The following is a 227,831-nucleotide window of genomic DNA, read 5'->3' on the forward strand; positions in this document are numbered from 1 at the left end:
CGCCGGGGCGGCACTGCTCGCCGTCGCCCTGGTGCTGCTGACCTGGATCCGGATGCGTCGGCGCTGGCTCTTCGAGTGGATCGCCATCGGGATGCGCTACTCCTCCCGGCGGCGGACTCTGCCGCAGGCCGCGCCGCCGGAGGCCCTGCTGGACCTGGTCAACCCCGGTGCCGTGGTGCTGCCGGTCGACCTCGCCGGCGACGCAGCCTGCATGGTCAGCGACGCCTACGGCCTGACCGCCGTACTCGAACTCGGTGACCAGGTCGGCATGCTCGCCGACACCCCGCAGTCGCTGCTCTCCCCGGCCGGTCTGCTGCCGGCGGCGAGCGCGGAGACCCCGCCGATGCGGGTGCAACTGGTGCTGACCGGTGCTCCGGCGCCGACGCTGGGCGCGGGCACCGGCACCCCGGCCACGTCGTACCGGCAACTCACCGACGGGCGGCTGCTCGGGCACGAGCGGGCCCTGCTCGCCGTCCGGGTGCTGCGCGCCGACGGCTGGTCGGACGAGGACCTGCGCCGTGCGCTCTCCAGCGCGGTACGCAAGGTGCGCCGCCGGCTCGCCCCGGTGCCGACCCGGGTGCTCGGCGAACGCGCCGCGCTCGGCGTACTCGCGGAGACGGTGCACCACGACGGCGCGCAACCGGCCCGGGAGAACTGGCAGGGCGTCAGCCTGGGCGGGCTGTTGCAGACCACCTTCCGGCTGCGCCGCTGGCCGGACCTGCGGACGGAGACCGGGCGCCGCTTCATTCCCCGGCTGCTGGCGCTGCCGGCGACCGCGACCACGGTCTCGGTGAGCGCCGGCCCGTGGGCGGGCGGCGGCACCGACAGCATCGGGGTGGACGTCACCGTCCGGCTGGCCGCCGACAGCCCCCAGGCGCTCGGCACCGCCGTCCAGGCGCTGCGCCGGCTGCTCTCCGCCGAGCACGCCGTGGCCCGGCGGCTGGACGGCGAGCAGCTCGACGGCGTCGCCGCCACCCTGCCGCTGGGGGTGCTGGGCGCCGGTCCGACCGCCCCGGCACCGGCCACCACCCTGCCGGCCTCCTCTGTGGACGCCCTCGACCTGCCGATCGGGCTGGCCGGGCTGATGCTCGGCGCCAACCGGCACGGCGCGGCGGTGGTCGCCCGGCTGTTCCGGGCCGAGACCACCCGGGTGGTGCTGATCGGCGGCGTACGCGCCGCGCAGCTCGTCGCGCTGCGGGCGATGGCGCTCGGCGCCCGGATCGTGGTGCAGACCGCCAGGCCGCGCGCCTGGGAGCCGTTCGTCCGCGGGGCCAGCGGGCCGGGCGCGCCGATCGCGATGATCCCGCCCGGTCGGCCGGTGGGCGGCCCGCCCGGCACCCAACTGCACCCGCTGCTGGTGGTGGTCGACGTCGGCCCGGTGGCGGCCGACTCGCAGCCGGGGCCGGGCTGGCAGACCAGCCTGGTCGTACGCGACGAACTGGCTCCGGTCGACGTCGACGCCGTCTCCCGGGCCGACCTGGTGGTGTTGCAGCCGCTCCGGCCGCACGAGGCCCAGCTGGCCGGCGTGGCGCTCGGGCTCGGCGACTCGGCGGACTGGCTGACCCGGATCCGGGCCGACATGGTCGGGGTGATCAACCGTCGGGTGCTGCGCTGGGCGCTGCTCTCGGCCACCCCGATCGAGGCGCAGCTGATCGGCCCGCCGGCCCGGTAGCCGCGCCCGCTGCACGACGGTCGCCAGCCATCGTCCGGCCAGGGTTTGATCTGGGCGGATTTGAGATCACGTGGCACTATCTGCGGGCATGGGTTTCCTGAAAGGGCTTCTCGTCCGGCTCGCCGGCACCGCCCTGGCCTTCTGGCTCGCCACGCTGATCATCCCGGGGATCACCCTGGACACCGACTCGGTCGGCGAGGCGGTGAGCACGCTGGTCCTGGTGGCGATCATCTTCGGGGTGGTCAACGGCGTGCTCCAGCCGGTCATCAAGACCCTCGGCTGCGGGCTCTACCTGCTCACCCTCGGGCTGATCGCGCTGGTGGTGAACGCGCTGCTGTTCCTGCTCACCAGCGCCATCGCCGGCGGGCTCGGCCTGCCGTTCGAGGTCGACGGGTTCTGGCCGGCGGCGGTGCTCGGCGCGCTGTTCGTGAGCCTGGTCACCTGGCTGCTCGGCCTGCTGATGGACCGGGACTGAGCGCCGTCCGCCTCGGCCGGCGCCGATCACCGGCCGGCCCCGGGCAGCCGCCGACCACTGGTCGGGAATTGGCTCGGGCCGACCGGGCGGGGCGGGGATAGCGTCGCGGCGTGCTGACCGTGACACGAGACGACGGGTACGAGCTCTGCACCGATCCCCAGCGGGTGGAGGTCGACCGGGTGCACCACTGGCTCGCCACCGACGCGTACTGGGCGCTCGGCCGGCCCCGTGAGGTCCTGCTCCGGGCGATCGAGGGCTCGACGGTCTACGGGGTGTACGCCCCGGGCGACGGCCGTCAGGTGGCGTTCGCCCGGGTGGTGACCGACGGGACCACCTTCGGCTGGCTCTGCGACGTCTACGTCGACCCGGCGGCCCGGGGTCGAGGGCTGGCCCGCTGGATCGTGCGTACCGTCCGGGAGGATCTCGCCCGGTTGGGCGTACGCCGGATCCTGCTCGCCACCTGGGACGCGCACGGCGTGTACGCCGAGGTCGGCTTCACCCCGCTGGCCAACCCGACGCAGTGGATGGAGCTGATGCTGCGACCGCTGCCCGCCGAGGCGGACGGTGCCGGCGGCGGGACGGCCGGGGGCGAGACGGACAGCGGCGGGGCGGTCGGCGGAATGGGACCGGAATCGGTGAGACCGCTCACTGGAAAGGACTCTGATCCGAGTCAGCCCCTTACGGTAGAACGATGAGCCAGGTGCGGCGCGGATACCTCTACGGGATCGGCGCGTACACCCTGTGGGGGTTCTTTCCGCTCTACATCCGGCTGCTGGAGCCGGCCGGGCCGATCGAGATCCTGGCGCACCGGGTGGTCTGGTCGATGGTCTTCGTCGCGCTGCTGCTCGCGGCGGTCCGCAACTGGGGCTTCCTGCGTGAGCTGCGGCACCGCCCGGGCAGACTCGCCGGGATCGGGCTGGCCGCCGCGCTGATCGCGGTCAACTGGGGCACCTACATCTACGGCGTCAACTCGGAACGCGTCGTCGAGACCGCGCTGGGCTACTTCATCAACCCGCTCTTCGTCGTGCTGCTCGGGGTCACCGTGCTGCGCGAGCGGCTGCGGGCCGCCCAGTGGGTGGCGCTCGGCATCGGTGGCCTCGCGGTCGCGGTGCTGACCGTCGACTACGGCCGGCTGCCCTACATCGCGCTCACCCTGGCCGCGAGCTTCGGCGGGTACAGCCTGGTGAAGAAGCGGCTCGGGCTGCCGGCCGCCGAGGGCATGTTCATCGAGTCCGCGGCACTCACCCTGCCGGCGCTCGGCTATCTGGGCTGGCTCACCTGGCGCGCCGAGTCGAGCTTCGGTCAGGTCTCCGCCGGGCACACCGCCCTGCTGATGCTGGCCGGTGCGGCCACCGCCATCCCGCTGCTGATGTTCGCCGGTGCGGCGAACCGGCTCCCGCTGACCGCGCTCGGCATGTTGCAGTACCTGGCGCCGATCCTCCAGCTCGGTTTCGGCGTACTCGTCTTCCACGAGCCGATGCCTCCGGCCCGGCTGGCCGGCTTCGCGCTGGTCTGGCTGGCCCTGGTGGTCTTCACGGTGGACGGGATCCGCAACGTCCGGCGGTCCCGCACCGCGCTGCTCTCCGCCACCCCGGAGCCAGCGGCAGCCACCGCCGCCCGCTGACCCGCGAACCCGCCGTCGGGCGCGTGCTACGCCCGCGTGTGCACCCGGTCCGGGCGGCCGGCGGCCACCGACTCGTACAGCTCTTCGAGCAGCCGGGTCTGCTTGTGCAGGTCGAAGTGCTCGGTCACGTACCGGCGGGCCTGTCCGCCGAGCCGGGTCCGCAGGTCGTCGTCGGCGAGGAGCTGCCGGATGTTGCCGGCTAGGGCCGTGCGGTCGCCCTCGGCGCCGAGCAGACCCGTCTCGCCGGGCAGCACCGCCTCCGGAATTCCACTGTGGTAGGTCGAGACCGTCGGCAGGCCCAGGCTGGCCGCCTCCAGGATCGTCGTCGGCAGGCCCTCGGCGTCCCCGTCCGCGGCCGTCTTGGACGGCGAGACGAAGACCTTCGACTCGGCCAGGTAGCGGGCGACCGCCGACGGCTCCTGTGCACCCAGGAACGTCGCGTCCAGCCCGAGGGCGGCGGCCCGCTCCCGGATCGGCCACTCCAGCGGCCCGGAGCCGATCAGCAGCACCCGGGGCCGCCGGTCGGGCAGGGTGCCGAGCGCCTCGACGAGGTCGTCGACGCCCTTCTTCTCGACGAATCGGCCGACGAAGACCACGTCCCAGTGCTTCGGCACGTCCGGCACCTCGGCCGGGATCGGTACTCCGGTGTGGTGCACCCGGACCTTCGCCGGGTCCGCGCCGGCCGCGATCGCCTTCTCCCGGATGAACCCGCTGACGGCCAGGATCAGCGCGGCCCGGTCGAACGCCTGGCGCAGGTTGCGCCGGTAGCGCACACCGCGCAGGCCCGGCGCGTGCGGCTGCCGCGTCACGTCGTAGCCGTGCACGGTCACCACCAGCGGTACCCCGAGTTGTGCGGCCGTCCGGCTGATCAGCCAGCCGTCGTTGCCGAAGTGCGCGTGCACCACCGCCGGCCGCAGCCCGGCCAGCAGCCGCCGCAGTCTCGGTGACTCGCCGGTCAGCCGGAGCCGCAGGAAGGCCCGCCGGTCCTGTCCGCCGTCCGGATATGCGATCACGTCGGTGTCGGCGGCCAGCGGCGAGCCGACCCGGGTGGCGCCGAGGAACCTCGGCTGCCAGCGGGGTAGCGCGAGGCCCTGGTTGCGGATGAACGTCTCGGATCCGGCGAGCAGGCCGCTGCGCCAGATCACCACGGTCGGCGCCGGACCGGTCGTACCGGGCAGGGGCGGGATGCTCACGCGCCGATCTCGCTCGGCCTGCCGGCGTCGCCGGAGACCCGCCGGGCCGAGCCGACCGGCTGCGGGGCGTCGGTGCTGGCGGCCGCGCCGGGCCGGTCCGCCGGAGCGGCCGCGCGGCTGGCGCCGGGCTTGCGCAGGATCCGGTCCCGCAGGGTACGCCGGAGCTGCGGCGGGATCAGCCAGATCTGCCCGAACGCCAGGTAGTCGAAGATCCCCGGCTGACCGTGCCGACGCGCCTCGCGCAGCAGGGTGCGGAACGCCGACGCGCTCCGGGTCGGCGCCGCCATCGAGCTGATCACACTCATCGTGAGTGCAGCGTACGCCCGGCGGGTGAGCAGCGGTCGGCTCCGCTGGAGCCACTCGAACTGCTCCTCCCAGACCGTGTCGAAGGTGATCCGGGGCCGGTCCTCGTCCTGGTGCCAGATCACCAGCGGCTCGGCGGCGTAGACGAGGTCGACGTCGGCATGGCTCAACGCCCGGAACGTCCAGTCGAGTTCCTGGAGACGGCGCAGCCCGACGGTGAACGGCACCCGGCGCAGCAACTCGGTCGGGGCCAGGATGGTCGAGGTCTGGATGAAGCCGTCGCCGTGGAACAGCCCGCGCCGCACCGTGAGGTACTCGGTCAGCGGCTCGCCGACCGCCGGCAGCCGGCGCGGCATCACGAACTCGGCCCGGGGCGTCCGGTTGCGCAACCGGCAGGCCACGATCGGCATCGCCACCCGGGCGCTCTCGGCCAGCTCCAACTGCACGGCGAGCTTGGTCGGCAGCCACTCGTCGTCGTCGTCGAGCAGGGCCGTCCAGCGGGCCCGCGCCGCGCCGACCCCGACGTTGCGGGCGTTCGGCGCCCCACCCGACTCGGGCAGCTCGATCACCCGGAGCCGGTCGTCGCCGAGTCCGGCCAGCGCGTCCCGGGTCGCGTCGTCCGGCCCGTCCACCACGACGACGACCTCGAGATCGGTCACGGTCTGCGCCAGTACGCTGCGGACCGCACGGGTCACCAGGTCCGGCCGACCGCGGGTGGGGATCACGACGCTGACGTCAGGTGTGGAGGACATGAAGACCCGCTAACTCGTCGGGGGATCCGTGCCGGGCAATACCGGACGTGAAGACTATTTGTCCAACGGGATGCGCAGGTTAATTCCAGGCGGAGAACGCGCGTACATTAGCGAGGCGGCAACCGACCGTACGGTGTCGGAGCCGCCAGGCAGGGCCTTGACGAATTGGGTGAACACTAGGTGAACAACGGCAGCGGAGTGCCGGGACGGGTTATTGACGTACACTCTCCGTCGATTCGGTACGGGCCCGGGTAATCGAATGGGTTAATTCGAGGAATCGGGCAGGTGAACCTGTGGAAAATGGAGGTCAACGCCCGATGAGCGCGCCGGACGTCAGCGTGGTGGTGCCGGTCTACAACACCATGCCCTATCTGACCCGGTGCCTGGACTCGCTGGTCCGGCAGACCATCGGACTGCCCCGGATGCAGGTCGTCGCGGTGGACGACGGCTCGACCGACCGCAGCGGCGCCGAGCTGGACCGGTACGCCGCCCGCTATCCCGGGGTCTTCACCGTCATCCACCAGCCGAACTCGGGCGGCCCGGCCGGCCCGTGCAACCGGGGCCTCGACGCCGCCACCGGCCGGTACGTCTTCTTCGTCGGCGCCGACGACCACCTCGGCCCGGAGGCGCTGGACCGGCTGGTCACCGCCGCCGACGCCTGGGACTCCGACGTGGTGCTCGGCAAGGTGGTCGGGGTCAACAGCCGGCACATCTACCAGGACATCTTCGCCCGCAACGCGGCCGACGTGGACCTCTTCGACTCAGCCCTGCCCCGGTCGCTGGCCAACACCAAACTGTTCCGCAAGGATCTGCTCGACCGGCACGGCATCCGCTACCGCGAGGAGCTGCGGATCGCCAGCGACCTGCCGTTCACCCTGGAGGCGTGCTACCGGGCCCGGCGCATCTCGGTGCTGGCCGACTACGAGTTCTACTACGCCGTACGCCGGTTCAGCGCCACCAACATCACCTATCTGAGCCGGCACCTGGAACGGCTGCGTACCGTCGAGGCGAACCTGGCGTTCGTGGCCGACCTGATCGAGCCGGGCAAGCGCCGTGACGCGGTGATGGTGCGCCGGTTCGACCACGAGGTCGCCAAGCTGGTCGAGGACGACCTGCTCCGGCTCGACCGGGCCAGTCAGCAGGCGGTGCACGACGGCGTCGGGCGGCTGGTGGCGGAACACCTGACCGAGGAGATCGCCGACCAGTTGGGCGCGGAGACCCGGATCCGGTTCGCGCTGACCCGGGACGGCGGCCTCGACGACCTGCTCGCGGTGATCCGGCAGGACGCCGAGGTCGGGGTGCCGGCGACGGTGGTCGAGGGTGCCCGGCGGTACGCGGCGTACCCCGGGTTCCGCGATCCGGCGCGCGGCCTGCCGGACTCCTGTTTCGATGTGACGGCGGTACCGGAGTGGCCGGCCAAGCTCGACGCCACCGGTTTCGGCTGGGAGGACGACGAGCGGGGCGAGCGGGTGCTGACGATCACCGCGTACTCGCCGCTGCCGGACCTGACCGGGGCCGGTGCCGACCCGCTCACCGTGAGCGCGGAGGAGATCCCGGCCGAGACCGTGGTGCTCGCCCGGGGCGACGCCGGCAGCACGGTACGGATCAGGTTCCGCGCCGCCGACCTGCTCGACGGCGGCATCGCGACCGGCCGGCGCCGGATCGTCTCGGCCCAGGTGGGCCCGTTCGACCCCGACCGCGCGCTCGGCGCGAACAGCGCGGCGGGTGCGGGTGGCGCGGCGGCGCTGCGGGCACCGCGGCTGGACCGGGCGGTGCCGCTGGTACGCCGCCGTGGCGCCCGGCTCTATCTGCTCACCCCGACCCGGGACGAGTCCGGCCGGCTGATGATCTCGGTCGTGCCGGTCACCCCGGGCCGGGTCACCGCCCGGTTGCGCCAGAAGCTCCGCCGCCGCTGACCGCTCGGCGCGGCCCCTCGGCGGGCAGGCCGTCGAGCAGGTACGCCAGGCCGCGCCGGAACGTGTCGTCCTCGTCCCGGTCGTCCAGGTGCCCGGTCTCGACCAGGGTGGGATAGCGGTCCCGCTGGGCGGCGAGGTGCTGTCGGGCCGCCTGCCGCGACTCGGGATCGTCCAGCCGCCGCCACGACGAGAGCGTGACGGCAGCGCCGATGACGTAGTTGGCCAGCGCGTGCGTGGCGGCACTCAGATCCGGCTCGACCAGCCCGGCCCGGTGCAGCGCGGACTGGAGGAACTCGGTCCGGGTCAGCACGTTCGGCCCGAGCAGCGGCCGGCCGACCAGCGCCGCCGACCACGGGTGCCGGAGCATCGCCGCTCGCCAGCCGAGCAGCAGCGTCTCGACGTCGGCCCGCCAGTCCCCGGTCGACGCCCCGAGCAGTGCCACCTCGCCGAAGATCTGGTCCAGCGCCAGGTCGAGTACGTCGTCCTTGTTGGTCACGTGCCAGTAGAGCGTGGTCGACCCGGCGCCCAGCCGCTCGGCCAGCCGGCGCATGGTGAGCCCGGCGACGCCCTCCCGGTCGAGCAGTTCGACCGCCGCGGCGACGATCCGGTCCCGGTGCAGCGGCGGCCCGCTGCGGCCCGGGGAGCGCGGAGGTCGCAACCACACACCTGTCATGCCCCGGATTCTAGTCCGGTGTTCCGGCTCTAGAACGTTGTTCTAGACTCTAGAACGTCGGTCTAGATGCCTCGCCGGAGGTCCCGTGGCACACGTCGAGATCAGGCACCTGCACCACCGGCTGCCGGACGGGCGGCCACTCCTGCACGACGTCTCGTTCCGGGTCGCCGACGGGGTCACCGCCGCGCTGGTCGGGCCGAACGGCGCCGGCAAGACCACCCTGCTCAGGCTGGTCGCCGGAGACCTGACCCCGGTCGCCGGCGAGATCGTCACCTCCGGCGGGCTCGGCGTGATGCGCCAGTTCATCGGCACCATCCGCGACCACCGCAGCGTCGGCGACCTGCTGCTCTCGGTGGCACCCGAGCGGATCCGCCAGGCCGCCGCCGAACTCGCCGCCGCCGAGCAGGCGCTGCGCGAACGCGACGACGAGCGGGCCCAGCTCCGCTACGCGCACGCCGTCACCGAGTACGTCGAGGCCGGCGGCTACGACCTCGAAGTCGTCTGGGACGCCGTGACCACCGAGGCGCTCGGGCTGCCGTACGAGCGGGCCGCCGGGCGGGACGTCAACACCCTCTCCGGCGGCGAACAGAAACGACTCGTACTGGAGGCCCTGCTGCGCGGCCCCGACCAACTGCTGCTGCTCGACGAGCCCGACAACTACCTCGACGTACCCGGCAAGCAGTGGCTGGAGCGGCAACTGCGGGCCAGCACCAAGACCGTGCTGCTGGTCTCGCACGACCGGCAACTGCTCGCCGAGGCAGCCGACCGGATCGTCACCGTCGAGGATCGGCAGGTCTGGGTGCACGGCGGCGGCTTCGCCAGCTATCCGGCCGCCCGGCGGGACCGGATCGACCGGCTCGACGACCGACGCCGACGATGGGAGGAGGAGCACGCCCGGCTCCGGCACCTGGTGCACACCGCCCGGCAGGGCGCCGCCCGCAACGACGCGCTCGCCTCGGCGTACCGGGCGGCGCGGAGTCGACTGGCCCGGTTCGAGGAGGCGGGGCCGCCGACCCGGCCGCCGAAGGAGCAGAACGTGCGGATCCGGCTGCGCGGCGGGCGTACCGGCAAACAGGCCCTCGTCTGCCAGCAGCTCGAACTGACCGGGCTGATGCGCCCCTTCGACCTGGAGATCTGGTACGGCGAACGGGTCGCCGTGCTCGGCTCCAACGGATCCGGCAAGTCACAGTTCCTCCGGCTGCTGGCCGGGGCTGATCAGGTCCCGCACCGGGGCACCGTGCGGCTCGGGGCCCGGGTCGTACCCGGGCTCTTCGCCCAGACCCACGCCCGCCCCGACCTGTACGGCCGGACCCCCGCCGAGATCCTGATGACCGAGCATGCCCTGATCCGCAACGACGCGATGGCGGCGCTGGCCCGCTACGAGATCGCGCCCGCCTGGGACCAGCCGTTCCAGAGCCTCTCCGGCGGAGAGCAGGCGCGGTTGCAGATCCTGCTGCTCGAACTGGCCGGGGCGACCCTGCTGCTGCTCGACGAGCCGACCGACAACCTCGACCTGGCCAGCGCCGACGCGCTGCAACGGGGCTTGGAGGGCTTCGCCGGCACGGTTCTCACGGTCACCCACGACCGATGGTTCGCCGCACACACCGATCGTTACCTGCTCTTCGGCGCGGATGGCCGGGTCACCGAGACCGACGAGCCGGTCTGGACCGAGGGCCGGGTCGACCGCCCGCGCTGAGTTTTCTGCCGGCGGCAGCTTCGGCCCGGAGTCGCGTCGTCCCCGCCGCTTCCTGTTCGCGACCTGTCGTTGGGCTCGAGGATGATGGGTAGCGAGGCAACGGTCACGCCGTCGGCCAGGGCGTGGATCTTCGTAGTGAGTTCACCCCTTCGGGTCGGCGGTCTCCTGGCGTCGGGTCGGGTGTGCGGTGGTGCCGGGGTCGGGGTAGCTGCCCGAGGGACTGTCGAGCTGCCCCGCTTGTGCGCCCACTGTCCCGGGCCGTCCGGGCAACCCGCCAAACCGCCAACCCGGCTCTGCGTGCCCCGTCTGTGCACCCAGCTCGACAGTCCACGCACCGCACCACTACTGCCCGGACCGGCCATCCGGGTCGGCCGGTCCGGGTCGCTCGTCAACCTCATGATCCGCGAGACAGAACCCAGATGAAGTGGTACTCGATCAGCGGGTTCGTCAAACCGGTGGCCTCGCCGGTGCTGGCGTGCCCCGGCGACGCCCCGGGGACACGACCGCCCGCGACCTACGGGACGTCGTAGGCGAGCAGCGGGGTGTTGTCGTAACGGAGAAGTTCGAGCCGGATCAGCTCGGAGCGGGTGAACCGGGTGACGCCGGTGAAGGTGGCGTCGTCACCGGGAGCGGCGAGCCAGGAGCCGATCTGCTCCGTCTCGCCGTTCGGTCCGTGCGCCACCAGCCGGAAGGTGTACGCCTTGGTGTAGTCCCTGGTCTTCGCGTACTGGCAGCGCATCGTGATCACGGTGCCCCAGCGCGTACCGTCGAAGCCGATCTCGGCGCTGACCGGGACGTTCCCCTGCACCGGCTGCATGGCGACCATCCGCACCTCGACGTCGGTGCCGGGCTCCCGACCCACCACCGGTACGGCCACGCCGAATCCGACCAGCGCGGCAAGGACGGCGGCGACCATCGACAGCCCGGCGGCCTGGAGCCGGCCGCGTCGCCGCTCCCGGTGCCGGCGGGCCCGGGCCTCGTCGAGCAGCTTCGGCAGCCGTTCACCGGTGCTCGGTGCGGTGGCGATCTCCTCCAGCCCAGCCGGATCGAGCCGGCCCAGCAGCCCCGGCAGTACAGCGATCTCGGCGACCGCCTCCCGGCACGCCGGGCAGCCGGCCAGGTGCCGCTCGTACGCGGCCCGCTCGGCGGGAGACAGGGCGCCCAGCACGTACGCCCCGTCGTCGTGGGCGTACTCGCAATTCGTCACCCGGTCACCCCCATCTCCGCCAGTACCAGTCGCAGCGACCGCAGCGCATAGTGCGTCCGCGACTTCACCGTGCCCGGCGGTACGCCCAGCCGGGCGGCCGCCTCGGTCACCGACCGGCCCTGGTAGAAGCACTCCACCAGCACCTCGCGGTGCGACGGCGAGAGCCGGTTGAGCGCCTCCGCCACCGTCCATGCCTCCACCGCCCGGTCCGCCTCGTCGACCACCTGCGGCGGCTCGGGCAGTTCGTCGGTGATCACCTCGCCGATCCGGGCGCTACGCCGCCGCCAGGCGTCGATGGCGAGGTTGCGGGCGATGGTGAAGAGCCAGGCCCGCACCGGCCCCCGCTGCGGGTCGAGCGCCTCCGGATGCCGCCACGCCCGCAACAGCGTCTCCTGCACCAGGTCCTCGGCCCGCTGCCGGTCGCCGCCGGTCAGTCGCAGGGCATGCGCCAGCAGCGCGTCACCGTGCTCGTCGTGCATGGCGCGCAGCAGTTCGGCGTCCTGGTCGCTGATGTCTCCTCGCCTCCCGCCCGCTCGGCTCCGACCAGCCCCGGCTCTCGGTTTCACGCATCCGCCGCCAAGACGGTTCAACCGGAGGCGGGCGAGATGCTCGGCCGGGGTGAACTCAGGACGGGACGGCGGGACGACATCGGCCTACCGGCCGGGCCCGGTCACCCTGCCGGACATCCCGGCGTCGGCCCGTCGGACGACAGCGCCCGGAACAGCCCGCTTCCTGGGGATGTTCACCCGTGGTTCACCGGAGGGCCGGACGCCGCTCACGGCGTACTCCTAGCGTCCGGCAGGCACGCGCCCTCGTGCGCATTACCCGAGGCGTCAAGGGCGCGCATCCCTGACATTGGCGAGGAGGCTCCATCTCCATGACCGAGCGACCCCGGCTGCTCCCCCTGCTCGGCCCGGCGGGCCACGGCGGGCGCGACGCCATGACCTGCATATACCGCTGTGGGAACGCCTGTGCGCACCCGGTGCCCAACGAGTCCGACAACCCGTACTTCGGGGACGTGGTCCAGGCCGAGGTGAGCCGGCGCGGAGTCGTCCGGGCCGGCGCGGTCGGTGCGCTGGTGCTCGGCTTCGGTGGCGCGGCAGCCGGCGCGCTCGCCGGGTCGCCGGCGATGGCCGCCCCCCGGGACGGATCCGGCCCGGCGCTGCCCGAGGTGGACAGCTTCACCCCGGCCCGGCGGCCCGGCAACGCGGCGCTCACCTTCAAGCCGATCCCGCCGAACAAGCTCGACAGCCTGGTGGTGCCGAACGGGTACGACCACTCCGTGGTGATCCGCTGGGGCGACCCGGTGCTGCCCGGCGCGCCCGAGCTGGACGTGCACAAGCAGACCGCCGCCCGGCAGTCGCAGCAGTTCGGCTACAACAACGACTTCGTCGGCGTACTCCCGCTGGACCGCAAGGGCGAGCGGGCGCTGCTGGTGGTGAACCACGAGTACACCAACGAGAACCTGATGTTCCCGAACTTCACCACCTTCGACGCGATGAGCGTCGAGCAGATCCGGGTGGCGATGGCCGCACACGGGCTCTCGGTGGTGGAGCTGGAGCGGGTCGGCGAGAGCGGCGAGTGGCGGCCGGTCCGCAAGGGCAGGCTGAAGTACAACCGGCGGATCACCGCGCACACCACGAGGTTCGAGTTCACCGGCCCGGCGGCCGGCTCGGCCTGGCTGAAGACCGCGGCCGACCCGAGGGGCCGGACCGCGATCGGCACCCTCAACAACTGCGCCGGCGGAATCACCCCGTGGGGCACCGTGCTCTCCGGCGAGGAGAACTTCAACCAGTACTTCGTCGGCGCCGACGGGGCGCCGGAGACGCTCAAGCCGAAGCTGGCCCGGTACGGCATCACCACCACCGCCCGCTACCCGTCGGACAGCCGCAAGTGGGAGCGCGCCGACGAGCGGTTCGACCTGGCGAAGCACCCCAACGAGGCGCACCGGTTCGGCTGGATCGTCGAGGTCGACCCGTTCGACCCGGAGTCGAAGCCGCGCAAGCACACCGCGCTGGGCCGGTTCAAGCACGAGGGCGCGAACGTCATCGTGGCCAAGGACGGCCGGGTCGTGGCGTACATGGGCGACGACGAGCGGTTCGACTACCTCTACAAGTTCGTCTCGGACAAGAAGTTCAAGAAGGATGACTCCTGGACCGCCCGGGAGCACAACCTCACCCTGCTGGAGTCCGGCACCCTCTACGTCGCGAAGCTCGACCAGACCAGCGCCGGCGAGATCGACGGCTCGGGCAAGCTGCCCGCCGACGGCGCGTTCAACGGCCGGGGCACGTGGATCAAGCTGGTCCGGGGCAACACGTCGTACGTCCCCGGCATGACCGCCGCCGACGTGCTCACCTTCACCCGGCTCGCCGGTGACGCGGTCGGGGCGACCAAGATGGACCGTCCGGAGGACGTCGAGCCGAGCCAGCTCACCGGCAAGGTGTACGTGGCACTGACCAACAACACCAACCGGGGTGTCGCCACCAACCCGAAGGCCGACGAGGCGAACCCGCGGACCAACAACAAGCACGGGCACGTGCTGGAGCTGGTCGAGGACCGGGGCGACAACACCTCGGAGACGTTCTCCTGGTCGGTGCCGATCGTCTGCGGCGACCCGACCGACGCGTCGACGTACTTCGCCGGCTACGACAAGACCAAGGTGTCGCCGATCTCCTGCCCGGACAACGTGGCGTTCGACGGCTCCGGCAACCTCTGGATCTCCACCGACGGCAACGCGCTGGGCAGCAACGACGGCCTCTTCGCCACCGCCATCGAGGGGCCGGAGCGCGGGCACCTCAAGCAGTTTCTCACCGTTCCGGTCGGCGCGGAGACCTGCGGGCCGTTCATCACCACAGACAACCGCTCGGTCTTCGTCGCGGTGCAGCACCCGGGCGAGCTGACCGGGGCGTCGCTGGAGAACCCGGCGTCGAACTGGCCGGACGGCGACTTCGCCAAGCCCGGCGTGGTGGTCACCTGGCGCCTCGACGGCGACGTGGTCGGAAGCTGACCTGAGCAACGCCTCCGCCGTGGTCTCCTGCTCCCCCTGAAGGGGTAGCAGGAGACCACGTTCTGGTTCGGGGGTCGGGTCAGGTTTCGGTGGCGAGGCCGTCGGCGACGGCGCGGGCGACCGCGAGCAGCTTGGCCCGGACCACCCGGGCCGAGGTCATCATCTCGGCGGCCGGCAGCGCGCAGGCGAGCACCACCCGCCGTTCCATGTCCTTGTCCGGGGTGACCAGCACGGCCGCGCAGGCGACGCCGTGCCGGAACTGGCCCAGTTCCAGGTGCATCCCGCGCCGGTCGCCGGCCGCCAGGTCCGCCTCGAACGCGTCGGCGGCGACCAGGGTCGCCGAGGTGAACGGCCGCATGCCGTACTCGCGCAGGTAGCGGAACCGCTGCTCCGGGGTGAGGGTGGCCAGCAGCGCCTTGCCGAGCGCGGTGGCGTGGGCGCCCTCGTCGAAGCCGGGCACCAGGTCCTCCAGGTACGGCGACCGGGGCCCCTCGGCGACCGCGGTCACCGCCACCTGCCCGCCGACGAACCGCCCCAGGTAGTGGCTGTAGCCCGTGTCCGAGGCGGCCCGGCGCAGCGACTCACCCACCGCCGGCGGCCCACGGAACGCGGTGACCAGTTCGCGGTACCGGTCCGCCACCTCCAACCCGACGATGTACGTGCCGTCTTCGCGCCTGATCACGTAGCCCTCGTAGGCGAGCGTGCGCACCAGGTGGTAGGTGGTGGCCACAGTCAACTCGCAACGCCGGGCAATCTGTTTCACGGTCAGGCCCTTCGGTGCCCGTCCCACCGCTTCGAGCACGCGCAAGGCACGCGACACGCTGCGGATCAGGTCCGAAGGTTCCGCCAAGGGGTCGCGCACAACCACCTCCGCCGCCGGGGACTTACAGAATATGAAAAACCGGGCGCCTGCGAAATGCCCGATCGGATTGAGGATGCCAGATCTACAGCGACCGTGCGTACAGCCGCGGACACGATCGGTTCATACGGGTGGCTCGCGTAGGCTCGTCCCAAATGGTCGAATTCCCAGTGCCGCCCCCGCCCCCCGTAACCTTCTCCCGCCCCGGACGTACGGTCCTCGGTGCCGCCGCCACCACCGTCGCCTGTGTCCTTCCGGTCTTCCTGGTCGGCGGACTCGCCGTACAACTCGGCGACGAGCTGCGCTTCTCACCCGCCGGGCTCGGCCTGGCGGTCGCCGTCTACTTCGGCGTCAGCGCGCTGGCCTCCATCCCGTCCGGCGCGCTCGTCGAGCGGTTCGGGCCGGTCGTAGTCGCCCGGGCCGGCGTCCTGCTCGCCGCGGCCACCACGTTGGCCGTCGCTACTCTGGCCCGCTCCTACGCCGCCCTGGTCGGGCTGCTGGCGATTGGCGCGGGCGCCAACGCCCTCGGGCAGCTCGCCAGCAACACCGCGCTGGCCCGGGGCGTACCGCCCGGCCGGCAGGGCCTCTCGTTCGGTATCAAGCAGGCCGCCATCCCGACCGCGACCCTGCTCGCCGGTGCCGCCGTACCGGCGGTGGCGCTGACCGCCGGCTGGCGTTGGGCCTTCGTCCTCGCCGCCGGACTGGCGCTGGCCACCCTGCCACTCGTACCGCTGGACCGGCGCCCGACCAGCCGGGCAACCCGGCAGCGGGGCGGCGGGGCCAGCGGGGCGCTGGTGACGCTCGGCGTCGCCGCCACCCTCGCCGCCGGCGCGGCGAACGCCCTGGGCACGTTCGCGGTCGACTCGGCGGTGGTCCGCGGCCTCTCCCCCGGGCTCGCCGGGCTGGTGCTGACCCTCGGCGGGGCGCTCTGCCTGGTCGGTCGGGTCGGGGCCGGCTGGTGGGCCGACCGCCGCTCCGGTGGCCACGTCGCGGTCATCGCCGGCATGCTGACCGTCGGCGCCGCCGCGCTGACGCTGCTCGCCCTGACCGGAGTCGCGCCGCTGATCGCCGGCGTCACGCTCGGCTTCGGCATCGGCTGGGCCTGGCCAGGGTTGCTGAACTTCGCGGTGGTCCGGCTCCATCCACAGGCGCCGGCCGCCGCGACCTCGATCACCCAGACCGGGGTGTACGCGGGCGGCTGCCTCGGCCCGCTCGGGCTGGGCGCGATCGCCGGGCACCTCGGCTATCCGGCGATGTGGCTCACCGCCGCGGTGGCGATGCTGCTCGCCGCCGCCCTCATGCTCGTCGGCCGGCGGATGCTGCTCCGGCGGCACCCGGACCCGCTCAGTACGTCTCCTGGCTCACCACCGCCCGGCTGAAGTCACCCGCCCGGAAGGCGTCGGTCGGGATCGAGAAGTAGAGCGTCGGGATCTCGGACGGCCCGTTGCAGAGCTTCAGCAGGTGCGTGTGGCTGTCCTCCCACTTCTGGATCGCGCCGATCTCTCCGACCGGCCATCCGAAGGTCGAACCGGGACCGGCGGCCTCCGCCACGTCCGGGGAGGATTCGTAGAGGTCGGCCACGGCGTACGCGACGTTGAGCATGTCCTCCCCGCCGAAGTCGATGCCGTGCACGGCGTCGCTCCACTTCTCCGGCATCGTCAGGACGGGCTCGGCGTGCAGCGGAGTCCGGTCGAAGACGGCCGCGTCCCCGGCCGGAGTCGTCACCTCCACCGCCGTCGCCGGGTCCGCCGGGATCACCCGCAACCAGCGCGGATCGTCGAAGTCCATGTCCGGCGGGTACGGCACACCCCGGCGCGGCTCCAGGATGAAGACGTTGAGCAGCCCGACCCGCTGAGGCAGGTGCTCGCCGAGCCAACCGGCGAGCGCGTCGGTGTCCAGCACGGCCAGCAGGCTCAACGGGAAGCCGTCGTAGTCCGGCCAGGGGGTTCCCGGATCGAGCAGTGCCGGACCGCCGAGCGCGGACCGACCGGTGGCCGGCTCGGCGTCGGTCGCCCGGTCGAGGCCGAAACCCGGCCGGGCCAGCGCCGCCAGCCGTGCGCCCGCCGGCTCGCCGAACCGGTCGACACACGCCTGCCGGAATCGGCCGAATGTAGCGTCGAACTCCATTCCGAGAGTTAAGCACCGTGGTACGACACGGGCCGCCCAGGGACGGTGCCCACGGTCGGTCGTGTGGAGCAGGGCCGTCGCGCCGCTCAGCCGGTGCGGTCGGCGATGAAGTCGCAGAGCGATTCGAGGGCCTGCCGCGGGCCGGTGTCGGGCAGCGGGGCGAGGCAGGACCGGGCCTCCTCTGCGTAGCTGCGGACGGTCTCCCGGGCCCGCTTCAGCGCCGGAGACTCGCGGAGCAGGCCGAGCGCCTCGGCGTGCAGCGCGTCGTCGGTGATCGGGCCGAGCGAGAGGATCTCGCGCAGCCGTACCGACGCCGCGTCGCCGTCGTCGGCGCCGAGCGCGTAGAGCACCGGCAGGGTCGGCACGCCCTCCCGCAGATCGGTGCCGGGGGTCTTGCCGGACTGCACCGACTCGGAGGAGATGTCGAGCAGGTCGTCGGAGAGCTGGAAGGCCACCCCGATGGTCTCGCCGTACCCGGCCAGCGCCTCGATGTGCGTCGTCTGGGCGCCACCGAACATGCCGCCGAACCGGGCCGAGGTGGCGATCAGAGAACCGGTCTTCTCGGCGATCACGTTCAGGTAGTGCGCGACCGGGTCGGCGTCGCGCGGGCCGACGGTCTCGGCGATCTGCCCGTGCACCAGCCGGGCGAAGGTCCGGGCCTGCAACCGGACCGCCTCGGTGCCGAGGTCGGCGGCGATGTCGGCGGCCCGGGCGAAGAGGTAGTCGCCGACCAGGATCGCCACCGAGTTGCCCCACCGGGAGTTGGCGCTCGGCGCACCCCGGCGCACCGGCGCCTCGTCCATCACGTCGTCGTGGTAGAGCGTGGCGAGGTGGGTCAGCTCCATCACCACCGCCGCCGGTACGACCTGCGGGGCGGCCGGATCACCGAACTGGGCGCCCAGCGCCACCAGCAGTGGCCGGAACCGCTTGCCGCCGGCATCGACCAGGTGCCGGGCAGCCTCGTCCACCATTGGATCGGCGCTGGCGACGTTGTCGCGCAGCTCCGTCTCCACTCTGGCCAGCACGCTGGCCACCGATGCTTCCACGCGGGCATCCGCGAACTCGAGCCCGATCGTGTCCAGCCCGAGCGCCGCCATGCCGCCAGCCGTTCCCCCCACGCCTTCAACCATGCCACACCCACCGGCCAACCCCTGGTCGGGGGCGGTTGACCTCGGAACGGGCGTGGGGGCGGCCCGTCATCGGACGAATTCGGCGGCGCCGTTGGCGAGATCCAGCAGGGGCGCCGGGGCGACCCCGAGTACCAGCGTGGCGACGACCCCGATCATCAGGGCCGCTGCGGTCAGCCCACCCGGCAGCGACACCGTCGGAGTGGACTCGCCCGGCTCGGAGAGCCACATCATCACCACGACCCGCAGGTACGGGAAGGCGAGGATCATGCTGGTCAGCACACCCGCGATCACCAGCCAGACCTGACCGGCGTCGAGCGCCGCCCCGAACACCGCGAATTTGCTGGTGAAGCCGCTGGTCAGCGGGATACCGGCGAAGGCGAGCAGCAGGAAGGTGAACAGCCCGGCGTAGAGCGGCGAACGCCGGCCCAGCCCGGCCCACCGGGACAGGTGGGTCGCCTCGCCGTCCGCGTCCCGGACCAGGGTCACCACGCCGAACGCGGCGAGCACCGTGAAGCCGTACGCGACGAGGTAGAACATCGTGCTGGAGAGCCCGTCCTTGGAGAGCACCAGGGCACCGACCAGCAGGTAACCGGCGTTCGCCACCGAGGAGTACGCGAGCAGCCGCTTGATGTCCGTCTGGGTGACCGCGAGCACCGCCCCGACCAGCATGGTCAGTACCGCGATGGCGCCGAGCACCGGAGTGAAGTCCCAGCTCGCCCCGGAGAACGCGACGTGCAGCACCCGGAGCAGACCACCGAACGCGGCGACCTTGGTGCAGGCGGCCATGAAGCCGGTGATCGGGGTCGGGGCGCCCTGGTAGACGTCCGGGGTCCAGACGTGGAACGGCGCCGCGGCGATCTTGAACAGCAGGCCGATGGAGAGCAGCGCGAGCCCGGCGAAGAGCAGCACCTCGCTGGCGGCGGAGTCGGTGACCGCGGTCCGGATGGTGCCGAAGTCGACCCCACCACCGGAGCCGGTGCCGCCGGCCCCGACCGTGAAGCCGTAGACCAGCGCCATCCCGAAGAGGAAGAACGCCGAGGCGTACGAGCCGAGCAGGAAGTATTTCAGCGCCGACTCCTGGCTCAGCAGCCGCCGGCGCCGGGCCAGCGCGCAGAGCAGGTAGAGCGGCAGCGAGAACGCCTCCAGCGCGATGAACATCGTCAGCAGGTCGTTCGCGGCGACGAAGAGCAGCATGCCGGAGATGGCGAACAGGGTCAGCGGGTAGACCTCGGTCGCCCCGCCCTCGTCGGCGGCCTGCCGCTGGTCCTCCGGCGATCCGACGGTGACCGCGGCGTGCGCCACGAACGCGCCGCCGCGCTGCACCGACCGCTCACCGATCAGCAGCAGCGCCATTCCGGAGAGCACCAGGATCGCGCCCTGGAGGAAGAGCGTCGGGCCGTCGACCGCGATCGCCGAGCCGGCGGTGACCAGCCGGTCGTGCGCGTTCAGCACCACCACGACCAGCGCACCGACCACGGCCAGCAGGCCGAGGACGAGCTGGGTCAGGTGCCGGCTCCTCCGGGGTACGAACGCCTCGACCAGGACACCGAGCAGCGACGCCCCGAACAGGATCAGGATCGGCGCGAGAGCCGCGTAGTCGAGATTCGGTGGCTTCAGATCCATTACCGGACCTTCCTTACGTGCGCGACTGAGGGCCCGCTCACCGGTGTGCCTCCTGGACGGTGCCCACCGTCGGCGCCGGATCCTGCGTGCCGAGGTCCTGCTCCATGGTGGCCTGGACGGCGGGGTTGATGACGTCGGTGACCGGCTTCGGATAGAAGCCGAGCAGCAGCAGCAACGCGATCAGCGGGGCGACCACGACCTTCTCCCGCACCGACAGGTCCCGCCGCATCCCCTCCACCCCGGACAGCGCCGGGTTCAGCGTGCCCTGGGTGGTCCGCTGGATCATCCACAGCACGTACGCGGCGGCCAGGATGATCCCGACGGTGGCGATGATCGCGACCGGCTTGTTCACCGTGTAGGTGCCGATCAGCACCAGGAACTCGGAGATGAACGGTGCCGTGCCGGGCAGTGCCAGTGAGGCGAGGCCGGCGAAGAAGAACACCCCGGCGAGCAGCGGTACCAGCTTGCCGGCGCCGCCGAAGTCGGTGATCAGCGCGGACCCGCGCCGGGCCACCAGCATGCCGACCACCAGGAAGAGCAGCCCGGTGGCGAGGCCGTGGTTGACCATGTAGAGCACCGCGCCGGTGCCGGCCTGGGTGGTGAAGGCGAAGAGGCCGACGCCGATGAAGCCGAAGTGCGCGATCGAGGTGTACGACACCAGCCGCTTCAGGTCGTTCTGCCCGACCGCCAGCAGGGCGGCGTAGATGATGCCGATCAGCGCCAGCGCGATGGCGTACGGGGCGAACCACTTCGACGCCTCGGGGAAGAGCGGCAGGCAGTACCGCAGGATGCCGAAGGTGCCGACCTTGTCCAGTACCCCGACCAGCAGCGCGGCGGCTCCGGCCGGGGCGGCGCCACCGGCGTCCGGCAGCCAGGTGTGGAACGGGAAGAACGGCGCCTTGATCGCGAAGGCGAGGAAGAAGCCGAGGAAGAGCCAGCGCTCGGTGCCGGTGGAGATGTCGATCTGGGTCAGCGCCTGCCAGTCGAAGGTCTTGCCGCCGACCACCCAGAGCCCGATCACCGCGGCCAGCATGAAGAGTCCGCCGACCAGCGAGTAGAGGAAGAACTTCACCGCCGCGTACTGCCGCTGGTGGCCGCCGTAGCTGCCGATCAGGAAGTACATCGGGACGAGCATGACCTCGAAGAACACGTAGAAGAGGAAGACGTCGGCGGCGGCGAAGACGCCGATCATCGTGCACTCGAGGAAGAGCAGCAGCGCGAAGTAGACCGGCACGGAGCGCTTCGACTTCTCCGCGTCGTGCCAGGAGGCCAGGATCACCAGCGGCACCAGCAGGGCGATCAGCATCAGCATGACCAGCGCGATGCCGTCGGCGGCGAAGGTGAAGTTCACCCCCCAGCGCGGGATCCACGAGTACGACTCGCGGAGCTGGAGCCGGTCGCCGCCGGCCTCGAAGGCGATCCACATGAAGACGGAGAGCACCAGCACGGCCAGCGACCAGCCGAGCGCGATCCGCTTTGCCAGCTCGCCACGGCGGGCCGGCAGGAAGACCACCACCAGCGCGCCGACCAGCGGCGCGACGGTGAGCACCGAGAGGAAGGGGAAGTCGGACATTATTCGGCCTTACCTCCGTCGTCAGTGCCCGATCGGTATCCGTCGGTCACGCGAACCACCCCAGTTGGACCGCCAGGAACGCCGCCACCACCAGTACGGCGCCGGTCAGCATGGACATCGCGTACGACCGGACGAAGCCGGTCTGCAGCCGGCGCAGCCGGCCCGATCCACCGCCGACCGCGGCGGCGAGCGCGTTGACCAGCCCGTCGATGCCCCGGTTGTCCAGGAAGACCAGTGCCCGGGTGAGGAAGATGCCCGGCTTCTCGAAGACCGCCTCGTTGACCGCGTCGGTGTAGAGGTTGCGCCGGGCCGCCCGGACCACCGGGCCGGCCGGCTGCTCCACCAGTGCGGTGCCGTTGCGGAACAGCAACCAGGCCAGGCCGGCGCCGAGCACGGTCAGGCCGAGCGAGAGCACGGTGATCACGGTGTGCGAGAGCACCGGCTCGTGGTGCTCCCCGTGCCCGAGCACCGGGGTCAACCAGTCGGCGACCGGCGTCGCCATCAGCCCACCGGCGACCACCGAGCCGAGGCCCAGCAGGATCAGCGGCACGGTCATGACCGCCGGGGACTCGTGCGGGTGCTCGATGTCCTCGGTCCAGCGCTTCGGCCCGTGGAAGGTGAGCACGAAGAGCCGGGTCATGTAGAAGGCGGTCAGCCCGGCACCGAGCAGCGCGGCGCCGCCGTACAGCCAGGCGGTCCAGTCGTCCCGGGCGAACGCCTCGACGATGATCGGCTCCTTGGTGAAGAAGCCGGAGAACGGCCACATGCCGATGATCGCCAGCCAGCCGAGCCCGAAGGTGACCCAGGTGATCTTCATGTACTTCGCCAGCCCGCCGAACCGGCGGATGTCCACCTGGTCCTTCATGCCGTGCATCACCGAGCCGGCCCCGAGGAACATGTTGGCCTTGAAGAAGCCGTGCGCCAGCAGGTGGATGATGGCCAGCGCGTACGCCCCGCCGCCGAGCCCGACGCCGAGGAACATGTAGCCGATCTGGCTCACCGTCGACCAGGCGAGCACCCGCTTGATGTCGTCCTTGGCCGCGCCGATGATGCAGCCCATCAGCAGGGTGAGCGCGCCGACGCTGACCACGATGGTCTGCAGCGTCGGGTCGAGCGAGAAGATCGGGTTGGACCGGGCGATCAGGTAGACGCCGGCGGTCACCATCGTGGCGGCGTGGATCAGCGCGGAGACCGGGGTCGGGCCCTCCATCGCGTCCGGCAGCCACGCCTGGAGCGGGAACTGGCCGGACTTGCCGGTCGCGCCGAGCAGCAGCAGCAGGCCGAGCGCCAGCACCGTGCCGCCGGCGAGCTGGCTGGCCCCGTTGAAGACGTCGGCGTACTGGGTGCTGCCCAGGGTGGCGAACATGATGAAGATCGCGATCGCCAGGCCGGCGTCGCCGACCCGGTTCATCAGGAACGCCTTCTTGCCGGCGGTGGCCGCGCTCGGCCGGTCCTGCCAGAAGGAGATCAGCAGGTACGACGCCAGACCGACGCCCTCCCAGCCGACGTAGAGCATCACGTAGTTGTTGCCGAGCACCAGCAGCAGCATCGCCGCGACGAAGAGGTTGAAGAACCCGAAGAACTTCCGCCGGCCGGCGTCGTGCGACATGTAGCCGACCGCGTACACGTGGATCAGGAAGCCCACGCCGGTGATCAGCAGTACGAAGACCGCGGCCAGCGGGTCGAAGAGCAGTCCGAAGTCGACGTGCAGGTCACCGACCGCGATGAAGTCCCAGAGGCTCAGCTCGACCGAGCGGTTCTCCAGCCCCCGCAGCGCGAAGAAGTAACTCAGGCCGAGCACGAAGATGGCGCCGACGCTGGCCACGCCGAGCCAGTGCCCCCACCGGTCGGCACGCCGGCCGAGCAGCAGGAGGATCGCCGCGCTGACCAGCGGGATGGCCACCAGCAGCCACACGCTGCCCAGCAACCCCGTGGCGTGGGCGTACTCCACAGAATGTTCCACTGGTGGGCCCCTCTTAGTACTTCAACAGGTTGGCGTCGTCGACGCTCGCCGAGCGCCGAGTCCGGAAGATCGTCATGATGATGGCCAGCCCGACCACGACCTCGGCGGCGGCCACCACCATGACGAAGAACGCCATGATCTGACCGTTCAGGTCGCCGTTGATCCGGCTGAACGTGACCAGCGCGAGGTTGGCCGCGTTGAGCATCAGCTCGATGCACATGAAGAGGACGATCGCGTTGCGCCGGATCAGCACCCCGACCGCGCCGACCGTGAAGAGCAGGCAGGCGAGGATCAGGTAGTGGTTCGGCGACACCGACAGGAAGTCCGACATCTTATTTCTCCGTCCCCTTCAGCGCCTTCTCCTCGGCGGAGAGTTCACGCTGCGGCAGGATCTTCGGAACGCTCCGCTCGGTCAGCCCGCCGTCCGGCAGCCGGGCCGGGGTGGCGACCGAGGACGAGGTGGCGTACACGCCGGGGCCGGGCTTCGGTCCCGGGTAGTTGCCGGGACGGAACCGGGCCTTCATCGTGGCGACCTGGTCCATCCGGTCCTGACGGCGCCGCTCGACGTGGGCCAGCACCATCGCGCCGACCGCCGCGGTGATCAGCAGGGCCGAGGTGACCTCGAAGGCGAAGACGTACCTGGTGAAGAGCAGCGCGGCGATGCCCTGCACGTTGCCGTTCGCGTTGGCCTGCTCCAGGCCCACCGCGTCCGCCTGGCCGAGCGCCCGCCACATGCCGCTGGCGAGCAGCGCACCGAAGCCGAGGCCGAGCAGGATCGCCGCGATCCGCTGCCCGCGCAGCGTCTCGATCAGCGAGTCCGACGCGTCCCGGCCGACCAGCATCAGCACGAAGAGGAAGAGCATCATGATCGCGCCGGTGTAGACGATGATCTGCACCATGCCGATGAACGGCCCGGACTGGAGCACGTAGAAGACGCCCAGGCAGAGCATGGTCAGCACCAGCCAGAGCGCGGAGTGCACCGCGTTGCGGGCCCAGACCGTGCCGATCGCCCCGATCAGGGCGAGCGGGGCCAGGATCCAGAAGGTCACCTGTTCCCCGCCGGTCACCCCACCCGCCGCGGCGAGCACCGCTGATGTCGTCACGGCCGTTCTCCCGTCGTACCGGAGCCGTCGACCGTGCCGGTCTCGGACCAGGGCGCCCGCTCGGCGCCGGCCGAGGTGCCCGGGTTGGTCAGCGCGCCGACGTAGTAGTCCTTCTCGGTGTCACCGAGCCGCATCGGGTGCGGCGGCTGCTCCATCCCCGGCAGCAGCGGCGCCAGTAGCTGCTCCTTGGTGAAGATCAGGTCCTGCCGGTTGTCCCGGGCCAGCTCGTACTCGTTGCTCATGGTCAGCGAACGGGTCGGGCAGGCCTCGATGCAGAGCCCGCAGAAGATGCACCGGGCATAGTTGATCTGGTACGTGCTGGCGTACCGCTCGCCGGGCGAGAAGCGCTGCTCCTCGGTGTTGTCGCCACCCTCGACGTAGATCGCGTCGGCCGGGCAGGCCCAGGCGCACAGCTCGCAGCCGATGCACTTCTCCAGCCCGTCGGGGTGCCGGTTGAGGATGTGCCGCCCGTGGTAGCGCGGGGCGGAGACCGGCGGCTTGAACGGGTAGTCGGTGGTGACGACCTTCTTGAACATGTGCGAGAAGGTGACCCCGAAACCCTTGAACGACCCGGTGATCGCGCCCACGTCACACCTCCTTCTCGTCGTGTCCGGTACCGGCGTCGCCCGGCTGCCCGGCTCCCACGTTCGCGGGCTCCCGCTCGGCGACCGCCCGTTTCATCCGGGGGCTCGGCGGCACCTGTAGATCCATCGGCGGCAGCGGGAAGCTCCCGGCCGGCCGCCGGTTGACCTTCTCCTGGAGGGTCCGCTGCGGCGGCCGCTTCTTACTCGGCCAGAGCAGCGTCACCAGCAGGACCACCAGCACCGCACCGGCGATCACCGAGTAGCGGGTGGAGTCGCCGAGGTCCTCCTTCTGGAGGGTGCGGATGCCGGCCAGGACCAGGATCCAGACCAGGTTGATCGGCAGCAGCACCTTCCAGCCCAGCCGCATGAACTGGTCGTAGCGGAGCCGGGGCAGCGTGCCGCGCAGCCAGATGAAGACGAAGACCAGACCGATGACCTTGCCCATGAACCAGAGCAGCGGCCACCAGCCGGAGTTCGCGCCCTCCCAGAGCGTGATCGGCCAGGGTGCCCGCCAGCCGCCGAGGAAGAGCGTCGTGGTGACCGCCGACATCGTCACCATGGCGACGTACTCACTGAGCATGAAGAGCGCGAACTTCAGCGAGCTGTACTCGGTCATGAAGCCGGCGACCAGCTCCGACTCGGCCTCGGGCAGGTCGAACGGCGCCCGGTTGGTCTCGCCGACGGTGGAGATGAAGAAGATGATGAAGCTCGGCAGCAGCAGGATCGCGTACCAGCCGGGGGCGGGCAGGTCGACCACGCCGAAGAGGTTGAGCCGGGTGCCGTCGGCCTGCTGGCTGACGATGCCGCTGGTCGACATCGTGCCGGCGGTCATGAAGACCGCGACGATGCTCAGGCCCATCGCCACCTCGTACGAGATCATCTGGGCGCTGGAGCGCAGACCGCCGAGCAGCGGGTACGTCGACCCGGAGGCCCAGCCGCCGAGCACGATGCCGTAGACGCCCATCGAGGAGCAGGCCAGCAGCACCAGTACGGCCACCGAGACGTCGGTGACCTGGAGCGGGGTCCGCTCACCGAAGATGCTCACCATCGGACCGAACGGCACCACCGACAGCGCGGTCACCGCACAGATCGTCGAGATGGTCGGCGCGAAGAAGTAGACGACCTTGTCGGCCGCCTTCGGCAGGATGTCCTCCTTGAAGGCCATCTTGATACCGTCGGCGAGGGTCTGCAGCAGACCGAACGGGCCGATCTGGTTCAGGCCGGGCCGCTGGGCCATCCGGGCCACCACCCGACGCTCGAACCAGACGCCGAGCAGGGTGGCCAGCACCGCGAAGACGAACGCCCCCACGATCTTGATCAGGACTAGCCACCACGGATCCTTGCCGAAGTCTTGCAGCGTCGGATCCTGGGCGAGGTAGACCAGCTTCATCGGGTACCTCCAGCGCTGTTCAGCAGCGGCCCCGGCTTGCCCGCCGCGTCTGCGGCGACCGGGGTGGCCGGGCCGGCGCTGAGCCGGACGACCGCGCCGGACGTGGCGCCCAGGCTGCGCCGGACGCTCGCGCCGGGCGAGTTGGTGGGCAGCCAGACCACGTCGTCCGGCAGGTCGGTGATCGCCGCCGGCAGGGTCAGCGCGCCCCGGTCGGTGCCGACCGTGACCGCGTCGCCCTCGGCCACTCCCAGCGCCTCAGCGGCGGCCTTGCCGAGCCGGACCACCGGTGGCCGGGCGGTGCCGCCGAGTGCCGGGTCGCCCTCGGTCAGCGTGCCGGCGTCGATGAGCTGGTGCCAGGTGGCGAGGACCGCCTCGCCCGGGCCGGGCCGGACCGGCGCGGCCGGCTCGACGGCCGGGGCGGCGGTCCGGTTGGCCTTGGTCGCCGGCAGCGCACCCAGCTCGCGGCGGACGCTGTTCACGTCGCCGGTGCCGAGCCGCACGTCGAGCTGGGCGGCGATCGCGTCCAGCACCCGGGCGTCGGTCATCGCGGTGGTGTTCAGCACCGCCTCGAAGGTGCGCAGCCGGCCTTCCCAGTCGAGGAAGCTGCCGGCCTTCTCCACCACCGGGGCGACCGGGAAGACCACGTCGGCGCGGCGGGTCACCGCGTTGTGCCGCAGCTCCAGGCTGACCAGGAACGGCACCTTCTCCAGGGCCGCGTCGGCGAGCCTCGGGTCGGCCAGGTCGGCCGGGTCGACCCCGGCCACCACCAGCGCGCCGAGTGAGCCCTCGGCGGCGGCCGCGATGATGCCGTCGGTGTCCCGGCCGGGCTGGCTCGGGATGACCCCGGCGGCCAGATCCCAGGCGCCGGCCAACTCGGCCCGGCCGGCCGCGTCGGTCACCGGGCGTCCGCCGGGGAGCAGGTTCGGCAGGCAGCCGGCGTCGACCGCGCCGCGGTCGCCCGCCCGGCGAGGCACCCAGGCCAGCTTGGCACCGGTACGCTCGGCCAGCTCGGCGGCGGCGGAGAGCCCACCCGGCACCGTGGCCAGCCGCTCGCCGACCAGCAGCACCGCGCCGGGCTGGCGCAGCGCCTCGGCGACCGAGGCGTGCCCGGCGAGCAGCTTGGCCTCGTCGCCGGGGGCGGCGGTCAGCACCGTCGCGCCGATCTTGGCCAGCCCCCGGGTAACGAACGGGGCCAGCGCCAGCACCTTCAGCCCGCGCTTGTTGTACGCCTTGCGCAGCCGCAGGAAGAGGATCGGGCACTCCTCCTCCGGCTCCAGCCCGGCGATCACCACGGCCGGCGCCCGCTCGACGTCGGCGTAGGTCACCTCGGTCGTCCCGGCCACCGTGCTGGCCAGGAACTGGGCCTCCTCGGCGGAGAGCGGCCGGGCCCGGAAGTCGATGTCGTTGCTGTGCAGCGCCACCCGGGCGAACTTCGCGTACGCGTACGCGTCCTCGACGGTGAGCCGGCCGCCGGTGAGCACCCCGACCCCCCGCGCGGAGTCGCGCGCCTCGCGCAGCCCGTCGGCGGCGACGGCGAACGCCTCGCTCCAGGACGCCTCGCGCAGTTCACCGGTCTTGGCGTCCCGGACCATCGGCTTGGTGATCCGCTCGTTGGCGGTGGCGTACCGGAAGCCCCAGCGGCCCTTGTCGCAGTTCCACTCCTCGTTCACCGCCGGGTCGTCGCCGGCCAGCCGGCGCATCACCTTGCCGCGCCGGTGGTCGGTGCGCTGGGCGCAGCCGGCCGAGCAGTGCTCGCAGACGCTCGGGGTGGAGACCAGGTCGAACGGGCGGGCCCGGAACCGGTACTGCGCACCGGTCAGCGCGCCGACCGGGCAGATCTGCACGGTGTTGCCGGAGAAGTACGAGTTGAACGGGACGTCGCCCTCGGCGCTCTCCTCGCCGTAGTACTCGTCCCGGTAGACGTTGATCTCTTCGGCGCTGGACCGGCCCATCAGGTCGATGAACTTGTCCCCGGCGATCTCCTCGGAGAACCGGGTGCAGCGCTGGCAGAGTACGCAGCGCTCCCGGTCCAGCAGGACCTGGCTGGAGATGTTGACCGGCTTCTCGTACTCCCGCTTGGGCTCGTGGAAGCGGGTCTCGGTCCGGCCGGTGGACATCGCCTGGTTCTGCAGCGGGCACTCGCCGCCCTTGTCGCACATCGGGCAGTCGAGCGGGTGGTTGACCAGGAGCAGCTCCATGATCCCCTCCTGCGCCTTCTTGGCGACCGGAGAGGTGAGCTGGGTGCGTACCACCATGCCGTCGGCGACGGTCTGGGTGCAGGAGGCGACCGGCTTGCGCTGCCCCTCCACCTCGACCAGGCACTGCCGGCAGGCACCGGCCGGGGCGAGCAGCGGGTGGTCGCAGAACCGGGGGATCTCGATGCCCAGCTGTTCGGCGACCCGGATCAGCAGCGCACCCTTCGGCGCCGTCACCTCGATGCCGTCGATGGTGAGCGTGACGGTCTCGGTCTGCTTCGCAACGTCCGTCATTTAGTGCGCTCCTACCAGGGTCTTCTCCGACAGCTTGGGAGCCGTCCGGCCCTCGATGTAGTCGAGGTAGTCCTGCTTGAAGTACTGCAGCGAGGAGGTCACCGGGCTGGTCGCGCCGTCACCGAGACCGCAGAACGAGCGGCCGAGGATGTTGTCGCAGGTGTCCAGCAGGGTGTCCAGGTCCTCGTGGGTGCCCTGCCCGGCCAGGATCCGCCGGTAGGTGCGGACCATCCAGTAGTTGCCCTCCCGGCACGGCGTGCACTTTCCGCACGACTCGTGGTGATAGAACTCCAGCCACCGGTAGGTGGCGTAGACCGGGCAGTCCTGGTCGGAGAAGATCTGGGTCGCGGTGGTGCCGAGGATCGAGCCGGCCGCCGCCACCCCCTCGAAGTCCAGCGGCACGTCCAGGTGCTCGGCGGTGAGCAGCGGGGTCGAGGAGCCGCCCGGGGTCCAGAACCGCAGGTTGTGCCCGGGCTGCATGCCGCCGGCCAGCTCGATCAGCTCGCGCAGCGTGATGCCGAGCCCGGCTTCGTACTGCCCCGGGTTGTTGATCCGGCCGGAGAGGGAGTAGATCATCGGCCCGGAGGACTTCTCCGTGCCCATGCTCTTCCACCAGGCCGCCCCGCCCAGCACGATGTACGGCACGCTGGCGATGGTGCCGACGTTGTTGACCACGGTCGGGCAGGCGTACAGGCCGTGGGTCGCCGGGAACGGCGGGCGCAGCCGGGGCTGGCCCCGGAACCCCTCCAGCGAGTCCAGCAGCGCCGTCTCCTCGCCGCAGATGTACGCCCCGGCCCCGCTGTGCACCACCAGGTCCAGGTCGAAGCCGGTACCGAGGATGTTCTCCCCGAGATAGCCGGCCCGGTACGCCTCCTGCACGGCGTTGCGCAGCCGCCGGGCCGCGTGCACCGCCTCGCCCCGGATGTAGATGTAGGCGCGGTTGGCCCGGATCGCGTACGAGGCGATGATCACGCCCTCGACCAGCGAGTGCGGGTCGTGGGTCATCAGCGGCAGGTCCTTGCAGGTGCCCGGCTCGCCCTCGTCGGCGTTGACCACCAGGTAGTGCGGCTTGCCGTCGCCCTGCGGGATGAAGCCCCACTTGAGTCCGGTCGGGAAGCCGGCACCGCCCCGGCCGCGCAGGCCGGAGTCCTTGACGAGTTGGATCAGGTCGTCCGGGTGGGCGGCGAGCGCCTTGCGCAGCGCCGCGTAGCCGTCCAGCCGCTGGTAGACGTCGAGCCGCCAGGCGTCCGGCGACAGCCAGCGCTTGGTGAGCACCGGGGTCAGCTTCTCCAGCGTCTCCCGCCGAGGCGTCGTGGTCACTTCTCAGCCTCCTCTTCGCTCGCGGCCGACTTCAGCGAGCGCTCCTGCGCGTCCGTACCACCGTCGCCGGCCGGCTTGGCGTCGCTGGCCGGCTTGTTGGCGGCGGTGCCGGCCGCCTCGGCGGACTTCGCGTCGGCCGGTCCGGCCGGTACGCCGTCGACCGGCGGCGTCGTCCCAGGCGCGTCCGGGACCGCGGTCTTCGCGTCCGGGTTCCGGGTCTCGGCGGTACGCACCTGTGGCGACTTGTTGTCCGGCGACTTCACGTCCGGCGCGGTGCTGCCGGTGGCGGCGGCCGGCCGGGTGGTCGCCGGGGCCGGCTTGTCACCGGTCTGGCTGCCCTTGATCGGGGTGTTCGGGTCGTAGCCGGCCACCGAGATGCCGTGCTGCTGGGCCAGCCGCAGCCCGGCCAGCGTCGGGTCGCCGGCCAGCCCGTCGGCCACCGCTTCCTCGCGCGGGTCGGCGAAGCCGGCCAGTTGCAGCGACATCTCCTTGAGGGTGCAGAGCCGGGCGCCCCGGCTGGGCTGCGGACGACCGCCCGCGCGCAGCTCGTTGACGACCGCGACCGCCGCGTCCGGGTCGACCTGGTCGAAGAAGTCGTAGTTGACGGTCATCACCGGGCCGTAGTCGCAGGCCGCCAGGCACTCGGCGTGCTCCAGGGTGATCTTGCCGTCCGGGGTGGTCTCGTCGTGCCCGACCCCGAGGTGCTCGGTCAGCGCGTCGTAGACCTGCTGCCCGCCGAGCACGTTGCACATGGTGTTGGTGCAGACGCTGACCAGCCAGTCGCCGGTGGGCCGGCGCTTGTACATGGTGTAGAAGGTGGCCACGGCGCCGACCTGCGCCTTGTTCAGCCCGAGTACGTCGGCGCAGAACTCCACGCCGGCCGGGGAGACGTACCCCTCCTCGGACTGCACCAGGTGCAGCAGCGGCAGCAGCGCCGAACGGGACCGGTCGGCCGGGTAGCGGGCGACGATCTCCCGCGCCCGCTCGTCGAGCTTCGCGTGCAGGTCGGCGCTGCGCGAGCCGCCGCCGTTGCGCTGTGCCGGCACCTCGCCCGGCCCGGTCACCAGACCGTCGAGCCGGGACGCCGCGTTGCCAAACTGAGACTGAGTCATTTAGCGATCACACCCACCCATCACCGGGTCCAGCGACGCGCCGCCCGCGATCACGTCCGCGATCAGGCCGCCCTCGGCCATCGCCGGCAGCGCCTGGAGGTTGACGAAGCTGGGCTCGCGGTAGTGCACCCGGTACGGCCGGGTGCCCCCGTCGGAGACCGCGTGCACGCCCAGCTCGCCGCGGGGCGACTCGATTCCGACGTAGACCTGGCCCGGTGGCACCCGGAAGCCCTCGGTGACCAGCTTGAAGTGGTGGATCAGCGACTCCATCGACTGACCCATGATCTTGGCGACGTGCTCCAGCGAGTTGCCCATCCCGTCGACGCCGATGGCGAGCTGCGCAGGCCAGGCGATCTTCTTGTCGGCCACCATGATCGGGCCGGGGCGGAGCCTGTCGAGAGCCTGCTCGACGATCTTGAGCGACTCCCGCATCTCGGCCATCCGGACCAGGTAGCGGCCCCAGACGTCACCGCTGGAGGTGGTCGGCACGTCGAACTCGTAGTTCTCGTAGCCGCAGTACGGCATGGTCTTGCGGATGTCCCAGGCCAGCCCGGCCGAGCGGAGCACCGGGCCGGTGACGCCGAGCGCCAGGCAGCCGGTGACGTCGAGCACACCCACGTCCTTGGTCCGCTCCAGCCAGATCGGCTGGCCGGAGAGCATGTCCTCGTATTCCTTGAGCCGCTTCGGCAGCAGTTTCAGGAACTCGCGGATCTTGACGATCGCCTCGTCCGGGATGTCCTGGGCGACCCCGCCCGGCCGGACGTACGCCATGTTCATCCGCAGGCCGGTGATCAGCTCGAAGATCTCCAGCACGTACTCGCGCTCGCGGAAGCCGTAGAGCATCACGTTGACCGCGCCCAGCTCCATCGCCGTGGTGGCGATCCAGACCAGGTGCGAGGAGATCCGGTTCAGCTCCATCATCAGCACCCGGATGGTGGTGGCCCGCTCGGTCACCTCGTCGGTGATGCCGAGCAGCTTCTCCACCGCCAGGCTGTACGCCGTCTCGTTGAACAGCGGCGAGAGGTAGTCCATCCGGGTGACGAACGTGCTGCCCTGCACCCAGTTGCGGTATTCGAGATTCTTCTCGATCCCGGTGTGCAGGTAGCCGACCACCGCCCGGGCCTCCCGGACGGTCTCGCCCTCCAGCTCCAGGATCAGCCGTAGCACGCCGTGCGTCGACGGGTGCTGCGGACCCATGTTGACGATGATCCGCTCGTCGTTGATCGGGTCGTGCCCGCTGACCACCTGGTCCCAGTCGCCACCGGTGACGGTGAAGACCCGGCCCTCGGTGGTCTCCCGGGACTCGGCGTAGCTCGGGTTCGTCGAGGTGCTCATTGGTACGACCTCCGCTGGTCGGGCGGTGGGATCTCGGCGCCCTTGTACTCGACCGGCACGCCGCCGAGCGGGTAGTCCTTGCGCTGCGGGTGGCCCTCCCAGTCGTCCGGCATCAGGATCCGGGTCAGGCCGGGGTGGCCGTCGAAGACGACGCCGAACATGTCGTACGCCTCCCGCTCCTGCCAGTCCGCCGTGGGGTAGACCGAGGTGACGCTCGGTACCCGGGGCTCCTCGGCGGTCACCGCGACCTCCAGCCGGAGCTGCCGGCGGTAGGTCATCGAGGTGAGCTGGTAGACGACGTGCAGCCGGCGGGCGTCGGAGCCGAGGTAGTCGACCCCGGAGACCGAGGAGCAGAGCTCGAAGCGGAGCGCCTGGTCGTCCCGGAGCACCTGGCAGACCTCGACGATCCGCTCGGGGCGGATGTGCAGGGTCAGCTCGCCCCGGTCGACCACGACCTTCTCGATCGCGTCGGCGAAGCCCGGGTACGCCTCCTCCAGCGCGTCGGCGACCTCGTCGAAGTAGCCGCCGTACGGCCGGGGGCTGCTCTCCACGCCGACCCGCTGCCGGACCAGGCCGCCGAAGCCGGAGGTGTCGCCGCTGCCGTGGATGCCGAACATGCCCCGCCCGGCCGGGCTGGCCGGGGGCAGTTCGGCCGGCGCCCCGCTGGTCGCCCCGATCGGCGGCCGGGCCACCGGCACGCCGCCGCCCGGCTGCTCGCTGGTCTTGTTGGGCTCGCTCATGCCGTCCCTCCGCTGCGCTCCGGGCCGACATGAGGCACGTTCGCGCTGAGCCGGCCGGTCCGCTCGCTCCGCTCGCTCATCGCTCGGCCCTTCCCACCAGGTGGTTCTGCGCCTTCATCCAGTTCTCGATCCGGAGCTGCTCCTCGCGCCCCTCGGCAACCGCCCGGGTCCACTCGGCCCGCCGCGCCTTGTCGTTGCGGTACGACGAGGGCATCGAGCCGGGCGTCACCAGCGGTACGGCGCCGCGCGCCTGGCGTGCCTCGAGCATCTTGCGGCCGTTCGGGCCGAGCGGCTCGTGGCCGATCTTCTCGCGCAGCTTGAGAATCGCGTCGATCAGCATCTCCGGCCGGGGCGGACAGCCGGGCAGGTACATGTCGACCGGTACGACGTGGTCGACGCCCTGCACGATCGCGTAGTTGTTGAACATGCCGCCGCTGCTGGCGCAGACGCCCATCGAGAGCACCCAGCGGGGCTCGGCCATCTGGTCGTAGATCTGGCGCAGCACCGGGGCCATCTTCTGGCTCACCCGGCCGGCCACGATCATCAGGTCCGCCTGTCGCGGCGAGGCGCGGAACACCTCCATGCCCCACCGGCCGAGGTCGTAGTGGGAGCCACCCGCCGCCATCATCTCGATCGCGCAGCAGGCCAGGCCGAAGGTGGCGCCCCAGAACGACGACTTCCGGGACCAGTTGACCAGCTTCTCGACCGAGGTGAGCAGGATCCCGGCCGGGAGCTTCTCCTCGATACCCATCTGACGACCTCCCTCAGTCCCAGTCCAGGCCGCCACGCCGCCAGACATAGGCGTACGCGACGAAGACCGCGACGATGAACAGCACCATCTCCACGAAGCCGAAGAGCCCGAGCATGTCGAAGTTGACCGCCCACGGGTACAGGAAGATGATCTCGATGTCGAAGACGATGAACAGCATCGCCGTCAGGTAGAACTTGATCGGGAACCGGCCGCCGCCGACCGGCTGCGGGCTCGGTTCGATGCCGCACTCGTACGCCTCGAGCTTGGCTTTGTTGTAGCGCCGGGGGCCGGCGAAGCGCGCCGCGGCGACGGAGAACAGCGCGAACGCCGCGGCGAGGGCGAACAGCCCGATGATGGGTACGTACGGCGAGAGCGACATTGTTTTCCCCTGCTCGTCCTTCCCGGCCCTCGGTCAATTTCCAAATTCACACTATTCACAGTCGTCCGGGCGACGCTGCCCGGGGTGCCACTGGCGCCCCCTGCCGGGGCCGGCGGCGGTTCACACGGCCGGAGCCACCTTCGTCATCGCGTTGATGACCCGGTCCATCGCGTCCCCGCCGCGCGGATCGGTCAGGTTCGCCAGCAGTTTGAGCACGAACCGCATCAGGGTCGGATGCGGCATGCCGTGCTTGGTGGCGATCCGCATCACGTGCGGATTGCCGATCATCTTCACGAAGATGTTGCCGAGCCGGTAGTAGCCGCCGTACCGGGCCTTCAGCTCGGCGGGGTAGCCGGCCAGCGCGCGTTCCCGATCGGCACCCGCCGGGCGGGCCAGCGCCTGCACCACGATCTCGGCGGCGAGTTCGCCGGACTCCATCGCGTACGCGATGCCCTCGCCGTTGAACGGGTTGACCATGCCGCCGGAGTCGCCGACCAGGAGCACGCCCCGGGTGTAGTGCGGCACCCGGTTGAAGCCCATCGGCAGGGCGGCGCCGAGGATCGGCCCGTCCGCGTTGGTCTCGTCGGTCATGCCCCATTCGGCCGGGGTGCCGGCGAGCCAGTCGACCAGCAGCCGCCGGTAGTTGGTCTTGCCGAACGCGGCCGAGGAGTTCAGCGCGCCCAGCCCGACGTTGACCCGGCCGTCTCCCATCCCGAAGATCCACCCGTACCCGGGCAGCAGCTTGTCGGGGTGCTCCTTGCTGCGCAGCTCCAGCCACGACTCCAGGTAGTTGTCGTCGTGCTTGGCCGGCGAGCGGTAGTAGCGGCGGACGGCGACGCCGATCGGCCGGTCCTCCCGCTTGTTCAGGCCCAGCGCGATCGGGAGCCGCCCGGAGACGCCGTCGGCGGCGATCACCAGCGGGGCGGAGAAGCGGGCCGGAGCCTTGTCCGGGCCGCTCTCGGCGGTGACCCCCACCACCCGGCCGTCCTCGCCGAGCACCGGGCCGGTGACGTTCACCCCGGTACGCAGCTCCGCGCCGGCCTCGACCGCCCGCTTGGCCAGCAGGTCGTCGAAGTCGAGCCGGGTACGCACCAGTCCGTAGTTGGGGAAGCTGGCCAGCTCGGGCCAGTCGAGTTCGAGCCGTACGCCGCCGCCGATGACCCGCAGTCCCCGGTTGTGCAGCCAGCCTGCCTCGGGCGAGGTGTCGACGCCGAGCTTGACGAGCTGCTTGACGGCCCGCGGGGTCAGCCCGTCGCCGCAGACCTTCTCCCGGGGGAACTCGGTCTTCTCCAGCAGCAGCACGCGTACGCCGTGTCGGGCCAGGTGATAGGCGGTTGTCGATCCACCTGGACCGGCGCCGACGACGATGACGTCCGCGTCGTAGTCGATCGTGGTCATCCGCGCCTCCCCTCCCGATCGCTCGTGAAATGCTTCACAAGCCTCGTCCGGGGAGGAGTCTAGAACCGCGAAGTGGCCGGCGACCGGTTAGGCGACCCTAAGTTGCCGAGGTAGGCGTGTTGGCTACCTTCCCGGGCCCGTTCCGGCCCCGGTCGCGGCCCGTCGTTCCGGCCGGTCGGGCATGCCTCACCTCAGGTCCGGTCCTCGCCGCTGCGTTGCGCCGGACGGCGTTTGATCGGACCCGGGGTGACCGGCCCTGGTTCCGCCGGATGTGGATCGGTCGGGGGCCGCACCGGGTGCGGATCGGAGGGGTGCGGATCGGCCGGATGCGGCTGTCCCGGCCCGGGTGCCGGCGGATGCGGGTCGGCCGGGCCGGGCCGCCCCGGCTGGGGTTGCCCCGGCTGCGGCTGTGCCGGATGCGGCTCCGGCGGGTTCGGCTCGACCGGATGCGGCTCGACCGGATGCGGCTCGACCGGATGCGGCTCCACCGGATGCGGCTCCACCGGATGCGGCTCGACCGGGTAACCGGCGGCTGCGGCATGACCCTCGGCCGGCCCGGCACCGTTTCCCGACAGCCGCCCGGTCGGAGCACCGCCCGCCGCCGCACCGCCGTTCTCCGACATCCCCTCCACCGGATGGCCGCCGGTCGCCGTCGGCCGCTCGCTCGGATAGCTGCCGGCCGGCGCCGGGTCGCCGTCCGGGGTGCGCTCGTGCTCGTACGGCAGTTGCTCCCGCAGCGTGCCGCCACTGACCCGGTCGAGCGCGGCCAGTACCTCGGCGACCACGGTCCGGACCGCGACCGGGTCGGGCCCGGCCAGCTCCCGGATCTGCGCGATCAACTCGGCCGCCTCGGCCTCCGGATCGACGTCCTCGGTCGCCGGCTCGGCGGTGTCGCGGCTCGGGTCGGTGGCAGCACCGCCCGCCGGCTCGGCGACGTCGCGGTCCGGTGCGTCGTCGCTCCGGTGCCGCGCGTCCGGCGGGCCCGCGACCGCCGGCGTCTCCTCGGCCGGCTGCTCGTCGCCGTCGACCCGCCGGTCTGCCCCCGCCATGGGCGCAGCCTACGGCCGGAAAGCCGCTCGCGGATCAAAACCGGCTAAAGCAGCATGAGCCGGAAAATCAGGGACGTATCGCGCGGTGCAGCGCGACGATGCCCCCGGTCAGGTTCCGCCAGCCGACCCGGTGCCATCCGGACCGGCCGATCTGCCCGGCCAGCCCGGCCTGGTCCGGCCAGGCCCGGATCGACTCGGCCAGATAGACGTACGCGTCCGGGTTGCTCGCCACCGCCCGGGCCACCGCCGGCAGCGAGCGCATGAGGTAGGAGAGGTAGACCGTCCGGAAGACCGGGTTGGTCGGGGTGCTGAACTCGCAGACCACCAGCCGGCCGCCCGGCCGGGTGACCCGGGCCATCTCCCGGAGCGCCGCCTCGGTGTCCACCACGTTCCGCAGCGCCAGCGAGATGGTGACCGCGTCGAAGGTCTCGTCCGGGAACGGCAGCCGGAGTGCGTCACCGGCCAGCAACGGCACCTCGGGCCGGCTCCGTCGGCCGGCCCGGAGCATCCCGATGGAGAGATCCAACCCCACCGCGTACGCCCCCGAGGTGGCCAGCTCGGCGGTGGAGACCCCGGTGCCGGCGCCCACGTCGAGCACCCGGTCACCGGGGCGCAGGTCGAGGGCGGCCAGGGTGGCCCGGCGCCACCGCCGGTCCTGCCCGAACGAGATCACGGTGTTGGTCAGGTCATACCGGGACGCCACTTCGTCGAACATCGCCGCCACCTCGTGCGGCTGCTTGTCCAGGCTGGCCCGGCGTCCGGACGGGGTACGGGTCACGCCGGAACAGTCTGCCAGCCACCGGCCTGGCCGGTCGGCCCGGGGCGGGCCGGCACCCTGCTGGAGCGCGGCCGGGGCTCCGGGCGACAGTCCGGCGCCTGCCGCGCCCGAGCCGGAACACACCGCGGGCGAGGTGGTCTCCCACCCCGCCCGCGATGCCGTGCGTTATGTGAACGGCCCTCATGGACCGATAGAGGACGACCCCGGTGCGCCGCGTCCCGACCCGGAGGCCGGTCCGTCCACGACGGTCAGCGGGTACGTGTGCCGGCACGCTATCGGTTCGACCGGCCTGGTCGCGCTCCCCTTGATCCAACCGTTATGACCGCCCGGACCCGCCCGGCTTCCAAGAATGTCCTGGTCAGAGGCCATTTATCCGGCGCGCTCGACGTTTTGCCGCCGGATCGGAGCCAAGGACCGGCCCCTCGCCCAGCCGGCGGTGGCCGAATGGACGAGGGTAGTTCAGCGGGCCTCGACGAGCGGCAGACTCCGGCCCGCGCCGCCACCGGGCAGCGCGATGGAGGAGAAGTGCGACACCACCCGGTCGTCGGTCGGGTCGTCGGCCGGGGTGCGGTGCACCGCCAGGTGCCGGTAGAGGGTGTCCCGTTGCGCGGGGATCCGGCCGGCGGAGCGGATCATCCAGATCAACTCGTGCAGGTTGGAGCGGTGCCGCGCACCGGCCGAGGAGATGACGTTCTCCTCCAGCATGATCGAGCCGAGGTCGTCCACCCCCATGTGCAGGGCGAGCTGTCCGGCGTCCTTGCCGGTGGTCAGCCAGGACGCCTGGAGGTGCGGCACGGTGTCGAAGAAGAGCCGGGCCACCGCGATCAGCCGCAGGTACTCCAGGGTGGTCGCCTGGGTACGGCCCTTGAGGTGGTTGTTCTCCGGCTGGTAGGTCCATGGGATGAAGGAGCGGAAGCCCCGGGTGCGGTCCTGCACGTCGCGGATCATCCGCATGTGCTCGATCCGCTCGGCGTTGGTCTCCCCGGTCCCCATCATCATGGTGGCGGTGGACTCGACGCCCTGCCGGTGTGCGAGTTCCATCACCTCCAGCCAGCGCGCGCCGGACTCCTTCAGCGGAGCGATGGCCTTGCGGGGCCGCTCGGGCAGCATCTCCGCGCCGGCACCGGCGATCGAGTCCAGCCCGGCCGCCTTGATCCGGCTGATCGCCTCCTCCAGGCCGACCCCGGAGACCTTCGCCATGTGCAGGATCTCGCTCGGTCCGATGGAGTGGATGGCGAGCTGCGGGTACGCCCGCTTGACCGAGGAGAAGAGCTCCTCGTAGTACTCCACGCCGTAGTCGGGGTGGTGGCCGCCCTGGAGCATCACCTGGGTCGCACCCAGCTCCACCGCCTCGGCGCAGCGCCGCAGGATCTCCTCGGTCGGGTGCGTCCAGCCCTCCCGGTGCTTCGGCGCCCGGTAGAAGGCGCAGAACTTGCAGGCGGTCACGCAGACGTTGGTGTAGTTGATGTTGCGGTCGATCAGGTACGTCACGATGTTGTCCGGATACCGCCGCCGCCGTACCGCGTCGGCCGCCTCACCCAGCGGGTGCAGCGGCGCGTCGGTGTAGAGCAGCAGCGCCTCCTCGGGCGTGATCCGCCCGCCGTCCGCGCCACGTTGCAGGATGCTGTCGATCTCCCGGCTCACCGTCACGTACCCGAGGGTACGTCGCCGGCCCGCCCCACCTCGACCACCACCCCGAGCAATGTGATCCGTAGTCGACGCCCGTCGGACGTACGTCCGCAGCAGTGGATCGGCACCTGCTGGCACGTCGTGTCCCAGATGAGTGTCGGCACCCACGCGTAGGATCGGCGGACATGACGGCGCCTGACCCCCGGCACGCTACGCCAGCGTCCCCGTCAACCTGCTGTCGCTGTAGCTGCCAGCCGCGCAACGAGTAGGCCCGGCCGCGACGACTCGCCGAGCGTCGCAATTCACTGCGCTGCGGAAATTGCGTTGACTGTCGTACAGCTGGCGCGGCTAGTGTCCGGCCCATGCCCGTACGCCCGGACCCCGAGAGCGCAGTCGACTCACTGCTGCTCGCCGACGACGGCGCCACGCTCGCCAGGTTACGGCTGGAGGACGACGGCCGTGAGCCGGCCGTCAAGGATGTTCGGCCGCTGCCCGGGGCAGCCCCGGCGAAGGTTGCCGCGCAACTGCGCCGGGACCTCGCCGGCAGGATGCTGAAGACCACGCACGAGGGCCTGGTGGCGGCCCTGTTGGCGGATGGCCTCACGCTCCACCGGGCCGCTACCGGGCTGCGACACGACCTGGCCGAGCTGCCGCCACCGGCGGCACTGCCCGACGGATGGTCGTTGGTCCACGCCGGCTGGGACGACGACCTCGCGGTGGCGTGTGCCTCGGCGTACGGTCCGGAGCACCCGGACGGCGAATGGCAGGCCGCCGACACCCGGGAGATCCGGGCGATGTTCGACGATGCCGAGCCAGTCCCGCCACTACTCGGCGCGTCCGCGCGGGTGGTCGGTCCGGACGGACGCAGCGCCGGGCACGTCCTCTGCGCCGGTCCGGTGCCCTGGACCACGAACACCTGCGGCTGGATCCTGAACATCGCCGTCGCCCCACACGCCCAGGGCAGTGGGCTGGGCCGGGCGCTGCTGACGCATGCCCTCCGGGGCACCCACGCTGCCGGGTTACCGACCCTCGACCTGTCGGTGGTCGACCAGAATCCCGCCCGCAGGTTGTATGACAAGGCCGGCTTCCGCCCGGTCACCCGGATGTTCTCCGTAGCCCTGTCCTAGCCAGGCGCGTGGATCACGGACGTGGGACTCCGGATCTACCAGGACGCCTACCGCGACGAGACTCCGGTCGACCTCGAAGAGGCAGCCGACTACATCGCGGAGATGTGCGGTACGCCGGTCACCCTGGTCGAGCACCGCTCCGACCTGACGTACTGACCACCCATCCGCGCCAGACCGATGCGAGGTAGGCCAGGTACGTCTCAGGTGGTGCAGCTGCCGTTGTCCGGGTTGACGCACTTGGCCCGGCTCCAGAGCGTCTCGAAGTTGTTGTGGAAGTCGTTCCAGACCGTCGGGTGCTCGATCTTCACCAGGGTCTCGTCGTGGTCGGTCAACGCCGGGTCGGTGACGTTGTGCGAGCCGGTGAAGACCACGCTGCGCCCGGCGACCCCGGCGAAGGTGCCCCTGATGATGATGTTCTTGGAGTGCACGGTGACCACCCGGCCGTCGTAGTTGCTGGCCTCGGCGTCGTGGTACTTCTTCAGCGAGACGTTCGGCTGCCCGTTCAGGGTGGCATACGCGGTGCTGCCCATCGAGCCGTAGACGACCCGGACCCGGCAACCCAGCCGGCCGATCCGGCGCAGTTGGGTGGCGACCTCGGGGCGGGCGTCGGTGAACTGGGCGTGCGCCACGTCCACCGCACAGCCACTCTCGTACGCGCTCACCTCGGCCAGCCGGTTCGCCAGGGTGTCGCTGTCGGCCCGGGGCGAGTGGTAGACGGTGACGGCGGTATTCGGCGACTTGTAGTAGCCGTTGGCGGCGTTGAAGTAGTCGTTGTTCTTCCGCTGCGCCCGCATGTCGTTGAAGTACGCCGTGAAGTGGTCGTACAGGTCGTAGTCCTCGTGCACGATCAGCGCGCTGTTGAAGAGGTTGTTCTGGCTGAAGGTGAGGTTCTGCGAGCTGACGAAGACGACCCGCTTCATGGTGCCGCTGGTGGAGAACGTGAAGACCTTGTTGTGGTTGATCGAGTTGCTCTTGTTGCCGATGCACGCCGTCGAGCCGGCCACCGTTGACGAGGTCTTGCCGCAGATCACCAGGTCGTCGAGGTTGGCCGAGTTGAGCACCGCCATCGCGGCGTTGTCGGCGCCGGTGTTGACCCCGCCACCGGTCTCGTCCAGCACGATCCGGACGATCACGCCCCGGGCCGCCGCCCGCTTCAGCGCCTCGGCCACCACCGGGGAACTCCAGCTGTACATGATGCCCCGGATGTAGCCGCCGGCCGGTGCGCCGTCGGCCAGCCGGACCAGCTCGTCCTCGATGGTCCGGTCCCGGGCGCCGTCCTCGGCCGGGATGTTGAACCGGGTGTACGCCGGGAAGGGATCAGCCGCGGCGGCCGCACCGTCACCGGCGTCCGCCGGGGTGGGGCCGGCGGCCACGGCGGGCGGGGTGAGCAGGCTGGTGGCCAGCAGGCCGAGCGCCGCGAAGGACGCGAGTCCGGCCCGGGCGCGACGCGTACGGAGCATCCTCATGGATACCTTGGTAGTACACGTCCTTCAATGGAGCAACGGGTGGCGAAGAATTTCTTCAACCTCACGCGGCCGACTCCGCCGCCGCCGCACCGCCAGGCGGGCGCGCAAGCGGGGCAGCCCGACAGGCTGTGCCGCCATGCTGCCCCGGCTCCGCCGAATCCGTCGGCCGCGACGACCTCAGTTGTACATGTAGAGGTAGTAGTAGCCCTGCGGCTGGCCGCTGCGCCACTCGTAGACGCAGTTGTAGTAACGCCACGCGCCACCCGCGACGAGGCTCTCCCCGTAGTAGCGACAGGCCTCGTAGGTGTAGTAGGAACCGAAGGGGTAGGGGGAGGGGTTGCTGGCCATGGCCTGACGCTCGACCGACACCGCGGCCTGGGCCGGCGCACCGGCTCCGACCAGCAACGCCGCGCCGGCGAAGACGAGCGCCACGACAGTCCGAACTCGACGCATAGGTTCTCCTCGTGATCCGCGGCACCACCGAGTCATCGGCGGCGCTACCGACTCAAGATAGAGATCGGCCTATCTGTTGCGAGCCGCGCGCGACAAGGTTTCCGTCATCCGCGCAACGCGTCGAACCCACCGATGGCGATCTATGTCCGCCCGCACCACAACGGACCCGGGACAACCCGCCTCAGCCGTCGTAGTCGACCACCAGCGTGTCGGTGACCGGGCTGGCCTGGCAGGTCAGCACGTACCCGGCGGCCACCTCGTCCGGCTCCAGGGCGTAGTTGCGGGCCATCGACACCTCGCCTGCGACCACCTTCGCCCGGCAGGTCGAGCAGACCCCGCCCTTGCAGGCGTACGGCAGCTCGCCCCGGACCCGCAGGGCCGCGTCGAGCACCCGCTCGTCCCGGCCCATCCGGAAACTCGACGCCCGGCCGTCCAGCCGGATCGTCACCTCGGTGCCGGCGTCCGCCGCCGTGTCGGCCAGCCGGACCGGCGGCGCGGGCGGCGCGTCCACGTGGAACAGCTCGGCGTGTACGGCCCGCTCCGGCACCCCGCGCTCGGCGAGCACCCGCCGCGCGTCCAGCACCATCCCGTACGGGCCGCAGAGGAACCACTCGTCGATCCGCGCGGTCGGCACGATGGTGTCGAGCAGCCGGCCCAGCCGGTCGGCGTCGACCCGGCCGGAGAGCAACGGCGACTCGCCCGGCTCCCGGGACAGCACGTGCACCAGGTGCAGCCGTTCCGGATAGCGGTCCTTCAGGTCAGCCAGCTCCTCCACGAACATCACGGTGCGGCCGTAACGGTTGCCGTACACCAGGGTGAAGGTGCTGGCCGGCTCGACGGCCAGCGCGGTCGCGACCAGCGACAGCACCGGGGTGATGCCGGACCCGGCGACCACCCCGGCGTAGTGCCGGACCCGGTCCGGCGTGAACGCCGTGCCGAACGTCCCCAGCGGCGGCAGCACCTGCACGGTGTCGCCGGCCCGCAGCGTCGAGACCGCGAAGCTGGAGAAGGCGCCGCCCGGCACCTCCCGCACCCCGATCCGGAGCTCTCCGGTCGCGGCCAGCTCGGCCGGGGTCGAGCAGATCGAGTACGACCGCCGCACCTCCGCCCCGTCCGCGAGGATCCGCCGGACCGTGAGGTGCTGCCCGGCCCGGAAGGCGAAGGTCTCCCGCAACTGCTCCGGTACCTCGAAGGTGACCGCGACCGCGTCCTCGGTGAGCCGGTCGACCGCCCGGACCGGCAGCGGGTGGAAGACCGGCCGGCGCCGGACCGGCCGGTTGATGGTTACGCTCAAAACGCCCTCAGATGGTCGAAGGGTTCCCGACAGGCCCGGCACCGCCACAGCGACTTGCAGGCGGTCGAGCCGAACCGGCTGACCTGCTCGGTGTCGGCGGCACCGCAGTGCGGGCAGCGGACGCTCAGGGTGACCGGGACCGGGCGCCGGCCCGCCGGCCCCGGCGGGGCGATCCCGGCGGCGGCCAGCTTGACCCGGCCGGCCTCGGAGATCCAGTCGGTGGTCCAGGCCGGGGCGAAGACGGTGACGACCTCGGCGTCCGGATGCCCGGCGGCGGCCAGCGCGGCCCGGATGTCGGCCCGGATCACGTCCATCGCCGGGCAGCCGGTGTAGGTCGGGGTGATGGTCACGGTGACCCGGCCGGTCGCCGGGTCCTCGGTCACCTCCCGCAGCACGCCGAGGTCCTCGATGGTCAGCACCCGCAGCTCGGGGTCGACCACCGCCGCCGCGGCCCGGCGCGCCCGCCCGGATCGGCCCTCGCTCACCAGCGGGCTCCGGGATGCGCCCGGTGCAGCACCTGCAGCTCGGCGAGCAGGTAGGAGAGGTGCTCGGTGTGCAGCCCGGCCCGGCCACCGGTCGGCCCCCAGCCGTCGGCCGGACGCTCCAGCGTGGCGGTCTCCAGCACCGGCTCGACGTTCGCGAGGAAGGCGGAGCGCAGCCCGGCCGGGTCGACCGGTGCGGCCGGGTCGGCCGCGAACAGCTCGCCGGTGTACGGCCACAGCTCGTCCACCGCCGCCGCCATCCGCCGGTGTGACTCCGCGGTGCCGTCGCCGAGGCGTACCGTCCAGAGGCTGGCGTGGTCGAGGTGGTAGGCCACCTCCTTGCGGGCCTTGCCGGCGATGGCGGCGAGCCGTTCGTCGGCGCAGCCGCTCAGCGCGGTGTAGAGCGGGAGCTGGTACGCCGACAGGAAGAGCAGCTTCGCCATGGTCATCGCGAAGTCGCCGTTCGGCAGCTCGACCAGCAGGCAGTTGCGGTACTCCCGGTCCGAGCGCAGGTACGCCAGCGCGTCCTCGTCCCGGCCGGCGCCCTCCAGTTCCCCGGCGTAGGTCAGCAGCAGCCGGGCGGCGCCGAGCTGGTCCAGGGCGATGTTGGCCAGCGCGACGTCCTCCTCCAGCTCGGGCGCGGCGGTGACCCACTCGCCGAGCCGCTGCGCGGCGACCAGGGCGTCGTCGCCGAGCCCGAGCAGGTAGTCGACGGTGGTGTGCACGGGTCCGCCACGGGTGTTCACAGGTGCGCCGCCCCGTCCGGCACCGGATAGAACGTCGGGTGCCGGTAGACCTTGTCGGCCGCAGGCTCGAAAAAGGCGTCCTTCTCGTCCGGGCTGGAGGCGGTGATCGCCTGGGCCGGTACGACCCAGATCGAGACCCCCTCCTGCCGCCGGGTGTAGAGGTCCCGGGCGTTGCGCAGCGCCAGCTCGGCGTCGGGGGCGTGCAGGCTGCCGACGTGGGTGTGCGACAGTCCGCGCCGGGCCCGGACGAAGACCTCCCAGAGCGGCCAGCCGGCCCGGCCCTGGCTCGGGGCGGTCACGCCGGCACCGCCGTACGCGCGGCGGCCCGCTTGGCCGCGTACGCCTGCGCGGCCTCGCGTACCCAGGCACCGTCGGCGTCCGCCCGGCGGCGGTGCGCGATCCGTTGCCGGTTGCACGGCCCGTCCCCGGCGATCACCCGCATCAGCTCGGCGTAGTCGGGCTGGGTGTAGTCGTACGCCTGCCGGGACTCGTTCCACCGCAGGTCGGGGTCGGGCAGGGTGAGGCCGAGCACGCCGGCCTGCTGCACGCACATGTCGACGAAGCGCTGCCGCAGCTCGTCGTTGGAGAACCGCTTGATCTTCCAGGCCATCGACTGCTGGCTGTGCGTGGAGTCGCCGTCGGGCGGGCCGAACATCGCCAGCGAGGGGTACCACCAGCGGTCCACCGCGTCCTGGGCCATCGCGTGCTGCTCCGGGGTGCCGCCCGCCAGGGTGTGCAGGATCTCGTAGCCCTGCCGCTGGTGGAAGGACTCCTCCTTGCAGATCCGGATCATCGCCCGGGCGTACGGCCCGTACGAGCACCGGCACAGCGGGACCTGGTTGACGATGGCGGCACCGTCCACCAGCCAGCCGATGGCGCCGACGTCGGCCCAGGTCAGCGTCGGGTAGTTGAAGATCGAGCTGTACTTCTGCCGGCCGGCGAGCAGCAGCTCGACCAGTTCGTCCCGGGTCACCCCGAGGGTCTCGGCGGCCGCGTAGAGGTAGAGCCCGTGCCCGGCCTCGTCCTGCACCTTGGCGAGCAGGATCGCCTTGCGCTTGAGCGAGGGTGCCCGGCTGATCCAGTTACCCTCCGGTTGCATGCCGATGATCTCGGAGTGGGCGTGCTGGGCGATCTGCCGGATCAGGGTCTTCCGGTACGCCTCCGGCATCCAGTCCCGGGGCTCGATCTTCTGGTCCGCGTCGATCAGGGCGGTGAAGTAGTCCTGCGGGTCGGTGTCGGCGGCCGGGTCTTCCCCGGGACGGCCACGGTCGGCGGCCGCCCGCAGCGCCGCCTCCGCCGCCTCGACCTGATCGAGCAGGCCGCCGGCGGGTCCGTCATCCGGGACCGGGAAGTCATGTCCGTCCACGCAGCAAGTGTTACAGCTCAACTAGCCAGTAACCAAGACGTGTAATAGAAATGCCGCCCAGACCCGGCCGTGAGCTGGTCAGCCGATCGGCACCAAATGTCCGCACTGATGGGTGAATGAGCCTGGTCACATCGGCCCAAATATTCATCATCTATACCGACATAAGCGGTGATTTCCGGTCGCCACCAGCGAACTCCCGGCCTGCGCTATCTGGCGGATTGGACCGAGCCACGTAAACTTTCCCCCGTTCCGACCTGCCACCTCCCCCGGCAGTTCGGGCGCGGAGCAGACCGCCGGTGTGGGGCTGGCGGAGGCGCCGCCGACACACCGCAAGACGCACAGCGCCCTGGACACAGCGGCCCCCCGGCCTTCACCCTTGGAGCCCCATCCTCATGCGTCCCCGCGTGACCCTGGTGCTCGCCATCACGACAGTCGTGCTTGGCGGCCTGCTGCTCGTGCCCGCCGCGTACGCCCGGCTGGCCGACTCCGGCGGAAGTACCTCCTCGGCCGAGGAGGCGCCGGTCGGGATCGAGCCGTCCGCACCGCCGCCGCCGACCCTGGCCGCCGCGCCGGTGACGGTGAAGGGGGTGGACGGCTTCCTCGGCTGGGCCCTGTTGGACCGGGAGAGCGGGAAGATCTCCGGCTCCAAGAACATGACCTCGACCAACTCGACCGAGTCGATGATCAAGGTCTGGATCGTCTCGGACTACCTCCGCCGCCTCGGGGACAAGACGCCGCCCGCGGCGTACCTCAAGATGGCGAGCACGGCGATCCGGGACAGCAACGACGACGCCACGAACGCCCTGTACAGCGCCGCTGGCGGCGCGAGCACCCTGGACCGCTTGATCAAGATGTGCAACCTCACCGAGACCGCCAAGGAGATTCCTGCCGGCGAGAACCGCATTTGGTGGAGTTACACCAGTATGTCCCCCCGGGACGCGGTCCGGATGGGAGAGTGCGTCAAGGACGGCACGGCAGCCGGACCGAAGTGGACCAAGTGGGTGCTGGACGAGATGACCAAGGTACGCGGTACGACCGCCGCGAAGGATCAGCGGGCTCGGCAGGGCGGCGGTCGCTGGGGCATCATCGACGGCCTGCCGCAGGGAATCCTTGCGCAGGGGCCGGTCAGCATCAAGAACGGCTGGACGCTGATCAACGCTGACGGGAAGTGGCACCTGAACTGCCTCGCGATCACCGACGACTGGGTGCTCTCCGTGATGACCCGCTACTCCGGCGCCAAGGGGCTCGACTTCGGCGCCGACGTCTGCGCCAGCGTCGCCAGCCAACTGGTCACCGAACAGCCGGGCGCCGTGCTCAGGGTGCCGCAGCCGCTCACCGTGAAGAACTCCTGATGGGCGCCGAGGAACGCGCCGCCGAGCGGCGGGCCCGGTCCAACCGGTCCACCCTGCTGCGGCTGACCCTGATCGCGGGCGTACTGCTGGTGCTGGTGCTGGTCGGGCTGCGGCTGATGCCCGGCTCACCGCTCGCGAGTACCGCCGCCGCCAAGTGGGGGGAACCGTCCGGCCCGGCCGGACCCACCGCCACCACCCCGGGCAGGCCGGCCACGCCCACCCCGACGCCCAGCCCCGAACTGCCGCCGCTGCCGGTGGCGCCGACCAACGTGAAGATCGACAAAGCCGGCTGGTGGAACTGGGCGCTGATGGACACCCGGACCGGCAAGATCTCCGGTTCGGCCAACATGGACGAGACCAACCCGACCGCCTCGATGATCAAGGCGTGGATCGGGGCGGACTTCCTGCGCCGCGCCGACGAGAAGGGTGACACCCCGAGCGACACCCGGATGAACCAGGTGTCGATCATGATCCGGGACAGCGACAACAACGCCGCGCAAACCCTCTACGAACTCAACGGCGGCACGGCGTCGATCAAGCGGCTGATCAGCATCTGCGACCTGACCGACAGCAGCCCGGCCGCCGACGGCGGCTGGAGCCGTACCGCGCTCTCGGCCCGGGACACCGCCCGGATGGGCGCCTGCATCGCCGACGGCCGGGCCGCCGGGCCGCAGTGGACCGAGTGGCTGCTCGACGAGATGCGCGCGGTACGCGGGGTCGGCAACTTCGGCATCCGCAAGGCGTTCCCGGCCGCCGAGCAGAAGACCATCGCGGTCAAGAACGGCTGGGTGGACCGGCAGCGCGAGCAGAGGTACACGGTGAACTGCCTGGCCATCGGTGACGGCTGGACGATGGCGGTGGAGACCCGGTACGCGATCGACCTCGGTTACACCTACGGGGCGAAGATCTGCGAGGACGTGGCCCGGCAGCTCCGCGCCGCCTCCGACGCCACCTGAGTCCGCTCCGGGCAGCGGCCGGTCAGGCGGAGAAGAAGACCGGCCCGCCCGCCGGCAGCGGCGGTACGCCGGCCAGGTCGACGGCGCGGCGGGCGAACTCCCGCAGCCCCGCCACCTGTCGCTCGCCCAGCGAGAAGTCCAGCGTCCGGAAGTACGACGCCAGGGTCGCCGCGTCGAACGGCTCCCACCGGGCCGCCGCCTCAGCCACCTCGTCCAGTTCGGCCAGGCAGAGATCCCTGGAGCGCAGGAACGCCTGGTGCACGTCCTTGACCTGCCCGGGATGGCTGGCCGCGAAGTCCCGGCGTACCGCCCAGACGGCGAAGACCATCGGCAGCCCGGTCCACTCCCGCCAGGCCAGGCCGAGGTCGGTGACGGCCAGCCCGCGCCCGGGCGCCTCGTAGAGGGCGCGCAGCGCCACGTCGCCGATCAGCACCCCTGCCTCGGCCTCCAGCAGCATGGTGGTCAGGTCGGGCGGGCAGGTGAAGTATTCCGGGTCGATGCCGTACTGCTGGGCGAGCAGCATGCGGGCGAGCAGCACCCCGGTCCGGGAGGTGGAGCCGAGGGCGACCTTGGCGCCGTCCAGCTCGGCCAGCGGCCGGGTGGAGACGATGTTGACCGAGAGCACCCGGCCGTCGCTGCCGACCGCGAGATCCGGCAGCAGCAACAGCTCGTCGGCGTGCTTGAGATATTCGACAAGCGTGATCGGCCCGATGTCGAGGTCACCGGCGACCAGGGAGGCGCTGAGCCGCTCCGGCGAGTCCTTGTGCAGCTCGACGTCGATCAGTGCACCGGAGCGCATCAGCCCCCAGTAGATCGGGAGGCAGTTGAGGAACTGGATATGGCCTACCCGGGGTCGCCGCAGCTCGCTCATGATCCGACCGTAGCCGCCGGCTCGACCGGCCGCTCGGCCGACCGGGGCGGAAGTGGCCCAGGACGCATCGCGGCCCGCTCCCGCCCGGCGGCCCGCAGCACCACCGGCGTCACCGCGCCGACCACGGCCAGCCCGGCCAGCCCGGTCACCGCGACCAGCGGCCGGGGTGAAAAGCCGGCGAGCAGGATGCCACCGGCCAGGTAGCCGAACATCCCGGCGCCCTGGATCGCGGCGCCCTGCGCGGCAAAGGCCCGGCCGCGCGCCGCCGGCGGCACCCGGCTGGCCAGTACCAGGTTGCTGAAGACGTTCAGCCCGCCGTTCGCGACGCCGCCGACCAGCCAGAGCGGCACCAGCCAGCCGGCGGCCGGCACGGTGGCGCCGAGCCCGACCAGCAGGCAGGCCGCGCCGAGCATGCCCAGCACGCCCTTGACCCGGGCACCGTCGTCCCGGGCCCGCCGGGCAGTGCCGGCCAGCAGCCAGGCGCCGATCAGCATGCCGGCGGTCCAGGCCGCGCTGACCAGGCCGAACATCGTGGTCGAGGAACGCAGGGTCTCGCGTACGTAGAAGACCTCGATCACGTTGACCGCGCCCACCCCGGCCACCGTCGCGGCGATCGCGGCCACCATCGTCCAGAGCAGCGGGTCGCGGCGCAGCCGCCAGGCCGGGGCCGTCGGTGCCGGGCTCGCCCCGCCGGCCGCTCCCGTCGGCCGTCGCCCACCCCGTCGGGTACGCAGCAGCAGCCCGGCCGCGATCAGCGCGAGATAGCTACCGGCGTCGAGCAGCAGCGGGATCCGGGCACCGAACTGGCCGACCAGCAGCCCGGCCAGGGCCGGCGCGACGAGGATGCCGACCGAGCCGGCGGTCAGGTTGATCGCGCTGGCTCGGGGCAGGTCGTCCCGGCGCACCATCTCGGGCAGCAGGGCGGCCAGGGTCGGTTGGGTCACTGCCAGCCCGCAGGCAAGCAGCGCGGCGAGCAACAGGATCACGGCGGTGTTCCCGGCGAAGGCGAGTGCGGCGCAGACCACCGCCTGGCCGGCACCGGCCCAGATCAGCAGGGTGCGGCTGTCCACCCGGTCGGCCAGTCGACCGGTCAGCGGGGCGAGCAACACCAGCGGCAGCGTAGCGGCCAGCATCACCCCGGAAACCGCCAGCCCACCGGCGCCAGCGGATTGCAGGGCGAGCGCCAGCGAGGTCGCCGCGAGGAAGTCGCCGCAGCTCGACACCGCCCGGGCACCGGCGGCCAGGTAGACGTCCCGCCAGCGGGAGACCGTCGGCGTGCCGTCGTCGTCGGGTACGCCGGGACCGGCAGTTATGAAGGACATATTTCGAAAGTAATCCTTCACAACTGCCGTACGCAACCGCCGCCCCGCCCGAGCCGGTCAGCTCACTCCATCGGCAGCGCCGCGTAGTGCACCATCACCGGGCGAGAACCCTCGGGCGGGTCGACCCGCTCCCGCCGCCGGTACGGCCGCATCAGCTCGCGGATCCGGTCGTTCAGCTCCACCAACTCCTCGGCGGTCAGCATCAGCACCGCACCGCCGTACCGGGCCGCGTCGTACCACTCCTTCGGCTCCTCGCCGGCCCGCCGGGCCCAGTTCCGGATCCGGTCCATGTCGCGGGCGGCGTAGACCTCGATCAGGGTCTCCTCGGCGGCCCGCGCCTCCGGCGAGGCGTCCTGACCGACCTCCACCCCCCAGGAGCCGACGCTGCTGCGCCAGAGCCGCTCGCGGGCGTCGCCCCGACTCGGCGCCTGCTCGACCAGCCCGTACTTCGCCAGCTCCCGCAGGTGATAGCTGACCGCGCTCGGCGAGAGCCCGACGATCTCGGCACACTCGGTGGCGGTGACCGCCGCCCCGGTGGTGGTGAGGTGCTCCATGATCTCCAGCCGGGCCGGATGCGCCAGGGCCCGCATCACCTGCGGGTCGCTGATCATCATCGGCCGCTGCTCGACGGGCTGCTCGGTCATGCGCCCATGATTCCGCCTCCCGGACGCCCGGCGGCAGCGACCCGGCCGCAGGAGGGACAAGCGGGTGGCACAAACTGTTTGTAGTACAACCAGCCGGAGGTACAAACAGTTTGTAGTAGGCTGCCTTTATGCCGATCGTGGGGCGGGTGGCCGAGCTGGCCGAGCTGACCTCGGCCTGGCAGCGGGCCGCCGGGGGCAACCCGGAGCTGGCGGTGGTGTGGGGTCGCCGCCGGGTCGGCAAGACCTACCTGCTCACCCACTTCGCCCGGGGCAAGCGGGCCGTCTACTTCACCGCCACCCGGCAGGACGCCGACGACCGGCAGCTCCGCCGGTTCGCCGAGGCGCTGCGCGAGCAGCTCGGCGACGAGGTGACCGACCTGGCCCCGGCGACCTTCCCCGACTGGGAGGCCGCGCTGCGGTTCGTCGCCCGGCTGGCCCGCACCGACCCGCTGCTCGTGGTGCTCGACGAGGCGCCCCGGCTGACCGGCGGGCACGCCGACTTCGCCGACACCGTCTCCGCGGTCTGGGAGAACCACGTCCGCGACCAGCGGCTACTGCTGGTGCTTTCCGGGTCGGCGGTCGCGGTTATGGAGCAGATGCTCGGCCCGCAGGGCGGGCTGCACCGCCGGGCCGGCGTCGAGCGCCGGATGGACCCGTTTCCCCTGCTGGACGCCCGGGCCTTCCTGCCCGACCTGGCTCCCGAGCAGTTCCTGGAGGCGTACGCGGCCTGCGGCGGCTACCCGCTGCACCTGAGCCGCTGGTCGGCGCGGCGCTCCACGGAGGAGAACCTGGACGAGTTGGCCTTCACCCCCGGCGGCCTGCTGCTGCGCGACGCGCCGGACATCCTCTCCGAGGACCTCGACTGGCGGGGCGGCTACGAGCGGGTGCTGACCGCGATGGCCGGCGGCGCCCGGCGGCGGTCCCGGATCGCCGGCCGCGCCCAGCAGCGGATCGACTACACCCTTGACCGGCTGCGCCGGGCCGGCTACGTCCGGGCGGTACGCCCGGTCGGCGCGGGCGGCTCGGCCGACCCGATGTACGAGATCGCCGACGACTACCTCGCGTACTGGTTCGCCGTGCTGCGCGACGACGCCGACCTGATCGACGGCGGGCAGGGGCCCGCGGTCCGGCGACGCACCTGGGGGCGGTGGCAGACCCACCTCGCCCGGGTGTTCGAGGCGGCCGCCCGGGAGCACGCCCAGCGTCTGGTGGCCACGGGTGCACTGCCCGCCGAGACGGTGGTCGGCCGGTGGTGGAAGGACGAGACCGTCGAGATCGACGTGCTCGGCCTGGCCGGCGACGATCCCGTACTCGTCGGCGAGGCCCGCTGGCAGACCAGACCGCTCACCCTGCGCGACCTGACCGACCTGCGGCGCCGGGCCGGCCACCTGCCGCCGCCCGGACCGGCCGGCCTGACCTTCGGGCTCTGGTCGCGCGGCGGTGGCGACGAGACGCTGGCCGGCCACCCGGAGGTCCGCACCTTCACCCCGGCCGACATGCTGGCGAGCACACCCGGCCGGCGGTCCGGCCGGCGCGGCGGATGAAATTCGGTGGAGCGGGAGCTGAGCCGCAGGTAGGCTTGCTGCCCGCTTGACGGCCGAGGTGAGAAAGCACCGCAGCGGACGTCCCCGCGCCGGGTGCCGGCCATCCGCCCCCGGATACGCGAGCGAGCAGCCGACGCGCTGACGCGCCGATGGGAAACCAGCATGCCCGCACAGGACCTCGACACCGACCTGGATCACGAACGCGCACACCTGGCCGCCTCCCGGGCCGCCCTGCGGCGGATGCGGGAGCACGCCGAGTCGCTCTTCCGGACCGGCCAGGACGTCGCCGGTGACGCGTACGCGGCCGAGACGCTCGGCCGGACCCTCTCCCGGCGAGTCGCCGAACTCGCCGACGATCCGGGCACCCCGCTCTTCTTCGGCCGCCTCGACTTCGCCGACGCCAGCCACCACATCGGGCGGCGGCACGTCACCGACCCGGCCGGCGAGCCGATGGTGCTGGACTGGCGGGCCCCGATCTCCCGCTCGTTCTACCGGGCCACCGTCCGGGACCCGCAGGGGGTACGGGTCCGGCGGCGGTTCGGCTTCGGCGCCGGCCAGCTCACCAGCTTCGAGGACGAACACCTCGACCGGGGCGAGGAGTACGGCACCGCCAGCCGGATCCTGACCGCCGAGATCGAACGCCCCCGGGTCGGGCCGATGCGGGACATCGTCGCCACCATCCAGCCGGAGCAGGACGAGCTGGTCCGGGCCGAGCTGGCCGACTCGATCTGCGTGCAGGGGGCGCCGGGGACCGGGAAGACGGCGGTCGGCCTGCACCGGGCCGCGTACCTGCTCTATCTGCACCGGGAGCGGCTGCGCCGGTCCGGGGTACTGGTGGTCGGGCCGAACCGGGCGTTCCTGTCGTACATCTCGGCGGTACTGCCGGCGCTGGGCGAGGTCGAGGTGACCCAGACGACCGTGGAGGACCTGCTCGGCACCCCGGTACGTGCCGTGGACCCCCCGGCCACCGCCGGGCTGAAGCACGATCCCCGGATGGCCGAGGTACTGCGCCGGGCGCTGGCCGGCCAGTTGCGTGCACCGGAGGAGCCGATCGTGGTCTCCGACGGCTCGTACCGGTGGCGGGTGACGGCGGAGGCGCTGCGCCGGATCGTCGAGGAGGCCCGCCGGGAGGGGCTGCCGTACGCCACCGGCCGGGAGCGGGTCCGGGCCCGGGTGGTCGGGCTGCTGCAACGGCAGTCGGAGGCCCGCCGGGGCGACTCACCCGGCGAGAGCTGGCTGCGCCGGATGGGCCGGTCGAAGCCGGTCACCGAGTTCCTCGACCACTGCTGGCCGGCGGTCACCCCGGACGGGCTGGTGCACCGCCTGCTGGCCGACCCCGAAGCACTGGCGGCCGCCGCCGACGGGCTGCTCACCGAGGCCGAGCAGGCCCTGCTGACCTGGTCGAAGCCGCCGCGCACCCCGAAGGCGACGAAGTGGACCGTCGCCGACGCCGTACTGGTCGACGAGGCGGCCGGGCTGGTCGAGCGGCTGCCCAGCTTCGGGCACGTGGTGGTCGACGAGGCCCAGGACCTCTCCCCGATGCAGTGCCGGGTGATCGCCCGGCGCAGCGAGCACGGCTCGATCACGCTCCTCGGCGACCTCGCCCAGGGCACCGCCCCGTGGGCCGCCACCGACTGGCGGGAGTCGCTGCGACACCTCGGCAAGCCGGACGCCTCCGTGGTGCCGCTGACCATGGGGTTCCGGGTACCGGCCGCGGTGGTGGCGCTGGCCAACCGGCTGCTGCCGGCGCTGGCCGTGGACGTACCGCCGGCCGAGTCGCTGCGCTCCGACGGCACGCTGGACATCCGTACCGTGACCGACCTGCCGGCGGCGACGGTGGCCGAGGTGCGGACGGCGCTGGCCCACGACGGCTCGATCGCGGTGATCGCCGCCGAGGCCGAGACGGACGGGCTGCGCACCGCCTTGGCCGGTGCCGGCATCCCGACGGCGAGCGCCGACGAGGTCGAGGCGGCGGCCCGGGTCACCGTGGTGCCGGCCACCCTGGCCAAGGGTCTGGAGTACGACCACGTGATCGTGGTCGAGCCGGCCCGGATCGTGGCGGCGGAACCGCGCGGCCTGCACCGGCTCTACGTGGTGCTGACCCGGGCGGTCTCCCGGCTCGCCGTGCTGCACAGCGAACCGCTGCCCGCACCCCTGTGACCGGAGGCGGGGCGCCGCCCGGCCAGAGTTCGAGGGGGAACACCAGCATCCGCCTGGCCGGCTGACGACCCGTTGGACCGCCCGAAACCTACTTGGTGCGGTAATGGGCTTTGTATTGTAAACTCGTTTACGTGACCGGGAACTTTGACGACGACCGCACCGGAAGCCCCACCGACGACCGCGACGAACTGCCGCCCCCCGACCCGGCCGCCGCACTGCGGCTGATCGCCGAGCAGCAGGCCGAGGCGGCCCGCAGGCTCAGCCCCAACCTGCTCTGGTACTACTGGCCCTGGGGGCTCGCCTGGCTGATCGGCTTCGGCCTGTTCTTCCTGCGCTTCGGGCCGGACGGCCGGGTCTTCGTCGACCTGCCCACCTGGCTGCCACTGCTCACCCTGCTCACCCTGCTGGTCGCCGCCGGGATCATCTCGGGGATCGTCGGCGGCCGGACGTACGGGCAGGTCACCGGCGACTCCAACCGGCGCGGCCTGTGGTACGGCCTGGCCTGGGGTCTCGGGTTCAGCGGCATCAGCACGGTGCTCGGCCGGGTCTCCGACCACCTGCCCGAGGACGTCGCCGGACTGCTCTGGGCCGGCGTGGCCGTCGGGCTCACCGGCGCCCTGCACATGGCCGGCGGCGCGATCTGGCTGGACCGCAACCTGTTCCGGCTCGGCGTCTGGATCAGCGTCATCAACATCGCCGGGCTGATCGCCGGCTCCGGCTGGCACGCCCTGGTGATCTCGGTCCTCGGCGGCGGCGGGATGCTGGTGGCCGGGGTCCACTTCCTGCTCCGCGACCGGGTTCGCAGCCGGAACCTCGCCGCCGGCATGCCGGGCACCCCGAGCGGGAGCGCCCGGAGCGTCTCGTGACCGGCCTTCCCGAACTCGACCCCGTGATCCACGCACAGGCCCGGTTACGGGTGACCGCGACCCTCGCCACCCTGCGGGGCGGCGACCGGATCACCTTCCCCCGGCTCCAGGACATCCTCCAGATGACCGCCGGCAACCTCTCGGTGCACCTGCGCAAGCTCGAAGAGGCCGGCTACGTCGAGATCGTCAAGACCCACCACGGCCGCACCCCGACCACGCTCGTCGGGCTCACCCAGCGCGGCCGGTTCGCCTTCGAGGAATACACCCTGGCGGTACGTGCCCTGCTCGATCCGCCCCAGACGGAGGAGAAGCCATGATTCTCGCCCGCGCCGTCCAGGCCACCCGCCGGTACGGCGACGTCACCGCCCTCGACCGGGTCGACCTCGAACTTCCGGCCGGTGAACTGGTCGGCCTGCTGGGCCCGAACGGCGCCGGCAAGAGCACCCTGCTGAGCCTGCTGGTCGGGCTGCGCCGGGTCAGCTCCGGCCGGGTCGAACTCTTCGGCGGCGACCCCCGCGACCCGGCGTGCCGCCGGCAGATCGGGATGACGCCGCAGGAGACCGGGCTGCCGCCCACCCTGCGGGTCGGCGAGGTGGTCGACTTCGTCTCCGCGCACTACGCCGACCCGGTCCCCCGGGCCGAGTTGCTCGGCCGGTTCGGCATCGACGACCTGGTCCGGCGGCAGACCGGTGGCCTCTCCGGCGGGCAGAAGCGCCGGCTGGCAGTCGCGCTCGCCTTCGTCGGCCGTCCCCGGCTGGTCTTCCTGGACGAGCCGACCACCGGACTGGACGTGACCGCCCGCCGCGAACTCTGGGACGGCATCCGCCAGTTCCACGCCGACGGCGGCACGGTGCTGCTGAGCAGCCACTACCTGGAGGAGATCGAGGCGCTGGCGCACCGGGTGGTGGTACTCGGCCACGGCCGGGTACTCGCCGACGACAGCGTCAGCGCGATCCGCGACCTGGTCGGGGTACGCCGGGTCAGCCTGGTCGCCCCGGAGTTGCCGGCACTGCCCGGGGTACGGGCCGTGGAGCGGGTCGACGGCGTCACCCACCTGCTCACCACCGACGCGGACCAGCTCGTCCGGGACCTGGTGCGCAGCGGTGTCCCCTTCGCCGACCTGGAGATCCGGCCGAGCAGCCTGGAGGACGCCTTCCTGGCCATCACCGAGGCGCCGTCCGACCGCCGGGCGCAGTCCGAGCCGCAGCCACAGCCCGCCCCCCAGCCCGCCGACGTGTGACGGAGGAACCGATCGTGCGACTCTCGCTCGTGCACGCCAGATACCAGTTGCTGGAGACGGTCCGGATCCCGATCGCGCTGGTCGGCAGCGCCTTCTTCCCGGCCGCCTCGATGCTCTTCTTCGTCGTCCCGTTCAGCGGCGACGATCCGGTGATCGCCACCTACGCCACCGCCTCGATGGTCACCTTCTCGGTGATGAGCACCAACATCTTCCAGTACGGCATCGGGGTGGCCGAGGACCGGGCGCAGCCCTGGGACCCGTACCTGCGGACGCTGCCCGCCGGGGCCGCACCCCGGTTCGCCGGGCGGATCCTCGCCGGCCTGATCCTGACCCTGATCTCGCTGCTCCCGGTGGTGGTGATCGCGGCGGTGGCCACCGAGGCCCGGCTGACCGGCCCGGCCTTCCTGGCCGCGCTCGGTACGGTCGTGGTGGTCGCGGTGCCGTTCACCCTGATGGGGCTCGCGATCGGCTACTCGCTGCCGAGCAAGGCGGCGATCGTGGTCGCCCAGGTCGTCTTCTTCCCGCTGGCCTTCGGCGGCGGGCTGCTCTTCCCGCCCGGCGACTCGCCCGGGTTCATCGAGGCGATCGCTCCCTACCTGCCGACCCGGGGCGCGGTCGAGCTGATGTGGGCGGCCGTCGGCGACTTCCCGGTCGACCGGCTCTCGCTGGTGATGCTCGGCGTCTGGGTCGTGCTGCTGGCCGCGATCGCCGGCTGGGCGTACCGGCGGGACGAGGGGCGCCGGTTCAGCTAGTCGGGTGTCGCCCGCCGGGCGAGCACTTCCCGCTGCACGGTGATACCACGGAGTCATCCTGATGACACCGTGGTATCACGCGCGAAGGGCATATGGCTGCTGGCCAGCCAGATCCCGGAGCCGGTAGTCAGCGGCACACCGGGCCCGGGCCGGGATCGAGGGTCTGACGGGGGTGCGGATGCCGGCTCGACTGCTCTGCGAAGGTCCGGGACGAGATCGACCGGCCTGTTCCCGGTGACCGCCGCGACTCCTCGCCTTAGTTAGTCGGCGGCGCGGCGGGTCCGGACCGGGACCACGAGGGGGCCGTGTTCCCCCTCGATCACCCGGACCCGGGCCCGGTAGTGCGTACCGAGCAGGTCGTCGGTGAGCACCGCCCGGGGCGGGCCGTCGGCGACCACCGCACCGGCTGCGACCAGCACCATCCGGTCGGCGTACTCGCCGGCGACCGAGAGGTCGTGCATGGTGGCCAGCACCGTCAGTCCGTGGTCGGTGCGGAGCTGGTCGACGAGTTCCAGCACCTCCTGCTGGTGACCGATGTCCAGCGCACTGGTCGGCTCGTCGAGCAGCAGCAGCGGGGCGCCCTGGGCCAGCGCCCGGGCCAGGAAGACCCGCTGCCGTTCACCCCCGGAGAGGGTCGCCAGCGGCCGGGCGGCGAACCCGGTCAGGTCCAGCCGGTCCAGTACGTCGTACGCGACCGCCAGGTCGGCGGCGGACTCCCGGCCCAGCGGCGGCACGTACGGGGTACGGCCGAGCAGCACGTAGTCGAGTACCGCCATTCCGGCCGGCACGACCGGGGACTGCGGCACCGTCGCCACCGTCCGGGCCCGGTCCCGGCGGCGGAGCCGGGCGATCGGCGTACCGAAGAGGGAGACCGACCCGGTGCTGGCCGGCAGCAGCCCGCCGACCGCGCGGAGCAGGGTGGATTTGCCGGCGCCGTTGGGTCCGATCACGGTGACCCACTCCCCGGTCCGGACCGAGAGGCTGACCCCGGTCAGGATGCGTGCCCCGCCGAGGGTGATGCCGAGGTCGGTCACCTCGACGGCGACACCGTTCGGGACGCCGGTCGGGGCGGTCGTCCGGGTCGAGGCGGTCATTCCGCCACCCGCCGGGTGGTGCGCAGCACGATCGCGAAGAACGGGCCGCCGAGCAGCGCGGTCACCACGCCGATCGGGATCTCGGCCGGTGCGGCGACGGTCCGGGCAGCCAGGTCGGTCAGGGCCAGGAAGGCGCCGCCGAAGAGCACCGACAGCGGCAGCACCGCCCGGTAGCTCGCCCCGGCCAGCATCCGTACGACGTGCGGGACGATGACGCCGACGAAGCCGATCAGCCCGGAGACCGAGACTGCGGCGGCGGTGGCCAGCGAGGCGGCGGCGACCAGCAGCAGCCGGGAGCGCTGCGGGTGCAGCCCGAGGCTGCTCGCCTCGTCGTCACCGAGCGCCAGTACGTCGAGTTCGCGCCGGTGCACCAGCACCACGGCGGTGGTGAACACCGCGTACGGCAGCACCACCAGTACGTCGTGCCAGCCGGCGGTGGCGAGCCGGCCGAGCATCCACGAGTAGACCTCCTGGATGCTCTCGGCGTTGCGTTGCAGCAGGTAGGTCTGGCCGGCGGCCAGGAAGGCGGAGACTGCCACCCCGGCCAGGATCAGCGTGGCCGGGGAGCGGTCCCGGCCGCCGGCCGCGCCGAGCAGGTAGGTCAGCAGCACCGCGCCGAGCGCCCCGACGAACGCGGCCAGCGGCACCGTGACCGGCAGCCCGACCGTGACGTCGGCGCCGGTGACCCCGCGCACCACGATCACGGCGGTCACCGCGAGACCGGCTCCGGCGGCGACGCCGAGCAGGTGCGGGTCGGCCAGCGGGTTGCGGAAGACGCCCTGGTAGCAGCCGCCGGCCAGGGCCAGCATCCCGCCGACGAGCAGGCCGAGCACCACCCGGGGCAGCCGCAGCTCGGTGACGATGGCGATCTCGCGCTCGTTCAGGCCGCTGTGCAGGTGTACCCCGGGCACGAGGTTGAGCAGCTCGATCGCGACGCCGCCGGGCGGCAGGCTGACCGGCCCGAACGCGATGCCGGCCACCGCTGCGGCCAGTACCGCCGCGAAGCCCGCGACCAGCCATCGGCGACGCAGCCCGGCGGGCCGGGTGGGCCGGCCGTCCCGGGCGGCACGACCGGGCACGACCGGGGCGGCGGGGCGGGCCGGGGCACCGGCTGTGCTCAAGCGGGCACCTTGGCGACCGCGTCCACGATCACCCGGAGCAGCTCGACCACCCGGGGGCCCCACCGGGACGCGACGTCGTCGTCGAGCCCGACGACCTGGTTGTTCTTCACCGCGGTCATCCCGGACCAGCCCTTGCGGGCCGAGACCGTCTGCGCGGACTGCTGGCAGCACTTGGTGTCGGCCAGGAATACCAGGTCCGGGTCGGCCTTGATGATCGCCTCCTCGCCGAGTTGCGGATAGCCGCCCTTGGAGCCGTCGGCGTCGGCGGGGTCGGCGATGTTCTCCAACCCGACCATGGCAAACAGCGAACCGACGAAGGTCTTGCTGGTCAGCGAGTAGTACTCCGGGCCGAGCTCGTAGAAGTAGCTCAGCTTCGCCGGCCGCTGCGGCACGTCCGCCACCAGCTTCTCGATCTCGCCCTTCATCCGGCCGACCAGGTCGGCCGCCTCGGCCGGATGCCCGGTGAGCGTGCCGAGGTCGGTGAGCTGGCGGTACGTGTCGTCCAGCGTCTTCGCCGCCGGTGCCAGGTAGTACGGGATCTTCAACTGGCCGAGCTGGTCCACGATCTTGTTCAGGTCGTTGGTGAGTACCACCAGGTCGGGGTTCTTCGCCGCGATCGCCTCGGCGTTCGGGGTGAACGCCGACAACTCGGTCTTCGGCGCCTCGGCCGGATAGTTCGAGTTGTCGTCGACGGCGGCGACCTGGCCCCCCGCGCCGATCGCGAAGAGCATCTCGGTGGCGGTCGGGCCGAGTACGACGATCTTCTCGGGGCGCTTGTCGAGGGTGAGGGTGCCGACGGTCACCGGATAACTGGCGCCGCTGGCGCTCGGCGCCGCCTCCTGCCCGGGGTCGTCGGCGGCGCAGCCGGTCAGGGCCAGCGCCGCGCCGGCCAGCAGCGCGGCCAGCAGTCGGGGCGTACGTCGGGTCATCGGTCCTCCTGTCGGGTGAGGTCTGGTGCTCCGCCGACAGGTGCCTGTGCCCCCCGCCCACGGGGCGCCCTTCCTCGAAGGCGCTTTCCGCGACCGCACCGCAGGCGACCTGGCTCATCCTCCGCATGCCGGGCTCGGGGCCGCCCGAGGGCGGCGAGCGGGTGCGGGAGGCATCACAGTTGCGGGACAGCGCCGGTTTCACACCGGCTTCGCTGCGGGGTGGTCGGGGCAACGGTAGCGCATCCGCTCCGTGACCCGGCAGCGGCATAGCGCCATCCGTACACCGTTCCCGCTGATCAGAAGCTGTCCGGGCGGCCGCTCAGGACGGGCGGACCTTTCCGGCGGCACGTGGCCGGGGACGGGTTTCCGTCGGGTGAGCCTCGTAGAATCCGCCGAATGGCCCTCCCCACCGACCAGCGGACCGGCGACGCCCTCGACGTGCTGCGCCGGGTCTTCGGCTACGACAGCTTCCGAGGCGAGCAGCGCGAGATCATCGACCAGCTCGTGAACGGCGGCGACGCGCTGGTGCTGATGCCGACCGGCGGCGGCAAATCGCTCTGCTACCAGATCCCCGCGCTCGTCCGGGACGGGATCGGGGTGGTGATCTCGCCGCTCATCGCGCTGATGCAGGACCAGGTCGACGCCCTGACCACCCTCGGGGTACGCGCCGGCTTCCTCAACTCCACTCAGGACTTCGAGGCCCGCCGACTGGTGGAGACGGCCTTCCTCGCCGGTGACCTCGACCTGCTCTACCTCGCCCCCGAGGCGCTGCGCTCGGAACACGTGCTCCGACTGCTCGACCGCGGCACCATCGCGCTGTTCGCGATCGACGAGGCGCACTGCGTCGCCCAGTGGGGCCACGACTTCCGCCCCGACTACCTCGCCCTGTCGATGCTGCACGAGCGGTGGCCGGCGGTCCCCCGGATCGCGCTGACCGCCACCGCCACCCCGGACACCCATGCCGAGATCGCGGCCCGGCTCAACCTCAAGGACGCCCGGCACTTCGTCGCCAGCTTCGACCGGCCCAACATCCAGTATCGGATCGTGCCGAAGCGGGAGCCGAAGAAGCAGCTCCTCGACCTGCTCCGCACCGAGCATCCCGGTGACGCCGGCATCGTCTACTGCCTGTCCCGGGCCTCGGTGGAGAAGACCGCCGAGTTCCTCGTGCAGAACGGCGTACCGGCCCTGCCCTACCACGCCGGGCTGGACGCGCCGACCCGGGCCGCCAACCAGCAGCGGTTCCTCCGCGAGGACGGGCTGGTGATGGTCGCGACGATCGCTTTCGGGATGGGGATCGACAAGCCGGACGTACGCTTCGTCGCCCATCTCGACCTGCCGAAGTCGATCGAGGGCTACTACCAGGAGACCGGCCGGGCCGGTCGGGACGGCCTGCCCTCCACCGCCTGGCTGGCGTACGGGTTGCAGGACGTGGTGCAGCAGCGCAAGCTGATCGAGGGTTCCGACGGCGACCTGGCCCGGCGCCGGGTGCTCGGCACACACCTCGATGGCATGCTGGCGCTCTGCGAGACGGTCCAGTGCCGGCGGATCCAACTGCTCGGATACTTCGGCCAGCAGAGCGGGCCGTGCGGCAACTGCGACACCTGCCTGAGCCCGCCCGAGTCCTGGGACGGCACCATCGCGGCGCAGAAGCTGCTCTCCACGGTGCTGCGCCTGCACCGCGAGCGCGACCAGCGGTTCGGCGCCGGCCAGTCCATCGACATCCTGCTCGGCCGGCAGACCGAGAAGGTCACCCAGCACCGGCACGACACGCTCAGCGTCTTCGGCATCGGCACCGAACTGACCGAGTCCGAGTGGCGCGGCGTGGTCCGGCAACTGCTCGCCCAGGGGCTACTGGCGGTCGAGGGCGACTACGGCACGCTGGTGCTCACCGAGACCAGCGCAGACGTCCTCGGCAAGCGGCGCGAGGTGATGATGCGCCGCGAGGCGCCCCGGGCCGCGTCCACCGGCCGGGCCGCGAAGCCCCGGGCCGCCGGGGCCGCCGCCGTCGCGCTGCCGCCGGACGCCGAGCCGGTCTTCGAACGGCTCCGGGCCTGGCGTGCGGCCACCGCCAAGGAGCAGGGCGTGCCGGCGTACGTCATCTTCCACGACGCGACGCTGCGGCAGATCGCGGCCGAGCCGCCGACGACCCTGGCCGAGCTGGCCGGGGTCAACGGCGTCGGGGAGAACAAGCTCGCGAAGTACGGGCAGCAGATCCTGGACGCCCTCGCCGGATGAGGCGCCCCCGAGCCCGCCACCGAGCGGGCTCGGGGGGTCGGACCGCTACGAGCTGGTGATCGTCACGTTGTCGATCGCCGCCTCCACCAGGCTGGCCCCGGAGGCATCGGCGGCTTGCACCAGCAGCCGCACCGATTGCCCGGCGTACGCCGACAGGTTGGCGGTGGCGGTCGTCCAACTGCCGTTGCGGTTGCTGGCCGCGCCGGCCTGGTTGAGCAGTTGGCTGGTCCCGCCGCTGTGCACGACGCTCACCCGCAGGTAGTCCGCGGACGAGGCGTTCGACCCGTGCGCGAGATACCAGGCCAGGGAGAGCGTCAACGTCCCGCTGCCGGGCAGCGTGATCGCCGGTGACTGGGCGGTGCTCAGGCCGCCGTCCACGTCGTGGTCACCGGCCGCCGCGCCGGCCAGCCGGCCGGTGACCAGATCGTTGCTGCCGGCGTACGGGGCGAGCTGCTTGGCGCCGCTGGAGGTGGTCGCCTGCGCGGTACCCCGTTCCCACGCCCCCGAGGTGGCGGTGTCGGTGCCGGCCGGGTTGACGGTCCAGCCGGTCGCGGTCTCGAAGGTGTCCGACCAGACCGTGGTGCCGCCGCCGGTGCCGCAGTACGTCGCCTGCAGCCCGACCACCCGGTACGGGCAGTCTGCGTACTCGCTCAGGATCAGCACCGCCTCCCGGTTGCGGGAGGTCTGCGCCGGGATCACCTCGTCGGGCGGGTAGAAGCCGCCTCCACCGGCCGAGCCCGGGTACATCTCGAAGGTGTACGCGAAGATGTTGTGGGTCGCCCACATCCAGTCCAGGCTGTCCCCGTCGGTGATGTAGAGGTCGCTGGACTGCTCCGGGGTGTAGCCGTTGGTGGCCGCCATCTGCTGGCCGAGGGTTCGGAAGGTTCGCTCCTGGTCGGCGTTCAGCCCCGGCCCGGTGTTCGCGGTGGTGTAGCCGTACGGCCAGAGCACCAGCTCCGAGTAGGTGTGGAAGTCGATGTTCACCTTGATCTGCTGGGTACCGCCGACGACCCGGCTGTTGACGAAGTCGCGCAGCCGGGCGGTCTCCGGCGCGGAGAACGCCGACGGGCCCCGGTAGGTCTCCGAGGAGGTCGAGCCGGACGAGCCGCCGCAGCAGCCCCAGTTGTAGCCCCAGTTCCGGTTCAGGTCGGTGCCGACGTTCGACGACCCGCTGTTCGGCTGCCGGTTCTTCCGCCAGGACCGGTAGGAACCGGTGGCGATGTCGTACTCGCTGCCGTCCGGGTTGACCGTCGGGACGATCCAGATCTCCCGGCTGTTGACGATGTTGGTGATCCGGGAGTCGGAGCCGTAGTTGTCGGTGAAGAGGTTGAGCAGGTAGATCGCCATCTCGACGGTCAGGTGCTCGCGGGCGTGCTGCTGCGAGTTGAACAGGATCTCCGGCTCGTTCTCGTCGGTGCCGACGTTGTCGGAGATCTTGATGACCGGCAGGTCGCGCCCCTCGTAGGAGGTGCCCATGCTGGACCGGCGGGCGATGGTCGGATGGTCGGCGACCACCTGGTTGAGCACCGCGTTCAGCTCGGCGTAGTTGTGGTACGCCGAGTCGGCCGGCGGGAAGTCGAGCACTCCCACGTCGCCGTGCTCGTGCTGGCCGCGGTCCGGCGCCGCCGGTACGGCCGCCACCTGGAAGCCGAGCGCGGTGATCGCCTTCACCTCGGCGGCGGTGGCGGTGACGTAGAGCGTGCCGTGCTCGACGTAGTCGATGCTGGTGCCGGTGGCGGCCACCGCGTTGCGGTCGGCCAGGGTGCGTGGGCCGGTCACCCGGTATTCGGCGCTGGTCGCCGAGCCGGCCTCGGCCCGGTCCGGTCGAGCGCTGGCGGCGCCGGCCGCCGGGCCGATGCCGGCCACCACGAGTCCAAGCACGACGGTGCCGGCGAGCGCGCCGGCCCGGGCCCGGTGCCGGATCGACGGCCCGGACGTCCAGGTGCGGAAGGGCATGTAAACCTCCTGGGGGTAGGGAGGACTCCGCTGGGTAGTGCACACTGCACCATCCGTACCATGGTCATATCAATATGGATCACTTGGCGTCCCATGCCAGTTGGACCCTTCTCCCGGCAAAGATTTTCTTAGCTTGAACATCTGGCGAAAGTTCCTGCCGAGCGGAATAGTGGCGACAGGACCCCGACCTTCGTCCCCCTGCGGAGCATCGATGGCCAGTTCGCCGAACCAGATCAGCCGACGCACCTTCACCCTCGCCGGCCTCTCCGGCCTGGCCCTGCTCGGCACCGGCGTGCCGGCCCGGGCCGGCGCCGCGACCGGCCGCCCCCGCCCGGCACCGCACGACGAGCAGATCACCTGGCAGGGCTTCTCCAGCTACGCCGACTGGCGGCGCGGCACCCACCAGGGCACCATCGCCCTTCCCGGCGCGCGGACCGGGATCACCATGCTGCGCCCGGCCGGCAGCACCGAATACGCCGATCCGCACACCGGCACCACCCGCACCTGGTCGTACGCCACCTGGACCTCGCCGGTCACCCCGGTCGGCTTCGACGCCAGCGAACTGGTCGCCTCGTGGAACGCCGAGACCCCGGCCGGCACCTGGATCCAGGTCGAACTCCAGGGCACCTACAACACCGGCGCCCGGACCCCGTGGTACGTCATGGGCCGGTGGGCCGCCGGCGACCAGGACATCCGGCGTACCAGCGTGAACCGGCAGGGCGACCCGTACTCGACGATCTGGACCGACACCTTCTCGATCGACGACGTCGCGACCGGGGTGCTACTGCGGGCGTACCAACTGCGGCTGACCCTCTACCGCGCGCCGGAGAGCCGCCGCTCCCCCCGGGTCTGGCTGCTCGGCGCGATGAGTTCGCTGGTGCCGGACCGGTTCACCGTGCCGGCGAGCACCGGCCGGATCGCCTGGGGCCGGGAGCTGGCGGTGCCCCGCTACTCGCAGAACATCCACGCCGGGCACTACCCCGAGTACAACGGCGGCGGCCAGGCCTGGTGCTCGCCGACCTCCACCACCATGGTGCTGGAGTACTGGGGCCGGAAGCCGTCGGCCGAGCAGACCTCCTGGGTCGACCCCAGCTACCCCGACCCGTCGGTCAACCACGCCGCCCGGATGACCTACGACTACGCGTACGAAGGCTGCGGCAACTGGCCGTTCAACACCGCGTACGCCGCCTCGTACGGGTTGGACGCCAAGGTGACCCGACTGCACTCGCTGGACGAGGTGGAGCACTTCATCAACGCCGGGATCCCGGTGGTGACCAGCCAGTCCTTCCTGGCCGAGGAGCTGGAGGGGGCCAACTACGGCACCTCGGGGCACCTGTTCGTGGTGGTCGGCTTCACCGCCGACGGCGACGTGGTGGTCAACGACCCGGCGTCGTCGGCCAACGACGCGGTGCGCAATGTCTACCGGCGGGACCAGTTCGAGCAGATCTGGCTGCGGACCAAGCGGATCAACGCCAGCGGCGGGGTCTCCGGCGGGTCGGGCGGGATCGCGTACCTGATGAAGCCGTGCGGGAGGCCCTGGCCGAAGCTGGCCGGCTCGACCAACTGGTAGCCGCACCGACGCCAGCTCACCTGGGGAGGATCACCGGCCCCGTACCCGGCCAACGGCGTCCGGGTGCGGGGTCGGTGCCGTGCCGGCCGTGCCTACGCCTTGTCGGTCGGCTTCTCCGCGTCGGTCGGCTTCTCCTCGCCGGCCAGCGCGGCGCGCAGCCGCTCCTTCTCGGCCCGGCGCTTCTCCGCCGCCCCGGCCAACTGCTGGGCCATCTCGTCCCGCCAGCCGCGCAGCAGGAAGAACGCCAGTGCGGCGGAGAACGCCACCGCCAGCATGAGCTTGAGGAAGAGGTTCATCTCGACCGGCCAGAGCGCCAGGGCGACCGCCACGAACAGCCCGATCCGGCCCAGCGTGTACTTCACCGCGGGACTCATCTGCGCATCTCCGATCAGTTCGTCCGGCCGGCGAGCCAGCGGACGCCGACAAACCAGACCAACGCGTACGCCACGGCGAAGACCGCCGCGGCCACCCCGCCCGAGACCAGTGGCGGGGTCGACTCGGCCAGCCCGGCGGCGAGCAGTCCGGCGGCGATCCCGACGGCCGCGGCCACCAGTGCCGCCGCGACCCGGGCGGGGCCGAACCGCCAGGCCCGGAACTCCTCGACGAAGATCCAGGCCGGCAGGACCACCGCGAGCCACCCGCTCGCCCGGCCGAACTCGCCGAGGCCGACCAGGGAGGCACCGAGGTCGATGACGAGCAGCGCCACCAGCCCGACGACCACCCCGACCAGGGCGACGCCGAGCAGGTCGGCCAGGACCACGATCCGCCCCTGGTCGTCCCGGCGGGGAAAGGGTGCCCGCTCGCTCCGCTCGGTCATGCCGCCTCTCCGCTGCGCTCCACCGGCAGACGTCGACCCCGATCCGCGCCCGCTCCGCCCGCTCATGACCTTTCGAGGGTACGTGAGCGGGCGCGGAACCACCCCTGCCGGGCCGGGCGGTGCGCACGGCGACAGCGGAGCACCCGAGTACCGGTCGCCGGCCTACCCGGCCCGGAGCGCCTCGGTGGGCGGCATCCGGGCGGCCCGGGCCGCCGGGTAGAGCCCGGCGAGAGCGCCGGCCAGCAGGCTGCCGAGCAACCCGCCGGTGAGCGCGTCGACCGGTACCACCACCGCCCAGTCCCGGGCGGCGGCGTAGCCGATCGTGATTCCCGCCCCGATCACGGCTCCGGCCGCACCACCGGAGACGGACAGCAGCACCGACTCGGTCAGGAACTGCCGCCGTACGTGCGCCCGGGTCGCGCCCAGTGCCCGGCGCAGCCCGATCTCGCCCCGCCGCTCCAGTACCCCGATCACCATGACGTTGGCGATCCCGACGCAGCCGACCAGCAGCGCCACCGCGCCGAGCCCCAGGAACAACCCGGTGTACGCCGCCTCGGCCGCCGCCCTGGCGACCAGCGCGTCCGACGGCCGGCTCACCTCGACCTCGCTCGGACTGGCCGGGTTCGCGACCATCGGCAACTGCTCCCGGACCCTCGGCACGGCCTCCTCGGCCGACCGCTGGTAGATCCGGGTCGGCAACCCGTCGAAGCCCAGCCGCTCCATTGCCACCGGTACCCCGACCAGCACCGCCGAGTCGACGGCCGGTTCGAGGACCGCCGGCCCGAGTACTCCGACCACGGTGAACCAGTGACCGGCGAGGAAGATCTGCGGGCTGCTGCGTACCTCGGTGATGCCCAGCCGGCGCGCGGCGGCGGAGCCGAGCACGGCCACCGGGTACCGCTCGGTGGCGGCGTTGAGCCAGCTTCCGGAGGCCACCGGCACCTCCAGGGTCGCCGGCAGGCCGAGGCTGGCCGCCAGGATCGCGATGCCGCCGCTGTTGCCGGCCGGCATCCGGTCGTGCCGGTAGACGCCGCCGTCGACCCGGCCGACGTGCGCGGTGGCCCGCACCCCGGGCAGCCGGGCGATCATGGCCGGCGCCTCGGCCGGCAGGTGGGCGTCCTCACCGGTGAGCGACTTGCCCGGCTGCACGGTGAGCAGGTTGGTGCCGAGCGCGTCGATCTGGGCCAGCAGCCCGGCCTGGCTGGACGCGGAGATCCCGAGCACCGCGACGACGCAGGCGATGCCGATCGCGATGCCGAGGCCGGAGAGGGCCGCCCGGGCCGGCCGGCCCCGGATGCCGAGCAGGCCGAGCGGCAGCACGTCGGCCGCCCGCAGCCGGGACCGGGGCAGCCGGCCCGCGAATCCCGCGCCGGTCATCCGGCCACCCCCGTCGGCTCGGCGCGGTGCGCTAGCGGCGGCTCGGCGGTGCGCTGGTCGGAGACGACCCGGCCGTCCCGGATGCCGATCCGGCGGGGCAGTGCGGCCGCCAGCCCCGGGTCGTGGGTGATCACCACGACCGTGGTGCCGTCACCGTTCAGCTCGCGCAGCAGTGCCAGCACGGCCGCGCCGGAGCGCGAGTCGAGGTTTCCGGTCGGCTCGTCGGCGAGTACCACCGCCGGGTCGCCGACGACCGCGCGGGCGATCGCCACCCGCTGGCACTCACCGCCGGAGAGCTGGCCGGGGCGGTGCCGTAGCCGGTGCGCCAACCCGACCCGGTGCAGCGCCGCCACCGCCCGCTCCCGCCGCCGGGCCGCCGGCAGGCCGGTGTAGAGCAGGCCGGTGGCGACGTTGTCGACGGCGGAGAGCGTCGGGGTCAGGAAGAACTGCTGGAAGACGAAACCGATCCGGTACGCCCGCAGCGCGGCCAGCTCCGCTTCCCGCATCCGCCCGGTGTCCCGGCCGTCGACGTAGACGGTGCCGCCGGTGGGCCGGTCCAGGGTGCCCATCAACTGGAGCAGGGTGGTCTTGCCGGAGCCGGACGGGCCGACCACGGCCAGCAGTTCGCCCCGGTCGACGCGCAGGTCGACGTCGCGCAGTACCGGCAGGTCGCCGTACCGCCGGGAGACGGCGCGCAGTTCGAGGACGGGTCCGCCGCTCGGTCCGCTCACAGCGTCGGCACCTCCACCTGGTCGCCCTCGGCGAGTCCCGCCCCAGAGACCTCGACCCGGCCGGAGGTGAACATCCCGGTCCGCACCGGTACGCTCCGCCGGCCGCTCTCCGGGCCCACCACGACCACCGCGTACGCCCCGTCGGGTCCGACGGTCAGCGCCTCCACCGGCACGCTGAGTACGCCGCGCCGGGTCTCGGCCGGGAGGGTGACCGTGGCCGTCCCCTCGGAGACCCCGCCGAGTTGGCTCTCCGGTGCGGTGATCCGCACCTCGACCGGCACCGTCTGCGGGCAGGAGTTCCCCTGGCACCCGGTCGGCTGCCCACCGGCCTGTGCCGCCGTACCGCCGGGCAGGCTCTGACCCTGGCTGGACGAGGTCTGCGCGGCGCTGCCCAGCGTGGCCACCGTGCCGTCGACGGTACGGCCGGTCGGCAGTTGCACCCGGACCGCCTGACCGACCCGGACCAGCGCCCGGTACGACAGCCGCAGGTCGAGCTGGACACTGTGCCCGGTGCCTGTCCCGGTCAGCACCGTCTCGCCCGGCTGGATCCGCTGGCCGATCAGCGGCTGCACCGCCCCGACCCGGACCGCCCCGGGTGTCACCAGTACGTCTCCCGGGGCCAGCTCGCCGGTCTCGTCCACTCCCAGGTCGTCCTGCCAGCGCCGCACCGCCCGGGCGGTCGCCGCCGTGTAGGAGTCGTCGACGGTCAGCCGGTCAGGATCGGCGTGCCCGAGGTCGACCAGGTTCCGCTCCAGTTGCCGTACGTCGGCGCCGCTGCTGCCCGGGGCGAGCGGCCGGTAGAACGGCACCGAGCCGTACAGCAGCGGGATCGGGCGCAGGTCGACGCCGAGGATGCGCTGCCCGCGCTCGACCACCTGGCCGGGCCGGGGCACCCAGGTCACCGTCCCGGCCACCTGCCCGACGAGCTGGTACGCGCCGGCGAAGCCGAGCCGGCCGGTCGCCTGCACCGAGGAGACCAGATCGGACCGGGTCACCGGCCGGGTCGGCAGGGTCGCCGCCGCCGGGCGGGGTTCGGTGGGCTGGCGGCCGACGTACCGGTAGCCGACCAGTCCGGTGGCGGCCAGCAGCAGTATCGCGGCGGCGCCGGCCAACCGGCGCGGCCAGCGCCGCCCGGAGCCAGGCGGCGGGCCCGGCTCGTCAGGGGCTACCACGCCGGGGACGGGCGCCGGGAACGGTTCGTCAGGAGCTACCGCGCCGGGGACGGGCGCCGGCTCGGCGGGGACCGCCGCCGCGCGTCGGTGGGGCGTGGCCGGCACAGGTGCGGTCACTTCGTCTGCCCCGTTCCCTTCGGCCCGGCCGGCATTCCGTTGACCAGGTCGGCGTACTTGGCCGGCAGGTGTTCCCGGCAGGCCTGCGCGGCCGGCCGCCAGTTCGGCGCGGAGAGCAGGTCGCCGTCCAACCGGAGTCCGCCGTCGGCCGGCGGGTCGGGCATGTCGACGCCCCGCTCCCGCATGCACCGGGCGAACGCGAGCAACTGCTCGGCCATCTCGTCCTTCGTCGGTGCGCCGGCCGCCACCGCCGCCGAGTCCAGCGCCACCCGGCACTCGGCACGGGCCGCCTCGTACCGCTGGTCGCCGCGCAGCTCCGGCTCCGCGAAGCCGGGAAAGCCCCGCTCGTCGAAGACCGGATCGGGTACGTCGTAGCCACGCTCGCGCATGCACGAGCTGAACTGGAGCGCGGCGGCCCGCAGCTCGCCGGCCGGGTCGGCTCCGCCGGACGCCGCCGAGGTGCCCGTACCCGCGCCGCCACCCGGGTCCGGCCCGTCGCCGCCGCCGCAGCCGGGCAGTGCCAGCCCGATCAGCAGGGCGAGCGCGGCGACCGGTACGCCGCCGATTCTGGTCCGCATCCGCTGGTTCCTTCCGTTCGAGATCCGTCCGGGCCAGCATCGGGACCGGGGTGTCAACAGGAGATGCGCGGAATTCTTGAGGTCGTCTTTAAGCCAGGGGGCGTTTACTCGACGACATGCGGGTTCTGGTTGCCGAGGATGACGAGATACTGGCCGACGCGATCGCCCGAGGGCTGCGGCAGCACGCGATGAGCGTGGACGTGGCCCTGGACGGGGCGCAGGCGCTGGAGCGGGCCGGCACCACCCGGTACGACGTGGTGGTGCTCGACCGGGACCTGCCGGAGGTCCTCGGCGACGAGGTGTGCCGGCGGCTGGTGCACGACGGCGGCCAGCAGACCCGGATCCTGATGCTCACCGCCGCGTCGACGCTGGCCGACCGGGTCGAGGGGTTGAACCTCGGCGCCGACGACTACCTGCCGAAGCCGTTCGCCTTCGCCGAGCTGGTCGCCCGGGTGCACGCGCTGCTCCGCCGGGTCGCTCCGGCCCGGCCGCCGGTGATCGAGCGGGCCGGCATCCGGCTCGACCCCGCGCAGCGGGTGGTGACCCGGGACTCCCGCTACGTCCGGCTGGCTCCGAAGGAGTTCGCGGTGCTCTACGTCCTGCTCTCCGCCGAGGGTGCGGTGGTGAGCGCCGAGGAGTTGCTGGAGCGGGCCTGGGACGAGAACGCGGACCCGTTCACCAACACCATGCGGACCACCATCGGGACGCTGCGCAAGAAACTGGGCCAACCCGGTGTGATCGACACCGTGGTCGGCGCCGGCTACCGGATTCCGTGATGGCCGGCCGAAGCGCGGCCCGGCGCATCGTGGGCGCCCGGAGCACGGCCCGGCCCGAGGTGGCCGGCCGGGGGTGGCGGCTCCGGCTCACCGTGCGGGCCCGGCTCACCCTGCTCTACGCCACCCTCTTCGCGCTCTCCGGGGCCGCGGTCGCCACGCTGATCATCACCCTCACCTTCGCCCCGTCGTCGCAGAGCCAGCCGCCGCAGAAGGCCGTCGAGCTGCGGAAGAGCGCGTCGCCGCCACCGGCCAAGTTCACCGCGACGCTGGACGAGCTGAACCAGGCGGACGGAGTGCTCCAGGCCAAGGAGGCGGCCCGCCGGGAGCTGCGGGAGCGGCTGGTCCGCAACTCCGCCCTCACCATCGGGGTGATGACGCTCGCCTCCGCCGGGCTGGGCTGGCTGATGGCCGGTCGGGTGCTCCGGCCCGTACACCTGGTTTCCGGTACCGCCCGGCGGCTCTCCCAACGCAACCTCGACCAGCGGATCCCGGTCTCCGGGCCCGACGACGAGTTGCGGGAACTCGCCGAGACCTTCAACGGCATGCTGGACCGGCTGGAGACGGCGTTCGAGGCGCAGCGCCGGTTCGCCGCGAACGCCTCGCACGAGCTGCGCGCCCCGATGACCACCTCACGGACCCTGGTCGAGGTGGCGGCGGCGACGCCGGGCGCCAGCCCGGACCTGGCGGTGCTAGCCGGGCAACTGAGTACGGTGCTGGACCGGCAGGACCGGATCGTCACCGGGCTGCTCGCGCTGGCCCGCAGCGAGCACGGCACCAGTACGCTCTGCCCGGTCCGGCTGGACCGGCTGGCCCGGGAGGCGCTCGACCGGCGCGCGGCCGAGCTGGCGGAGCGGTCGATCGAGGTGCGGGCCGGGCTGCCGGCCAGCACCGTCTCCGGTGATCCGGTCCTGCTGGAGCTGCTGGTGGACAACCTGGTCCGCAACGCGGTCCGGCACAACCATCCCGGGGGTACCGTCTGGATCCGCACCGACGGGCCGACCATCGTGGTCGAGAACACCGGCCACGAGGTCGATGCCGAGCGCCTGGGTGAACTGGTCGAACCGTTCCGGCGGGGCCGGCAGGACCGGGTGTACGGCGGCGGTGGCGCCGGCCTCGGACTGGCCATAGTGGACGCGGTGACCCGCGCGCACGGCGGCCGGTTCACCCTGACCCCCCGCCCCGGCGGCGGCGTACGGGCCGACCTGGCCCTCGGCTGAGCCGTCCCGGAGCGCCCCGGATCAGGCCCAGACCTGCTGTGGCTCGGCCCGACGTTCGGCCAGGCTCGGCGGGGCGTCGTACTCGCGCAGCACCGCGTACCGGCTGTCCCGCTCGGCGGGGCGGAAGTCGGCGTCCCAGATCAGGTGGAGCAGTTCCTCCCGGGACAGCGCGTCTTCCTGGGACACCGCGGCGGGCGTACCGGCCGGGCCGGCGCCGTGCCCGATCCGGTGCTCGGCCGCCGCGCCGGCCAGGTCGTCCACGCCGAAGTGCAGCGCGAGTTGCGCCACGGAAGGCCCCTGGGTCGCCCAGCAGCACGTCAGATGCGGCACGTTGTCGAGGAGCAGCCGGGACACCGCGAAGGTCTTCAGCGACTCGGCCGGCGATGCCGTCGATGCCGTCTCGGTCGGCGGCTGCGGCCGGAGTCCGCCGCCGGCCGGGGCCACGAGGTCGTGCTCGTAGCGCAGCGGCAGGAAGCTGGTGAAGCCGCCGGTCTCGTCCTGTAGTTCGCGCAGCCGCAGTACGTGGTCGACCCGGTGCCCGGGCTCCTCGACGTGACCGAAGCGCATCGTCGCCGGGGTACCGAGCCCCTTGGCGTGGGCGAGCCGGTGGATCCGGGACCAGTCCTCCCAGGTGCAGTCGCCGAGGCCGAGCCGCTGGCGTACCTCCGGGTCGAAGATCTCGGCCCCGCCGCCGCTGAGCGACGCGAGCCCGGCGGCGACGAGTTCGTCGAGGATCTCGTCGGCCGGCAGTCCGGTGCTCCGCTCCAGCCAGCGCAGCTCGGTCGCGGCGAAGCCGGTCAGCCGGACGTCCGGCAACGCCGCCGTCAGCGCGCGCAGCAGCTCCGGATAGTGCCGCCACGGCAGCATGGGGTGCACCGGGTTGACGAGGTCCAGCTCGGTGAGCCCGTCAGCGGCCAGCGCGGTGGCCTGCCGGACGGCCTCGTCGACCGGCATCGGGTCCGTCTCGCCCTGTTCCGGGCGGAAAGAGCAGTACGCACAGCCGGCCGCGCAGAAGTCGGCCAGTTTCAGTTGCCGGTTGACGACGAACAGCACCCGGCCGTCGCCCCCCGCCCCGGTACGCCGGTGGTGCGCCAGCCGGCCGAGCCAGACCAGGTCGTCGCTGGCGTACAGCGCCTCGCCGTCGGCACGGCTGAGCCGAACTCCCGCGTAGACCTTCTCTTCCAGCTCACGCTTGCGTCCGGCGTCCATCGCAGCACGTCCCTCCAGGCACGATCTCCGCGACAAGCCTACGTGGAGCGCCCGAGGTGCCGGCGAAGGCGGTGGCGGCAGCGGTCTGGTTCACCTTGCCCAGGTACCCTTAACCTGCTTCTCAGCGTCTCGTTACCCGACGTCGCATCGACATCCCCGGCGCATTGAGGTAAGACAAAGTAGGACGCGATGCACCACTAATGGCGATACCACAGCAGCGCCGGGCGCGCTGCTGTGCACGGACGGGAGCGGCATGGCCAACAGCAGGCGCGGACGACCGGACCGGCCCGTCAACGCGGTTTCGCCGGTGCTACGCCCGCTGGTCTGGTCAGCCCTGGTCGGCGCGATCGTGGCGGGCGCGATGGCGACCCCGGTCTACGCCGAACCGCCGCTGCCGAACACGGTTCCGGACGCCGGGGTACGCCCGCTGCCGGCCGGAGCGCCCGGCGTGCCCACCGGCACCGGCGCACCGACGACGCCCTATCCGCTGCCGCCGAGCGTGAACGGTCCACTGGCCAGCCAGATCATGGCGCTGGAGGTCGAGGTCGCCCAACTCGGCGACCAACTGCTGCAACTACGACAGGAGCGGGACAAGGCCACCACCGAGCTGACCACCGCCGACGGCGTACGGCAGACGGCTCGGCTGGAGCTGGCCAACGCCCGTACGGCGGCCGACAACGCGGCGGCGGGCGCGCTGAAGGACGCCGCCGGGCTGCCACCGGGTGCGTTCGGCTCCGACCTGCACGGGCTGGACCTGCTCGGCCGGATCCAGCGCGGCGAGGAGCGTGCCGGCGACACCGAACTGGCCGCTGGTGAGGTGGCCCGAGCGCAGCAGGCCGAACAGCAGGCGGAGGCGGCATACCAGACCGCGTCCAGCACCTACCAGCAGAAGGTCGCCGCCTTCACGACCGCGGAGACGCGGTACAAGGAACGCTCCGCCGCCCTGCTGAAGCTCAAGCGCGACAACGCGGACCAGCTCAAGGCGATCGAGCGCGCCCGGGAAGCCGCCGAGCAGCGCATCGGCGCAACGATCGGCAGCGACAGCGTCGCCGGGATGGTCGCGCACCCCAAGGCGCTGGCCGCGATGCGTTACGCGCTCGCCCAGCGGGGCGACCCCTACCTCTGGGGCGCCGAGGGTCCGAACCGGTTCGACTGCTCCGGGCTGATGCTCGCCTCCTATCTCTCGGTGGGCAAGCGGATCCCGCGGGTCTCCCGCAACCAGTACAACAGCACCCGCAACCAGAGTGTGGCCCGGGAGGCCCTGCTCCCCGGCGACCTGGTCTTCTTCGCCTCCGGCAGCAGTTGGACCAGCATCCACCACGTCGGCATGTACATCGGCGGCGGCAAGATGGTGCACGCGCCGACCACCGGCGATGTGGTCAAGGTCTCCACCGTCTGGTGGTCGCGGTTCTACGCCGCGACCCGGATCTTCCCGGCGGTGCCGGCCCCGAACGCGACCACCCCGCCGCCGACCACTCGGCCACCGACCACGCCGCCGCCGACCACCAAGCCGCCGACGACGCCGCCGACGACCAAGCCACCCACCACCCCGCCGACCACGCCTCCGGCGACCAAGCCGCCCACCACGCCTCCGCCCACCACGCCTCCGGCGACCCCGCCGGTGACGCCGGCACCGACCCCGAACCCACCGGATACCTCCACGCCACAGACACCGCCGGTCACCACCTCGGGCGCCCAGCCGACCGCGGGTACGTCCGACGCCAGCCGGTCGGCTCCGGCTGCGGAGGGTAGCTCCGACAGCGACTGAGGGTGCCGGTCACCGGCCGACTGTGCGCTCGTGCTGAGATGTGGCACGGTGAGGGTTGACGTACTTCCGACCCGGCCTACCGGCCCGGGTGTGGGCGCGGGAGGCAACAATGGACGAATCGCAGGTCAGACCGGCTGTCGGGGAGGCATCCCCGGATACTGACGGTCGGGCTGCGGCCACCCGGTCCGGACGGGACGGCGTGGACGAGAGCGAACTGTCCCCGCTGCCGCCGCCCCCGCCGGTCGGTACCGCGCTGCCGGAACCGCCAGCCGAGGAGGAGCTCCCCGAGGCCTACCAGCCGCCTCCGCCGCCCGCCGCCGGAGCACTCTGGACGGACGCGCCACCGGACCCGGCCGCAGCAGACCCGCCCGCACCGGACTTGCCCGCAGCAGACCCGACCGCAGCAGACCCGACCGCACCGGACTTGCCCGCAGCAGGCCCGGCCGGTTCCACAGGCTCCGACTCGGCCCGGGACGCTTCCCGCTCGATCCGGGACGATCCAGGCTCGGTGCCGGACGGGGAGGCGAGCCGCACCGCCGACCCGTCCGTCGGCTCGTCCGCCGACCCATCCGGTGAGCTGGACGCGGATGCCGTCCCGGACGCCCAGACGAGTTTTGGCGACCCGTCCGACGATTCCGGCGACTCGTCCGACGCACCGGAGCAGGCCGACGACAGCGCCACGGCAGAGCCGGTCCGCGGCCGCGCCGTGAGTAGGGCGGCCACCACCCCTACCGCAGCGGAGATCGCCGCCATGCCCGCCGCTTCCTCGGGCAGCCGCACCTACCGCGCCGGCGAGCTGGCCACCCCCGCCAACTCGGCGGCCGCCACCCCGGCACCCGCGTCCCCGGCACCCGCCTCCCCGGCCTCGGGCACTACAACCGCCGACTCCTCGACACCGAGCGCCCCGGTCGCCGCGTCCTCGACGCCGGGCACTGCGGCGGCCGACTCCTCCGCACCGGCCGCCGCTTCACCGGCACCGGTGCTGGCCCCGGCGCCCCCGGGGACTCCGGTGCCGCCGCTACAACGACGGCGTCCGCAGACTCCGGCACTCGACTCCCCGTGGTCGGCGTTTGCCAACGCCGTCAAGTCCCCGCCAGCCCCGTCGAGCGGATCGGCCGTCGTGTCGGCGGCCGGCTCGGCATCCGTCCCGCCCGTCGGGTCGGCATCGGTCTCGCCGGCCGTCACCGGACTCTCCGGGTCGACCTCGGCCGAGCCGGTACGCCAGACCCGGGAGCGGCCCGGGGCCGTGCACTTCACGGCCCCGCCCGCAGCCAGCGTGTCAGCACCGCCGGCCGCCCCCGGCCAGTTGTCCCGGGACGCCGGGTCGCCCGCTGGCGGCACCCCGTCGTACACGGTGCCGCCGCAGCGCAGCGCTCCGCGGAGCAGTGCCGGTACGACCCGGGCCAGTGCCTCGGTGCCGGGGCTGTCTCCGGTGTTGCCGAACGAGGCCGCCGCCGTGGCCGCGGTGCCGGGAGTGGCGAAGGTCTACCGGCGTACCGAACCGGATCCGGCTGGCCCGCCCGCACCGGCACGTCCGCCGGAGCCGGCCGGACCGCCCGAGCCGGCATATCCGCCGGCGCCACCGGCACCCGAACCGCCGGACCCGAGCCCGGCACCCACGCCCTTCCCGGCACCGGTGCCTCCGGTGCCCACGCCGGGGCCCGACCCGGTGCCACCGGCTCCGTCGCCGTACCCGCCCGCGCCGCCCCGGCCCGCTCCGGTGCCGCCGGGCCCGAGCCCGGTACCCCCGGGCCCCGCCCCGTACCCGCCGAACCCCGGCCCGACTCCACCCGGTCCGGTACCCCCGGGCCCCGGTCCGTACCCGCCGAACCCCGGCCCGGTGCCGCCAGGCCCGGTGCCGTACCCGCCGACGTCGGCGGCGGCCTCGGTGGCGTACCCGGCCACGCCGGTCTCCGGTGGGCCGGCTGGCCGGCCGGCAGATCCACCGGCACCGGCCCCGCTGGTGGTTCCGGCGCCCGCCCTGCCGAGCTGGCCACCACCGACCAACCCGATGTCCTCGGCCAACCTGGTCGGCGGCGGTACGCCGGGCTACTCGCTGCCCACCGCCGACCCGGGCCCGGCCGTCGCCGCCGAACCGGCCGGCCGGCCCCCGACCGGTGGCCGCCCGTCGGGCGCCGGCCCGGCCTCACCGCACCAGCCGGGCGCCGGCGCGACGACACCGCATTCCCCCGGCTACCGGGACTGGGCCCGGGACCAGCGGGCGGAGGGCACCGTGTACGGCGGCCCCGAGGGCCATGTCACCGTCTCGATGCCCACCAACCAGCTCGAGAACTCGGGCTCGCTGACCGGGCACATCCTGGCCCAGGGCTGGACGGACACCCCTGCGCAGAAGGCGAACACCGGCAAGGTGGTGCTGGTACTGCTGATCGGGCTCGGCATCCTGGTCGCGGTCGGACTGATGGTGGTGCTGCTGGCCGGGGACGCGTTCAGCAGCCTCTTCGACGGCATGCTGAGCAGTTGACGGAGCCGCCCGGCGGTCGGCGGTTCGGCGGGCGCGGGTGGTGAGCCTGCCCACTGGCGTGCGCGGCGAGGTGGCGGTGGCGGCTGGCCCCCGTACACTCGGATGGATTGTTGACCTGGCGCGTGCCACGCGCCTCCGGGCGATCTTGCGGGCGAATCAGCGGCGACCTCGTCGCGGCGGGCCATCGCGAAGATGCGCCCCGCTTGAGAGGTATCTTTGACGACCTTTGCTGACCCCAGCATGTTTCCGTCCGTATTCGACGCACAATCCGGTTCCGTTGCCGCAGAGACCTCCGGGTCTGATGAGCAAGCCGTTTTGACTGTGCCGGCTGTTGCCGATGCGCACGCTGATTCCGCCGACACGGTGACCGTCGACGATTCCGGCACGCTCACCGTGGCCGCCCCGGACGCGATTGCCGGGCAGGACGACGCCATTTCCGGGCCGGTCAATTCCGAGCCCGCCGAGGCCGAGCCGACCGAGGCCGAGCCGGTTGATTTCGCCGCCCTCGGGCTGCCCCGGCAGCTCGTCCGGGCGCTGCACCGGGAGGGCATCGACACGCCGTTCGAGATCCAGCGGGCCACCGTGCCGGACGCGCTCGCCGGGCGGGACGTACTCGGCCGGGGGCAGACCGGCTCCGGCAAGACGCTCGCCTTCGGGCTGCCCGTACTGGCCCGGATGGCGGCCGGCCCCAAGGCCCGGGCACACCACCCGAGGGCGCTGATCCTGGTGCCGACCCGGGAACTCGCGATGCAGGTCAACGATGCGCTGATGCCGCTCGGCCGGGCAGTCGGGGTGTTCCTCAAGACCGCTGTCGGCGGTGTGCCGTACGACCGTCAGATCGACTCGCTGCGCCGTGGCGTGGAGATCGTGGTGGCCACCCCGGGCCGGCTGGCCGACCTGATCGAGCGGGGCGTCTGCCGCCTCGACGACATCGAGGTCACGGTGCTGGACGAGGCCGACCAGATGGCCGACATGGGCTTCCTGCCGGACGTCACCGAGCTGCTCGCCAAGACGCCGGCCAATGCCCAGCGGCTACTCTTCTCCGCCACTCTCGACAACGACGTCGACGCGCTCGTCAAGCGGTTCATGACCGATCCGGTCACCCACTCGACGGCACCGCCGACCGCCGCCGTGTCGACGATGGACCACCACATGCTGCTGATTCCGCCGCACGACAAGTTCGCGGTGGCGGCCTCGATCGCGGCCCGGCAGGGCCGGACCATGATGTTCGCCCGGACCCAGATGGGCGTCGACCGGCTGGTCGAGCAGTTGGCGGCGGTCGGCGTCCGGGCCGGCGCGCTGCACGGCGGCAAGACCCAGCGGGTACGCACCCGCACCCTGGCCGAGTTCAAGGAGGGCCGGACGAACGTGCTGGTCGCCACCGACGTGGCGGCCCGGGGCATCCACGTCGACGGCGTCTCGCTGGTGGTGCACGTGGACCCGCCGAAGGACCCGAAGGACTACCTGCACCGGGCCGGCCGTACGGCCCGGGCCGGCGAGTCGGGTGCGGTCGCCACGCTGGTACTGCCGAAGCAGCGCCGGTCCACCCTGGCCATGTTGCAGAAGGCCGGTGTCGAGCCGGAGCAGACCCGGGTACGCTCCGGCGACGCCGCGCTGGCCGAGGTGACGGGTGCCCGGGAGCCGAGTGGCGTACCCGTGGTCGACGAGCCGGCACCGCGCCGCGGGTCCGGTACGCGCCCGGACCGTCCCCGCTCCGACCGCCGGTACGGCGACCGGCCCCGGGCTGACCGCCGCTACGGCGACCGGCCGCAGTCCGAGCGCCGGCACGGCGACGGTCCGCAGGGTGAGCGCCGCTACGGCGACCGCTTCCAGGGCGAGCGCCACTACGGCGACCGCCGGTTCGGCGACGGCGGTGCTCCGCCGCAGGGCGGCCGCGCCGAGCGGGGCGGCGAGTGGCGCTCCGGCGGGCGGCAGGGCGGCTTCCGGCACGAGGGCCGGCCGCACGCCGACCGGCCGGTCTGGGACCGATCCCGGGACGAGCGCCCGCGCGACGACCGGGCCCCCGGGGACCGGCCGGACGACCGGCGGGGCCACCGCGACCACCGGTTCGACGGCCGGCGGCCGACCCCAACCCGCTGAACGGTCCGCATCCGCAGGTCGGCCTGGCCCGCTGACGGTCACCCATCGGCTGGTCGGGCCGCCGGGTCCTGCGACCGGCGTGAGTGATTCGGGCGGCTCGGGCATTCCTGTCGGTCGGCGGCGGTAACGTCCATGGACATGCCGAGCATGTCGAAGACGTTGTTCTGGAGCCGCACCGACGTGCCCGGTGCCGACCACACGCTCGCCACCGACCACCGTGGGCTGACCGCCCGGGGCACCGCGCTCGCCGTCGACCCGATCGCCTTCACCTGCCGCTACGAGCTGCGCACCGACGAGCACTGGGCGGCGGAGGGGCTGGAGGTGAGCTGCGAGGGCGCCGGCTGGCTGCGCACGCTGCGGTTGGAGCGGGCGGCCGGCCGCTGGCGGGCGAGCACGGCCGAGCAGGGCGACCTGGACGCGGCGCTGGCCGCCGCCGGCCAGCCGGGCGTCGGCCTGCCCGGCACCGAGGAGCCGGAGCGGCTCGCCGAAGCGGTCGACGTCGACCTGAGCGCCTCGCCGCTGTTCAACACCCTTCCGGTACGCCGCCTCCGGCTGCGCGAGGCCACACCGGGCAGCTCGCACCGGATCGTCGCGGTCTGGGTGCTGGTGCCCAGCCTCCAGGTGGTGCCGGCCGAGCAGACCTACACGGTGCTGGAGGGCGGCAACGTCCGGTTCACCAGCGAGGGTTTCACCGCCGACCTGACCCTCGACGCCGACGGCTACGTGCTGCACTATCCCGGGCTGGCGCACCGGCACTGACCCGAGCAGGCCGGTCGTCCGTCATCCGGACCACTCGCCGGTCACCAGGAAACGTTCCACTGTGGATCGGTGTGCGGCCAGGTCGAGGCCCCGGTCGGCCACCCACTCGTCCGAATAGTACGTGTCGGTGTAGCGTTCGCCGCCGTCGCAGAGCAGCGTCACGACCGACCCGGTCCGGCCGGCGGCCCGCATCTCGGCGATCAGGCCGAACGCGCCCCACAGGTTGGTGCCGGTCGACCCGCCGACCCGCCGGCCCAGCACGGTCGACGCGACGCGCATGGCGGCCAGCGAGGCCGCGTCCGGCACCCGCACCATCCGGTCGACGACGCTCGGCTGGAAGGACGCCTCGACCCGCTGCCGGCCGATCCCCTCGATCCGGGATCCGGCGTCGGTGGTGGCCGACCAGTCGCCCGAGGTCCACGCGGGATAGAATGCGGAGTTCTCCGGGTCGACCACGCAGAGCCGGCTCGCCAGCCGCCGATAGCGGAGGTAGCGCCCGATGGTGGCGCTGGTGCCGCCGGTACCGGCGCCGACCACGATCCAGTCCGGCACCGGGTGCCGTTCCAGGGCGAGCTGCGCGTAGATCGACTCGGCGATGTTGTTGTTGCCCCGCCAGTCGGTGGCGCGTTCGGCGTACGTGAACTGGTCCATGAAGTGCCCGCCCAGGTCCTCGGCGAGCCAGCGGGCCTCGACCACGACGGCGGCCGGATCGTCCACCAGATGGCACTTTCCGCCCTGGAACTCGATCAACGCGATCTTCTCCGGCGAGGTGGCGGCGGGCATCACGGCGATGAACTGCACGCCCAGCATCCGGGCGAAGTACGCCTCCGAGACGGCGGTCGAGCCCGACGACGCCTCCACGATGGTGGTACGCGGCCCGATCCAGCCATTGCAGAGCCCGTAGAGGAACAGCGACCGGGCCAGCCGGTGCTTCAACGACCCGGTCGGGTGCACCGACTCGTCCTTGAGATAGAGCTCGATCCCCCACTGGCGGGGCAGCGGGAAGCAGAGCAGATGGGTGTCGGCGGATCGGTTCGCGTCCGCCTCCACCGCCGCGATCGCCTCGGTGACCCAGGCGCGTTCGGCGTCGTCGCACCGGTCGAGCTGTTCCATGACCAGGAACGTAGCAAGCCGCCCCGGCGGCCGGCCGGGTCAGGACGGGCTGACCGGCTGGGGGCGGTTCTCCCATTTCGTCGAGAGTGCGACGGCCGTCCGGGTCGAGGCGACTCCGGCGGTCCGGTTCAGCCGCAGGATGAGCTGCTCCAACTCGGCAATTGTGCCAACTCGCGCCTTGAGCAGGAACGATTCCACTCCGGCCATGAAGTAACAGGATTCGATTTCCGGCATGCCCCGGATCGCCTCGAGTACGTCGTCGGTGTCGCCGCCGGAGTCCTGCACGATGCCGATCAGCGCCGTCACACCGAGCCCGATCGCCTCCGGCTCGACGTCCGCCCGATAGCCCCGGATGATGCCGCCGGCCTCCAGTTTGCCCACCCGCTCGTGCACTGCCGGCGCGGAGAGGCCGACCTGCCGGGCCAGCTCGGCGTACGAAAGGCGGGCATTGCCGCGCAGCAGCTCGACGAGGCTCAGGTCGATCGCGTCCACGTTCTGAGACCCTAGTCCGGGTGGGTGAACGGGCCGCCCGGGGTCGGCAGCATTGTTGCCGACATAGCGCTTAAATGCCGTAAATCGTCCCGGCTAACCTCACACACGGTACGTTTTCGCGTTTGCCGGACACGGCACTCCGGCGGTGTTGTAATTGCCGTACGTCCCTTAAACGAAGGCTCTGGCAAGCATGTGTTCTGGGGGCGGTCCTACCAGTCCGGGGGCTTCGTAGACGCGAGGAGGGGGCTGTGGACACTGGAGATCGTCTGCTGACGCCGGGCGAGGTGGCAGCGCTCTTCCGCGTCGATCCGAAGACCGTCACACGCTGGGCCGCGGCCGGGCGTATCGGCAGCATCCGAACACCGGGCGGACATCGCCGCTTCCGCGAGTCGGAGGTACGCGCGCTGCTTGAGGGTGAGGGCATGCTCGACGAGGTGGACGAGGGCCTCGCGAACCGGCCGCGCAACGCCGGACCCGCCACCCCGAGTGGCCCCGGCCCGGCCGGCGCCGGAAACGTCGGCCTGCACTGAACCTTCTTCCGGCCTGGACAACGCGGCGCATGCGCCCCGACGTCCAGCTGCGGCCACGACGACCGCACGCTGAGGTCGAAGGGTTCACTGACCGACACCGGGCAGGGGGTCGGCACCGGGGCGCTCAGCCCCGATCGGCCCCCAGCTCGCCGGACCAGCGCCGGAACAGGGAGTGCGGCACGTCGAGCGCGTCGAGCACCTTTCCGGCCACGAAGTCGACGAGCTGCCGCGCGGAGGCGGCGGCCCCGGCACCGTAGAAGCCGGGACTCGCCGGCAACACCACCGCTCCGGCGTCGTGCAGGGTGATCAGGTGCTCCAGGTGGCTGCGGGTGACCGGAGTCTCCCGGGGCACCACCACCACCGGCCGGTGCTCCTTGAGGTTCACCTCGGCGGCCCGTTGCAGCAGGTCCTTGGAGAGGCCGATCGCGATTCCGGCGCAGGCCGCCGTACTCGCCGGCACCACCACCATGCCCCGGGCCGGGTACGACCCGCTGCTGGGCCCGGCCGCGAGATCTCCGGCCGGCCAGTACGCCACGTCCGCGCCGGCCAGGTCCCGGCCCAGCCAGGCGGCGAGGTCGTCCTTCCAGTGCGCGTCCCGGAACGGGCGGCCGGTCTCGTCCAGGATCGTCAGCCGGGCCGCCCGGGAGACGACCAGGTCCACCGGTTCACCCGCGTCGAACAGCCCGCCGAGCACGGCGGCCGGATACGGCGTACCCGATGCCCCGGAGACGCCGACCACCCACGGCCTTCTCATGCCCACCAGCCTGCCGCAAGCACCGGAGCCGGCGCCGACCGGCCCCGGCCGCGACCTGCGGGGCGGCCCGCAGAGCGACCGGATCATCACTTACTGCGAAATAGGACGTACCCGACGGCAGTCACAGACCGGCCGGAAACTGCAATGCTGCTCACGTCTGCCCGCGCGGCATGGACGAAGGGGGCCGGGCATGTACGGGATCAGCTCGTGGGCGGCCGAGCTGAGGTGTCCGATACCGGCACGCCTCTGCCCGCACGCCGACGAGGTGCAGGAGTGGCTGGTCGACTGGGCAGACCTGATCATCGGCCCGCTCGACGCGGCGGCCCGGGACCGGCTCGCCCGGGGCGGTGTCGCCCGGTACGCCGGCCGGCTGTATCCGGACGCCAGCGAGGCCGACCTGCGGGTCATCGCGGCCCTCTTCACCTGGTTCTTCCTGCTCGACGACGCCTGCGACGCGACCCGGCGCCCCCGGCCGGCCGAGGTTTCCGCGCTCTGCGACGGGGTGCTGCGGCTGCTCCGCTCCACGCCGGCCGGGCCGCCGCCCGGGTCGCCGTCCCGGTCGGGGCAGCCCGCACCGGCGGCCACCCCCGGTCGGCCGTCCCACGCCGCCGCCCCGGGCCCCCGGACCGGACACCCCTCGGCGGCGCAGTCCCGGCCCGCGCACCACCCGCCGGCCGCGACAGGTGCCCGGTCGACCAACCAGCCGGCGGCCCGGCTCACCACCCCGCCGCAGAGCCGGGCGGCCAACCAGCCGGCACCGAGGCCGGAGGCGTTCGACGGGCCGCTCCGGCGGATGCTGGCGGATGCCTGGCGGACCCCGTACCAGCGGATGTCGGCGGCCTGGCGGGACCGCTTCGTCGACGCGGTGGCGCACCACCTCGCCGGCGTGGTCACCGAGGCGATCAACAAGGCGAGCGGGCGGCTGCCCGGCGTCGCCGAGTACATCCCGCTGCGCCGGGCGACCTCCGCCGCGTACGTCTCGTACGCCCTGATCGAGTTCGCCACCGGCCGGCCGGTGCCGGACGCGATCTACCACCACCCGGCGGTACGCGAGGTCGCCGACACCGCCAACGACCTGCTCAGTTGGTTCAACGATCTGCTCTCCCTGGAGCGGGACGTGGCCACCTCCGGCGGGCACAACCTGGTGCTGGCGGTGGCCCGGGAGGAAGGGATCCCGGTCGAGGCGGCGATCGAGGCGGTGGTCCGGCGCTGGCAGCGCAGCATGCGACGGTTCGTCGAACTGCGCGACGCCGTGCCGTCGTTCGGGCCGGCCCTGGACGGGCCCCTTCGGCAATACCTGGACGGGCTCGGCAACTCGGTGCGCGGCACCATGGACTGGTCCATGGAGAGTGCCCGTTACCGGGACGCCCTGGCCGGCGCCCGCCCGGCGGGAGCGCTCGGCCGGGCCGAGCCGCGCCGCCGCCCCGACCGGCCGCCGAACGGCATCGGCGCCCGGACCGAGCCGTCCAGCTAGCCGGGGCCGCTCTCCGCTCGCCGGGGGCCGCTCTCCGCTAGCCGGCGAGGTGGAGCCGGATCACCAGGTCGAGCAGGGCGAAGACGAACAGGGCGATCGCGACGAAACCGTTGGCGGTGAAGAAGGCCCGGTTGACCCGGGACAGGTCGGTCGGGGTGACCAGCACGTGCTGGTAGCCGAAGGCGAGCGCGGTCAGCACCAGCCCGACCCACCAGAGCCAGCCCAGCCCGACCATTTGCCCGTACCAGAAGAAGAGGCCGAAGGTCGCCACGTGGGCGACGGTCGACGCGTGCAGCGCGAACCGGAGACCGTAGCGGGCGGGGACGCTGCGTACCCCGATCCGGCGGTCGACCTCGATGTCCTGGCAGGCATAGATCAGGTCGAAGCCGCCGATCCAGAGCCCGACCGCCGCGCCGAGCAGCCAGGCCGGGCCGGAGCCGTCGAAGGTGCCGGTCACCGCGAGCCAGGCGCCGACCGGGCCGACCGCCTGGGCCAGGGCCAGGATCGCGTGCGGCCAGTCGGTGAACCGCTTGCCGTACGGATAGACCACCAGCGGGATCGCGGCGAGCGGGGCGAGGGCCAGGCAGAGCGGGTTGAGCGCCGCGGCGGCACCGAGGAAGACCAGCAGTGCGACGATCGCGCCGGTCCAGGCCGTCCGGACGCTCACCGCCCCGGTCACCAGTTCCCGCCCGGCGGTACGCGGATTGCGGGCGTCGATGCGCCGGTCGATGATCCGGTTCGCCGCCATGGCGAAGGTCCGCGCCCCGACCATGGCGATGGTGATCAGCAGCAGGTCGAGCCAGCGCACCTGCCCGCCGTGCCGCTGCATCGCGGTCAGCGCGGAGAGGTACGCGAACGGCAGCGCGAAGACCGAGTGCTCGATCGTCACCAGCCGGAGGAAGGACTTGACCCGCCCCGGCGACTCCGCCACGGCCGTCATGAGATGCCGTACTCCTTCCAGCGCTTGTCCACCAGGGACCGGATCTCCGGCGACATGGTCATCTCCTCCGGCCAGCCCCGGGTGTAGCCCTCGGTCGGCAGCTTGCGGGTGGCGTCCACCCCGGCCTTGCCGCCCCAGAACTGCTGGTACGACGAGTGGTCCAGGTGGTCCACCGGGCCCTCGGTGAGCAGCAGGTCCCGGGCGTAGTCGACGTTGCCGAAGGCCCGCCAGGCCACCTCGGCGTAGTCGTGCACGTCGCAGTCCTCGTCGACCACCACGATCAGCTTGGTCAGCGACATCAGGTGGGCGCCCCAGATCGCGTTCATCACCTTCTGGGCGTGCTTCGGATAGCGCTTCCGGATCGAGATGATCGCGCAGTTGTGGAAGACCCCGGCGGCCGGCAGGTCGTAGTCCACGATGTCCGGGATCAGCAGTTTGAGCAAGGGCTGGAAGATCCGCTCGGTGGCCTTGCCGAGCCCGTGGTCCTCCTGCGGCGGCTTGGAGGTGATGATCGAGTGGTAGACCGGCTCCCGCTGGGTGGTCATCGCCTCGACGTGCAGCACCGGGAACGGCTCGACCGGGGTGTAGAAGCCGGTGTGGTCGCCGAACGGCCCCTCGGGCAGCCGCTCACCGGGCTCGATGTAGCCCTCCAGCACGACCTGGGCGTGCGCCGGCACCTGGAGCGGCACGGTCAGGCAGTCGACCATCTCGACCCGCTCGCCGCGCAGGAAGCCGGCGAAGAGGTATTCGTCGATGTCGCCCGGGAGCGGGGCCGAGGCGGCGTAGCTGACCACCGGGTCGCAGCCGATCGCGATCGCCACCGGTAGCCGCTGGCCGAGGCGTTCCGCGACCGCGTGGTGTGCGGTGGAGTCCTTGTGGATCTGCCAGTGCATGCCGAGGGTGTTGTGCGAGTGCTGCTGCAACCGGTAGAGCCCGAGGTTACGCTTGCCGGTCTCCGGGTGCTTGGTGTGGGTCAGCCCGTAGTTGTGGAAGATCCCGCCGTCGCCGGGCCAGACCTGGAGGCCGGGCAGCCGGTTCAGGTCGACGTCGGCGCCCCGGTAGACCACCTGCTGGCAGGGGGCGGTCTTGACCTTCTTCGGCGGTACGGACTTGAGCTGCATCACCTTGCCCAGGCCCTCGCGGATGCCGGACCAGCCGACCGGCAACTCCGGCTTGACCAGCGCGCCGATCCGCTCGCCGATCTCGTCCAGCCGGTCGACGCCGAGCGCCATCGCCATCCGCCGCTCGGTACCGAACAGGTTGATCGCGACCGGCATCTCGCCCCGGGTGGGGCGCTCGAAGAGCAGGGCCGGCCCGTTCGCCCGGACGGTACGGGTGACCACCTCGCTGATCTCCAGCGTCGGGTCGACGGGCACCGGGACCCGGCGCAACTCGCCGGCGCCCTCCAGCGCGGTGAGGAACTCCCGGAGATCGGTGTACGGGAAGCCACGAGCCGCCATGGCCGCTAGTCTGTCGCACCGCCCGACCGAGCGACGAGGCCGGGTCCCCCGCCGTGACCGGCGTCCTGCCGCACGGCGGGCCCCGCCTGCGGGGCTCGGTCCTCACAACAGGCCGACGCCGAGCAGCAGGGTGCCGGCCATCAGGCTCAGCCCACCGAGCACGGTGAGCCAGATCAGCTTGTTGGGCCGGGTGTCGGTGGGACGTACCACGGACAGGAAGAAGCCGAGCGGCATCAGGACCGGCGCGGCGACCAGCAGGGTACGGATCAGTGTCCGGGTGCCGTCGCCGACGTCGGTCCGGTCGAGGTAGAGCAGCGCCACCAGGGCGAACAGCACCAGCACCCCGGCGTGGGCGTGTCCGGCGGTCCACAACGCGCGACGGACGGGGTTGTCCAGGTAGCCGGGGATCCGGCGGACTAGGTGCATCAGCAGGGACAGACCGCCGAACGCGATCGTCGAGACGGTGATCAGCAGGATCGCGGCGGTGCTCTGCGTCGCGGACGACATCAGGAATCTCCTGTCGGTAGCTCGACAAGCGGCAACTTGTCGACGTCAAGATTCCCGCACGAGGGGACATCTTGTCAACAGCAAGACTTAGCGCGCTACGCCCGCTCGGTGACGAGCCGGCCCTGCTACGCCCGCTCGGCGGCGAGCCGGACGCTGAAGCCGAGCATCGCGGTGCCGGTGGCCGCGTCCAGCGAGCGACGGACCTTACGCCGGGACAGCAGCCGGCGGGCCCGGTGCAACACATTGACCAGCATTGACAGGTACAGCAACGACAGCGTCGCGTGGCTGAGCGCGAAGAGCAGCAGTACGACGAACGGCGCGGATCCCCCGACGAACTGCGGAAGCACGGCCAGGTAGAAGGCGAGCACCTTCGGATTGGTGATGTTGGACAGGAAGCCCTGGCGCCAGCCGGCGAGGGCCTGGCCGGGGGGCCCTCCGCCGGGCTTCCCGCCCAGCGGGGCGTACCGACCGGTCCACGCCGACCGCAGGGCCTGGCAGCCGAGGAAGGCGAGATAGACGACGCCCACCCACTTGATCGTCTGGAACAGCGGTTGGGACCGCACGATCACCGCACCCAGCCCGGCCGCGGCCGCACTGCCCTGTACGGCGTTGGAGCAGGCGACACCGGCGGCGCTCCACAACCCTCGCCCTCGCCCGGCGCTGAGCGTGTTCCGGGTGACCACGGCGAAGTCCGGGCCCGGCACCACGATCAGTGCGACGGCGAAGACGAGGAAGCTGCCATAGGTCGTCCACGACATGGTCCGAGCCTACGATCGACCACCTCCACCGGTCGAAATCCGGCTCGGGCCGGCAGCGGGCTGAGGTGATCCGGTTGACATCAGGCCCGACGATGCGGGATGGATGGTGATTCTGCAGGCGGATCCCGGCTGACGTGGGGGTGGCATGGTCGAACAGCTAGGACCGTCGACTCGACCGGTTGAGTTCGGTGACCTGACGCACCACGCGTTGTGGATGGCGTACTACCTGGCAGCATCGGCTGGCCGGGCCACGGTGCGAACCGACGACCTCTGGCAGGTGTTGCCGGACGTGGCCAGGTACGAAGCCTTCGACTGGCCGCAACGGTGGACCCGCCAGGTGTTCCGCTTCCGTCGGGGTGATGCCGAGCCGGACCACCCTGACAACCCCGTGTCGCAGCTACCCGTGCCCGGTCTCGACTGGGAAATCGACGGCACGCTCCGCGAGACCCAGTGGCTGGTGCGACGTGGGACCCTGAGCCCGATCCCCGCCCTGCTTGCCAGGATCAGCCGCACCCCGGCACTCCGCAGCGAACCGGAGTGGACGCCAGGGGTGCGAAACGCGCTTGCCGACGCGCTGCTGCGGGCGTACCCGGCGCGGTTGAGCAGCACCAACGCCCTGCACCTGATGCTGGGGCTGACCGCCGATCCAGCGCACCGAGCAATCCAGGCGATCGGGCGCCAGCGTCTGGACGTCGCCACACTACGCCGAGAGATCCTCGCCCATCCGCACCTCGACCAGGACGGCGCCAACCACAGGCACAACACCGCCTTCGAGTCCCTGTTCGCGAGTCGGGGTCAGACTCCGCTATGGGTCCGGTTCAAGTGGGGTGTTATCCGGAAAATGGCGCGGGTCAGCCGGTTAGGGCCGCTACGGATTCCGTTGGAGGGCGAGGCCCGACGGCAGGCTGTCCGGCTCGGACAGGGCATCGTGACGGCCAGCCACATGATGCTGTCGATGTTGCGCACGGACGACCGCCTGCGGCTCACCGGGCTCCGGCTGCGGCCCGCCGACCAGCAGGCCAACAGCGGAGCCAGGGTGCTGCGGTTGTGCGGGGTGTCCGCCCTCGCCGTGTTCGCTGACGCGGTGCAGCAGGGCGTCACGGAGGAGGCCGATCCTGACTTGTCGATCGAGACGTTGAGACGGAGCCGTTCGGCAGATCCACCGATGGGAACCACGATGGGAACGGCGTACCGGCGTGCCGAGGAGATGGCGCTCGGCATGGGACACCCGTACGCGGGCACCCTGCACCTGCTCTCTGCCCTGGTCGACGGCAATGCCGACGTGGGCGCTCTGCTCCGTCGGGTCGGCGCCGACCCGGTCGTGCTACGCGACCGGGTCGCGCACGAGTTGACGCTCGTCGAACCCAGGTGAAAGCCGGACTGATCCCGCGAGCGAACCCGCACCCGGGTACGCCCCGGTCGGGGTGAGTTCGCCATTGGTCGTCAGCGCACCCGCGTCCGGCGGCAGGATCCGCACGATGCCGGCCGAACAGCCCGCGCGTCCGCGGTCGTGGCGTTGTCGGCCGGTTGCGACGTTGCTGCTGAGCGCTACTGGGCGACGGCCGCCTCGGTCGGCAGGGTGAGCTGCCAGGAGACGCCGAAGCGGTCGTTGACCCAGCCGAACTTGGCGCTGAAGCCGTACGAGCCGAGCGGCATCAGCTCCTGGCCGCGCTCGACGAGCGCACCGTAGAGGTGGTCGATCTCCTTCTCCGACTCGCAGGTCACATGGAGCGAGACCGCCGGGGTGAAGCCGAACCCGTGCGTGACGCTGCTGTCGATGCACATGTACTGCTGGCCGCCGAGCCGGAAGGTGGCGTGCCGCACCGTCCCCTCGGCACCGTCCTCGCCGGGGCCGTACCGGTCGACGGCGAGCACCTCGCCGTCGTCGAAGAGCGACGTGTAGAAGGCCATCGCCTCCTCGGCCCTGCCGTCCTGGAACATCAGGAACGGGGTGACCTTCTGGGACGCGATCGCAGACACTTCGCGGAACTCCTTCGTGGCACGGCGGCAGGGTGGGCACGCGCGGTTCGCCGCACGCACGACCGATCTTCTACGCCTCGCTTATATAAGTCAAGGCTGAAGATAGTCGCGCGCTGGAGGAGTTGGAAGCCTCAGTCGAGGCCGCCGTACGAGTGCAAACCCTCGAAGAAGATGTTCACGCCGTACAGGTTCATCTGCATGGTCAGGAAGCCGAGTACGGCGATCCAGGTCGCCACCGGGCGCTTCACGCTCGGCGTGGCCCGGGCGTGCAGGTAGCCGGCGTAGACCACCCAGGAGATGAAGGCCCAGATCTCCTTCGGGTCCCAGCCCCAGTACCGCCCCCAGGCCGCCTCGGCCCAGACCGCGCCGGCCATCACCGCGAAGGTGAAGATCGGGAAGGCGAACGCGTGCAGCCGGAAGGTCAGCCGCTCCAGCGTGTCGGCGGCCGGCACCCGAGCGCCCAGGCTGTACGGGAAGCTCCGCTTGCCCTGGTCGTAGCCGTGCCGGATCAGGTACATCACCGCCGGCACCGCACCGAGCAGCAGGATGCCGGACGAGGTGGCGATCGTCGCCACGTGCACGACGAACCAGTACGAGTCGAGCGCCGGCACCAGCGGGACGATCGGTACGTAGAGCACCAGCCCGGCGACGGCCAGCAGCAGCACCATGGCCAGCGCGACGAAGAGCCCGAGGTGCCGCAGCGTCGAACGCCGGTAGAGCAGCACCAGCCAGCCGACCACCCCGACGAAGGTGACCGAGAGCAGGTACTCGTACATGTTGCCCCACGGCATGCGCTCGGCGGCGATGCCCCGGGTGGTCAGCACGGCGAGGTGGACCACGGCGGCGAGCACGGTGAGCGCGACGGCGGCCCGCCCGGCCAGCACCGCCCGGGGCGACCGCGCCCCGGCGGTCGGGACCGGCGGGTCGGTGGCGGCGAGCTTGGTCCCAGCGACCGGCGCCGGAGCGTCGACCGGACCGGATCCGCCGGCCGCGCCGACACCCGCCCCGACCAGCACCCGCTCGCGCTCGCGCTCGGGTCGCGCCGCCGCCCGGCCGATGACGCTGCGGGTGCCGAAGGCGTACTCGACGGCGTGGCAGATCATCGCCAGCAGGTAGCCCAGGATCGTGACCACCAGGAGTTGGTCGGACAGCGCGGCCATCAGTCGGTCCCCTCTTCCGTCGCCCCGTCACGTCGCGACCCGTCAGGTCGCGGCACGTCGGGTCGCGGCACGTCGTCGCCTGGCACCCCGCCGGATCGCGTCGCGGCGACGAGCCGGTCGAACTCGTCGGCGAACCCCGCGTACTCGGTACGCGGCAGGCCACCGACCTCCACCAAACTACTACGACCTGTCGTGGTCGCGTCGGCCGGTGCCGGAGAAAGCCGGAACCAGACTCGGCGCCGCCGCCCGAACAGCGACGGCATCAGCCCGACCAGCAGCAGTACCGAGCTGATCAGCACGATCCGTTCGCCGGGGTCGTACCGGACCGAGATGGTGACGTACTGGCGGGTGCCGACGAACTCCACCGACGTGCCGTCGTCGAGCGTCCACTTCTCACCCGGGCGCAGCAGCTTCCCGTCGCCGAGCTGCTTGAGCTTGCCGCTGCTCACCTGGCGCTGGTCCAGCCGGTAGACCGAGCCCGGGATCCCGGCGTCCAGCCCGAGGTTGCCCCGGTACGCGAAGAGCATCACCGCCGGAGACCGCTCCGCCGGGTACGTGGAGCGGACGAACGGCGGCGCGTCCGGCGCGGTCGGGAAGTACAGCCCCTCGAAGGCGACCTGAAGGTCGGGGTTGCGCGCCCCGGTCACCGGGTCGAGGTTGACGTCCGGGAACAACGCCACGCCCTCGCTGGTCAGGTTGCCGTCGATGGTCAGGAACGCCTCGTCACTCTCCACCGACTTGCCGTTGCGGTCGGTGTATTGCAGGATCGGCGCGTAGCCGTGCCCGAGCAGATAGACGCTGGCCCCGTCCAGCCGCAACGGGTCGTTGACCGAGAAGCTCGCCTGGTAAGGCGCCCGGTCGCCCTGCTCCACCAGCGTCGTCGCCCGGAACGACGACGGCTGCCCGGTCGGCAGGAAGCTCGCGGTGAAGTCGGTCAGCTCCAGGCAGAACGGCGGCAGGTCGCTGCTGTCCACCCGGTGCCCGAGCTTGGACTCCGCGTACTGCTGGAGCGTGTTGCAGAACGCGTTGTCCTGGCCGGCGACCAGCAGCCGGTTGCCGTGCCAGCCGTACCACGAGCCGAGGCCGATGCCGAGCAGCACCCCGATCAGCGAGAAGTGGAAGAGCAGGTTGCCGGTCTCCTTGAGATAGCCCTTCTCCGCCGACACGGTGTCGCCGCGGACCACCACCCGCCACCGCCGCCTGCGCAGCACCGCCGCGATCCGGGCCAGGTCCCCGTCGGAGTCGGTCAGCACGGCATGCCGGGGCAGCCGGTCCAGCCGCTTCGGCGCGGGCGGCGGGGCGGCGCGCAGCGCCCGGACGTGGTCGCGCAGCCGGGGCACGATGCAGCCGACCAGCGAGGTGAACAGGAGTACGTAGATCGCCGAGAACCACGGCGAGGCGTACACGTCAAAGCCGCCGAGCCGGTCCAGGATCGGGAAGAGGTCCGGATGCTCGGCGGCGTACCGGTTGACGTTCTCGATGTTGATGTTGCGCTGTGGGAGCACCGAGCCGGGGATCGCGGCCAGGGCCAGCAGGAAGAGCAGGATCAGCGCGGTACGCATGCTGGTGAGCTGCCGCCACGAGTTGCGCAGCAGGGCCAGCGGCAGCGGGGTACGGCGTACCCGGGACGGCTGGCCACCCCCGGTCGGGCCGCCGGCCGCCGGCGGCTCGGCCTCGGCAACGCCGGCCGGCGCGGCACCCGCCCCGGTCACGGCCTCCCGCTCCTCGGTCGACATCAGATGCTCACCTCGCCGACCCCGAACGTGGTCTGCAACCAGATGACCAGGTCCTGCCAGCCGCCGGTGACCAGGGCCAGCCCGATCGCGATCAGCAGCGCGCCGCCGACCCGGGTGACCCAGCGACTGTTCCGGCGCACCGCCCGGAACAGCCCGAGCAGCCGGGAGAAGCCGAGCCCGAAGACCACGAACGGCAACCCCAGCCCCAGGCAGTACGCGACGGCGAGCAGCGCGGCCCGGTCCGCCTGACCGCTCGCCGTGCCCATCCCGACCACCGCGCCGAGGGTCGGCCCGACGCAGGGTACCCAGGAGAGCGCGAAGACCGCCCCGAAGACCGGCGCACCGAGCAGGCCGGCCGAGGGCAGCCGGCGGATCCGGAACTCCCGCTGCATCCCGGGGACCAGCCCGAGGTAGGAGAGCCCCAACACCATGATCACGATGCCGATGCCGATCTCCAGCGGTCGCCGCTGCGCGAACAGCGCCTGCCCGACGGCGGTGACCAGCACCGCGGTCAGGGTGAAGACGACGGTGAAGCCGGCGATGAAGAGCAGCGTGCCGGCGAGCACCCGCCCCCGGACCGCCCGGGGCGTCCGGACCGGCCGGGTCGCCACCGCCACTGCGCCGCCGGCCGACTCCCCGCCCGGCCCGTCCGGAGCGCGGTCGGTCGCGGCGCGGCGCTGTTCCAGGTCGCTGCCGGCCAACCCGGTCACGTACGACAGGTAGCCGGGCACCAACGGCAGCACGCACGGGGAGAGGAAGCTGACCAGGCCGGCCAGCGCGGCCGCCCCGATCGCCAGCAGCACCGGCCCGCTCTCGGCCAGCTCGGCGAAGGTCTCGCCCATCAGACCAAGCCGCCTGTCGGCGCCAAGCCCACACCCGTCGGCGCGAAGCCCACACCCGTCGGCGCGACGCCCCCGCCGATCACCACCGGCCGCCCATCAGTTCGGCCCGCCCGGCGGCTTCTCGTCGGCCACCCGGGCGACGATCGGCTCCAGCCTGTCCCGGGTGGTGCCGGCCCGGATCACCACCGCGATCCGGTTCTCCCGGTCGAGGACGATGGTGGCCGGGATCGAGTTCGGCGGGATGTCGAAGGCCAGCGCCAGCCGGCTCGGCGGGTCGAAGAGGCTGGGATAGCTCACCTTGTAGGCCGCCTCGAACGCCTTCGCCTTGTCCCGCCCGTCCTGGATGTTGATGCCGAGGAAGCGGACGTCCCGGTCCTTGGTCGCCTGGTAGGTCGCCTCCAGGTCGTCGGCCTCGGCCCGGCACGGCGCGCACCAGGAACCCCAGAAATTGATTACCACCACCCGGCCGCGCTCCCCGGCCAGGTCGTACGTCCCGCCGGTCAGCAGTTCACCGGAGACCGGCGGAGCCGCCGGGCGGTGCTCCGGCGCGCACTCGACGATGCCGTCCGTGGTCGTGCAGTTGTCCTTCCAGTCGTTCCCGCCCCCGTCGCCGCCCGAGCAGCCGGCCACGGCCAGCGCCACGGCGACGGCGAGCAGCGCGCCGAGGCCGGCGGACCACCGGGGGCGACTCACCTCATGCCCCCTTGGCCGTCCGGGCGGTCGGCGACATGGCGACCAGGTGCGCGGCCGGTTCGGTGTAGCCGATCCCGACGATCTTGGCACCGTCGAAGTGGAACGAGGTCAGGCTGGCCAGCCCGCACTGCCGCTTGCGCGGGTCGTGCCAGAGCCGCTTGTGCTCGACGTACCGGCGCAGGGTCCAGATCGGAAGCTGGTGCGAGACGCAGACCGCCTCCCGCCCCTCGGCGGCGATCCGGGCCGCGTGCAGGGCTGCGAACATCCGCTCGGCGATCAGGGTGTACGCCTCGCCCCAGGACGGGGTGACCGGGTCCCGCAGTACCCACCAGTTGCGCGGGTCCCGGAACGAACCGTCGCCGGGCGAGACCCGCTTCCCCTCGAACCAGTTGGCGCTCTCGATCAGCCGCTCGTCGACCCCGACCGGCAGCCCGAACTGCGCCGCGATCGGCTCCGCCGTCTGCTGGGCCCGCTCCAGCGGACTCGCCACCACATGCGTGACGTTGCGCTCGGCGAGCGCCTGGGCGGCCGCCTTCGCCATCTGCACACCCAGCTCGGAGAGGCGGTAGCCGGGCAGCCGGCCGTAGAGGATCTTCTCCGGGTTGTACACCTCACCGTGCCGGAGCACGTGCACGACCGTTGTGCTGCCCACGTTCCCTACCCCCCGTGACCGGCCGCCGCCGCAGCCTCCGCCGCGACCGGCAACACGGCCGCGACCTGCTCCAGCGCGGCGTCGTCCAGCGCCGTCGACACGAACCACGACTCGAAGGAGCTGGGCGGCAGGTAGACCCCGCCGGCCAGCATCGCGTGGAAGAACGCCCGGAACGCCGCCACGTCCTGGGTCCGCGCGGTGTCGTAGTCGTAGACGTCCGCGTCGGTGAAGAAGACCGAGAACATGTTCCCGGCGTACGAGAGCCGGTGCGGCACCCCGGCGGCGGCCAGCGCGTCGCTCGCCAGCTTGCCCACGGTGGCGGCCGTCTCATCAAGCCGCCGGTAGGTCGCCGCGTCGGCCAGCCGCAGCGAGGCCAGCCCGGCCGCGGTGGCCAGCGGGTTACCGGAGAGCGTGCCGGCCTGGTAGACCGGGCCCGCCGGGGCGAGCCGCCCCATCACCTCGGCCCGGCCGCCGAACGCCGCCGCCGGCAGCCCGCCACCCATCACCTTGCCGAAGGTGTAGAGGTCGGCGTCGACCGGATCGAGCCCCGCCCAGCCGCCCGCCGAGACCCGGAACCCGGTCATCACCTCGTCCAGGATCAGCAGCGCGCCGTGCGCGTGGGCGATCCGGGCCAGTGCCTGGTTGAAGCCGTCCCGAGGTGCCACCACACCCATGTTCCCCGGAGCGGCCTCGGTGATGACCGCCGCGATCTCCGACCCCTGGGCCGCGAAGACCGCCTCCACCGCCGCCACGTCGTTGTACGGCAGCACGATCGTCTCGCTCGCCGCCGCGCCGGTGACCCCGGGCGAGTCCGGCAGGCCGAGCGTGGCGACCCCGGACCCCGCCGAGGCGAGCAGCGCGTCGACGTGCCCGTGGTAGCAGCCGGCGAACTTGACGATCCTGCCCCGGCCGGTGAAGCCCCGGGCCAGCCGGATCGCCGACATGGTCGCCTCGGTCCCGGAGTTGACCAGGCGGACCTGCTCGACCGGGGTACGCGCGACGATCTCGGCGGCCAGCTCTACCTCGGCCCCGGTCGGGGCGCCGAAGCTGGTCCCGTCGGCGGCCGCTGCCTGCACCGCCGCCACCACCTGGGGATGGGCATGCCCGTGGATCAGCGGCCCCCATGAGCAGACCAGGTCGACGTAACGTCGGCCGTCCACGTCGAAGAGCCACGCGCCCTCGCCCCGGGCCATGAACCGGGGCGTGCCGCCGACGGCCAGGAACGCGCGCACGGGAGAATTCACCCCGCCCGGCACGAGGGTGCGGGCGCGGTCGAACAGGGCCTGGGAGGCCGGTGCCGCAGCCGGATAGCGACCGGGGCCGGCGGGGTACGTCTCACTCACGGTGCCGCCATTCTGTCAGCGCTACCTGTGCGCCCGGCACCCACCCCTCGGGCCGTCGCGCACGTCACGCCGACAGCCGATAACCCGAGCCCGGTCCCCTTACCGTCCGGTGGGGCGACCGGCCGTCAGAGGCCGGTTCGGCTAGGTCGCGATAGGCTGAACGGGTGAACCGGGCGGACCTGACCATCGGCGTGCAGCGCGGCACCGACGAGGTGACACTCATCCTCGCCGGCGAGATCGACATGCTCACCGCCGCCAGGCTGTCCAGCGTCGTCAACGAGGTGCTCGGCGACGCACCGTCCCGAATCGTGCTGGATCTCACCGATGTCACGTTCTGCGACTCGCAGGGCCTCGGCACCCTGGTCGTACTCAGTCGCAAGGCCAGCCACGCGCAGAGTCTGCTGGTGCTGACCAACGTCGGCGACTTCCTGCTCCGGGTGCTGGACATCACCGGCCTGCGCTCCGCCCTGATGATCCGCAACGAACAGGCCACCGGCTGACGCCACCGGCGGCCCGACGGCGACGCGACCACCCGACCGGCGGCGACCCGACCACGTCGGGGTTGGGGGCCGGATCGCCCGCGTCGGGATCAAGCCTGACCGCCCAGAGCGGGTGATCCGGCCCCCAACCCCCCGCACGACGGCGAGGAAGCGACCTACCGCCTTGTCAGGCACCCGGCCCCTTCAGGCCACCGCACCCCAACGCGCCTGCTCCAGCACCTCCACCGCCCGCTCCCGCCCCGCCGGGTCGTCCGAGCGCAGCAGCGCCACCGCGTCGTCCACCGCCTCGGCCATCGTCCGCCACTGGTTGTCCCGTTCCCGGACCAGCTCGGACTGTGCGGCGAGTTGCCGCGTCTTCACCCACAGTTCGACAAAGACCGAGACCTTGGCCCGCAGCACCCACGGATCGAACGGCTTGGTCAGGTAGTCGACGGCACCGACGGCGTACCCGCGCAGGGCGAGCTGGGCGTCCCGGTCAGCGGCGGTGAGGAAGATGATCGGCACGTGCCGGGTACGCTCCCGCCGCTTGATGTGACTGGCGGTCTCGAAACCGTCCATCTCCGGCATCTGGGCGTCCAGCAGGATGACCGCGAAGTCCTCCACCAGGAGCTGCTTCAGCGCCGCCTCGCCGCTCTCCACCGCGACCGACTGGACGGGCAGCCCCTGGAGGATCGCCTCGAGCGCCATCAGGTTCTCCCGCCGGTCGTCGACCAGCAGGGCTTTGGCCAGCTCGCTCACTCGAACGTCCCCCCGCCTCGGATCATGCCCGCATCATCCGCGCTCACCCCTCGACCTCCCGTCCGCCCCCGTTGACCCAGGAGGCCATCAGCTCGATCAACTCGTCCAGGTCCACCGGCTTGGTGATGTAGTCGCTCGCACCGGCGCCGAGTGCCGACTCGCGGTCTCCCGGCATCGCCTTGGCGGTCAGGAACACCACCGGCAGGTCGGTGAAGCGGTGGTTGCGGCGGATCGCCCGGGTTGTCTCGTAGCCGTCCTGGTCGGGCATCATCGCGTCCATCAGGACGATGTCCACCTCCGGATGCTCGGCGAGCAGGCGCACCCCGTCCACCCCGTTGTCCGAGTAGAGCACCGTCATGCCGTGCAGCTCCAACGCGCTGGTCAGGGCGAAGACGTTGCGGACGTCGTCGTCGATGATCAGCACGGTGGCGCCGTCGAGCTGCCGGGCCGCCGGGGTGATCGGCCGGTCCGGCTCGTTCTGGGTACGCAGCATGGCGGGCAGCCCGCCCCGGGGCGTCTGCATCGGCGGCACCGGCACCGGGGCGACCACCGCGTCCGGGGCCAGTACGTCCGGTACGAAGAGGGTGAACGTCGAGCCCTGCCCCGGTGCCGACGACACCGTGATGGTGCCGCCGATCAGGCGGGCCAGGTCGCGGCTGATCGACAGCCCGAGCCCGGTGCCGCCGTACCGCCGGCTGGTGGTGCCGTCGGCCTGCTGGAACGCCTCGAAGATCAGCCCGAGCTTGTCGTCCGAGATGCCGATGCCGGTGTCGATGACGGTGAACGCCACCACCTGGTGCGCGGTCGCCAGCGCCGGTACGTCGAAGAACGCTCCCTCCGGCGCCGGACCGATCCGCAGCGTCACCGCCCCGTTGTCGGTGAACTTGACCGCGTTGGAGAGCAGGTTGCGGAGGATCTGCTGCAACCGCTGCGCGTCGGTGACCAGGGTCGGCGGCAGCTCCTTGGAGATGCGTACCTGGAAGTCCAGGCCCTGCTCCTCGGCCTGCGGCGCGAACGCCTGCTCGACGTAGCTGCGGATCTCGGAGAACCGCACCTCGGTCGGCTCGACGTCCATCCGGCCCGCCTCGATCTTGGACAGGTCGAGGATGTCGTCGATCAGCGAGAGCAGGTCGGAGCCGGCACTGTGGATGGTGCGGGCGAACTCGATCTGCTTCTCGGTCAGGTTGTCCTCCGAGTTGTCCGCCAGCAACCGGGCCAGCAGCAGCAGCGAGTTGAGCGGCGTACGCAGCTCGTGGCTCATGTTGGCCAGGAACTCCGACTTGTACGCCGAGGCCCGGGCCAACTGCTGCGCCTTGTCCTCCAGACCGATCCGGGCCAGCTCGATCTCCCGGTTCTTGGTCTCGATGTTGCCCTTCTGCTCGGAGAGCAGTTGCGCCTTGTCCTCCAGCTCGGCGTTGGTGCGCTGGAGTTCGGCGGACTGTTCCTGGAGCTCGTGGGCGAGCCGCTGGGACTGGGAGAGCAGTTCCTCGGTACGCCGGTTGGCCTGGATGGTGTTCAGCGCGACGCCGATGGTCGAGACCAGCCGCTCCAGGAAGGCCAGGTGCAGGTCGGAGAAGGGCGAGACGCTGGCGAACTCGATGACGCCGAGCAGTTCCCCCTCGAAGAGCACCGGCAGCACCACCAGGTCGGCCGGGGGCGTGGCGGCGAGTCCGGAGCGGACCGTGAGGCTGCCGTTCGGCGGGGCGCCGACCCGGATCGTCCGCCGGGACAACGCCGCCTGCCCGACCAGCCCCTCACCGGGGCCGAACGTGACGTCGTGGTGCCGGGCCACGTAGCCGTACGACGCGGTGAGCCGCAACCGCATCACCGCCTCGTCGGTGTCGGCCAGGAAGAACGCGCCGAGTTGCGCGTCGACCAGCGGGGTCACCTCGGTCATGATCATGCGACAGACCTCGCCGAGGTCCCGCTGCCCCTGGAGCAGACCGCCGATCCGGGCCAGGTTGGAGTCGAGCCAGCCCTGCTCGGCGTTCTTCTTGGTGGTCTCCCGGAGCGTGACGATCATCTGGTTGATGTTGTCCTTCAGCTCGGCGACCTCGCCCTGCGCCTGTACGGCGATCCGCTGGGTCAGGTCGCCGGTGGTGACCGCCGTGGAGACCTGGGCGATCGCCCGGAGCTGGGTGGTCAGCGTGGCGGCGAGCTGGTTGACGTTCTCGGTGATGTCCCGCCAGGTACCCGAGACGCCCTTGACCTGGGCCTGACCGCCGAGCTTGCCCTCGACGCCGACCTCCCGGCCGACCCGGGTCAGCTCGTGGGCGAACGACGAGAGCTGGTCCACCATCGTGTTGACGGTGCCCTTCAGCTCCAGGATCTCGCCCCGGGCGTCGACGGTGACCTTCTGCGACAGGTCACCCCGGGCCACCGCCGTGGTGACCGAGGCGATGTTGCGGACCTGGGCGGTCAGGTTCGACGCCATCGAGTTCACGTTGTCGGTCAGGTCCCGCCAGGTGCCGGAGACCCCCTTCACCTCGGCCTGACCGCCGAGCTTGCCCTCGGTGCCGACCTCCCGGGCCACCCGGGTCACCTCGTCGGCGAACGACGAGAGCTGGTCGACCATGGTGTTCACCGTCTGCTTGAGTTCCAGGATCTCACCCTGCGCGTCGACGGTGATCTTCTGGCTCAGGTCGCCCCGGGCCACCGCCGTCGACACCTGGGCGATGTTCCGCACCTGGGCGGTCAGGTTCGACGCCATCGAGTTCACGTTGTCGGTCAGATCCCGCCAGGTGCCGGCGACGCCGCGCACCTGGGCCTGGCCGCCGAGCTTGCCCTCGGTACCCACCTCCCGGGCCACCCGGGTCACCTCGTCGGCAAACGACGAAAGCTGGTCCACCATCGTGTTCACCGTCGACTTCAGCTCCAGGATCTCGCCCCGGGCATCGACGGTGATCTTCTGCGACAGGTCGCCCTTGGCCACCGCCGTGGTGACCGAGGCGATGTTCCGGACCTGGGCGGTCAGGTTCGACGCCATCGAGTTCACGTTGTCGGTGAGATCCCGCCAGGTGCCGGAGACCCCCTTCACCTCGGCCTGGCCGCCGAGCTTGCCCTCGGTGCCGACCTCCCGGGCCACCCGGGTCACCTCGTCGGCAAACGACGAAAGCTGGTCCACCATCGTGTTCACCGTCGACTTCAGCTCCAGGATCTCGCCCTGCGCATCGACGGTGATCTTCTGCGACAGGTCGCCCTTGGCCACCGCGGTGGAGACCTGGGAGATGTTCCGCACCTGCGAGGTGAGGTTGCCGGCGAGCTGGTTGACGTTCTCGGTCAGCGCCCGCCAGGTGCCGGAGACGCCGCGTACCTGGGCCTGGCCGCCGAGCTTGCCCTCGATGCCGACCTCCCGGGCCACCCGGGTCACCTCGTCGGCGAAGGACGAGAGCTGGTCCACCATGGTGTTGACGGTGTCCTTCAGCTCCAGGATCTCGCCCTGCGCGGCCACCGTGATCTTCTGGCTCAGGTCGCCCCGGGCCACCGCCGTCGACACCTGGGCGATGTTCCGCACCTGGGCGGTCAGGTTCGACGCCATCGAGTTGACGCTGTCGGTGAGGTCCTTCCAGGTGCCGGCGACGTTCGGCACCTCGGCCTGGCCGCCCAGCTTGCCCTCGGTGCCGACCTCCCGGGCCACCCGGGTCACCTGCTCGGCGAAGAGCCGCAGCGTGTCGGTCAGCCCGTTGATGGTGTGCGCCAGCTCGGCGACCTCGCCCTTGGCGGAAACGGTGATCTTCTGCGACAGGTCGCCCCGGGCCATCGCCGTGGTCACCTGCGAGATCGACCGCACCTGGTAGGTCAGGTTCGACGCCATGGTGTTCACCGAGTCGGTGAGGTCCTTCCAGGTGCCGGCGACGCCGCGTACGTCGGCCTGGCCGCCCAGCTCACCCTCGGTACCCACCTCCCGGGCCACCCGGGTCACCTCGTTGGAGAAGGACGAAAGCTGGTCGACCATCGTGTTGACGGTGCGGCCGATCCGCAGGTATTCACCGCGCAGCGGCCGGCCGTCGATCTCCAGCGCCATGTGCTGGGAGAGGTCGCCGTCGGCGACCGCCACGATGACCCGGGCGATCTCGGTCGTCGGCCGGCCCAGGTCGTCGATGAGCTGGTTGATCGCCCGCTGCCCCTCGGCCCAGGCGCCGTCCAGCCCCTCCTCGTCCAACCGCTCGGTGAGCCGGCCGTCCCGACCGACGATCCGGCTGATCCGGCGCAGGTCGAGGTGCTGCCGTTCCTGGAGGGAGACCACCTCGTTGAAGGCGTCGGCCACCTCGCCCGCGACACCGGCCCGGCGGGGCAGCCGTACCTTCAGATCGCCGCGACGGACCCGGCGCAACGCGTCGGCGAGTTCGCTGAGCAGCACCGCGTCCTCGCTGGCGGACCGCTCCTCGGCAGAGATCTGTTTCGCCGTGGTCATCGTTCCTCGCTCAGGTTTCGAAGGAGGTGGGCCAGCCCGGCCGGCCCGCGCCGCCAGGTGGTCGGCGAATCCGCTCTGCCGCGCCCGCGCGGTTCCGCGCGGGCGGCGACCACACCCATCATTGTGCCTTTCGTCCACCCAATGCCACCCTCGGCGCACACCGGAGTCGGGAGCGGCAGTCGGCGGGACCAACCAGGAGGTAAAGCGGGCAGAACGGTCAAGTGGGGCACGGTTCAGCGTAGCGCGGCCCCGCTCCGACCGCCTGCCGGGCACGAGCGCGGCGCAGACCTGCCCGGCCCGGATAGGGTGGCCTGGATCTCGGATCGGTGGAGGATACGGAAGGTGTCAGCGGAGGCGGGCGGCACGGGCACCGGCGGAGCGGCCACCGGGGGCACCGGCGATCAACTGCGCCGGGTACGGCTACCCGCCGACCGACGTACCCCGGCGGCTGCCCGCGCCCTGGTCCGGTCGGTACTCGCCGAGACCGGCCTCGAGGAACTGCTCAACGAGGCACTGCTGCTCACCACCGAACTCTCCACCAACGCGGTCGAGCACGCCCGCACGGAACTGGACATCGAGGTCGTCGCGGACTCCTCGGGCCTGACCGTGACGGTCTCCGACTTCGCGGCCGGACCGATCGACGACGTGACGGCCCGGCCCAGGAACGACCTGACGGACATCTCGCAGGTCTCCGAGCGGGGCCGGGGGCTGCTCCTGGTCGACCACTTCGCCAGCCGGTGGGGCACCACCCACCAGGCCACCGGCAAGGGCGTCTGGTTCCGGCTGGACCGCAAGGACCCGGCCGTGGGGCCGCACGCGCTGGAGGCGGGGCACGCGGGGTCCACCGGCGGCGCCGGCGGCCCGCCCGGCCCGTCCGCGCCGAGCGCCGGGGCGATGAGCGCGCTGATGCAGACCGCCCCCGATCCGTACGCCGACGATCCGCTGCCCACCTTCGCCGCCGACCTGCTGGTCCGGGTCGGCGACATGGTCGGCGCGGCCGGCGGGGCGGTACGCCTCGACCGGGGCGACGGCGCCGGCTGGCAACTCCTGGCCCGGTACGGCCGGCAGCCCCGACCCGGCGACGAACTGCTCCGGGTGCCGTTGACCGTGCACCGGCCGTACGCCGGGGAGCTGGAACTCGACGCCGCGCCGTCGGGGTACGCCCGCCCGCTCGCCGCACTGGTCGCCGAGCGGCTCTCCCTGCACCTGGAGAACGACCGGCTGCGCCGGGCCGACGTACGCCGGCAGACCTGGCTGACCTTCCTCGCCGAGGCGAGTGAACTGCTCGCCCAGTCGCTCGACGTCGAGCTGACGATGGCGCTGATCCCGCAGCTCGTGGTCCCCCGGCTCGGCCAGTGGTGCGCGGTGCACGTCACCGACGAGTGGGGGCGGTTGAAGCTGGCCGCGGCCACCCACGCCGACGAGGCGGTGCTGCCGCAACTACACAAGATGCTCAAGGAGGACGGTCCGGAGTCGGTGCAGTCCCGGTTGCGCGAGGCGTCCCGCAGCCAGGGGCAGGTACCGATCGGCGCTCCGATGGACGGCTTCGCCATCCCGCTGGTCGCCCGGGGGCAGCGGCTCGGCACCCTGGCGGTGGGGCGGCACCAGCGGCACCGGCACGACCCGGACGAGATCGCCGTACTGGAGGACGTGGCCCGGCGGGCGGCGCTGGCGATCGAGAACGCCCGGATCCACGACGAGCGGCGCAAGGTCGCGCACACCCTCCAGCAGTCGCTGCTGCCGCCCGTGCTGCCGGTGGTGGAGGGGATCGGGTTCGCCGCCGAGTACGTGCCGACCGGGGACGCGGCCGAGGTCGGCGGTGACTTCTACGACGTCGTGCCGCTGTCCGAGGATCGCTGGCTGGTGGTGGTCGGGGACGTCTCCGGCAAGGGCGTGCAGGCGGCGGCGGTGACCGGGCTGGTCCGGGACGTGATCCGGGTCCTGGTCGGCGACGGCAAGCCGCTGCCGGAGGCGCTGGCCCGGCTCAACGGCACGCTGGTGGAGCGGGGTGGCGGCCGGTACTGCACACTGGCGCTGGCCGCTGTGGACCGGGACCGGACCGGCCGGCTCACCGTCTCGCTCTATCTGGCCGGTCACGACCGGCCGGTGCTGGTCCGCGCCGACGGGCGGGCGTCGTTCGTGGGTTCCGGGGGTACGGCGCTCGGCCTGCTCGACTCGATCACCTCGCCGGTCGCGGAGGTGCGGCTCGGCCCCGGCGACGCGCTGGTCTTCTACACCGACGGGGTGACCGAGCGGCGGCGCGGCCGGGAGCTCTTCGGCATCGAGCGGCTTCGGGACGCGGCGGCGCCGCTGGCCGGCTACTCGGCGGAGGTGGTGGCCGCCCGGCTGCGCGCGGCGGCGATCAACTTCTCGGTCGAGTCGCCCCGGGACGACATCGCCATCCTGGTGCTGCGCAACGACTCGACCGGCTGACCGGCACGGGGCCGGCGCGCCCGATGTCGTCAGAGGTGGCGGGCACCCTCCGGGGGTAGCGACACGTCCGGGCCGGTTGCGGTGTCTGGGGCAGAGCCATTGTCGTGAGGCCGTGGCAACCGCACGGAGATCCGGTGTCCGGTCAGCTCGCGCAGTCGGTCCGCCATGAGCCGGGCGGTGTCCATGCACTCCAGCCGCCGCGCGCGTCGCGGACCGGTCCGGTATTCGGCGAGCATCGCGGAGGCGAGCGCGGGCGGGTCCGCCACGGGGCAGCGGCGGCCCGTCTCCTCGGTGCACAAATCGTCCGCGGAGGCCATTTCGACCGACGCGATGACCCGCGTGCCGAAACCCAGTGCCTCGTTGATCACCCAACCCCACGGCTCGCGGTGGGACGGAGCCACGAAGACGTCCGCCGCGGCGTACACGGCACCCAGCCGCTGCTGGGGAATCGTGCCAAGGTAGCGGCAGTCGTCGTGGGCGTCGACGTACTGGCGGACCTGCGGTTCCAGCGACCCACTACCGACGATGACGAGAGCGGTGGTGCCGTCGGGCACCGTCTGGCGTACGACGTCGTACGCCTGCAGAAGGTCGGTGACGCCCTTGATCGGTTCAAGCCTGCCCACGAAGGTGAAGACGAAACGCTCGGTGAGCCCGAGCCCGGCTCGTAGCGCCGCGGCTCCTGACTCGTTTCCCGGCAGTTGTTGCAGCGCGTACGGGATCAGATGGTGCCGTCGCAGGCCCAACAGCCGCCAGTATGCGGTGTTGGCCGATCCGTTCGTCCACACCTCCGGCTGCCCCAACAGCATCCTTAGGTACCAGCGTTTGAGTAGTCGGCGGAACGCCGGCCGGGACGATTCGTCGCGGACGTTGGCCGCACCCCGCAACACGAGCGGGAGACCACGCAACCGGGCGACGTTCGCCGAGACCAGCCTGGCCAGGCCGCGGTATCCGTACACGCCTACCGCCCGCAGCTTCGGCGATAGGAGAGCCTTGGCGAGTGCGACCTGGCCGCGGAGGTGGTCGAGCACGATGTAGCGGTGCGTCGCCGCGACATGGCCCCAGCCGTGGGAGGTGTCGGCGCCGTAGAGGTAGAACACGCATAGCTGGTCGCCCAGCTCCTCCTGTAGCCGGTTGAGCACCGGCGTGTGATACGGGCTAGGACACTCGACGACGAAGACGATCATGATCGGATCTTTCCCCTGTTCCTTCTCGGCTAGGGTCTTCGGGATCAGCGGATGGCCTCCACGAACAGGCTGTCCGGTCGGTGCTCCACATCGGCCTGCCCGGGCCCGTTTGGATACGGCAGCGGCTTGGTTACGTCGAACTGCTTGATGGACCGTGGCCAGGGGACCATGTGTTCCTCGCTGCGGACGCCGGCTCGGCGGAGGAACGATCTGGCACCCGGTACGCGCGCCAGAGTCGAACTTGGTGACCTGTCGATGGTGATCCAGCCGGCCGGAGCCCGTAGTCCACAGCCCAGGTTGAGGCGAATATCCGCCTGTTTTCCCAAGAATGTCTCATGAGTTGTCGAAAGGTTGGTTAGTCCCATAAGCACGCATAGTAACCACAAGGGGACGCAGCCCGAGGGCTACTTGCCGTCTCATGGCGGCGTCCACGCCGCACACCGGCGACGCGCGGGTTCGGCTATCGGGTCAGATGCCGCCCGGATAGCGCCCGGGGGCGAGTCGTCGGGCCGGATCGAAGTGCTCCTTGACCCGGCGCAGCATCGGCAGGTCGGGCAGTTCGCCCCAGACATCCACGGCTTCGCGGATCCGGGCCGGAGCGGCGACCACCACGCAGCGGCCGGAACGGGCGCGCAGCACCGCGCGTACGCCGTCCAGGATGGCGCCGACCCGCTCCGGTGACGAGTCGGCCGACAGCGCGGCGTGCACGACACCGAGCCCGGCCGAGCCGCGTACCGGCACCGGCGCCCCGGCGGCGTCCCGCAGCGCGTAGATGGCGGCGTGCAGGTCGCCGATCGACACCTCGATGCGCAGCGCCACCTGGTCGGGCTGGAACGGATAGCGGCGCCACCACCCCGGCGCCGCCCCGACCACCTGGGCGTCGCCGCCGAGCAGCGCGGTCAACCGGGCCGTCCGTTCGGCCACCTCTGCCGGCCCGCCTTCGAGCAGTACGGCCAGGCTGCCGGAACCGGGCTCGCCGAACTGGCCGCGCGGCCCGGGACCGCCGCCGAGCCCGGGCTGTCCCCGGTCACCGGATCCGCCTGCGCCCGAGGATCGGCTCGGCGCGCCGGGCCGGGCCGGGGCCTCGAACCAACCTCGCCCGCCGGCCCGTCCGGACGGGCCGGGTGCCCCCGTGGCACCCGGCCCGTCCGGCGGAAGGTGCCCGCCGGAGCCGGGGCGCCGGACGCCGCGGCCGGTCGTCGGCGCCCGGCCGCCGGGCAGGTCGACCTCGATCGCGGTCGGCCGCAGCTCGGCGTCGAGGACGGCACGGACCAGGTCGTGCACCTCCAGCGGGGTCCAGACCGAACGGACCACCCAACTCCGGCTCGCCGGGATCGGCTGCACCCGCAGGGTCGCCGAGACCAGCACGCCGAGCGCACCCTGCGACCCGCAGAGCAGCCGGGCGACGTCGGGATGGGCCGGCACCGCGTCGGGCCGCTCCCCGGGACGGCCGGTCGCGCCGGCCCGGGCGTGCGCGAGCACCCCCGAGGCGTCCACGTAGCTCACCCCGACGAGTTGGTCGCAGGGCCGGCCGTGCAGGTGCCGCAGCGGACCGCTCTCGTCGGCCGCGACCACGCCCCCGACGGTGGCGCCGACCGAGGGCACGTCGATCGGCAGCCGGCGGCCGGTCCGTTCCAGGATCGCCTCGGCGGCCCGGACCGGTGTGCCGGCCCCGATCTCGGCGACCAGCTCGCCCTCCGGCTGCTGCCAGACCCCGGCGAGCCGCCCGGTGTCCAGCACGATGTCGACCTGTGACGGGGGCATGCCCCAGTCGAGTTTGGTGCCGGCCCCCCGGGCGACCACCGAGAGGTCGTGCTCGGCGGCGAGCCGGACCACCTCGGTGACCGCCTCCGGACTGCCCGGCGCCGCGACCCAGCGGGCCGCCGCGCCGGCCACCCCGTCGGCCGCTCCCGCGGCCCGGGCGAAGTGGGCACCGCAGATGCCCGCCAGTCGCCGTGCGATGTCAGCGCCCCCGCGCCGTTCTATCGAAATCTCCCCCACCTTGGTCATCGTACACATGTACTAATTTTCGGCAACGCCCCGGGCCGCACCGGGCCGCCCACCGGCCAGCCGGACGGGTAACGTGACCGGGTGACCACTGAGACGACCGCCGCCCCCGTCGCCAAGCGGGTGCCGACCGAGCGCACCCACCACGGCGACACGGTGATCGACGAGTACGCCTGGCTCGCCGACAAGGACGACCCGGACACGATCGGCTACCTGACCGCCGAGAACGCCTACACCGAGCAGACCACGGCCCGGCTCGGCCTGCTGCGGGAGACGCTGTTCAACGAGACGAAGCGGCGGACGAAAGAAACCGATCTATCGGTGCCGACCCGCAAGAACGGCCACTGGTACTACACCCGGACGGTCGAAGGCGAGCAGTACGGCATCCACTGCCGCCGATCGGTGCGGGACGGCGAGACGGCCCCGCCGATGCCGGAGGACGGCGCACCACTCGACGGCGAGGAGATCCTGCTCGACGGCAACGCACTGGCGCAGGGGCACGACTTCTTCGCGCTCGGCACCTTCGACGTCAGCCCGGACGGGCGCTGGCTCGCCTACTCCACCGACTTCGCCGGCGACGAGCGGTTCACCCTGCGGGTCAAGGACCTCTCCACCGGCGAGGTGCTCGCCGACAAGGTACCGGACACCTTCTACGGCAGCGCCTGGTCGGCCGACGGCTCCACGCTGTTCTACCTGACCGTGGACGAGAGCTGGCGGCCCTACCGGGTGTGGCGGCACACCGTCGGCACGGCACCGGATGCCGACGAGATCGTCTACCAGGAGGACGACGAGCGGTTCTGGGTCGGCGTCGGGCTGACCCGTTCGGAGAACTTCGTCGTCATCGACTCGCACAGCAAGGTGACCAGCGAGGTACGGGTCATCCCGGCCAGCAACCCGACGGGCGAGCCGGCGGTGATCGCGCCCCGCCGGCAGGGCGTCGAATACTCGGTCGAGCACCACGGGCATCGCCTCCTGATCCTGCACAACGACGGCGCGGAGGACTTCGCGCTCGCGTACACCTCGGCGGACGCGCCCGGGGACTGGGTGCCGATGATCGAGCACACTCCCGGCACCCGGCTGGAGGCGGTCGACGCCTTCGCCAACCACATCGTGGTGTCGCTGCGTACGGCCGGGCTGACCGGGATCCGGGTGCTGCCGGTGGGTAGCACCGAGTCGTACGACATCGACTTCCCGGAACCGCTCTACAACGTCGGGCTGGACAGCAACCCCGAATACCAGACCACCAGCGTCCGGCTGCACTACGCCTCGCTGACCACCCCCGACTCGGTCTACGACTACGACCTGGTCACCCGGGAGATGGTGCTGCGCAAGCGGAAGCCGGTGCTCGGCGACTTCGACCCGGCCGGCTACGAGCAGCACCGGGACTGGGCGCTGGCCGACGACGGGACCCGGATACCGATCTCGCTGGTCTGCCGGGTCGGCACCCCCCGGGACGGCTCGGCCCCGTGCGTGCTCTACGGCTACGGCTCCTACGAGGCCAGCATGGACCCGTGGTTCTCGATCCCCCGGCTCTCCCTGCTGGACCGGGGCGTCGTCTTCGCCGTGGCGCACGTGCGCGGCGGCGGTGAACTGGGCCGCCGGTGGTACGAGACCGGCAAGCTGCTGAGCAAGAAGAACACCTTCACCGACTTCGTGGCCACCGCCCGGCACCTGGTCAAGGCCGGTTGGACCTCGGCGGACCGGCTGGTCGCCCGGGGCGGCTCGGCCGGCGGGCTGCTGATGGGCGCGGTGGCGAACATCGCCCCGGACGCCTTCGCCGGGATCGTCGCGCAGGTGCCGTTCGTCGACCCGCTCAACTCGATCCTCGACCCGTCGCTGCCGCTCACCGTCACCGAGTGGGAGGAGTGGGGCAACCCGCTGGCCGACCCCGAGGTGTACGCGTACATGAAGTCGTACTCGCCGTACGAGAACGTCACCGCGCAGGACTACCCGCCGATCCTCGCCGTCACCAGCCTGAACGACACCCGGGTGCTCTACCACGAGCCGGCGAAGTGGGTCGCCCGGCTCCGGGCCGTCGCACCGCAGGGGTCGTACCTGCTCAAGACGGAGATGGGTGCCGGGCACGGCGGCCCGAGCGGGCGCTACGACTCCTGGAAGGAGGAGGCGTTCGTCGCCGCCTGGATCCTCGACCGGCTGGGCGTGGCCGCGTAAAGCGCAAGGTTGTGGAAGGGTGACTCGCATGACGGTCTTGTCGGACGACCGCTCCGGACTGGTCGGCGTGGGGCCCGCAGAGTTCGTGCAGGAACTTCTGTTCCACGGCTCGCCGCACCTCGTCGTCGGAGCGGCCCCGCAGATTGCGTTGCAGGGCGACGAGTTCCCAGTCCAGGATTCCTTGCCGGTGCCCACCGCAGCCCGGTTCGTGGCAGTGGTAGTGATAAGCCGCTCGAAATCGGAGTGCCTCAAGTGGCGTCCGGTCGCGGCTATCGAGCAGGTCGAGTTGCGTCATGGCGCCTCCAGCCGAGAGAGAGCTGTGGGTGTCGACGTAACTACTCCGAGAGATATTTTCATGGGCGGCGATACCTGGCTAGCCCTTGCCGATGCCCCACAAGCGCGCCACCGTCTACGACGGACCTCGCTCGCACAGCAGGGCGATTCGATCCAGGGGCGATCCTCTCGACAGACTGCGGCTCCGCAACTTTCTTTTTAGTTAACAACCTTGCAAGAAAGCGCTCTCTGGCGTAGAAACATTGACATGCGTACACGCCGAGCCACCCTCGTCCTGGCCCTGCTGGCCGCGACGCTGGTGGTGACCCCACCGAGCCCGGCCGTCGCTGAGCCGGGCGCGCTCACCTGGAGCGACGAGTTCAACGCGCCAGCCGGCACCCCGCCCGACGGCAGCAAGTGGAAGCACGACATCGGCGGCGGCGGCTGGGGCAACAACGAGCAGCAGTACTACACCAACAGCACCAGCAACGCGGCGCACGACGGCAACGGCAACCTGGTGATCACCGCCCGCCGGGAGAACCCGGCGAACTACCAGTGCCACTACGGCTATTGCCAGTACACCTCGGCCCGGCTGCTCACCGCGGACCGCTTCACCCAGACGTACGGCCGGTTCGAGACCCGGATGAAGCTGCCGCGCGGTCAGGGCATCTGGCCGGCGTTCTGGATGCTCGGCGGCATGCCCTGGCCGGACATGGGCGAGATCGACATCATGGAGAACATCGGCCGCGAGCCCGGCAACGTGTACGGCACGCTGCACGGCCCCGGCTACTCCGGCGGCAGCGCGATCAGCTCCCGCTACACGCTCCCTGGTGGCCAGGCGTTCGCCGACGCCTTCCACACCTTCACCGTGGACTGGGCGCCGGACTCGATCACCTGGTACGTCGACGGCATCCAGTACGGCCGCAAGACCCCGGCCGACCTGAACGGCAACCGCTGGGTCTACGACCACCCGTTCTTCATGATCATGAACATCGCGGTCGGCGGCCACTGGCCGGGGTACCCGGACGGCAGCACCACGTTCCCGCAGCAGATGCTGGTCGACTACGTCCGGGTCTGGGCCTGGAACACCGGCGGCGGCAACCCGGGCACCGGCAGCCAGCTCATCGGAATCGGCAACAAGTGCATCGACGTACCGGGCGCGAACCCGGCCGACGGCACCCAGTTGCAGATCTGGGACTGCAACGGCACCGCCGCCCAGCGCTGGACCTTCACCGGCGGTACGGTCCGGGCCCTCGGCAAGTGCATGGATGTGGCGAACGGCTCGACGGCCAACGGCGCCAACATCCAGATCGTCGGCTGCAACGGCAATCCGGCCCAGCAGTTCGTGTTGAGTGCGGCCGGCGACCTGGTGAACCCGCAGGCGAACAAGTGCGTCGACGTACGCGACTGGAGCACGGCCAACGGCGCCAAGCTCCAGCTCTGGGAGTGCACGGGCGGCGCCAACCAGAAGTGGCGGCGCGCCTGACCCGTCAGACGCGCGGCGGCACGCCGACCCGCCGCGACCCCGGCCCCGCACCGATCCCGGTGCGGGGCCGGTCGCTGGTACGCCCGGTCCATCGGCACGGCCGACCCGCAGGCATGACCAGCCGCGCGACAGTACAGTTGACCTCGGCCACCTCCGCCCGGCATCTCACCTGCCCGGAGGCAGCCAGATGGACACCGACCGTTTCGCCGACGCCCCGCCCGTCGAGCTGCCCAGCCACCGGGCGATCGAGAATCTGATCTTCACGTATGCCGAACTCGTGGACACCGGGGACTTCGCCGGGCTCGCCGACCTGCTCGCCGACGCCAGCTTCACGCTGGGCAGCGGCGAGACAATGGACGGTCGGGACGCGGTCGAGCGACTGGCCCACGACACGCTGCGGCTGTACGACGACGGGACGCCGCGGACCAGACACGTCACCACCAATGTCATCGTCGACGTCGACGAGGCGGCCGGCACCGCCGAGTCCCGTTCGTACTTCACGGGCGGCCCACCTCCGGCCGGTGCCCCCGTCTCCCGACCCGTCGCATCTGACCCGGCAACGGCAACCCGGTGACGTCCCAATGGGTACGGGCCAGCCGCGAGGCCGAGGCTGGCCCGTACCCGATAGAGGTCAGCGGCCAGATTCCGCCGGTGCCCTGACGGCGGCGGCCGGCAGGTCGGCCCCGTCCCCCGGGCCGACACTTCCCGCATCGGCTCGGCGGCGGACTCCGGAGGCGGTGACCACGGCCGCGACGACGATGGCGGCGAGCGGCACCACCAGGGCCGCGCGGTAGCCGTCGAGCATCGCCGCCGGGCTGGCGCCGGCGCCGGTGGCGGCGACGTTGACGGCAGCCACCACGGAGAGCCCGAGGGCGGCACCGAACTGGATCGACGTGTAGAGCAGCCCACCGGCCAGGCCCTGCTCCCGATGCTCGATCCCGTCGGTGGCGGCGATGGTGAGCGGTCCGTAGACCAGCGCGAACGCCACCCCGAGGATGATCACCGTCGGGAACATCGCCGCGTACGTCGTGTCCGGGCCGATCCGCAGGAACAGCGCGTACGCGACGGCGGCGAGGAGCAGGCCGCCGAGGATCACCCGGGGATTGCCGTGCCGGGCGACGAGCCGGGGCGTCAACAGCGGGGCGAGCACGATGTCCACGCTGACGGCCAGCAGGGCGAGACTCGTCTCCAGAGTCGACCAGCCGCGCAGCTCCTGGAGGTAGAGCACGGCGACGAACTGGAACCCGAAGAAGGCGGCGAGGAAGAGCAGCCCGGTGATGTTCGCCCGGACCAGCGCTCCGGAGCGGAGGATGCCGAGCCGGACCAGTGGGGCACGGGACCGCGCCTCGATGGTGAGGAACGCGCCGAGCAGGGCCAGCGACGCGGCGGCCGTACCGACGGTCTGCACGGCGCTGGTGTGGGTGGCCCGCTCGACCGCCAGCACGAGCAGCAGCAGGGCGGCGGTCACGGTGACCGCGCCGGCCAGGTCGACCCCCTGGCCAATCGGCTCGGGCCGCGGCAACCTCGGCACCAGCGGTACCGCCACGATCAGCAGGACAAGCGCGAGGAGTACCGGGGCGAAGAAGACCCACCGCCAGTCGATAGCAGTCAGCAGGCCACCCACGACGAGCCCGAGCGAGTAGCCGCCGGAGGCGATCCCGGCGTAGACCAGCAGCGCCCGGTTGCGCTGCGGTCCCTCCGGAATGCTGGTGGTGATGATCGAGAGCCCGGCGGGGGTCATGAACGCGGCGGCGACGCCGGTGACGAACCGGGCCAGGATGAGCATCCAGCTCTCAGTCGCCAGGCCACCGAGTCCGGAGAAGAGCAGGAAGACGAGCAGCCAGCAGAGGAACATCCGGCGCCGGCCGTACAGGTCGGCGGCGCGACCGCCGAGCAGCATGAAGCCGCCGTAGCCGAGGACATAGGCGCTCATCACCCATTGCAGCGCGCCGGTCGACAGGCCGAGGTCGGCGCGGATCGACGGCAGGGCGACGTTGAGCATCGCCACGTCGATGCCCTCCAGGAAGATCGCCCCGCACATCACCACGAGTACGCCCCAGGCGCGTGGATCGAGCCGGTGCGGGGCGCCGGATTGCTGGGTTGACGGTGAACTGGGCAACGGACCGCTCCTCGTGAGGCGATGGGTACGCGCGAGGAAACCGCCGGGGCGCGTCGTTCGGTTACCACCCGGCTGGCCAGTTCCCTCTTGTAACCAAGGAGATCGTCGGTCAGGCTTGACCATCGTGGAAGAAGGCACTTCGAAGTCACCCGGTTACTGCACCGGAACCGAGGGCGACTACACGGCCAGGCAGTGGGACGGCCGCGAGGACTGCGAGGTCCGCCAGATCCTCGACCGGATCGCCGACAAGTGGTCCCTGCTGGTCATCGCCCTGCTCGACCGGCAGAGCCTGCGCTTCACCGAGTTGCGCCGGGAGGTCGACGGGATCAGCCAGCGGATGCTCACCGTCACACTGCGCCAGCTCGAACGCGACGGGCTCGTGCACCGCACCGTCCACCCGGTCGTACCGCCCCGGGTGGACTACGCGCTCACCCCGCTCGGCGTCACCCTGCACCACACCATCCAGGCGCTGGTGCACTGGACCGAGTCCCACCTCGACGAGATCGCTGCGGCCCGTGCGAGGTACGACGAGCGCGCGGCGACTCCGGTCCCGGTGACTAGCCAACCTGCGGCCGGCTGAGCGGGCGGCGCCGCCAGGCGGGGCGTTCCGCGTTGGTGAACCAGCGCAGCAGCCACTCGGCCGGGCCGTGCCCGTGCCGCTCCAGCCACCGGCGGCTGACCACCACCTGGCCGACGAAGATGGCGACCGCGAAGACCAGCATCTCCAGCGGCGACACCTGACCCACCAGACCGAAACCGACCCCGGTGAAGATCAGCAGCATGGCGACGGACTGGCCGAGATAGTTCGACAGCGCCATCCGGCCGGCCGGGGCCAGCGTCGTGCCGAGCCACCGGCCACGCTCGCTGTGCACCAGCCGGATCAGCGTCGCGGCGTACGCGGCGGCCAGCAGCGGCGCGGTCATCGCACTCACCAGCACGCCGAGGGTGTCGCCGTTGCCGCCGAGCGAGGCGTAGACCACGCCACCGGCGATCCCGACCGGGAAGCCGACGAGCTGCGCGATCCGCAGCCAGGACTCCCGGCCGGTGAGCCCGACCAGCAGCCCCCGGCGGGCGGCGACCATGCCGAGCAGGAACATCGCCAGGGTGGTCGGACCCTGCACGGTCACCTGGGAGAGAGCGTAGAGCGGCAGGATCGCGATGTGCTCGTGGACCACCGAGCCGAACCCGCCGGCCAGGTTCGCGGTCGACTCCTCGGCGGCGGCGATCTGGCTGGCCTGGTCGAAGTAGCTCGACGTGTCCAGGAACAGGATGCTCGACCCTATGCCCAGCAGCAGATAGCCGTAGAGCGCGGCGGCGACGATCAGCGCCGTGCGGTCCCGTACCCCGCGCATCGCCAGCAGGATCGCGCCGAGCAGCGCGTAGACGGTGAGGATGTCGCCACTGATCAGGAACACCATGTTGATCGCACCGAGGGCGAGCAGGCCGAGCAGCCGGCGTACCATCCGGGGCCGGAACTCCGCCCCGGCCCGCGCCGCCGCCTCCGTCTGGAGCACGAAGCTGTAGCCGAACATGAACGAGAAGAGCAGGTAGAACTTCATTCCGAAGAAGCTCAGGTTGAACCAGCGCACCGCGTCGTCCAGCCACGAGTCGTACGCCGGGTCGGTGACGTTCAAGCTGTAGCCGGTGGCGACGAAGGTGATGTTGACGACGAGGATGCCGAGCAGCGCGAAGGCGCGCAGTGCGTCGAGATCGGGGATGCGGGTCCGGGAGGCCGTTGCGGCGGCGGTAACTGTGCTCACCAGTCGAGCACACCAGCGGCGGGCCGGCCGGTCAGGAGCGTCAGGTCCCGGGGCGGGGTGGAGCTAACTCCACCCCGCCGCGGAAACCGGCTCGATCAGTACACGACGTGTTTACCGCCGTCGACGATGACCGCCTCGCCGGTGACCATGTCCATGCCGAGCAGCCCGAGCACCGCCTGCGCCACGTGTTCCGGGTCGGCGGTGCGGCGCAGCGGCACCACCTCGCGCTCCCGGGCGCTGCGCTCCGCGAAGCCCTGCTCGCCGTGCAGGCCGGGCTGCCAGCGGGTGTGCTGCACCGTGCCGGGTGCCACCGCGTTGATCCGTACCTCGGGGGCGAGCGCCACCGCCAGGTTGCGGGTGAGCTGGAGCATCGCCGCCTTGCTCACCCCGTACGCGATCGAGGAGCCGCCGGCGCGGTAGCCGGAGATGGACGAGATGTTCACGATCGCGCCGCCGGAGGACCGCAGCGCGGGGGCGAAGGCGCGGGCGCAGCGGAACGCGCCGAGCAGGTTGACGTCGAGCACGTCCCGCCAGATCTCGTCGGACAGCCCGTCCAGGTCGGCGTGCTCCACCGCCCGGGTACCGCCGGCGTTGTTGACCAGCACGTCGACCCGGCCGAAGCTGGCGAGCACCTGCTCGGCCATGGTGCGTACCTGGGTGTCGTCGGTGACGTCGGCGGCGACCGCGCGGGACCGGCCGGCCCACTCCCGGGCCTGCGTCGCGGTCTCCTCGGCCTCCGCCCGCGACCGGCTGAAGTTGACCACCACCGCGTCCGCGCCGGCCCGGGCCAGCGCCAGGCTCACCGCCCGGCCGATCCCGGTACCACCGCCGGTGACCACCGCGACGGTCTTCTCCAGCTTCATCGCGCGGTCTCCATCGGAGTCGAGGCCGTCGGCGGCCCGTCCGCCGCCTTCCCGCCCGGTTCCTCCTGGTACGCGTGCACGGCGCCGATGTCCATCGTCCGGGTCTCCCGGGCGACCAGGAACGCCACCAGCGAGACGGCCGCGGTGAAGATGATCCAGAGCGCGACCAGCCAGGGCGAGCCGTCAGCGGTGCTGAGCAGTGCCGCCGCGACCAGCGGGGAGAAGCCGGAGATGGCGGCGCCGATCTCCCGGGAGGCGGCGAACCCGGTGTACCGCACCCCGGCACCGAACAGCTCCGCGTAGAACGCCGGCTGTACGGCGATCATCGGTGCGAAGCCGATGCCACCGGCGATGATCAGGGCCAGCCAGATCAGCACCGTCACCTCGGAGTTGAGCAGCCAGAAGTACGGGAAGGCGAAGGCGGCGGTGAAGACCACGCTGAACACGTTGAGCGGCTTGCGGCCGATCCGGTCCGACAGCGCGCCGTAGATCGGCTGGACCGCGATCACCACCAGGCCCATCAGGATCACGCCGGTCAGCGCCACCCAGCGCGGCCGGTCGAGTTCGTTGGTCAGGTAGGCGACGCTGAAGGTGGCGAAGATGTAGACGATCGCGGTGTCGCAGATGTGCGCGCCGATCCCGACCAGGAAGTTGCGGGGGTACAGCCTCAGGGTGTCCAGGACGGGGGTCCGCACCACCGTCCGGCTGCGCTCCAGCCGGCGGAACACCGGCGACTCGGTGACCCGGAGCCGTACGTAGACGGTCACGAAGATCATCAGGAAGCTGGCCAGGAACGGGATCCGCCAGCCCCAGGATTCGAGCTGGTCGTCGGGGAGCATCCCGACCAGCAGGAACGAGACGGTACCGAGCACCAGACCGATCTGCACCCCGGTCTGGGCGTACGAGGCGTAGTAGCCGCGCCGCTGCGGTGGGGCGTGCTCGGCGAGCAGGGTCGACGCGCCGCCGAACTCGGCTCCGGCGCCGAGCCCCTGGCAGATCCGCATCAGCACCAGCAGGATCGGCGCCCAGACCCCGATCTGGTCGTACGTCGGCAGCAAACCGATCAGCCCGGTCGCGATGCCCATCACCAGGGTGGTGATGATCAGTGTGGAGCGCCGGCCGATCCGGTCACCGAGCCGGCCGAAGAAGAACCCGCCGACCGGACGGAACAGGAACGCCACCCCGAAGGTGGCGAACGCGACGAGCGTGCCGACCGCCGGCTCGGCGTCCGGGAAGAAGATCTCGTCGAAGACCAGCGCGGCGGCGGTGCCGTAGATGAAGAAGTCGTACCACTCCAGGGCGGTGCCGACCAGCGACGCTGAGACGACCCGGCGCAGCTCGGCGGGTGGGGTGGTCTCCTGGTCGGACGGCGCGGAGGCGGTCTCGGGCTCAGGCGGGGGCGCGGGGTCCACCGGCGATGTCATCACGATCCTCCTCGGGCGAGGGGGCCGCGCGGTCCGCGCGGCTTCGGGGGTGGGGTACGGGTACGGCGGGCAGCTCGGGCCCGCCCGGCAGTTCGGCCAGTTCGCGCCAGGTGGACGGGGCGAGCGGGATCCCGTCGGAGATCCGGGCGGCGCGGGTGTGCGCCTCCTTCTCGCCGGGCACCAGCACGCCGTCCGGGCCGGGGTCGCGCTCGACGGCGGGCGCGGTGTCGCCGAGCAGCCGGCAGAACCCCTCCGACCGGGTCCGGAACCCGGACACCGGCAGGAAGGTCCCGATGTCGATGGCGATCAGTACGGTGCCGTTGGTGTTGTCGTAGCCGGGCAGGCTGGAGATTCCGGCGCCGGAGAGCAGCCCGCCAACAATCTCGATCATCACGCTGAGGCCGTAGCCCTTGTGCTGGCCGAACGGCAGCAGCGCGCCTCCGGCGTAGAAGTCGGACGGGTCGGTGGAATCCCGGCCCTCCGCGTCGACCAGCAGGCCGGCACCGACCCGTTCCTGCCGGGCCAGCGAGAGCGCGAGCTTGCCCTCGGCGATCGCCGAGGTGGCGAAGTCGACCACCACCGGTGGCCGCCCCTCGGCTCGGGGCGCCGACCAGGCGAACGGGTTGGTGCCGAGCCGGCGCTCCCGGCCGCCGTACGGGGCGACGGTCGGGTTGATGTTGCAGAAGGCCAGTCCGATCGCGTCCGTCTCGGCGAGCAGTTGCACGTACTCGCCGAGCCGGCCGATGTGGTTGCAGTTGCCGATCGTCACCACGCCGACGCCGTACTCCCGGGCGAGTTCGCGGGCCTCGGTCACGGCCAGCCGGGCGGCGAGCTGGCCGAACCCGCGCCGGCCGTCGACGACCGCGGTGGCTCGGTGCCGGCGACGGATGACGGGGTCGGCCGAGGGATCGATCATGCCGCCACGCACCGCGTCGACGTACGGGATCAGCCGGCGTACCCCGTGCGAGTCGTGCCCGACCAGGTCGGACTCGACCAGCGAGGTGGCGACGGCCCGGGCGGGCGGCTCCGGGCTGCCGGCGGTGGTGAGGATCCGGGCGGCGATCTCCACCAGTTCGTCCGCCGGTACGGCAACCGGCGGCATCTCGTCGTCGACCGGCCGTGCGGGGTGGTCCGGCGCGTGGCCGCTCGGCACGGTCGACCAGGACGGCGGACGGTGCGCCGCCGCGCTGTCGTCGATCCGGTTCCGGTCCTCGCCGCGCGCCATCTGGCGTCACCTCCGGAGCACGCCGTTCCGCCCTGCGGAACACCGTTCCACAGTAACCTTCGTCACAGTCTGGCCCGTAACACCGACCAGCGCAACCGGATGGAAACAATTCGGATCGACCCGAGACAGGCACCGGCGCCGAATCACCAGAGCGGGCGCCGGGCCCGATCGGCCCGGGACAGGGGCCGGGCCGGATCGGCCAGGTCAGCTCGGGACGGTGCGGGCGCCGAGGGCCCGGGAGACCTCTCCGGCGGCCTCGACCACCTGCCGGCCCACCTCGTCCGCCGACTGGTCCGCCGCCTCGTAGCTGAGCGTCGCCGCGCTCACCCCGCCGATCACGTGCCCGGCGTGGTCGTACACCGCCGCACCGGTCGCGGAGACCCCGGGCTCGTTCTCCTCGTGGTCCTCGGCCCAGCCCCGGGACCGGACCGTGGCGAGCTCGGCGAGTAGCGGCCCGACCTCGACGATCGTGCCCGGCGTGTGCCGGCGCAGCCCGGTCCGCTCGGCGAGCGCCACCACCCGGTCGTCGTCCAGGGTCGCCAGGACCGCCTTGCCGATCGACGTACTGTGCAGGTCGAGGCTCATCCCGACCCGGGAGGCGAGCTGGTACGGCTTGCCCGCCTCCACCTTGGCCACGTAGACCGCCTCGTCACCGTGCAGCAGCGCCAGGTGCACCGTACGGCCGGTGCGCCGTTGCAGCTCCTCCAACTCGGGGCGTACCCGGGCGGGCAGGTCCAGCCGGTGCATCACCCGGCCGGCCAGCGCGAGCATCCGGGGGCCGGTGAAGTAGTCCCCGTTGCCGGTGGGTCGGGCCAGCCCGCGCTCGACCATCACCTGGAGAATCCGGTGCACGGTCGCCTTCGGCAGGTTCGTCGCCGCCGCGATGTCGGTCAGCCGGCTGTGCTCGACCAGTGCCTCCAACACCGCGAACGTCTTGTCCGAGGCGCTCGCACCGGTCCGGTCAGCCATGGTTCCAATGTAGGGAATGCCGCCGGTCGGCTCGGTCGGGCCGCATCCGCGCCGTCAGCCCGCGTCGGGGCGGTTGACGGCGGCCGCCAGTACCGCCGGGTCGACGTTGCCGCCGCTGACCACCGCCACCGTACGCCCGGCGGGCAGCTCGGCGGCGTGGAACATCCGGGCGGCGGTGGCCACCGCGCCGCTCGGCTCCACCACCAGCCGGGCGCCCCGGACCAACCGGGTCGTCGCGGCGGCGATCTCCTCCTCGCTGACCGTCACGATGCCGTCCAGCCGGGCGCGCAGGTGTGCGAAGGTCAGCGCGGAGAGGTTGGTCCGCAGCCCGTCCGCGCTGGTCCGATAGGTGCGGGCCGGTTCCCACTGGCGCAGCTCGCCGCCGCGCAACGACTCGGCGGCGTCGGCGGCGAGTGCCGGCTCGACCCCGATGACCCGGGCACCCGGGCGCAGCGCCTTGACCGCGGTGGCGACCCCGGAGGCGAGCCCGCCGCCGCCGACCGGCACCAGCAGCACGTCCAGCTCGGGCAGGTCGTCGAGCACCTCCAGCCCGATGGTGCCCTGGCCGGCGATGATCCGCCGGTCGTCGAAGGGCGGGATCAGGGTCCGCCCCTGCTCGGCGGCGATCGACTCGGCGACCGCCAGCCGATCGGCCGGGGCGACCATGCGTACCTCGGCGCCGAGAGCGCGTACCTGGTCGACCTTTGCCGCCGGAGCACCCTCGGGAATCACCACCGTGCACGACACGCCCCGGGCCCGGGCGGCGTAGGCGAGCGCCTGCCCATGGTTGCCGGAGGAGTGCGTGACCACGCCTCGGGCCCGCCGGTCGGCGTCGAGCCGGGCCACCGCGTGCGTCGCACCACGCAGCTTGAACGAGCCGACCGGTTGCAGGCTCTCCGGCTTCAGCCAGAGCTGGTCGTCCCAGCGGCAGGGCAGCAGGGGCGTACGCAGCACCACACCGGTCAGGTCCCCCGCCGCGGCCCGTACGTCATCGACGGTAACGAGATCCACCGGATCATCCTGCCACTGCGCTCACCCCCCGGTCCGGAGCGGTTCGGCCGGAGCCCTCCCCCGCCCCGCCGTTGGGTACGAAGATGACGATCCCACCGGGATGAATACGGCTAAAGCCTACTATTTTCCAGAGGCCCCGGATGATACGAGGATCGTGATGACCAGCGCCGACCAGCCCGGCGAGCAGCCGTACCGGCCCGGCGCCGGTTCCGGCGATCCGCCAACGGGCGGGGACCGGCCAACCGAGCCGGTCCCCCAGTCGTGGGACTGGGCGATCGACCCACCGCCGCCGGAGGGGCCGACCCGGGAGCCGACCCCGGATCCGGCGGCCGGACCGACGGTCGACGAGGTCCCGGATCCGCTCCCGTTGACCGGTCGCTTCCCGGACACGGTCGCGCCCGGCGCGGGCCCACCCTCCCCACCGCGTCCCGAACGGCCCGCCGCAGCGCAATCCTCGCCGCCCGCCGAGGCACCGCCGGACTGGTCCACGCCGGAGACGCGGGTCAGCACCCCGCCGCTGAGCGGGTACCCGCCGCCGACGCCGCAGCCGCCGATCTGGGCACCCCGACCGACCGGGCCGGAGGGCGGGGCCGGGCCGGAGGCGGGCCGACCACCGCCGGGCGGCACCGCAAAGGCTCCCGAGTTCGTGCGCCCGACCGACCGGCGGTGGTGGTTCCTCCTCGGCCTCGTCGCCGCGGTCCTCTCCTGCTGCTGCGTGGCCGCCGCCGTGGTCGCGCTGACCTGGGGGCCGGACTTCTACACCGGGCTGCGCGACCGCGGCCCCCGGGTCGTCGGCCTCAACCAGCCGGCCCGGGACGGCGATCTCGAGTTCCAGGTGCAGGAGGTGCGCTGCGGGCTCACCGAGGTCGGCGACCCGCTGGTCAGCCAGCTCGCGATCGGGCAGTTCTGCGTGGTCGGCCTGGCGGTGCGCAACCTGGGCCTGCGACCGGTGACGTTCCAGGACAGCCTGCAGATCGCGTACGGGCCGGCGGGGCAGCGGTTCGGGGTGGACAGTTCGGCCGGGCTGCTCGCCAACGCCGACCAGCTCGGCTTCCTCAGCGAGATCAACCCCGGCAACCGGGTCACCGGGGCGGTCGTCTACGACATTCCGCCCGACGCCCGGATCGTCCGGCTCCGGCTACGCGCCTCCGCCACCTCACCCGGAATCCAGGTCCGCACCGGATAGCCGGGGCGGTCCGGAGTGGCGAGCCCGACCGGGTCAGCGGGCGTGCCGGAGTGGTGAGCCGGGCCGGGTCAGCGGGCGTGCCGGAGTGGTGAGCCGGGCCGGGTCAGCGGGCGTGCCGGAGTGGTGAGCCGGGCCGGGTCAGCGGGCGTGCCGGAGTGGTGAGCCGGGCCGGGTCAGCGGGCGTGCCACGCCGCCAGGACCTCGGCCTCCTCGGCCTCGGTGAGGCCGATCCGCCGGTCCGCCTCCGGGCCGGCCGTGGCGAGCCAGGCGGCGGTGTCCCGCGCCGTCTCGGCCAGCGGCCGCGTCCGCAGCCCGGCCGCCAGGCTGGGAGTCACGTCCCGGGTCAGGAAGCCGGCGTACTCGGGCACCGGCAGCCAGAGCGGCAGCGACCGCGGGCCGGACCAGGGCTGCACCCCCTGCTCCGCCAGGAACTCCTGGGCCACCCAGCTCAGGGCGGCGCCGTCGGGGAGTACGTCGGCCAGGAACCCGGCCCGGGTCATCGGCGCGCCGGTGCCGTCGTACGTGCCGGTGAGTCCGCGTTCAGCGGCCGCGACGATCCAGGCGGCCAGGTCGCGTACGTCCACGAGCTGCACCGCGTCGTCCGGCGAGCCGGGCGCGAGGACCTCGCCACCCCGGGCCGCCCGCCGGACCCAGTATGCGAAGCGCCCGCTCGGATCCTCCGGCCCGACGATCAGCCCGGCCCGGCAGACGAAGACCCGGTCGGCACCGAACGCCTTCGTCACGATCTGCTCACAGGTCACCTTGCAGGCGCCGTACGACTCCGCGGAGAGCTCCGGGTCCTCCGCGTCCCGGGGCGCGGGTGCCAGTACCGGGGCGGTGTCGACCCGCTGGCCGACGGTGGTGGTGTCCGCGTACACCGAGCCGGTCGAGACGAACGTGAAGTGCCCCACCCGACCGGCGAGCGCGGTCACCGCGTGCCGGACCTGGTCGGGGCGCCGGGCCACGTCGACGACCGCGTCGAAGTCGCCGGTGAGCGCGGACAGGCCGGCCGGGTCGGTGCGGTCCACCCGGACGAAGCGGACGCCGTCCACCGGGTCCCCGGACGAGCCCCGGGCAGCGCAGGTGACGTCGTGGCCGGCGGCGAGGGCCTGCCGGGCGACAGCCCGGCCGAGGAACACGGTGCCGCCGAGGACGAGGGTTCGCATCCGGCGATGGTGCCCGGCTCGGGTGACATCCGGTAACCCCTGTTCGCGCAGAGCGGATCAGGTCCGACTCCCGCATCGGGCCGACGGCTGACTTCCGCCGCCCGTCATGCGTACCGGGCCGGTTGTGGAGTACGGTTCGACCGATATCCCAGGAGGTCGCGAATGTCCCTGACGGTGCACACCGAGGAGCGCGCCGACGTCGTCGTCGTGTCGGTCGCGGGCGAACTCGACATGGCCACCGCGCCGAAACTTCAGGACCAGATCACGGACCTGCTGGAGAAGGGGCACACCCGGCTGGTGTTCAACCTGGCCGAACTGAGTTTCTGCGACTCCACCGGGCTCTCCGTCTTCGTTCGCGCCCGCAACAGCGCCGACGAGGCCGGCGGCATGGTCCGGCTGGCCGCGCCGCGCCGGGGGGTGCTGCGCATCCTTGAGGTCAGTGGCCTGGTGGAGGTGCTCCAGACGCACGCCACGGTGGACGAGGCGGTGGCCGGCGGCCCCGCCGGCACCGACTGACGGCACCATCCCGCCGGTCCTCCGCTGGCCGCCGGCCACCGCTTTTCGTCCGCACCGCACTGGGCACTAGGTTGTCGACCGACACGAATCCGGCAACCTGGAGACGCCAATGCTCAAGGGCTTCAAAGACTTCATCATGCGGGGCAACGTCGTCGACCTCGCCGTCGGCGTGGTCATCGGTGCGGCCTTCACCAGCCTGGTCAACCAGTTCACCAACTCGTTCCTGAAGCCGCTGATCAGCATGTTCGGTGACGGCAAAGGCATCGAGGCGGGCACCTGGGAGTTGCCCAACGACGCCGTGATCGACTGGGCGGCCTTCATCAACGGCGTCATCACCTTCCTGATGACCGCCGCCGTGCTCTACTTCCTGGTGGTCTTCCCGATGAACAAGCTCGCCGAGCGGCGCCGGCGGGGCGAGGAGCCGGCACCGGCCGCGCCGAGCGAGGAGATCAAGCTGCTCACCGAGATCCGTGACGCGCTGGTCGCCGCCGGCCGGGCGCCGAACCGGCACCCCGAGGGCCCGGACGAGCGCTTCGGCCAGCAGTACCCGCCGGCGCCGCGCCGCCCCTGAGCCCGCGGCGTCACCTGCCCGGATGACGGGTCCGGCACCCGGCGATCTTCTCGAACGTACGTTCGATAAGGTCCCGGCATGGAACAACGAAAGCACTGGTGGAACGGCAAGTGGGGGCGCCTGGCACGGCGCGATGTCTACCTCCGGGCGGATGCCGACCAGTGGCACGTGGAGCAGCGCGCCGGCGGAGCCGAAGGGATCTCCCGGTTCTACGAGTTCGACAGCGAGGACGCGGCGTACGACGTGGTCCGGACCCTGCTGGCCGGGCCGGACACCTGGCGGGAACTCTCCGCCCGCCCGCCCGGCGCCGATTGACCGACCGGCGCCGGGCAGACGCCGGCGGTCAACCTGGTGGCCCGGCGGTCAGCGGGGCGAAGCCTCCAGTAGGGCGATGGTGCTGAGCGTGACCTGGTCGCGGATCCGGGTCACCGAGGTCTGCCACTGCCGGGTGAACCCCGGCCGGTGTTCGAGATCCCGCCAGACCGGCAGCACCGACTCGTCCAGCCGGGCGGCCGGCATCCAGAGGTGCAGCAGGCAGTCGATCGCCGGGCGGAGCCGGTCGATCTTCTGCGTCCGGGTGCCGGGCCCGGTGAGGCTGAACTCGATCAGCGACAGGAGCGTGGTGAGCAGCCAGTCGTGCAGCGCGAGGTCCTCGCAGAACTCCACCAGCGCCGGTACGGTCTCCTGCGGCGCCGTCAGTTCCAGGGTGCGCAGCGTGTCGGACTCGATCCGGAACTTTCCGTGCGCCTCGGTCCCCGGGTCGGCGGCCGGCAGCACCGCCCAGCGCAGTCGGGTGCGTTTGGTCCGGAACGGCGGGCGGCGGTCCAGCCGGGACGAGCTCTGCACCGCGTCGATCAGCCGGGCGCTGATCGCGCCCAGGTTGAGCGTCTGCGGCTGGTAGGTGGGCCCGAGGAAGCCCTGGGCCACGTCCCGGATGTCGACCTTGCCGATCGTCTCCACCCAGCCGGGCCGGGACAGGTAGTGCGACCAGATCAGCCGGCGGTTGCTGGCGGCCCGGTCCAGCCGGGTGTAGGTGGAGCCCTGCAACACGTGCCCGCCGGTCACCGCCGCGTGCGAGACCACCGTCCCGACGCCCCTGGTACGGCTGCCGGAGCGGGTCGGCAGCCGGCAGTCCACCCCGGTGAGCTGGTCCGGCGAGACCGCGTACGCGATCGGGCGCTCGGACCGGCGCACCCGCTGGCCGACCAGGAAGTCGAGGAGTTGGGCGGTGTTCTCCAGCGAGAGCGAGCTGGAGTTCTGTAGGAGTCCGGTGTGGACCTCGCCCAGGGTTAGCATTGCGCTCCTCCGCAACCTCTTGGGCACCGTGACCGGCATCACCGGGGCCGCGTCGCCGTGACAGCGACACCGTAACCGATGTCCGCGACGGGCACGGTGATCGGCGACCGGCAATTCACCATGGTACGCCCGGACACGTCCGGTAGACGGCGATCGGCCCCTCCCACCAGCGGAAACCACGTTCTTGCGTCCTATTGATACGGTTGCGTTACGCGCCGCTCAGCCGCCCCCTAGGAGCCGCCGTGACCAAGGTCTACGTCTCGGCCACTTTCCGGGATCTCCAGGAGTGCCGGGCCGCCGTCCAGCTGGCGCTGCGCCGGCTGCGGGTCGAGGACATGGCCATGGAGTCGTACGTGGCCGAGGACCGGCGCCCGCTCGAACGCTGCCTGGCCGACGTCGCCGAGTGTGACGTCTACGTCGGTATCTTCGCCTGGCGGTACGGCTTCATCCCGGCCGGCTACGACCGCTCGATCACCGAGCTGGAATACCGGGAGGCGCTGACCGGCGGCAAGCCGTGTCTGATCTTCCTGTTGGACGAGGAGGCGCCCTGGCCGCGCAGTTTCGTCGACCGGGGCCGGGACGCGGAGCGGATCGAGGCGCTCCGGGCGGAGTTGGCCGACCGGCACATGTGCAGCACCTTCCGGGATCCGGCCGACCTGGCCGCGATGGTGACCGCGGCGGTGGCGAACTGCCTCACCGACGCCGGGGTGCCGGCCGGCGGTGGCATGCACACGCTGAGCCGGGACACGCTCAAGCAGTACCTGCTCCGGTTGCGGCAGCACTACGGGGTGCTGGACCTGGACGCGTTGACCCCGGAGCAGACCGAGGACTACCTCCGGATCCAGTTGATGTCGGTCTTCGTCGAGCAGTGGGTACGCGAGGATCCGCCCCCGGCCGAGCTGCCCCGGGAGTGGCTGCGGCGGATGCAGTCCGAGGGGCGGATCGGCACCGAGGACGTGCCGGAGGAGGTGGATCCCCGGGAGCTGGTGCAGTTGCACGAGTCGTACCGGGCGAAGCCGTTGCAGCGGCTCTTCGACGTACTCGGCGCGCCGGAGCAGCGGGCGATCGTGCTGCTCGGCGATCCCGGCTCGGGCAAGTCGACCGTTGCCCGGTACGTGACGCTCAGCCTCACCGGCGGGCCGGTCGACGACCGGCTGACCGCGCTCGCCGACCACCTGCCGCTGCTGATCGAGTTGCGCTCGTTCATCACCCTGGCCGCCGAGGGCAAGTGCGAGAACTTCGTCGACTATCTCGACCACCGGGCCAGCACCGACGGGCTCGGCATCGAGCGGAGCGCGCTGTTGCGGCACCTCGGGGTCGGCGGCCGGGCGGTGATGGTCCTGGATGGCCTGGACGAGGTGTTCGACCGGCACCGCCGGGAGGAGGTGGCCCGGCAGATCGCCGGTTTCGCCGCCAACCACCCGCAGGTACGGATGATCGTCACGTCCCGGATCATCGGCTACTCGCGGCGGATCCTGACCAGTGTCGGGTTCGTGCACTACACGTTGCAGGACCTGGACGAGGAGCAGACCGGCGACTTCCTGTCGAGTTGGTACCGGCTGGCGATCCGGGACCGGCCGGAGGACGCGCACGCCCAGCGGGCCCGGCTGCTGGACGCGATGCGGCACTCGCACGCGATCCGGGAACTCGCCGGCAACCCGCTGCTGCTGACCATCCTGGCGATCATCGGCAAGCACCAGCCGCTGCCCCGGGAGCGCTGGAAGCTCTACGACCACGCCGCCACCGTGCTGGTGGCGCAGTGGGACACCGACCGGCACCTGCGGGAGGAGTCCCCGGCCGCCGGCTTCCTGGACCCGGAGGACAAGAAGGAGCTGCTGCGCCGGCTGGCGTACCGAATGCAGTCGGCCGACCGCGGGCTGACGGTCAACTACATCGACCGGACGGAGCTCAGCGACGTCTTCGAGCAATACCTGGTCGAGCGCTACCGGCGGGACGCCGCCACCGCCCGGACCATCGCGCTGGCGATGATCGAACAGTTCCGGGAGCGGAACTTCATCCTCAGCCGGTACGGTCCGCAGGTCTACGGCTTCGTGCACCGCACCTTCCTGGAGTTCTTCTGCGCCGACGCCATCCTGGCCAAGTTCCAGCACGACCAGGTGCTCTCCTTCGAGCAGCTCAAGGACCTCTTCCGGCAGCACTGGGCCGACCTGTCCTGGCGGGAGGTACTCCGGCTGCTCGCCGGCGCGCTGCACCAGAACCACACCGCGCAGCTCATCCAGTTGCTCACCACCGAGGTCAACCAGCCCTGGCCGCCGGCCGACTTCGCCCCGCCGCCGTGGAACCTGGCGCTGGCCGTACAGTGCCTGGCCGAGGTCCGCAACCTGCACAGCGCCGCCGCCAAGCCGGCGGAGACACTGCTGCGGCAGCTCATCCTGCTGCTGGAGCACTGCGTCTCGATCGACGACCGGGAGACCGCCCGGCTGATCGACGAGGAGATCCTGCCGGCCGCCAAGGCGATCGGGCCGAACTGGCCCGGCCGCAAGATCTACCTCTCCTGGTACCGGCGCCGGGGCGTCCGGGTCGTCTGGAACCCGGTCTCCACCCACGCCGCCCGGCTGGCCGCGATGCTCTCCACCCCGGCCGAACGGATCGACGACCTCTTCGACGACGTGCTCGCCACCATGGACGACAGCCCCGCCTCCTACGCCTCGGTCGCCGGCCTGGCCGAGTTGGCCCTGCTCGCCACCACCGCCGTGGACAGCCCTGCCCACCAGGCCGCCGCCGCGCGGGCCCGGACCCGGCTGATCAAGCGCGCCCGGGCCGACAACCACGCCGGGGTTCGGCTGGCCGCCGTGCAGGCTCTCGGGGAGCGGTTCGGCACCGACCCCGAGGCGCGCGACCTGCTCATCGAACGGGTCCGGGCCGACGGGTACGCCGGGGTGCGGCTCGCCGCGGTGCAGGCGCTCGGCGAGCGGTTCCGGGACGAGCCGAACGTCCGCGACCTGCTCCGGGAACGCGCGCACGCCGACGAGCACGCCAGCGTACGGCGTACCGCGATCCAGACCCTCGGCGACCGGTACGGCGGCGACGACGAACTCCGGGACGTGCTCGTCGAGTGCCTGCGTACCGACACCGACGCCGAGGTGACCCGTACCGCCGCGCACGTCCTGGTCGAGCGGTTCGCCGCCACCCGGCACGTCCGGGACCTGCTGATCGAACGCGCCCGCGACGACACCGACCCGGTGACCAGGCGCACCAGCGTGCGGGTCCTCGGCGAGCGGCTGACCACCGACGCCAAGGTCCGGGCGGTGCTGATCGACCGGGTCCGGGTAGACCGTGACCCGGGGGTGCTCCGGGCCGCCGCCCGCGCCCTCATCGACCAGCAGGGCCCGGACACCGCCACCCGGGACCTGCTGGTCAGCCGCACCGGCGGGGACACCGACGAGACGATCCGGCTGGTCGCGCTGCGGATGCTGGTGGAGTCCTTCGAGCGGGACCCCGCGCTGATCGAGCTGCTGGTCACCACCGCCCGCCACGACCGGGACGCCGACGTACGCCTGCTCGCCGCCCGAGCCCTGACCGACGATATCGGCGCCGAAGCCTCGGTCGGCGCCGCACTCGGCGAACTCGCCCTACGAGACCGGGACGCCCGGATCCGGCTGGTCGCCGCCCGAGCCCTGATCGAGCGAGTCGGAATGGACTCCGCCGTCTCCGAGGTACTCGCCGGGCTCGCCCGGGACGACTCCGACGCGACCGTCCGCCTCGCCGCCGTCAACGCCCTCGCCGACACCGCACGCCGCGATCCCGCCACCCGGGAAGTGATCCTCGACCGAGCCCGCAACGACCCCGACGCCGAGGTACGGCTCGCCGCACTCCGCGCACTGACCCGAGAGCCGCAACTATCCGAACAGGTCCACCACGTACTGGTCGACCGGGCACACCACGACCCGGACGCCGCCGTCTTCGCCCTCGCCGCCACGGCAGTGGTAGAACGCGGCGCGTCCCGCGACGACGTACACGACCTACTCACCGGACGAGTACACGGCGACAGCAACGCCCGGCTCCGGCTCGCCGCCGTACGCTTACTGGTACAGCGGCTCGGCATCGACGCCGACGTCCGAGAGGCACTACTGGAACGAATCCGGCACGACCCCGACGCCGAACTCGTACACGAAGCCGCCGTCGAACTCGCCACCCGGCTCGGCACCGACGTCGAGCAGTGCGAAGTCCTGATGGCCCGGGCCACCGGCGAGGACCCACAGATCCGCACCGTGGCCGTACGCATCCTCGGCGAGCACTTCGGCGCCGACCGGGCCGTACGCGAACTGCTGATCGAACGGGCCGGCAACGACAAGGACGTACAGGTACGCCGCGAGGCACTCCGAGTACTCGGCGAACGCCTCGCCGAACATCCCGAAGTCCGTACCCTCTTCGTGGAACGGCTACGCGACCAGGACTGGTCGGTACGGGCCGCCACCGTGCAAGCCCTCGGCACCCACTTCGGCGACGACCACCAGACCCGAGAACTCCTCACCGAACTGGCCCGGGACGACCCGGATCCCGGCTTCCGACGCCGAGCCGGTCAGGTACTCACCTGGCTACCCGACGCCGACCCCGACCACCTGCCGGACGTACGGCGGTGAGCGTTCCACGGTCAGTCGCCGACGAAGACGTACTCCGTCCGCTCGACCAGGTCCTTGGGCAGGTCGATGTGCTCGTTGCGGCTGCGGGTCTGTATCTGGTCCAGCACCGCCGGGCTGATCGAGACCTGGCTCAGGATCGTCCGGACGGCGTGCTCGATCGGCAGGAAGCGCGAGCCGAGCACGGAGAAGGTCCGATACGCGCTGAACGGCGCGGCGTGCGGGTTGAGCTTGACCACCGCCGGCATCTCGTCCCAGTCGTCCGGCCAGTCGTCAAGCTGGTAGGGATTGGTCACGCCCTCGCCCTCGTGCCGCAGCAGGCCCAGCCGCATGAGCTGCCAGACGGCCGCCAGGAACGGGCAGGACCAGCGCCGCTGGCCGTTTTCCTCGTAGTCCCACAGCTCGACGTCCATAAAGATGGAGTGCCGGTTCGCCGCGTTCTGCACCGGCGGCTGCCAGGCCCGGCCGGCGCTCATCGCCTGACCGGGGCCGGAGACCGGCGACCGCTTGCCGTTGCAGAGCCAGCCGGTCTCCGAGGTCGGCGGGCGGTCCCCGGTGGTCTCCGGGACCGGATCGGAGACAAGCTGGGTGAGCACCAGCTCGGCGAGCGGGATGTCGTCGGCCTGGGCGCAGCCGGCCTCCCGGGCGAAGTAGTCGATCACCAGCCCGGTCTCCTGCGCGGCCTCGCGTACCTGCTCCATCACCACCCGGGGCGTACTGAACCGGGTGAAGTAGTCGTCGATCAGAAAGCAGGTGCTGATCCGGGCTCGGCCGCCCGGCATCCGGTCGGCGCAGGTCTGCCGGGCCGCCGCCGCCCAGGGCGCAACCCGGGCGAAGTGCCGGCGAAGCTGGTCGATACCGCCGGCGAACTCCTCGATGTAGAGGTGGCCCAGCTCGACGGAGAGGTGCGAGAGCGGAACGGACTCGACGCTGCGTCTGGCCGCCGTCTCCTCGAAGGTCACATCCGGTCTCATCACAGCATCTCCCAGGCCGCGTCGTCGACGATGAGCTTTGCCAGTGCCGAGAAGGCCTCCACGGTCTCCAGGTTTGCGATCTTGCGCGCGTACACGTCGTTGTCGGAGATGAGCTGCTCGCGCCATTGCAGCACCGGGTCGAGCGGCACGGAGCCGATCAGCATCGTCCGGCCCACCCGGTTGTTGCTGGCCAGCTCCAGCAGGTCCTGGTTGCACTCCCGCAGCCAGGCCACCTGCGCCGGCCGCAGCCCCTCCAGCTCGGGCGAGTCCGGGTCGACCACGGCGGTACGCACGAACCGGAGCCGGTTGATCAGGTCCTCGTAGTCGTGTCCGGCCCGGGTGCCGGCGTCCAGGATGCCCCGGGTGCCGTAGACCAGCCCCGAGGCGGCGAGGACGTGCTGCCGGGTCCAGCGGTGGAAGACCAGCCAGCGCGACCGTACCGACTTCAACTCCGGCATGGCGGTGGCGGCCAGCACCATCTGGGTGGCGTACGACCGGCCGGCGCTCAGGTCGACGAGGCTGAGGTCGAACTCCTCCTCCAGCCGCAGGAAGAGCCGGGCGCAGCGCTCGATCCGCTCCCGGGTGGCCGGGAACTCCCCGCCGCCGCTGTCGCCGGGCAGCAGCACCAGCCGGCCCGCGCCGGGCGGCCGGTTGCGCAGGCTGGGCCGGTCGGACTCGGTCCACACCTCGATCCGTTGCGGCTCGGCCAGGGCGCCGTCCAGATAGTCGTGCAGCCCGCCGCGGGTGGTGCCGTGCACGGCGGAGTCGATGTTGAAAATCGCGCCGGCCGTCGGCGACCCGAAGTCGAAGTCGAGATAGCAGACGTCGCTGCCCTGCAACGCGCTCCGGTAGAGCATGTTGCTGCTGGTGACCGAGCGCCCGGTGCCGCCCTTGTCGGAGGCCGCGAAGATCAGCATTTCAGCCAGCCTCCGCGACGTCGCGCCGGGCCGCGTTCAACTCGTCCAACCGGCGCAGTACCGAGCTGGTCAGCGCCGCCGCCGTGCCGGGCCGCTCGTGCACGATCTCCCGGGCCCGTCGCAGGTTGACCCGGACCACCTGGAGGGTCTGCTGCATCTTCGGACCCGCCTCCGCCGCGCCGGCCAGCAGCTCCACGTCGTAGAGGTGCTCGGCCTCGTTGAGCAGGTCCAGCGCGTGCATGGTGAGCCGGTCGCTGCGCAGCGGCGGCCGACGCAGCACGCGTACGGTGGTGACCAGTGACTGCACCACCCGTTCGGTGTAATACCACGATGGCTCGTCGTGGTATTCGTCGAACTGCTGGAACACCCGGGCCGGCTGGTCCCACAGGCTACGGCCGGCGCCACGTTCGAGACGGCGGAGCACCAGATGGTCCCAGACCCGGTCGGCGAGTTCCAGCATCCTGGCCCGCTGGTCGGCATCGCTGAGCAGGCCGGCGATGTACGCGGTGCGCTGCAACAGCAGCGCGGAGAACTCGGTCACCGCCCAGCGCAGCGTCGGCCCGCCGAGCTTGTCGCTGTTCTGCAGGGTCATCCGTACGCCGGGAGAGTGCAGCGTGAGCGCCGGGTCCTGGTCGAACGGCCGGCGGGTGATCCGCGCCCGGTTGGCCAACTCCTCCAGCACCGCACCGACCCGGCTAAGATCGGCGTCGGCACCGCGCTCGACCACCAGACCCTTGACCGCCAGTGAGGTCACCAGCAGGGTGTAGTAGTCGGTGGCGTCCCGGTCGGTGGTCCGCCAGGGGATGTCCTCCAGCGGCCAGCGGTGGCCGTCGCCGAAGGTGGCGACGGTGGCCCAGTAGCCCCGGGTCAGGTCCCACCGCAGTTGCAGCGCCCGGGACAGCCGCTGCTGTTCCTCGTTGAGCAGGCCGAGGATCCGGGTCCGCTCGGTGAAGAGTTCCTCGATCGCGTCGATCGCGATGACGGTGAAGTAGAGGTAGGGCTCCTCGGGCGCCACACCCGACGGCTGCTGGCCGACCGACTCGGTCGTCTCGACCTCCGGCGCCTCCCGGACGATGCCCCAGGACCAGCCGCACTCGAAGAGCCGGTTCGGACTGTCCAGGTCGGCCACCTGGCCAGAACCGATCATGACCTCGCGGAAGCTCGCGATGGTCTGCCGCAGCCGGCGGCGCAACTGCGCGACGATCTGCCGCTGCGGCAGGTTGCTCTGGTTGAGGGTACGGACCAGCGCCTGGCCCTCGTCGGAGTCGACGTCGAAGACGTTCACCGCGAAACTGCGCAGCAGACCCACCATGGCGGCGGAGAGCCGGGCGCTCGCCATGTGCTCCAGTTCGTCGATCTCCCGGAGGATCTCCTCACGGCGTACCACGGTGCGGAAGACCCGGGCGAAACCGATGGCAGCCAGGGAGAGTGTGATCGACATGGCGAACGAGTCGACGATGTCGAGGTCGAGTTGCTGCTCGGACGGCTCGCCGCCGTCGGTCTGGAAATATGTTCGGCCGGAGAAGACCGGCGTCCCCGATTTGTCGGTGTAGCGCTGGTAATACTCGGTGAGCACCTGGATCAGTACCCGGGGAATCTGGGTGGCGGTGCCGAGCGGGCGCAGCGCCCTGATCATTTCCTCGGCGGTCTCGTCGGGACGGTCAAGTCCGAAGTCCGCCTGGGTGGCCGGCAGCAGGATGCAGAGCAACTGCTCGGCGTCACTAATCGAGTTCGGGCCGTCCCGCCCGCCCCACTGCCACTTTCCGTCCTGCCAGCTCGACCGGACGGTGGCCGCCCAGATCTCCAGTAGCTCCTGACGGGGCTGGATCCTCATCTATCGTGCACCACCATCCGCGAAAAACACCGGCTAGGTCGAGCGGCACTCATGTTGTACGTCGGGAAGACCTCGCGGCTCCCGCACGTGCCTCGATGATAGAGACGCGACCGACCGGCTGCGGTAGCCCCGGCTCCACGACCGGGCACGAATCAAAGGAAGACGCTGGTCAACGCCGCACTGGTCGGCCTCTCCACAGTGGTGCCACGCTTCACCGCGGCCACCCCCTTCGCATCTCGGGCCTATCCATCAATGATGGCGTACGCGTCAAGGCGGGCGGAACACCTCGGCGAGCCGCCCACCAGGAACGTCGTCCGGCGAACCCGGGCGCCGCGGGTCGGCTCAGCCGTGCCGGGCCGGGTCGGTGAGCTGCTGGCGTACCGCCCAGAGCGCCGCCTCGGTACGCGACGCCGAGCCGGTCTTGCGGAGCAGGTTGGAGACGTGCACGGTGACCGTCCGTACCGAGATGCCGAGCGAGCGGGCCACCTGCTTGTTGGACATGCCGGCGGCCAGACAGGACAGCACCTCGATCTCCCGGCCGGTCAGCTCGGCGGTCGGCGCCGGTGGCGGTTCGACGAGCAGCCGCAGGTTCACCGGCTCGGCGACGAGTTCCTCGGGTCGCCGCCCCCGCTCCGCGACCAGCAGTTCCACCAGCCGGTACGGGTTGCCGCCGGTACGCCGCCACAGCGCTTCGACAACGGCCGGCGGCACCGGCAGTCCGGGGTAGACCTGACCGAGCACGGCGGCCACGTCCGGCCGGCCCAGCGGGCCGAGATGCTGCCGGATCGCACCCGGCGCTCCGGAGAGCCGGGCCAGGGTGGCCGCGACCAGTCGGGGCGACACCGCCTCCTCCGGTGGCCGGCTGCCCACCAGCAGCAGGGCCGGCAGATCCGGTGCGGTGGCCAGCTCGCCGACCAGGTTGAGGCTGGCCGGGTCGAGCGCGTGCAGATCCTCCACCACCAGTACCGCCGGCCCGGCACCAACCAGGGCCCGTACGGTGCGTACCGCTAGGCGTAACAGGGCGTCCGGGGCGTACCGCTCCCGGGGCGCGTTCGGATGCTGGGCCAGCCAGGCCAGCGCGTCCGGCGGCAGCGGCAGCTCGCTGGTGTCCCGACCGCTGAGCGCGGCGGCGAGCCAGTCGTACGGGGCCGGGGTGTGCACCCGGGCGGTACCGGTGAGGATGGTCACCGGTCGGGGCGAGAGGCCGTCGAGGGCGGCGCTGATCAGCAGGCTCTTGCCCACCCCGGCGGCGCCGGTGACCACCACGCAGCCGGCCCGGCGAGAGCCACCGGCGACCGTGGCCCAGGCGGCGGCGAACTCGGCCAGTTCGCCGGCACGCCCGACCATGGAGACCGGCATCATTCGTCCAACCCTACGCAGTACTGCGTAGTGACTTTGCCGTGGATCTCGGGGCAAGCTGCACGGTATGACCTTTGTCCTGCGCAGCCTGGCCGTCAGCGACCCTGGCCTGGTCCGGCCGAACAACGAGGACGTGGCGTTCGCCGGGAACCGCCTGATCGCCGTCGCCGACGGCATGGGTGGCGCGCCGGCCGGCGAGGTGGCCAGCGAGATCGCGATCAGCAGCCTGGCCCCGGTGGAGCGGTCCGCGCCCGACGCGGAACCCGTGGCGGCCCTGTTGGACGCGATCGGTGCGGCCAACGCCCAGATCCGTGCGGTGACCGTCGCCGACCAGGCCACCGAGGGGATGGGCACCACCATCACCGCGATGCTGCTCGCCGGCCGCCGGCTCGCGGTCGCGCACGTCGGCGACTCCCGGGGCTATCTGCTGCGGGCCGGCAGGCTGGCACAGCTCACCAGGGACGACACCTTCGTACAGGCGCTCGTCGACCAGGGTGGGTTGACTCCGGAGGAGGCTCGGCGGCACCCGCAGCGGTCCCTGGTCACCCGGATAGTGCAGGGCGGCCACCTCGAACCGGCCACCGTCGCGCTCATCGCCCAGCCGGACGACCGGCTGCTGCTGTGCAGCGACGGCCTCTCCGACGTGGTCGACGACGACGCCATCGCCGCGACGCTGGCCGGCTTCCCCGACCGCGAGGAGTGCGCGCGACAGTTGGTCAAGCTCGCCCACCAGGCGGGTGCCCCGGACAACGTGACGCTGGTGGTGGCGGACGTGACCGCCGAGTGAGCCCTCTTCGACCTCCCCTCGCGGTCCGTCGCGGCCACGGGTGGAAGTCGGGAGTGCCCGCGCCGCACCGTTCAGGTTGAATAATTGCCCCATCACATGGCCGACCCGGCCGCGATCGGCCCGGGCGGGAGGGGGCGGCACGGTGGCCGTGATCGACCTCGGCGAGGAGCGCTACGACGCGCCGGCCGGCCCGGTTCCGCCCCGCCGGTTGCGCCGGCGGCGGCTCCGGTCGACCGCACTGGTGCTGGCCGGTGCGCTGGTGCTCGGCGCGGGCGGTGCGGCGCCACCCGTGGCGCCGCTGCTGACCGAGCTCTACCGGGCGCCGCTGGACGGCGGCGGCGACTTCACCCTGTCCGGTGACCGGCTCTTCGTCACCGAGCCGCTCGGCGGCGGCGCGCACCGGGTCAGCGCGTACGACCTGGGGCGGGGGCGGCAGCTCTGGAGCGGCACGTACCGGATCGAGCAGCAGGTGGGGCTCTATCCGCACGGCGGGCTGCTGATGGTGGTGGAGGAGGGTCAGCCGCAGAACCGCCCCTTCCAGACCGTCGTCCTGGATGCCGACACCGGGCAGACGCGCCTGTCGGTGCAGTCCCACCTGACCGTGCTGCCCGAGGTGCGGGTCGCGCTGGCCGTCGAGGAGGTCTTCCCGCCGGGCTCACGGGTCGATCCCGACAACCCGCCGCCGGTGACCACCCCGATCTACCGCGGGTCCGGGGGTGGCGGCATGTACACGGCGCCGTCGCTCGGGGAGACCGGCCGGGTGATCGACCTCGACACCGGCCGGGACCTGTGGACCTCCCCGCTGGTCGCCGGCATCGCCACCGTGCCGGCCGCCGCCGGGCGGCCCACCGCCCTGCTGACCGGGCACCGGGACGGCCGGCTCGAACTGCGCGACCTCCGCACCGGAGCGGTCCTTCAGCGGCTCGACTCGGCGGCCAGCCCGCCCCGGTACGCGGAGGTGACCGGCGACTCGCTGCTGGTGCGGTTCGAGTCGCACGTCGCCGTCTATTCGGCAGATCTCCGGCAGCGTCGATGGATCCGGGCCATGCCGGCGGACCAGGGGTCCGTCAACGTGTGCGGGCCGGTGCTGTGCCTGGGCCGCCACGACCCGAGGGCCGTCGAGGGGCTCGATCCGGTCACCGGCGACACCGTGTGGCGGTTCACCGATCAGGTGTGGCTGACCCCGCACGGCGTCCACCTCGTGGAATACGGCCTGGACGGCACCGTCCGCCGGGCGGTGGACCCGCGCACCGGGCGTACCGTGCTGGACCTGACCGGGTGGACCGAGGCCAACGGTTTCTCCTCGACCGGTCCACTGCTGCTGCGCCGGACCCGCAGCGGCCTCCGCACCTGGCTGGGCCTGCTCGATCCGGAGGGTACGGCGGTCCGCCCGCTGGACCCGCTGCCGTTCGCGCTCTCCTCCTGCCAGGTGAGGACCGGGGCGCTCGCCTGCCGCACCCAGTTCGGCGATGTACGGGTCTGGCGGTTCCCGCCGCAGCCGACCCGGGCCGAGTGAGCGGCAGCCACCGGAAAAGGTTCATTGGTCCCGCGCCGGCAGCCCCGCTCGGTAATCTCGACATATGGTGCAAACCAGTCCGGGTACCGACCTTCCCGAGCCGCCGCACCGGTCGCCGGTACGGCTCTCCGTCAACGGCAGACCGCACGAACTCGACCTCGACAACCGGACCACCCTGCTCGACACGCTCCGCGAACACCTGGGGCTGATCGGCGCGAAGAAGGGCTGCGACCACGGCCAGTGCGGCTCCTGCACGGTGCTGCTCGACGGCCGGCGGGTGAAGAGCTGCCTGGTCTTCGCCGTCGCCGCGGACGGCGCCGACCTGGTCAGCGTGGAGGGACTGGCCGAGGACGGGCAACTGCACCCGTTGCAGAGCTGCTTCGTCCAGCACGACGCCTTCCAGTGCGGTTACTGCACCTCCGGCCAGCTCTGCTCCGCCCTCGGCATGCTCGACGAGGTACGCCGGGGCTGGCCGAGCGAGGTCACCGCCGACCTGGCCGCCGGCCCGGACGGACTCACCGACCCGGAGATCCGGGAGCGGATGAGCGGCAACATCTGCCGCTGCGCGGCGTACCCGCACATCGTCTCGGCGATCCGGGAGGCCGCGGCGGCCGAGGGCGTCCGATGAGGAGCTTCCGGTACGAGCGGAGCACCGACCCGGGCCGGGCGGTGGCGCTGGTGGCCGGTGAACCGGACGCGGCCTACCTCGGCGGGGGCACGAACCTGGTCGACCTGATGAAGCTGGGGGTGGCCCGGCCCGGGCTGCTGGTCGACGTCACCCGGCTGCCGCTGGACTCGGTCGAGTCGCTGCCGGACGGCGGGCTCCGGATCGGCGCCACGGTCCGCAACAGCGACCTGGCCGCGCACCCGACGGTCCGGCGGGACTTCCCGATGCTGGCCCGGGCGCTGCTGGCCGGGGCGAGTGGGCAGCTGCGCAACATGGCGACCGTCGGCGGCAACCTGCTGCAACGCACCCGCTGCTACTACTTCCAGGACGTCAGCCGGCCGTGTAACAAGCGCGAGCCCGGGGCCGGCTGCTCGGCGCTGGAGGGGCAGAACCGGGAACTCGCCATCCTCGGCTGGTCACCGCAGTGCGTCGCCACCCACCCCTCGGACATGGCGGTCGCGCTGGTCGCCCTCGACGCCGTGGTCGAGGTGCTGGAGCCGGGCGGCGCCCGGGACATCCCGCTGGCCGAGTTCCACCGGCTGCCCGGCGAGCGGCCGGACCTGGAGACCACCCTGGCCGCTGGCGGGCTGGTCACCGCGGTACGGATCCCGGCGCTGCCGTTCGCGCGCCGCTCGGCGTACCGGAAGGCGCGGGACCGGGCCTCGTTCGCCTTCGCCGCCGGCTCGGTCGCGGCGGCGATCGACCTGGACGGGAGGCTGGTCCGGGACGTCCGGCTGGGCTGGGGCGCGGTCGCGCACCGGCCCTGGCGGCCCCGGCTGGCCGAGGCGGCGCTGCGCGGGCAGCCGGCGACCGAGGAGACCTTCCGGCTCGCCGCCGAGGAGGAACTCGCCGCCGCCCGGCCGCTGGCGCACAACGCCTTCAAGGTCCCGCTGATCCGCAACCTGACCGTGCGGACCCTGGCGGAGCTGGTCGAGCAACCCGCGGACCCGGCGAGCGGGTCGGCCGAGGTGCACCGGTGAGCGCGCCGGCCGCCGCCGTCGGCCGGGCGCACCCCCGGCTGGAGGGCCGGGAGAAGGTCACCGGCACCGCCCGGTACGCGGTGGAGCACCCGGCGGACGGGCTGGCGTACGGCTGGGCGGTGCAGTCCAGCGTGGCAAAGGGACGGATCATCCGGATCGACACCACGGCGGCGATGCGCGAGCCAGGGGTGCTGGCGGTGCTGACCTACGAGACGGCGCCCCGGCTGAACCCGGCGCAGAGCCCGGAACTGCTGCTGCTCCAGCAGCCCCGGGTGCGCTACCGGGGCGAGATCGTGGCGGTGGTGGTGGCCGAGTCGCTGGAGGCGGCCCGGGAGGGTGCCCAACTGGTCCGGATCGACTACGACACCGAACCGCACAGCAGCGTGCTGACCGAGCGGCATCCGAGCCTCTACAAGCCGGACCACGTCAACCCGGCGTACCCCACCGACACCTGGGTGGGCGACTTCGACAGCGGCTACCAGGCGGCGGAGGTGCGGCTCGACCAGACGTACCGGACGCCGGCGTACCACAACAACCCGATGGAGCCGCACGCCGCGACGGCGTCCTGGGCGGACGGCCGGCTGCTGGTGCACGACTCCAGCCAGGGCAGCACGGATGTCCAGGCCGCCCTCGGCCGGCTCTTCGAGCTGCCCGCCGAGACGGTCCGGGTCGCCGCCGAGCACGTCGGCGGCGGCTTCGGCAGCAAGGGCTCGCCCCGGTGCACGCCGGTGCTGGCCGCGATGGCGGCCCGGCAGGTCGGCCGGCCGGTGCGGCTGGCCCTGACCCGGCAGCAGATCTTCGGCCCGGTCGGCTACCGCACCCCGGTCATCCAGCGGATCCGGCTCGGCGCCGACGCCGACGGCCGGCTCGCGGCGATCTGCCACGACGCGATCAGCCAGAGCTCCACCAGCATCGAGTTCGCCGAGCAGACCGCCGTACTCACCCGGGCGCTGTACGCGGCACCGCACCGCCGGACGACACACCGGCTCGCCCGGCTGGACGTACCGACGCCGTCCTGGATGCGCGCCCCCGGCGAGTGCCCGGGATCGTTCGCGCTGGAGTGTGCGATGGACGAGCTGGCGGTGGCCTGCGGGGTCGACCCGGTCGAGCTGCGGCTGCGCAACGACACCGAGGTCGATCCGGAGGAGGGTGTCCCGTTCAGCAGCCGCAACCTGGCGGCCTGCCTCCGGGACGGGGCCCGGCGGTTCGGCTGGGCGGACCGCGATCCCGCTGCGGGGGTACGCCGGCAGGGCCGGTGGCTGGTCGGCACCGGCATGGCCAGCGCGATCTATCCGGCCCGGACCCCGGGCGCGTCCGCCGAGGCGGCGGCCGGCCCGGACGGGACGTACCAGGTGCGGATCAACGCCACCGACATCGGTACCGGCGCCCGGACCGCGCTGTGGCAGATCGCCGTGGACGCCCTCGGGGTGCCCGGCGACCGGGTCGCGATCAGCATCGGGGACAGCGACCTTCCCCCGGCGTACGTCGCCGGCGGCTCGACCGGCACCGCCGGCTGGGGCCTGGCGGTGGACCGGGCCTGCCGGGGCCTGCGCCGACGGCTCGACGAGCGGTACGGCGGCACCGCCCCGCCCGACGGCCTCTCGGTACGGGTCGACACCGCCGAGGAGACCGCCGCACTCCCCCGCGCCCCCCGGTACGCCTTCGGCGCGCACTTCGTCGAGGCCCGGGTGAACGTCGACTCTGGCGAGATCCGGGTCCCCCGGATGCTCGGGGTCTTCGCCGTCGGCCGGGTGGTGAACCCGACCACCGCCCGGTCCCAGTTGATCGGCGGGATGACCATGGGGATCTCCATGGCCCTGCACGAGGAGGGGCTGCTCGACCAGCGGTTCGGCGACTGGGTTAACCGGGACCTGGCCACGTACCACGTCACCGCCTGCGCGGACGTGGAGCGGATCGAGGCGTACTGGGTGCCGGACGAGGATCGGGGGAACCCGCTCGGCATCAAGGGGCTGGGCGAGATCGGCATCGTCGGCTCGGCGGCGGCCGTCGCCAACGCGGTGCACCACGCGACCGGGCTGCGGCTGCGTACCCTGCCGATCCAGCTCGACAAGCTGGTGGACCGGCTGCCCCTCGGCTGACGGTGCGCGCGGTGCCCGGGAGCGGCGGCGGCCGGACCCGGGCGGGCCGCTCCGGTCAGACCCGCGCGGGTGCCGGCCGGGGGCGCTCCGGCACCGGGACCCGCCCCGCCGCGAGCCGGCCGAGCAGCACCGCCATCACCAGGGCGGGCAGGATCAGGAAGATGTGGTCCACCGGAAACTCACCCCGGACCACGTAGTGGAACAGCGACGTGGTGAAGACGCCCGCCGCCCAGCCGAACGTGAAGATCATCACTGGTACGGCCGCCCGGCGGGGCAGCAGCGACGACCCCAGCGCGAAGACCAGCACCAGCAGGTCGGGTACCAGGAACGGGTTGTCCGACCGGAGCGCGTCCGAGGTCGCGAAATACCAGACCATCACCACCGTCAACGCGGCGGCGGCGCCCCGGGCCACCGTCACCGTGTCCAGTCTTCCGACAAGCGGACCAGCCATCGTCATCCCCTCCGGAATCCTTAACCGATGGCGACGAGTCTGCGGCCCGCGCGGCGGCCGGCGGAAGCGAGCCAGTACGCCCTGCGCACCGGGCCGGCCGTACCCGGCTGGTGCGGCTACCCGTACCTCGGCCGGGCGCGACGGCGGGGCGGATACGCGGTCAGCCGTTGAGATAGCGCAGCACGGCGAGTACCCGGCGGTGGTCGTCGGGCGAGGCGGGCAGGGCCAGCTTGGCGAAGATGTTCGTACAGTGCTTCTCCACGGTCCGCTCGGCGATGTCGAGCCGTTCCGCGATCGCCTGGTTGGTCCGCCCCTCGGCCATCAGTGCGAGGACGCCCCGCTCCCGGTCACTCAGCCCGCGCAGCGGATCGTCGTCGCGGTCCCGCCGCCCGACGAGCTGGTCGATGACGACCGGGTCGAACGCCGTGCCGCCGGCGCCGACCCGCCGGACCGCCGCCGCGAACTCCGCCAGGTCGGAGACCCGGTCCTTGAGCAGGTAGCCGACTCCGCGCGCACCGCCGTCGAGCAGTTCCACGGTGTAGCTGACCCGGACGTACTGCGAGAGCACCAGCACCCCGGTCGCCGGATGGCGGCGCCGGATCTCCCGGGCCGCCCGCAACCCCTCGTCGGTACGCGTCGGCGGCAGCCGGATGTCGACGACGGCCACCTCCGGTCGGTGCCTCGCCACCTCGGCCAGCAGCGCGGTCGCGTCCTCGACACCGCAGACCACCGTGAAACCCGCCTCGGTGAGCAGCCGGACCAGCCCCTCCCGCAGCAGCGTGTTGTCCTCGGCCAGCGCTACCCGCACGGCAGCACCGCCCGGATCCGGGTACCGCCGCCGGCCGGGCTCGCCAGCTCGAAGGAGCCGCCGACGACGGTGACCCGGTCGGCCAGCCCGCGCAGCCCGGACCCGCCCGCCGGATCCGCGCCGCCCCGGCCGTCGTCCCCGATCTCCAGGACCAGCCGCCCGTCGCGCCGCCCGATCCGCAGTTCGGCCGTTGCCGCGGCCGCATGCTTGGTGATGTTCGCCAGTGCCTCGGCGACCACGTAGTAGGCGATCGTCTCCACCTCTGCCGGCAACCGGTCGGGAATGTCGTCCGGCAGCCGCAGCGGTACCGGCGAGAGTGCCGCCAGCTCGCGTACCGCACCGGCCAGGCCGCGCTCGGTCAGCAGCGGTGGATGCAGTCCCTGGGTCAGCGCCCGCAGCTCGGCCAGGATCGCCAGCGTCCCGCTGCGCGCCTCGGCGATCAGCCCGGCGGCCCGCTCCGGGTCGGTGGACAGCGCCGACCCGGCCAGCCCCAGCGTCAGCGGGATCGCCAGCAACCGTTGCTGTACGCCGTCGTGCAGGTCCCGCTCCAGCCGGCGCCGTTCCGCCTCGCCCGCACGCAGCAGCGCCAGCCGGGAGTCGGCGAGTTGCCGGACCCGGGCCCGCAGGTCGGCGGTGAGCCGCTCGTTCTCCAGCGCCAGCCCCGCCGCCGCACAGGTGGCCTCGATCAACTCCGGCTCCTCCGCCAACGCCCGGTCGTGCACGAGTATCGCGACCGGCTCCCCGGCACGGTCGATCCGGGTGACCGCCCGGTCCGTCGCCCCCTCCTCCGGCGGCGTCACCGTACGGCCCTCGATGTCGACGTAGCGGCCGGACTCCGGTGCCCAGTAGCCGATCCGCAGGGTCGGATCGTGCAGGGCCCGGGACAGCGTCTCCGCGATGCCCCCGGTACGCGGTGCGGCGTGCAGCCGGACGACCAGGTCCGCCACCCCACCCCGGTCGACGCGACGACGCAGCAGTCCGGCCAGGTATCCCAGCGGCACCGCCAGCAACCCGAGGTGCAGCCCGACGGTGAGTACCGCGACGTCCCGGCCGGCGATCGTCGCCGGCTTCACCACCACGAACATCGCCACCGCCAGCACGGCGGTGCCGAACATCGGGTTGAGGTAGCGGCGTCGGGTGGTGCTGCTCCGGCGCCAGCGCAGGAGTTGCAGGCCGACCACGGCCGAGCCGCCCAGCAGTACCGCGACGACGGCGATCCCGCCCGCGCCGCCGGCCGGCTCTGCCGTACCGGCCAACTCGGCCCCGCCGGTCCGCCCGGCCGCGCCGCTCGCGGTCCCGGTTCGCAGCGCGGTCAACGTACCGACCACGGCGACGCCCAGATAGGTCAACCCCACCACCAGGCGCGGTGCCGACGTCGCCAGCCGCCCGGACGGGAAGGCCACCACCAGGTGGGCCAGCACGGCGGCCCAGAGTCCGGCGCGTACCACGGCGAGACCGTCGGGCAGCGACAGCGGAACGGGAAGCTTGGCGAGCCACCATGCCAGGCCGACGGCGACCAGCAGCGGACCGGTCCGGTTGCCCGGACGTGCCCGCCAACCGACCAGGCCCGCCACCACGAAGCTCAGGCCCACGCCGATCGCGACCGCCAGCAGCGCACTACCTCCGGACCCGGTGTTGCCGTACCTCGACGGTACCGGTCACCGGCCGAAGGGGCAGGTCCAGGTCGTCTGCGGTGGGCCGCCTGGGATTCGAACCCAGAACCCGCGGATTAAAAGTCCGCTGCTCTGCCGGTTGAGCTAACAGCCCGCTAGCCCGTACAGAGTACCGGACGGTGCCCGGTCTGCCCCGGGGATAACCGGCCGGCGGGCCGCCCGGCCCTGGGCGGCCCGGCACCGGTCAGTACGTGTCGGCGAGTTGGCCGCGGAGTTTGGTGAGGGCGCGGGTGAGGAGGCGGCTGATGTGCATTTGGGAGACGCCGATGTGTTCGGCGATTTGGGATTGGGTGAGGTTGCCGTAGAAGCGGAGGGTGAGGATTTTCTGTTCGCGTTCGTCGAGAGTGGCGAGGGCGGGGCCGAGGGCGACGCGGAGTTCGGCGAGTTCGTATTCGTTGTCTTCGGTGCCGAGGAGGTCGCCGAGTTCGGTGGTGCGGTCGCCGTCGCCGGTGGGGGTGGATAGGGAGACGGCGTTGTAGGCGCGGGCGCCTTCGAGTCCTTCGAGGATTTCTTCTTCGGTGAGGTGGAGGTGGGTGGCGATGTCGGTGATGGTGGGGGAGCGGCCGAGGGTTTGCAGGAGGGTGCTGTTGGCTTCGCTGATGGCGAGGCGGAGTTCTTGGAGGCGGCGGGGGACGCGGATGTCCCAGGTGCGGTCGCGGAAGTGTCGTTTGAGTTCGCCGATGATGGTGGGGATGGCGTAGCCGGCGAAGTCGACGCCGCGGGTGGGGTCCCATTTGTCGATGGCTTTGATGAGGCCGACGGCGGCGGTTTGGGTGAGGTCGTCGGTGGGTTCGCCGCGTCCGCTGTAGCGGTGGGCGAGGTGGTGGGCGAGGGGGAGCCAGGCTTCGATGGCTTTGTCGCGGAGGGTGGGTCGGGAGGGGTGGTGGGTGGGTAGGGCGGTCATGGCGTGGAGTAGGTCGGTGGCGGTGTCGGTGAGGGTGGGGTTGTCGGCCCGGGTGGTGGTTGTGGTGGTGGTCATGGTGGTCCTCCCTGCACTGGGTTGTGGCGGGGATGGGGTTGTCTGGTGGGTGTTCGGGTGGTCGGGTGGTGGGTTGTTGTGTGGCTGTTCAGGCATCACCTTAGCCCGTTGGTATTGGTTGAGGCTAGCCGAACGGCTGATGCACAAAAGGGATAGTTATGGAAAAAGCCGAGCATATTAGCGCTTGCTCGGTGCAGGTCTGCCGCCGATCCGCCGGACGAACGGAATTCGCCGATCCACCACACCCGACCCACCGCGCGCGGGAGGATTACCGGCTGTGAGCTGGAGGCCGCACCGCGTACCAGGCCCGGCGGGTCGGACCGGCGGCGGGGGCACGGCGTGATCCGGCCGCGTCGGATCATCCAGCGCTGGGGGCTGGATCCCGAGTCCCTGCCCGGCGAGGAGGAGGCGCGGCACGCCTCCTGGCTCGAACTCTTCTTCGACCTGGTTTTCGTACTGGCCCTCGCCGCCGTGCAGAACCGGCTCACCGATGCGGTACCCGACGTCGACGAGATCCTCCGGACCGCCGGCCTTTTCGTGATCGTCTGGTGGGCCTGGGTCGGGCAGGCGTTCTACGACACCCGGTTCGACCCCGACGACCTCGGCCACCGGTTGGTCGTACTCCTTGGCATGGTCGGGGCGGGCATCATGGCGATCGGCGTCAGGGACGCTCCGGAGACCCTGCTGCTGCCGATCGGCTACCTCGTGGTCCGGGGCACCCTGTTGGTGCTCTACCTGCGGGTCCGCGGCACCGGCGCCACCGCACGCCGGCTGACCACCGTCTACTTCATCGGGTTCAGCGCGGGCCTGGTGTTCTGGGTCGCCTCGCTCGCCGTACCGGCGCGCCACCGTCCAATGCTCTGGCTGATCGGGCTGGTCGTCGAACTGCTGACCCCATGGCTCGGCCGCCGCTGGCTGGTCCAGCATCCCGTCCATCCGTCACACCTGCCGGAGCGGATCGGGCAGTTCACCATCATCCTGCTCGGGGTCAGCCTGACCGACCTGATCGGCGCGGTGCCGACCCGGCCGTCGCCGGCGGTCGTCGTGGTGGGGATAACCGCGTTCCTCATTCCCGCGTCGGTGTGGTGGGTCTACACCACCTTCGTGACCATGGGGCTGACCACCTCGCGGTTGAGCGCCGGCCTCGGCTACGCGACCGTGCAGGGTGCGATCGGTTGCACACTGCTGCTGCTCGGTTGGTGCCTGGGACAGGCCGTCCGCGAGGTCGGGGCCGGCCGGGAGGACCTGCCCCAGATGCTCCGCCTGCTGCTGGCCGTCTCGCTGGCCAGTTGGATGGTCGGCGGCCTGGCCCTGCAACGTATCGCGCTGGGCACCGTGCCACCGCTGCGGCTGGGGATCGCAGCGGTCGCCATCGGGCTGGTCGGCGCCGTCGCCCTGGTGCCGCCGCCGCTCGCCCTGATGCCGCTGCTCGCGGTGCTGATGATCGTTTACGCGGCGGTGGTCAGCCGGCTCATCATCCGGTTCGGCAAGGAACGGATCGAGGCGTAGCGGCTGCGGCAGCAGACCGAGGCGTCGACCGGCGACCGGGCGTGCGCCGGCCGGGAGTCGTCAGCCGGCCAGCCGGCGGGCCCGGTCGCGTACCCGGCGGGCGGCGAGGTGCGCGGCGGAGAAGCTCCGGCCGGCGGTGACCCGCAGCGGCTCCGGGATGTCGTCCAGCCCTCGGTAGATCACCTGGAGCAGTTGTAGCCAGCTCATCAGGCCGGCGAGTTCCTGGCCCAGCGGCTCGGGCCGGCCGGTCGGGTCCACGGACAGCGGTCCGGGGTACCCGTCGACCGCCGCCTGGAGGGCGCGGTGCCGCACGGTCAGCGGTGGCAGCACCTCGGCCACCGGGAACGGCGTGCCGGGCCGCAACTGGTACGCGCCGAGCAGCTCGGCCACCGCCCCGGCGGTCTCGGCGACGTCGGCCGCGAACCGGCGACGGTCCTCGTCGGGTACCGGGGTCATGCCGTCACCTCCGCGACACCGAGCGCCCGGCGCAGGTGCACGCCGGTCGGCGAGCCGTCCCGCTCGATCAGGCCGCGCGGCTCACCCTGGTACAGCACCCGGCCACCCCGGCTGCCGCCCTCCGGACCGAGTTCCACCACCCAGTCGGCGTGCGCGACGACGTCCAGGTTGTGTTCGATCACGAGTACGGTCGCCGCGTACTCGTCGACCAGCCGGTCCAGTACGCCCAGCAGCCGCCCCACGTCCGCCATGTGCAGCCCGGTGGTCGGCTCGTCCAGCACGTACGCCGGGGCACCGCCGTGCAGGTGCGTGGCGAGCTTGATCCGCTGGCACTCGCCACCGGAGAGGCTGGTCAGCGGCTGGCCGAGCCGCAGGTAGTCCAGCCCGACGTCGGCCATCGCCGCCAGCACCGGTGCGATCCGGCGGTTGCCGGCGAAGAACTCCCGCCCCTGCGCGACAGTCATCTCCAGCACGTCGCTGATGGTCCGCCCGTGCAGCCGGTAGCCCAGCACCTCGTCGGAGAACCGGCGGCCGTCGCAGGTCTGGCAGACCAGCGAGACGCCCTCCAGCGCGCCGAAGTCCGTCTGCACCACGCCCAGCCCCGCGCAGGTGGTGCAGGCACCCGAGGAGTTGGCGCTGAACAGGGCCGGGCTGACCCGGTTGGCCCGGGCGAACTCGGCCCGGATCTGGTCGGCGACCCCGGTGTAGGTGACGGCGGTGGACCGGCGGTTGGCGTGCGGCATCGACTGGTCGACGATCACCGCCTCCGGATGCTGGACCCGGAACGCGCCGCCCACCAGGCTCGACTTGCCCGCGCCGGCCACCCCGGCGATCACGGTGAGCACACCGGCCGGGATGTCGAGGCTGAGGTCGCACAGGTTGTGCGTGCGGGCGTTGACGATCGGCAGTACCCCGGTCGGGGTGCGTACCGCCTCCTTCAGCCGGGTGCCCCGGGTCATCGCCCGGCCGGTCAGGGTGTCGGCCCCGGCCAGCGCGCCGACCCCGCCGGCGTAGACCACCCGGCCGCCTGCCGTACCGGCACCCGGTCCCAGGTCGAGGACGTGGTCCGCCGCCGCGATCACGTCGCGGTCGTGCTCGACCACCAGTACCGTGTTGCCCTTGTCCCGCAGCGTGCGCAGCAGGTTGGTGAGCCGGTGCACGTCCCGGGGGTGCAGCCCGACGCTCGGTTCGTCGAAGACGTACAGCAAATCGTTCAGGCTGCTGGAGAGGTGTCGTACGATCTTGACCCGCTGGGACTCGCCCCCGGAGAGCGTGCCGGTACGCCGGTCGAGGCTCAGGTAGCCGAGCCCGATCTCCACGAGGTGCCCGACCTGGGCAACCAGGGTGTCCAGCACCGGCTTGGCCGCCGGCACCTCCAGCCCGGCCAGTACGCCGAGCAGCTCCTCCGCCTCCATCGCGCAGAGTTCGGCGATGGTGTGCCCGCCGACCCGGCTGGACAGCGCCAGCGGCGACAGCCGGCTGCCGCCGCACGCCCGGCACGGGACCGTGGTGGTGTAGTCCCGCACCATCCGCCGGGTCCGCTCCGCCGGCTCGGACTGCTGGTCGAGGTACCGCCGGCGGAACTTCACCACCGCGCCCTCGTAGCTCAGGTTGAGCGTCGACCCGGCGACCTCCAGCGGCACCGTGCCGTCGGTGGCGTACAGCAGGTCGTCGAGTTCCCGCTCGGAGTACGCCGACACCGGCTTGTCCGGGTCGAGCCGGCCCGACGCGACGAGCAGGTGCCAGTCCCGGCTGCCCACCTTGAAGGTCGGGGCGAGCAGCGCCCCCTGGTTGAGCGACCGGGTGGGGTCGAGGAAGGCGGCCAGGTCGACGTCGGTGACCTCGCCGAGGCCCTCGCACTCCGGGCACATCCCGGCGGGCATGTTGAACGAGAACGCGTCGGGGTAACCGACGAACGGCTCGCCGACCCGGGCGAAGAGCAGCCGCAGCAGCGGGGCGATGTCGGTGATGGTGCCGACGGTGGACCGCGGCCCGCCGGTGAGCGGTCGCTGGTCGATCGCGACCGTCGCCGGCAGGTGCTCGATCAGGTCGACGGCCGGGCGGGCGGAACTCGGCAGGAAGTTGCGGACGAACATCGGCAGCATCTCGGTCATCTGTCGCTGGCCCTCGACGGCGATCGTCTCGAAGACCAGCGACGACTTCCCCGACCCGGAGACGCCGGTGACGACGGTCAGCCTGCGCTTGGGGATCTCGACGTCGACGGCCGCGAGGTTGTGTTCGCGGGCTCCGGTGACCCGGATCCACTCGGCGATCGGCGCACTCTGCGCCGGAGATTCAACGACACTCATTCCCTCAACTGTATCGTTGAACTTCGACGTTTAAACTCTTCGACCACGAGCCTCCGTCACGAGGGCTGAAAGTCTCAACTCGCCGGCGCAACCTCAGGTGACCGCCCGGGGCGGCGGCTCAGTCCTGGAACGGGGTGACCGGCAGCCCGGCGACCCCGGGGCTGGCCCGGAACAGCGCCCCGGCGGCCGGCTCCGGGTCGGCCAGGCCGAGCCGCGAGGTGGTGACGTAGAGGTCCCGCAGCTCCGGCCCACCGAAGGTGCAGGCGGTGACCTGGCGGGCCGGCAGCGTCATCCGTACGTCGAGCCGGCCGTCCGGCGCGTAGCGGCGCACCTCGCCGCCGCCCCAGAGCGCGACCCACACCCCGCCCTCGGCGTCCACGGTCAGCCCGTCCGGGGCGCCGTCGGACGGCTCGATCCGCACGAACGGCCGCCGGCCGGTCAGCATCGCCTCGTCCGGGTCGTAGTCGAAGACGTCGATGCGCTGGGTCGGGGTGTCGACGTAGTACGCCAGGGTGCCGTCGGGAGACCAGGCGATGCCGTTGGAGATGGTGACGTCGGCGAGTACCCGCCGGGCCACCAGGTCGGCGTCCAGCCGGTAGAGCGCCGCCGCACCCGGCCGGGTGTCGTACGCCATCGAGCCGCAGTAGAACCGGCCGGCCGGATCGACGCCGCCCTCGTTCATCCGCAGGTCCGGACCGGTCCAGAGGTCGGGCAGCCGGCGTACCGGCCGGAGCTGCGCGTCGGTGAACAGGAACCCGCGCTCGACCGCGACCAGGTAGCCGTCACCGGCCCGGGGCCGGACCACCGCCGCCACGGTGTCGACGTGGTGCCGGTCCACCCGCGCCGTCCCGGGCGTCATCGTCAGTACGTCACCGGCCAGCATGTCCACCCACAACAGCCGGCCCGTCCGGGGATCCCACACCGGTCCCTCGGCATGCTGGCAGCACGGGTCCGTCACCTGCGTCGCGTCCACCACGTCGCACTCCTTTCGACAGCCTCGATCATGTCAGCGCGGTACGGCGCCGACGGCGGCGATGCCGTCGGAGATCTCGGCGGTGGTGTTGGCGGCGTAGCCGAGCACCAGTCCGGGCGGGCCGGGACGCTGCCGGTGCCAGGAGAGCGGCTGCACCTTGACGCCCCGGGCCAGCGCCGCCGTCGCCAGCTCGACGTCGTCGACGCCACTGGAAAAGGTGATCATGAGATGCAGTCCCGCCGCCGCGCCGTGCACGACCGCGTCCGGCAGGTGGGTCCGGATCGCGGCGATCATCGCGTCCCGGCGCCGGACGTGGCGACGCCGGAGGAACCGCAGTTGCCGCTCCAGCGCCCCCGACTCGATCAGCTCGGCCAGCACCAGTTGCGGCAGCGCGGCGTTGCCGAGATCCGCGGTCCGCTTGGCGTCGACCAGGGCGGCGCGGTACCGGCTCGGCGCGAGCAGCCAGCCCACCCGCAGGGCGGGGGCGAGCAGCTTGGAGACGCTGCCGGCATAGCAGACCTGTTCGGGCAGCACGGCCCGGAGCGCCGGTACGGGCGGCCGGTCGTACCGGTGCTCGGCGTCGTAGTCGTCCTCCACGATCAACCCGCCGTCGGCCGCCCAGCGCATCAGCTCGCGCCGCCGGGCACCGTCCAGCACCACCCCGGTCGGGAACTGGTGTGCCGGGGTCAGCATCACCGCCGGGGCACCGCTGGCCACCAGCTCGTCGACGCGCAGCCCACCGGCGTCGACCGGGATCGGCGGCGTCGCCAGTTGCCAGCTCCGCAGTTGCTGCCGCACCCCGAGCGAGCCCGGGTCCTCCACCGCCACCGTCCGCACCCCGTCCCCGGGCAATACCTGTCCGAGCAGGGTCAGCGCCTGCGCGACCCCGGCCACCACCAGCACGTCGTCCGGGTCCACGCCGATCCCCCGGTTGCGGGCCAGCCAGTGCGCGACGGCCACCCGCAGTCTCGGCGCACCCCTCGGGTCGCCGTAGCCGAAGTCGCCGGGCTTCAGGTCGTGCAGCACGGCGCGTTCGGCCCGCAGCCAGGCCGCGCGGGGGAAGGCGGCGAGATCGGGTACGCCGGGCGTCAGGTCGATCCGGGCCGGCGCGGCGCGGAGCGAGTCGAAGGTGTCGGGGCGGGGATCGGTGGCGAAGGGTCCGGCGGCCGCTGCTGGGGTGCCGGTGGCGAAGGGCCCGGCGCCCGGTGCCGGGGTGCCGGTGGACGGGGACGGCACGGCCGGCGCGTCGACCGGGGCGGAGACGACGACCGTCCCGCCCCGGCCCCGGCCGGTGACGTGGCCGTCCTCGACGAGCCGCTGGTACGCCTCGGTGACCACGCCCCGGGAGACGCCCAGCTCGGCGGCGAGTACCCGGGTCGCCGGCAAGCGCCCGCCCACCGGTACCCGGCCGTCCGAGATCGCCGACCGCAACCGGTTGGCGAGCCAGTCGGCCCGCCCGCCGGCCGGCGCCTCCCCGATGTCGAGCTGGAGGAAGTCGGAGCCGGAGGGTATGGACCGGTCGACTGCTTCCTGTTTGGCCCTGTCCATCAGGCCATTGTGCCGGGCAGAGTGGGCGGACCGACACCGCCGCCGCAGGTCGTCGGAGGGCGTACGAACGACGGGGTGACACGTGTACTTCCAGCACTCGACCCAGATCTGGTCCGGTCATCCCGAGTTGGTGGCCGGGGTCGTCGCCGCCACCGGGCTCGCCCGGGGAACCGCGCTCGGCCCGGCGGTCGACCCGGTGATCGCCACGTTCACCGCCGCCGCCGAGACCCGCCTGGTCACGGGCCCGGCCGCCGAGCAGCCCGAGATCCGGGCCTGGCGCCGCGCCTTCTCCCGGATGGGGCTGAAGCCGACGCAGTACCGGTGCGCCGCGGAGGCACTGCTCCGGCGCTTCGCCCGGGAGGGATCGCTGCCCCGGATCCATCCGCTGATCGACCTCTGCAACGCCGGCTCGCTCGGCTACGCGATCCCGGTCGCGGTCTTCGACACCGCCCGGATCACCGGAGGCATCGAGGTACGGCCGGCCGACGGCACCGAGACCTACCTGACCTTCTCCGGTGAGCCGGAGAATCCGGGCGCCGGTGAGGTCGTCTTCGCCGACGCCGTCGGTCGGGCCCACGCCCGGCGCTGGACCAACCGGCAGAGTGGCTACTCGGCAGTCCGGGAGGGCACCGACGAGGTCCTGATCGTCGTCGAGGCGCTGCACGCTTCGGCGCCGGTCGACGTTCCGAAGCTCACCGCCGCGCTGGCGGACGAACTGGCCACGCTCTGGTCGGTCGAACCGACGACCGCGATCCTGAGCCGGGACAGTCCCCGATTCGACTTCGGCACCTGAGGCCCGCCGGTTCGGGGGCGGCGGGCCTGCCGGGTACGGCCGGTGCTCCGGAGACGACGAAAGGGCCAGCCCCGGGTGGGGGCTGGCCCTTTCGGGTTGGTGCGTTATGCGGAGTAACCGCGTTCGGCGGCCCAGTTGGCGAGGGTGATGGTGCTCATCCAGTACTCGCTCTGGTTCGGGTTGGCCGGGTCGGCGATCTTGACCTTGCGGCCGTGGTCGTCGTAGCCGACGACGGTCAGGTAGTGCCCACCCTCGTAGGAGTGCGGGGTACCGTCGACATCGGTGGCGGTGCCCTTGATGTTCATCACCACCGGACGCTTGGCGTCGATGGCCTTGACGACGTCGACCTGGAGCCGGTCCATCTCGGCCGGCTTGGCCGTGGTGTCCGGGATCGCCACGGTCTTGTAGTCGCTACCGCCGGCCTTGTTCAGCACCCGGGTGGTGTCCTCGGCCGAGTTCGTACCGGCCTCGGTCGTGCCGAGCTGCTTGGCCACGTCGTCCTGGCTGGGGGTGTGCCCCTGCGCCGACAGCGCGATCCTCGTGGCGGCGGGTGCGCAGTAGTAGAAGTTCTCCTGCGCCTTGTACTGATAGTCCAGGACCTTCGACGGTGCCCGCTTGTCGAGATCCTTGATGTCGGCGGTCACCGACGCGGCGGTCGGCGAGCCGGTGCTCGGGGTGTCCATCGCGATCGCGGGGCCGGCGAACGCGCCGCCGACGACGGCGAGCCCGGCGATACCCAGCGCGGTCTTGCGGATCGGAGTTTCGGTGATGGCCGGTAGCCATCGGCTGACGAAAGTCATGATGGTCGCCTTCCATTCCGGGGGTACGACAACGCCGGAAGACCCGGTGTGTCGAAAGGAAAGAAACCCGAAGACAAGGTTCGGGGGGATCGGCACCGGCCCGGCGGATGCTCCTGCTCGGGTGTGCCAGGGGGATGTAACCGTGACCGGCGGCCCGCCATTCCCCGGCGGGGTCACGCACCGGCCCGCCCACAGATCCGTACCCGCCCGGATCGGCCGGGCCCGCTGCTGCGGACGTACGCCAGGTATAACCGTGGCCGGCGGCCCGGTGTTCCGCGATCCGCCCGCACCACCCACTCGATCATGACCAAAAACCGGACACCCGGCCTAGGACCGGACATCGACGTACGACTCAAGCAGCGCCAGCACCGCCTCCGGATCCTCGACATGGGCGTTGTGCCCCAGACCGGACAGCGTGCGCGAGGGCACGCCGAACCGGGCCAACTGGTCGTCGCCGACCATCGGGTCGCGCTCGCCACGAGCCAGCAGCACCGGCGCGGAGACCGCCGACAGCAACTCGCCCATCTCCGGAGCCCCGACGCCGAACGCGCCCGGATCCATCGCCAGCCGCCAGCGGCCGTCCTCGGTCGCCACGATTCCGGCGTCGACCACCGGATCGTCCGGTTCGATCAGGCCGACCAGGCCGGAGACCCGCAGATACCGCTGGGCCGCCTCGGCCCGGGAGTCGTACCAGGCCACCGGGCGGCCGGCCAGCGCGGCGGCTTTGCCGAGTTCGTCGGGGGTCCAGCCGACCTTCACACCCAGCGCGATCACCGCCTCGACCGCCCAGCCGGTCCCGGCACCGGTCGGCTCGTCCGACCCGCACCCCGCCAGGGCCAGACCGACCGCACCGCCCAGCGAGTGCCCGAACACCACCACCCGGTCACCGGGAGCGAACAGCCCGGCCAGGCCGGCGGCGAGGGAGTCGAAGGAGTACCGGTCGAGCGGGGCCGAGCCGCCGTGCCCGGGCAGATCCGGCGCCAGCCAGCGGCCCGGCCAGCGGTCGGCCAGCGGCTCTGCCCAGCCCCGCCACACGGCACCGGTCGCGCCCATCCCGTGCAACAGCAGCAGCACCGGCTGGCCCGTACCCCCACCGAGCGCCACCCGCAGGTCCCGGCCCGCCGGATCTCCACCCGTCATGCCGAGCAGTCTGCCACCGGGGGCTGTCGTACCGTCCACATAGCATGGCCGGATGTCGGAGACTCCCACCAGTGAGGCCGCCACCGGGGCCGGGATCCGGCCGGGCGCGGTGGCGGTGCTGACGCTGCCGCGCGGCGGGTACGGTGCCGTCCAGGTGGTCTCCGTCGGCGACGAGACTCTGCTCGCGTACGCCCTGGACTGGTATTCGGCGCAGCGGCCGACCCTGGCGCAGCTCGCCGGAGCCGGTCCGCTGCGCCTGCGGCACCACAGCCACGACGGCGGGGTGGCGGCGATCAACGTGCGGCGGGACGGCCCCGTCCCGCTCGACTTCGACTGGCTCGGTGACCAGCCGCTCCGGCCCGGCGCGCCCGAGACCTCGGCCAGCTACGCCGGCTGGTCCTACCTGCCCGACCAGGTCTACCGGCAGCGCGAGTGGGACCTGCGGCTGCCGGAGCGGGTGAAGGCGGAATACCGGGCGGCGCGGACCCGGGGCCAGGTCGAGGTCGACCTCGGCGGCGAGCCGGCGACGATGGGCGCGGCCACCTGGCGCCTCGACCTCACCGGCTCCGCCCTGCTGCCGCCGACCGGCGACGTACGCTGGGCCGGCCTCGACGCGCTGCCCCGGTGCACCACGCTGACCTGGCGCGGCCCGGCCCGCGGGTTGCCCGAGGCGCTCGCGGCCCGGCCGATCGTCTCCAGCCTGACCTGGCACGATCCCCCGGCCGAGGTCGACCTCGCGGCCAGCAGCCTGACCGACCTCACCCTGCACGGCTCGGGCGTGCGGACCCTGCGGCTGCCGCCCACCCTGCTGCGCTGCCGACTCGCCGGCAGCGTGCCGGCCACCGTCGACGCGGCCGAGCGGGGGCGGTGGATCAGCCTGAGCGTCGAGGTCACCGACACTCCGGTGCCGGTCCCCGCCGGGCTGCACGGCGTACGCCGCCTGGGGCTGCGCGGCGGCGGGGTGATCTCGGCGGCGTCGCTCGGCGAGCTGGCCGACCTGGAGACGCTCCTGTTGAGCTGGCAGAAGGCGCCCGGCCTGCTGGTCGACGCCGACCCGCTGGCGACGCTGCCCCGGCTGTACGCCGTCGAACTGCTCGACGGGTTCGGCTGCGCCGCCGACACCCTGCCCGAGCTGCCGGCCCTGCGCCATCTGGAGGTCGACGGGCTGCGCCGCTCGGTGGTCGCTCCCCTGCGGTCCCGCTACCAGGGCACCGGCGTCGCGCTGCTGCTCCGAGGCGCGAAGTCCGACGCGTGGCTGGAGGCAAACTTCGGCAACCCGTTCCGGGACTGGGTCGATGACGATCCGCGCGGCGGCACGGCCGCCTGCCGGGCGTACGCGACCGCGCTGCGGGCCGTCGACCGGCTGCCGGCCGACGGCGCCGGGCGGGTCGAGGCGGCCGAGCCGATCCTGCGGGCCCTCGTCGACGCGCTCAACCGGATCGAGCAGCGCTACGAGATCATCGACACCGTCAACCGCGAGCAGGCCGGGGACGCGTTCCTCGCCCTGGCCGACCGGGCCGGCGTACCGGCGGATCTCGCCGACACCTGGTTCGACGACTGGCGCGACTTCTGAGCCGCCGCCAGGGCGGTCAGCGCAGTGCGGCGGCCATCCGGCGGACCGCCTCCGTGACCAGTTCCGGAGAGGCCGCCAGGTTGAACCGGGCGTGTCCGGCACCACCGGTCCCGAACAGCGGCCCGGAGACCAACGCGACCCGGCCGCGATCCAGGAACACCTGCGCGGGGTCGGCGGGTGCACCGGAGTCGCCGACCGGCAGGGTCAGGCCCCGGCAGTCCAGCCAGGTGAGATAGGTGCCCTCCGGCGGCCGGTACCGCACCTGCGGCAGGTGCTCGGCGAGCAGGTCACCGAGGAGCCGGCGGTTCTGGTCGAGCCCGGCCAGCAGCTCGTCGAGCCAGCCGCCGCCGTAGCGGAGTGCGGCGGTGTGCGCGAGCGCGCCCAGATGGCTGGCACCGTCGCCGGCCACCTTCGGCATCCGGGCCAGGTCGTCGGCGGCCGCCGGCCCGGCGACCGCCAGCGCCGCCTTCACCCCGGCCAGGTTCCACGCCTTCGACGCGGAGTACAGCGCGAGGCCGCGTTCACCGCCGGGCATCGAGAGGTACGGCCGGAACGTCACGCCCGGATAGATCAGCGGCGCGTGGATCTCGTCCACCACGACGCGTACGCCGTACCGGTCGGCGAGCTCGATCACCATGGCGAGTTCGTCGGCGGTGTGCACGGTGCCGGTCGGGTTGTGCGGGCTGCACAGCAGGTAGGCGGCCCGCCGGCCCCCGGCAACGGCATCGGCGAAGGCCGCCGCCAGGGCGTCCGGGTCGAGCCGGTACTCCGCGTTCAGCGGCGCCTCGACGACCCGCCGGTCAGCGCCCCGGAGAAAATCGTAGAACGGCGGATAGACGGGCGGGTTGATCACCACCGCGTCGCCGTACCCGGTGACCAGCTTGACCATCTCGACGACGCCGAGCATCACGTCGGGGACCAGCCGGGTGTGCTCGATCTTCGGGGCCCAGCCCCAGCGTTCCCGGGCGAACCCGGCGAGCGCCGAGGCGTAGTCCGTACCGTCCGGCGGGTAGCCGGTGTCACCGAGCGCGACCGCCTCGGTCAGCGCCCGCGCGACCGGCTCGGCGAGCGGCACGTCCATCTCGGCGACCCAGAGCGGCAGTACGTCCGGCGGGTACCGCCGCCACTTCTCGCTGGTACGGCGCCGCAGGTCGGCCAGGGAGAGGGTCTGCAAGGGGTTGCCCACCAGGCCACAGTACGTGCCCAGGCACTCCAGCTGCCGGGGCCCGGGCCGACAGGCGCAATCCGGGTTCGGCCCGGTCAACCGTCGATGACCGGGCCGAACACCCGGTCGCGGTCGAACGGGCAGGTGGAAGTCTCGTCGCCGAACAGCTCGGCGACGAGGTCACGGGCGCTCGGCAGCACCGGAGGCGGCATCCGCCTCCCGTCCCGCCACTCGGCGTCCCAGCCGCCATCACTGTGGATGGCGAACCCGTTCGGCAGCAACCGGTGGCAGCGGAGCAGGATGGCGCTGACGGCGAGGTCGTAGGGCTGGCGTCCGGTCTTGCAGAACCCGGTCACCCGGCCGTCGGCGCTCTCGTGGCGGTAGCCGGGCCAGCGGGGCGCCAGCACCAGCGGCTCACCGTCCTCCTCGTCCTCGCCGCTGCCGTTGACGGCGATGACCTCGTACTCCGGTGGCAGCGTTCCCTCGAAGGGATCCCGGCAGAGCCGTACGCCGGCCGCCGCCACCCGGTCGAGGATGCGCTCGGCGTCGGCCCGCATCCGGGGCCACGCTTCGAGAAACGGCGTGCTCCGGGGGTGGTACGAGAAGTAGTGGGTGTAGCCCATGGCTGGGATTGTCGCCCGATCAGGGCAGGCCCGCTGCCCCGGCCGGTGCACACCTGCCATCCTGGCCGGGAAGAGTCGGCTACCCGTGGTACATGGAGTTTCCCGGCGGACGAACGCCCGCGAGAATGCCGGGGCAAAGGCCCGGACTGGTCGGCTGACCGGCCCGGACCTTTACCCGTGATCGGCACTGTCAGCCAGCGCCCTGGCAGCCACCCCTCACACTGTTGCTCATCGGTGAGATGTAGTTCCCCGACTGGTCTATCGCGCGAACGCTCCAGATTATGTCCGGGTCCCAGCCGTAGAAGACGTCGATTGTCGAGCGGGTACCGGATACCCAGACTCCGTCGGCAAAGATCCGATAGCCGAATGCGTCCGGTACGGCCGTCCAGCTCAGCGACATCTCCTGACCGATACACACCGGACGCAGCATGGTGGGTGCCTGCTGTGTCGCGATGGCGCCCGCGACCGGCTCAGCAGAGGCCGGGGCGGCCCCCAGCAGCAAGGCACCGGCAACCAGCACGGCCGCTCCCCACACGCGCGCCGCGCGTAATGGTTCCGTTGGCATCGTCGTTCGTCCTTCCTATCGTCGGAAGTGATTGCGTGTGAGGCCTCGTCTGGTCACACGCCGAACTAGGACGTCCGGTTCATCCTCGCGCCAAGCTCCATCCCGGCCCTGTGCGCCCGACTGCCGGCGAGCGGCCGTGACAAGGGCCCGGCTCCGCCCCTGGGTCAGCGTTCGCCGCGCATGCCTGGCAGGGACGTGCCCTGAAGCACCGGTGACGGGCCGGCGGCACGGCGGCCGGGCCGACCCACCCCGCGAGCGGATATCCGCCGCGGGTGGGCGATCACCGCCGGATCCGGCACCACCACGGCGGCTCGGCCCGCGTACCTCCGCACCCGTCGGTTACGGCATCTGTACGGGATATGACCCCGGTCCGTACGGCATCGAGCTCGGCTGCACCGGATAGGTTTCCCGGCGCTCTGCCTGGGCGAACCCGGCGGCCCGGCTGTTCACCTGCGGCCAGCCGCCGGCCTCGTGGAACAGCCGCAGCGCGGTCGCCACCACCTCGGCCAGCGACTCGTTCGCCTCGATCTCGATGGTGGCGCCGGGGGTGTCGATCCGGACCTTGGTCGGACTGGCCGAGCCGTCGCCCGACGACCTCGACGCCCCCTCGTCGGTCGGGGCCGACGCCGGCTCGGGCGCCGCAGGTGTCGGCGTCGCGGGGTGCGAAGTCGGCGCCTCGGCGGTGGCCGGGGCGTCCGGCGCACCGGGAGTGGCCGGTACCTCCGGCGGCGAGGTCTCGGGGGTCGGCGAGGTCTCCGGCACGACCTCCGGTGCGATCTCCGGCGGCGCCGGCTGGGCGGGAACCGATCCGGCAGACGACACGGGTCGGGATGGCTCGGCTGTCACCCCACCATTGTCGGGTCGGGCCGCGCCGGTCTGCCATGCCACCCCCGGTGCCGTGCACCTCCTCGGCGACGAACCGGTCGAGCACCCGTCCCCCACACCGTCACCGCGTCGCGGCGGTCAGCCGGCGACCAGCGCCTCCTCCTCAGCCCGGGGCCGCTCGTCCTGCTCGAACTGGGTCCGGTAGAGCTCCTCGTAGCGGCCACCGGCGGCGAGCAGTTCGTCGTGGGTGCCGCGCTCCACGATCCGGCCCTCCTCCACCACCAGGATCTGGTTGGCGGCCCGTACGGTGGAGAGCCGGTGCGCGATCACCAATGCCGTACGGTCGGCCAGCGCCTCGCCGAGCGCCGCCTGCACCGCCGCCTCGGAGGTGGAGTCGAGGTGTGCGGTCGCCTCGTCCAGGATCACCACCCGGGGCCGGGCCAGCAGCAGCCGGGCGATGGTCAGCCGCTGCCGCTCGCCGCCGGAGAGCCGGTAGCCGCGCTCGCCGACCACGGTGTCGAGCCCGTCGGGCAGTCCCTCGATCAGGTCCGCGAGCCGGGCCCGGCGCAGCACGTCCCACAGCTCCTCCTCGGTCGCCCCGGGCCGGGCCAGCAGCAGGTTGGCCCGGATGGTGTCGTGGAACAGGTGCCCGTCCTGGGTGACCAGGCCGAGGGTGTCCCGGATCGAGTCGGCGGAGAGGTCCCGGACGTCCTGTCCCGCCAGGCGTACGGCACCGGAGTCGGCGTCGTAGAGCCGGGGTACGAGCTGGGCGATGGTGGACTTGCCGGCCCCCGAGGAGCCGACCAGGGCGACGAGTTCGCCCGGCTCCACCCGGAACGACACGTCGTGCAGCACGTCGACCCCGCCCCGGGTGTCCAGGGTCGCCACCTCCTCCAGCGAGGCCAGCGAGACCTTGTCGGCCGACGGATAGCCGAAGGTCACCCCGTCCAGCTCGACCGAGACCGGCCCGTCCGGCACTCGGCCCGCGTCGGGCTTCTCGGTGATCAGCGGCTTGAGGTCGAGGATCTCGAAGACCCGCTCGAAGCTGACCAGCGCACTCATCACCTCGACCCGGGCGCTGGCCAGCGCGGTCAGCGGGGCGTAGAGCCGGGTCAGCAGCAGGGCGAGCGCGACCACCGCACCCGGCTCCAGTTGGCCGCGCAGCGCGTAGAAGCCACCGAGGCCGTACACCAGGGCGAGCGCCAGCGCCGAGACCAGGGTGAGTGCGGTGATGAAGACCGACTGGACCATCGCGGTGCGTACCCCGATGTCGCGGACCCGGCGGGCCCGGTCGGCGAACTCGGCCGACTCCTCCGCCGGCCGGCCGAAGAGCTTGATCAGGGTCGCCCCGGGCGCGGAGAACCGCTCGGTCATCTGGGTGCTCATCGTCGCGTTGTGGTTGGCGGCCTCGCGCTCCAGCCGGGCCAGCCGGGTGCCCATCCGGCGGGCCGGCAGCACGAAGACCGGCAGCAGCACGAGTGCGAGCAGGGTGATCCGCCAGGAGATCCCGATCATCACGACCAGGGTGAGCAGCAACGTGACGAGATTGCCGACCACCCCGGAGAGGGTGTCGGAGAACGCCCGCTGCGCGCCGATCACGTCATTGTTGAGCCGGCTGACCAGGGCGCCGGTGCGGGTCCGGGTGAAGAAGGCGACCGGCATCTTCTGCACGTGGTCGAAGACCGCCGTACGCAGGTCGAGGATCAGCCCTTCGCCGATGCTCGCCGAGAGGTAGCGGGTCAGCAGCGCCAGGCCGGCCTCGGCCAGCGCGACGACTCCGATCAGCACGGCCAGCCCGACCACCAGGTCGGTGCTCCCGCCGCCGACGATCCCGTCGACCACCCGGCCGGCCAGCACCGGCGTGGCCACCGCGAGCACCGCCATCACCACGCTGAGCAGCAGATAATGGGTCAGTCGCCGGCGGTGTGGCCGGGCGAAGCCGGCGATGCGGCGGAGCGTGGCCATGGAGAACGGGCGCCTGTCCTGCTGGGCGTGCATCGCGTGGTACAACGAGTTCCACGCCGTGACTTCCATATCCATCGCTGGCACCCTCCGTGAACACCGAGTCGCCCGGACCCTACCGGCGCCCACCGACATTAGGACCTCAAGCAATATCGAGGTCAACGTCCGGCGGAATCGTCGGGCCGGTACCCGTTACTGGCACCCGCAGGCCAGGCGACCGTGGCCGGATACCACCGCCACCCGGCGGCGCCGCCGGCCTGAAGGCCCGGCGGCGCGGACGGCAGGGCCCGGCGGCGGAGACGGCGACGGGCCGCCCGCGCATCGCGGGCGGCCCGTCGGTGGTTGTCGGGTCAGGTCAGGCGGCGGCCAGCGCCGGGCCGTCGGCGGTGTCGAGCAGCCCCGGGTCGTCCGCCGGCCGCAGGGCCAGCGCCAGTACGTCCGCCACGTCGGCCAGGGTGTGCACGGTCAGTGCCTCCCGGACCTCGGTGGGCAGGTCGTCCAGGTCCGGCTCGTTCCGGGCCGGGATGATCACCTCGGTCAGCCCCGCCCGGTGCGCGGCGAGCAGCTTCTGCTTCACCCCGCCGATCGGCAGTACCCGGCCGGAGAGGGTGACCTCGCCGGTCATGCCGAACTCCGGGCGTACCGGCCGGCCGCTGGCCAGCGAGGCCAGCGCGGTGACCATGGTGATGCCGGCGCTCGGCCCGTCCTTGGGCACCGCACCCGCCGGTACGTGCAGGTGGATCCGCCGCCCGGCCAGCGCGTTCGGGTCCAGCCCCAACGCCCGGCCGTTCGACCGGAGGTAGGAGAGCGCGATGTGCGCCGACTCCTTCATCACGTCGCCGAGCTGCCCGGTCAGGGTCAGCCCCGGCTCGCCCTCCATGCTGGTCGCCTCGATGAACAGCACATCGCCGCCGGCACCGGTCACCGCCAGCCCGGTCGCCACTCCGGGCACCGCCGTCCGCTCCGCCGACTCCGGCGTGAACTTCGGCCGCCCCAGGTAGCTGGCCAGGTTGTCGGTGTCGACGCGTACCGGACCCTCGGTCGAGGCCAGCGCGACCGCGACCTTGCGCAGGATCTTCGCCAGCGCGCGTTCGAGCTGGCGTACCCCCGCCTCGCGGGTGTGCTCGGCGGCGATCCGGCCCAGCGCCTCGTCCGAGACGCTCACCTCGTCGGCGGTCAGTCCGGCCCGCTCGATCTGCCGGGGCAGCAGGTGGTCCCGGGCGATCGCGACCTTCTCCTCCTCGGTGTAGCCGTCGAGCGTCACCAGCTCCATCCGGTCCAGCAGCGGGCCGGGGATCGCCTCCACCACGTTGGCGGTGGCCAGGAAGAGCACGTCCGACAGGTCGAGGTCGACCTCCAGGTAGTGGTCCCGGAAGGTGTGGTTCTGCGCCGGGTCCAGCACCTCCAGCAGGGCGGCGGCCGGATCACCGGCGTACCCCGCCGAGATCTTGTCGACCTCGTCGAGCAGCACGACCGGGTTCATCGAGCCCGCCTCGCGCAGCGCCCGGACGATCCGGCCGGGCAGCGCGCCGACGTACGTCCGGCGGTGGCCACGGATCTCGGCCTCGTCCCGTATGCCGCCCAGGGATACCCGGACGAACTTCCGACCCAGCGCCCGGGCGACCGACTCGCCGAGGCTGGTCTTGCCGACTCCGGGCGGGCCGCCGAGGGCGAGCACCGCGCCCGAGCCACGGCCGCCGACCACCTGGAGGTTGCGGGCCGCGCGCCGGTTGCGCACCGCCAGGTACTCCAGGATCCGGTCCTTCACGTCGGCCAGGCCGGCGTGGTCGGCGTCCAGCACCTGCCGGGCCTGCACCAGGTCGGTGTTGTCCTCGGTACGCGTGTTCCACGGCATCTCCAGCACCGTGTCCAGCCAGGTACGGATCCAGCCCGCCTCCGGGGAGGCATCGCTGGCCCGCTCCAGCTTGCCGACCTCGCGCAGTGCCGCCTCGCGTACCTTGTCGGGCAGGTCGGCGGACTCGACCCGGGACCGGTAGTCGGCCGAGCCGTCCGGCTCGTCCTCGCCCAGTTCCTTGCGGATCGCGGCGAGCTGCTGGCGGAGCAGGAACTCCCGCTGGGACTTCTCCAGCCCCTCGCGGACGTCCGTGTTGATCCGCTCGGTGACCTCCTGCTCGGCCAGGTACGCCTTCACCCAGCCGACCAGCAGTTCCAGCCGGGCGGTCACGTCCGGTGCGGCCAGCAGTTCGATCTTCTGTTCCAGGGTGAGCCAGGGCGCGTAGCCGGCCGAGTCGGCCAGTTCGGTCAGGTCGGTCATCCGCTCGACCGCGTCGATGACCTGCCAGGCGCCGCGCTGTTGCAGCAGTGACGTCACCAGTGCCCGGTACTCCCGGGCGAGTTCCTTGGCCCGGCCGGCCGGTGCCGGCTCGGTGACCTCCACGGTCTCGACCCAGAGGGCCGCGCCGGGGCCGGGCACACCGGAGCCGATCCGGGCCCGGGACAGCCCGCGCACCACGGCGGCGGGTTCGCCGCTGGGCAGCCGGCCGACCTTCTCGATCGTGGCGATGACGCCGATGGAGCCGTACTCCCCGTCGACCCGGGGCACGGCCAGAAGCTTCTTGTCGCCCGTGGCCCGGGCGGCGTCCACCGCTGCCTGGGTGGTCGCGTCCAGGGTCACCGGGATGACCATGCCGGGCAGCAGGACAGCGTCGGTCAGAGGAAGAACCGGAAGAGTTGCCATCACACACCTGCCATCGTTAGTTGAGCTTGTACGACTCAAGTAACAAACGGTGCCCCATGTTCCGGCTTGTGATCCAGACCACTACGACGATCCGGAGTACTCGACCGGACCGGACGGTCAGCCCAGCGGGGCCCGGCCGGCGCAGGGCGGGATGAACCAGCCGCGCCGGGCGGCCCGGAGCAGCGCGGTGTGCCGGTCCGGGGCGTCGAGCCCGGCCACGACCCGCGCGACGGTCTCGGTGACGGTGCCGACCGGCAGGTCCAGGCCGACGGCGATGCGCCGGTCGGACCACCCCTCCAGCAGCAGACCGACCACCACCAGTTCCCGGCGGGTCAGCACCGACCGGCCGCCGGACAGCGGGGACAGCACCAGCACCCCGGCCACGGACGGCGGAGCGGTCGGACAGCCCAGCACGGCGACCTGGAGCAGCCCCGACCGGTCGTCGCGCTCCTCCCCCGCGACGCAGACCGGCCAGAGGAACGAGGCGGAGCCGCCACAGTGGGTGGCCTGGTGCAGGGCTACGCCGGGCAGCGCCGAATCCGGGGCGAGCAGCCGGTGCCCGGGCAGGCCGGGCAGTGGGTGCACCGCGCCGGTGCGGGTCAGCACCGCCCCCGCCTGGGCGTCCCGGACGACCTGGGCCAGCACCGCCAGGGTCCGTACCGGGTCGACGGCGGCGGCGACCTGGGGAGCCAACGCCGCGACCAGGTCCCGCTCGGCATCGGTCGGATGGTCGGGGTCGTCGGTGCACATGACGAGCATCCCGATGTGCCGGCGCTCCGGGGTGAACAGCCCGACCGCGACCCCCTCCCGGAATCCCGCCGGAAAGTAGTAGTCGCCCCAGACCGGCAACTCGGCCAGCGGCACCGGCGAGTCCCGGCCCCGCTGCGGCACGGGTGAGCTGGCCAGCCCGACCAGTTCGACCTGCTCCAGCAGCGCCACGGAGCCGAAGTAGTTCCGGATCCGGGTGTCGTAACCGAAGCTCGCCAGTTCGGTGTACCGGCGGTGCCGGTCGTCGAGCAGGGCGAGCCAGGCGGCCTGGGCCGGCACCACCCGGCTGATCCGGGCGAGCAACTCGGCCGCCTGACCGTCGTGCCCCGGAGCCCCGGCGATCTCGGCCAGGTCGCGGATGATGTTCGACGGGGGCGGTGGCGGAGCGGTCATCAGGGAACCTTCGTCGGCGGACGGGCCGGTACCCCGGCGCGGGACGGGGTCAGCGTCGGGTCCGGGCGAGGGGCTGGGGGACGTACAGGCCCAGGCGCAGCGCGCGGACGGCGGCCAGGGTACGGGTCGGAGCAGCCATCTTGTCCAGGATGTGTTCTATGTGCGCGGCGACGGTCCGTTGGGTGATCACCAACTGGTTCGCCATCCGCTGGTTGGACCAGCCGTCGACGAGCAGGCCGAGGATCTCCAACTCCCGCCGGGTCAGGCCGCGCAGGTCCCCGGCGGGAGAGGTCAGTACCACCGCCAGCAGGTGGGCCGGGGCCGACGTCGGGCAGGGCAACACGGTCACCTGGAGGTGGCCGCCGGGATCGTCCGCCGCCGGGTACGGGCACAGGAAGGAGTTGTGCACGTGCCCCTCGCGCAGCCCCGCCGCCGCCACCTCCAACACCGCCGACCCGACCCGGAGCAGCGGGTGGTCCGGCAGCCCGGGCAGCGGCAGTACGTTGCCGGCCCGGGTCAGCACCACGCCGCACTCCGCGTCGGCGACGATCCTGGAGAGCGTGACGATCGACCGCATCGGGTCGACGGCCTCGGCCATCATCGGGGTGAGCAGCCCGAGGAAGTCCCGGACCTCGTCGCTCGGCTGCCCCGGGTCGTCGGTGTGCAGGGTGATCAACCCGAGGTGGCGCCCGTCCCGGCTGAACAGGGTGAGGCCGACCCCCTCCCGATAGCCCGCCGGCTCCAGGTACTCCGCCCAGGACTGCAACTCGCCCGGCGGCACGGGCGCATCGCGTACGCACATCGGCGGGCGGTCCCGGTCCATGCCGAGCAACTCCATCTCCCGGTAGTGGTCCGACCCGCGCATGAAGGCGAGAGCCGCCTCCGTGTAGCCGGACTCGCCCATCCCCTCGAACTCCCGACGCTCCGGATTGAGCACGTGCACCATGGAGCCGCCGCTCGGCACCAGCCGGTGCAGCACCTTCAGCAGTTCCGGCACCCGGTCCCGCACATCTCCCGGTAGCGCCGCGATCCGCTCCATATCGGCCACGACCTCGGCGGCACCGGGTGGCAGGTCAACCATCCCCCATACCGGTACCCCGAGCCGTCGCCCGCATGATGATCCACTCCTCGCCGTATCGGCAGTCCTGTCAATCCACCGTCCGCACCGACGCGGTTACCTAAGAGAACGGCGAGCGCCGCCCCCGGAAACGGCACCGGACACGAATGGTGCTCAACCCAGTGGCGCCGTCCCCGGCAGGTGTGGGATGAACCAGCCCCGGCGGGCCGCCCGGAGCAGGGCGACGTGCCGGTCCGGGGCCTGGAGGACCGCGAGGCTCCGCTCCACCGCCTCGGCGACCGCCGCGAGCGGGAGGTCGAGGCCGACCGCGATGCGCTCGTCCGTCCAGCCCGCCAGGAGCAGCCCCAGGACCACCAGCTCGCGACGGTCCACCGGGCACCGCCCACCCGGCAGCGGAGCGAGCATCACCACCCCGACCAGCGGCGCCGGCGCGGTCGTGCAGCCCAGCACCGTGACCCGGAACAATCCGTCCCGCGCGTCCCTGGCGCCACCAACTCGGCACGACGGCCGCCGGGGCGACCGGGCGGGCCAGAGGAACGAGATCGAGCCGCCGCCACCGGGCGCGTGCTCGCCGACCACTCTGAGCAGCGTCGAACCCACCGCCAGCAGCGGATGCCCGGGCAGGCCGCAGAGCGGCAGCGTGTCGCCCGCGTGGGTCAGCACCACCCCGGCGACGGCCTGGTGGACGACCCTCGCCAGTACCGACAGCGACCGCAACGGGTCGAGGGTGGTGGCGATCCGTGGTGCCAGTACCCCGACCAGGTCCCGCTGCACGTCGGTGGGATGGTCCGCGTCCTGGGTGCTCAGCACGAGCATGCCGACGTGCCGGCGGTCCCGGGTGAAGAGGCCGACCGCCAGCCCCTCCCGGAATCCGGCCGGAAGGTAGTAGTCGCTCCAGACCGGATACTCGGTCGCCGGCACCGGAAGGTCCCGGCCGCGCTGCGGGACGGGCGACTCGGTCAGCCCCGCCTGCTCGGCCTGCCGCACCACCTCCCGGGTGCCGAAGTAGTTCCGGATCCGGTCGTCGTACCCGGTGCTGGCGACCTCGGAGAACAACTGGTCCCGCTCGTCGAAGAGGGAGAGCCAGGCGGCGTCGTACGGGACCACCCGGCGCAGCAGCGAGAGCCACTGCCCCGGACGGTCGGCGCCGACCGGACTCGCGGCGACCGCCGCCGCCGCGTGGAGGAGGTGGGTGAGCGACTGGGAACGCGTCATCTTCTGCTCCGAGTCAGTGACCGCGGCAGGTACAGGCCCTGCCGGAACGCGCGTACGGCTGCCAGGGTCCGGGACGGGGCCGCCAGTTTGGCCAGGATGTGTTCGACGTGTGCGGCGACCGTGCGCGGGGCGATCACCAGGGTGTTGGCAATCCGCCGGTTGGAGCAGCCGTCGATGAGCAGGCCGAGGATCTCCAGTTCCCGCCGGGTCAGCCCGCGCAGCTCACCGGGGGGCGAGAGCAGCACCACGGCACGCAGGTACGCCGGTACGTGCTGCGGGCACGCCAAAACGGTGATCCGGGCGAACCCGCGATCCCCCACCTCCGGGTCGCCGTGGCAGAGGAACGCGGCGTGCGGCTCCTCCTCGGCCAGGCTCTCGGCCGCGGCGGCGAGCACCGCCGAGCCGGGCCGGAGTTGCGGGTGGTCCGGTAGTCCCGGCAGCGGAAGCACGTCACCGCCACGGGTCAGCACCACCCCCGCGACCGCGGCGGTGACGACCGTCGACAGCGCGGCGACGGACCGCATCGGATCGACCGCCTCGGCGATCAACGGTGCCAGCAGGCCGAGGAAGTCGCGGGCCTCGTCGGTCGGATGTTCGGTGGCCTCCGTGTGCAGACCCAGTGCACCCACCTGCCGGCCGTCCTGGCTGAACAACGCGACGCCGATGCCGTCCTGGAAGCCGGCCGGCGCGAAGTGCTCGGTCCAAGAGCAGATTTCGGGCGCCGTCACCAGGGCGTCCCGAACCAGGACCGGGCCGCGGTCAGGGCCGAGTCCGAGCTGTTCCACGTCCTGGTAGTGCTCGGGACTGTGCAGGTGCTCCATGATCGCTTCGTCGTAGCCGACGGCGCACACCGTTTCGAGCCCGTAGCGCTCCGGATCCAGCACCTGGAGCGCTCCCGCCTCGTACGGGACCAGCCGACGCAGCACCGTGAAGAGTTCAGCCACCTGTTCGTCGACGCCGGCTGACGACGACGCCACCCGCTCGACCTGAGCGGCGATCTCCGCGGCGTACGGTGGCAGTTGCCCCACCGGTCAGCATCCCGACCCTTGGCACATGCGGTCGGACGCTCCTCCTCATATCGGCAGTCCTGTCAATCGACAGCACCGGCACAGGTGCGATTACCTTGGTAAACGCCGGTCGGCACCACAGGACACGCGGTAGCCGGATCCGGGGAACCGGCCCGGAGACGGACGGCGGCCCCGGCGGCGCAGTGGTCGTGGAGGGCGCGCACGCTCCGGCGCGCCCTCCACCCGTACCGGGCCGACGGCCAGCGCCGGCTACCCGGGGTGCCGCTATCCGGCCTGGCAGGGCTGGCCGTTCAGCGCGATACCGCTGGGTGGGAAGGTCCCGGCGGCGAGGTACCCGATGGTCACCGCGACGCCCGGCGCGATCACCGCGTTCCAGTTGAGGTTCCGGGCGGTGACGACGCCGCCGGTGTGGCCGACCAGGGCCGCGTTCCAGATCGCGGCGATGCGCTGCGAATCCGGCAGCCCCCAGGACAGCGTCCACCCGTCGACCGTGGTCGGGGCTATGTTCCGGACCGAGATCCAGGTCTCCGGGCCCCGGCGGTAGTAGGAGACCGCGCAGGTCGGCGCCGGCCCCGTGGTCACGGTCACCACGTTGGACAGCGCCGAGGGATTGCCCGCCTCGTCCACCGCCCGCACCGCCAACCGGTAGGTGGTGCGGGGCGCCAGCCCCGAGACGGTGGTGCTGGTGCTGGGATAGGCGGGTGGCAGCAGGTAGACCCGTCCGACCACGGTGTTGCCGGTCAGGGTGAGCGACAGCACCTCGTACTGGGCGAGCAGCACGTTGTCGGTGGACGGACCCCAGCTCAGGCCGACGGTGGTCTCCCCGACCGCTCCCACGGAAAGCGACGTGGGTGCGGTCGGCGGCTGGCCGTCCCCGGGCGGCATGGTGAAGCGCAGCATCGGCGGCGCCGTCGAACGGTTGCCCGCCGCGTCCAGGGCCCAGACCCCGAAGGTGTACGTCCGGGACGGCAGCATTCCGGTGACCACGATGCTGTTGGTGGCGGTCCGGTGCAGCATCGCGATGTCGGTGAAGATCTGCGAGACGTGGTACTCGACCACCCCGACGTTGTCGGCGGAAGCGGCCCAGCCGAGCTGGACGGAGGTGGCGGTGGTGCCGACGACGGTGATCGGGCCGGGGGCGCTCGGCGGCTCGGTGTCCTCCGCCGCGTACGCGGTGCCGGCGGTGCCGGCCAGGGTGACGACGAGGAAGGGCAGGATCAGGGTACGGGTCCAGCGGCGGGCCGGTCGGGACGGACGACTGCGCACGGGAATCCTCGCTCTCGACTACCGACGCCGGGGCGCCGGACGTCGGGGTATTCATCGTGAACGATGGATAGGCGCCCAGGATCCCCCACCCGGCCAATACTCAAGGGGTCTGCCGCAGCGGTGGTGGTCAGTCGGTGCTGAGGTCGCGGCGGGTGGCTATCGCGGCGGCGGCCAGGGCCAGCGCGGTCCAGGCGGCGGCGATCAGCAGGCTCGTCCGGTCACCGCCGCCGGCGCCCAGGAACGCGGAGAACGGCAGCGGCGCGGAGAGCCGGCCGAGTAGTCCCTCGACGAAGACGAACCAGCCGGCGTACCCGAGGAACAGCCAGGTGGGGCGGCGTACCACCGCTGCGTTGGCGGCGCCGAAGACCGCCATCACCGGCACCAGGGTAAGGGTGTTCCGGTACTGCGTCAGGTCGCCCTTGGCCAGCACGGTCACCCCGCTGACGGCGGCGAACCCGACCGCCACGATCACGCTGGCCACCACCTGGCCGAGCAGGGTGAGCAGTCGAGCCGGTCGGGCCAGATAGAGCAGCACGGCCGTACGGTGCTGGAAGTGCTGGGTCACGCCCAACACAGCGAGGCCGAACGCGCCCATCCCGGCCAGCAACGCCCAGGCATCCACGTTCACCGCGCCGAAGAGCGCACCCAGCACACTGAACACGGCGATCGAGACCCAGCTCGACCGGATCGTGGCCATCCGGTACAGCTCGCTGCGGACCAGTGCGATCATCAGGCCGCCGCCAGGTTGAGAAAGATCTGTTCGAGGTTCGGGGCGTCCTCGGTCAGCTCGTAGATCGGCACCCGCGCCTCGAAGGCGATCTCACCCGCGTCCTCCGGGGAGAGGCCCACCACCTCCAGCACGTACCCGTCCGCACTGACCCGGCCGCCGGCCCGCTCGAACGCCTGCCACAGCCGCCGGGGGTCACGGCCCCGGATCCGCAGCCGGCGGGTGGCGCCGCCGTACAGCTCGGCGAGGGGGGCGGCGCACCTGACCCGCCCCCTGGCGATGATCACCACGTCGTCGATGAGCTGGGCCAGCTCGGCGAGCAGGTGGCTGGAGATCAGGACGGTGCCACCTGCCCGGGCGTGGTCGCGCAGCAGCTCGCGCAGCCAGGCGATCCCCTCCGGATCGAGCCCGTTCGCCGGCTCGTCGAGCACCAGCACCGGCGGGCTGCCCAGCAGCGCGGTGGCCACCGCGAGCCGCTGCCGCATGCCGAGCGAGTAGTCGCCGGTGCGCTGGTCGGCGGCGTGCGCCAATCCCACGTACTCGATCAGGTGGTCGACCCGGGACCGGCCGGCGCCGGCCAGGACGGCCTGGGTGACCAGGTGGGCCCGGCCGGTCTGGCCGGGATGGCTGACGCCCTGTTCAAGGACGGCGCCGACCTGCCGCAGCGGGTACGCCAGATCGCGGAACCGCCGCTTGTTGACCAGCGCCCGGCCGGACGTCGGCCGGCTGAGCCCGAGCAGCATCCGCAGGGTGGTGGTCTTGCCCGAGCCGTTCAGCCCGAGGAATCCGGTCACCCGGCCCGGTACGGCGGAGAAGGTCACTCCGTCCACGGCCCGGACCCGCCGGTACTGCTTCGTCAGTTCGATGGCCTCGATCATCCCGGCCATTCTTACCCGGCCCGCCGCGCCACCGGGGACAGCGGATCCCCCTCCCCGGTGGTCGCGATCCCGCAGCGCGGCTACATCCGCTGGAGTTCGCCGGTCTCGTCGAGTTCACGCAGCCCGGCGGCGCCACCGAACTCGCGGTCGACCATCTGCTGGAAGGCCGGCGGAACCGGCCGGCCGGTCGCCGCGTACAAGCGCTTGATCGCCGCGCCGGGGCGGCGGATGTCGTCCAGCATCCCCGGGTTGATCCGGTCGAACTCCGCCTCGATAAGGCGGGTGGCGGTCTCGCCGACCGTCTCGCCCCGGGCGTTGGCCAGCATCACCAGGAGTTCGTGCAGCTCACCGTCGATAACCAGGGCCCGCTCCCCGTCGTCCATGGCCTCACGCTAAGCCGGGTCGCCCCGCGACGGGCGCGGATCGACCGAGGTGGCGACTGCCGGGGACAGCGGGCTCAGGGTGGCGGCTGGGCATCGGGTGGCACGGCTGTGTTGCATGATGCTCCGGTGACCGGAGAGCAGGCGCCGACCGCCGTACGGCAGGCGCCGACCGCCGAGCGCCGACCCACCGACCGGCCGCCGGGTGGGGTGGTGCTGGAGGCGGTGCTGGAACGGATCACCTACGCCAACGAGGAGACCGGTTACACCATCGCCCGGTTCGCCACCGAACGGACCGGGTCCGACCTGCTCACCGTGGTCGGCTCGCTGCTCGGGGTGCAGCCCGGCGAGAGCGTACGGCTGGTCGGGCGCTGGAGTTCGCACCCGAAGTACGGGCGGCAGTTCGAGGTGCAGTCGTACACGACGGTGCTGCCGGCGACGGTGCAGGGCATCGAGCGGTACCTCGGCTCTGGGCTGATCAAGGGGATCGGGCCGAAGATGGCCGAACGGATCGTCGCGCACTTCGGCGTCGACACCCTGCGGGTGATCGAGGAGGAGGTCGGGCGGCTGGTCGAGGTCCCCGGGCTCGGTCCGAAGCGGACGAAGCTGATCGCTGCCGCCTGGATCGAGCAGCAGTCCATCAAGGAGGTGATGGTCTTCCTCCAGGGCGTCGGGGTCTCCACCTCACTGGCCGTACGCATCTACAAGAAGTACGGCGACGGGTCGATCTCGATCGTCCGCAACGAGCCGTACCGGTTGGCCGCCGACGTCTGGGGGATCGGCTTCAAGACCGCCGACACCATCGCCCAGGCCGTCGGCATCCCGCACGACAGTCCGCAGCGGGTCCGGGCCGGCATCCAGTACACCCTCTCCGAGGCCGCCGACGCCGGGCACTGCTACCTGCCCGAACCGAATCTGGTGGCGGACGCCGCCGAGATCCTCGGGGTCCCCGTCGAGCTGGTCCGGGACTGCCTGGCCGACCTCGCGGCCGACGAGGGCGTGGTCCGGGAGGCGGTGCCGAACCCGAGCAGCGAGGGCGGCACGATCCCGGCGGTATATCTGGTGCCGTTCCACCGGGCCGAGTCCGCGCTCGCGGCCAGCCTGCTCCGGCTGCTGCGGCACCACAGCGACCGGATGCCGGCGTTCGCGAGCGTGGACTGGGCGAAGGCGCTGGCCTGGCTGCGTACCCGGACCGGTGCCGACCTGGCCCCGGAGCAGGAGGCCGCGGTCCGGCTCGCGCTGACCTCGAAGGTCGCGGTGCTGACCGGCGGACCCGGCTGTGGCAAGTCGTTCACCGTCTCGTCGGTGATCAAACTCGCTGCCGCCAAGGGCGCGAAGATAGTGCTGGCCGCGCCGACCGGCCGGGCCGCGAAACGGATGACGGAATTGACCGGATATCCGGCCGCGACCGTACACCGGCTGCTGCAACTGCGGCCCGGCGGCGACCCGACGCACGACCGGGACAACCCGATCGACGCCGACCTGGTGGTGGTGGACGAGGCGTCGATGCTCGACCTGATCCTGGCGAACAAGCTCGTCAAGGCGGTCGCGCCCGGCGCGCACCTGCTGCTGGTCGGCGACGTCGACCAGTTGCCCTCGGTCGGTGCCGGCGAGGTGCTCCGGGACGTGCTGGGCGCCGAGTCGATCCCCCGGGTCCGGTTGACGAAGATCTTCCGGCAGGCGCAGAAGTCCGGAGTGGTGGTCAACGCGCACCGGATCAATGCCGGCCAGTCGCCGCTGCTCGGCGAATATCCCGACTTCTTCCTTTTTCCGGTGGACGAGCCGGAGGCCACCGCCGAACTGGTGGTGGACATCGTCGCCCGCCGGGTGCCGCGCAGGTTCGGCCTGCGTCCCCGGGACATCCAGGTGCTCACCCCGATGCACCGGGGGCCGGCCGGCGCCGGCAGCCTGAACACCGCACTGCAACAGGCGATCTCGCCGTACCGGGAGGGGCAGCCGGAGCGCCGGCACGGTGCGCGGATCTTCCGGGTCGGCGACAAGGTCATCCAGATCAGGAACAACTACGACAAGGGCGCCGCCGGGGTCTTCAACGGCACCGTCGGGGTGGTCACCGAACTGTCGGTGGAGGACCGGAAGCTCACCGTCCGCACCGACGAGGCCGAGGAGATCGGGTACGACTTCGACGAGCTCGACGAGCTGCAACACGCGTACGCCATCACGGTGCACCGGTCGCAGGGCAGCGAGTATCCGGCGGTGGTGATACCGGTGACGATGAGTTCCTACACGATGCTGCAACGGAACCTGCTCTACACGGCGGTGACCCGGGCCCGGAAGCTGGTGGTACTGGCCGGGTCGCGCAAGGCGCTGGCCATCGCGGTCCGCACCGCCGGCACCGGTCGCCGGCACACCGCACTCACTCACCGCCTGAGCGGCCCGAGCTCGCTCCAACCCGCCCTGTGACGTGAATCACCCGCCCAGTCTCAGCGGATAGACCTGCAAAAATCCGGATAAGACCCGCTGATACACCATTCGACAGCGTCTCCGCCGCATCGATGTCTCGTTAGGACTCTTGCCGTCCGGCGTACGCCCGCCGCAGCGGCCCGAGTGTCCCCCTGTCACCGGACGGAATACATGTCGAACACAACGGTCAGAGTCGAGGTCTTCCCGACGGACGACGCCGGTCTCCGCCAGATCGGGCCGAGTCGCCGACTCACGACGCTGCTACAGGAACGCGCCGACGAGATCGGCACCGCCGTCCGGGACATCTCCCGGATGCTGCGCGAGTCGGTGGACACCGAACCCGACGACACCGGATTCCGGGTGTCGAACGTGACCTCGACCTTCGGTCTCAGCCTCGCCACCAGCGGCGGTGTCGTGGTCACGCGCGCGTCGGCGGAGGTCTCGTTCGAGGTCACCCTCACCATCGAACGTGCCTGAGCCGTCGTGGAGTCGCGGAACTCGTACCTGGTCAGGATCCGTCCGCGCGACAAGCCCGACGCACCACCCGGATACACCGTCGGGTTCCTGGTCAGCAGCCACTGGGTGATCACCGCCGGGCACTGCCTCTCCAGGCTGGCCGAGGACGAGCCGGTCCGGATGACCCTGGCCGGCAGCGGAACGGTCGACGGGCGGGTGGTGCGGATCGCGCAGCGGGACGACCTCGGTCTGATCTGCGTCACCGGCACGCCGCCCCGGGCGGTGGTCCGGCCGGTCCTGGCCAGGGCCGCGGACAACGACGGATGGGTGGCACCGGCCCGACCCGAGGCCAGCCCGCACCGGTTGACGGGCTCGGTGCTCAACGCCGACCTCCGGCACCGGTGCGCCGGTGGCGGTGAGATCGCCGCCCTCGAACTCAAGGTCGAACAGGAACTCGGCGACTACCACGGCTACAGCGGCGGTCCGGTCGAACGGGTACCGCGCCCGTCCGACGAGCCCGGCCCGCCGGTCGTACTCGGCATGCTCGTCGAGCAGGCACCGAAGTGGAACCGTTCCGGAGACGCCACCAACGTGCTGATCGCGGTGCAGGCCGAGTACGCCCTCGCCGAACTCGACGTCCTCGCCGACGCCCGGCGGCTGGCCCAGGAGAACACCCGGGCACTGCAACGGGCGTCCGACGCCGAACCGGTCGCGCTGACCCAGGAGCTCAGGGAAATCAACGTGATGGGCGACCAGCTCGACCGCATGATCAGCCGGGGCCTGCTGGGGCGCCGGAAGGCCCGCCGTTTTCTGCACAAGGTCCTGGATCGGACCCTCCGGTACTGGATCGCCAGGAGCAACCGTGACCGAATCCGCACCTGACGAACTCGTACTCGACGAGGTGTTGCCCCGGGCCATCGCGGAGGCCGAGGCGGCGTTGCGGCGGCCGAACCGGGGACGGGCCGGGCTCGACCTGCTCCGGCCGGCGGTAACCTCGCTGGCCGCCTTCGACGCGAAGCGGAACCCGGGTGCCGTGCACCGGCTCGCGATGCTGCTCACCCGGCTCGGCCTGCACGCCGAGGCCGGACGGCTGCTCGACTGGGCGGCCTGGCGGACCACCCGGGGCAGCGACGCCTGGCTGGCCACCGAGAACGTCCGGGCGATCCTGGCGGCGGCCCGGGGCGAGCGGGACCGGGCGGCGCTCCTGCTCGACCTGGCCCTGCGCACCACCGACCGGCTCTCGGTGACCAGCGCGAAACTGCACGCCAACCTGGCCGTCCTCTGCCTGGAGACCGGCGAGTCCGGCCGGGCCGCCCGGCACGCGACCGCCGCGCTGACCGCCGCGATCAGCACCGAGCGTCCGGCGGAGTGGCCGGCCGACCTGCTGGCCAGCGCGGAAGCCAGTGCCATGCAGGCGATCGAGCGGTCCGCCACCGATCCGCCGCGTACCGCCGAGGAGTTGCGGGACCTCGCCGAGACCCAGTTCGCGCTGGCGATGCGGCGCCGACGGCTCGACCTGGTGGAGTCGGCGATCGAGGTGATGGAGCTGGCCGGCCAGCACCTGACCGCCCGGCTGCCCGCCACCCATCCGGAGGCCGTACGGCTGCGCGAGAAACTGGCCACCGCCGAGGACCGGTACGCCGACCTGCGCGCGGCGAGCCCCGCCACCCCGCTCCCGGTCGCCGCCCGGCCGGTCGCCGTCACCCCGGGCCGGCCGCCCGCGCCCCCGCCCGACCCGGCCCGGGAGGGCGTGCCGGAGGCGTACCACCTGGTCGTCGACCGGTATCTGGACAGCGTCTTCCGGTTCGTCTACTACCGGGTCGGCGACCGGCGGCTCGCCGACGAGTTGACCTCGACCGCCGTACGCCGGGTGCTGCACCGGATCGACACCTTCACCGGTCCCGACCGCGAGCTGGGCGCCTGGCTGATCGGCACCGCCCGCCAGGTGTTGGCCGACCACCCACCGGACGACCGGCCGCTGCCGCCGGTCGACGACCCGGACCACCCGGCCCGGGACAGCGGCGCGGAGCTGGTGAACGGTCCCCTGCTGACCGCGGTCCGGCGACTCGACGCCGAGCAGCGGGACTGCCTCGTCCTCCGGTTCCTCCAGGCCCTCTCGGTGGCGGAGACCGCGCGGGCGATGGGGCAGACCGAGAGCCGGGTCCGGGCCGTACAGCACCGGGCCGTCCGCGCGCTCACCCGACTGCTGCCGCCCGGCCCGCCACCGCCCTGGCCGGACGTTACTCGGCGGCGGGTGCACCGGGCCCGGTACCTGCTGCGCAAGCTGCTCCGCCCCAGCCCGCCCGATCTCTTCCGGGGCGACGGCGAGGACAGCGGGTCGGCCGCCGGCCGGGGCGTCGTGCACGGTGCCGACCGGCTCATCGTGCTCGGGCTCCAGCTCCGGGCCATCCCGACCACGCGGTCCAGCGGCGCTGTTGCGCCGTGCCCACAGCACCCGATCGCCTGCCCGCCACCGCTGAACCCTCTTCAACCCGAACAGAGCGGCGCGTACGCCCCGACTCCGACCTGGGGCCACGGCGGGCCGTTGGGGAAGGTTGACCAGGGTTCACTGCTCACGCCGGACTCGGACGCCCGGCTGCGGAGCATGCTGCTGGCGATCGTCGGCGGAGCGGCGGTCACGATGGCCGGAGCCGACGGCGCCGCACCGGGCACGCCCGGCGGTGCGGTACGGAGCGGATCCCGGATCGTCGTGACGGGGCGGGCCGGGCAGAACGCCAAGGGCCGCCGCGGCCGGGGGTGGAGACGGGGCCGGGCCCGGGGCCGGGACGCCGTCGTGGCCAGCCTCGGCGTCGTCACGATCGCCGTCTCCGCACTTGCGGCCGGAGACGGGAGCACCCGCCCGGCCGGAGACGGGAGCACCCGCCCGGCCCGTCCGGTGTACGCGCTGGACCGCTCCGGCGCACCGGTCCAACCGGAGCCGGCCGCCTCGGCGCCGAACCAGGGCCGGCTGCTCCTCGGGATCGCGCGGTCCCGGTTGGACGAGGCGAGCGCCCACCGCGACAGCGGGGAGGACCTCGGCGCCCTGCTGGACGGCGTGGACGACGACATCCGGCAGGGCAGTTGGCTGCTCACCACCTCGGCCGTCCGGCGGCGGGACCCGGCGGCACTGGACTCGGTGGACGCCTTTCTCGACGGGCAGCACCGGCAGGTGGCCGAGCTGCTGGTCCGGGCCACCCCCACCGAACGGGACCGGGTCGCCGAGTCGGTCCGGCTGCTGGACGCCGTACGCTGCCGGGTGGACCGGTTGCGTACGACGTTGAGCTGCGACGACGGGGCACCTGAGGGCGTGGACACCCTCGGTCCGCTGCCCGCCGACTGCGCCACGCGATAACGGCCGAAGGAGTGGTCCCGGACTCGACGGCGCAAAACATATCGACAGGCGTTTCCGTATCTGGCGCCGGGTGCGTACGGTGGCGCCATGAGGCAGCCCGGTGACCGTGCTCCCGCACCCGGACCGCTAGCACTGGTGCAGGATCTGTTGAACACTGTCGATATCGAGGCGGGCTGCGACCGGCTGCGTACGATCGCCGAACTCACCGCCTTCGCCGCCGCGCACGGCACGACCGGACTCAGCTTCACCGACTCCGACGTGACCGAGACGAGGCGGTTCCGGGAGGCGTTGCGGGACGCCTGCCGGGGGCACGCCGGCAGCGAGGTGCCGGCCGCGTCCGCCGCCGCGCTGCGCTACACCCTCGCCACGTCCCCGCTGCTGCTCACCATCGACCGCACCGGCGCGGCGCGGGCGATCCCGATGGCCGGGCTCGGCGGGTCGGCGGCGCTCATCGCCGGCGTGGCGGCCGCGATCCTGAACGCCGCCACCGCCGGCACCTGGCCCCGGCTGAAAGCCTGCGCGGCGCACCGCTGCCAGTGGGTGTACTACGACCACAGCCCGGCCGGACGGGGCCGCTGGTGCACGATGAGCATCTGCGGCAGCCGGGCCAAGATGCGCGCCTACCGGGCCGGCCGGTCGGCCGCCCGCTCCGGCGCCGCTGGCTGACCCGTCCTCGGTGCCCTGGCGGCGGCCTCGTGCCCTGGCGGCGGCCTCGTGCGCTGGTGCTCTCCGTGCGCCTCTGGTCTCCGAGCGCTGGTGGCCTCTGAGCACTGGTGGCCGCCGAGCGCTGGTGGTCAGCTCAGGGCCAGGGTGCCCAGGGTGCCGAGGACCAGGAACGGGCCGAACGGGAGGTGGCCGCCCCAGCCGATCCGGCGGGTGACGAGCAGGACCAGCCCGCACAGCGCCGAGGCGCCGAAGGTGAGCAGCGCGCCGAGCACCACCGCCGGCCAGCCCAGCCAGCCGAGTACCGCGACGGCGCTCAGCGCCAGCTTGGCGTCGCCCAGCCCGAAGCCCCGGCGGCCGAGCAGCAGGGTGGTGCCGGCGAGGAACAGGGCCGCCCCGAGCCCGGCCAGTACGGCCCGCCACCAGGCCGACGGGTCGCCGGCGACCAGGGCCGCCACGCCGAGCAGGCCCAGGGTGCCGGCCGCGGCGGCGTAACTGAGCCGGTCCGGCAGCCGGTGTACGGCGACGTCGACGAAGAGCAGCGGCACGGCGCACGCCACCCACCAGCCGAACGCGATCGACTCGATCGGTGACCGGGCCGCCACGACCACCGCCGCCACCGCGAGGAGCAGGGCGAGCTCGACGACCAGCGGTGGGGCGCCGACCCTGCCGCCACAGCCGGCGCACCGGGCCGCCGGGGTGAGCGGGCGCAGTGGACCGGCCAGGCCGATCGGGGTACCACAGTGGTCGCAGCCGGACCGGCGCGGCTGGCCGTACGGCACCGACTCGGCAGCGACGAGCCAGCGCAGCGCCGGGGCGACGCACAGCAGTGCGAGACTCCGGGCCGGCCAGCGGGAGCCGGGCCGGTTCTGAGTACGCAGAGTAACTTCATGATCGCATTTTTCGGATCTTCCCTGGTCCGGCGGGCGCGTGTCCGCCGAGTGGGCGACGGCCGGATCGCGCTGTCGCGGCAGCCCGGCAATCCCGGCCCGGCCACCCGGAAGCCCCGGTACGGAAGCTGTCAGATCATCGTCATCCATGGCATTTCGCTCCACCGGGCCGGCACAATCGGAACGGAAGGGGCGGCGGATCCATCCCGACCGCCACCCATTGATCAAATGTGAACCATCGACCGACATCTTATGATCGAGATGCCGGTCGCCAACAGAGATCGTAACCGTACGTATTCTCTCAAATAGCCCCTGTTGTATCGTCGGCGGTCAGCCTATGCTCGCCATCTGGACGGCGCACAACCGTCGACCAACAGGCAACAAAAAGATCGATTGGCAATACCACACCCAGAATCTAGATCGACTCACCCGAATGTGGATGCAGCGGCGCCGGGCCCGGCCGAGGGCCTTCGGGGCGGAGCGGCCGTGCCCACGTCACGGCCGACGGATCGACTCGGCGGGAGCAACCCGGTCAACTCCGCTCAGGTGGGCGGTCAGCGGCGCAGCAGGAGGAGGAGGCACCGTTGCGAACGCGGCAACCGGCGTACCTCTGGAGCGCCCTGCTCGCCGTGACGCTGCTCGTCGGCGGCACCGGCTGCGGCAACCGGCCGGGCAGCGCCGCGCCGCGCGGCACCGGCTCCGAGCCGGCCGCCAGTGCCGACGCCCGGGCCGCCGAGGCGGAGAAATCCGCGCTCGCCGCCTACGCCGGCTATCTGGCCGCCGTCCGCAAAGCGGAGCAGACCGGCGATCCGCTTGATCCGCAACTGCGGAAATATCTCGCCGATCCACTACTGACCCGGGTCAGGCTCACCATTCGCGACGCGAAGGAGCACGGCGCGATGCGTACCGGAAAGCTCGTCTCCAATCCGACGGTCACCGCGGTCGACCTCGACTCCGACCCGGCCACCGTCTCGATCCAGGACTGCATCGACGCCACCGGCTACCGGCTGGTCTACAAGAAGGACAAGAAGGTGGTCCCCGGTTCGGCCAGCGGCCGGCACCTCGCCACCGCGACCGCCACCCGCTATCCCGACGGCCGCTGGCTGATCAACGTCGGCGCGTCGCATGAGGACCAGCCGTGCTGACCCGGCGGGCGCTCGCGACCGGTGCCGTGGCCGGGCTGGCGCTGGCCGCCGCGCTGGTGGTGCCCGGTGGTCCCGCCGGAGCCGACCCGGTCGCGGAGTGCCCGCCCGGGCAGGGCAACTGCGACGTCTGGGAGCACCTGCCCGGCGAGCCGGGCGACGACGACGGCGGTTCGGGCTCCGGTGACGGCGGCGGCTCCGGCGGCGGAGACCGGGTCTGCGAGAAGGACGACGGCACGGTGGTGCCCTGCTACGACAACGTGCTCGGCTGGTTCAACAGCGCCGACGACTGCTACTACAAGCGGGCCGAGCCGCAGCCGACGGACGTCGAGCCGGGGAAGACCGCGTACCTGCAGACCTGTAGCGCGGCGGGGAGTTCCCAGATAGTTCAACTGACCGACCCGCCGGCCGGGTTCGCACCGCCGGACCCCGAGCAGATGGCGCTGGACCTGTTCGCCAACCTGACGCTGGACCTGCCGGAGATCCGGACCGCGCCGAGCGGCGCACCCGGGCTGGTCGGCGTGCCGGTGTGGCTCTACGACGCGTCCAGTTGGGAGCCCGAGCGGAGGACGGACGTCGAGGGCGGCGTGACGGTCTGGATCGAGGCGATTCCGACGAAGATCGTCTGGCGGATGGGCAACGGCGAGACGCTGGAGTGCACCTCGGCGGGCATCCCGTTCAAGGCCGGCGTCCACGACCCGCGCCAGCCACCCCGCGAGGCGTGCGCGTACCCCGGCTATCCGCGGGCGAGCAGCACCAAGCAGGGCGGGCGGTACGAGATCACCGCGGTCAAGCACTGGACGGTGCCGTGGGGCAGCAGCACCGGCGAGGGTGACCAGGACGCCCTCTCCACCAGCCGCGACGCCACGACCTCGATCCAGATCGACGAACTTCAGGTGGTGACGAGGTGACCGTGGCGACCAGTCCGACCACAGGGGCGCCGATCGACGCGCCGATCACCCCGCCCCGGATCGTCCGGCAGCGCCGGATGCGACCCGGGCTGCTCGGCCTCGCCGTACTGCTGATCGCGCTCGGCGGGCTCGGATCCGCGTTCGCGATCACCTCCGTACGCGCCACCGGCAGCTATCTCGCGGTCGCCCGGGCCGTACCGGTCGGCACCGCGCTCACCGCCGACGACCTGGTAGCGGTGCAGGTGGCCGGCGGCCAGGGCCTCGAACCGGTGGCCGCCGACCGGATCGACGAGGTACTCGGCAAGCGGGCCACCGTGACACTCACCCCGGGCACCCTGCTGACCATGGCGCAGCTCACCGACAAGCCGCTGCTCGGCCCCGGGCAGCAGCAGATCTCGGTCGGGCTGCGCCCCAGCGAGGTACCCGCGAAGCGGCTCCGTCCCGGCGACAAGGTGCTGCTGTTCAGCACGGCCGGCGACGACGCCCGGGGCGCCGCCGCGCCGGCCACCCGGTTCCAGGCCACCGTCATCGACATGGCCGCCCCGGCCAGCAACTCGGTGGTCCTCTACCTCGCGCTCGCGGCCAAGGACGTCCCGGCGGTGGTGGCGCTGGCCACCAGCGACCGGATCGCGGTCGTGCTGAACGCGGCAGCCTGACCGTGGCCATCGTCGCCCTCGTCTCGGCCAAGGGATCCCCCGGGGTCACCACCACCGCGCTCGCCTGCACGCTCACCTGGCACCACCGGGTGGTACTGGCCGAGTGCGACCCGTCCGGCGGATCGGTGCTGGCCGGCTATCTCGGCGGGGCGCTGGCCGGGCCCCGGGGCATCGGCGAGCTGGCCGTCGGTGAGTTGCGGGACGGCAACCTGGAGGAGGCGTTCTGGTCGCAGCTCGTCGACCTCGACGCGCCCAAGCGGGAACGGCTGCTGCTGCCCGGCGTGGTCGACCCGGCGCAGGCCGGCAGCGTCGTACCGCTCTGGCAGCGGTTCGCCGACTTCTTCACCGGGCTGGCCAAGGGCCGTCCGGCGTACGACGTGCTGGTCGACTGTGGACGGCTCCAGGTGGTCGGTCCACCGTGGCCGCTGCTCCGGGCCGCCGATCTCGTGCTGGTCGTCACCACCGCCCGGCTGCCGCACCTGTCCAGCGCCCAGGCCACCATCCGGGCGATCGAGCGGGACTTCGCCGAACACCGGGTACCGGCCGACACGCTGCGACTGCTGCTGATCGGCGGCGAGCACGGCCGCAGCGAGGTGGGCAAGGCACTCCGGCTGCCGGTCATCGCGCAGTTGCCGGACGACCCGCGTACCGCCGAGGTGCTCAGCCACGGCGGGACCGTACGCGCCAACCGGCCGCTGATGCGGGCGGCCAGCGCGCTGGAGGTGCCGGTCCGGGCGGTCCTGGACCGGCGGCGGGCCCGGCTCGGCTGGCCGGCCGCGATCGAGGGGGTGCCGGGTGCGGTTTGAGCCGGTCTACTCCGACCCGCGTCCCCAGGACCCGGACGCCGCCTCCACCACTCCGATCTGGCAGGTTGTCCCGCACAACGGGCACCGGCCGGTACCGCTGCCGAGCGGTGGCGAGGTGCCGCCGTACGCGGTGGTGCCACAGCCGGTGACGCCGCCCGTCCCGCCCCGGCCCCGGGTCGACTTCGCGGTGGTCCGGGAACTCCGGCGCGAACTGAGCGAACGGCTGACCCTGTGGCAGCGCGGCCGGGAGTTCAGCACCGCGGAAGAGGACGTCGAGCGGGCCCGGCTCGCCGTGGCGGTGGTCGCCGAGTACGCCGACTCCACCCGCCGGGCCGGTACCCCGATGTCGGCGACCGAGGAGCGGATGCTGCTCGACCAGGTCAACGCGGAACTGGTCGGGCTGGGCCGGTTGCAGACCCTGCTGGTCGACAACTCGATCGAAGAGGTGCACATCCTCGGCTGCGACTCGGTGCGGATCACCCGGCGCGGCGGTGGCGTCGACTGGGCCGAGCCGATCGCCGACAGCGACGAGGAGATGGTGGAGATCCTCCAGGCGGCGGCGCGCCGGGCCGGGGCCACCGAGCGGTCGCTCTCCACCTCGAAGCCGACCCTGGACCTGCAACTGCCGGACGGCAGCCGGTTGGCGGCGGTCTTCCTGGTCAGCCACCGCCCGTACGCGGTGATCCGCAAGCACAACACCATCGAGGTCACCCTCGACGAGATCACCGGTGCCCGGGCCGACCTGGACGAGATGCTCGACGTGCTGATCCGGGACTTCCTCCGGGCGGCGATGCGGGCCGGGCTGAACATCATGGTCGCCGGGCTGGCCGGGGCGGGCAAGACCACGGTGGTCCGGGCGCTGATGGACGAGATCCCGGCCGACGAGCCGTACGTGCTGCTGGAGGAGAGCCGGGAGCTGCTGCCCGCCCGGCGCGGACGCAAGCACCGGGCGGTGATGAGCTTCGAGTCCCGGGAGGGGCACGGCGACCGGGGGCCGGACGGCCGACCGGCCGGTGAGGTGACCATCGCCGACCTGATCCCGGTGGCGCTGCGGATGGGGGTACTCCGGATCATCGTCGGGGAGGTCCGGTCCCGGGAGATCGTGCCGATGCTCCAGGCGATGACCACCAGCCGGGGTTCGATGTGCACCATCCACGCTCGTAGCCCGGCCGGGGTCAGCGAGCGGATCATCGAGCTGGCGCTGTCACACGGCCGGGAGATGACCGTCGAGCAGGCCCGCCGGATGGCCGGGAACGCGCTCGACCTGATCGTCTACGTCACCATCGAGGACGAGACCGCGATCGGTGGCCGCAAGCACCGGTTCGTCTCGCACGTCGAGGAGGTCATCGGGGTCGGCGAGGGCAACCGGATCACCACGACCACCGTCTTCGGGCCGGGGCCGGACGGCCGGGCGGTCCCCCGCCACCTGCCGGAACGGGTCCGCGACCAGTTGCTCCGGGTCGGGTACGACGCGCGACTGCTGACCCGCTACATCGAGGCGGGTACCGGCGCGTGGCGGCGGCCTCGGCACAGTCGGCTCGGGCGGCCGGCATGACGACGTGGCAGCCGGTGACGTCGGGTACGGCCGCACGGGGCAGGGCCGGGCCGGTCGCGGGCCGCCCCGCGGGTCCGGGGGTGGCATGGTGACGCTGCCGTCGAACATCGAGCTGATCGCCGTGCTCTCCGGGATCGCCTGCGCGACCGGGCTGGTGCTGGTGGTCGCCGCGCTGGTCGGTACGAAGCGGCCGGCGGGACCGCGCCGCGACTCGGTGCTGCGCCGGCTCTGGCTCGGCAACGGGACGAGTGCCCGGGAACGGCGGGCGCACCAGACGCTGCTGGTCGGGGCGATCCTGGCCGGGGCGGTGGGATTCCTGCTCACCGGGCTACCGGTGGTCGGCCTGCTGGTCGCCGTCGCGGTGCCGGGTGTGCCGTGGCTGCTCGGCACCGGGCGGGCCGAACGGCGGGCGATCAACCGGATCGAGGCGATCGGCGAGTGGACCCGCCGGCTGAAGGACGTCTCCGGCACCGGCCAGGGCCTCCAGCAGGCGATCATCGGTACGGTCGCGACCGCGCCGGACCAGATCGACGAGGAGGTACGCCTGCTCGCCGCCAGGCTGGCGGCCGGCTGGCAGGGTCGGGCCGCACTGCTGGCGTTCGCCGAGGAGATCGGTGACCCGGTCTGCGACCAGGTCGTGGCCGCGCTGATCCTGCACCTGACCGACCGGGGCGAGCGGCTCGGTGACGTGCTCGGGGCGATCGCCTCGGCGGCGGCGGCCGAGGTGGTGACCCGGCGCGAGGTGGAGGCGAAGCGGGCGCAACCCCGGTTCGCGGTGCGCTTCCTGACCGGGATGACCCTGCTGGTCCTGGCGTACGGGCTGGTGAACCCGGACTACATGGAGCCGTACGGTACGCCGGACGGGCAGTTGGTGATGGTGCTGCTCGGTGCCGCCTTCGTCGCCCTGTTGGCCTGGGTACGGGCGATGAGCCTGCCGCCCCGGCCGGCCCGGTTCCTCGCCCCGCCGGACCAGGAGGAGGCGCTCCGGTGAGCGCGAGGAGTGAGCCGGGTTTGCGAGCCCCGCAGTCGCGAACGACAGCCAGCACAGCGAGCGCGAGGAGTGAGCCGGGTTTGCGAGCCCCGCAGTCGCGAACGACAGCCAGCACAGCGAGCGCGAGGAGTGAGCCGGGTTTGCGAGCCCCGCAGTCGCGAGCGGACCGGAGGACGGTGTGATCCTCAACTGGCACCTGACGTTCGGGGTACTCGGCGGTGCTGCGGTCGGGTTGGGACTGTTCCTGCTGGTCCGGGAGGCGTTGCCGGCGACTCCGGCGCTCGGTCCGGCGCTGCGCCGGCTACACCAGCCGGCCGGGTTGAGCCGGCCGGGCCGGGCTTCCCGCCACGACCTCGACTGGCTCGTCGGGGCGGCCCGCTGGCTGCGTCCACCGCATCGGCAGCTCGCGCTGATCGGGCAGTCGGCCGAGCAGTACACGCTGTCGCTGCTGCTCTCCGGGCTGATCGGGCTGGCGACTCCGGCGGTGTCGACCGCGATCCTCTTCCTCGCCGGGATCCGGCTGCCGTTCGTGGTACCGACCGTCGGCGCGCTCGGCTTCGCGCTGCTCTGTGTGCTGATGGCGCACCGCAGCGTACTGGTGAAGGCGGAACGGGCCCGGCGCGAGTTCCGGCAGGCCGTCTGCGCCTATCTCGACCTGGTCGCCCTGCAACTGTCGGCCGCGCACGGTCCGGTGCAGGCGCTGGAGCGGGCGGCCGAGGTCTGCGACGGCTGGGTGTTCGAGCGGATCCGGGAGGCGCTGCGACTGGCCCAGCTCCAGATGCACTCGCCCTGGGACGAGCTGCGGGAACTGGCCGAGAAGATCGGCATCCCGGAACTCGGTGACGTGGGGGCGATCATGCAGTCCTCCGGCACCGAGGGCGCACAGGTGCACGACTCGCTGCGGGGCCGGGCCGACTCGCTGCGCGACCAGATCCGGACCGACAACCTGGCCCGCGCCGAGGCGGTGACCAGCCGGCTGGACGTGCCGGGCGCGCTGCTGGTCTTCGTACTCGTCGGCTTCGTCCTCTATCCGTTCGTGGCCCGGATCTGACCCCGACCCACCGTTGCACTGAAGGGAGACCGCAATGTCGATCATCAATTACCTGCACATTGCGTTCGTCGTGCGGATCGCCGAGCTGCGCCGTACCGGTGAGGGGGATCGGGGCGACAGCCCGGTCCCGACCGCAGTGATCATCTTTGGTCTGGTGGCCGCGGCCCTGGCCGTGACCGTCGCCGTGTCGCGCAGCGTCACGGACTGGATGGACGCCATTCCGGAGCCGGGCGGCGGCGCGGACACCGGCGGCGACCCCGCTGGACTGCCGCAGGACTGATCCGTGCCACGACCGCGCGGCAGCATCCGGTACCGGCTCCCGGCGACGACGGCCGGGGCCCGGTGGCGCCGGATCGTGCGCGTGGACCGGATGGCCGGCGCGGAGCGGGACCGGGGTGCCAACCCGGTCGAGCTGGCCGTGCTGATGCCGGCCATCCTGATCCTGTTGCTCGCCTCGATCCAGGCCGCCTCCTGGTTCATCGCCCGGGCCACCGCGCTGAACGCCGCCCAGTCGGCGGTGAGCGCGCAGCGCGCCTACCAGGCCGAGCCGGGGGTGGGGCAGCAGCGCGCCGAAGACTTTCTGGAGCGGGCCGGTGACTGGCTGATCGGCTGGGAGGTCACGGTGACCGTCCCCGAGCCGGACGACACGCAGGTGAGCGCCACCGTCACCGGGGAGCCGCTCCGGGTGATGCCGCTGATCTCGCTGCCGCCGATCAGCGAGACCGCCTTCGGCACGGTGGAGCGGTTCACCGACGAGGAGGCGCCGTGATCGGCGCGGGCATGCTGCGCGGAGTGCGCGGCCGGGACCGGGGTTCGGTGTCGGTGGAGACCGCGATCCTCACCCCGGCCTTTCTCGCCCTGGTGGCGCTGGCCGGGGTCGCCGGCCGGACCGCCGTCGCGCACGAGGCGATCGATGCCGCCGCGCACGACGCCGCCCGGGCCGCCTCGATCTCGCGTACCGCGGGCGACGGGCGGGACGCGGCGCGGGCGGCGGTACGGAGCCGGCTCGACGCGGAGGGGCTCGCCTGCTCGGACGAGCCCGAGGTGGACTTCGCCGGTACGGTCAACGGCCAGCGGGCCGGCTTCGACGAGGTGTACGTCACCGGCCTCGGCACCGACGCCTCGGTGGTAGTCACGGTCACCTGCGACGTCTCCGTCCGGGACCTGCGGATGCCGCTGCTGCCGGGAGTGCGGACGTACAGCACCGTCGAGGCGACCTTCGCGTCCCCACTGGACCGCTACCGTGGCCGGAGCGCCCAATGAGCGCCCGGGGCCGCTCCGCAGGTAACCGGGTCGGGCCGGGTCACCCGGTCGGGCCGGATGCGGGGCGGGTCAGCCTGTTTCTCGCGGTCGCGCTGATCGGGGTACTCGCGATCATCGGGCTGGCGTACGACGGCGCCGGCCAGCTCCGCACGATGCAGCGCGCCGACAACCTGGCGGCCGAGGCGGCCCGGGCCGGCGGCCAGGCGATCGACCTGGGGCAGCTACTCCTCGACGGCACCACCCTGCTGGACCAGACTGCGGCGAGGACCGCCGTCGGCAACTACCTCGCGAGCGTGGACGGCGTCGACCGCTGGGACGTGGACTTCGCGGTCGCCGGGGACAACTCCACGCTGACGGTCACCCTCGAACTCGACTACGACACGGTCTTCCTCGACCTGTTCGGTTTCGCCGACAACATCACGGTGCCCGGTACGGCCACCGCGACACTCCTCACCACGACGAACCGCTGAATAGGGGGCATCGTCATGCCTGCATCCCGGGCGGCGCGCCGCGCCGGCCAGTTCTGCACCGGGCTCGGGGCGTTGATCGTCCTGATCGGACTGCTGGTCGGGGCGCCCCTGGCGCTGCTGGCCCTGGCCGGCAACCCGCTACCGGACCACCTACCGGGGTTGGACGAGATCGGCACCGCGCTGACCAGCCGGGACGACGGTCAGCTCTTCCTCCGGGCGCTGGCGGTCGTCGGTTGGGCCGGCTGGGCCACCTTCGCCCTCTCGGTCCTCGTCGAGATCCCGGCCCGGATCCTGCGCCGGCCGGCGATCCGGCTGCCCGGACTCGGCCGCCAGCAACGCTGGGCCGCCACCCTGGTCGGCTCGGTGGCGCTGGTCCTGGCGGTCAGCCCGGCCGCCACCGCCGCCAGTACGGTCCTCGGGACGACGGCGGCGGCAGCGGCCCAGCCGGGAATGGCGGCCCGGCCGGGGACGGCGGTGCAGCCCGCTGCCGCAGGGCAGTTGGGCATCACAGGGCAGCCGGTCGGTGTGCCGCAGGTGGTGAACGGGGGGCAGCCGGTCAGCGGCGAGGGACCGGCCTCGGGGCCGGCGCCGCACTGGCTGGCGGAGCCGGCGTCGGGACCCGCGCCGCAGTGGCTGGCCGGCGAGCCGGAAGAGCGGGCCGAGCAGCCCGAGCCGGTCTACCGGGTGGAGAAGGGTGACTACCTGGGCCACATCGCCGGCCGCTACCTCGGCGACTTCGACCGCTATCCGGAACTGGCCCGACTCAACGAGATCCGTGATCCGGACCGGATCCGGCCGGGCCAACTGCTGCACCTGCCCCCGAGCGCCGAGGACCGGGGCGCACGCCAGCACGCCACCGGGCTGGTCGCGACCCCGCCGCCGCCCGGCGGCTGGCCGGAGACCGTACCCGTGGATCCGGCGCCAAAGGCCGGGCAACCCGACGCGCCGCAACCACCGGCCGGTCCGCAGCCGCCCGCCGACCCGCCGCCCGCCCAGCGGTCCGGTGGTGACGGCGACGGCACCAGCTACGCGGTCACCGCCTCCCGGGCCGGTGCGGCGGAGGAGCTGAACCGTCCGCTCGCGGTCTCGGCGGTGATCGCCGTGGCCAGCATCGTCGGCGCGCAGGTGGGTGCGGTCTTCGGGCTCCGGAACCGCTCGGGCCGCCGCCCCATCTTCGGCAACGGCCGGCACCGGCCACGCGACTGAGCGAGCCAAGACAGGACGGTCTGAGCGGACAGCGGAGCTCCGGTGTCGAGGATGTCGGAGGACACACCTCGCTACCGGAGCTCCGCAGCGCCTAACCGGCCGGCTCAGCTCTAGTTCTGCAATACGGTGGCATCGAGGTGGACCCGCACCCGACCGATCCGGGTGAAGTAGCTCGCCACGCCATCCGAGGCGCCGCTGTGGCCGCCCCGGGCAGTGTTCCCGAAGAACCACGGGCCGCCGCTGTCACCGCCCGTCGAGACATCGTCATCGGTGACATCCAGACCGCAGTATCGATGGCCGCTCAACGTCCGGCAGGTGTCGGTGTCGGCGACGTGGGAACAGCGGTACCCGCTGTTCCGGCCCCAATGACACACGGCCGAGTTGATCGGTGCGTTCCCGACCGCCGTCACCGTCCGGTCTCCGCCAGACTGCCGGCTGGTCGCCCGGAACTGCTTGTTCGTCGAGTGGCCGTTCTCGGTCAGGGTCCGGTGGAACTGGAAATCGATCGCGTCGTTCGGGGTCTGGCCCGGGTTGGTGCTGATGACCCCCGTGGCGTTGCCGTACCGGAGCGCGTTGTTGCAGTGCCGCGCCGTCAGCACACCCCGGTTGCCGTAGCGGACCACGGTGAACCCTGCGGTGCAGTGGGAGTCGCCGTTGGCCAGGTTGAGGTCCCGCCCGCCTTCGACGGTGCGCTCGACGACCCCGACCTGGTCGCCATCGAGTTCGAGCACGACGTCGATGGGGAGCTGTCCCCCGACGGTGCCTGCGGTCAGCGCCTCGTGGAAGACCGAGTCGAGCGCGCTCGTCCGGGTGGTCCCCCCGACCGGCGCGTACTGGAGACGCAGTACGCGTCGCTCGTGGTCGTAGCGGGTCCCCGCCGACCGGATGACGTCGGTGCGGGCCGCCAGGGACGTGGTGAGCACGTAGGCCAGGTCGGCCAGTTCCTTTGAACTGGCCGGCGCACCGTACTGCACCTCGGTGTTCACCGGTAGACGCTCCAGCTCGGCGATAACGTCGGCGCTCGGCTTCGCGGTGAACTGGATCCAGTGACCGGCCGCCCCGCCCGGGCTAGCCAGACCGGCCCGTACGAACGTGTCCGGCCTGGTCTCCTCCAGCTCGGTGATGTAGGCACTGAACTCGTGGATGCCCTGGTGCGCCGCGACGACGGCGGAGAGGTCCTGTCCGCTCTCCTTGGCGTACGTGGTCAGGTCCTGCATCGTCGCGTCGTCCAGAGCCAGGGCGGACCGGCCCGTCCCGGTCACTCGGAACGTGCCCGCCGACGTCGGCACGGCCCGCACCGGCACGCTCGCGTTCACAAAAGTTGCCGCATTGTTCTTGGTGTCGTTGCCACTGGCGGGGGCTCCGGCGACCACTGTCAGGCCAGCGGTGACCCCCAGCGAGGTCAGCAGGGCCAGGACTCGTCGCATCTACTGCGTCCTCTCGGACAAACTGGTGATATCAAGCGCCGTTGGCTGAAGTACGCTGATCATCGCGTTTCGCGGGTTCGCTGTGACCCAACGAATCCGCAAGGTTTCCTCGGTCCCAGGCCGTCGGCCACGCGGGGAGGACTATGAGCAGGCGGAACGGGCTCTGGCGGGTCGCGGATCTGCCGACGACCAGGGCCGGCGTCGAGCGGGCGTTCTCGTACTTCGTCGCGGGAGTCCGGCTGGGCACGCTCGCGCAGATGGTCCCGGCGGTACACATCGGAGTCGCGACGTCACCGCATGGCGTCGGCTACCTCGCGTGCTGGCTCGCCGCGGCCTGTGCGGCCATCGCGGTGAGCGTGGTGACGCTGGTACGCCGTCGCCCGCTGGGCGCGGCGGGTTCGGCAGCGGACTTCGCGCTGGCCTGCCTGTTGCTCGTGCTGGGGCCGCTGGTGCTGGCGCCGGGGGAACGCTTGGGTACTTGGGTCGCGTTCCAGCCGGCCTACGCGCTGTCGATCATCATCACGGCTGGCGGGGTCCGCGGCCGCACCCACTGGGTGGGCGGCCTCCTCGGCGTTATCGCCTGCTACGTGGTGTATCTCCGCGGCGAAGTCGGGGCAGACATGGTCCCGACCGCCATCGGCAACGTCCTCACCTACGTGGTGTACGCGCTGGTCGCCCGCATGTTCTTCGGATACACGCGCCGCATCGCGCACGACGCTGACGCCTCGCGTGCTCGCGCGGCAGAGCTGGCACGGCGCGAGGAGAAACGACGCGCCCAGGTGATGATGCACAACGGGGTCGCCCTCATGCGGCTGCTCACGGAGCCGGGGACCGACGAGTCGCGCTCCCGGCTCATCGACCAGGCCGAGGCGGAACTGCGGCGGATGCGCTCCTACCTGCGTGGCCGGGCGCCGGACGGAGACGTGCCCGCCGGAGGGGCCAATTCCGACGCCCCCGTGGTGCTCGCCGCAATGATCGAGCGGGTGTGCGACCGGTTCGCCGACCTGAACGTCGATGCCTTGCTCGACCTCGGCGCCGACCTGAAACTCCCCGCCGCGCAAGCCGAGACGCTTGAGCGCGCGCTCGAGAGTCTGTTGCTCAACGTACGCGTGCACGCCCGGGCAGAGGCAGTCGTGGTCCACCTCGACCGGGGCACGGATGGGAGCTGGACGCTGACCGTGCGCGACGACGGCGTCGGCTTCGACCCGGCGTCGGTGACCGCCGGAGTCGGGCTGCGCGAGGTCGTCGTGGGCGAACTGCGGCGGCGCGGGCTCGACGTCGAGATCGAGTCCGCCGTGGGTGAGGGGACGACAGTGACGATCTCGTCCGGCCCTGGGCCGGCGGTCGTCGGTCCGGACCGGGACGCCGTCACGGACGCGGCATGAGGCCCCCGGTGGCGGTCGTCGACGACGCGTCGCTGATACGCGAGTCGTTCGGCCTGCTCATGCCTGGTCTCGACGTCGTCGCTGCGGTCGCGACCGTGGAGGAGTTGGTGCGCCTCCGCCCCGAGGTAGAGGTGGTCGTGCTCGACCTGCACCTGGCGAACCTCGAACAGCAGCCCGACGTCCGGCAGGGCATCGCCGCGATCCGCGCGCTGACGCACTGCGGCTACCGGGTCTGCGTCTACAGCCAGGAGGAGCGCCGCTTCGTCCTTGCGGCGTCCATCGCGGCGGGTGCGAGCGGGCTGGTCTCCAAGGCGCTGCCGACCCGCCGGGCCGAACAACTCCTCCTCGACGTCGCCGCCGGTGGCACCGTCATACCTCAGTCGGTCGTCGGGATACTCGAGGTTCTGGTCCGGCGGGACAGCATCACCCTGCTCAGCGAGCGCCAGCGCCAGATCCTGCACGGCCGGGCCCGCGGACTGACCTACGCCCAGATCGCCAAGCAACTGTTCGTGAGCGAATCCACGCTCCGTGGCTACTGGCTCGACCTGACCCGGTCGCTCTCCGATTCCCTGCGCAACCTCACACCGGGCGAGATCGAACGAGCCCTCGGACTCGCGCCGGGAGATCTCCTGGAATTCTGGTCCGGGGAAGGGACTGACGTAAAGGGCTGGTGGCGCGGCGGCATGGGCAAGTGAGCTGATCTGACGGACCCGAAGTGGCAGATCGTGGCGACCGAGTGTTGGCGATCCTCAGGGAAGGCGGGTCTGTAGGACGCCGCCGACCACCCGGGTGGGCAGGACCTGCTGGTCGCTGCTGGCCGGGCCGTGCACCACCTCGCCGCCGTCCAGCTCGAAGGTGCTGCCGTGCCAGGGGCACTTCACGCAGGTACGCCCGTTCTCCCGGACGACCTGGCCGGCGCCGAGTGGGCCGCTCTGATGGGCGCACCGCTCCAGCATCACCGTGACGTCGTCGCCGTCCCGGTAGACGACGACCGCGATGTCGTCGATCCGGCGGGTCAGCAGCTTGTTCTGTGGCAGGGCGGACATGTCCGCCAGCGCGTGCCAGCCGTCCTCGATCCGGCGCAGGTCCGGAACCCCCTGGTTGACACTCGCCGCCTGCTTGTAGGCGAGGTGCCCGCCGAGGAACCCGCCGCTGCTCACGGCGGCCATGCCGAGGTAGCCGAGGGTACGGCCGAGGCCGTGCCGCCCGGTCAGTCGGGCGGCCAGCGAGCCGGCGTACAGCGCGATGGCCATGCCGTTGGCGAGCGCGTGCACCAGTCCGACCCGCTGCTGCTCCCGGGAGAGCGACCCCCAGTCGTTCCACCCGGAGATCGCGGTCGGCACCGCGGCGACCGTACCGATCGCCACCAGGGTGGTGGCGGCCCGCCGCTGGTGGGGCATCAGGTCGAGCACCGCCGTACTCAGCCAGGCGCCGATCGGCACCTGGACCAGTGCCGGGTGCAGCGGATGCCCGATCGGCACCCCGTGCAGGAAGTCGCGCAGCCGCTGCGGCCGGATCGCCGCGGCGACGATCCGCTGCATGCGTTCCGCCGTCCGGTCCAGGCCGGTCGCCTGCTCAAGTCTCAGGATCGCTCGCACCGACCCGGACTACCCGCCGCGTGGCCGGACAAACCTCGCGTCCTCGCGGATCAGCCGGATACCCCCGGACGGGTTACCGGGAAGCACTCGGGGTAGACCGGCCGACATGCGGATCGCCATCACCGGAGCCACCGGCAACGTCGGTACGGCGTTGCTGCGTCGGCTGGCCGGCGAGCCGGACGTCGAGGTGATCGGCATCGCCCGGCGCTGCCCGCCGCCGGACGCCGGGCCACCCTACGACGGGGTACGGTGGCACGCCGCCGACCTCGGGGACCCGGCCTGCCTGCACCCGCTCGCCGAACGGCTGGCCGGGATGGACGCCGTGGTGCACCTGGCCTGGCAGATCCAGCCCAGTCACCAGCGGGCGCGGCTGCGCCAGACCAACATCAACGGCAGCCGGCACGTCGTCAACGCGATGCTGGCGGCCGACGTGCCGAAGCTGGTGTACGCCTCCTCGATCGGGGCGTACGCGCCGGGGCCGAAGGACCGGCGGGTCGACGAGAACTGGCCGGTCACCGGCATCGGGCGGTCCGGTTACAGCGTCGACAAGGCGGCCGTGGAGGCGATGCTCGTCGACGCCGAGCGGGACTATCCGGTGCTCCGGGTCACCCGGCTGCGTACCGCGCTGGTCCTCCAGCACGACGCCGGAGCCGAGATCACCCGGTACTTCCTCGGCCGGTTCGCCCCGATCTCGCTGCTCCGCTCGGGCCGGCTGCCGGTGGTGCCCCGGCACCGGCGGCTCCGGGTCCAGGTGGTGCACGCCGACGACGCCGCCGAGGCGTACCTGCGGGCGTTGCGCAGCGACCGGACCGGCGCGTTCAACATCGCCGCCGAACCGGTCGTCGACGGGCCGCTGGTGGCGGCGGAACTGGGCGGCTGGGCGGCGCCGCTGCCGCTGGGACTGCTTCGGTTGCTCAGCCAGGTCGCCTGGCGGACCCGGCTGGTGCCGGTGGACGAGGGCTGGCTGGAGATGGGTGCGGCGGTGCCGCTGCTGGACTGCTCCCGGGCGGAGCGGGAGTTGGGCTGGCGACCCCGGCGGGACGCCCGGGACGCGCTGCGCGACCTGCTCGCCGGGATCGCCGCCGGCTCGGGGACGGCCAGCCCGCCGCTGCGGCCGATCGAGCGGATCGCCGGCCGTCAGGCGGCCTGACCCGCCGCGCGGGGATAGGCCTGTCGGGGGCACGGAGCCATGGCCCTTTCGGGTACGGAGCCGGGAAGGGACGGGCCTCGGGCACCTGCCGGTGGCACAGTGGGGCGCCATGGACCGGACTCGGGTGCAGGACTGGATCGCCGGCTACGAGCGGGCCTGGCGTACGCCGGGAACCGAACCCCTCTCCGCGCTCTTCACCCCGGACGCGAGCTACCTGCCGGGGCCGTACCGGGAGCCGGTGCTCGGCCTGCGGGACATCGGCGAGATGTGGGAGGCCGAGCGGGAGGGCCCGGACGAGGAGTTCGAGATGACCAGCGAGATCGTGGCGGTGGACGGCGACGTCGGGGTGGCCCGGATCGAGGTCCGGTACGGCAACGGCGATGAGTTCCGGGACCTCTGGATCATGACCTTCGCCGGGGACGGCCGGTGCGCGGCGTTCGAGGAGTGGCCCTTCTCGCCACCCTCCTGACCGACCGGTACGCACCCCCCGAGGCTCCGGTACCGTCGGCCGCGACGGCACCAGCGGCGGGAGCGGTACGGCATGACGGTCCGGGACGGCGACTACGACCACGGTGGCGAGATCCTCGCGGTCGGCCAGCCGGTGACGATCCATCTGGTCAAGGCGCCCCGCCCGGACCTGCGCTATCCCGCGTCGGTGCTCTCCGACGACGGCATCCACCTGGCGGTCCGGGCGCCCTGGGCCGGCGACGTGGTCCGGGACATGGGCTTCGTCCGGTTCGAGCCGGGTGACCTCTGGACCGAGCACTACTGGCGGGACCGGTGGTACTCGGTCAAGGAGGTCTACGACGCCGCCGGCAGGCTCAAGGGCTGGTACTGCGACGTGGCCCGGCCGGCGACCGTGCGGGACGGCGTGGTCGTGGTACCTGATCTCGACCTCGACCTGTGGGCGTCCGCCGACCTGAGCCGGGTGCTCCGGCTCGACGAGGACGAGTTCCTCGCCAGCGGCCTGCCCGAGCGGGATCCGGCCACGGCGGCCCGGGCCCGGCAGGCCCTCGACGAGCTGGCCGAACTGGCCGCCGACGGCTTCGACATGCTCACCGGGTGATAACGCACTGCCGACCCGCCGCCTCGTCGGCGCGACGCGGCGGCGGATCACTGGGCGGCACCCCGCGCACCGGCCGGTAATCCGCTCGCCTCCGAGGCGGCCCGGGCCGGAGGATGATCGGCATGTCCGGGACGTACACCTGCACCGTGGGCCCGGCGGGGCCGGAGCCGGCGCCGGCCGGCGCGGGCCGGCTCGCCGCCCTGGTCGGGCCGGACGCGGTGCCGCCGCCGCTGCTGATGCTGCTCGGCATGGTCTCCACCCAGGTCGGCGCGGCGATCGCCACCCAGCTGTTCCGGACCACCAGCCCCGGCGGTACGACCGCGCTGCGGCTCGGCTTCGGCGCCCTGGTGCTGCTCGCGGTGGCCCGGCCGACACTGCGGCTCGGGTGGCGCACCGCCGGGCTGGTGGCGGCGTTCGGGGTGGCGATGGCCGGGATGAACCTCGCCTTCTACACCGCCCTGCAACGGGTGCCGCTCGGCATCGCGGTCACCATCGCGTTCACCGGCCCGCTGCTGGTCTCGGTCGCGGCCAGCCGCCGGCTCCGGGACTTCGGCTGGGTCGGCCTGGCCGGGCTCGGGGTGGCGCTGCTCGCCGGCCTGCTCGACCTCGGAGCCCTGGCCGGCTCCGGCTCCGGCTCCGGCGGTACGGGCCGGCTCGACGCGACGGCGCTGCTCTGCTGCGGGCTCGTCGCGCTGGGCTGGGCCGGTTACGTCGTGCTCGGCAAGGCGGTCAGTACCCGGCTGGGCGGGAGTCGGGGGCTCGCCCTGGGGATGGCGGTCGGGGCGGTCTGCGTACTGCCCTTCGGGGTGGCCGGCAGCGGGGCGGCGCTGTTCGACCCGTGGACCATGACGCTCGGGCTCGGGGTCGCGCTGCTCTCCTCGGTGCTGCCGTACTCGGCCGAGATGGCGGCGCTGCGCCGGATGCCGGCCCGGGTCTTCGCGGTACTGCTCAGCCTGGAGCCGGCGGTGGCGGCGCTGGTCGGGCTCACCCTGCTGCACGAGACGCTGGGCTGGCCGCATCTGCTCGGCATCGGCTGTGTCGTCGCCGCCTCGCTGGGCGCGATCACCGGCCGGCCCGACCGGTCCGGCTGACGCGGAGCCGGTGACGAGATCGGGGGATGCGCACCGGGGTCCGGTGCGGGCATCCTTGTCCGGTGGGCGTACGAGTCGAGGAGAACGGTCCGGTGCGGACGGTCGTACTGTCCCGGCCGGAGACCAGGAACGCGGTGGACGGCCCGACCGCGCGGGAGTTGGCCGCCGCGTTCCGGGGCTTCGACGCCGACACGCGGGCCTCGGTGGCGGTGCTCTGGGGCGAGGGCGGCACGTTCTGCTCCGGCGCCGATCTGAAGGCGATCACCACGCCCAGCGGCAACCGGGTCGAGCCGGAGGGCGACGGCCCGATGGGCCCCACCCGGATGCGGCTCGGCAAGCCGGTGATCGCCGCCGTCTCGGGGTACGCCGTCGCGGGCGGGCTGGAGCTGGCGCTCTGGTGCGACCTGCGGGTCGCCGAGTCCGACGCGGTCTTCGGGGTGTTCAGCCGCCGCTGGGGCGTACCGCTGATCGACGGCGGGACGGTGCGGCTCGCCCGGCTGATCGGGCAGAGCCGGGCGATGGACCTGGTCCTCACCGGCCGCCCGGTGCCGGCCCCGGAGGCGTACGAGATGGGGCTGGTCAACCGGCTCGTCGAGCCGGGCGGGGCACGGGCCGCCGCCGAGGCGCTGGCCGCCGAGATCGCCGGTTTCCCGCAGACCTGCCTGCGCAACGACCGGCTCTCGACGCTGGCCGCCGCCGGCCGGCCGGAGGACGAGGCGATGCGCACCGAGCTGGCGTACGGGATGAACTCGCTCGCCACCGACGCCACCGAAGGGGTGGCCCGGTTCACCTCCGGCGAGGGCCGGCACGGGTCGTACAGCCCGGCGTGAGGCCCGGCCTGCGGGGGGGCAGGCCGGCGGGCGGGTCAGGCCGGTAGCGGCGGCAGCGGGAGCGGCAGCGCGGGCAGGCCGTCGAGGCTGCTGCCGACGTGATCCTTCCGCTCGCAGTACGCGGCGAACTCCTCGTCGGTCTTCCGGCCGAAGTAGTCGGCGTGCAGCGTCCGCTCCTCGCGGTAGTCCATGAACGGGACGGAGTAGCCGCAACTGTCGCTGATCCGCCGCGCGCTGACCAGCACGACCGCCCGCAGACCCGGTGCACCGGCCTGCTCCGGGAAGTGCCGGACCAGCTCTGCCCACCGGGGGTCGTCCCGGAACACCGCCTCGCCCTGGCCGTGCACCCGGACGATGTTCGGCGGACCGTCAAAAGCGCACCACATGAGCGTTATCCGCCCGTTCTCCCGCAGGTGCGCGACGGTCTCCGCCCCGCTGCCGCCGAAGTCGAGATATGCCACGGTCTGCTCGTCGAGCACCGCCAGCGACCCGGCGAGCCCCTTGGGCGAGAGGTTGACGTGCCCGTCGGCGGCGAGCGGCGCGGTCGCCACGAAGAAGACCTTCTGTGCCTCGATGAAGCTGCGGAGCCTGCCGTCGATCCGGTCGTACTTCTTTCCCATCCGGCCATCCTCCCTGGTCAGCTCCGGCCCACCGTAGTAGCGCCGGGCAACTCCCAGCGGCCGGGAAGGGGCCGGCGGGCTACCGCGGCGGTGAGCCCACCGGCGGCGGGGTCGGCGTCCCCGCCGCCGGCGTGCACCACCGCGACACCGGTGAGGTCGGCGTACTCACCGGTGCCAGCGCCACCGCGCGGACGGTGGCCACGACCGGCCCGCGCACCGTCAACTCGGGTCGGCGGTACGCAGCCAGACGGCGGTGTCGGAGGGCAGCAGATCACCGTCCACCGGCCGGCTGGCCAGCAGGCGGCTCTGATGCGGCGGAAGCTCCACGGGAGCCTCGGAGAGGTTCACCACGCAGGCGAACCCGGGATCGCGGGCGAAGGCCAGTACCCCGTCCGGCGCCGGCAGCCAGCGCAGCGTGCCGTCGCCGAGGGCCGGCAGGCTCCGGCGGATCCGGATCGCCTCGCGGTACAGCTCCAGCATCGAGTGCGGGTCGTCGGTCTGCGCCTGCACGGTCTGGTCCTTCCAGGCGGCCGGTTGCGGCAGCCAGGGCGGGGCCGAGGCGTCGTCCGGGCTGAACCCGAACGGCGCCGTGTCACCCGACCACGGCAGCGGCACCCGGCAGCCGTCCCGGCCGGGGTCGACGAATCCGGAGCGCGGATACATCGGGTCCTGCCGCAGCGCCGGTGGGATGTCCTCGACCTCCCAGAGCCCCAGCTCCTCGCCCTGGTAGACGTACGCGGCGCCGGGCAGCGAGAGCGAGAGCAGCGCGGCGGCCCGGGCCCGCACCGTACCCAGTTCCAGGTCGGTGTACGTCCCCTCGCGCTTGCTGGCGAAGCTGAACGTGGTGTCGGCCCGGCCGTACCGGGTGACCACCCGGGTCACGTCGTGGTTGGAGAGCACCCAGGTGGCCGGGGCACCGATCGGGGCGTGCTCGGCGAGCGTGCCGTCGATGCTCTCCCGCAGCTTGGCCGCGTCCCAGGCGCAGGTGAGGAAGTCGAAGTTGAACGCGGTGTGCAGCTCGTCCGGGCGCAGGTAGTTGGTGAACCGCTGCCGGTCGGGCAGCCACACCTCGCCGATCAGGGCCCGCGGCTCCGGGTAGCTGTCGGCGATCCGCCGCCAGCTCCGGTAGATGTCGTGCACCCCGTCCAGGTCGTGGAACGGATGCGGCGTCCCCTCCACCACCTCGGGCAGGGTGGCGTCCTTGAGCAGCAGCGCCGCCGAGTCGATCCGGATGCCGTCCACACCCCGGTCGAACCAGAACCGCAGGATCTCCTCGAACTCGGCGCGTACCTTCGGGTGGTCCCAGTTGAAGTCGGGCTGCTCGGCGGCGAACAGGTGCAGGTACCAGTCGCCCGGGGTGCCGTCCGGGTTGGTGGTCCGGGTCCAGGTCTGGCCGCCGAACTCGCCGACCCAGTCGGTCGGCGGCTGGTCGCCGTCCGGGCCGCGGCCGGGGCGGAACCAGAACAGCTCCCGCTCCGGTGCACCCGGGCCGCCGGCCAGCGCTGCCTGGAACCACGGATGCCGATCCGAGCAGTGGTTCGGCACCAGGTCGGCGATGATCCGCAGGCCCTGGCCGTGCGCCTCGGCGATCAGCTCCTCCACCTCGGTGAGCGTGCCGAAGACCGGCTCGACCGCCCGGAAGTCGGAGACGTCGTAGCCGGCGTCGGCCATCGGCGACGGATACCAGGGACCGAACCAGATGGCGTCGACGCCCAGCCCGGACAGGTAGCCCAGCCGCTTCCGGATGCCGGCGATGTCGCCGATGCCGTCGCCGTTGTCGTCGGCGAAGCTGCGCGGGTAGACCTGGTAGATCACCGCGTCTCGCCACCACCGGCGGCGGCGCTCTGATGTGGACACGAGTACCTGCTCTCTGGATCGGTCCGGTGAGCTCTCCACCGGTACCTGCACGCTGGGTCCGGGCGGTCGTAGTGTGATGGGACCTCTGATGTGCCGCGTTTCGTGCCGATGACGATACAAACTCGATTGCGACACCGCAATAATGCGACAGAATTCTGAAAGATGACGACTTAGATCGTCCGGCTTCCGGCGGGCGGCAGAGCTGTGCCGAGCAGGGCGCCGGGGCGCGGAGGAGCCCCCGCGCGGGGTCGTGAAAGTGCCCGGTCAGCCGAGCCGGGTCGATCGAGGCGGGTCAGCCGCAGACGTGTGGGGCCGGGGCTGCGGTGGCGCGGCCGGGCGGGCGGGCCACCGGCCCGACGACGTGCGGGGCACCGGGCCGCGCGACGTGCTCGGCGCGGGTAACCGGTCCGTCAGTGCCCGGGTGCCGGCGCGGTCGAGCCGCGTACCACCAGTTCGGGCTCGAAGAGCAGCTCGTCGGTGAGCACCCCGACACCCTCGATCTGGTTCACCAGCAGGTCCACCGCGGCCTGGCCCATCATCTCGATCGGCTGCCGGACGGTGGTCAGCGGCGGGTCGGTACAGGTCATCAACGCCGAGTCGTCGAAGCCGACCACCGAGATGTCGGCCGGCACCGACCGCCCCAGCCGGCGGGCGGCCCGGATGGTGCCGAGCGCCATCACGTCACTGGCGCAGATGATCCCGGTCACGCCGCGCTCGATCAACTTGCTCGCCGCGACCCGGGCCCCCTCCATGGAGAAGCTGGACCGCTCGACGCACTCCTCGTCGTCGGCCCAACCGGCGACGTTCGCCATCGCGGCGAGCTTCCGGCGCGACGGCACATGGTCGGCCGGGCCCAGCACCAGGCCGATCCGCTCGTGGCCGAGTGACCGCAGGTGCCCGTACGCCTGCTCGACCGCCACCGCGTCGTCGGTCGACACGCACGGGAAGCCCAGCTCGTCGACGCCGGCGTTGACCAGTACGACCGGCAGGCCCCGGTCGGTGAGCCGCCGGTAGTGGTCGTGCGGGGCGTCGGCCAGCGCGTACGAGCCACCGGCGAAGATCACCCCGGAGACCTGGTGGTCCAGCAGCATCTCCACGTAGTCCATCTCGGAGATTCCGCCGATGGTGCGGGCGCAGAGCGCCGGGGTGAGCCCCCGCTGGGCGAGCGATCCGGTGACCACCTCGGCCAGGGCCGGGAAGATCGGGTTCTGCAACTCGGGCAGGACGAGCCCGACCAACCGGGCCCGCTCGCCGCGCAGCTTGCTGGGGCGCTCGTAACCGAGCACGTCCAGCGCGGTGAGTACGGCGACCCGGGTGCTCTCGGAGACGCCGCCCCGGCCGTTGAGCACCCGGCTCACCGTGGCCTCGCTGACCCCGGCCTTCCGGGCCACCTCGGTGAGTCTTCTGGTCACGGCCGCGATCGTACGACAGGCAGTTGCAAAAACCGAACCGAAGTTCGCCGGGCTACTGCAACAAACCCCGCACCGCCGTCTCGATCGCGCGATGGAAGGTCGGATAGGCGTAGATCATCCCGGCCAGCGTGCTCACCGGGACCTCGGCGTGCACCGCCACCGCCAGCGCGCTCAGCACCTCGCCCCCGACCGGGCCGGCCGAGGTCGCGCCGACCAGTACGCCCCGGTCGACGTCGGCGACCAGCTTGATGAAACCCTCGTCGCCCACCTGGTGGATCCAGCCCCGGCTGGACTCGGAGAGCGGGGTGAAGCTGGTCCGGACGTTCAGCCCCCGCTCCCGGGCCTGCCGCTCGGTCAGCCCGACCGCGCCCACCTCGGGATCGGTGAAGGTCACCCGGGGCAGCGCCCGGTAGTCCGCCCGCGGCCCGTCGCCGGCCGCCCCGTCGAGCACGCCGGCCCGGCGCAGGATGTCGTCGATCGCGATCCCGGCCTGGTACATCGCCACGTGGGTGAAGGCGCCGTGCCCGGTCAGGTCGCCGACCGCCCAGATCCCGTCGGCGGCCCGCATCCGGTCGTCCGTCTCCACGAACCGCCGCGTCGGGTCCAGCCCGACGGTCTCCAGGCCCAGCGTGTCGAGTACGGCCCGCCGGCCGGTGGCCACCAGCAGCCGTTCGCCCCGGAGTTGGTCGCCGTCGGTCAGGTGCACGGTGAAGCCGCTGCCGTCGTGCTCCACCCGCTCGGCCCGGGCCCCGGTGTGCACCGTCACCCCGTCCGCGCGCAGCGCCGCCGCGACCCGCTCCGACGACTCCGGCTCCTCCTGCGCGAGCACCCGCTCGCCGGCCTCCACCATGCCGACCCGTACGCCGAACCGGGCGAGCACCTGTGCCACCTCCGCGCCGATCGCCCCGCCGCCGAGGATCACCACCGACCCGGGCAGCTCGGCCAGCTCCATCGCCTCCCGGTTGGTCCAGTACGGCGTGCCGGCCAGCCCCGACACCGGCGGGATCACCGGGGTGGTGCCGGTACCCAGCACGACGCCGACCCGGGCCCGGAACGTCTCGTCGCCGACCCGCACCAGCCCGGGGCCGACCAGCCGGCCGGAGCCCCGGACGAATCGGCCACCCTTCGAGGTGAACCGCTCGACCCCGGCGTCGTCGGTCCAGCCGGCGGTGGCCTCCTCGCGGATCCGCTTGGCCACGATGCTCCAGTCCGGCTCGACCCGGGCCTGCCCGGCCAGGTGGTCGACCCGGCGCGCCTCGGCCAGCGCGTTCGCCGCCCGAATCATGATCTTGCTCGGCACGCATCCCCAGAACGGACACTCGCCGCCGACGAGGTTGCGCTCGATGCCGACGACCGAGAGGCCGGCGGCGGCGAGCCGGTTCGCCGTCTCCTCACCGCCCACGCCCAACCCGACCACCACCACGTCCACGACCGCCGTCACGTCCGTGGACACGATCTCGTCGGCCTCCACGTGCGCCCGCTCCTGTTCAGCCATACCGCCAGCTTTCCCGATCCGCCCCCCGGTCAGCCAGGTGCCGAGCGGCTGAAGCCATCTTCCACTGAAACACCCGAAGGCGCCTGATTTCCCCCCGGCCCTCATGCACTTGTCATCATCTGCCGTAATCAAGTCGTGTCTTTTCATCGCGCGATCGATATCTTGCTGAAATGAGTTCGCCTCGCTACAGTGACCCCACTCACACTCGACGCCACACAGCTCCAGGGCCGGTCACATGGCGGGTGCAGACCAGCAGCAGGGCACGGCCACGGTGACGATCCCGCGGATCAGCACAGGTCATGGAGACTCCCGTTCCCGAAGGGATGGACAGATGTCCGTACCGCAGTACCGGAAGGTCGCGGCGCTGGCGCTCGTGGCCGGCCTGGGACTCAGCCTCACGGCATGCTCCACGAAGAGCGACGACAACTCCGACGCCGGCGGCAAGGTCACCATCACGGTCGACTGCCAGCCGGTCGGCTCCCAGAAGGAGTTGTTGCAGAACTGGAACGCCGATGTCGCCGAGTTCCAGCGGCAGAACCCCGACATCGTCATCAAGAGCGTGAGCGTCGGCGAGCAGTGCAACAACCCGCCGGACTTCACCGCCCGGCTCGCCGGCGGCACCGTGACCGACGTCTTCTACGGGTACATGACCGACCTGGCGCAGGTGCTGGACTCCGGCCAGGCGATGGACATCACCGAGTACGCCAACAAGGAGACCGTGCCGACCTGGGACAGCGTCGACCCGGCGCTCAAGGAGGTCTTCACCGACGGCGGCAAGCTCTACGCCGTACCGGTGAAGAACTACTCGATGGGCCTGGTCTACAACAAGGTGCTGTTCCAGCGGGCCGGACTGGACGTGAACAACCCGCCCAAGACCTGGGCCGACGTCCGGGCCGCCGCCAAGAAGATCTCGGCGCTCGGCAACGGCATCGCCGGCTACTCGGAATACAGCGCCGGCAACACCGGAGGCTGGCACTTCACCGCCCTGCTCTACTCGCAGGGCGGCCAGATCCTGACCCCGGACGGCAAGAAGGCCGACTTCAACAACCCGATGGGCCGGCAGGTCCTGCAGAACCTCAAGGACATGCGGTACGGCGACAACAGCATGGGGGCCCGCCAACTGCTCCAGTGGGGCGACCTGCTGACCAACGCCGCCGCCGGCAAGGTCGGCATGTTCATCGGTGCGCCGGACTCCACCCAGGCGATCGTCAGCCAGTTCCAGGGCAAGTTCCAGGACTGGGCGATGGGCCCGATGCCCGGCCAGGACGGACCGGCAAAGGGGACGCTCGGCGGCGGCGAGGGCTACTTCTTCAAGAAGGGCCTCACCCCGGAGCAGGTCAAGGCCGGTCTCAAGTGGATCGCGTACCAGAAGCTAACGCCGGGCAAGGGCCAGTTCGACTACGTACGGGCCAAGCCGCAGAACTACCCGGTGGGCCTGCCGCAGCCGCTGCTCTTCGCGGGCGGCAGCGAGGCGCAGAAGCAGGAGCTCGAACTGCGCAAGGCGAACGCGAACCTCGACACCGCGAACTTCGCGCTCTTCGAGGCGAACCCGGTCCCGATCAAGGGGGAGCCGCGCAACGCACAGGCGATCTACGCGGTGCTCGACGCCGCGATGTCCGGGGTGCTGACGAACCCGAACGCGAACGTCGACGCGCTGCTCAAGACGGCCGAGGACAAGGTCAACCAGCTCCTGGCCGCCGAGAGCTGATCCCGCTGGGGTGGGGGCCGGCGCGACCGGCCCCCACCGGCGTCCCCGCCGCACCGTACGGTCACCGACTTTTCCAGGAGTTGCCTTGGCGACCACCACCGCCCCGGGTACCACCAGGCCGGGTCGCGCCACGCGGCCGTACCCGGAACGGCCACGGCGTAGCACCGGCCTCGGCCGGAAGGTCCGGGACAACCTCACCGGACACGCGTTCCTGATCGGCGCGGTGGCATGTTTCGTCGTCTTCTCCTGGTACCCGATGATCCGCGGCATCGTGATGAGCTTCCAGCGCACCCGGCGGGGCGAGACCACCTGGGTGGGCTGGGACAACTACCTGCGGATCCTCGACGACCCCAGCTTCTGGCCCGCCTGGAAGAACACCATCTACTTCACGGTCCTGGCACTCGTCCTCGGGTACGCGGTGCCGTTCTTCGTGGCGATCCTGCTCAACGAGTTCCGGCACGCCAAGGGATACCTGCGGATCCTGGTCTACCTGCCGGTGATGTTGCCGCCGGCCTCGGCGCTCTTCCTCTTCAAGTACTACGCCTACGACCCCAGCGAGGCCGGGCTCTTCAACGCGATCCTCAAGGGGCTGCACCTGCCGACGTCGGAGTGGATGCAGTCTCCGGAGATGACGATGCCGGCGATGGTGATCGCCTCGACCTGGATGAACATGGGCAGCGCGGTGCTGATCTATCTGGCGGCGTTGCAGAACATCCCCGGCGAGCTCTACGAGGCGGCCGAGCTGGACGGCGCCGGGATCTGGCGGCGGATTCTCAACGTGACCATCCCGCAGACCCGGCTGATCCTGCTGCTGCTGGCGATGCTCCAGATCGTCGCCACGATGCAGCTCTTCATCGAACCGCTGATCCTCGCCAACGGCGCGGGCGCGGAGGACTCGGCGACCTCGGTGGCGTACCTCATCTACCAGCACGGGTTCTTCCAGAACGACCTCAACGGCGCGGCGGCGCTCGGCGTGATCATGCTCGTGGTGCTGGCCGGCTTCTCCGCCGTCTACGCGCGGCTGACGGCGAAACAGGACTAGGACGGGCAACCAATGGCACAGGACTCCGGCACCCGGACCCTCATCTCCGCCGCCCAGCTCCGCCGGGGACGCGGCAAGGTCGTCTACTGGACGCTGCTCACCACCGTCGTGGTGGTGTTCACGCTGGTCTTCCTCGGTCCGCTCTACTGGATGGTCACCGGCGCGCTCAAGTCCGGTCAGGAGATCGCCCAAACCCCGCCGACGCTCTTCCCGCAGGATCCGCAGCCGCAGAACTACGCCGACGCGTGGAACAACCTCGACCTGGCGAAGCTGCTCTTCAACACGTTCTACTACGCGGCCGGGGCGCTGCTGTTCCAGCTCGTCCTGGACACCGCCGCGGCGTACTCGCTGTCGAAGCTGCGACCGGTCTTCGGCAACGCGATCCTCGGCCTGATGCTGGCGACGCTGATGATCCCGGCGATGGTCCTGATCGTCCCGCAGTACGTGACCGTGATCGACCTGCCGATCCTGCACATCAACCTGCTCGACTCGCCGTTCGCGATCTGGCTGCCCCTGGTCGCGAACGCGTTCAACATCTTCCTGCTGAAGCGGTTCTTCGACTCGATCCCGGAGGACCTGATGGCGGCGGCCGTGATGGACGGGGCGACGCCGCTGCGTACACTCTGGTCGATCATCCTGCCGATGTCGCGCCCCATCCTCGGGGTGGTCTCCATCTTCGCCGTGACGGCGGTCTGGAAGGACTTCCTCTGGCCGAAGCTGGTGATGCCGTCCCCGGAGACCCGTACGGTCAGCGTCGGCATCTACGCCTTCTCCGGCGGTACGCCGATGAACGTCGTGATCGCCGCCTCGGTGATCGCCGCGATCCCGACCGTGGTGATCTTCCTGATCTTCCAGCGGAACATCATGTCCGGCCTGACCACCGGCAGCATCAAGGGATAGCCAACGGCTCGGCCGCCCCGCGCCGCACCCCGGTCGGCGCCCCGGGCACAGCCACCGGGGTACCGGTCGGGGTCAGCAGGGCCCGGGCGACGACCGCCGCCCGGCGTCCGCGCGGCACGACGGCCCGGCCGGCGAAGACGTCGTACCCGGCGGCGACCACCTCGTCGAGGATGCCGCCGTAGAGCAGGTAGGCGGTACGGATACAGGACTGCGAGGCGGGTGCGAGCAGGGTCACCCCGGACGCCGCGGCGACGTAGTGCTCCCGGGCGCGGCTCACCTCGTACTCGATCAGTTGCCGGATCGGCGGCGTCGCCCGCCCCCGCCGAGCGGCGGCGACCAGGTCGGCCGGGGTGACGCCGAACCTCGCCAGGTCCTCGGCCGGCAGGTAGACCCGGCCCCGGGTCAGGTCCTCGGCGACGTCCCGGATGAAGTTGGTGAGCTGGAAGGCGAGGCCGAGCTGCCGGGCCGGCTCGCGGGCGGCGGCCGGATCGGTGCTGCCCAGGATCGGCAGCATCATCGTGCCGATCGCCGCGGCCGAGCCCGCCATGTAGTCGAGCAGGTCGGCGTAGCGGGGGTAGCTGGTCACGGTCAGGTCCATCGCCATGCTGCGCAGGAAGGCCGCGAAGTCCGCCCGGTCGAGGTCGAAGACCGCGATGGTGTGCAGCACGGCCGGCAGCAGCGGGTCGGTCACCGGCTCGCCCCGCAGCCCGGCGAGGAACCGCTCGGACCAGTCGGCGAGCCGGGCGGACCGGACCGGGGTCGGTAGTTCCTCGGTCCGGTCCACGATCTCGTCGGCGTACCGGGTGAAGCCGTAGAGCGCGTGCACGTGCCGCCGTTTCCAGGCGGGCAGCAGCCGGGTCGCGAGATAGTAGGTCCGGCCGTGCCGTCTGTGCAGCTCACGGCAGCGTTCGTAGGACCCGCCGAGACTGGTGTCCACCGACCCTCCAGGGGCTAATCGACGCATCAATCGACGCAACTCGTAGGCTTCAGGGTACGCTCGACCGGCTCTCGCGCGCGGTTCGCGGCCGGCCCAGGCGCCGGGTCGCGGCCTGTCCAGGTGTCAACAAGGGATCTTTCAGTTACAAAAACGAGAAGAATGGTGCCCTGCTGACCTTGGACCCAGGATGATGGTCGGTTCCAGGAGGTGATCGGGTGCGAACCGTACGTGGACGGACCGACCGGGTGGTGGTGGTCGGCGCCGGCCTGGGCGGCCTCGCCTGCGCCCTGCACCTGGCCGGCGCCGGACGCCAGGTGACCGTGCTGGAGCGCGAGCCCGTACCGGGCGGGCGGGCCGGCCGGCTCAGCGTCGACGGGTACGAGTTCGACACCGGACCGACCGTGCTGACCATGCCCGACCTGATCGCGGAAGCGCTCGGGGCGGTCGGCGAGGAGTTGGACGACTGGCTCGACCTCGCCCCGCTCGACCCGGCGTACCGGGCGCACTATCCGGACGGGTCCACCCTGGACGTCGTCACCGACACCGCGCGGATGGCCGCGGAGATCGCCCGGGTCTGCGGTCCCCGGGAGGCCGACGGCTATCTGCGGTTCGTCGACTACGCCCGCCGGCTCTGGCAGCTCGAACGCGCCGACTTCATCGACCGCAACCTGGACCGCCCGACCGACCTGCTCACCGCCAACCTGCTCCGGCTGCTGGCCGCCGGTGCGTTCCGGCGGTTGCAGACCAAGGTCGACCAGTTCTTCGCCGACCCGCGCACCCGGCGGATCTTCTCGTTCCAGGCCATGTACGCCGGCCTCGCCCCGCACGACGCGCTGGCCATCTACACCGTGATCTCCTACCTCGACTCGGTCGCCGGGGTCTACTTCCCGCGCGGCGGCATCCACGCCCTCCCCCGGGCGCTGGCCGGTGCCGCCGAGAAGCACGGCGTGCAGATCCGGTACGGCAGCACGGTCGACCGGGTGGAAACCTCGGCGGGCCGGGCCACCGGGGTACGCACCGTCGACGGCGAGTTCGTCCCCGCCGACGTGGTGGTGCTGAACCCGGACCTGCCGGTGGCATACCGTGACCTGCTGCCCGACGGTGCTGCGCCGCGCCGGCTGCGTTACTCGCCCTCCTGTGTCGTGCTGCACGTCGGCGCCGGGCAGGGCTACCGGCGCATCGCCCACCACAACATCCACTTCGGGCGGGCCTGGCGGCGCACCTTCGACGAGGTGATCCGGCGCGGCGAGCTGATGTCGGACCCGTCCCTGCTGGTCACCAACCCGAGCCGGACCGACCCGTCGATCGCGCCGGCCGGCCGGCACGGCTACTACGTGCTCGCCCCAGTGCCCAACCTCGACCGGGGTGCCGGGCTGGACTGGCGCGGCGACCTGCCCCGCCGGTACGCGGACGACCTGCTCGCCACCCTGGAACGCCGGGGTTACGCCGGGCTGGCCGGCAGCGTCGAGGTGCTCCGGATCGTCACCCCGGCCGACTGGGCCGACGCGGGGATGGCCGCCGGCACGCCGTTCGCGGCCGCGCACAGCCTGTGGCAGACCGGCCCGTTCCGCCCCGGCAACCTGCACCGCGACCTGCCCAACGTGGTGTTCGTCGGTTCCGGCACGCAACCCGGGGTGGGCGTGCCTATGGTGATGATCTCCGGGAAGCTCGCCGCCGCCCGGGTGACTGGAGGTGGCAGATGACAGCCGACCGCGACACGCCGGGCCGGAGCGACGACGCCGGCCGGAAGGGCGGGGCGGCCCGGGGCGACGAGACCGAGCGCCGCAGCGGCGGGGCAGCCCGGGGCGACGATGCCGCGAGCCGTGGCGGAAACGACCGGGGCGACAACGCCGGAGAGCGGGGCCGCCCGACCGACCGGGAGCGGCACCTGGTGGAGCTGGTCGACGAGGCCGGCATCCCGCTCGGGGCCCGTACGGTCGACGAGGCGCACCGGCCGCCCGGCCAGTTGCACCGGGCCTTCTCCGTACTGCTGGTCGACCCGGCCGGCCGGATCCTGCTCCAGCAGCGGGCCGCCGCCAAGACCAGGTTCCCGCTGCGCTGGGCCAACAGCTGCTGCGGGCACCCGGAGCCCGGCCAGTCGCTCGACACCGCCGCCGGCCGGCGGCTGCGCGAGGAACTCGGCATCGAGGCGGTGCCACTGACCGAGATCGGGGTGTACCTCTACCGGGCCGAGGATCCCGGCACCGGCCGGGTGGAGTACGAGTACGACCACGTGTTGCGGGGCGACTTCGACGCCGACCGCGCGGTGCTGCCCGACCCGGACGAGGTGGCCGACCTGCGCTGGGTACACCCCGACGAGCTGCGGGCCGGGCTCGACGCCGACCCGGAGGCGTACGCCCCGTGGCTGGCCGGGGTGCTGAGCCGGCTGACCGGCCCGGCACCATCGTCCCCGGCCGGCGCACCATCGTCCCCGGCCGGGCCGCCACGCCGGGCGGAGAACCGCGGCCGGTGGGAGCAGGTCCCGGCCCCCACGGGTCAGGAGGACAACCCGGCGGAGCGGTCGGGTGGCCGATGACGGGCTGAGCGCCGGAGCCGTCGCGCGGCGGCTCGGCATCGCCGTCACCACCCTGCGGAGCTGGCACCGGCGGTACGGGCTGGGCCCGACCCGGCACGTGCCGGGTCAGCACCGGCGGTACAGCGTCGAGGACCTGGACCGGCTGGACGTGATGCGCCGGCTCACCGCCGAGGGGATCGCCCCGGCCGAGGCGGCGGACTGGGCGCGCCGGGGCGCCGTACCCGAAAAGGCGCCGGACCGGGGCGGGCCGTTGCCGGCGCGGGCCGGCGGAGGCACGGCCATCGCGGTCGGTCGGGCCGGTCCGGCGGCCCGGGGCCTGGCCCGGGCGGCGATGCGGCTCGATCCGCTGGCGATGCGGGCGGGCATCGGCGCGGCGATCGAGGCCGGCGGGGTGGTCGCCACCTGGGAGCGGATGCTCCGGCCGGTGCTGGTCGGCATCGGCGAACGGCACGCCGCCAGCGCGGCGTTCATCGAGGTGGAGCACCTGCTGTCCCGCTGCGTGTCGGAGGCGCTGGCGGCGGTACCCCGACCGCCCGCCGGCGGCTCGTCACCCCGGATCCTGCTCTCCTGCGCCGACGAGGAGCAGCACAGCCTGCCGCTGGAGGCGCTCGCCGCCGCGCTCGCCGAGGTCGGCGTGCACTGCCGGCTGCTCGGCGCACGGGTGCCGGTGACGGCCCTGGTCGACGCCGTGGGCCGGACCGCCCCGCAGGCCGTGGTGGTCTGGTCGCACCGATCGGCGACCGGCGACCCGACCCAGCTCACCGCAGTGCGGGCCGGCCCCTGGCGGCCGCCGCTGCTGGTCGCCGCCGGTCCCGGCTGGCCGCCCGGGTTGCTGCCTCCCGGGGTACGCACCCCGGCGACGCTGGCCGAGACGCTGACGATGCTACGGGACGTACCCGGATCTTCGGGGCGCTGACTCGGCTACCGAGCATTCGGGACATCGCCACCGTACGCACTCCGCTAACGTGGGGCAGCCGTAACCCGAAAACCCCTCGGGAGCCGCTCGATGACCCGACGTACGGCGCTCGCCGCCGGCCTCGTCCTGTTGGTGCTGCTGTCCACCGGTTGCGCGAACGAGAAGCCGCTTCCGGCCAGGTCACCGCTGCCCTACCCGCCGATTCCCCAGGTGACCACGACAGCGCCGGCCACCCCGACCCCGCAGCCGCCGCCGAAAAAACCGAGCCGGAAGAAGCCGGCCGCCCGGGGCACCGTCGGCCCGCTGAACACCCAGCGGCTGACCGGGGTACGCGCGGTCGCGCTCACCTTCGACGACGGCCCGCACCCGCAGTGGACGCCGAAGGTGCTCGACCAGCTCCGCAAGGCCAGGGTCCGGGCCACCTTCTGCGTGGTGGGGGTGAAGGTCCGCAAGTATCCCGTCCTGGTACGCCGGATCGTGCGCGAGGGCCACACACTCTGCAACCACAGTTGGCAGCACGACCTCAAGCTCGGCAAGCGGAGCGCGGCGCAGATCCGGGCGGACCTGCGCCGGACCGACCTGGAGATCCAGCGGGCCGTGCCCGGGATCAAGGTCCGGTACTACCGCCAGCCCGGCGGCAAGTGGACCCCGTCGATCGTCGCGGTCGCCAAGTCCCTCGGCATGAAGCCGCTGCACTGGGACGTCGATCCGGCGGACTGGGACGACACCAGCAGCTCGGAGATCCGCCGTCGGGTCGCCCAGCAGGCCCGGCCCGGTTCGATCGTGCTGCTGCACGACGGCGGCGGTGATCGAAGTCGCACCCTCGGCGCCTGCCCCCAGGTGATCAGCTCCCTGAAGCGGAAGTACGGGATAACCCGGCTTCGGTGAGATAGTTTGGGGTGGTTTGTCCGATAGCCAATACCGGTTTGGTCGGGCGGCTGGCCATCACGTATGCTTTCGGAGCCTCCGGCGGGGCCGGATGGGAGCACAGCCGCTGAAGTTGTCATGTGCAATGATGGCGGGGCCGCCCTCATCGTCTAGCGGCCCAGGACGCCGCCCTTTCAAGGCGGTAGCACGGGTTCGAATCCCGTTGGGGGCACGACCCCGGCCTCGGCCGGGCAGCAGTAAGAGCAAGGTCCTGTGGAGCAGTTGGAGTGCTCGCCGCCCTGTCAAGGCGGAGGTCGCGGGTTCAAGTCCCGTCAGGACCGCCAGCGCCGCTCGCCGCGCGTGTGCAACGCGCGGCGTTCTGCGTTCGGAGCAGGTTACCTAGGGCGGCAGCGGGTCGGTCACCCAGGTAACATGAGCCGAGTAACCCGGCCAGGTAGCTCAGTTGGTACGAGCGTCCGACTGAAAATCGGAAGGTCGGCGGTTCGACCCCGCCCCTGGCCACATAGCCTTTCGCCGGGCTATTAAGAGCGGTGACCAGCGGAAACGCGGTCACCGCTCTTTGTCATAGCTGCTGCATCCATCGATGGTTGCATCGAGATGATCTCCACGTCCGTGCCCAAGTGGGAGCACGACGCATACCCCGAGCCGGTGACGATTCCACGCCACGTCCGCCTCCGCTGTGTGGCCCGAACGGACACGAGCACTGCCGGTACGTCCCGTCTCCGCTCCGCCTGGCGCCACCCTCCGTCGGCACCGGGCAAGCCACAGGTGGCTGGCTGGACCGCCGACCGGCAGGACGGCCCGGAACGCCGGACGGATGGCCGGGCGAACGAGGCCGACTCCGCACGCCTCGACGGACGGTCGGCCGCCGGTCAGACCCGATCAAGCGCTATCCGGAGCGTATCCACAGCGCAACACTGCGACGATGTCCTATCCGCCACCGCAAGACCCCTGGAACCGCCATCAGCCACCCGCCGTCCCGGGCCGACAGCCGATCCACCCGACACAACCGCTCCGGCCGGGGCGGCAACCTCGCAAGCTCACCACCGCGCAGCAGCTCGGTGTCGCCGTACTCGGCATCTTCGGCCTCTTCGTGCTCGCCTGCTGCGGAACCTCGGTCATCTCCGCGCTCTCCCCGGACGACGCAGACCCCGACCGGGAGCCGGCGGCGGCCCAGGCCAGCAGTCAACCGACGACACCAGCGCCGGTCGTGGTGACCAGCGCACCGGAGCCCACCCCGCCGGCCACCACCGCCGCCGCACCTCCGCCGCCGCCGAAGCCCACCAGCAAGGCCCCGCCGAAGCCGGTCTACTACAAGAACTGCTCCGCCGTACGCGACGCCGGTGAGGCGCCGCTACGCAAGGGCCAGCCCGGCTACCGCGCGGGGCTGGACCGGGACGGCGACGGCCGGGCGTGCGAGTCGGCCGAGGGGCCGGCACCGGGCACCGGTGACGACGACAACGACGACGACGGCGGGTCCTCCTCGGTCTACTACAAGAACTGCACCGCCGTCCGCGCCGCCGGTGCCGACCCGATCCGCAGGGGCGACCCCGGCTACGGCCGCCATCTCGACCGCGACGGCGACGGCGTGGGCTGCGAGTGACCGTTGATCCCGTAGCGTTTGGCCGGCTATAGCCGGCCAAACGCTACGTACTGCCGCTCTCGTCCGGTAGGAGGCGGGTCAGGTCGTTGGCGAGTACGGCGAAGAGGGCGAGCAGGGCGGCGAGGCCGGTACTGGCCAGGATGGCGAAGCCGCGCTCGGCCCCGTCCGGCGCCAGCACCACCCCGAGTACCGCCGCGACCGCCGCGACCAGCACCATCCCGATCCGGCCGACCCGGGCCAGCAGTACCGCCCGGGCCAGCCGGGTCGGATCGGCGGGGCCGGTGCCGAGGCCACGGCGGGCGTACCAGGCGGCGGCGGTGAGGGTGCCGGCGCCGAGCATCCCGGCCAGCCCGACGACCGCCCAGGGCAGCCCGATCCGGTCGGCGCCGGACCGGCCCGCCGCCAGGCCCGCGCGGGCCACCAGGGCCGACACCAACACTGCCAACAGGTACGACGACGCGACCAGCAGCAGTCGGCGCCGGAGTCGACGCCCGTCGAGGCGGTACGCGGCGGGATCGTCGGGCACGCCGGATCTCCTTCCCACCGGCGTCGCCCCGGGTGCGGCCGGGTCGACTCGCTCGGCCAGTGCTCCCGGTCGATGGTAGTCGCGCGGCCCGGTCGGACCGTCCATCGAACCTTTTCAACCTCCCCTTGCGGTCCCACGGACCGCAAGGTCGGCTGCGGTGCGTAAGCGCCGCGCGCTCCAGGTTGAGAAAGGTTCATTGATGATCTACCGCTCGGCGCAGGGATCGACCGTCCGTCGATGTAGAAGCTGCACAGCTCAGCAGCAGCCGGTATGGTCCCGGCGTATGGGACAGGAGACTACGAACGCCTCCGATATCCAGCAGGCCACCACCACGTACTCGGTGCGCAGCAGCCTCCGTGTCCCGGGCCCGGCCGACCGGGCATTCACCGTCTTCACCGAGGGTCTCGCCGACTGGTGGGTGAAGGAATACACCTGGTCCGGCCCGCAGCAACTGGCCAAGCTCGGCATCGAGCCCGGCAGCGGCGGCATGTTGTACGAGATCGGCCCGCACGGGTTCCGCGCCGACTGGGGCCGGGTGCTGGACTGGCAGCCGCCCCGGCGCCTGGTGTTCAACTGGCAGATCGGCCCGGACCGGGCCCCGGTGCCGGATCCGGCCCGGAGCAGCGTGGTGGAGGCCCGGTTCGCGCCGCAGGCCGACGGAACCACCCTGGTCGAGGTGGAACACCGCGACTTCGACCGGCACGGCGAGGCCGCCGAGGGCTACCGCGAGGCGCTCACCGCCGGCTGGTACGAGCTGCTCTCCCGCTACGCGGCGGCCGTCGAAAGCGCCAGCGGCCAGGGCTGAAGCCCGGCGCGCATACCGGGTCAGCCGGGCTGACCGTGGCCGGCGGTCGCCTTCGCCATCTCCGGCTGGATCCGCTCCAGTTCGGCCCCGGCGCCGGTGAGCCACAGCTCGACGTCCACCAGGTTCAGCGCGGCGGCCCGGGACTCACCCGCCGCCAGCACATCGCGTACCCGGGCGGGGAAGTCCTCCGGTGGCCGGGGCGGGGTCACCGGACGGCTGAGCCGGCCGGTGGACACCTGCTCGGCGAGGTCGGCGTAGCGGCGGCGGAGCCGTCCGGCGAGGTCGTCGAGCGGGCCGGCGGCGTCCTGCACCCGGGTCAGCCGGGCGTGCGCGCCCCGGCGCAGCCGGGACACCGCGCCGAGGTGCAGGTGCTGGCCGGCGGCGAGCGCCGCCTGCCAGTTGACCGGCGGCAACCGGGGGTCGTCCCGCTCTATCTGGTACTGCAGGAACGACGCCTCGGCGAGGACCCACGCCTGCCGCGCCGCATCGACCGCGTCCTGCCGGGACGGCCGGCCGGACAGCGTCCGGGTCACCTCCTCGGCCGCGGCGGCGCTCACCGCCAGATAGCGGGCGATGGAGCGGCGCAGCTCCCCGCTGCCACCCTTCGGCCAGAGCAGCAGGCCGGCCAGCACCCCGAGCACGGCACCGATCGTCACGTCGAGCAGCCGGGCACCGGCGATCTGCAGGTTCGCCGGACCGGCTTGGGCGAAGACCATCACGAACAGCACGGTGAACAGCGACTGCCCCCAGAGCTGCGGCAGCAGCGGGCCGATCGCGAAGGTCAGCACCATGGCGACCGGCAGGGCCACCAGCAGTACCTCCGCGGCCTCGCCCGCGCCGAACAGCAGCAGGCTGCCGGCAGCGGCACCGAGCAGCGTGCCCAGCAGCACCGGGCGCAGCGCGCTGCGGGTGTCGACGGCCGAGGTCCGCATCAGGGTGAGGATCGCCAGCAGTACCCAGAACCCGTGGTTGAGGTGCAGGAAGCCCGCGACCACCCGGGCGGTGGCCAGGGCCAGGGAGACCCGTACCGCCCCCTGGAGATAGACCGAGCGGGTCGTCAGATGGAATCGGAACTGGTGCCAGTAGAGCGCGAACGGCGAACGGTGGGCGTACCAGAACTCGTCCGGGCCCGGTCCGCCGGGCGACCGGGCCGGTGGACGCGACCCGGCGGCGATCCGGGCCGCGACGCCGAACGCGTGGGCGTGGTCGGCGGCCCGCAGGCAGATCGCCTCCCAGCGCAGGTGTGCCGGGCCGGACTCCTGCGTCGATGTGGTCGGCGGCCGGTCGTAGAGGTCTTTGATCCGGGCCTCCAACTCGGTCAGCCGGGTCATCTCGACCGGTTCCGGCCCGCTGCGCAGTGTCCGGCCGGCGTCGTGCAGGACGCCGGCCGACTGCCGCAGCAGCCCGGCCAGCTCGTCGTCGCGGACGTCGCCGAGGTCGCCGGCGATCCGGCACGCGTGATAGAGCAGTTGGCGCAGCAGCCGGTCGCCGTGCCGCAGCGCGCGGTCGCGGGGACCGGCCGAGGCCGGCCGCTGGGTAGGCGGGATCCGGGCCAGCCAGACCCCTTCCATCGCCCGCGCCGCCTCCTCCTCCCGGCGGGACAGTTCGGCGCGGTCGACCGGCGCACCGCCGGGTAGCCCGGCCAGCAGGTCGAGGAAGCGGGACGCCGAACCGGCCGCCTCGCCGAGCCGCTGCCGGTAGCCGGGCGGCGCCGGGTCGGGCCAGAGCAGCAGTTCGGCGGCGATCAGCAGGCCCACCCCGAGCGTCACCCCGCCGAGCCGGGACGGCAGGGTCTCCGGCTGGTACGGCGGGAACGACGCCGCGATGTAGAAGAGCTGCAATCCGGTGGCGAGGCCGAGGATCCGTGGCCCGCCGACTCCGGCGAACGGGATGGCGAATCCCACCACCAGCATGCCGGCCGCCGCGACCCAGGTGTTGACCGCGAGGAGTGACCCGACGGTCACCAGGAGCCAGGCGGCCGGAAGCGCGGCGAGCAGCGTACGGGCCCGCTGGGTGGAGCCACCGGGTACCTGCGAGATGAAGCCGAGGGCGATCGCCCCGAAGAGGGTGTAGAGCCCGAGCAGCGGGTTGCCCAGGCCGTACCTGCCGCCGAAGAGTCCGGCGCCGGCGACCAGCGCCAGCCGGAGACCCCGGCGGAGTACCCGGTAGTCCGGGTCCCGCCGACGCAGCCACTGCACGACGCCGATCCTGGTCATGGGTGCCCTCTGCCGCTCCCACCCGACCGACCGGCCAGCCAGGCGCGGCGGAGATCAGGGCAGCGGCGCTACGCGGCCCCCATGGCCGCCCGCCCTCACCCTCTCACCTCCGTCGACGCCCCGCCGACGCTTTGCGCCGGCCGGCCGGAGCGGAGTTCGGTGCCGCCGAGGTCGGCTCGCCGGCCCGCCGCCGCGCCCTGCTCCAGGCCGCCGCCGAGCAGCCGGCGGGGCGCGGCCGTGCGCAGTCGTGGGTAGGCCTCGGCGAGGCGCCGGTCGACCCGGTCGGACCGGTCGGCGAGGACCAGGGCCACCGAGGGGGCGCCGGACGGAGCCGTCGAGGCGGCCGCCGCCTCGGCCCGGCGCAACCGCCCGGCGACCGCCGCGGCAAAGCCGGCCAACCAGGAGCGGCGGAACGCGGCCGGATGGTCGCCTGGCGGGACCGGCGCGACCGAAATGCCGTGTGCGGCCTGCACCAGCAGCGAGGTGAAGAGCAGCTCCACCCGTTCCAGGTCGCTGGCGAAGCCGAACAGGTGCATGACGAACCCGCTGCCGCCGCGCCGGCGTACCGACCGGCAGCGCAACGCGTCGGCGACCCCGGCCAGCAGGCCCGCCTTGTCCAGGGCGTACGGGGCGGGGATGTCGACGATCCGGTCGCCGACCGGGTCCGTGCCGGGGTCACGGGCGGCGAGCAGCGCCCGGTCCACCCCGTACCGCGCGATCAGCTCGGTCGCCTTGGCGGTGAACGCCTCGGCCTCGGCCGGTGTGCAGGCCGGGTCCTCCGCCTTGGCCAGCAACTTGCGGACCTTGCTGAGCATCGCGTCGGACATGCACCAGAGCTATCACACCGGTCCGGCGGCTGCCCGCTGGACAAACCGGATGAGGAGCATGCAAAGATGGACGTCGATGAGAGAGCTATCCGGCGCGGTGCCGCAACGTCGCGACGGCCGACCCGGCAAGGGTGAGCAGGCATTCTGGCAACTGCCCGTCCGCGAGTGCGGCGCCGAAGAGTGCGGCACCCGTGTCGCCGTCGGCGTTCGCGTACGCGCTGACGAACCGGGCCACCCAGCGCGCGTCGTAACCCGCCTCGTCGATCCCGGGGAAGTCGAGGGTCCACGCGCCCCGGGGCACACCGTCGCCGACCATCGTGGCGGCGAGGCACCAGGCCACCTCGTACGCACCGGCGACGCCGGACCGGTCGACCACCGCGTCGAACGTGCCGACCACGCCGTCGCTGTCACCGGCCAGCGCGGAGGTGAGCACGGCGGTGGCGTCATCCAGCGTCTCCTGCGGAACGTCCGTCACGTGCGGAAGGGTATGCCGCCAGGTCAAGCAGCGTCCGACAAACGGCATGAACGATACCTATCCAGGATGATAGAGCCCCTCGGTCGCCAACTGACGGTCGACCGCGGGCGCACGCCGGGAGCAGGCGCGCTAATCTGCGCAACGGATCTCCGGGGAGGAAGGACGACCCCATGCTCGTATTCCGCGGCACCCGCCGCGCCGCACTGTCCGCCGCTGCCTGTGCGGCGCTGCTGCTGGCTGGCTGCGGTTCGGATGGCGACGGTGAGGCCGGACAGGCCGAGCAGTCCCGGCCGACCCAGGTCCGCCTGTACGGCACGGACGGCAACATGCAGAACTCCTTCAAGGCGGAGTTCGACCAGCAGACCGGTCTGCTCAAGGGCATGAAGGGCACCACGCCACTCACCCCGCTCTCCGAGGACTTCAAGAACCGGCTGCGGCGCAAGGACCCGAAGCTCTCCGACTTCCTCTACGCCGCCGAGTCGTACGACGCCGTCGCGATCAGCGCGATCGCGGCGCAGCTCGCCGGCTCGACCGAGCCGGCCCAGATCGCCGGGCAGATCGTCGGGGTCACCACCGGCGGGGAGCGCTGCGACTCGATCGCGGCCTGCCTGCAACTCGCCCGGGAAGGCACCGACGTCGCCTACCGGGGCGTCTCGCTGAGCCGGGGCGGCTTCACCGACGCCGGCGAGCCCTCCACGGCGAGCTACGCCACCCTGCACTTCGGCAGCGACGAGCAGCTCGACGACGGCAAGACCGAGTTCCTCGGCGCCGGTGACGAGTCCACGGCCAGCGTCAAGAAGCCGCCGGCCGGCAAGAGGCAGACGAAGGCGGTCGAGCAGAGCAGCGGCGCGCCGCTGAAGCTCGGTGGCCTGCTGCCCCGCACCGGTGACCTGGCGCTCGCCTATCCGCCGATGGCGGCGGCCGTGGCGCTGGCCGTCGACGAGGTCAACGCCGCCGAGGGCGTACTCGGCAAGCCGGTGGTCTGGGTCGACGGCGACGACGGCACCAACCCGAACACCGCGAAGGCGACCGTGGCGCAGCACGTACGCGCCGGGGTGCACGTGATCATCGGGGCCGGCGCCTCCGGCATCTCCCGGGCGGTACTGCCGGACGTGATGGCGGCCGGGCTGGTGCTCTTCTCGCCGAGCAACACCGACGCCGGGCTCAGCACCGTGGACGACCAGGGGCTCTACTTCCGTACCGCCCCGTCGGACATCCTCCAGGGGCGGGCGCTCGCCGACATGATCCTGCGGGACGGGCCGAGCCGGATCGCGCTGGTGGCCCGGCAGGACTCGTACGGCGAGGGGCTCCAGGGCAACGTCCGGGCCGAGTTGGAGCGGGCCGGGCACGGCTCGGACCAGGTACGGCTGTTCAACTACGAGGTGAAGGACGGCCCCGACGCCCCGCCGGTGGACTTCACCAAGGGCGCTCAGGAGATCAAGCAATTCGGCGCCGACGCCATCCTGGTGATCGGCTTCGGCGAGTCGGCGAGGGTCATCGAGGCGCTCGCCGCCGCCGGGGTGCACATCCAGCAGCAGTAACCTCACCCGCCCGAGCGGCGGTCCGCCGGTACCCGATGGGAGTGGCACACTTCCGGGAGTCGCCGGGTGGGCTGGTCGGCCTAGCGTTACCCGTGTGTCCGGCGGTCCCGCCGGGCACAGGGAGACCGGGGAGGTACGACATGAGCTACGACGGTGACGACCCCAGCGCGCTGGGCGACGCCCTTCCGGAGCACGAACTGCCCGGCGTCGACGACCAGCAGGGCCTCGGACCGGCAGCGGACCTCGGCTCGGACCCGCTCTCCTCGGACCCGCTCGGGCTGGACCCGCCGGAGATCGCCGAGGAGCCCCCGCCGGTCACCTCCGTGGTGACGCACTACGCGGGCGGCATCACCGAGGTCGCCACCGACCTCGACGGCGACGGCTACGCCGAGCTGCTCGAGTTCGACGTCAACGGCGACCGGGTGGCCGACGTCCGCTACCAGGACACCGACTGGGACGGCCGGCTGGACAGCGTCGAGCGGGACTCCAACCTGGACGGCCACGTCGACCAGGTGCTGGAGGACAACGACGGCGACGGCCGGGTCGACTCGGTGGTCACCGACGCGAACCGGGACGGGGTGGTGGACCGGGTGGTCGCGGACGCCGACTTCGACGGCCGGCCGGACACCTGGATGACCGACAGCGACTTCAACGGGCGCCCGGACGAGATCCGGGTCGACCCCGACGAGGACGGCCAGGCCGACCGGCTGATGGTGGACACCGATCACGACGGCACCGTCGACCAGGTCAACTACCAGGACCGGCAGACCAACCCGTACGTCACGAACTGATCGCGGCGGCGAACGCCGCCGGACGCGTACGGCGGCCGTCGTGCTGCCCGATCCGTCCAGCTCGGCTGCCTGTGCCCGGGTCTCGCCGTGCCCCGGTCGGCATGGTCGGGGCCCCACAGGGGTAGTGCGAGGTGGCACAGTGCGGTAGTCGTGTCGGGGAGTTTCTCGTGGGTGTCCGGGCGGCACGCAGATCGAGGGTTCCGGCGTGGCCAGAACTTCTAGCTGACGGAAGGGCAACAGATGAGCGAGTCGCAGGAGACCGTCGACACCCGCGGTGACGAACGGATCGAACTGCTCCGGGCGGACGCCAACCAGGACGGCAAGACCGACGTCTGGGTGGTGGACACCGACGGCGACGGCAAGGCGGACCTCTTCCAGTTCGACACCGACGGCGACGGCAAAGTCGACATCACCATGGTCGACGCCGACGAGGACGGCAAGCCGGACGAGGTGGTGGACGGGGACGGCGGCCTTCCGCCGACCACCTGACCGACGCCGCCGGGCGCCAGGCCGATCGTGGCCGTGGCGGCGGCTCTCCGGGTACGTCGGATCCGGAGAGCCGCCGCCACGGCCTTGTCGGACCCGAAATCGTCCCGGACGGTGCCGTGCCGCCACCGCCCGGGCCAGTGGTGATCCACAACAACTCGATCTCAGTTCCGTCATGATCGGGTCACGAAGTCGCCTGTCAGGCAATTCACTCCGCCGTACGCCAACCTTTCGCTCGCCCTCGGGCGCTTCGCAGCCATGAGGGGCGACGACCGACGCCGCCCGCCTCGCCCATGGGGGAGAAGCAGAACGATGAGGCTGGTGTTTCGGCGCGCCCGGGGTGCGAAGAGTCTGCTCCTCGCGGCGACCGGGGCGACCCTGATCGCCACCGCCCTGCTCACCGGGCTCGCCGGCTACAGCCGGGAGGTGGTCGACTCCGGCACCGAGCGTGCGGTCGCGTCGGCCTCCCAGGAGGAGCGGTCGATCCTGGTACGCGGCACCGCCGGCAGCACACCGGAGAGCCTCGCCGAGCGGGACGAGGCGGTACGCTCCCGGTTCACCGGCGGCTTCGGCGGAGTACCGGCCGACATCTCCGGGGCGGGCTACGCCGCCGGGCGGCAGTTCGCCGGGCGCACCGGAGATGCCGTACCGGACGCCCAGGGCCTGGTCTTCGCCCGGGTGGTCTTCCTCGACGACCTTCCGAGGCACGCCCTGCTGACCGACGGCGCGTGGCCGAGCCCCGGCCGGCGACCGGTGCAGGCCGCGCTCGCCGAGCCGGTCGCGAAGATCCTCGGCGCCCGGGTCGGTGACCGGATCCCGATCACCGACCGGGTCACCGACCGGGTCACCGAGGTGACCGTCACCGGCGTCTGGAAGCCGCGCGACATCCGGGACCCGTACTGGCGGCTCGTGCCCGAGGTGACGGACGGGGTCGCGACCGGGTCCGCCACGTACGGGCCGCTGGCCGTCGACCGGGCCGACTTCCTCGACCACTTCATCGCCAACGCCTCCGCCGGCTGGCTGGTCGAACCCGATCTGTCCGGGGTGACGATGACCTCGCTGGGCCGGCTGGGTGAGGCCGCCAGCCAGACCAGCGCCAGCCTGCCCGCCGAGACCGGGCTCGGCAGTTCCGGACTGGTCACCACGCAGCTCGACCAGCTCATGCAGCGGCTGGACCGGGCCGGGCTGGTCGGCCGGTCGGCGCTGGTCACCCCGATGCTGCTGGTGGTGGTCCTCGGCGGGTACGCGCTGCTGCTGGTCGCGCTGCTCCTCACCGAACAGCGCCGGGGCGAGGCGGCACTGCTCCGGGCCCGGGGCGCCGGGCGGGGCCAGTTGGCCGGGCTGGCCGCCCGGGAGGCGTTGCTGGTCGTCCTGCCGGCCGCCGTGATCTCGCCCGTGCTCGCCACCGAACTGGTCCGGCTGGCCGACCGTACCCCGATGCTGGCCGCCGCCGCGCTGCGGCTGGATCCCCGGCTCGACACCCGTACCTGGCTGATCGCCGCACTGGCCGCGCTCGGCTGCGCGCTGGCGATGCTCGGCCCGGCGCTGCGCCGCGGCGGCAGCTACGTCGGCGAGCTGGCCAGCCGGTCCCGGCCGAGCCGGCGGACGATCGCGCAGCGGGCCGGGCTGGACGTCGGGCTGGTCGCCCTGGCGGTGCTGGGTTGGCTGCAACTGCGGCAGTACTCCTCGCCGCTGGCCGGCTCCCGCCCGGACGGCGCCCTCGGGATCGACCCGCTGCTGGCCGCGACCCCCACGGTGGGGGTACTCGCCGGCGCGGTCCTCGCGCTGCGCGGCCTGCCTCCGATGGCCCGGCTCGCCGAGCGGTGGGTCGACCGCAGGTCCTGGACCGGCACCATGCTCGGGATGTGGCAGGCCGGCCGCCGGCCGCACGCCGGCCCGGTGCTGCTGCTCGCCCTGGCGGTGGCGGTCGGCACCCTCGCCTGGTGCCTGGCCGCCACCTCGGAACGGTCCCTGACCGACCAGGCCAACCACCAGGTCGGCGCCGACCTGCGGCTGGTCGAGTCGAGCGGGGTCGCGCCGCCGGCCCGGGCCGGCCAGCTCGCCGAGCTGCCCGGCACCGAACTGGTCCTGCCCGCCTGGCGGGACAGTCCCCGGCTCGGCACCGACGGCGTGCCGGCCGGAATGGTCGCGCTGGACGCCGCCGAGGCCGGACGGGTCGTCCGGCTCCGGGACGACCTGGTCGACGGCGACGCCGCCGGGCTCTTCACCGGGATGGCCGGGGCCCGGGTGACCGCCCCGGTCGTGGAGCTTCCGCCGGGAACCACTCGGCTGACCGGTCGAATCACCACCACCGGCACCGGTGGCTCCGCCCGGGTTCCGGTCCGCACCACTGCCGTCTTCACCGAGCCGCACGGCGGGCACCTCCGGATCCCGCTCGGCGCGAGCTACGACGACGAGCCGCTGCTGTTCAGCGTGCAGCTACCGGCGAGCGGGGACACCCCGCCGAGACTGGCCGGCTTCGCGGTGGACACCCACGGACCTCCCGGGTACGTCGTCGACTGGCAGCTCACCGACCTCCGCGCCGCCCCGGCCGGCGGCGCCGGGACCGCCGTGCCGGTCGCCGACGGCCGGCAGTGGCAGGCGGTGCACCGCTCCGGCGAGACCGGACCGGCGACGGCGGGACCGCGCGGGCTGACCGCCCAGTACCAGGCGTCTCCGTCGGGGGGCTGGGCGGGCGTCAGCTCGTTGATCTCGTTCGCCGTGACCGTCGCGCCCGGCCCGGGGCAGGTGCCGGTGGTGGCCACCCCGGAGGCGCTGGCGGCGCTGCGACTGGGGGTCGGCGACCAGACCGTACTGGTGCTGGCCGGCGGAGCCGTCGACGTCCGGATCACCGGTACGGTCGCCGCGCTGCCCGGGGTACCGGAGTCGGCCGGGCTCCTGGTCGACCTGCCGTCGCTTGCTACGGCGCTCTTCCACGAGCGGGGCATCCTCGCCGCGCCCGAGGAGTGGTGGCTGACCACCCGCCCCGGCCAGCACGCCGAGGCGGCCCGGGCGGCGGCCGGGCTCGGCGGGCTCCAGGTCGCCGACCGGGTGGAGGTGGCCAGCCGCTCGGGCGACGACCCGTACGGCGTAGGCGCCCGGGCCGCTCTCTTCGCCGCCGCGCTCGGCGCCATCCTGCTCGCTGCGGTCGGCGTCACCGTGGACGTCCGGGCCACCGCCCGGCGCCGGGTCACCGAGCTGGCCGTGCTGCACACCCTGGGCGCCGGCCCCCGGCTGCTGGCCCGATCGCTCCTGGTCGAGCAGGCGTTCCTCGCCGGCATCGGCGTGCTGGTCGGGCTGGGGGTGG

202 protein-coding genes, 4 tRNA genes and 1 pseudogene (2 of these 207 only partly in view) are annotated in these 227,831 nt (G+C 72.3%); 90 read left to right on the forward strand and 117 right to left on the reverse strand.

Features of this window, described 5'->3' with window-relative positions:
* The 4 genes and pseudogenes from eccE to rarD all read left to right on the forward strand — a co-directional run.
* Positions 1 to 1,672, forward strand: partial view of a type VII secretion protein EccE gene (gene eccE / locus ACSMXO_RS40590; RefSeq protein ID WP_455415999.1) — the 3' portion only. It extends 203 nt beyond the left edge of the window; only the last 1,672 of its 1,875 coding nucleotides appear in the window; the start codon falls outside the window, past its left edge; its stop codon occupies positions 1,670 to 1,672.
* Positions 1,673 to 1,760: 88 nt separating this feature from the next.
* The gene (locus ACSMXO_RS40595) at positions 1,761 to 2,147 is read left to right on the forward strand and encodes a phage holin family protein (protein WP_346258797.1); all 387 of its coding nucleotides are present in this window, start codon (positions 1,761 to 1,763) and stop codon (positions 2,145 to 2,147) included.
* Between the two features lie 110 nt (positions 2,148 to 2,257).
* Positions 2,258 to 2,680, forward strand: a pseudogene (locus ACSMXO_RS40600) (GNAT family N-acetyltransferase); the annotation flags it as partial.
* Positions 2,681 to 2,838: 158 nt separating this feature from the next.
* A complete protein-coding gene (gene rarD / locus ACSMXO_RS40605) occupies positions 2,839 to 3,771 on the forward strand; it encodes an EamA family transporter RarD (protein WP_455416000.1) in 933 nt (310 codons plus the stop codon).
* Positions 3,772 to 3,797: 26 nt separating this feature from the next.
* On the opposite strand, the gene ACSMXO_RS40610 is transcribed toward rarD, so the two are convergent.
* Both ACSMXO_RS40610 and ACSMXO_RS40615 read right to left on the reverse strand, forming a co-directional pair.
* The gene (locus ACSMXO_RS40610) at positions 3,798 to 4,964 is read right to left on the reverse strand and encodes a glycosyltransferase (protein ID WP_346258795.1); all 1,167 of its coding nucleotides are present in this window, start codon (positions 4,962 to 4,964) and stop codon (positions 3,798 to 3,800) included.
* Positions 4,961 to 6,019 (reverse strand): glycosyltransferase family 2 protein, encoded by a 1,059-nt coding sequence (locus tag ACSMXO_RS40615; RefSeq protein ID WP_346258794.1) that lies wholly within the window; start codon positions 6,017 to 6,019, stop codon positions 4,961 to 4,963. Before ACSMXO_RS40615 ends, ACSMXO_RS40610 begins: the two co-directional genes overlap by 4 nt.
* Positions 6,020 to 6,336: 317 nt before the next feature.
* Here ACSMXO_RS40615 and ACSMXO_RS40620 point away from each other — a divergent pair, with 317 nt between their 5' ends.
* A complete protein-coding gene (locus tag ACSMXO_RS40620) occupies positions 6,337 to 7,935 on the forward strand; it encodes a glycosyltransferase family 2 protein (RefSeq protein WP_455416001.1) in 1,599 nt (532 codons plus the stop codon).
* On the opposite strand, the gene ACSMXO_RS40625 is transcribed toward ACSMXO_RS40620, so the two are convergent.
* Positions 7,898 to 8,608 carry a TetR/AcrR family transcriptional regulator gene (locus ACSMXO_RS40625; RefSeq protein ID WP_346258792.1) on the reverse strand — a complete coding sequence of 237 codons (711 nt, stop codon included), beginning with the start codon at positions 8,606 to 8,608 and terminating at the stop codon, positions 7,898 to 7,900. The two genes, ACSMXO_RS40620 and ACSMXO_RS40625, sit on opposite strands and share 38 nt — an antisense overlap.
* A gap of 85 nt (positions 8,609 to 8,693) precedes the next feature.
* On the opposite strand from ACSMXO_RS40625, the gene ACSMXO_RS40630 reads away from it, so the two are divergent.
* The gene (locus ACSMXO_RS40630; RefSeq protein WP_455416002.1) at positions 8,694 to 10,304 is read left to right on the forward strand and encodes an ABC-F family ATP-binding cassette domain-containing protein; all 1,611 of its coding nucleotides are present in this window, start codon (positions 8,694 to 8,696) and stop codon (positions 10,302 to 10,304) included.
* Positions 10,305 to 10,818: 514 nt separating this feature from the next.
* On the opposite strand, the gene ACSMXO_RS40635 is transcribed toward ACSMXO_RS40630, so the two are convergent.
* Together ACSMXO_RS40635 and ACSMXO_RS40640 are read right to left on the reverse strand one after the other, a co-directional pair.
* Positions 10,819 to 11,511, reverse strand: coding sequence for an anti-sigma factor family protein (locus ACSMXO_RS40635; RefSeq protein ID WP_346258790.1), 693 nt, complete (start codon positions 11,509 to 11,511; stop codon positions 10,819 to 10,821).
* Positions 11,508 to 12,023: a sigma-70 family RNA polymerase sigma factor gene (locus tag ACSMXO_RS40640; protein ID WP_432891299.1), complete on the reverse strand. Its 516-nt coding sequence runs from the start codon at positions 12,021 to 12,023 to the stop codon at positions 11,508 to 11,510. The genes ACSMXO_RS40635 and ACSMXO_RS40640 overlap by 4 nt, the downstream gene beginning before the upstream one ends.
* 365 nt (positions 12,024 to 12,388) lie before the next feature.
* Here ACSMXO_RS40640 and ACSMXO_RS40645 point away from each other — a divergent pair, with 365 nt between their 5' ends.
* Entirely contained in the window at positions 12,389 to 14,518 is a 2,130-nt protein-coding gene (locus ACSMXO_RS40645) for a PhoX family protein (RefSeq protein ID WP_455416003.1), read from the forward strand.
* A gap of 79 nt (positions 14,519 to 14,597) precedes the next feature.
* Here the strand turns inward: ACSMXO_RS40645 and ACSMXO_RS40650 are convergent, their stop codons facing one another.
* Positions 14,598 to 15,380: an IclR family transcriptional regulator gene (locus ACSMXO_RS40650; RefSeq protein WP_346258788.1), complete on the reverse strand. Its 783-nt coding sequence runs from the start codon at positions 15,378 to 15,380 to the stop codon at positions 14,598 to 14,600.
* A 152-nt stretch (positions 15,381 to 15,532) separates the two neighbouring features.
* On the opposite strand from ACSMXO_RS40650, the gene ACSMXO_RS40655 reads away from it, so the two are divergent.
* On the forward strand, positions 15,533 to 16,756 hold the full coding sequence (locus ACSMXO_RS40655) for an MFS transporter (RefSeq protein WP_455416004.1): 1,224 nt from the start codon (positions 15,533 to 15,535) through the stop codon (positions 16,754 to 16,756).
* Here the strand turns inward: ACSMXO_RS40655 and ACSMXO_RS40660 are convergent.
* The 21 genes from ACSMXO_RS40660 to ACSMXO_RS40760 all read right to left on the reverse strand — a co-directional run bounded on the left by ACSMXO_RS40660 (position 16,722) and on the right by ACSMXO_RS40760 (position 40,014).
* Positions 16,722 to 17,504 carry a DUF1963 domain-containing protein gene (locus ACSMXO_RS40660; RefSeq protein ID WP_455416005.1) on the reverse strand — a complete coding sequence of 261 codons (783 nt, stop codon included), beginning with the start codon at positions 17,502 to 17,504 and terminating at the stop codon, positions 16,722 to 16,724. The genes ACSMXO_RS40655 and ACSMXO_RS40660 overlap by 35 nt on opposite strands.
* A gap of 86 nt (positions 17,505 to 17,590) precedes the next feature.
* Positions 17,591 to 18,634 (reverse strand): polyprenyl synthetase family protein, encoded by a 1,044-nt coding sequence (locus ACSMXO_RS40665; protein WP_455416006.1) that lies wholly within the window; start codon positions 18,632 to 18,634, stop codon positions 17,591 to 17,593.
* Positions 18,635 to 18,700: 66 nt separating this feature from the next.
* A complete protein-coding gene (nuoN, locus tag ACSMXO_RS40670; RefSeq protein ID WP_346258785.1) occupies positions 18,701 to 20,257 on the reverse strand; it encodes an NADH-quinone oxidoreductase subunit NuoN in 1,557 nt (518 codons plus the stop codon).
* A gap of 37 nt (positions 20,258 to 20,294) precedes the next feature.
* On the reverse strand, positions 20,295 to 21,830 hold the full coding sequence (locus ACSMXO_RS40675) for an NADH-quinone oxidoreductase subunit M (RefSeq protein ID WP_346258784.1): 1,536 nt from the start codon (positions 21,828 to 21,830) through the stop codon (positions 20,295 to 20,297).
* A 46-nt stretch (positions 21,831 to 21,876) separates the two neighbouring features.
* On the reverse strand, positions 21,877 to 23,793 hold the full coding sequence (nuoL, locus tag ACSMXO_RS40680) for an NADH-quinone oxidoreductase subunit L (RefSeq protein ID WP_455416007.1): 1,917 nt from the start codon (positions 23,791 to 23,793) through the stop codon (positions 21,877 to 21,879).
* Between the two features lie 13 nt (positions 23,794 to 23,806).
* The gene (gene nuoK / locus ACSMXO_RS40685; RefSeq protein ID WP_199187664.1) at positions 23,807 to 24,124 is read right to left on the reverse strand and encodes an NADH-quinone oxidoreductase subunit NuoK; all 318 of its coding nucleotides are present in this window, start codon (positions 24,122 to 24,124) and stop codon (positions 23,807 to 23,809) included.
* A gap of 1 nt (position 24,125) precedes the next feature.
* The gene (locus ACSMXO_RS40690) at positions 24,126 to 24,896 is read right to left on the reverse strand and encodes an NADH-quinone oxidoreductase subunit J (protein ID WP_346258782.1); all 771 of its coding nucleotides are present in this window, start codon (positions 24,894 to 24,896) and stop codon (positions 24,126 to 24,128) included.
* A complete protein-coding gene (gene nuoI / locus ACSMXO_RS40695) occupies positions 24,893 to 25,483 on the reverse strand; it encodes an NADH-quinone oxidoreductase subunit NuoI (RefSeq protein ID WP_346258781.1) in 591 nt (196 codons plus the stop codon). Before nuoI ends, ACSMXO_RS40690 begins: the two co-directional genes overlap by 4 nt.
* A gap of 1 nt (position 25,484) precedes the next feature.
* A complete protein-coding gene (nuoH, locus tag ACSMXO_RS40700) occupies positions 25,485 to 26,864 on the reverse strand; it encodes an NADH-quinone oxidoreductase subunit NuoH (RefSeq protein ID WP_346258843.1) in 1,380 nt (459 codons plus the stop codon).
* A 2-nt stretch (positions 26,865 to 26,866) separates the two neighbouring features.
* On the reverse strand, positions 26,867 to 29,359 hold the full coding sequence (locus tag ACSMXO_RS40705; protein ID WP_346258780.1) for an NADH-quinone oxidoreductase subunit G: 2,493 nt from the start codon (positions 29,357 to 29,359) through the stop codon (positions 26,867 to 26,869).
* Positions 29,360 to 30,679 carry an NADH-quinone oxidoreductase subunit NuoF gene (nuoF, locus tag ACSMXO_RS40710; RefSeq protein ID WP_346258779.1) on the reverse strand — a complete coding sequence of 440 codons (1,320 nt, stop codon included), beginning with the start codon at positions 30,677 to 30,679 and terminating at the stop codon, positions 29,360 to 29,362. It lies immediately after the preceding gene.
* The gene (gene nuoE / locus ACSMXO_RS40715; protein WP_455416008.1) at positions 30,676 to 31,791 is read right to left on the reverse strand and encodes an NADH-quinone oxidoreductase subunit NuoE; all 1,116 of its coding nucleotides are present in this window, start codon (positions 31,789 to 31,791) and stop codon (positions 30,676 to 30,678) included. The genes nuoF and nuoE overlap by 4 nt, the downstream gene beginning before the upstream one ends.
* Entirely contained in the window at positions 31,792 to 33,126 is a 1,335-nt protein-coding gene (locus ACSMXO_RS40720; protein ID WP_346258777.1) for an NADH-quinone oxidoreductase subunit D, read from the reverse strand.
* Positions 33,123 to 33,866, reverse strand: coding sequence for an NADH-quinone oxidoreductase subunit C (locus tag ACSMXO_RS40725; RefSeq protein ID WP_346258776.1), 744 nt, complete (start codon positions 33,864 to 33,866; stop codon positions 33,123 to 33,125). The genes ACSMXO_RS40720 and ACSMXO_RS40725 overlap by 4 nt, the downstream gene beginning before the upstream one ends.
* A 76-nt stretch (positions 33,867 to 33,942) precedes the next feature.
* The gene (locus ACSMXO_RS40730) at positions 33,943 to 34,617 is read right to left on the reverse strand and encodes a NuoB/complex I 20 kDa subunit family protein (RefSeq protein WP_455416009.1); all 675 of its coding nucleotides are present in this window, start codon (positions 34,615 to 34,617) and stop codon (positions 33,943 to 33,945) included.
* Between the two features lie 13 nt (positions 34,618 to 34,630).
* Entirely contained in the window at positions 34,631 to 34,996 is a 366-nt protein-coding gene (locus ACSMXO_RS40735) for an NADH-quinone oxidoreductase subunit A (protein WP_346258774.1), read from the reverse strand.
* A 120-nt stretch (positions 34,997 to 35,116) separates the two neighbouring features.
* Entirely contained in the window at positions 35,117 to 36,394 is a 1,278-nt protein-coding gene (locus tag ACSMXO_RS40740) for a geranylgeranyl reductase family protein (protein WP_346258773.1), read from the reverse strand.
* A 191-nt stretch (positions 36,395 to 36,585) separates the two neighbouring features.
* A complete protein-coding gene (locus ACSMXO_RS40745) occupies positions 36,586 to 37,443 on the reverse strand; it encodes a hypothetical protein (RefSeq protein WP_455416010.1) in 858 nt (285 codons plus the stop codon).
* A gap of 67 nt (positions 37,444 to 37,510) precedes the next feature.
* Positions 37,511 to 38,221, reverse strand: a complete 711-nt coding sequence (locus tag ACSMXO_RS40750) for a demethylmenaquinone methyltransferase (RefSeq protein WP_346258771.1) — start codon at positions 38,219 to 38,221, stop codon at positions 37,511 to 37,513.
* A 459-nt stretch (positions 38,222 to 38,680) separates the two neighbouring features.
* The gene (mqnC, locus tag ACSMXO_RS40755; protein ID WP_346258770.1) at positions 38,681 to 39,871 is read right to left on the reverse strand and encodes a cyclic dehypoxanthinyl futalosine synthase; all 1,191 of its coding nucleotides are present in this window, start codon (positions 39,869 to 39,871) and stop codon (positions 38,681 to 38,683) included.
* Positions 39,868 to 40,014, reverse strand: coding sequence for a hypothetical protein (locus ACSMXO_RS40760; protein WP_455416011.1), 147 nt, complete (start codon positions 40,012 to 40,014; stop codon positions 39,868 to 39,870). Before ACSMXO_RS40760 ends, mqnC begins: the two co-directional genes overlap by 4 nt.
* A 198-nt stretch (positions 40,015 to 40,212) precedes the next feature.
* Here ACSMXO_RS40760 and ACSMXO_RS40765 point away from each other — a divergent pair, with 198 nt between their 5' ends.
* Positions 40,213 to 40,977 (forward strand): GNAT family N-acetyltransferase, encoded by a 765-nt coding sequence (locus tag ACSMXO_RS40765; protein ID WP_455416012.1) that lies wholly within the window; start codon positions 40,213 to 40,215, stop codon positions 40,975 to 40,977.
* 21 nt (positions 40,978 to 40,998) lie between these two features.
* The gene (locus ACSMXO_RS40770; protein WP_455416013.1) at positions 40,999 to 41,133 is read left to right on the forward strand and encodes a hypothetical protein; all 135 of its coding nucleotides are present in this window, start codon (positions 40,999 to 41,001) and stop codon (positions 41,131 to 41,133) included.
* 44 nt (positions 41,134 to 41,177) lie between these two features.
* On the opposite strand, the gene ACSMXO_RS40775 is transcribed toward ACSMXO_RS40770, so the two are convergent.
* From ACSMXO_RS40775 to paaA, 7 genes are all read right to left on the reverse strand, one after another.
* A complete protein-coding gene (locus ACSMXO_RS40775) occupies positions 41,178 to 42,443 on the reverse strand; it encodes a phospholipase D-like domain-containing protein (RefSeq protein WP_346258766.1) in 1,266 nt (421 codons plus the stop codon).
* A 177-nt stretch (positions 42,444 to 42,620) separates the two neighbouring features.
* The gene (locus ACSMXO_RS40780) at positions 42,621 to 42,896 is read right to left on the reverse strand and encodes a hypothetical protein (RefSeq protein WP_346258765.1); all 276 of its coding nucleotides are present in this window, start codon (positions 42,894 to 42,896) and stop codon (positions 42,621 to 42,623) included.
* 181 nt (positions 42,897 to 43,077) lie between these two features.
* Positions 43,078 to 44,190, reverse strand: coding sequence for a 1,2-phenylacetyl-CoA epoxidase subunit PaaE (paaE, locus tag ACSMXO_RS40785; protein WP_346258764.1), 1,113 nt, complete (start codon positions 44,188 to 44,190; stop codon positions 43,078 to 43,080).
* Complete coding sequence (paaD, locus tag ACSMXO_RS40790) at positions 44,187 to 44,675, reverse strand: 1,2-phenylacetyl-CoA epoxidase subunit PaaD (RefSeq protein WP_455416014.1); 489 nt, start codon at positions 44,673 to 44,675, stop codon at positions 44,187 to 44,189. The genes paaE and paaD overlap by 4 nt, the downstream gene beginning before the upstream one ends.
* Entirely contained in the window at positions 44,672 to 45,418 is a 747-nt protein-coding gene (gene paaC / locus ACSMXO_RS40795) for a 1,2-phenylacetyl-CoA epoxidase subunit PaaC (protein ID WP_455416015.1), read from the reverse strand. The genes paaD and paaC overlap by 4 nt, the downstream gene beginning before the upstream one ends.
* Positions 45,415 to 45,717 carry a 1,2-phenylacetyl-CoA epoxidase subunit PaaB gene (paaB, locus tag ACSMXO_RS40800; RefSeq protein ID WP_331205728.1) on the reverse strand — a complete coding sequence of 101 codons (303 nt, stop codon included), beginning with the start codon at positions 45,715 to 45,717 and terminating at the stop codon, positions 45,415 to 45,417. The genes paaC and paaB overlap by 4 nt, the downstream gene beginning before the upstream one ends.
* A complete protein-coding gene (paaA, locus tag ACSMXO_RS40805; protein WP_455416016.1) occupies positions 45,714 to 46,784 on the reverse strand; it encodes a 1,2-phenylacetyl-CoA epoxidase subunit PaaA in 1,071 nt (356 codons plus the stop codon). The genes paaB and paaA overlap by 4 nt, the downstream gene beginning before the upstream one ends.
* 392 nt (positions 46,785 to 47,176) lie before the next feature.
* Here paaA and ACSMXO_RS40810 point away from each other — a divergent pair, with 392 nt between their 5' ends.
* Together ACSMXO_RS40810 and ACSMXO_RS40815 are read left to right on the forward strand one after the other, a co-directional pair.
* On the forward strand, positions 47,177 to 48,136 hold the full coding sequence (locus tag ACSMXO_RS40810) for a hypothetical protein (RefSeq protein ID WP_455416017.1): 960 nt from the start codon (positions 47,177 to 47,179) through the stop codon (positions 48,134 to 48,136).
* Positions 48,136 to 49,092 carry a serine hydrolase gene (locus tag ACSMXO_RS40815; protein ID WP_455416018.1) on the forward strand — a complete coding sequence of 319 codons (957 nt, stop codon included), beginning with the start codon at positions 48,136 to 48,138 and terminating at the stop codon, positions 49,090 to 49,092. The genes ACSMXO_RS40810 and ACSMXO_RS40815 overlap by 1 nt, the downstream gene beginning before the upstream one ends.
* A gap of 22 nt (positions 49,093 to 49,114) precedes the next feature.
* Here ACSMXO_RS40815 and ACSMXO_RS40820 read toward each other — a convergent pair whose 3' ends face one another.
* The 3 genes from ACSMXO_RS40820 to ACSMXO_RS40830 form a co-directional block, all read right to left on the reverse strand.
* Complete coding sequence (locus ACSMXO_RS40820; RefSeq protein WP_455416019.1) at positions 49,115 to 49,963, reverse strand: menaquinone biosynthetic enzyme MqnA/MqnD family protein; 849 nt, start codon at positions 49,961 to 49,963, stop codon at positions 49,115 to 49,117.
* A complete protein-coding gene (locus ACSMXO_RS40825; RefSeq protein ID WP_455416020.1) occupies positions 49,960 to 51,285 on the reverse strand; it encodes an MFS transporter in 1,326 nt (441 codons plus the stop codon). The genes ACSMXO_RS40820 and ACSMXO_RS40825 overlap by 4 nt, the downstream gene beginning before the upstream one ends.
* A gap of 62 nt (positions 51,286 to 51,347) precedes the next feature.
* Positions 51,348 to 51,929: an ArsR/SmtB family transcription factor gene (locus ACSMXO_RS40830; protein WP_346258756.1), complete on the reverse strand. Its 582-nt coding sequence runs from the start codon at positions 51,927 to 51,929 to the stop codon at positions 51,348 to 51,350.
* Between the two features lie 128 nt (positions 51,930 to 52,057).
* Here ACSMXO_RS40830 and ACSMXO_RS40835 point away from each other — a divergent pair, with 128 nt between their 5' ends.
* The 6 genes from ACSMXO_RS40835 (at position 52,058) to ACSMXO_RS40860 (ending at position 58,491) form a co-directional block, all read left to right on the forward strand.
* Positions 52,058 to 53,473: an ATP-binding protein gene (locus ACSMXO_RS40835; protein WP_346258755.1), complete on the forward strand. Its 1,416-nt coding sequence runs from the start codon at positions 52,058 to 52,060 to the stop codon at positions 53,471 to 53,473.
* A 162-nt stretch (positions 53,474 to 53,635) separates the two neighbouring features.
* Positions 53,636 to 55,633: a HelD family protein gene (locus ACSMXO_RS40840; protein WP_455416021.1), complete on the forward strand. Its 1,998-nt coding sequence runs from the start codon at positions 53,636 to 53,638 to the stop codon at positions 55,631 to 55,633.
* A 131-nt stretch (positions 55,634 to 55,764) separates the two neighbouring features.
* Entirely contained in the window at positions 55,765 to 56,499 is a 735-nt protein-coding gene (locus ACSMXO_RS40845) for a transporter (RefSeq protein ID WP_346258753.1), read from the forward strand.
* Positions 56,496 to 56,816 carry a transcriptional regulator gene (locus ACSMXO_RS40850; RefSeq protein ID WP_455416022.1) on the forward strand — a complete coding sequence of 107 codons (321 nt, stop codon included), beginning with the start codon at positions 56,496 to 56,498 and terminating at the stop codon, positions 56,814 to 56,816. The genes ACSMXO_RS40845 and ACSMXO_RS40850 overlap by 4 nt, the downstream gene beginning before the upstream one ends.
* Positions 56,813 to 57,739: an ABC transporter ATP-binding protein gene (locus ACSMXO_RS40855; RefSeq protein ID WP_346258752.1), complete on the forward strand. Its 927-nt coding sequence runs from the start codon at positions 56,813 to 56,815 to the stop codon at positions 57,737 to 57,739. The genes ACSMXO_RS40850 and ACSMXO_RS40855 overlap by 4 nt, the downstream gene beginning before the upstream one ends.
* Positions 57,740 to 57,753: 14 nt before the next feature.
* On the forward strand, positions 57,754 to 58,491 hold the full coding sequence (locus ACSMXO_RS40860; protein WP_432876066.1) for an ABC transporter permease: 738 nt from the start codon (positions 57,754 to 57,756) through the stop codon (positions 58,489 to 58,491).
* 260 nt (positions 58,492 to 58,751) lie between these two features.
* Here ACSMXO_RS40860 and ACSMXO_RS40865 read toward each other — a convergent pair whose 3' ends face one another.
* Genes ACSMXO_RS40865 through ACSMXO_RS40875 form a run of 3 tightly spaced genes read right to left on the reverse strand, consistent with a single transcriptional unit; the run spans position 58,752 to position 61,635 of the window.
* Positions 58,752 to 59,585: an ABC transporter ATP-binding protein gene (locus ACSMXO_RS40865; protein ID WP_455416023.1), complete on the reverse strand. Its 834-nt coding sequence runs from the start codon at positions 59,583 to 59,585 to the stop codon at positions 58,752 to 58,754.
* The gene (locus tag ACSMXO_RS40870; RefSeq protein WP_455419427.1) at positions 59,582 to 60,664 is read right to left on the reverse strand and encodes a FecCD family ABC transporter permease; all 1,083 of its coding nucleotides are present in this window, start codon (positions 60,662 to 60,664) and stop codon (positions 59,582 to 59,584) included. Before ACSMXO_RS40870 ends, ACSMXO_RS40865 begins: the two co-directional genes overlap by 4 nt.
* 38 nt (positions 60,665 to 60,702) lie before the next feature.
* Entirely contained in the window at positions 60,703 to 61,635 is a 933-nt protein-coding gene (locus ACSMXO_RS40875; RefSeq protein WP_455416024.1) for an ABC transporter substrate-binding protein, read from the reverse strand.
* Positions 61,636 to 62,031: 396 nt separating this feature from the next.
* On the opposite strand from ACSMXO_RS40875, the gene recQ reads away from it, so the two are divergent.
* Positions 62,032 to 63,870, forward strand: coding sequence for a DNA helicase RecQ (gene recQ / locus ACSMXO_RS40880; RefSeq protein WP_455416025.1), 1,839 nt, complete (start codon positions 62,032 to 62,034; stop codon positions 63,868 to 63,870).
* Positions 63,871 to 63,915: 45 nt separating this feature from the next.
* Here the strand turns inward: recQ and ACSMXO_RS40885 are convergent, their stop codons facing one another.
* On the reverse strand, positions 63,916 to 65,826 hold the full coding sequence (locus ACSMXO_RS40885; protein ID WP_455416026.1) for a M14 family zinc carboxypeptidase: 1,911 nt from the start codon (positions 65,824 to 65,826) through the stop codon (positions 63,916 to 63,918).
* Between the two features lie 211 nt (positions 65,827 to 66,037).
* Between ACSMXO_RS40885 and ACSMXO_RS40890 the strand changes: the two genes are divergently transcribed.
* Positions 66,038 to 67,396: a C39 family peptidase gene (locus ACSMXO_RS40890; protein WP_455416027.1), complete on the forward strand. Its 1,359-nt coding sequence runs from the start codon at positions 66,038 to 66,040 to the stop codon at positions 67,394 to 67,396.
* A gap of 92 nt (positions 67,397 to 67,488) precedes the next feature.
* Here ACSMXO_RS40890 and ACSMXO_RS40895 read toward each other — a convergent pair whose 3' ends face one another.
* From ACSMXO_RS40895 to ACSMXO_RS40920, 6 genes are all read right to left on the reverse strand, one after another.
* Positions 67,489 to 67,770 (reverse strand): DUF4229 domain-containing protein, encoded by a 282-nt coding sequence (locus ACSMXO_RS40895; protein ID WP_455416028.1) that lies wholly within the window; start codon positions 67,768 to 67,770, stop codon positions 67,489 to 67,491.
* Positions 67,771 to 67,784: 14 nt separating this feature from the next.
* On the reverse strand, positions 67,785 to 68,213 hold the full coding sequence (locus ACSMXO_RS40900; RefSeq protein ID WP_455416029.1) for a hypothetical protein: 429 nt from the start codon (positions 68,211 to 68,213) through the stop codon (positions 67,785 to 67,787).
* Positions 68,214 to 68,375: 162 nt separating this feature from the next.
* Entirely contained in the window at positions 68,376 to 69,590 is a 1,215-nt protein-coding gene (locus ACSMXO_RS40905) for an ABC transporter permease (protein WP_455416030.1), read from the reverse strand.
* Positions 69,587 to 70,321, reverse strand: a complete 735-nt coding sequence (locus tag ACSMXO_RS40910) for an ABC transporter ATP-binding protein (RefSeq protein WP_346258741.1) — start codon at positions 70,319 to 70,321, stop codon at positions 69,587 to 69,589. Before ACSMXO_RS40910 ends, ACSMXO_RS40905 begins: the two co-directional genes overlap by 4 nt.
* Complete coding sequence (locus tag ACSMXO_RS40915) at positions 70,318 to 71,493, reverse strand: efflux RND transporter periplasmic adaptor subunit (protein WP_455416031.1); 1,176 nt, start codon at positions 71,491 to 71,493, stop codon at positions 70,318 to 70,320. The genes ACSMXO_RS40910 and ACSMXO_RS40915 overlap by 4 nt, the downstream gene beginning before the upstream one ends.
* 113 nt (positions 71,494 to 71,606) lie before the next feature.
* Positions 71,607 to 72,188 (reverse strand): hypothetical protein, encoded by a 582-nt coding sequence (locus ACSMXO_RS40920; protein ID WP_455416032.1) that lies wholly within the window; start codon positions 72,186 to 72,188, stop codon positions 71,607 to 71,609.
* A gap of 116 nt (positions 72,189 to 72,304) precedes the next feature.
* Between ACSMXO_RS40920 and ACSMXO_RS40925 the strand changes: the two genes are divergently transcribed.
* Together ACSMXO_RS40925 and ACSMXO_RS40930 are read left to right on the forward strand one after the other, a co-directional pair.
* Positions 72,305 to 72,964: a response regulator transcription factor gene (locus tag ACSMXO_RS40925; RefSeq protein WP_346258738.1), complete on the forward strand. Its 660-nt coding sequence runs from the start codon at positions 72,305 to 72,307 to the stop codon at positions 72,962 to 72,964.
* Entirely contained in the window at positions 72,964 to 74,181 is a 1,218-nt protein-coding gene (locus tag ACSMXO_RS40930; RefSeq protein ID WP_455416033.1) for a sensor histidine kinase, read from the forward strand. Before ACSMXO_RS40925 ends, ACSMXO_RS40930 begins: the two co-directional genes overlap by 1 nt.
* Positions 74,182 to 74,202: 21 nt before the next feature.
* Here the strand turns inward: ACSMXO_RS40930 and ACSMXO_RS40935 are convergent, their stop codons facing one another.
* Positions 74,203 to 75,390, reverse strand: coding sequence for a radical SAM protein (locus tag ACSMXO_RS40935; RefSeq protein WP_455416034.1), 1,188 nt, complete (start codon positions 75,388 to 75,390; stop codon positions 74,203 to 74,205).
* A gap of 253 nt (positions 75,391 to 75,643) precedes the next feature.
* Here ACSMXO_RS40935 and ACSMXO_RS40940 point away from each other — a divergent pair, with 253 nt between their 5' ends.
* Positions 75,644 to 77,158, forward strand: coding sequence for an NlpC/P60 family protein (locus ACSMXO_RS40940; RefSeq protein ID WP_455416035.1), 1,515 nt, complete (start codon positions 75,644 to 75,646; stop codon positions 77,156 to 77,158).
* 780 nt (positions 77,159 to 77,938) lie between these two features.
* Here ACSMXO_RS40940 and ACSMXO_RS40945 read toward each other — a convergent pair.
* Positions 77,939 to 78,415 carry a hypothetical protein gene (locus ACSMXO_RS40945; protein ID WP_455416036.1) on the reverse strand — a complete coding sequence of 159 codons (477 nt, stop codon included), beginning with the start codon at positions 78,413 to 78,415 and terminating at the stop codon, positions 77,939 to 77,941.
* Positions 78,416 to 78,434: 19 nt separating this feature from the next.
* Here ACSMXO_RS40945 and ACSMXO_RS40950 point away from each other — a divergent pair, with 19 nt between their 5' ends.
* The 3 genes from ACSMXO_RS40950 (at position 78,435) to ACSMXO_RS40960 (ending at position 82,499) form a co-directional block, all read left to right on the forward strand.
* Entirely contained in the window at positions 78,435 to 79,640 is a 1,206-nt protein-coding gene (locus ACSMXO_RS40950; protein WP_455416037.1) for a hypothetical protein, read from the forward strand.
* Between the two features lie 363 nt (positions 79,641 to 80,003).
* The gene (locus ACSMXO_RS40955) at positions 80,004 to 81,740 is read left to right on the forward strand and encodes a DEAD/DEAH box helicase (protein ID WP_455416038.1); all 1,737 of its coding nucleotides are present in this window, start codon (positions 80,004 to 80,006) and stop codon (positions 81,738 to 81,740) included.
* 138 nt (positions 81,741 to 81,878) lie between these two features.
* A complete protein-coding gene (locus tag ACSMXO_RS40960) occupies positions 81,879 to 82,499 on the forward strand; it encodes a putative glycolipid-binding domain-containing protein (RefSeq protein ID WP_455416039.1) in 621 nt (206 codons plus the stop codon).
* Positions 82,500 to 82,520: 21 nt separating this feature from the next.
* On the opposite strand, the gene cds1 is transcribed toward ACSMXO_RS40960, so the two are convergent.
* Together cds1 and ACSMXO_RS40970 are read right to left on the reverse strand one after the other, a co-directional pair.
* On the reverse strand, positions 82,521 to 83,612 hold the full coding sequence (gene cds1 / locus ACSMXO_RS40965; protein WP_346258730.1) for an L-cysteine desulfhydrase Cds1: 1,092 nt from the start codon (positions 83,610 to 83,612) through the stop codon (positions 82,521 to 82,523).
* 39 nt (positions 83,613 to 83,651) lie between these two features.
* Positions 83,652 to 84,104, reverse strand: coding sequence for an Lrp/AsnC family transcriptional regulator (locus tag ACSMXO_RS40970; protein ID WP_346258729.1), 453 nt, complete (start codon positions 84,102 to 84,104; stop codon positions 83,652 to 83,654).
* 248 nt (positions 84,105 to 84,352) lie between these two features.
* Here ACSMXO_RS40970 and ACSMXO_RS40975 point away from each other — a divergent pair, with 248 nt between their 5' ends.
* Positions 84,353 to 84,634 carry a BldC family transcriptional regulator gene (locus tag ACSMXO_RS40975; protein WP_318400883.1) on the forward strand — a complete coding sequence of 94 codons (282 nt, stop codon included), beginning with the start codon at positions 84,353 to 84,355 and terminating at the stop codon, positions 84,632 to 84,634.
* 124 nt (positions 84,635 to 84,758) lie between these two features.
* Here ACSMXO_RS40975 and ACSMXO_RS40980 read toward each other — a convergent pair whose 3' ends face one another.
* On the reverse strand, positions 84,759 to 85,388 hold the full coding sequence (locus ACSMXO_RS40980; RefSeq protein ID WP_346258728.1) for a UbiX family flavin prenyltransferase: 630 nt from the start codon (positions 85,386 to 85,388) through the stop codon (positions 84,759 to 84,761).
* 190 nt (positions 85,389 to 85,578) lie between these two features.
* On the opposite strand from ACSMXO_RS40980, the gene ACSMXO_RS40985 reads away from it, so the two are divergent.
* Positions 85,579 to 86,862, forward strand: a complete 1,284-nt coding sequence (locus ACSMXO_RS40985) for a terpene synthase family protein (protein ID WP_455416040.1) — start codon at positions 85,579 to 85,581, stop codon at positions 86,860 to 86,862.
* A 37-nt stretch (positions 86,863 to 86,899) separates the two neighbouring features.
* Here the strand turns inward: ACSMXO_RS40985 and mqnP are convergent, their stop codons facing one another.
* The 4 genes from mqnP to ACSMXO_RS41005 all read right to left on the reverse strand — a co-directional run bounded on the left by mqnP (position 86,900) and on the right by ACSMXO_RS41005 (position 90,527).
* The gene (gene mqnP / locus ACSMXO_RS40990; protein WP_455416041.1) at positions 86,900 to 87,802 is read right to left on the reverse strand and encodes a menaquinone biosynthesis prenyltransferase MqnP; all 903 of its coding nucleotides are present in this window, start codon (positions 87,800 to 87,802) and stop codon (positions 86,900 to 86,902) included.
* Positions 87,799 to 89,262 carry a menaquinone biosynthesis decarboxylase gene (locus ACSMXO_RS40995; RefSeq protein ID WP_455416042.1) on the reverse strand — a complete coding sequence of 488 codons (1,464 nt, stop codon included), beginning with the start codon at positions 89,260 to 89,262 and terminating at the stop codon, positions 87,799 to 87,801. Before ACSMXO_RS40995 ends, mqnP begins: the two co-directional genes overlap by 4 nt.
* A 102-nt stretch (positions 89,263 to 89,364) precedes the next feature.
* Positions 89,365 to 89,769 carry a hypothetical protein gene (locus ACSMXO_RS41000; RefSeq protein WP_455416043.1) on the reverse strand — a complete coding sequence of 135 codons (405 nt, stop codon included), beginning with the start codon at positions 89,767 to 89,769 and terminating at the stop codon, positions 89,365 to 89,367.
* Between the two features lie 125 nt (positions 89,770 to 89,894).
* Entirely contained in the window at positions 89,895 to 90,527 is a 633-nt protein-coding gene (locus ACSMXO_RS41005; RefSeq protein ID WP_455416044.1) for a LysE family translocator, read from the reverse strand.
* Positions 90,528 to 90,672: 145 nt separating this feature from the next.
* Here ACSMXO_RS41005 and ACSMXO_RS41010 point away from each other — a divergent pair, with 145 nt between their 5' ends.
* Positions 90,673 to 91,899 (forward strand): Clp protease N-terminal domain-containing protein, encoded by a 1,227-nt coding sequence (locus tag ACSMXO_RS41010; protein WP_455416045.1) that lies wholly within the window; start codon positions 90,673 to 90,675, stop codon positions 91,897 to 91,899.
* A 176-nt stretch (positions 91,900 to 92,075) separates the two neighbouring features.
* Here the strand turns inward: ACSMXO_RS41010 and ACSMXO_RS41015 are convergent, their stop codons facing one another.
* The 7 genes from ACSMXO_RS41015 to hemL form a co-directional block, all read right to left on the reverse strand.
* Positions 92,076 to 92,507: a VOC family protein gene (locus ACSMXO_RS41015; protein ID WP_455416046.1), complete on the reverse strand. Its 432-nt coding sequence runs from the start codon at positions 92,505 to 92,507 to the stop codon at positions 92,076 to 92,078.
* Between the two features lie 131 nt (positions 92,508 to 92,638).
* Positions 92,639 to 93,667: a c-type cytochrome biogenesis protein CcsB gene (gene ccsB, locus ACSMXO_RS41020; protein WP_455416047.1), complete on the reverse strand. Its 1,029-nt coding sequence runs from the start codon at positions 93,665 to 93,667 to the stop codon at positions 92,639 to 92,641.
* The gene (gene resB / locus ACSMXO_RS41025; RefSeq protein ID WP_455416048.1) at positions 93,667 to 95,403 is read right to left on the reverse strand and encodes a cytochrome c biogenesis protein ResB; all 1,737 of its coding nucleotides are present in this window, start codon (positions 95,401 to 95,403) and stop codon (positions 93,667 to 93,669) included. The genes ccsB and resB overlap by 1 nt, the downstream gene beginning before the upstream one ends.
* A complete protein-coding gene (locus ACSMXO_RS41030) occupies positions 95,403 to 96,245 on the reverse strand; it encodes a cytochrome c biogenesis CcdA family protein (RefSeq protein ID WP_455416049.1) in 843 nt (280 codons plus the stop codon). The genes resB and ACSMXO_RS41030 overlap by 1 nt, the downstream gene beginning before the upstream one ends.
* A 96-nt stretch (positions 96,246 to 96,341) precedes the next feature.
* Complete coding sequence (locus ACSMXO_RS41035) at positions 96,342 to 96,938, reverse strand: TlpA family protein disulfide reductase (protein WP_455416050.1); 597 nt, start codon at positions 96,936 to 96,938, stop codon at positions 96,342 to 96,344.
* Position 96,939: 1 nt separating this feature from the next.
* Positions 96,940 to 97,590, reverse strand: coding sequence for a histidine phosphatase family protein (locus tag ACSMXO_RS41040; RefSeq protein ID WP_101368544.1), 651 nt, complete (start codon positions 97,588 to 97,590; stop codon positions 96,940 to 96,942).
* 5 nt (positions 97,591 to 97,595) lie between these two features.
* A complete protein-coding gene (gene hemL / locus ACSMXO_RS41045) occupies positions 97,596 to 98,933 on the reverse strand; it encodes a glutamate-1-semialdehyde 2,1-aminomutase (protein ID WP_455416051.1) in 1,338 nt (445 codons plus the stop codon).
* Between the two features lie 164 nt (positions 98,934 to 99,097).
* On the opposite strand from hemL, the gene ACSMXO_RS41050 reads away from it, so the two are divergent.
* The gene (locus ACSMXO_RS41050) at positions 99,098 to 99,433 is read left to right on the forward strand and encodes an STAS domain-containing protein (RefSeq protein ID WP_346258713.1); all 336 of its coding nucleotides are present in this window, start codon (positions 99,098 to 99,100) and stop codon (positions 99,431 to 99,433) included.
* 183 nt (positions 99,434 to 99,616) lie between these two features.
* On the opposite strand, the gene ACSMXO_RS41055 is transcribed toward ACSMXO_RS41050, so the two are convergent.
* Together ACSMXO_RS41055 and ACSMXO_RS41060 are read right to left on the reverse strand one after the other, a co-directional pair.
* Complete coding sequence (locus ACSMXO_RS41055; protein ID WP_346258712.1) at positions 99,617 to 100,171, reverse strand: response regulator; 555 nt, start codon at positions 100,169 to 100,171, stop codon at positions 99,617 to 99,619.
* Between the two features lie 43 nt (positions 100,172 to 100,214).
* Positions 100,215 to 104,585 (reverse strand): HAMP domain-containing protein, encoded by a 4,371-nt coding sequence (locus ACSMXO_RS41060; protein ID WP_455416052.1) that lies wholly within the window; start codon positions 104,583 to 104,585, stop codon positions 100,215 to 100,217.
* A 342-nt stretch (positions 104,586 to 104,927) separates the two neighbouring features.
* Here ACSMXO_RS41060 and ACSMXO_RS41065 point away from each other — a divergent pair, with 342 nt between their 5' ends.
* Positions 104,928 to 107,018 (forward strand): SpoIIE family protein phosphatase, encoded by a 2,091-nt coding sequence (locus tag ACSMXO_RS41065; protein WP_455416053.1) that lies wholly within the window; start codon positions 104,928 to 104,930, stop codon positions 107,016 to 107,018.
* A 29-nt stretch (positions 107,019 to 107,047) separates the two neighbouring features.
* Here ACSMXO_RS41065 and ACSMXO_RS41070 read toward each other — a convergent pair whose 3' ends face one another.
* The gene (locus ACSMXO_RS41070) at positions 107,048 to 108,202 is read right to left on the reverse strand and encodes a glycosyltransferase (protein ID WP_455416054.1); all 1,155 of its coding nucleotides are present in this window, start codon (positions 108,200 to 108,202) and stop codon (positions 107,048 to 107,050) included.
* A gap of 468 nt (positions 108,203 to 108,670) precedes the next feature.
* Positions 108,671 to 110,212: an FAD-binding oxidoreductase gene (locus ACSMXO_RS41075; protein WP_455416055.1), complete on the reverse strand. Its 1,542-nt coding sequence runs from the start codon at positions 110,210 to 110,212 to the stop codon at positions 108,671 to 108,673.
* An 81-nt stretch (positions 110,213 to 110,293) separates the two neighbouring features.
* Here ACSMXO_RS41075 and ACSMXO_RS41080 point away from each other — a divergent pair, with 81 nt between their 5' ends.
* The 4 genes from ACSMXO_RS41080 to ACSMXO_RS41095 all read left to right on the forward strand — a co-directional run bounded on the left by ACSMXO_RS41080 (position 110,294) and on the right by ACSMXO_RS41095 (position 114,714).
* Positions 110,294 to 112,381, forward strand: coding sequence for a S9 family peptidase (locus tag ACSMXO_RS41080; protein ID WP_455416056.1), 2,088 nt, complete (start codon positions 110,294 to 110,296; stop codon positions 112,379 to 112,381).
* Between the two features lie 28 nt (positions 112,382 to 112,409).
* Entirely contained in the window at positions 112,410 to 112,877 is a 468-nt protein-coding gene (locus ACSMXO_RS41085; RefSeq protein ID WP_455416057.1) for a hypothetical protein, read from the forward strand.
* 45 nt (positions 112,878 to 112,922) lie between these two features.
* Positions 112,923 to 114,140, forward strand: coding sequence for a family 16 glycosylhydrolase (locus tag ACSMXO_RS41090; RefSeq protein ID WP_346258704.1), 1,218 nt, complete (start codon positions 112,923 to 112,925; stop codon positions 114,138 to 114,140).
* Positions 114,141 to 114,327: 187 nt separating this feature from the next.
* Positions 114,328 to 114,714 (forward strand): nuclear transport factor 2 family protein, encoded by a 387-nt coding sequence (locus ACSMXO_RS41095; RefSeq protein ID WP_455416058.1) that lies wholly within the window; start codon positions 114,328 to 114,330, stop codon positions 114,712 to 114,714.
* 57 nt (positions 114,715 to 114,771) lie between these two features.
* Here the strand turns inward: ACSMXO_RS41095 and ACSMXO_RS41100 are convergent, their stop codons facing one another.
* Positions 114,772 to 116,259, reverse strand: a complete 1,488-nt coding sequence (locus tag ACSMXO_RS41100; RefSeq protein WP_455416059.1) for an MFS transporter — start codon at positions 116,257 to 116,259, stop codon at positions 114,772 to 114,774.
* Between the two features lie 226 nt (positions 116,260 to 116,485).
* Between ACSMXO_RS41100 and ACSMXO_RS41105 the strand changes: the two genes are divergently transcribed.
* Positions 116,486 to 116,839, forward strand: coding sequence for a winged helix-turn-helix transcriptional regulator (locus tag ACSMXO_RS41105; RefSeq protein WP_346258839.1), 354 nt, complete (start codon positions 116,486 to 116,488; stop codon positions 116,837 to 116,839).
* Here ACSMXO_RS41105 and ACSMXO_RS41110 read toward each other — a convergent pair.
* The 6 genes from ACSMXO_RS41110 to ACSMXO_RS41135 all read right to left on the reverse strand — a co-directional run bounded on the left by ACSMXO_RS41110 (position 116,817) and on the right by ACSMXO_RS41135 (position 123,511).
* A complete protein-coding gene (locus ACSMXO_RS41110; protein ID WP_455416060.1) occupies positions 116,817 to 118,019 on the reverse strand; it encodes a DUF418 domain-containing protein in 1,203 nt (400 codons plus the stop codon). The two genes, ACSMXO_RS41105 and ACSMXO_RS41110, sit on opposite strands and share 23 nt — an antisense overlap.
* Before the next feature lie 95 nt (positions 118,020 to 118,114).
* Complete coding sequence (locus ACSMXO_RS41115) at positions 118,115 to 118,882, reverse strand: SDR family NAD(P)-dependent oxidoreductase (protein WP_455416061.1); 768 nt, start codon at positions 118,880 to 118,882, stop codon at positions 118,115 to 118,117.
* The gene (locus ACSMXO_RS41120; RefSeq protein ID WP_455416062.1) at positions 118,879 to 120,306 is read right to left on the reverse strand and encodes an MFS transporter; all 1,428 of its coding nucleotides are present in this window, start codon (positions 120,304 to 120,306) and stop codon (positions 118,879 to 118,881) included. Before ACSMXO_RS41120 ends, ACSMXO_RS41115 begins: the two co-directional genes overlap by 4 nt.
* Entirely contained in the window at positions 120,272 to 121,531 is a 1,260-nt protein-coding gene (locus ACSMXO_RS41125; protein WP_455416063.1) for an Ldh family oxidoreductase, read from the reverse strand. Before ACSMXO_RS41125 ends, ACSMXO_RS41120 begins: the two co-directional genes overlap by 35 nt.
* Positions 121,532 to 121,735: 204 nt before the next feature.
* On the reverse strand, positions 121,736 to 122,500 hold the full coding sequence (locus tag ACSMXO_RS41130; RefSeq protein ID WP_455416064.1) for an IclR family transcriptional regulator: 765 nt from the start codon (positions 122,498 to 122,500) through the stop codon (positions 121,736 to 121,738).
* Between the two features lie 54 nt (positions 122,501 to 122,554).
* Positions 122,555 to 123,511 (reverse strand): threonine ammonia-lyase, encoded by a 957-nt coding sequence (locus tag ACSMXO_RS41135; protein WP_455416065.1) that lies wholly within the window; start codon positions 123,509 to 123,511, stop codon positions 122,555 to 122,557.
* Positions 123,512 to 123,668: 157 nt separating this feature from the next.
* Between ACSMXO_RS41135 and ACSMXO_RS41140 the strand changes: the two genes are divergently transcribed.
* The gene (locus tag ACSMXO_RS41140) at positions 123,669 to 124,697 is read left to right on the forward strand and encodes a DUF4352 domain-containing protein (RefSeq protein ID WP_455416066.1); all 1,029 of its coding nucleotides are present in this window, start codon (positions 123,669 to 123,671) and stop codon (positions 124,695 to 124,697) included.
* A 173-nt stretch (positions 124,698 to 124,870) separates the two neighbouring features.
* On the opposite strand, the gene ACSMXO_RS41145 is transcribed toward ACSMXO_RS41140, so the two are convergent.
* Positions 124,871 to 125,863 carry an NAD-dependent epimerase/dehydratase family protein gene (locus ACSMXO_RS41145; protein WP_455416067.1) on the reverse strand — a complete coding sequence of 331 codons (993 nt, stop codon included), beginning with the start codon at positions 125,861 to 125,863 and terminating at the stop codon, positions 124,871 to 124,873.
* 162 nt (positions 125,864 to 126,025) lie between these two features.
* On the opposite strand from ACSMXO_RS41145, the gene ACSMXO_RS41150 reads away from it, so the two are divergent.
* The 3 genes from ACSMXO_RS41150 to ACSMXO_RS41160 all read left to right on the forward strand — a co-directional run bounded on the left by ACSMXO_RS41150 (position 126,026) and on the right by ACSMXO_RS41160 (position 127,265).
* Positions 126,026 to 126,379 (forward strand): STAS domain-containing protein, encoded by a 354-nt coding sequence (locus ACSMXO_RS41150; protein WP_455416068.1) that lies wholly within the window; start codon positions 126,026 to 126,028, stop codon positions 126,377 to 126,379.
* A gap of 109 nt (positions 126,380 to 126,488) precedes the next feature.
* A complete protein-coding gene (gene mscL / locus ACSMXO_RS41155) occupies positions 126,489 to 126,950 on the forward strand; it encodes a large conductance mechanosensitive channel protein MscL (RefSeq protein WP_346258692.1) in 462 nt (153 codons plus the stop codon).
* Between the two features lie 78 nt (positions 126,951 to 127,028).
* Positions 127,029 to 127,265: a hypothetical protein gene (locus tag ACSMXO_RS41160; RefSeq protein ID WP_318402136.1), complete on the forward strand. Its 237-nt coding sequence runs from the start codon at positions 127,029 to 127,031 to the stop codon at positions 127,263 to 127,265.
* 48 nt (positions 127,266 to 127,313) lie between these two features.
* Here ACSMXO_RS41160 and ACSMXO_RS41165 read toward each other — a convergent pair whose 3' ends face one another.
* Positions 127,314 to 128,246, reverse strand: coding sequence for an SCO2521 family protein (locus ACSMXO_RS41165; protein WP_346258691.1), 933 nt, complete (start codon positions 128,244 to 128,246; stop codon positions 127,314 to 127,316).
* 242 nt (positions 128,247 to 128,488) lie between these two features.
* Between ACSMXO_RS41165 and ACSMXO_RS41170 the strand changes: the two genes are divergently transcribed.
* Positions 128,489 to 132,850 (forward strand): HEAT repeat domain-containing protein, encoded by a 4,362-nt coding sequence (locus ACSMXO_RS41170; RefSeq protein WP_455416069.1) that lies wholly within the window; start codon positions 128,489 to 128,491, stop codon positions 132,848 to 132,850.
* A gap of 11 nt (positions 132,851 to 132,861) precedes the next feature.
* Here ACSMXO_RS41170 and ACSMXO_RS41175 read toward each other — a convergent pair whose 3' ends face one another.
* The 4 genes from ACSMXO_RS41175 to ACSMXO_RS41190 form a co-directional block, all read right to left on the reverse strand.
* Positions 132,862 to 133,821, reverse strand: coding sequence for an SCO2522 family protein (locus ACSMXO_RS41175; RefSeq protein WP_346263606.1), 960 nt, complete (start codon positions 133,819 to 133,821; stop codon positions 132,862 to 132,864).
* Positions 133,821 to 134,738 carry an SCO2523 family variant P-loop protein gene (locus ACSMXO_RS41180; protein WP_318402143.1) on the reverse strand — a complete coding sequence of 306 codons (918 nt, stop codon included), beginning with the start codon at positions 134,736 to 134,738 and terminating at the stop codon, positions 133,821 to 133,823. Before ACSMXO_RS41180 ends, ACSMXO_RS41175 begins: the two co-directional genes overlap by 1 nt.
* A 1-nt stretch (position 134,739) precedes the next feature.
* Positions 134,740 to 136,572, reverse strand: a complete 1,833-nt coding sequence (locus ACSMXO_RS41185) for an SCO2524 family protein (RefSeq protein ID WP_346263607.1) — start codon at positions 136,570 to 136,572, stop codon at positions 134,740 to 134,742.
* Between the two features lie 342 nt (positions 136,573 to 136,914).
* Positions 136,915 to 137,934 carry an AAA family ATPase gene (locus tag ACSMXO_RS41190; protein ID WP_455416070.1) on the reverse strand — a complete coding sequence of 340 codons (1,020 nt, stop codon included), beginning with the start codon at positions 137,932 to 137,934 and terminating at the stop codon, positions 136,915 to 136,917.
* Positions 137,935 to 137,998: 64 nt separating this feature from the next.
* Here ACSMXO_RS41190 and ACSMXO_RS41195 point away from each other — a divergent pair, with 64 nt between their 5' ends.
* The 5 genes from ACSMXO_RS41195 (at position 137,999) to ACSMXO_RS41215 (ending at position 143,980) form a co-directional block, all read left to right on the forward strand.
* The gene (locus tag ACSMXO_RS41195) at positions 137,999 to 138,718 is read left to right on the forward strand and encodes a PP2C family protein-serine/threonine phosphatase (protein ID WP_455416071.1); all 720 of its coding nucleotides are present in this window, start codon (positions 137,999 to 138,001) and stop codon (positions 138,716 to 138,718) included.
* Between the two features lie 142 nt (positions 138,719 to 138,860).
* Positions 138,861 to 140,234: a hypothetical protein gene (locus ACSMXO_RS41200; RefSeq protein ID WP_455416072.1), complete on the forward strand. Its 1,374-nt coding sequence runs from the start codon at positions 138,861 to 138,863 to the stop codon at positions 140,232 to 140,234.
* 64 nt (positions 140,235 to 140,298) lie between these two features.
* Positions 140,299 to 140,862 (forward strand): 2Fe-2S iron-sulfur cluster-binding protein, encoded by a 564-nt coding sequence (locus ACSMXO_RS41205; protein ID WP_346263611.1) that lies wholly within the window; start codon positions 140,299 to 140,301, stop codon positions 140,860 to 140,862.
* Positions 140,859 to 141,881 carry an FAD binding domain-containing protein gene (locus ACSMXO_RS41210; RefSeq protein ID WP_346263612.1) on the forward strand — a complete coding sequence of 341 codons (1,023 nt, stop codon included), beginning with the start codon at positions 140,859 to 140,861 and terminating at the stop codon, positions 141,879 to 141,881. The genes ACSMXO_RS41205 and ACSMXO_RS41210 overlap by 4 nt, the downstream gene beginning before the upstream one ends.
* Positions 141,878 to 143,980 carry a xanthine dehydrogenase family protein molybdopterin-binding subunit gene (locus ACSMXO_RS41215; protein WP_455416073.1) on the forward strand — a complete coding sequence of 701 codons (2,103 nt, stop codon included), beginning with the start codon at positions 141,878 to 141,880 and terminating at the stop codon, positions 143,978 to 143,980. The genes ACSMXO_RS41210 and ACSMXO_RS41215 overlap by 4 nt, the downstream gene beginning before the upstream one ends.
* A 55-nt stretch (positions 143,981 to 144,035) precedes the next feature.
* Here the strand turns inward: ACSMXO_RS41215 and ACSMXO_RS41220 are convergent, their stop codons facing one another.
* The gene (locus ACSMXO_RS41220) at positions 144,036 to 144,431 is read right to left on the reverse strand and encodes a hypothetical protein (protein WP_455416074.1); all 396 of its coding nucleotides are present in this window, start codon (positions 144,429 to 144,431) and stop codon (positions 144,036 to 144,038) included.
* 27 nt (positions 144,432 to 144,458) lie between these two features.
* Between ACSMXO_RS41220 and ACSMXO_RS41225 the strand changes: the two genes are divergently transcribed.
* Entirely contained in the window at positions 144,459 to 144,602 is a 144-nt protein-coding gene (locus ACSMXO_RS41225) for a hypothetical protein (protein WP_455416075.1), read from the forward strand.
* Here the strand turns inward: ACSMXO_RS41225 and ACSMXO_RS41230 are convergent.
* The 4 genes from ACSMXO_RS41230 to ACSMXO_RS41245 all read right to left on the reverse strand — a co-directional run bounded on the left by ACSMXO_RS41230 (position 144,592) and on the right by ACSMXO_RS41245 (position 147,891).
* Entirely contained in the window at positions 144,592 to 145,239 is a 648-nt protein-coding gene (locus ACSMXO_RS41230) for a response regulator transcription factor (protein ID WP_455416076.1), read from the reverse strand. The two genes, ACSMXO_RS41225 and ACSMXO_RS41230, sit on opposite strands and share 11 nt — an antisense overlap.
* Entirely contained in the window at positions 145,230 to 146,831 is a 1,602-nt protein-coding gene (locus tag ACSMXO_RS41235) for a sensor histidine kinase (protein WP_455416077.1), read from the reverse strand. The genes ACSMXO_RS41230 and ACSMXO_RS41235 overlap by 10 nt, the downstream gene beginning before the upstream one ends.
* A 102-nt stretch (positions 146,832 to 146,933) precedes the next feature.
* A tRNA-Lys gene (locus tag ACSMXO_RS41240) sits at positions 146,934 to 147,006 on the reverse strand.
* Between the two features lie 90 nt (positions 147,007 to 147,096).
* Positions 147,097 to 147,891 (reverse strand): SigB/SigF/SigG family RNA polymerase sigma factor, encoded by a 795-nt coding sequence (locus tag ACSMXO_RS41245; RefSeq protein ID WP_455416078.1) that lies wholly within the window; start codon positions 147,889 to 147,891, stop codon positions 147,097 to 147,099.
* Between the two features lie 339 nt (positions 147,892 to 148,230).
* Between ACSMXO_RS41245 and ACSMXO_RS41250 the strand changes: the two genes are divergently transcribed.
* Entirely contained in the window at positions 148,231 to 149,400 is a 1,170-nt protein-coding gene (locus ACSMXO_RS41250) for a low temperature requirement protein A (RefSeq protein ID WP_346263718.1), read from the forward strand.
* A gap of 60 nt (positions 149,401 to 149,460) precedes the next feature.
* Here ACSMXO_RS41250 and ACSMXO_RS41255 read toward each other — a convergent pair whose 3' ends face one another.
* From ACSMXO_RS41255 to pdxR, 4 genes are all read right to left on the reverse strand, one after another.
* The gene (locus ACSMXO_RS41255; RefSeq protein WP_346263717.1) at positions 149,461 to 149,856 is read right to left on the reverse strand and encodes a hypothetical protein; all 396 of its coding nucleotides are present in this window, start codon (positions 149,854 to 149,856) and stop codon (positions 149,461 to 149,463) included.
* Positions 149,853 to 152,165: an ATP-binding cassette domain-containing protein gene (locus ACSMXO_RS41260; RefSeq protein ID WP_455416079.1), complete on the reverse strand. Its 2,313-nt coding sequence runs from the start codon at positions 152,163 to 152,165 to the stop codon at positions 149,853 to 149,855. The genes ACSMXO_RS41255 and ACSMXO_RS41260 overlap by 4 nt, the downstream gene beginning before the upstream one ends.
* A gap of 118 nt (positions 152,166 to 152,283) precedes the next feature.
* A complete protein-coding gene (locus ACSMXO_RS41265) occupies positions 152,284 to 153,141 on the reverse strand; it encodes an SMP-30/gluconolactonase/LRE family protein (protein WP_455416080.1) in 858 nt (285 codons plus the stop codon).
* 30 nt (positions 153,142 to 153,171) lie between these two features.
* Positions 153,172 to 154,686, reverse strand: coding sequence for a MocR-like pyridoxine biosynthesis transcription factor PdxR (gene pdxR, locus ACSMXO_RS41270; protein ID WP_455416081.1), 1,515 nt, complete (start codon positions 154,684 to 154,686; stop codon positions 153,172 to 153,174).
* Positions 154,687 to 154,768: 82 nt separating this feature from the next.
* Here pdxR and ACSMXO_RS41275 point away from each other — a divergent pair, with 82 nt between their 5' ends.
* Positions 154,769 to 155,479, forward strand: a complete 711-nt coding sequence (locus ACSMXO_RS41275; RefSeq protein WP_455416082.1) for a B3/B4 domain-containing protein — start codon at positions 154,769 to 154,771, stop codon at positions 155,477 to 155,479.
* Positions 155,480 to 155,583: 104 nt separating this feature from the next.
* Here the strand turns inward: ACSMXO_RS41275 and ACSMXO_RS41280 are convergent, their stop codons facing one another.
* Positions 155,584 to 156,279, reverse strand: coding sequence for a C39 family peptidase (locus tag ACSMXO_RS41280; RefSeq protein ID WP_346263881.1), 696 nt, complete (start codon positions 156,277 to 156,279; stop codon positions 155,584 to 155,586).
* A 327-nt stretch (positions 156,280 to 156,606) separates the two neighbouring features.
* Complete coding sequence (locus ACSMXO_RS41285; RefSeq protein WP_455416083.1) at positions 156,607 to 157,419, reverse strand: alpha/beta fold hydrolase; 813 nt, start codon at positions 157,417 to 157,419, stop codon at positions 156,607 to 156,609.
* A 52-nt stretch (positions 157,420 to 157,471) separates the two neighbouring features.
* Here ACSMXO_RS41285 and ACSMXO_RS41290 point away from each other — a divergent pair, with 52 nt between their 5' ends.
* Positions 157,472 to 158,992 carry a hypothetical protein gene (locus tag ACSMXO_RS41290; RefSeq protein ID WP_455416084.1) on the forward strand — a complete coding sequence of 507 codons (1,521 nt, stop codon included), beginning with the start codon at positions 157,472 to 157,474 and terminating at the stop codon, positions 158,990 to 158,992.
* A 16-nt stretch (positions 158,993 to 159,008) separates the two neighbouring features.
* Here ACSMXO_RS41290 and ACSMXO_RS41295 read toward each other — a convergent pair whose 3' ends face one another.
* From ACSMXO_RS41295 to ACSMXO_RS41360, 14 genes are all read right to left on the reverse strand, one after another.
* Positions 159,009 to 160,178 (reverse strand): MalY/PatB family protein, encoded by a 1,170-nt coding sequence (locus tag ACSMXO_RS41295; RefSeq protein ID WP_455416085.1) that lies wholly within the window; start codon positions 160,176 to 160,178, stop codon positions 159,009 to 159,011.
* A gap of 74 nt (positions 160,179 to 160,252) precedes the next feature.
* On the reverse strand, positions 160,253 to 160,780 hold the full coding sequence (locus ACSMXO_RS41300) for a hypothetical protein (protein ID WP_455416086.1): 528 nt from the start codon (positions 160,778 to 160,780) through the stop codon (positions 160,253 to 160,255).
* Between the two features lie 190 nt (positions 160,781 to 160,970).
* On the reverse strand, positions 160,971 to 161,345 hold the full coding sequence (locus tag ACSMXO_RS41305) for a hypothetical protein (protein ID WP_455416087.1): 375 nt from the start codon (positions 161,343 to 161,345) through the stop codon (positions 160,971 to 160,973).
* A gap of 339 nt (positions 161,346 to 161,684) precedes the next feature.
* Positions 161,685 to 162,191 (reverse strand): hypothetical protein, encoded by a 507-nt coding sequence (locus tag ACSMXO_RS41310; RefSeq protein ID WP_455416088.1) that lies wholly within the window; start codon positions 162,189 to 162,191, stop codon positions 161,685 to 161,687.
* A gap of 117 nt (positions 162,192 to 162,308) precedes the next feature.
* Positions 162,309 to 164,210 carry an ABC transporter ATP-binding protein gene (locus ACSMXO_RS41315; RefSeq protein ID WP_346262632.1) on the reverse strand — a complete coding sequence of 634 codons (1,902 nt, stop codon included), beginning with the start codon at positions 164,208 to 164,210 and terminating at the stop codon, positions 162,309 to 162,311.
* Positions 164,211 to 164,487: 277 nt separating this feature from the next.
* Positions 164,488 to 166,830: an endopeptidase La gene (lon, locus tag ACSMXO_RS41320; protein WP_455416089.1), complete on the reverse strand. Its 2,343-nt coding sequence runs from the start codon at positions 166,828 to 166,830 to the stop codon at positions 164,488 to 164,490.
* 117 nt (positions 166,831 to 166,947) lie between these two features.
* Positions 166,948 to 167,991 (reverse strand): hypothetical protein, encoded by a 1,044-nt coding sequence (locus tag ACSMXO_RS41325; RefSeq protein ID WP_455416090.1) that lies wholly within the window; start codon positions 167,989 to 167,991, stop codon positions 166,948 to 166,950.
* A gap of 49 nt (positions 167,992 to 168,040) precedes the next feature.
* Positions 168,041 to 169,072, reverse strand: a complete 1,032-nt coding sequence (locus ACSMXO_RS41330) for a LuxR C-terminal-related transcriptional regulator (RefSeq protein ID WP_455416091.1) — start codon at positions 169,070 to 169,072, stop codon at positions 168,041 to 168,043.
* Positions 169,073 to 169,222: 150 nt separating this feature from the next.
* Positions 169,223 to 170,284: a hypothetical protein gene (locus ACSMXO_RS41335; RefSeq protein WP_455416092.1), complete on the reverse strand. Its 1,062-nt coding sequence runs from the start codon at positions 170,282 to 170,284 to the stop codon at positions 169,223 to 169,225.
* Entirely contained in the window at positions 170,281 to 171,312 is a 1,032-nt protein-coding gene (locus ACSMXO_RS41340; RefSeq protein ID WP_455416093.1) for a LuxR C-terminal-related transcriptional regulator, read from the reverse strand. Before ACSMXO_RS41340 ends, ACSMXO_RS41335 begins: the two co-directional genes overlap by 4 nt.
* A 264-nt stretch (positions 171,313 to 171,576) precedes the next feature.
* Complete coding sequence (locus ACSMXO_RS41345) at positions 171,577 to 172,578, reverse strand: fibronectin type III domain-containing protein (protein ID WP_455416094.1); 1,002 nt, start codon at positions 172,576 to 172,578, stop codon at positions 171,577 to 171,579.
* Between the two features lie 127 nt (positions 172,579 to 172,705).
* Positions 172,706 to 173,308: a hypothetical protein gene (locus tag ACSMXO_RS41350; protein WP_455416095.1), complete on the reverse strand. Its 603-nt coding sequence runs from the start codon at positions 173,306 to 173,308 to the stop codon at positions 172,706 to 172,708.
* Positions 173,308 to 174,183 (reverse strand): ATP-binding cassette domain-containing protein, encoded by an 876-nt coding sequence (locus ACSMXO_RS41355; RefSeq protein WP_455416096.1) that lies wholly within the window; start codon positions 174,181 to 174,183, stop codon positions 173,308 to 173,310. The genes ACSMXO_RS41350 and ACSMXO_RS41355 overlap by 1 nt, the downstream gene beginning before the upstream one ends.
* Before the next feature lie 80 nt (positions 174,184 to 174,263).
* Complete coding sequence (locus tag ACSMXO_RS41360; protein WP_346262623.1) at positions 174,264 to 174,566, reverse strand: hypothetical protein; 303 nt, start codon at positions 174,564 to 174,566, stop codon at positions 174,264 to 174,266.
* Between the two features lie 207 nt (positions 174,567 to 174,773).
* Between ACSMXO_RS41360 and recD2 the strand changes: the two genes are divergently transcribed.
* The 5 genes from recD2 (at position 174,774) to ACSMXO_RS41385 (ending at position 181,458) form a co-directional block, all read left to right on the forward strand.
* Positions 174,774 to 176,984, forward strand: coding sequence for an SF1B family DNA helicase RecD2 (gene recD2, locus ACSMXO_RS41365; RefSeq protein WP_455419428.1), 2,211 nt, complete (start codon positions 174,774 to 174,776; stop codon positions 176,982 to 176,984).
* Positions 176,985 to 177,155: 171 nt separating this feature from the next.
* Positions 177,156 to 177,461: a CU044_2847 family protein gene (locus tag ACSMXO_RS41370; protein ID WP_346262622.1), complete on the forward strand. Its 306-nt coding sequence runs from the start codon at positions 177,156 to 177,158 to the stop codon at positions 177,459 to 177,461.
* Between the two features lie 6 nt (positions 177,462 to 177,467).
* Entirely contained in the window at positions 177,468 to 178,322 is an 855-nt protein-coding gene (locus tag ACSMXO_RS41375) for a serine protease family protein (RefSeq protein WP_346262621.1), read from the forward strand.
* The gene (locus tag ACSMXO_RS41380) at positions 178,303 to 180,792 is read left to right on the forward strand and encodes a sigma-70 family RNA polymerase sigma factor (RefSeq protein WP_455416097.1); all 2,490 of its coding nucleotides are present in this window, start codon (positions 178,303 to 178,305) and stop codon (positions 180,790 to 180,792) included. Before ACSMXO_RS41375 ends, ACSMXO_RS41380 begins: the two co-directional genes overlap by 20 nt.
* 87 nt (positions 180,793 to 180,879) lie before the next feature.
* The gene (locus ACSMXO_RS41385; protein ID WP_455416098.1) at positions 180,880 to 181,458 is read left to right on the forward strand and encodes a CGNR zinc finger domain-containing protein; all 579 of its coding nucleotides are present in this window, start codon (positions 180,880 to 180,882) and stop codon (positions 181,456 to 181,458) included.
* Between the two features lie 128 nt (positions 181,459 to 181,586).
* Here ACSMXO_RS41385 and ACSMXO_RS41390 read toward each other — a convergent pair whose 3' ends face one another.
* Positions 181,587 to 182,495 carry a prepilin peptidase gene (locus ACSMXO_RS41390; protein WP_455416099.1) on the reverse strand — a complete coding sequence of 303 codons (909 nt, stop codon included), beginning with the start codon at positions 182,493 to 182,495 and terminating at the stop codon, positions 181,587 to 181,589.
* Positions 182,496 to 182,929: 434 nt separating this feature from the next.
* Here ACSMXO_RS41390 and ACSMXO_RS41395 point away from each other — a divergent pair, with 434 nt between their 5' ends.
* From ACSMXO_RS41395 to ACSMXO_RS41450, 12 genes are all read left to right on the forward strand, one after another.
* Positions 182,930 to 183,490: a hypothetical protein gene (locus ACSMXO_RS41395; RefSeq protein WP_346262617.1), complete on the forward strand. Its 561-nt coding sequence runs from the start codon at positions 182,930 to 182,932 to the stop codon at positions 183,488 to 183,490.
* The gene (locus ACSMXO_RS41400; RefSeq protein WP_455416100.1) at positions 183,484 to 184,398 is read left to right on the forward strand and encodes a hypothetical protein; all 915 of its coding nucleotides are present in this window, start codon (positions 183,484 to 183,486) and stop codon (positions 184,396 to 184,398) included. Before ACSMXO_RS41395 ends, ACSMXO_RS41400 begins: the two co-directional genes overlap by 7 nt.
* Positions 184,395 to 185,054 carry an SAF domain-containing protein gene (locus ACSMXO_RS41405; protein ID WP_346262615.1) on the forward strand — a complete coding sequence of 220 codons (660 nt, stop codon included), beginning with the start codon at positions 184,395 to 184,397 and terminating at the stop codon, positions 185,052 to 185,054. Before ACSMXO_RS41400 ends, ACSMXO_RS41405 begins: the two co-directional genes overlap by 4 nt.
* Before the next feature lie 2 nt (positions 185,055 to 185,056).
* Positions 185,057 to 185,860 (forward strand): ParA family protein, encoded by an 804-nt coding sequence (locus ACSMXO_RS41410; protein WP_346262614.1) that lies wholly within the window; start codon positions 185,057 to 185,059, stop codon positions 185,858 to 185,860.
* Positions 185,850 to 187,415, forward strand: coding sequence for a CpaF family protein (locus ACSMXO_RS41415; RefSeq protein ID WP_455416101.1), 1,566 nt, complete (start codon positions 185,850 to 185,852; stop codon positions 187,413 to 187,415). The genes ACSMXO_RS41410 and ACSMXO_RS41415 overlap by 11 nt, the downstream gene beginning before the upstream one ends.
* Before the next feature lie 85 nt (positions 187,416 to 187,500).
* Entirely contained in the window at positions 187,501 to 188,406 is a 906-nt protein-coding gene (locus ACSMXO_RS41420) for a type II secretion system F family protein (RefSeq protein WP_455416102.1), read from the forward strand.
* A 181-nt stretch (positions 188,407 to 188,587) separates the two neighbouring features.
* A complete protein-coding gene (locus ACSMXO_RS41425) occupies positions 188,588 to 189,457 on the forward strand; it encodes a type II secretion system F family protein (RefSeq protein ID WP_455419429.1) in 870 nt (289 codons plus the stop codon).
* Positions 189,458 to 189,491: 34 nt separating this feature from the next.
* Positions 189,492 to 189,737 (forward strand): hypothetical protein, encoded by a 246-nt coding sequence (locus ACSMXO_RS41430; RefSeq protein WP_346262613.1) that lies wholly within the window; start codon positions 189,492 to 189,494, stop codon positions 189,735 to 189,737.
* 90 nt (positions 189,738 to 189,827) lie between these two features.
* Complete coding sequence (locus ACSMXO_RS41435) at positions 189,828 to 190,226, forward strand: TadE family protein (protein WP_455419430.1); 399 nt, start codon at positions 189,828 to 189,830, stop codon at positions 190,224 to 190,226.
* Between the two features lie 14 nt (positions 190,227 to 190,240).
* Positions 190,241 to 190,720, forward strand: a complete 480-nt coding sequence (locus tag ACSMXO_RS41440; RefSeq protein ID WP_455419431.1) for a TadE/TadG family type IV pilus assembly protein — start codon at positions 190,241 to 190,243, stop codon at positions 190,718 to 190,720.
* Positions 190,717 to 191,190, forward strand: coding sequence for a pilus assembly protein TadG-related protein (locus tag ACSMXO_RS41445; protein WP_455416103.1), 474 nt, complete (start codon positions 190,717 to 190,719; stop codon positions 191,188 to 191,190). The genes ACSMXO_RS41440 and ACSMXO_RS41445 overlap by 4 nt, the downstream gene beginning before the upstream one ends.
* A 15-nt stretch (positions 191,191 to 191,205) precedes the next feature.
* Positions 191,206 to 192,396 carry a LysM peptidoglycan-binding domain-containing protein gene (locus tag ACSMXO_RS41450; RefSeq protein ID WP_455416104.1) on the forward strand — a complete coding sequence of 397 codons (1,191 nt, stop codon included), beginning with the start codon at positions 191,206 to 191,208 and terminating at the stop codon, positions 192,394 to 192,396.
* Between the two features lie 110 nt (positions 192,397 to 192,506).
* Here the strand turns inward: ACSMXO_RS41450 and ACSMXO_RS41455 are convergent, their stop codons facing one another.
* The gene (locus ACSMXO_RS41455; RefSeq protein WP_455416105.1) at positions 192,507 to 193,823 is read right to left on the reverse strand and encodes a S1 family peptidase; all 1,317 of its coding nucleotides are present in this window, start codon (positions 193,821 to 193,823) and stop codon (positions 192,507 to 192,509) included.
* Positions 193,824 to 193,966: 143 nt separating this feature from the next.
* Here ACSMXO_RS41455 and ACSMXO_RS41460 point away from each other — a divergent pair, with 143 nt between their 5' ends.
* Together ACSMXO_RS41460 and ACSMXO_RS41465 are read left to right on the forward strand one after the other, a co-directional pair.
* A complete protein-coding gene (locus ACSMXO_RS41460; protein WP_455416106.1) occupies positions 193,967 to 195,208 on the forward strand; it encodes a sensor histidine kinase in 1,242 nt (413 codons plus the stop codon).
* Positions 195,205 to 195,903: a LuxR C-terminal-related transcriptional regulator gene (locus ACSMXO_RS41465; RefSeq protein ID WP_346262607.1), complete on the forward strand. Its 699-nt coding sequence runs from the start codon at positions 195,205 to 195,207 to the stop codon at positions 195,901 to 195,903. The genes ACSMXO_RS41460 and ACSMXO_RS41465 overlap by 4 nt, the downstream gene beginning before the upstream one ends.
* Before the next feature lie 54 nt (positions 195,904 to 195,957).
* Here ACSMXO_RS41465 and ACSMXO_RS41470 read toward each other — a convergent pair whose 3' ends face one another.
* Positions 195,958 to 196,806, reverse strand: a complete 849-nt coding sequence (locus ACSMXO_RS41470; protein ID WP_346262606.1) for a Rieske 2Fe-2S domain-containing protein — start codon at positions 196,804 to 196,806, stop codon at positions 195,958 to 195,960.
* Between the two features lie 106 nt (positions 196,807 to 196,912).
* On the opposite strand from ACSMXO_RS41470, the gene ACSMXO_RS41475 reads away from it, so the two are divergent.
* The 5 genes from ACSMXO_RS41475 (at position 196,913) to ACSMXO_RS41495 (ending at position 200,943) form a co-directional block, all read left to right on the forward strand.
* A complete protein-coding gene (locus ACSMXO_RS41475) occupies positions 196,913 to 197,956 on the forward strand; it encodes an NAD-dependent epimerase/dehydratase family protein (protein ID WP_346262605.1) in 1,044 nt (347 codons plus the stop codon).
* Positions 197,957 to 198,065: 109 nt separating this feature from the next.
* On the forward strand, positions 198,066 to 198,425 hold the full coding sequence (locus ACSMXO_RS41480; RefSeq protein WP_455416107.1) for a nuclear transport factor 2 family protein: 360 nt from the start codon (positions 198,066 to 198,068) through the stop codon (positions 198,423 to 198,425).
* A 72-nt stretch (positions 198,426 to 198,497) separates the two neighbouring features.
* A complete protein-coding gene (locus tag ACSMXO_RS41485) occupies positions 198,498 to 199,022 on the forward strand; it encodes a DUF402 domain-containing protein (protein WP_455416108.1) in 525 nt (174 codons plus the stop codon).
* A 122-nt stretch (positions 199,023 to 199,144) separates the two neighbouring features.
* Complete coding sequence (locus tag ACSMXO_RS41490) at positions 199,145 to 200,113, forward strand: EamA family transporter (RefSeq protein WP_455416109.1); 969 nt, start codon at positions 199,145 to 199,147, stop codon at positions 200,111 to 200,113.
* A 62-nt stretch (positions 200,114 to 200,175) separates the two neighbouring features.
* Positions 200,176 to 200,943 (forward strand): crotonase/enoyl-CoA hydratase family protein, encoded by a 768-nt coding sequence (locus tag ACSMXO_RS41495; RefSeq protein ID WP_455416110.1) that lies wholly within the window; start codon positions 200,176 to 200,178, stop codon positions 200,941 to 200,943.
* A 35-nt stretch (positions 200,944 to 200,978) separates the two neighbouring features.
* On the opposite strand, the gene ACSMXO_RS41500 is transcribed toward ACSMXO_RS41495, so the two are convergent.
* From ACSMXO_RS41500 to ACSMXO_RS41515, 4 genes are all read right to left on the reverse strand, one after another.
* A complete protein-coding gene (locus tag ACSMXO_RS41500; protein WP_455416111.1) occupies positions 200,979 to 201,563 on the reverse strand; it encodes a pyridoxamine 5'-phosphate oxidase family protein in 585 nt (194 codons plus the stop codon).
* Between the two features lie 219 nt (positions 201,564 to 201,782).
* Entirely contained in the window at positions 201,783 to 203,420 is a 1,638-nt protein-coding gene (locus ACSMXO_RS41505) for a glycoside hydrolase family 13 protein (RefSeq protein WP_346262599.1), read from the reverse strand.
* Between the two features lie 410 nt (positions 203,421 to 203,830).
* A complete protein-coding gene (locus ACSMXO_RS41510; RefSeq protein WP_107262679.1) occupies positions 203,831 to 204,832 on the reverse strand; it encodes a LacI family DNA-binding transcriptional regulator in 1,002 nt (333 codons plus the stop codon).
* Positions 204,833 to 204,884: 52 nt separating this feature from the next.
* Positions 204,885 to 206,327: a dihydrolipoyl dehydrogenase family protein gene (locus ACSMXO_RS41515; RefSeq protein ID WP_455416112.1), complete on the reverse strand. Its 1,443-nt coding sequence runs from the start codon at positions 206,325 to 206,327 to the stop codon at positions 204,885 to 204,887.
* 331 nt (positions 206,328 to 206,658) lie between these two features.
* On the opposite strand from ACSMXO_RS41515, the gene ACSMXO_RS41520 reads away from it, so the two are divergent.
* The 3 genes from ACSMXO_RS41520 to ACSMXO_RS41530 all read left to right on the forward strand — a co-directional run bounded on the left by ACSMXO_RS41520 (position 206,659) and on the right by ACSMXO_RS41530 (position 209,977).
* Positions 206,659 to 208,035 (forward strand): ABC transporter substrate-binding protein, encoded by a 1,377-nt coding sequence (locus tag ACSMXO_RS41520; RefSeq protein ID WP_455416113.1) that lies wholly within the window; start codon positions 206,659 to 206,661, stop codon positions 208,033 to 208,035.
* Between the two features lie 85 nt (positions 208,036 to 208,120).
* Positions 208,121 to 209,077, forward strand: coding sequence for a carbohydrate ABC transporter permease (locus tag ACSMXO_RS41525; protein WP_346262596.1), 957 nt, complete (start codon positions 208,121 to 208,123; stop codon positions 209,075 to 209,077).
* Positions 209,078 to 209,089: 12 nt separating this feature from the next.
* Positions 209,090 to 209,977, forward strand: a complete 888-nt coding sequence (locus ACSMXO_RS41530; protein ID WP_455416114.1) for a carbohydrate ABC transporter permease — start codon at positions 209,090 to 209,092, stop codon at positions 209,975 to 209,977.
* Here the strand turns inward: ACSMXO_RS41530 and ACSMXO_RS41535 are convergent.
* Entirely contained in the window at positions 209,967 to 210,914 is a 948-nt protein-coding gene (locus ACSMXO_RS41535; RefSeq protein ID WP_455416115.1) for a phytoene/squalene synthase family protein, read from the reverse strand. The genes ACSMXO_RS41530 and ACSMXO_RS41535 overlap by 11 nt on opposite strands.
* Positions 210,915 to 211,129: 215 nt before the next feature.
* Here ACSMXO_RS41535 and crtI point away from each other — a divergent pair, with 215 nt between their 5' ends.
* From crtI to ACSMXO_RS41575, 8 genes are all read left to right on the forward strand, one after another.
* The gene (crtI, locus tag ACSMXO_RS41540; RefSeq protein ID WP_455416116.1) at positions 211,130 to 212,617 is read left to right on the forward strand and encodes a phytoene desaturase family protein; all 1,488 of its coding nucleotides are present in this window, start codon (positions 211,130 to 211,132) and stop codon (positions 212,615 to 212,617) included.
* A gap of 185 nt (positions 212,618 to 212,802) precedes the next feature.
* Positions 212,803 to 213,450: an isopentenyl-diphosphate Delta-isomerase gene (gene idi / locus ACSMXO_RS41545; RefSeq protein WP_455419432.1), complete on the forward strand. Its 648-nt coding sequence runs from the start codon at positions 212,803 to 212,805 to the stop codon at positions 213,448 to 213,450.
* Complete coding sequence (locus ACSMXO_RS41550) at positions 213,440 to 214,366, forward strand: MerR family transcriptional regulator (RefSeq protein ID WP_455416117.1); 927 nt, start codon at positions 213,440 to 213,442, stop codon at positions 214,364 to 214,366. The genes idi and ACSMXO_RS41550 overlap by 11 nt, the downstream gene beginning before the upstream one ends.
* Before the next feature lie 90 nt (positions 214,367 to 214,456).
* Positions 214,457 to 215,254 (forward strand): polysaccharide deacetylase family protein, encoded by a 798-nt coding sequence (locus tag ACSMXO_RS41555; RefSeq protein WP_455416118.1) that lies wholly within the window; start codon positions 214,457 to 214,459, stop codon positions 215,252 to 215,254.
* A gap of 138 nt (positions 215,255 to 215,392) precedes the next feature.
* Positions 215,393 to 215,465 (forward strand) — tRNA-Glu (locus ACSMXO_RS41560).
* A gap of 35 nt (positions 215,466 to 215,500) precedes the next feature.
* A tRNA-Asp gene (locus ACSMXO_RS41565) sits at positions 215,501 to 215,577 on the forward strand.
* Between the two features lie 104 nt (positions 215,578 to 215,681).
* Positions 215,682 to 215,755: transfer RNA gene (locus ACSMXO_RS41570), tRNA-Phe, on the forward strand.
* A 424-nt stretch (positions 215,756 to 216,179) separates the two neighbouring features.
* A complete protein-coding gene (locus ACSMXO_RS41575) occupies positions 216,180 to 216,857 on the forward strand; it encodes an excalibur calcium-binding domain-containing protein (RefSeq protein ID WP_455416119.1) in 678 nt (225 codons plus the stop codon).
* Between the two features lie 43 nt (positions 216,858 to 216,900).
* Here the strand turns inward: ACSMXO_RS41575 and ACSMXO_RS41580 are convergent, their stop codons facing one another.
* Entirely contained in the window at positions 216,901 to 217,383 is a 483-nt protein-coding gene (locus ACSMXO_RS41580; RefSeq protein ID WP_455416120.1) for a hypothetical protein, read from the reverse strand.
* Between the two features lie 283 nt (positions 217,384 to 217,666).
* Between ACSMXO_RS41580 and ACSMXO_RS41585 the strand changes: the two genes are divergently transcribed.
* Complete coding sequence (locus ACSMXO_RS41585; protein ID WP_346258017.1) at positions 217,667 to 218,188, forward strand: SRPBCC family protein; 522 nt, start codon at positions 217,667 to 217,669, stop codon at positions 218,186 to 218,188.
* Positions 218,189 to 218,208: 20 nt separating this feature from the next.
* On the opposite strand, the gene ACSMXO_RS41590 is transcribed toward ACSMXO_RS41585, so the two are convergent.
* The 3 genes from ACSMXO_RS41590 to ACSMXO_RS41600 all read right to left on the reverse strand — a co-directional run bounded on the left by ACSMXO_RS41590 (position 218,209) and on the right by ACSMXO_RS41600 (position 221,706).
* The gene (locus tag ACSMXO_RS41590) at positions 218,209 to 220,404 is read right to left on the reverse strand and encodes an FUSC family protein (RefSeq protein WP_455416121.1); all 2,196 of its coding nucleotides are present in this window, start codon (positions 220,402 to 220,404) and stop codon (positions 218,209 to 218,211) included.
* A gap of 95 nt (positions 220,405 to 220,499) precedes the next feature.
* Positions 220,500 to 221,231 carry a DUF2786 domain-containing protein gene (locus ACSMXO_RS41595; protein ID WP_455416122.1) on the reverse strand — a complete coding sequence of 244 codons (732 nt, stop codon included), beginning with the start codon at positions 221,229 to 221,231 and terminating at the stop codon, positions 220,500 to 220,502.
* Positions 221,232 to 221,316: 85 nt separating this feature from the next.
* Positions 221,317 to 221,706 carry a hypothetical protein gene (locus tag ACSMXO_RS41600; RefSeq protein ID WP_101368637.1) on the reverse strand — a complete coding sequence of 130 codons (390 nt, stop codon included), beginning with the start codon at positions 221,704 to 221,706 and terminating at the stop codon, positions 221,317 to 221,319.
* A 170-nt stretch (positions 221,707 to 221,876) separates the two neighbouring features.
* Between ACSMXO_RS41600 and ACSMXO_RS41605 the strand changes: the two genes are divergently transcribed.
* The 4 genes from ACSMXO_RS41605 to ACSMXO_RS41620 form a co-directional block, all read left to right on the forward strand.
* Positions 221,877 to 223,247 carry an ABC transporter substrate-binding protein gene (locus ACSMXO_RS41605; RefSeq protein ID WP_455416123.1) on the forward strand — a complete coding sequence of 457 codons (1,371 nt, stop codon included), beginning with the start codon at positions 221,877 to 221,879 and terminating at the stop codon, positions 223,245 to 223,247.
* Between the two features lie 140 nt (positions 223,248 to 223,387).
* A complete protein-coding gene (locus ACSMXO_RS41610; protein WP_346258021.1) occupies positions 223,388 to 224,038 on the forward strand; it encodes a hypothetical protein in 651 nt (216 codons plus the stop codon).
* 240 nt (positions 224,039 to 224,278) lie between these two features.
* Entirely contained in the window at positions 224,279 to 224,527 is a 249-nt protein-coding gene (locus ACSMXO_RS41615) for a hypothetical protein (RefSeq protein WP_318399012.1), read from the forward strand.
* Positions 224,528 to 224,836: 309 nt separating this feature from the next.
* Positions 224,837 to 227,831, forward strand: the 5' portion of a protein-coding gene (locus tag ACSMXO_RS41620) for an FtsX-like permease family protein (protein ID WP_455416124.1). It continues 215 nt past the right edge of the window; 2,995 of the gene's 3,210 nt are visible here — the first part of the coding sequence; it begins with the start codon at positions 224,837 to 224,839; its stop codon lies beyond the right edge, outside the window.

The sequence above is a fragment of the Plantactinospora sp. DSM 117369 genome (assembly GCF_053764795.1).

Excerpts from the sequence above, each read along its gene's own strand:
- ACSMXO_RS40595 (WP_346258797.1), top strand. The coding sequence starts at position 1,761 with ATGGGTTTCCTGAAAGGGCTTCTCGTCCGGCTCGCCGGCACCGCCCTG.
- rarD (WP_455416000.1), top strand. The coding sequence starts at position 2,839 with ATGAGCCAGGTGCGGCGCGGATACCTCTACGGGATCGGCGCGTACACC.
- ACSMXO_RS40615 (WP_346258794.1), bottom strand. The coding sequence starts at position 6,019 with ATGTCCTCCACACCTGACGTCAGCGTCGTGATCCCCACCCGCGGTCGG.
- ACSMXO_RS40620 (WP_455416001.1), top strand. The coding sequence starts at position 6,337 with ATGAGCGCGCCGGACGTCAGCGTGGTGGTGCCGGTCTACAACACCATG.
- ACSMXO_RS40625 (WP_346258792.1), bottom strand. The coding sequence starts at position 8,608 with ATGACAGGTGTGTGGTTGCGACCTCCGCGCTCCCCGGGCCGCAGCGGG.
- ACSMXO_RS40645 (WP_455416003.1), top strand. The coding sequence starts at position 12,389 with ATGACCGAGCGACCCCGGCTGCTCCCCCTGCTCGGCCCGGCGGGCCAC.
- ACSMXO_RS40655 (WP_455416004.1), top strand. The coding sequence starts at position 15,533 with ATGGTCGAATTCCCAGTGCCGCCCCCGCCCCCCGTAACCTTCTCCCGC.
- ACSMXO_RS40660 (WP_455416005.1), bottom strand. The coding sequence starts at position 17,504 with ATGGAGTTCGACGCTACATTCGGCCGATTCCGGCAGGCGTGTGTCGAC.
- ACSMXO_RS40665 (WP_455416006.1), bottom strand. The coding sequence starts at position 18,634 with ATGGTTGAAGGCGTGGGGGGAACGGCTGGCGGCATGGCGGCGCTCGGG.
- nuoN (WP_346258785.1), bottom strand. The coding sequence starts at position 20,257 with ATGGATCTGAAGCCACCGAATCTCGACTACGCGGCTCTCGCGCCGATC.
- ACSMXO_RS40675 (WP_346258784.1), bottom strand. The coding sequence starts at position 21,830 with ATGTCCGACTTCCCCTTCCTCTCGGTGCTCACCGTCGCGCCGCTGGTC.
- nuoK (WP_199187664.1), bottom strand. The coding sequence starts at position 24,124 with ATGTCGGACTTCCTGTCGGTGTCGCCGAACCACTACCTGATCCTCGCC.
- ACSMXO_RS40705 (WP_346258780.1), bottom strand. The coding sequence starts at position 29,359 with ATGACGGACGTTGCGAAGCAGACCGAGACCGTCACGCTCACCATCGAC.
- nuoE (WP_455416008.1), bottom strand. The coding sequence starts at position 31,791 with ATGACTCAGTCTCAGTTTGGCAACGCGGCGTCCCGGCTCGACGGTCTG.
- ACSMXO_RS40720 (WP_346258777.1), bottom strand. The coding sequence starts at position 33,126 with ATGAGCACCTCGACGAACCCGAGCTACGCCGAGTCCCGGGAGACCACC.
- ACSMXO_RS40725 (WP_346258776.1), bottom strand. The coding sequence starts at position 33,866 with ATGAGCGAGCCCAACAAGACCAGCGAGCAGCCGGGCGGCGGCGTGCCG.
- ACSMXO_RS40730 (WP_455416009.1), bottom strand. The coding sequence starts at position 34,617 with ATGGGTATCGAGGAGAAGCTCCCGGCCGGGATCCTGCTCACCTCGGTC.
- ACSMXO_RS40735 (WP_346258774.1), bottom strand. The coding sequence starts at position 34,996 with ATGTCGCTCTCGCCGTACGTACCCATCATCGGGCTGTTCGCCCTCGCC.
- ACSMXO_RS40740 (WP_346258773.1), bottom strand. The coding sequence starts at position 36,394 with ATGACCACGATCGACTACGACGCGGACGTCATCGTCGTCGGCGCCGGT.
- ACSMXO_RS40745 (WP_455416010.1), bottom strand. The coding sequence starts at position 37,443 with ATGGCGGGGGCAGACCGGCGGGTCGACGGCGACGAGCAGCCGGCCGAG.
- ACSMXO_RS40765 (WP_455416012.1), top strand. The coding sequence starts at position 40,213 with ATGCCCGTACGCCCGGACCCCGAGAGCGCAGTCGACTCACTGCTGCTC.
- ACSMXO_RS40775 (WP_346258766.1), bottom strand. The coding sequence starts at position 42,443 with ATGAGGATGCTCCGTACGCGTCGCGCCCGGGCCGGACTCGCGTCCTTC.
- ACSMXO_RS40780 (WP_346258765.1), bottom strand. The coding sequence starts at position 42,896 with ATGCGTCGAGTTCGGACTGTCGTGGCGCTCGTCTTCGCCGGCGCGGCG.
- ACSMXO_RS40810 (WP_455416017.1), top strand. The coding sequence starts at position 47,177 with ATGCGTCCCCGCGTGACCCTGGTGCTCGCCATCACGACAGTCGTGCTT.
- ACSMXO_RS40815 (WP_455416018.1), top strand. The coding sequence starts at position 48,136 with ATGGGCGCCGAGGAACGCGCCGCCGAGCGGCGGGCCCGGTCCAACCGG.
- ACSMXO_RS40820 (WP_455416019.1), bottom strand. The coding sequence starts at position 49,963 with ATGAGCGAGCTGCGGCGACCCCGGGTAGGCCATATCCAGTTCCTCAAC.
- ACSMXO_RS40825 (WP_455416020.1), bottom strand. The coding sequence starts at position 51,285 with ATGTCCTTCATAACTGCCGGTCCCGGCGTACCCGACGACGACGGCACG.
- ACSMXO_RS40830 (WP_346258756.1), bottom strand. The coding sequence starts at position 51,929 with ATGACCGAGCAGCCCGTCGAGCAGCGGCCGATGATGATCAGCGACCCG.
- ACSMXO_RS40835 (WP_346258755.1), top strand. The coding sequence starts at position 52,058 with ATGCCGATCGTGGGGCGGGTGGCCGAGCTGGCCGAGCTGACCTCGGCC.
- ACSMXO_RS40840 (WP_455416021.1), top strand. The coding sequence starts at position 53,636 with ATGCCCGCACAGGACCTCGACACCGACCTGGATCACGAACGCGCACAC.
- ACSMXO_RS40855 (WP_346258752.1), top strand. The coding sequence starts at position 56,813 with ATGATTCTCGCCCGCGCCGTCCAGGCCACCCGCCGGTACGGCGACGTC.
- ACSMXO_RS40865 (WP_455416023.1), bottom strand. The coding sequence starts at position 59,585 with ATGACCGCCTCGACCCGGACGACCGCCCCGACCGGCGTCCCGAACGGT.
- ACSMXO_RS40875 (WP_455416024.1), bottom strand. The coding sequence starts at position 61,635 with ATGACCCGACGTACGCCCCGACTGCTGGCCGCGCTGCTGGCCGGCGCG.
- recQ (WP_455416025.1), top strand. The coding sequence starts at position 62,032 with ATGGCCCTCCCCACCGACCAGCGGACCGGCGACGCCCTCGACGTGCTG.
- ACSMXO_RS40885 (WP_455416026.1), bottom strand. The coding sequence starts at position 65,826 with ATGCCCTTCCGCACCTGGACGTCCGGGCCGTCGATCCGGCACCGGGCC.
- ACSMXO_RS40890 (WP_455416027.1), top strand. The coding sequence starts at position 66,038 with ATGGCCAGTTCGCCGAACCAGATCAGCCGACGCACCTTCACCCTCGCC.
- ACSMXO_RS40895 (WP_455416028.1), bottom strand. The coding sequence starts at position 67,770 with ATGAGTCCCGCGGTGAAGTACACGCTGGGCCGGATCGGGCTGTTCGTG.
- ACSMXO_RS40900 (WP_455416029.1), bottom strand. The coding sequence starts at position 68,213 with ATGACCGAGCGGAGCGAGCGGGCACCCTTTCCCCGCCGGGACGACCAG.
- ACSMXO_RS40905 (WP_455416030.1), bottom strand. The coding sequence starts at position 69,590 with ATGACCGGCGCGGGATTCGCGGGCCGGCTGCCCCGGTCCCGGCTGCGG.
- ACSMXO_RS40920 (WP_455416032.1), bottom strand. The coding sequence starts at position 72,188 with ATGCGGACCAGAATCGGCGGCGTACCGGTCGCCGCGCTCGCCCTGCTG.
- ACSMXO_RS40925 (WP_346258738.1), top strand. The coding sequence starts at position 72,305 with ATGCGGGTTCTGGTTGCCGAGGATGACGAGATACTGGCCGACGCGATC.
- ACSMXO_RS40930 (WP_455416033.1), top strand. The coding sequence starts at position 72,964 with ATGGCCGGCCGAAGCGCGGCCCGGCGCATCGTGGGCGCCCGGAGCACG.
- ACSMXO_RS40935 (WP_455416034.1), bottom strand. The coding sequence starts at position 75,390 with ATGGACGCCGGACGCAAGCGTGAGCTGGAAGAGAAGGTCTACGCGGGA.
- ACSMXO_RS40940 (WP_455416035.1), top strand. The coding sequence starts at position 75,644 with ATGGCCAACAGCAGGCGCGGACGACCGGACCGGCCCGTCAACGCGGTT.
- ACSMXO_RS40960 (WP_455416039.1), top strand. The coding sequence starts at position 81,879 with ATGCCGAGCATGTCGAAGACGTTGTTCTGGAGCCGCACCGACGTGCCC.
- cds1 (WP_346258730.1), bottom strand. The coding sequence starts at position 83,612 with ATGGAACAGCTCGACCGGTGCGACGACGCCGAACGCGCCTGGGTCACC.
- ACSMXO_RS40980 (WP_346258728.1), bottom strand. The coding sequence starts at position 85,388 with ATGAGAAGGCCGTGGGTGGTCGGCGTCTCCGGGGCATCGGGTACGCCG.
- ACSMXO_RS40985 (WP_455416040.1), top strand. The coding sequence starts at position 85,579 with ATGTACGGGATCAGCTCGTGGGCGGCCGAGCTGAGGTGTCCGATACCG.
- mqnP (WP_455416041.1), bottom strand. The coding sequence starts at position 87,802 with ATGACGGCCGTGGCGGAGTCGCCGGGGCGGGTCAAGTCCTTCCTCCGG.
- ACSMXO_RS40995 (WP_455416042.1), bottom strand. The coding sequence starts at position 89,262 with ATGGCGGCTCGTGGCTTCCCGTACACCGATCTCCGGGAGTTCCTCACC.
- ACSMXO_RS41000 (WP_455416043.1), bottom strand. The coding sequence starts at position 89,769 with ATGTCGTCCGCGACGCAGAGCACCGCCGCGATCCTGCTGATCACCGTC.
- ACSMXO_RS41005 (WP_455416044.1), bottom strand. The coding sequence starts at position 90,527 with ATGTCGTGGACGACCTATGGCAGCTTCCTCGTCTTCGCCGTCGCACTG.
- ACSMXO_RS41010 (WP_455416045.1), top strand. The coding sequence starts at position 90,673 with ATGGTCGAACAGCTAGGACCGTCGACTCGACCGGTTGAGTTCGGTGAC.
- ccsB (WP_455416047.1), bottom strand. The coding sequence starts at position 93,667 with ATGGCCGCGCTGTCCGACCAACTCCTGGTGGTCACGATCCTGGGCTAC.
- resB (WP_455416048.1), bottom strand. The coding sequence starts at position 95,403 with ATGTCGACCGAGGAGCGGGAGGCCGTGACCGGGGCGGGTGCCGCGCCG.
- ACSMXO_RS41030 (WP_455416049.1), bottom strand. The coding sequence starts at position 96,245 with ATGGGCGAGACCTTCGCCGAGCTGGCCGAGAGCGGGCCGGTGCTGCTG.
- ACSMXO_RS41060 (WP_455416052.1), bottom strand. The coding sequence starts at position 104,585 with ATGACCACGGCGAAACAGATCTCTGCCGAGGAGCGGTCCGCCAGCGAG.
- ACSMXO_RS41070 (WP_455416054.1), bottom strand. The coding sequence starts at position 108,202 with ATGATCGTCTTCGTCGTCGAGTGTCCTAGCCCGTATCACACGCCGGTG.
- ACSMXO_RS41075 (WP_455416055.1), bottom strand. The coding sequence starts at position 110,212 with ATGACCAAGGTGGGGGAGATTTCGATAGAACGGCGCGGGGGCGCTGAC.
- ACSMXO_RS41085 (WP_455416057.1), top strand. The coding sequence starts at position 112,410 with ATGACGGTCTTGTCGGACGACCGCTCCGGACTGGTCGGCGTGGGGCCC.
- ACSMXO_RS41090 (WP_346258704.1), top strand. The coding sequence starts at position 112,923 with ATGCGTACACGCCGAGCCACCCTCGTCCTGGCCCTGCTGGCCGCGACG.
- ACSMXO_RS41095 (WP_455416058.1), top strand. The coding sequence starts at position 114,328 with ATGGACACCGACCGTTTCGCCGACGCCCCGCCCGTCGAGCTGCCCAGC.
- ACSMXO_RS41115 (WP_455416061.1), bottom strand. The coding sequence starts at position 118,882 with ATGAAGCTGGAGAAGACCGTCGCGGTGGTCACCGGCGGTGGTACCGGG.
- ACSMXO_RS41120 (WP_455416062.1), bottom strand. The coding sequence starts at position 120,306 with ATGACATCGCCGGTGGACCCCGCGCCCCCGCCTGAGCCCGAGACCGCC.
- ACSMXO_RS41125 (WP_455416063.1), bottom strand. The coding sequence starts at position 121,531 with ATGGCGCGCGGCGAGGACCGGAACCGGATCGACGACAGCGCGGCGGCG.
- ACSMXO_RS41130 (WP_455416064.1), bottom strand. The coding sequence starts at position 122,500 with ATGGCTGACCGGACCGGTGCGAGCGCCTCGGACAAGACGTTCGCGGTG.
- ACSMXO_RS41140 (WP_455416066.1), top strand. The coding sequence starts at position 123,669 with ATGACCAGCGCCGACCAGCCCGGCGAGCAGCCGTACCGGCCCGGCGCC.
- ACSMXO_RS41145 (WP_455416067.1), bottom strand. The coding sequence starts at position 125,863 with ATGCGAACCCTCGTCCTCGGCGGCACCGTGTTCCTCGGCCGGGCTGTC.
- ACSMXO_RS41150 (WP_455416068.1), top strand. The coding sequence starts at position 126,026 with ATGTCCCTGACGGTGCACACCGAGGAGCGCGCCGACGTCGTCGTCGTG.
- mscL (WP_346258692.1), top strand. The coding sequence starts at position 126,489 with ATGCTCAAGGGCTTCAAAGACTTCATCATGCGGGGCAACGTCGTCGAC.
- ACSMXO_RS41160 (WP_318402136.1), top strand. The coding sequence starts at position 127,029 with ATGGAACAACGAAAGCACTGGTGGAACGGCAAGTGGGGGCGCCTGGCA.
- ACSMXO_RS41165 (WP_346258691.1), bottom strand. The coding sequence starts at position 128,246 with ATGCTAACCCTGGGCGAGGTCCACACCGGACTCCTACAGAACTCCAGC.
- ACSMXO_RS41175 (WP_346263606.1), bottom strand. The coding sequence starts at position 133,821 with ATGAGACCGGATGTGACCTTCGAGGAGACGGCGGCCAGACGCAGCGTC.
- ACSMXO_RS41180 (WP_318402143.1), bottom strand. The coding sequence starts at position 134,738 with ATGCTGATCTTCGCGGCCTCCGACAAGGGCGGCACCGGGCGCTCGGTC.
- ACSMXO_RS41185 (WP_346263607.1), bottom strand. The coding sequence starts at position 136,572 with ATGAGGATCCAGCCCCGTCAGGAGCTACTGGAGATCTGGGCGGCCACC.
- ACSMXO_RS41190 (WP_455416070.1), bottom strand. The coding sequence starts at position 137,934 with ATGATGCCGGTCTCCATGGTCGGGCGTGCCGGCGAACTGGCCGAGTTC.
- ACSMXO_RS41195 (WP_455416071.1), top strand. The coding sequence starts at position 137,999 with ATGACCTTTGTCCTGCGCAGCCTGGCCGTCAGCGACCCTGGCCTGGTC.
- ACSMXO_RS41205 (WP_346263611.1), top strand. The coding sequence starts at position 140,299 with ATGGTGCAAACCAGTCCGGGTACCGACCTTCCCGAGCCGCCGCACCGG.
- ACSMXO_RS41210 (WP_346263612.1), top strand. The coding sequence starts at position 140,859 with ATGAGGAGCTTCCGGTACGAGCGGAGCACCGACCCGGGCCGGGCGGTG.
- ACSMXO_RS41220 (WP_455416074.1), bottom strand. The coding sequence starts at position 144,431 with ATGGCTGGTCCGCTTGTCGGAAGACTGGACACGGTGACGGTGGCCCGG.
- ACSMXO_RS41225 (WP_455416075.1), top strand. The coding sequence starts at position 144,459 with ATGGCGACGAGTCTGCGGCCCGCGCGGCGGCCGGCGGAAGCGAGCCAG.
- ACSMXO_RS41245 (WP_455416078.1), bottom strand. The coding sequence starts at position 147,891 with ATGACCACCACCACAACCACCACCCGGGCCGACAACCCCACCCTCACC.
- ACSMXO_RS41255 (WP_346263717.1), bottom strand. The coding sequence starts at position 149,856 with ATGACCCCGGTACCCGACGAGGACCGTCGCCGGTTCGCGGCCGACGTC.
- ACSMXO_RS41260 (WP_455416079.1), bottom strand. The coding sequence starts at position 152,165 with ATGAGTGTCGTTGAATCTCCGGCGCAGAGTGCGCCGATCGCCGAGTGG.
- pdxR (WP_455416081.1), bottom strand. The coding sequence starts at position 154,686 with ATGGACAGGGCCAAACAGGAAGCAGTCGACCGGTCCATACCCTCCGGC.
- ACSMXO_RS41280 (WP_346263881.1), bottom strand. The coding sequence starts at position 156,279 with ATGACTTTCGTCAGCCGATGGCTACCGGCCATCACCGAAACTCCGATC.
- ACSMXO_RS41285 (WP_455416083.1), bottom strand. The coding sequence starts at position 157,419 with ATGACGGGTGGAGATCCGGCGGGCCGGGACCTGCGGGTGGCGCTCGGT.
- ACSMXO_RS41290 (WP_455416084.1), top strand. The coding sequence starts at position 157,472 with ATGTCGGAGACTCCCACCAGTGAGGCCGCCACCGGGGCCGGGATCCGG.
- ACSMXO_RS41300 (WP_455416086.1), bottom strand. The coding sequence starts at position 160,780 with ATGGGCTACACCCACTACTTCTCGTACCACCCCCGGAGCACGCCGTTT.
- ACSMXO_RS41305 (WP_455416087.1), bottom strand. The coding sequence starts at position 161,345 with ATGCCAACGGAACCATTACGCGCGGCGCGCGTGTGGGGAGCGGCCGTG.
- ACSMXO_RS41315 (WP_346262632.1), bottom strand. The coding sequence starts at position 164,210 with ATGGATATGGAAGTCACGGCGTGGAACTCGTTGTACCACGCGATGCAC.
- lon (WP_455416089.1), bottom strand. The coding sequence starts at position 166,830 with ATGGCAACTCTTCCGGTTCTTCCTCTGACCGACGCTGTCCTGCTGCCC.
- ACSMXO_RS41325 (WP_455416090.1), bottom strand. The coding sequence starts at position 167,991 with ATGACCGCTCCGCCACCGCCCCCGTCGAACATCATCCGCGACCTGGCC.
- ACSMXO_RS41330 (WP_455416091.1), bottom strand. The coding sequence starts at position 169,072 with ATGGTTGACCTGCCACCCGGTGCCGCCGAGGTCGTGGCCGATATGGAG.
- ACSMXO_RS41335 (WP_455416092.1), bottom strand. The coding sequence starts at position 170,284 with ATGACGCGTTCCCAGTCGCTCACCCACCTCCTCCACGCGGCGGCGGCG.
- ACSMXO_RS41350 (WP_455416095.1), bottom strand. The coding sequence starts at position 173,308 with ATGATCGCACTGGTCCGCAGCGAGCTGTACCGGATGGCCACGATCCGG.
- ACSMXO_RS41355 (WP_455416096.1), bottom strand. The coding sequence starts at position 174,183 with ATGATCGAGGCCATCGAACTGACGAAGCAGTACCGGCGGGTCCGGGCC.
- ACSMXO_RS41360 (WP_346262623.1), bottom strand. The coding sequence starts at position 174,566 with ATGGACGACGGGGAGCGGGCCCTGGTTATCGACGGTGAGCTGCACGAA.
- ACSMXO_RS41370 (WP_346262622.1), top strand. The coding sequence starts at position 177,156 with ATGTCGAACACAACGGTCAGAGTCGAGGTCTTCCCGACGGACGACGCC.
- ACSMXO_RS41385 (WP_455416098.1), top strand. The coding sequence starts at position 180,880 with ATGAGGCAGCCCGGTGACCGTGCTCCCGCACCCGGACCGCTAGCACTG.
- ACSMXO_RS41390 (WP_455416099.1), bottom strand. The coding sequence starts at position 182,495 with ATGGATGACGATGATCTGACAGCTTCCGTACCGGGGCTTCCGGGTGGC.
- ACSMXO_RS41420 (WP_455416102.1), top strand. The coding sequence starts at position 187,501 with ATGGTGACGCTGCCGTCGAACATCGAGCTGATCGCCGTGCTCTCCGGG.
- ACSMXO_RS41430 (WP_346262613.1), top strand. The coding sequence starts at position 189,492 with ATGTCGATCATCAATTACCTGCACATTGCGTTCGTCGTGCGGATCGCC.
- ACSMXO_RS41435 (WP_455419430.1), top strand. The coding sequence starts at position 189,828 with ATGGCCGGCGCGGAGCGGGACCGGGGTGCCAACCCGGTCGAGCTGGCC.
- ACSMXO_RS41445 (WP_455416103.1), top strand. The coding sequence starts at position 190,717 with ATGAGCGCCCGGGGCCGCTCCGCAGGTAACCGGGTCGGGCCGGGTCAC.
- ACSMXO_RS41450 (WP_455416104.1), top strand. The coding sequence starts at position 191,206 with ATGCCTGCATCCCGGGCGGCGCGCCGCGCCGGCCAGTTCTGCACCGGG.
- ACSMXO_RS41455 (WP_455416105.1), bottom strand. The coding sequence starts at position 193,823 with ATGCGACGAGTCCTGGCCCTGCTGACCTCGCTGGGGGTCACCGCTGGC.
- ACSMXO_RS41460 (WP_455416106.1), top strand. The coding sequence starts at position 193,967 with ATGAGCAGGCGGAACGGGCTCTGGCGGGTCGCGGATCTGCCGACGACC.
- ACSMXO_RS41465 (WP_346262607.1), top strand. The coding sequence starts at position 195,205 with ATGAGGCCCCCGGTGGCGGTCGTCGACGACGCGTCGCTGATACGCGAG.
- ACSMXO_RS41475 (WP_346262605.1), top strand. The coding sequence starts at position 196,913 with ATGCGGATCGCCATCACCGGAGCCACCGGCAACGTCGGTACGGCGTTG.
- ACSMXO_RS41480 (WP_455416107.1), top strand. The coding sequence starts at position 198,066 with ATGGACCGGACTCGGGTGCAGGACTGGATCGCCGGCTACGAGCGGGCC.
- ACSMXO_RS41485 (WP_455416108.1), top strand. The coding sequence starts at position 198,498 with ATGACGGTCCGGGACGGCGACTACGACCACGGTGGCGAGATCCTCGCG.
- ACSMXO_RS41490 (WP_455416109.1), top strand. The coding sequence starts at position 199,145 with ATGTCCGGGACGTACACCTGCACCGTGGGCCCGGCGGGGCCGGAGCCG.
- ACSMXO_RS41500 (WP_455416111.1), bottom strand. The coding sequence starts at position 201,563 with ATGGGAAAGAAGTACGACCGGATCGACGGCAGGCTCCGCAGCTTCATC.
- ACSMXO_RS41515 (WP_455416112.1), bottom strand. The coding sequence starts at position 206,327 with ATGGCTGAACAGGAGCGGGCGCACGTGGAGGCCGACGAGATCGTGTCC.
- ACSMXO_RS41520 (WP_455416113.1), top strand. The coding sequence starts at position 206,659 with ATGTCCGTACCGCAGTACCGGAAGGTCGCGGCGCTGGCGCTCGTGGCC.
- ACSMXO_RS41530 (WP_455416114.1), top strand. The coding sequence starts at position 209,090 with ATGGCACAGGACTCCGGCACCCGGACCCTCATCTCCGCCGCCCAGCTC.
- ACSMXO_RS41555 (WP_455416118.1), top strand. The coding sequence starts at position 214,457 with ATGACCCGACGTACGGCGCTCGCCGCCGGCCTCGTCCTGTTGGTGCTG.
- ACSMXO_RS41575 (WP_455416119.1), top strand. The coding sequence starts at position 216,180 with ATGTCCTATCCGCCACCGCAAGACCCCTGGAACCGCCATCAGCCACCC.
- ACSMXO_RS41585 (WP_346258017.1), top strand. The coding sequence starts at position 217,667 with ATGGGACAGGAGACTACGAACGCCTCCGATATCCAGCAGGCCACCACC.
- ACSMXO_RS41590 (WP_455416121.1), bottom strand. The coding sequence starts at position 220,404 with ATGACCAGGATCGGCGTCGTGCAGTGGCTGCGTCGGCGGGACCCGGAC.
- ACSMXO_RS41595 (WP_455416122.1), bottom strand. The coding sequence starts at position 221,231 with ATGTCCGACGCGATGCTCAGCAAGGTCCGCAAGTTGCTGGCCAAGGCG.
- ACSMXO_RS41605 (WP_455416123.1), top strand. The coding sequence starts at position 221,877 with ATGCTCGTATTCCGCGGCACCCGCCGCGCCGCACTGTCCGCCGCTGCC.
- ACSMXO_RS41610 (WP_346258021.1), top strand. The coding sequence starts at position 223,388 with ATGAGCTACGACGGTGACGACCCCAGCGCGCTGGGCGACGCCCTTCCG.
- ACSMXO_RS41615 (WP_318399012.1), top strand. The coding sequence starts at position 224,279 with ATGAGCGAGTCGCAGGAGACCGTCGACACCCGCGGTGACGAACGGATC.